Consider the following 222,207-nt stretch of genomic DNA (forward strand, 5'->3'; position numbering starts at 1 on the left):
ATGATCCGTCGTAGCGCACTCGCTCTGTCCCTGGTGCTGGCCACCGCCGCTGCCGCTGCCACCGCGCAGGTGCCGGCGCCCCCCGCACCTCCCGCTCCGCCGGCGCCCGGCAGCGTCCCGGCACCGCCGCCGCCGCCCGCGGCGTCCGTCGCCGCCACGCCGGTGCGCGTGGACGGCACCGTCGAGCGTTTCATCCTCAACCCCAATGGCGACGTCGATGGCCTGTGGCTGATGGACGGCACCCAGGTCAGCTTCCCGCCGCACCTGTCGGCCGATCTGCAGGCCGCGGTGCGCCGTGGCGATGCGGTGTCGGTGCAGGGCTACCGCCTGGGCAGCCTGCCGCTGCTGCAGGCCAGCAGCATCACCGCGCGCCGTAGCGGCAAGCAGGTGGTCGACCGTCCGCCGAACCCGATGACGCCCCCGCCGGCCCCTCCGGTGCCGCCGTCCCTGACCCCGCTGCAGGCCGATGGCCGTATCGAGCGTCTGGTCTACGGCCCGCGCGGCGACACCGCCGGCGTGTTGCTGAGCGACGGCACCGTGGTGCGCATGCCGCCGCCGGCTGCCCAGCAGTACAGCGAACTGCTGCGGCCCGGCGCGCGCCTGAGCGTCAACGGCTTCGGCGTGCTGACCCAGGTCGGCCGCTCGGTGGAGGCTACCCAGGTCGGCCGCGATCGCAATTCGCTGCAGGCGGTGTTCGCGCCGCCGGCCCCGCCTGCACCGCCGGCCGCACCGCCGCCGGCCCAGCCGGGCGCACCGGGTGCGCCGGCCACCCCGCCGCCGCCGGCTCCGCGTTGATCCGGGCGCTGCTGCAAAGCGCCTGACCCCTGCGCCCGCCGTTCGCGGCGGGCGCCGCCGGCCCCCGCCGGCATCCCCCTTGTTCGTCTGGAGAATGCAATGCATTGGGTCGATCCCGATTCCCTGCCGGAAACCCGTGGCACGCTCGCGCGCTTCCTGCTCAATCCCAAGGCCGACGTCGACGGCCTGCTGTTCGACGACGGCACCGAAGTGCACACCCCGCCGCACCTGTCGGCGCAATTGCTGAAGGCGCTGCGTCCGGGCGCCGGCCTCGGCGTGCGCGGACTCAAGCCGCGCGGCGCCGATGTGCTGGTGGCGCTGGCGGTGGATCCGGACGGTGCCGAGCGTATCGTCGACGAGGGCCCGCATGCCGCGCCGCATAAGCCCAAGCCCAAGCCGCCGGCCAAGCCCACGTCCGCGCAGGACGCGGTGCACCACGCCGGCACCATCGCGCGGCTGCTGCACGGCCCGCACGGGCAGGTGCATGGCGCGCTGCTGGAGGACGGGCTGATCGTGCGCTTCCCGCCGCACGCGGTGCCGGAATCGGCGCGCTGGCTGGCCGCCGGCAAGCCGCTGGCGGCGCAGGGCGAACTGCTTGAGTCCGCGCATGGCCAGGTGCTGCATGCGCAGGCGCTGGGCGCCAGCGCCGCGACGCTGCAGCCGTTGCCGCCGAAACCGAAGCCGCCCAAGCCTCATCACAAGCCGTTGCACGCGCATGCGGATGATGCTGCGCCGAAGCATGGGCACAAGGCGAAACCGAAGCCCAAGCCGAAGTCCCACTAAGTGCCGCGTCGTCGCGGCGGTGCGCCCCTGGCCACCGCCGCGGCTGTGTTCCCACCGCTCCTCCAGGACACCGTCATGCCGCCCGTCGCGCCTGCGCAGCACCACGTTTTCCTGTCCCTGTCCCTGTCCCTGTCGCCGCGCTCGTCGGCGGTGCGCGCATGAGCGGCGCCGGGAAGCGCCAGCGCCCGCGCGGCACGCGCGCGCTGGAAGCGCTCAACTTCACCATGGCCGACGTGCAGGATGGGCTCGGCCCGTTCCTGAGCGTGTTCCTGCAATCCAAGGGCTGGTCGCTGGGCGCGATCGGCTCGGTGATGACCGCCGGCGGCATCGTCGGCATGCTTGCCACCACCCCAGGCGGCGCGCTGGTCGATGCCACCAAGCGCAAGCGCAGCATCGTGGTGGTCGGCTGCAGCATGATCCTGCTGGCCTCGGCGCTGCTGTGGTGGTCACCGACGCTGCCGGGCGTCATCGCCGCACAGGTGATGACCGCGCTTGCCGCCGCCGCACTGGGGCCGGCGTTGTCCGGCATCACCCTGGGCCTGGTGCGGCAGGCCGGCTTCGATCACCAGATCGCGCGCAACCAGGTCGGCAGCCACGCCGGCAACGTGGTGGCCGCGGCACTGGCCGGCGTGCTCGGCTGGAAATTCGGTTTCGGCGCGGTGTTCGTGCTGACCGGCTGCTTCGGCGTGCTGGCCATCGTCTCGGTGTTGATGATCCCGCGCGATGCGATCGATCACCGCGCCGCCCGCGGCATGGCCGAGTCCGAGGACGACGACGGCGCCCACGTCAGCGGCTGGTCGGTGCTGCTGACCTGCAAGCCCTTGCTGGTACTGGCCGCGGCGCTGGCGCTGTTCCACCTCGGCAATGCGGCGATGCTGCCGCTGTACGGCATGGCCGTGGTGGCCGCGCACCAGGGCGACCCGAACGCGCTGACCGCTACCACCATCATCGTCGCCCAGGCCACCATGGTGCTGGCCTCGCTGCTGGCGATGCGGCTGATCCGCGTGCGCGGGCACTGGTGGGTGCTGCTGCTGACCTTCCTGGCGCTGCCGCTGCGCGGGCTGATCGCCGCCAGCTTCATCCACACCTGGGGCGTGTTCCCGGTGCAGATCCTCGACGGCGTCGGCGCCGGCCTGCAGAGCGTGGCAGTGCCGGCGCTGGTGGCGCACCTGCTGCAGGGCACCGGCCGGGTCAACGTGGGACAGGGCGCGGTGATGACGATGCAGGGCGTCGGCGCAGCGCTGAGTCCCGCGCTGGGCGGCTGGATCGCACAGGGGTTCGGCTACCGCGCCGCGTTCCTGCTGCTGGGCGGCATTTCGCTGCTGTCGCTGACGTTGTGGGTGGGGATGCGCAAGCACCTGGTGACGGCGAAGCGCGACCGCGCAGCCGACGAACCGGTGCCGCCGCTGCCGGCCTAATCCACGTTACTTGGCCTCGTCGACGGCGCTGCCGCACACGCCGCGGTTACGCGATACTGGCGCCGGTTGCTGACGGCGCGATGCGCAGGATGGACCACGCCGTGGCAAACGAGGTGTCGATTGACCTGAAAGCAGAAGATCACCGACTACGCGCAGGATCTAGAGCGAGGCAAGATCCTGCTCTGCGAGCTTCCCGATGGCGAGGTGGTGGAACTGATGCTCATGCATCTCGCGCACTAGGAAGGGAAGATGTGTGCACTGCTGAACGTTAGCGGATACAAGGCCGGCTTGATCTGTTCGATTCTTCCGGGCTCGCGGCCGCGCGAGACTGGGTGTGCAGTTGATCGCGAATGGCTGATCGCGAACTGGAACAAATGGTGCTACTTCGAGTGCCCGCTGGAGCGGGTGTATGTGGTGGACGCGCTCGAGGGCTGAGGGCGGGTTTGTTCCGGGAGCGATGCCTTCGCGATGAGGCTGTCGATGGAGACTGTACAGTGCTCTGTGCACTGTAACGGCCTTCGCTCGCTTGTTATGGAGAACAGTGCCGTATGATCGACCTGTCGATCCGCGCCGCGAAGCGACGCCAGCTTTGACGAATTCTTAGCTGGCACCAGCGACCTCGCGCAGGGCCAGCGTAAGCGCTCGCAGCTCTTCAGGATGGTAGCGGAAGTCAGCCTCCGCGTTGGTGGCGCCACGAGCGATCCAGTCTTCTCCGACCCGCCGGTACTGCTCGTTGGAAAGACAGCTGTGCTTTTCGTAGGGGTAGCGCAGCTTCACGAAATTGTTGCCGAGGTCGGTAAACACGCTTTCGTGGCAATTGGTAAGCGCGGACGGGCCCGCCCATTCTCCGGCGAGCCGCAGCACGGTGTCTTGGATTTCCCGCGGGAGCTGATTGAACAGCCTCAAGTAATCGTGGCCGTGAGCGTCTTCGCCCGTGGCGCGCTCTACGACAACCTTGAGTAGCAACTCGAAGCCGACAAGCTGTAGTAGGTACGCTGAATCTGACCCGTCGCCTGCCGCCCGCAGCAGTTCAGCCGATGCGAAGCGGTTTTCGCTTTCCCGAAGCATCAACGAGTGCCGAACTGTCTCCATACTACCTAACACCATAATTAGGAAGGGCCGCGAAGCGGATTCGGCTTCAACGTAGCGCTAGCACCAGAATTAAGCGTCAGGCTCGTAAGATGAGACCGGTGCGTCGAATTGCATTGCTAGGAACGTCGCGAAGCTGCCGCCACGGTGTGAAGAGTCTGCGCCGCGCAACCGTCTTCGCCAAGTGCGCCGGCTATGCTGCCACGCCTCAATCCAATGCCACTCCGGGCACCACCTCGCAGGCGATGCCGGCGGCGGCCAATTGCGCCGCCAGCGCCGCATGCGGCGGTTGCCGGAACGCATCGCCCGGCAGCAGGCTGACTACGCGCTGCCCGGCCTGCGCCTGTTCGACAAGCAGCGCCAGGTGTACTGCCGGATCCTCCGGCAGCGGCTGGCGGCTGGCATCGCGACGCGCCAGGCTCAGCGCCGCCGCGCTCACTTGCGCACCGACCAGCAGCAGATCGGCCTGGTTGAGCGCACGCAGCGCCTTCAGCGTCAGCGCGCCGGGGTCGCCGCCGCCGGTGCCGACCAGCCACACGCTGCCTTGCCGAGGTACCTCGTCGCTGCGCTGCAGGCTGTCGGCGAAGGCCTGCTCGGCGGCATCGCGCTGGCCGCTCTGCAGCAACGTCTGCACCGGTCCCTCCAGTACCTGTTCGAACCAGCGCCGGCGCTGCGGCAGGTCCGGCAGGCGCGCCCGGATCGCGGCGCGGTGACGCGCGAACAGCTGCGCCAGTTCGGCGTAGGAATGGTCCAGTTCGGTTTCCCAGCGCTCGCGCAGGCGCCGCGCCAGCATCGGCGCCGCGCCGCTGGAGGAGATCGCGATCAGCAGCGGATCGCGGTCGATGATCGCCGGCACCTGGAAGGTGGAGAGCGCGGCGTCGTCGACCACGTTGACCCACTTGCGCCGCGCTCCGGCCTGTTCGGCCAGTTGCCGGTTGAACGCGTCGTCGTCGGTGGCCGCCACCACCAGCCAGGCGGCGTCCAGCCATTGCGGGTCGAAGGCGCCATCGGCGCGTTGCAGCCGGCCCTGCGCCAGCCACAGCGCCACGGTGGAATTGAGCGCATGCGCGTACACCAGCACGTCGGCACCAGCGTGCAGCAACGCCTCGATCTTGCGCATCGCCACCTCGCCGCCGCCCACCACCAGTACGCGACGCCCGGCCAGGTCGGCGAACAGGGGATACAGCGGCATGCGGACTCCTTTGGGGACGAGATGGGCCAGGTCGCGAAGCAGCGCGTACGGCAGGCCGCATTCGACTGCAACAACGTCCTGTCGGCCAACGATACCGAAGGACCGTCCGTTGTAGCTATTCGGCAAACGAGCGCCGTCGCGCTTCTGCCACCCTGCCAACGCTGGTGCCGCCACCAAGCGCCTAGTCGCGCTTCGCCGCGCAGCCAAGGTGCAGGCGCTGGCGTATGATCCGCGCTCGTCGCCTTCCCGAACCGGCATCATGGATCGAGCCCGTCCGCCGCTTGTCTGGCCCCACCTATCGGTGTGGGTTCTCTTCATCGTGTCGCTGTGGTGCGCATCGTCCGCAATGGCGCAGACCGCGCGCAAGCCCTCGGCCTACGAGCAGCGCCCAGGTCGCGACGCCGCGGCGCAGCTGGCGACCGGACCCGATTTCATGCCGCGCCTGGACAGCCGCGCGCAGTTCCTGCAGCTCGCGCGGGTCTACAACGCCGGCACCGCGCTGGAACTGCCGCATCTGCTGTTCGTGATCGACCGGCAGCAGGGCGGGCGTGTCTATTACCTCAACACCCCGCGTTTCGCGCTGCACGAGCAGTTCGTGCGCCAGCGCCTGGCGCCGCGCATAGGCAAGGCGGCGCTGAAGGCGCAGTACCGCGATCCGCAGCGGCGTTTCTTGTTCGGCACCCTGAGTTGGCAGCAGGATCTGCCGGGCTACACCTACGAGTTCTGGGAGGGCGACCTTCTCACCGCGCCCTTGTTGCAGCAGACCGACGCCGCCTTGCGCGCCTCGTTCTACGACACGCTGCGGTTCAAGACCAACTCCACGCTGCACGAACAGGTGGCCAAGTCAGCCGGGTTGGCCTTCGTGACCCAGGAGGCGCTGCTGCGCGAGCAGCGCTTCCTGCCGTTGAACACCGGCCATGCGGAGGGGCGGCTGCGCATCGTGCGCTCGGAGGCGCAGTTCCGTACGCTGTCGCCGCGCGACATCCCCGTCCTGGACGAGGTGCCGATCGCGTTGGCGCCGGTCGCCGGCCTGGTCACGCAGCGCCCGTCTACGCTGCTGTCGCACGTCAACCTGCTGGCCAAGGGCTGGGGCATTCCCAACGTGTACGTGCGCGATGCGCAGGCGGCGCTGCGCCAGTACGACGGCCGCTGGGTGCAACTGGACGTCACCCACAACGACTACCGGGTGACGCCGCTTGCAGGCCCGCCGGCAGCCATGTCATCCACGGCCCCGCGCGCGGCGTCACGCGCGCTGCCACGTCCGGACCTGAGCGTGGACGCGCTCAAACCGCTGGCGGCGCTGCGCGCCCGCGACAGCCGCGCCTGCGGGACCAAGGCCGCCAATCTCGGCACGCTGAAGGCGGTGCTGCCGCCGGCCGCGCGCGTGCCCGACGGCTTCTGCATCCCGTTCGCGTTCTACCAGGCGACGCTGCAGCGCCTGCAGGTCGACCAGCGCCTGCGCGACCTGCAGCGCCGTCCCGGCTTCGCCACCGACGCCGACGTGCGCCGCGCCGCGCTGGCGACCCTGCGTGCCGAGATCGCCGACGCCACGCCCGATCCCGCCTTCGTGCGTGCGCTGGAGGCGCAATGGCGCGAACAACTGCATGGTGCCGGTGTGTTCGTGCGCAGCTCGTCCAACTCCGAGGATCTGCCCGGCTTCAGCGGCGCCGGCCTGTACACCACCGTGCCCAACGTCACCCGCGCCGATGCACTGGCCAAGGCGGTGCAGACGGTGTGGGCGTCGGTGTACAACTTCGAGGCCTACGAAGCGCGCGCCGCCGCCGGCCTGCCGCAGGACGCGGTGGCCATGGCGGTGCTGGTGCAGTTGGCCGCCCCGTCCGACAGTTCCGGGGTGATGATCACCCGCGATCCCTTCGATGCCGCGCGCCGTCATGTCACCTATGTTTCGGCCAAGCGCGGCCTCGGTATCCGCGTGGTCGAGGGCAAGCGCCAGGCCGAGCAGGTGATGTATTCGAGCTGGTCCAAGGCGGTGCAGGTGCTGAGCCGCTCGGCCGAGGACACCCAGCTCGTGGCCAACGTCGCCGGCGGCGTCCGCGAGGTGCCGATCGTCGGCACCCGCCAGGTACTGACCGATGCCCTCATTGCGCGGCTGGCCAAGGTCGGCGCAATGACCAAACAGGCCCTGGGCGGCGCCGACCAGGATATCGAGTGGGCCGTGGTCGGCGACGAGGTGGTGATCCTGCAGTCACGGCCGTATGTGGATCGGGGGCGCTAGATGTATCACGCTTAATGCCCATCCTAAGAAATTCTGGTTTTTCGGCAGAATTGAACTATCTACTATTCTTACTTTGGAAAAATAAAGGCGGCAGCTCTGTGGAAAAAAAGCTAGATCGCCTGATTCGGGACTATCAAAAGAATGTCCATGAGGCTCTGGTGCTCATGCATAGGTCTGGTATTCATATGCCGGCTTCAAGAGCTGCATGGATTAAATCGAACATTCCTCATGCGGGACTTTTGGATGGTGGCGTGCCTTACTTCAAGCATGGTGCTGGATGTGCGGTAGATATGCCCAATGGGAAAGTTGATTTCGATTTTGGGGTTAGTGGTGAGATTGATGAGTTTGACGCGTGGCGTCTTTTTAAATTCGCTAAGAAGAACTTGTCGGAATATGGTTTTGATAACAAAAACGACCTTGAAGTTTGTTTCGAAGAGGCTGTCTCCGAAGGATTTTTGGTTCGCTCTGCTTATTGTTTATTTTATTTGAGAGGGCGCGCGCGCGTATTGGCTGTCGACATTGATAGTCGATTGCCGGGAGATAAATTGCCTCCTCGCAACATGGATGATGTGTTGGTACTTAATAATGACTATTTTGAAGTCGCTGATTTGATGCTATTGAATTATAATAACTTGCGTCGCAAATGGGAGAGGGATGGTCGGCTGAGTAACGATAAATCAATTGATATGCGAATATACCTTCGCTCTTGGCTGGGTTTTCTTGCAGTGACATGCGAAGGTTTTGAGACTATCGGAATGCGCCGATTGCTCCGAGAAGATCGTCCCGTGGCCTTTGTTGGGTTGACTCCGAGAAGCGATGCCGTGGGGAGTTTGATTAAGAAGAATCGCGATCCGCTTCGAGAGTTGCGGAATAAAACTTTTCACCTGCGAAAAGATGTAGGTGCTATACGTACATTTTTTGCTCCTGATGCTAATAGAATTTCATGGGCTCGTGAACTCCATAAGGCGTTAAAAGAATTTTTCACTAAATATCGCCTCGAATGTGAGCTTCATTACGTGCTAAATGGACGGAGAGGGGAGGTCTGTTTAAAACGCCCCCTTTCTAAAAAGTGGTAGCCTCTCCAAGGTGCACAGTAGGGATATTAGAGGTGGCTGATTGAGTATTTCACTCTGTCATGGAGTGTCTCTAGGCCTGTATGGGGGGCTTCGCTCTCCAAACATGCGCTACATGGTACTTGTAAGCTGAGCTTCTAGTTAAGCTGCGCCCCTGTATTCTCGGCAAACCGCCGGGCATTAGGTCCAATCAACTTGCCGTCGGCGCATCCGCATTGCGGTGATGCGCCGGGCTGGACTTGCTGTCGCGCTCGGCCGCCAGCAGGGTCAGCGAGCGGCCGAGGCCGTGCCATTGCGACCCGCCTGGCAGGCCGTGCTCGTGGTCGCGCTCGGCGGTGTCGATCAGCACGCGCCAGTGTTCGCCTTCGACCAGCGGCAGAGTGAAAGACACGTCCTCGACCGCGCCGTTGACGATCATCAGCAGGGTCACGTTCGACGCGGCCTGGCGCAGGCCGCTGGACGGGGCGCGGCCGTCCAGGCGCATCATCAGCGCGCGGGCGTGCGGATCGTGCCAGGAGGCCTCGGTCATTTCCTCGCCGTCCGGCGCCAGCCAGGTCACGTCCTTGATGCCCAGTTCCTCGTCGTAGGCGCCGTCGAAGAAGCGTGCGCGGTGCAGTAGCGGGTAGTGTGCGCGCAGGTGGGTCAGGCGCGAGACGAAGGCGCTGAGCTGGTGCGCGCGCGGGCCGGTTTCCCAGTTCAGCCAGGTCAGTTCGTTGTCCTGGCAGTAGGTGTTGTTGTTGCCGCCCTTGCTGCGGCCGAACTCGTCGCCGGCCAGCAGCATCGGCGTGCCCTGCGACAGCAGCAGGGTGGCCAGCATGTTGCGCATCTGCCGCAGGCGCAGGGCGTTGATCTGCTCGTCGTCGGTCTCGCCTTCCACGCCGTAGTTGGCGGAAATGTTGTTGTCCGAGCCATCGCGGTTGTGCTCGCCGTTGGCTTCGTTGTGCTTGTGGGAATAGCTGACCAGGTCGTGCAGGGTGAAGCCGTCGTGGGCGGTGACGAAGTTGACCGAGGCGGTCGGGCGGCGACCGCGATGATTGAACAGGTCGGCCGAGCCGGTCAGGCGCGTGGCCAGTTCGGCCAGCTGGCCTTCGTCGCCGCGCCAGAACGCGCGCACGTTGTCGCGGAACTTGTCGTTCCACTCCGACCAGCCCGGCGGGAAGCCGCCGACCTGGTAGCCGCCGGGGCCGACGTCCCACGGCTCGGCGATCAGCTTGACCTGGCTCAGCAGCGGGTCCTGGCGGCAGGCGTCGAGGAAGCCGCCCTTGGGATCGAAGCCGTGGTGCTCGCGGCCGAGGATGGTGGCCAGGTCGAAGCGGAACCCGTCCACGTGCATCTCCGACACCCAGTAGCGCAGCGAGTCGTTGACCATGCGCAGCGCGCCGGCGTTGGTCAGGTCGAAGGTGTTCCCGGTGCCGGTGTCGTTGATGTAGAAGCGGCGGTCCTCGGCCAGGCGGTAGTAGCTGGCGTTGTCGATGCCCTTGAACGACAGCGTCGGCCCCAGTTCGTTGCCTTCGGCGGTGTGGTTGTAGACCACGTCCAGGATCACTTCCAGCCCGGCGCTGTGCAGGCGCGCCACCATCTGCTTGAACTCGGACACGGTGCGCGTGGCCATGTAGCGCGGGTGCGGGGCGAAGAAGCCGATGGTGTTGTAGCCCCAGTAGTTGCGCAGGCCCTGCTTGAGCAGATATTCGTCGTCGACGAAGGCGTGCACCGGCAACAGTTCCACCGCGGTCATGCCCAGGCGCTTGATGTGCTCGACCACCTCGTCCACCTTCAGCCCGGAGAAGGTGCCGCGCCAGGCCTCGGGCACGGAAGGGTGGCGCATGGTGGTGCCGCGCAGGTGGGTCTCGTAGATCACCGTGCTGTCCCACGGCGTCTGCGGGCGCTGGTCCTTGCCCCAGGTGAAGGCCGGATCGATCACCGCGCACTTGGGCATGTAGGCGGCGCTGTCGCGGCGGTCGAAGCTGAGGTCGGCATCCTTGTGGCCGATGGTGTAGCCGAACAGGGCCGGCGCCCATTTCAGTTCGCCGACCAGTTGCTTGGCGTAAGGATCGAGCAGCAGCTTGTTGGGATTGAAGCGATGTCCGGCATCGGGCGCGTACGGGCCGTATACGCGGTAGCCGTAGAGCTGGCCCGGGCGCGCGTCGGGCAGGTAGCCGTGCCAGATCTCGTCGGTGTACTCGGGCAGGGCGATGCGTTCGATCTCTCGGCCGCGATCGTCGAACAGGCACAGCTCCACCTTGGTGGCGTGCGCCGAGTACAGGGCGAAGTTCACTCCCAGGCCGTCCCAGGTGGCGCCCAGCGGATACGGCAGACCCTCGCGGATACGCGAACGGCGGGTGAGCTTGCGCACAGGCATGAAGGATCCTTAGGAAGAAGTGCTGCCGTTGCCGGCGCTGCGTCGCGGTGCCGGCTGTGGCAGCGCTTCGTCATCGGCCTCGGCGGCCGCTTCCGCGGCCACCAGGCGCTCGGCCATGGCCCAGTGGCGGGCGGCGTGGCCGTCGGGTCGCCCTTCGGCTTCCCAGATTTCGTGTGCGAGTTGGCGGATGCGGCGTTGGCGTGTTTCTGCGTCCATGGCTTCTTGCGGGATCAGGGGGAGGCGACCAGCACGGCGATCGGGAATGCGGCGAACAGGGCCGACACCGGAACGGCCGACGTGGCGTCGACGGTAGCACTGGCCAGCACCGGACGATACTGTGCCTGCGGCAGTGTCAGAACCGTGTCACGCCAGTCCAGTTGCGGCCGCAGCGGCGCGTCCGGGCGCAGCGCCTGCGCGGCCGCACTCAGCCGCGGCACCACTACCACCAGCGAGGTTCCCTCGTGCTCGCGCACGAAGCCGAGCACGTGCGGCGCCTGTGCGCCCTGCGCCTGCAGCGGCGTGTAGCTGCCGTGGGCGAACAGCGCCGGATGCGCGCGCCGCAGCTGCAGCAGCTGCGCGGTCAGCCAGGCCTTGACGTGGCCGCTGTGCCAGTCCTGTAGCAGCGCGTCCGCTGCGGTGGCGTCGCCCAGCCAGGCCTGGCGCAGCGCGTAGTCCACCGGGCGGCGGTTGTCCGGATCCACCAGCGACAGATCCCAGCCTTCGCTGCCCTGGTACAGGTCGGGCACGCCGGGCAGGGTCAGGCGCAGGGCGGTCTGGACCAGGCTGTTGAGCGCGCCGGCCGGGGCCAGCGCCGCGGCCGCCTGCGCCAGCGCCTCGCGCAGCGCGGCACCGGCCGGCTGCAGCAGCGCGGCGTCGAGCAGGGCACGCGCATTGCGCTCGTAGTCCTCGTCCGGCCAGGTCCAGTGGGTGCGCAGCTTGGCTTCGCGCGCGGCCTTGAGCTGCCAGGCGCCGATGCGCTCGGCGTAGTCGCGCAGGCCGTCGGCGTCGTCCACCGCCAGTTCCAGCGGCCATGCCGCCACCAGCATCTGCCACAGCATCAGCAGGTCGCCCGGCAGCGGCGCGGCGCTGCCGGCCGGCAGCAGGTCGGCCGACAGCGCCTGGAACCGCGTCACCTGCGCCTCCCACCACGGCGCCTGCGCGCTGAGCACGGCCAGGCGCATGCGCACGTCTTCGCCGCGCTTGTGGTCGTGGGTGGCGGTGGCCAGCAGCGCGCGCGGATAACGCTGCGCGCGCACGGCGTTGGCCGCGTGGAACGCCTCCGGCGTCATCGCGAACACATCCGGCTCGCTGCCCACCTCGTTGCGCGAGAGCAGCACGCCGTGGCGGTAGAAGGAGGTGTCCTCCACCGACTTGGCGTTGAGCGGCGCAGACAGTTGCTCCAGGCGCCGGCGCACGATCCGCCGCAGCGCCACCTGCGCCTTGCCGGTGCCGCGGCCGTCACGGCTCCAGCGCTCGATCGCATCGATCGCCGCGCAGACCCGCGGCTCGGCGCCGGCACGCGCACGCTGCGCGGCCTGGGCAAGGCGTGCTGCGTCGTCGTCGTCCAGGCCATCGGGTCCGGCATAGGTGCGGTACACCTCGAAGTGCCGCAACAGGGCCATCAGCCCGCGCGCCAGCATCTGCGGGCTGAACTCGCGGGTCAGCGGATCCAGGTGCGCGGCGGCGCCCAGCGCCTGCACGGTGCGCACGAACTCGGCCTGCAGCGAGCCCTGCAGGATCTCGTCGCGCGCGGCGCGCTGTTCCTGGCCGAAGTCGCCGCTGCGCCCGCTCCAGCGCCGCCATAGTGCGGTCAGCGGTTCGGCGCCGGCCGGGTCGTGCAGCACCGCGGAGACCTGGTCCATGAAGTCGTAGCCGGTGGTGCCGTCGCAGGGCCAGTCGCTGCGCAACTGCTCGTGCGGCGCCAGGATCTTTTCCAGGTACAGGGCGATGCCGCCCGGGGCGATGCCGCGGCGGCGGCCGGCGCGGTCCAGTTGCGTGCGCAGCCGCTGCACGTAGCCGGTGGGGTCGGCCAAGCCATCGACATGGTCGACCCGCACGCCATCGAGATGGCCCTCGGCGACCAGCCGCAGCGGCAGCTCGTGGACCGCGGCGAACACGTCGTTCTGCTCCACGCGCAACGCCGCCAGCGAGGTGATGTCGAAGAAGCGGCGGTAGTTGAGCATGTCGTTGCCAACCCGCCACCAGGCCAGGCGATAGCACTGGCGTTCGATCAGCCGGTGCAGGGCGTCGTCGCCCAGCCGCGCGGCGTCGTTGAGCCGCGCCGCCCAGGCCGGGCGCGCGCTGGCCGGTTCCTGGGCGATGGCGCCGTCCAGGCGGATCGGGAAGCGCTGGTCGTGGTGCAGCAGGACCACGCTGCCGTCCTCGCCCACCTGCAGTTGCAGCGCGCCTTCGCTGAGCGCCTGCGCATAGGGGCGGTCCAGCACCGGCAACCACAGCTTGCCGTCGCGCCCGGGCGCGCGCCAGTCGATGTCGAACCAGCCGGCATGACGGCTGCGCCGGCCATGCGTGAGCACGTCCCACCACCACGGATTGCTCGGGTGGGTGGCCATGTGGTTGGGCACGATGTCCAGGACCAGGCCCATGCCGTGGCTGCGCGCGCGCTCGGACAGGTGCAGCAGCGCCGGCTCGCCGCCCAGCTCGGGATTGACCTGGCGCGGGTCGGTGACGTCGTAGCCGTGGGTGGAACCGGGCACCGCGGTGCCGATCGGCGACAGGTACAGGTGGCTGATGCCCAGCCCCGCGTAGTACGGCACCTGCGCGGCGGCATCGAGCAGGGTGAAACCGGCATGCAACTGCAGGCGGGCGGTGGCTCGCAGGGGAATCATGCGCATGCGTCGGCTCCTTGCGCGGCGGTGGCGGTGGTCTGGCGGGTCTGGGCGAAGGCGTCCAGGCGCGTGGCGAGGGTGGCGGCGGATGCGGCGGCATCGGGTGCGGGCAGGCGCCGGCGCCAGTTCGGGTGGCCGTCGACGGTGCCGGGCAGGTTGGGTTGCTGGTCCAGGCCCAGCGCGTCCTCGGCCGGCAGCAGGGCCAGCGGCGAGGGCGTGGCGGCGACGAAGCGCAGCGCGCCCAGTTCCGGGTCGGCGGCCTGCGCGGGCGGCAGCGCCGCGGCGACCGCCTGGTCCATGCGCGCGACGTCGTCGGTGCGTGCCTGGTGGTCGGCATGTTGCTGCGCGGCGTCGCTCAACTGCAGGCGCCGGCGCCAGTCGATATCCTCGCCGCGGCGCCAGCCGCGCAGGGTCGGCAGGTCGTGGGTGGTGGTGGTGGCGAGCGCGTCGGGGCGCCACTGCGCCGGCGGCAGGAACGCGCCATCGCGGTCGCGGGTGAACAGCAGCACGTCGATGCCCATCACCCCGCGGCGCGACAGTTCGGCGCGGATGCCGTCCGGCACCACGCCCAGGTCCTCGCCGATCACGATCGCGCGGTGCCGCCAGGACTCCAGCGCCAGCAGGCGCAGCAGGTCGTGCAGCGGATAGCGCAGGTACACGCCGGTGGACGAGGGCGCGCCGCGCGGAATCACCCACAGCCGCAGCAGGCCGAGGATGTGGTCGATGCGCACGCCGCCGCGATCGCGCATCACCGCGCGCAGCAGTTCGATGAACGGTGCAAAGCCGCTGGCGCGCAGCGCGGTCGGTGCGTAGCCGCAGATGCCCCAGGCCTGGCCATCGCCGTTGAACGCGTCCGGTGGCGCGCCCAGTTCCAACCCCTGCAGCACCGCCTGCGGCCACGCCGCGGCCTCGGCGCCCTGCGCGTCGAAGCCCACCGCCAGGTCGGCGATCAGGCCGATGCCCATGCCGTCGGCGCGCGCCTGGCGCTGCACGTCGGCCCAGCTGCGTGCGGCCAGCCACTGCGCGAACCGGTGCAGGCCCGGATCGGCATCGCCGAAGTCCTGTGTGGCGAACGCGGCATGCGCGTGCAGGGCGCTGCCGCCGTCGCGCTCGAACGCGGCCAGGTCGGCGTGCAGGGCCGCGTCGGCCTGGCCGAAATCGGCGTGCAACTGGCGCAGCCACTGCCACTTCAGCGCCGCCGAGGCCGGCCAGTCGATCAGCGGCCGCGCCTGCGCCTCGGCGAAGGCCTGCGCCAGCCCGGCCGCGTCCAGCGCGCGCTGCGCGGCGTCGACGCCCAGCACGCGCGCCGGCGCTGCCTGCAGCGGATCGAGGAAGCGGCGGTCGCTGGGCGAATACGGGCTGTAATGCGCGCCGACCGGCCGCGCCGCATGCACCGGGCTCAGCGCGATGGCGTCGCCGCCGGCCGCGGCGATGCGCGTGGCCCAAGCGGCGGTGCCGGCGGCGTCGCCGATGCCGGCGTCATAGCCGCCCGGTGCCGAATACACCTGCAACGACAGGCCCCAGCGCCGCGGTTGCGCCGCGCCCACCGCGTCGGCGACGCCGTAGCAGCGCGATGGCGCCACCGCCAGGGTGGTGCGGCGTTCGCCGTGCTGCAGGGTCCAGTAGCCGGCGGCATCGGGCGCGATGAGGCGGCCATGCGCGTCGCAGTGGCCGTGCAGTGCCTGGCCATCCTCGCTCTGGAGCTGGTACGCGGCACCGGCCGCGGCGCCGACCTCGACCGGCGCGCCGGCGTCGGCGGTCAGCAGCGGCGGCAGTGCGGCATCGGCCTGCAGCCGGCGCAGGCTGTCGCGGCAGGCGGCCGCGTCGCGCGCGTCCAGGCCGAGCGCACCGAGCACGTGGCGCAGGGTGTCGTCGGCGACCGTGCGCGGGGTGTCGCTGGCGTCGATCCAGTCGACCAGCAGTCCGGCTGCGTCGGCCAGGGTGTGCAGGGAAGTGTCGGTCATGGGCAGGGCGAACCGGGCAGCAGGGCGAAGGAAGAGGTATCCGCCGCGGTCCCGCCCGCGCGCGCCGACGGCGCGTGCGCGGCGGTGGGCAGCGAACGAGGTGGCCAGCGTGCCGGGGACGCTGTCGCGATGGCGTCGCGACAGCGGGCGCTCATGCGGCGTTGCCGGGCCGGTAGCGCGCGACGAAGGCGTTGGGCGGCAACTGCGCCGCGTCGTCGCCGGCGTTCTCCGCATGCACGGTGCTGCCGGGCAGGTCCAGCGCCACCGGCGCGTCGCCGAAGTTGGCCGCCACGTGCCATTCGCCATCGCCCAGGCGCCAGCCCGCGGCGATCGCCTTCGGGCCGATCACCCGTGCCCCGAGCGCGCTGGACTGGGTGAGGGCGGGCACCAGGTGCTGGCGGCGCAACGCCATCAACGCGGCGAACCAGTCGCGCCAGCGCGCACCGTCGCCGTGGGTGGCGTCGCTGATGTCGGCGATGGACGCCTGGAAGGTGCCCGGTGCGTTGGGATCGGGAATGGTGGCGCGCTGTTCCGGATCGGCGAAGGCGGCGAAGTGCGCGAACTCGCGGCGGCGGCCCTCGCGCACCGCCTCGTCCAGCGGCGGCGCGAAATCGGTGAAGAACTGGAACGGGGTGCGGCTGCCCCACGGCTCGCCCATGAAGAACAGCGGGATCATCGGGGTCAGCGCGGTCAGCGCCAGCGCCGCGCGCAGCGCCGGTTCGCTCACCTGGGTGATCAGCCGGTCGCCGCGGGCGCGGTTGCCGATCTGGTCGTGGTTCTGCGCGAAGATCACGAACTTGTGCGGCGGCAGGTGGCCGCTGGGCTCGCCGCGCGCGTGGCCGCGGTGGTCGGCCTGTCCCTGGAAGGCGAAGCCTTCGCCGAGCACCCGCGCCAGGTGCTGCGCCGGCGCATCGGCAAAGCCGGCGTAGTAGCCCTCGTGTTCGCCGGTCAGCAGCACGTGCAGGCTGTTGTGGAAGTCGTCGTCCCACTGCGCGCTGTAGCCGCGTTCCAGCACATCGGCCTGGTTGGCCTCGTTCTCCAGCACCAGGTGCACGTGGCGCCCGTCGGCGACGCTGGCCATGATCGCCTCGCGCAGGGTGTCGAGGAAGGCGTTGGGCACGATCGCGTGCACCGCATCCAGGCGCAGGCCGTCGAAGCGGTATTCGTGCAGCCACATCAACGCGTTGTCGATGAAGTAGCGCTGCACCGGCGGCAGGCGGAAATCGATCGCCGCGCCCCACGGGGTCGGTGCGTCCTCGCGGAAGAAGGTCGAGGCGTACTGGCCCAGGTAATTGCCGTCCGGGCCGAAGTGGTTGTAGACCACGTCCAGGAACACGCTCAGGCCCAGCCCGTGGGCCTCGTCGATCAGTGCCTTGAGTTCGTCCGGATGGCCGTAGGCCGAGGCCGGCGCGTACGGCAGCACGCCGTCGTAGCCCCAGTTGTGGCGGCCGGGGAATTCGGCCAGCGGCATCAGTTCGATCGCGGTCACGCCGAGCGCGGCCAGCGTCGGCAACTGCGCGCGCAGTCCGGCGTAGCCGCCGCAAGTGCCCACGTGCAGCTCGTAGAACACGGTCTCGGCCCAGGGCCGGCCGCGCCAGTCGCCGTGGCGCCAGGCATGGCCGTCGGTGGCCAGCACCGCGCTGGGGCCATGCACACCGTCGGGCTGCCAACGCGAGGCCGGATCCGGCACCGGCGTGCCGCCGTCGATGGCATAGCGGTAGCGGGTGCCGGGCGCGCAGGCCAGGGTGGCGGCGAAGTAGCCGTCGCCGACCGCCTGCAGCGGCTGCCGCCGATCGTCGCCGAACACCAGCTCCACGCGCTCGGCATCCGGCGCCCACAGCGCGAAGGCGACCTCGCCGTTGGCGCCTGGCCAGGCGCCGGGGCGCAGGACCGCGCGCGGGGCGGCGGAGGAATCGGTCGAGACAGCGGTCGTGGCCATGGTCAAAGGTCCGGTTGCAGCCAAAGGGTGGACAGCGGCGGCAGCGTCAGCGCCAACGCCTGCGCATGCCCGTGCATCGGCTGCGGCAGGGTCGACAGCACGCCGCCGTTGCCCTGGTTGGAGCCGCCGTAGTAGCCGCTGTCGCTGTTGAGAAGCTCGCGCCAGCATCCGCTACGCGGCACCCCCACGCGGTAATCGTGGTGTACGTTCGGCGTGAAGTTGCTGACCGCCAGCAATGGCGGCGCGCCGCCGTCGCGGTCGTGGCGGACGAAGGCAAAGACGCTGTTGCGGTGGTCGTCGGCGATGCTCCATTCGAAGCCGTCGCTGCTGCGATCGCTGCGGTACAGCGCGGGCAATGCGCGCAACTGCCGGTTGAGGTCGGCGACCAGCCGCGCCACGCCGCGGTGCTCGGGCTGCTGCGCCTGCGCCCAGTCCAGTGGCCGGTCGTGGTCCCAGTCCTGCCACTGCCCGAACTCGCAGCCCATGAACAGCAACTTGCGCCCGGGATGCGCCCACATGAAGGCCAGGTAGGCGCGCAGGTTGGCGAAGCGCTGCCAGGCGTCGCCGGGCATGCGCGCCAGCAACGAGCCCTTGCCGCGCGCCACCTCGTCGTGCGACAGCGGCAGCACGAAATGCTCGGAGAACGCATACACCAGGCCGAAGCTCATCTCGCTGTGGTGGTGTTGCCGGTACAGCGGATCGCGCTGCAGGTAGCGCAGCGTGTCGTGCGCCCAGCCCATGTTCCACTTGTGGCTGAAGCCCAGCCCGCCCTGCTGCGTGGGCGCGGTGGCGCCCGGCCAGGCGGTGGATTCCTCGGCGATGGTGCGCACGCCGGGGAAACGCTGCGCGATCTCGTCGTTGAGCCGGCGCAGGAAGGCGATCGCCTCCAGGTTCTCGCGGCCGCCGTGGGCGTTGGGGATCCACTCGCCGGCGTTGCGGCCGTAGTCGCGGTACAGCATCGCCGCCACCGCATCCACACGCAGGCCGTCGACGTGGAAGCGCTCGATCCACTCCAGCGCGCTGCCGATCAGGTAGGCCACCACTTCCAGGCGGCCGTAGTTGTAGACCAGCGTATTCCACTCGCGGTGCACGCCTTCGCGCGGGTCGGCATGTTCGTACAGGGCGCTGCCGTCGAAGTGGTGCAGGCCATGCGGGTCGTCGGGGAAGTGCGCACCGACCCAGTCCAGCAGCACGCCGATGCCGGCCTGGTGGCAGGCGTCGACGAAGCGCGCGAAGCCGTCGGCGTCGCCATGGCGCGCGGTCGGCGCGTACAGCCCCAGCGGCTGGTAGCCCCAGGAGCCGCCGAACGGATACTCGGCGATCGGCAGCAATTCGATGTGGGTGAAGCCGAGCCCGCGCACGTAGGGAATCAGTTCCGCGGCCAGCGCATCCCAGTGCAGCGGCTGGCCATGGCGGTCGTGGCGCCAGGAGCCGGCGTGCAGTTCGTAGATGCTCAGCGGCTGCGCGCTGCCCGCCTGCGCCTCGCGCTGCGCCAGCCAGGCCGCATCGCCCCAGGTATGGCTGTCCGCGTACGGCACCACCGAGGCGGTGGACGGCGCCGGCGCGCTGCAGCGCGCCACCGGATCGGCCTTGCGCGGCAGCACGCTGCCGTCGGCGGACTGCAGTTCGTATTGATAGTGTTCGCCGCCGTGCAGCCCCGGCACGAACAGTTCCCAGACCCCGGCCTCCGGATGCAGGCGCAGCGGATGCCGGCGCGCGTCCCAGCCATTGAAGTCGCCGACCAGCGCCACGCGCCTGGCATTGGGCGCCCACACCGCGAAGCGCACGCCCTCGACTTCGCCGACGCGGGCGTGATGGGCGCCCAGTGCGGTACGCAGCGCGGCGCCGTCGCCGGCGGCCAGGTCCTGCAGCCAGGCCGGATCGAGCAGCGGCCCGAAGGTATAGGGGTCGTCGCATTCCTGCACCGCATCCGGCCACACGATGCGCAGCCGGTAGGGCATGGATTGCTTCAGCTCGCCCTCGAACAGGCCCTCCGCCTGCGGGTGGGCGCGCATCCGCGCGATCAGCTTGCCCTGCGCGTCGAGCAGGCCCAGCGCCTCGGCGCCGTGCGCCAGCACGCGCACCCGGACCGTGCCGTCGGCCTGTGGATGCGGCCCCAGCCAGGCAAAGGCATCGCCGGCCTCGCCGCGGGCAAGCGCCTGCAGCGCAGGGCCGTCGCTGTCGTCTTCTGTTTCCTCCACCGGGTCCCGGCCGGCGGCCGGGTCCACGGCGTGTTCCCGATCGCTCATGCGCTCGCCAATGCGCTCGCGCTGGCCGCGGCGGTGCTCGCCTGCAGCGGCACGCCGCCGGTTGCCGGCCGCGCCCCGGCGGTGCGCTCGTACAGCGCCATGTACTTGCGGCCGGCCAGTTCCCAGCCGCTGGGCCGCAGCATCGCCGCGCGGCGCATCGCCTGCAGCAGGCCCGGCAGGCGGAAGGTACGGAACACCCGCTGCAGGCAGCGGCGCAGGCCGTCGGCCGAGGCTTCCTCGAACAGGAAGCCGGTGACGCCGTCGTCCACGGTGTCGATCAGACCGCCGGTGGCATGGGCGATCGGCAGGCTGCCGAAACGCTGCGCGTACATCTGGCTGAGCCCGCAGGGCTCGAAGCGCGAGGGCATCAGCAGGAAGTCGGAGCCGGCGAACATGCGCCGGGCCAGCCGTTCCTCGAAGCCGATGTGCGCGCCGACGTGGCCCGGGTAGCGCCGCGCCAGCGCCGCCACCGCCTGCTCGATCTGCGGCTCGCCGCCGCCGATGATCACGATCTGGCCGCCGGCGGCGACGATCTGCGGCGCCACCTCGCAGATCAGGTCCAGGCCCTTCTGGTGCACCAGCCGCGAGACCACCGCGAACAGCGGGCCGTCGCTGTCGAGCAGGCCGAACGCCTGGCGCACCTGCGCCGCGTTCTCGCGCTTGCCCTGGATCTGGCCGACACCGAAGTGGGCCGGCAGGTGCGCGTCGGTGCGCGGATCCCAGCTGGCGTCGATGCCGTTGACGATGCCGCTCAGGCGGCCGCTGGCGGCGCGCCGCGCCAGCAGCGCGTCCAGGCCGCAGCCCTGCGCCGGGCCGGTGATCTGCGCGGCATAGCTGACGCTGACCGTGTTGACGTGGTCGGCGTGGACGATGCCCGCACGCAGGAACGACATCTGCCCGTAGAACTCCAGGTCCTGCAGGCCCTCGGCGGGGATGCCCAGGGCGCCGGCCATGGCGTACGGGAACAGGCCCTGGTAGGCCAGGTTGTGGATGGTCAGCAGGCACGGCGTGCGGCCGCCGGACCAGCGCACGTAGGCGGCGGCCAGCGCGCACGGCCAGTCGTTCAGGTGCAGCAGCTCCGGCGTCCAGTCCAGCCCGGCCTGGCCGCCAGCGATCTGCGCGGCGGCGTGGGACAGGGTGGCGAAGCGCAGCGCGTTGTCTTCCCAGTCGCGGCCTTCGCTGGAGACGTAGGGCGAACCCTGGCGCTCGAACAGTTGCGGGCACAGCAGCACGTAGACGCACAGGCCGTCCGGGCGCTCGGCCCGGCCCAGCGCGCAGTCCGGCAGTCCCGCGTGCGCGGCGATGCGGCCGACGATCTCCAGCGGGCCGGTGGTGCGTAGGACCGCCGGGTACCCGGGAATCAGCACGCGGATGTCGCAGCTGCCGCGCAGCGCGCGCGGCAGGGCCGCAGCGACGTCGCCCAGGCCACCGGCCTTCACGAAATCGGCCATTTCCGAGGTCACGAACAGGCTGGTGCGGCGCGGCGCCGGGTTCAGCTTGACGGTCACCTCGGCATTGCGGACGAAGCGGCCGCGCGCATCGCGGTAGCGGCGGCGCGGCGCGTGCAGCACCGGATGGGTATCGCGTTGTCTCTCGGTCAGGTCGGCTGGGGTGGGGGGCGACATGGCGGTTCCGTCTGGGAAGGGGGAGGACGGGGCACACGGAAAGCGACTGCCACCGCGCGTCCTGGCGGGCGCGCGACGTGAAGCAAGGAAAGAGGCACAGCAGCGTCGAAACGGGACAGCGATGTTGCAATGCGATAATGCAGGAGCAAAGTACGAATGGCGCGATAAAAGAGGCGTGAAGCGCGCGCTTGTCTACGGCGAAATGAAGAACGCGGCGCATAGTCGATGTCGCCGAACGCCAGATGCCGCAAGCGTTGGATCGCGGCATCGGCGCCAATAAATCGTTTAGCTTCCAGTGTCGCCTGCGTGCCGTGCTTCGGTGCGGCCGGGGGCCACCTCCGTTGTGCGAGCTTCATGCGATCTATGGTGCAGTGTGCTCATGACAGTCCTGAAACCGCAGATGCGTCGCGAACTGGACGGCTTCGTCCTCGACGGGTTGCTGCGCGCGTGCCCGGATGGCGTGCTCGAGCCGCAGATCCGGATCACCGGCGACGATGGCGTGGTGCGCGGCCGGCACGCGTTCGACGGGGTGTACTTCCGCGATGCGCACGCCGGCGCCTACTTCGTCGCCGAGCGCCTGGCGGCGATCCGTTCGGCACGGTACGGAAAGCTGGTCTTCGCCTGATCCGCGCGCGATGTCGGCGCCGCATGCGATCGTCGCGGCGCAGGCACGGCGCGCTGCGTTCAGTATTCGGTCTGTAGCCGGTCCAACGCCGCCAGCAAGTCGGCGCGACGATACGGCTTGGGCAGGAAGCCGGTCCGCGCCGGCAGCATCCCGGGCTCGGGCGTATGCATGCCGGAGGTCAGCAAGGCGGGAATGGCGACGCCGCGGCGGCGCAACTGGCGCACCATGCTCAGGCCGTCGCATCGCGGCATCTGCACGTCGCTGAAGATCAGCGCCACGTCGGGGTGCCGTGCCAGCACGTCCAGCGCGTCCTGCGCGGTCGCCGCCGACAGGACCCGGTAGCCGTCGGCGGCGAGCATGGCAGCGGCCAACTCCCGGATCGTCTGGTCGTCCTCCACCAGAAGAATGGTGGTGGAGGCGGAGGTGACGCGCATAATTCCGTTATCGCTTTTATAAACAATCCACGTCAGCTTCACGATTACTCGGTGAAGCGCTGGTGACGCCCGGGCAATCCCGATATTCTCGTCCTCATTCATTGTGAGATTCACTGCGAGACGCGGCTTGACCACTCACGCTCACTATCGGCAGATCGTCGAGCTCTCGCACGACTGCATCAAGGAAGTCGGGCGCGACGGCATCGTGCGCTCGATCAATCCGCACGGTCTGGCGTTGCTGGGCGTCTCCGACCCCGCCGATATCGTCGGCCACCCCTGGGCGGAGCTGTGGCCCGAGGACATGCGCTCGCTGACCCAGGGCGCCTTTGCTGCGGCGCTGGGCAACGAACAGCGTGAATTCTGGGCCGAGCGCCCGTCGCTGGATGGGCGGCGGCGCTGGTGGCACGTGATGGTCAGTCCGCTGGCCAACGCCTCGGCGCGGGTCGAGAGCGTGCTGGTGATCAGCCGCGACGTCACCCAGCAGTACCAGATCGAGCAGGCCCTGCGCGCGCTGGGCGATCTGGCCCCGATCGATGCCGAGGAGGTGCCGCTGGGAGCGACCGATGCCGCCGCGCTGGGCCGCCATTGGCAGGCCGAGCAGTCGCAGTTGCGCGGGCAACTGGACATCGCCCTGGCCGCGCAGCGCGTGGCCGAGCGCGCGATGACCCAGGCGCAGAAGGGCGAGGCGATCGGGCAGATGCTCGCCGGCGTGGTGCACGACTTCAACAACATGCTGCATACCGCGATGACTTCGGTCAGCATGGTGGCCGACCACCCCCAACGCCTGCAGCCGGACCAGCGCCGCCTGCTCGGCATCGCCAACGAGGCCCTGCAGCACGGCGCAGGGATGACCCGGCGCCTGCTCGGCTTCGCCCGCGCGCATCCGGTCAAGCCGGCCTGGCTGGACCTGAACGCGCTGGTGACACAGATGCAGCCGCTGCTGGCGCAGGCGCTGGGCGGCGAGATGCGCCTGCAGTTGCTGCCCTGCGCCGAGGTGGCGACGACCTATGCCGACCGCAGCGCGGTCGAGCAGGCGGTGATGAACCTGGCACTGAACGCGCGCGACGCCAGCCGCCCCGGCGACGCGGTGACGATCCGCTGCAGTGCCCTGGAGGTGCCGCCCTCGCGCGCGGCAGCGATGCGCCAGCCCGGCCGCTACGTGACCCTGGCGGTCGGCGACCAGGGCGAAGGCATGTCCGAGGAGGTCAAGTCGCGCCTGTTCGAGGCGTACTTCACCACCAAGCCCGAGGGCAAGGGCACCGGGTTGGGCCTGGCCCAGGTCTACGGCGTGGTGCGCCAGGCGGGCGGCTTCGTCGACGTGGAATCGGAACTTGGCCGCGGCACCACCATCACCCTGGCGTTTCCGTTCGTGGCGCAGCCGCAAGGCGACGAGGGCGATGACCTGGTGCCGGCGGCCGAGTAGCCCCGCTCATCGGCCCGCGCGCGCCGGCAGCCGCTCGCTGATGTGCACCGCGAATGCCTCGCGCAGTACCTGCAATGCCCGCTGCTGGCGCCCGGCATCCAGCGCCGCGCAACACGAGGGCGGCACCTGCACCTGGAAATCGCGCATGCGCGCATCGATCGCGGTGGCCAGCACGCAGGCATCGGTGGCGATGCCGGTGACCAGCAGGTGGGTGGTCTGCAGCCGTGCCAGCAGCAGGGCCAGGGCAGAGCCGAGGAAGGCGGAGTGCTTGGGCTTGAGCACGTAGTAGTCCTGCGGGCGCGGCGCCAGGCAGGCGGCGATGCGCGCGCCGCGCTGTTTCGGATCGGCGCACAGCGTCCACAGGCCCTCGAAATCGGTGCGCCAGTCGGCGAAGTTGTCGTTGGCGAACAGCACCGGCCAGCCGCGGCGATGGAAGTGTCCACGGACCTGGGCGATGCGCTCGGCCACCGGCAGCGCCGCAGCGGCCAGGCGCGCACCGCCGGGGAAATCGAAGCGGCTGATCATGTCCACGATCAGCAACGCCGGTTGGCCGGGCTGCGTCGGCGCCGGCGCGGCCGTCGATGGCCGCTGCTGGTCGTCAGGGGTGTCAGTGCGTCGCCGGGCCGGGTGCCGCATGCGCCGATCCTCCATTGCCGGACAGGGCTTCATGGTCGGCGCGCGCGGTGAAACCAGGGTGAGCGCGAGTGAAGGCGTGGCTGAACGGACGGGCGGGCAACGCCGCCACGGCGCCGATGGCCGCCTTCGCGAAAGATTACTATTTAAGGTTTACATTGACGGGCGTCTTTGCCCGTCGACAGGAGAGCACGTGGTAGCAACTGGCGTACATGACAAGGCGCGCGTGGCCGCAGCGGCATCCGCCGCGCCGGCCGCCCGCGGCACTTCCCGATGGCGCTGCGGCGCCGGATGCGATCGGCGGATCGCATGAGCGCGGTCGCCCCCACACCGGCCGTGCCCGTCGATCCGCCCCTGGATGCCGGCCAGGCGGTCCTGCCGCCCGAAGCGCCGCTGGACATGCCGCTGCAGTCGCTGCAGGAAGGCAAGCTGCGCAACAAGCGCCTGCCCAGCACCCCGGTGGGAATCGGCTGGCGGCGTTTCTATGTGTTCGGCACCACCGCGGCGATGACCGCCTACGCCAGCTGGCTGATCTGCAAGGTGCTGCTGATCGGCGGCGTGAGCGTGCTCGAAGCCTGCCTGATGGTGCTGTTCATCCCGCTGTTCGCCTGGATCGCGCTGTCCTTCGTCAGCGCGCTGGCCGGTTTCTTCACCCTGGTGTTCGGCAAGGGCCGCAAGCTCGGCATCGATCCGGACGCGCCGCTGCCGGTGGTGCGCAACCGCACTGCGCTGCTGATGCCCACCTACAACGAGGACCCGCACCGGCTGATGGCCGGCCTGCAGGCGATCTACGAGTCGGTGGAGGCCACCGGCCAGATCGAGCGCTTCGACTTCTTCATTCTCAGCGACACCACGCGCCCGGCGATCGGCGCGGAAGAAGAAAAGGTGTACGCCGAACTGGTGGAGCGCGTCGGCGGCCACGGCCGGCTGTTCTACCGGCGCCGCGCCAGCAATGCCGGGCGCAAGGCCGGCAACATCGCCGACTGGGTGCGCCGCTTCGGCGGTGCCTATCCGCAGATGCTGATCCTGGACGCCGACAGCCTGATGACCGGCGACAGCATCGTGCGCCTGGCCGCCGGCATGGAGGCCAACCCCGATGTCGGCCTGATCCAGACCCTGCCGGAAGTGGTCAACGGCAATACGCTGTTCGCGCGCATGCAGCAGTTCGGCGGCCGCGTCTACGGCCCGGTGATCGCCTTCGGCGTGGCCTGGTGGCACGGTTCGGAAAGCAACTACTGGGGCCACAACGCGATGATCCGCACCGAGGCCTTCGCCGCGCAGGCCGGCCTGCCGTCGCTGCCCGGGCGCAAGCCGTTCTGTGGCCACGTGCTCAGCCACGATTTCGTCGAGGCGGCGCTGATGCGCCGCGGCGGCTGGGCCATGCACATGGTGCCGTACCTGCAGGGCAGCTACGAGGAAGGCCCGCCGACGCTGACCGACCTACTGGTGCGCGACCGCCGCTGGTGCCAGGGCAACCTGCAGCACTCCAAGGTGGTGCGCGCGCGCGGCCTGCATTGGGTCAGCCGCATGCACATGCTGATCGGCATCGGCCATTATTTCACCGCGCCGATGTGGGGCATGCTGATGCTGATCGGCATCGCCATTCCGCTGCAGAACGGCGGGTTCGACCTGGTCGCCTCGGTGATCTCGCCGTTCTCGCCGGCGCGCTACTGGCACCAGCAGGATTCCACGCGGGTGGCCTGGGTGTTCGCGGTGACCATGTTCGTGCTGCTGGCGCCCAAGGTGATGGGCTACTTCGCGATGCTGCTCAAGCCGGGCGAACGCCGCGGCTGCGGCGGCGGGGTGCGTGCCTTCGTGAGCATGCTGCTGGAAACCCTGCTGGCCGCGTTGATGGCGCCGGTGGTGATGTACGTGCAGTCGCGCGGTGTCGCCGAGGTGCTGGCGGGCAAGGACTCGGGCTGGGACGCGCAGCAGCGCGACGACGGCCGCATCGCGTGGTCGGCGCTGTTGCGCAGCTACGGCGGACTGAGTGCGTTCGGCCTGCTGATGGGCGGCATGGCCTACGCCGTGTCGCCGTCGCTGGCGGCGTGGATGGCGCCGGTGGTGATCGGCATGGCGCTGGCGGTGCCGGTGGTGGCGATCAGCTCCTCGCGCGCCGCCGGCCTTTGGCTGCGCAAGTTGCGCATCCTCGCCATTCCCGAAGAGTCGCAGCCGCCGGCGGTGCTGCTGCGTGCCGCCGAACTGCGCCGCGAGGCGGCCGCACGCCGGGCCGAGGCCGAGGCGCAGGCCGCGGGCTGAGGCCGGCATACTATCCGGCCTCATTCATCGGGAACCGACATGCTGGAGACAGTGGAACACGAGACCGGCGCCGCGCCGACCTGGACCGTCCTGTGGCTGCACGGCCTGGGCGCCGACGGCAACGACTTCGCGCCGCTGGTGCCGGAGCTGGTGCGGCCGCACTGGCCGGCGCTGCGTTTCGTGTTCCCGCACGCCCCGGTGCGGCCGGTGACGATCAACAACGGCGTGCGCATGCGGGCCTGGTACGACATCGTCAGCATGGACTTCTCCAACCGCGCCGACAGCGCCGGCGTCGCCGAATCGGTGGCCCAGGTCGAGGCGCTGATCGCGCGCGAGGACGCGCGCGGCGTGCCGGCCGAGCGCCTGCTGCTGGCCGGCTTCTCCCAGGGTGGGGCCATCACCCTGGCCGCCGGCCTGCGCCGCGAGCGGCCGCTGGCCGGTCTGATCGGCCTGTCCACCTATCTGCCGGAACTGGAGAGCGTCACCCGCTGGCATGCGCCGGCGGCCCTGCGGCAACCGCTGTTCATGGCCCATGGCCAGGGCGATCCGGTGATCCCGCAGCCCTACGCCGAGCGCACCGCGCAGACCCTGCAGGCGCTGGGCATGCCGGTGCAGTGGCGACGCTACCCGATGGCGCACCAGGTCTGCGCCGAGGAAATCGCCGACCTGGGCGACTGGATGGACGCCTGCCTCACCGGCAACTGAGGACGCCGGCCGCGTGGCGGCGTGGTGCGATACCCGTGGCGGGCGCCCTGAACCGGGGCTAGTATCGGCCGCAGCGCACGCCAGTCGAGTGAGGGAGACCTGGGTGAAGGTGCTGATCGCCGACGACGAACCCCTGGCGCGCGAACGCCTGCGCACGCTGCTGGCCGCGCATGCCGGCGTGGAAGTGGTGGCCGAAGCCGACAACGGCATGGACGCGCTGCACGCCTGCGCCGCCGCGCGACCGGACCTGGTGCTGCTGGACATCGCCATGCCCGGGCTCGACGGCCTGGAGGCCGCACGCCACCTGGCCACCTTCGAGCCACGCCCGGCGGTGGTGTTCTGCACCGCCTACGACGCGCATGCGCTGTCGGCGTTCGAGGCGGCGGCGATCGACTATCTGATGAAGCCGGTGCGCGCCGAACGCCTGGCCGCAGCCCTGCAGCGCGCCCGCACCTTCATGGCCGGCCGCGTCAACGGCGATGCCTCCGCGCCAGCGCCGCAGCGGCGCACCCACCTGTGCGCGCGCCTGCGCGGCAGCCTGCGGCTGATCCCGGTCGACGACATCCACTACCTGCAGGCCGAGGAAAAGTACGTGGTGGTGCACCACGCCCGCGGCGAGGACCTGATCGAGGAATCGTTGCGCGCGCTGGAAGAGGAATTCGCCGAACGCTTCGTGCGCATCCACCGCAACTGCCTGGTCGCGCGCCACGAGCTGGTGGAGCTGCGCCGGCTCGGCGAAGGCCAGGTGCAGGCGGTGCTGCGCCATGGCAAGCAGCCGCTGGAGGTCAGCCGGCGCTGCGTGGCGCAGCTGCGCAAGGAGATCCACCAGCGCTGATGCCGCACGGACCGCGCGCGTGCAGCGGCGGACCGCGGCTTTCCGCGATAATGCGCGCATGAAGATCCTGCGCATCGCTACCCGCAAGAGTCCGCTCGCCCTGTGGCAGAGCGAGCATGTCGCCGCCTGCCTGCGCCGCGCGCACCCGCATCTGGATGTGGTGCTGGTGCCGATGAGCACCCGCGGCGACGAAGTCCTGGACCGCTCGCTGGCGGCGATCGGCGGCAAGGGCCTGTTCCTGAAGGAGCTGGAGCTGGCGATGCTGCGTGGCGAGGCCGATTGCGCGGTGCATTCGCTCAAGGACGTGCCGATGGAACTGGACCGGCCGTTCGTGCTGCCGGCGATCCTGCCGCGTGCCGATCCGGCCGATGCGCTGATCTCCAACCTCTACGCCTCGCTGGACGCGCTGCCGCTGGGCGCGCGCGTCGGCACCTCCTCGCTGCGGCGGCAGGCGCAACTGCGCGCGCGGCGCCCGGACCTGGAACTGCTGGACCTGCGCGGCAACGTCAACACGCGCCTGGCCAAGCTCGACAACGGCGGCTACGACGGCATCGTGCTGGCCTGCGCCGGCCTGCAGCGGCTGGGCCTGGAGGGGCGCATCACCCAGCGCCTGCAGGCGCCGGACTGGTTGCCGGCGCCCGCGCAGGGCGCGATCGCGGTGGAATGCCGCGAGGACGCCAGTGCCGCGCTGGCGCTGTTCGCCGCGCTCGACGACGCGCCGACCCGCCGCTGCGTGGAGGCGGAGCGGGCGATGAACCGCGCCCTGCACGGCAGCTGTCACGTCCCGGTGGCGGCGTTCGCTCAATGGCGCGGCGAGGACCTGCTGCTGCAGGGCCTGGTCGGCGGCGTCGCCGACGGGCGCCTGGTGCGCGCGGAGCTGCAGCGCAGCGCCCAGGATCCGGAGGCGCTGGGCCAGGCCGTGGCCGAGGCCCTGCTCGGCGCCGGCGCGCGCGAACTGCTGGATGTCGATCTGCCGGCCTGAGGGCGCCTCGCCCCGCGCAATCGCCCGTAGGAGCGGCTTCGGCCGCGATGGGCGTTACCGGGAAGGCCTGTCGCGGCTGAAGCCGCTCCTACGCGCGCTGCAAGCCAGCGAGCACCGTCGGCAGGTTGTTGAGGCCCCAATGCTCGACATAGCGGCCGTTCTCGACCCGGACGATGTCGATCACCTCGATGCTGACCGTCTTTCCCGTCGGCTCCACCCCGAACAGCGTCCCGGTGTGCCTGCCCGACACGGTCTTGCGGGTCGTCACCTTGTCGCCCTCGGCGACCTGGTCGTGGATCGTCACCGTCAATCCGGCCAGCGCGGGCCGGAGAATGTCATGGAAGGTGCTCCACATGCTCTCGCTTCCTGCAGGAGCGCCGGGCGGAGCGGAGCGATTGACGAACCCCGGCGCCATCAGCGCCTCGAATGCGGCGCGATCACCGCCTTCGATCACCTCTTTGTTGAAGCGGCGAACCACTGTCTTTGGATCGGATACGGTCATCACAGCCTCCGTTTCGGACACCGCGATACAGCGGTACTGGACATCCTAACGGTCGCGGGGGCGGCGCTGCTTCCCGACGGCGCATCCTTCAAAAGGACGCGACCGGTGAACTCCACCATTGGGCAAGGGTGTTCACGCGTCCTGCAGGGCTGGCAGATCGAGTAACGGACCCTCACGCCTTGCGGAATGGGCGAAACCGCGCGGCGACCGGCACCGCCCTTTCGCCGAACCAGGCATCCCTGCCTCTACCAATCCCCAATCCCGACTCCCGAATCCCCGCTCACTTGAACTTGTAGACCAGGTTCATCGTGGCCAGGGTATCGGTCTTCTTCTTGTCGTCGCTGACGTCGCTGTTGTAGCGCGCCTGCCAGCCGGCCTTCAGCGCCAGGCGCTCGTTCATGCTGACCGAGATGCCCAGGTCGTTCTGCGCGAAGGTGTTGTAGGCGCCGGATTCGACCAGCAGGGTATTGCCCAGTTCGGTATTGCTGGTCAGGCCGTACTTGAAGTCGACCAGGCCGCGGCCGATCAGGCCGGTTTCGGTGCGGTTCTCGACCACGTCGTGGGCGCGGCGCACGCCGGGACCGATCTGTACGTCGATGCTGCGGCGGTCGCCGTCCATGATCCGGGTGCCGTAGCCGATGCCGATCGTCGCCAGGCGGTCGTAGGTGGCGAAGTCGTCGCGCTCGTAGCGCAGCGAGGCGGTCAGCTGGCGGTGCTCGCCGAGCTGCAGCGCGCTGCCGGCGCTGCCGGTGTAGCGGTTGGAGGTGGTCTGGCGCTTGCGCGTGGTGGTGCCGTCGGGATTGGTGTCGACGTACTCGGCGCTGGCGTGCAGGGCGAGCAGGTCCAAGCTGTGGATCCAGTCGCCGTCCACGTACTGTCCCTTCAGGCGGCCGTTGAGGCTTTCGTTGCTGCTGTTGCCGTGCGAGGAAGCGAAGCCCAGTTCGCCCGATCCGCTCCACGGCGAACTGGCCGGGTCCGTGGCTGTCGGTGAGGTGGCGACGTCGGCGGCCCAGGCCGGGGACGTGCTCAGCAGCAACATGGCGATGGCGGATACGAGGGTGGCGCGGCGGGACATGGCTTCTCCGGGAATGAGGACGCAGCCTTCGGCTAACGAAATGGAAACGATTTCATCATACCGGATCCACATGACACCCTGGCCGGCCGGGGACGCCGGCTTCATCGGCGGTTCGGGCGCTGCATCGGCCGCCATGCCGGCAGGCGTTTTCCGCCCGCGACTCAGACATAATCGGGACCATGGACCGCTACGAACGCATCAACGCACTGCACCGCCTGCTCAAGTCCGCGCGCTACCCGGTGACGGTGGCGCGGCTGCAGGACGAACTGGGCTGCTCCCGCGCCACCGTCTACCGCGATCTGGCCTTCCTGCGCGATGCGCTGATGGCGCCGGTGGAGGGCGACGGCGAGGCCGGCTTCCGCTACGAATCCGGCGAGAGCGACCGTTTCGAGCTGCCGGGCCTGTGGCTGAGTTCGGAGGAGCTGCACGCGCTGCTGGCCTCGCAGCAACTGCTGGCGCGCACCGGGGGCGGGGTGCTGTCCTCGGTGCTGGCGCCGCTGCAGCAGCGCATCGAAAGCCTGCTCGCCGCCCAGGCCGGGGCGACCCACTGGCCGGTGGAGCGGGTGCGGGTGATCCCGCATCGCGGCCGCAAGCTCGACGAAGCCAGTTTCCGTACCGTCGCCTCGGCGGTGCTGGAGCGCAAGCGCCTGTCCTTCGACTACCGCGCCCGCTCCACCGACGAATCGACCAAGCGCACGGTGTCGCCGCAGCGCATCACCCACTACCGCGACAACTGGTACCTGGACGCCTGGGACCATGGCCGCGACGCGGTGCGCAGCTTCGCGGTGGACCGCATCAACCATGCGCGCCTGCTCGACCAGCCGGCGCAGGACGTGGCCGACGCCGAGCTGGATTCGCAGCTGGCGGCCAGCTACGGCATCTTCTCCGGCGCGCCCAAGGGCTGGGCCACCATCGTGTTCAGCCCCAAGGCCGCGCGCTGGGTCGCCGACGAGCATTGGCATTCCAAGCAGCAGGGCCGGTTCCTGGCCGATGGCCGCTACGAACTGAAGGTGCCCTACAGCGTCTCGCGCGAACTGCTGATGGACGTGCTGCACTACGGCTCCGATGCGGAGATCGTGGAGCCGCGCTCGCTGCGCGAGCAGGCCAAGGCGCTGCTGTCGCTGGCATTGAGCAACTACAGCGACGATTGAGGCGCCGCTGTGCGCGGCGCGATGGCCCGTGCAGGAACGGCTTCATCTGCGACCGGCGTGGCCGACAGGGCGCGTCGCGGCTGAAGCCGCTCCTACGGGAAATTGGCGTCGCCGCCGAGGCGTGCACTGGTGCGGGAGGCAGTCGCTTGTCGCGCAACGCAGCGGCCGCCGCCGTAGGAGCGGCTTCAGCCGCGACGGTGGCATTGCCGCACCATGCCTATTGCATCCTGGAGGTCTCCCCTACGCCGCATCCAGCGGCGCGCCGCCGCCCAGGATCACGCCGATGTTGCGCTCGATCCAGTCCACCAGCGCGTGCACGTGGGCCGCGGCTTCCTCGCCGAGCGGGGTCAGGTCGTATTCCACATGCGGCGGCACCACCGGGTAGGCGGTGCGCTGCACCAGGCCGTCCGCCTCCAGCGCCTGCAGGGTCTGCGACAGCATCTTCTCGCTGACGCCTTCCAGGCTGCGGCGCAGGTCGCCGAAGCGATGGGTGCCCTTGCGCAACGCCACCAGCACCAGCACGCCCCAGCGGCTGGTGACGTGGCTCAACACGGCGCGGGAAGGGCAGTTCTGCGCGAACACCTGGCCGCGCAGCAGGCTTGCGTCCGCACAACTGCGCGGCGCTTCGTCGAGAGGTTCGGAGAGGACGCTGGCCACGCGATGCACCTGTCTGTGGGGGAGGGCGCTGCCGATCATACGGGCCGCGGCGGGCGCTTCGCTGAGCGAAGGATGATCGTGGTGACGGTGCAGGCCACGCCGGTGCGATGGCGTGGCGGGCTCGGGCGTGCCGGAGTGCGTCGACGCGGCGCGTTGCCCGACTCTGGCGGCTGCCTCAGGGCTTGTTCGGCACTTCGAAGCCGAGTTTGCCGACCTGCTCGCGGCGCTGCGCCACGCGCTTGAGCTTGTCGATGTTGACCCCGTACTGGTGGTCCAGCTTGTCGACCAGTTCGCGGTACTGCTTGTGGCTCATGTCCGGCGAGCGTGCGAACACCCAGGCCAAGTCGCGGCCGGGGTAGTCGATCAGCGCCCAGGAATAGTCCGGCGCCACTTCCAGGATGCGGTACTTGGTGGGCACCATCCTGAAGAACCAGGTGGTCCAGCGGCGGTTGCCGGTGCCTTCCTTGACCGTGGCGCGCGAGTTGAGCTCCTTGACCGGCTCGTCGAAGCCGTTGCGGTACTCGTAGCGCACCGCGATCTTGCCGTCGTCCTTGAGGGTGTACTCGTCGCTGCTGGCGACGTGGCCGCGCTCGGCAAAGTAGGGGATGTGGGCGATCACATACCAGCGGCCCATGAAGCGCTGCAGGTCGATCGGCGGCTGCGCCGGCTCCTGTTCCGGATCCGGCGCCTTGGCGCGGGCCGTCGGCAATGGGACGGCCATGCCCAGCAGCAGCACGGAAGCGAACAGGGAAAGCAGGCGCATAGGAGATTCCGGGGCGAAGGGCGAACGCCGGTGAAGTATGCGCGTGCGCCATGTCAATGATGCGTCGCAGCCCCTGAGATGTCCCGGCGGCACCCTGCGCGCCTCGACTTCCAGGAGCTGCCGTCATGCCGATCGTTCCGTCCTCCCCGCGCCGCCACGTCCCGCACCCCGGCCTGCGTCGCCTGCTGCGCCAGGCGATCCTGGCCGGGCTGGCCCTGGTTCTGGTGTGGCCGGCTGCGCGCGGCCACAGCGAATGGCTGGGCTGGCGGCCGCTGTGGCTGCTGGGCATGCCGCTGAGCGCCTGGTGGGCCCTGCACCGCTTCCCGCTGCCGCCGCTGCGCCGCCTGTGGGGGCAGTGGCGGACCCGGCCGCGGGCGCAGGCGCGGCGGCGCGGACCGGCGGCGCGCGCGGCGCGTCCTGCCTGACCTTCGGCAGGGGAGGGCGGCGAGGACCGCATGCTACGGTGCGGCGCTGTCCTTCCCGGATCCGAACCAATGTCCCCACTTGCACATGCCTGCCTGCTCGCCGGCCTGCTCACCGCCGGCACCGCCGCGGCCAAGGAAACCGCGATGCCCCAAGATCCCTATGCCTGGCTCGAAGACGTCACCGGCGCCAAGGCGCTGGACTGGGTCAAGGCGCAGAACGCCAAGACCGAGGCGCGGCTGGCCGAGACCCCGGCCTTCAAGGCCCGCGAGACCGGTATCCGCGAGGTGCTGGATTCGGACGCCAAGATCCCGGCCGTGCAGAAGATCGGCCCGTACTACTACAACCTGTGGAAGGACCGCGCGCACGAGCGCGGCCTGTGGCGCCGCACCACGCTCGAGGAATACCGCAAGCCCGAGCCGAAGTGGGAGACGGTGCTGGACCTGGACGCGCTGAACAAGACCGAGGGCGAGAACTGGGTGTGGCATGGCGCCAACTGCCTGCGTCCGGACTACACGCGCTGCCTGATCGCGCTGTCGCGCGGCGGCGCCGACGCCGACGTGACCCGCGAGTTCGACCTGGGCAGCAAGCAGTGGATCAAGGACGGCTTCTTCCGTCCCGAGGCCAAGGGCGGGCTGAGTTGGATCGATGCCGACACCGTCTACCTGTACACCGACTTCGGCCCCGGCTCGCTGACCAGCTCCGGCTACCCGCGTATCGTCAAGCAGTGGAAGCGCGGCACCCCGATGAGTAGCGCCACGCTGGTCTACGAGGGCAAGCCGGACGACATGTACATCGCCGCGATGCACGACGACACGCCCGGCTACGAGCGCGATTTCGTCAGCCGCACGCTGGCCTTCTACAACGACGAGATGTACCTGCGCGGCGCCGATGGCCGCCTGACCAAGATCGACGTGCCCAATTCGGCCAACAAGGGCGTGCACCGCCAGTGGCTGACCCTGGAACTGCGCGATCCGTGGACGGTGGGCGGCACGACTTACCCGGCCGGTGCGCTGCTGGCGACCAGGTTCGACGACTTCATGGCCGGCAAGCGCGACTTCCAGGTGCTGTTCACGCCGACCGAGACCGCCTCGCTTGCGTCCTTCGCCTGGACCAAGTCGCGGCTGGTGCTGAACGTGCTCGACGACGTCAAGAGCCGGCTGTGGGTGCTGACCCCGGGCGAGGGCGAATGGGCGCGCACGGCGTTCCCGGTCGGCGATCTGGCCTTCGGCAGCACCAGCGTCGATGCGGTCGATGCCGACGAGAACGACCAGGTGTGGCTGACCTCCACCGACTTCCTGACCCCGACCACGCTGATGCTGGCCGACGTGCAGCGCGGGCCGAAGAGCATCGAGACGCTGAAGGCGATGCCGAGCTTCTTCGACGCGTCCAAGGACGAGATCGAGCAGCACTTCGCCGTGTCCAAGGATGGCACCAAGGTGCCGTACTTCCTGGTCCGGCCCAAGCAGCTCAAGGCCGACGGCAGCGCGCCGACCCTGCTGTACGCCTACGGCGGCTTCGAGATCTCGATGACCCCGTTCTACTCCGGCAGCCTGGGCCGCGCCTGGCTCGACCAGGGCGGCGTGTACGCGCTGGCCAACATCCGCGGCGGCGGCGAGTACGGCCCGCGCTGGCACCAGGCGGCGCTGAAGCAGAACCGGCACAAGGCCTACGAGGACATGGCGGCGGTGGCGCAGGACCTGGTCGCGCGCAAGATCACCTCGGCCAAGCACCTGGGCGTGCAGGGCGGCAGCAATGGCGGCCTGATGGCCGGCAACATGCTGATGCAGTACCCGCAACTGTTCGGCGCGGTGGTGGTGCAGGTGCCGCTGCTGGACATGAAGCGCTACAGCCACCTGCTGGCCGGCGCCTCGTGGATGGCCGAGTACGGCAACCCGGACACCGACGACTGGAAGTTCATCCAGACCTTCTCGCCGTACCACCTGTTCGATCCGAAGAAGACCTATCCGCCGGTGATCTTCCTGACCTCCACCCGCGACGACCGCGTACACCCGGGCCATGCGCGCAAGATGGCGGCGAAGATGATCGACGCCGGCAAGGACGTGACCTACTACGAGAACATCGAAGGCGGTCATGGCGGTGCAGCAAACAATGCGCAAGCTGCGCATATGCAGGCGCTGGCGTACAGCTTCCTGTGGGAGCGGTTGTCCAAGTAAGTGGTGCGGTCCGCGTCCCGGTCGGGGCGCGGATCACCGCGCGGGTTCCAGCGTGTCGCCTGCGGAGGCGTGGTCATGATGGTCAGTCTGGTGCTCGCGCTGGCGGCCAGCCAGTGCACGGTCGAACACGCGCGTTACGCGTTGCGCCACGATCCCGCGCTCACGGCGCGTTTCGTGGCGGTGGACAGCGGACCGGACTGGCCCGCACACCTGGCGCTGCGTCTGCACTCCACGCGCAGCGGCCCCGATCATTGGTTCCTGCCGGCCGATGGCGGCAGCGATGGACACCAGACCCTGGTGTCCATCGACGATCCGACCCAGCCCGGTTGGCAGCCGCCTGCTCCCGACGGCGGTGACCGCCCGCTCGGCGAGGCCGAGTATCTCGGCGCCGATGCCGCCTACGATCTGCTCGATGGCGTGCCGCGCCGCGGCACGCCGGCGCCTGCGCATTTCCTGGTGCCGGACTTGCGGCAACTGCTGTGGTACCGGGCACCTGCACAGCAGCGCGAGCCGAGTGCGCGGCAGTTCTTCGACCGGGTGGGATGCGACGCCTGACGATGCGTCAGCGTACCCAGCGGCCCAGCCCGAGCGCGATCCGCGCCACCGCCTCCTGCAGCCGCGGCAGGCTCTGGGTGTAGGCGATGCGCACGTGCTGGCCGGCGCGATGGCGGCCGAAATCCACGCCCGGGGTAAAGGCGACGTGCTCGGTTTCCAAAAAGTGCGCGCAAAAGGCCTGCGCATCGTCGGTGAACTCGGCGACGTCGGCGTACAGGTAGAACGCACCTTCCGGTTCGACGTCGATGCGGAAGCCGAGCGCACGCAGCGCCGGCAGCAGATAGTCGCGGCGCTGGGCGAACTCGGCGCGGCGCGCTTCCAGGATCTGCAGCGTTTCCGGCAGGAAACAGGCCAGCGCCGCGTGCTGGGCGATGCTGGGCGCGCTGATGTACAGGTTCTGCGCCAGCTTCTCCAGCGACGGCACCGCCGCGCGCGGCGCCACCAGCCAGCCTAGGCGCCAGCCGGTCATGCCGAAGTACTTGGAGAAGCTGTTGAGCACGTAGGCGTCGTCGTCGACCTCCAGCACGCTGGGCGCGTCGATGCCGTAGCTCAGGCCATGGTAGATCTCGTCCACCACCAGGTGCCCGCCGCGGGCGCGCAGCGTCTGTGACAGTGCGGCCAGTTCGGCGCGCGACAGCACGGTGCCGGTGGGATTGGCCGGCGAGGCCACCAGTGCGCCGACGCTGTCGGCGTTCCAGTGCCGCTGCAGCAGCTCCGGGGTCAACTGGTAGCGGCTGTCCGGGCCGACCGGCACCAGCTGCGCGGCGCCTTCGACCAGGCGCAGGAAATGGCGATTGCACGGGTAGCCGGGATCGGCCATCAGCCAGTGGCGGCCGGGATCGACCAGCAGCGCGCTGGCCAGCAGCAGCGCGCCGGAGCCGCCGGGGGTGATCAGGACGCGCGCCGGGTCCAGGTCGACGTCGTGGCGCTGCCGGTAGAAGTCCGCCAGCGCCTGGCGCAGGGCCGGCAGGCCGCGCGCAGCGGTGTAGCGGGTATGGCCGGCAGCCAGCGCGGCCTGGCCGGCGGCGACGATCGGCGCGGCGGTGGTGAAGTCCGGCTCGCCGATTTCCAGGTGGATCACGTCGTGGCCGGCGTGTTCCAGTTCGTTGGCGCGGGCCAGCAAGGCCATCACATGGAAGGGTTCGATCTCGCGGCTGCGCTGGCTGTAGCCGGACGCGGCGGGCGAGGCGGGAGAGGCGCTGAGGGTGTCGCCGGGAAGGGAAGCCATGCCGCCGATGATAGAGGAGCGTGCTTTCGTGCGTGTTAGCGATGTCGGGCGGGTTGCGAAACGGCGGTGTCGTACCGCATCGCACCCATGCCCCTCGGCACGCTTGCCACGGCGCAGCGTTGCAGGGAGACTCGGCCGGCACTGCGCGGCGTCCGCCCGCTGCCGCTGCCCGCGCGGGTAGCGCGTCCCGTTGCGTTACCGCCGCCGGAGCCCCATTAGATGCCCCACCGCCCCTTGCTAGCGAGCCTTTTCCTGCTCATGACCGCCTCCTTCGCTTCCTCCGCCTCCGCCGCCGCGGCCACCCCGCCGCATCCGGCCAAGCAGCCGCACGCGGTCAAGGCGCCGTTCGGCGCCGTTCGCCAGGACGCCTACTACTGGCTGCGCGACGACACGCGCAAGAACCCGCAGATGCTGGCCTATCTCAATGCCGAGAACGCCTACGCGGATCAGGTGCTGAAGCCGCTGCAGCCACTGGAAGACCGGCTGTACGAGGAGATCGTCGGCCGCATCAAGCAGGACGACAGCAGCGTGCCGTACCGCGAGCGCGGCTACTGGTACTACACCCGCTACGAGAGCGGCAAGGACTACCCGATCCAGGCGCGTCGCAAGGGCAGCATGGAGGCGCCGGAGGAGATCCTGCTCGACGTCAACGCCATGGCCGCCGGCAAGGGCTACTTCAGCGTCGGCGACGCGGCGGTCAGCCAGGACAACCGCATCCTGGCCTGGACCGAGGACGACGTCGGTCGCCGCCAGTACGTGGTGCGCTTCAAGAACCTGGACACCGGCGAGGTCTATGCCGACCGCATTCCCGGCGTGTCGCCGGACGTGGTCTGGGCCGACGACAACAAGACCCTGTTCTACGTCGAGAACGACCCGGAGACGCTGCTGACCGTGCGGGTCAAGAAGCACGTGCTCGGCACGCCCGCCGCGCAGGACGCGCTGGTGTACGAGGAGAAGGACGACAGCTTCTACATGGGCGTGGGCCGTACCCGCGACGACAAGTACATCGTCATCGGCGTCGAAAGTACCGTGTCCTCCGAGCAGCGCTATGCGCCGGCCGCCGATCCGCAGCGTTTCACCGTGCTGGCGCCGCGCGAGCGCGACGTCGAGTACCACGCCGACCACTTCGACGGCCGCTGGGTGATCCGCACCAACTGGAAGGCCAAGAACTACGCGCTGATGACCGCACCCGACGGCGCCACCTCGCGCAACCAGTGGCAGAGCTGGCTGCCCTACGACGAGAAGGTGTTCATCGACGGCTTCGAGCTGTTCGACGGCTTCACCGCCATCGCCGAGCGTTCCGACGGCCTGGAGCGGATCCGCCTGCACTTCGCCGACGGCAAGGAGGAGTACGTCAAGGCCGACGAGCCGGCGTATTCGATGGGCCTGGCGATCAACGCCGAGCCGGACACGCCGTGGCTGCGCTACAGCTACACCTCGCTGACCACCCCGGCCACCACCTACGAACTCAACACCCGCACCGGCGAGCGCAAGCTGCTCAAGCAGCAGCCGGTGATCGGCTACGACGCCAGCAAGTACCAGACCGAACGCGTCTGGGTGACTGCGCGCGACGGGGTCAAGGTGCCGGTGTCGCTGGTCTACAAGAAGGGCTTCAAGAAGGACGGCAGCGCCGCGCTGTACCAGTACGCCTACGGCAGCTACGGCATGTCCACCGATCCGGCGTTCAACCTGCCGGTGGTGAGCCTGCTCGACCGCGGCGTGGTCTACGCCATCGCGCACATCCGCGGCGGCCAGGAAATGGGCCGCGACTGGTACGACCAGGGCAAGCTGCTGCACAAGAAGAACACCTTCACCGACTTCATCGACGTCACCCGCGGCCTGGTGCAGCAGGGCTACGCCGCACCGGATCGCGTCGCCGCGGCCGGCGGCAGCGCCGGCGGCCTGCTGATGGGCGCGGTGGCGAACATGGCGCCCAAGGATTACCGCGTGCTGGTGGCGCAGGTGCCGTTCGTGGACGTGGTCACCACCATGCTCGACCCGAGCATCCCGCTGACCACCAACGAGTACGACGAGTGGGGCAATCCGGAGCAGAAGGCGTACTACGACTACATGCTCAGCTACTCGCCCTACGACAACGTCACCCGCCAGGCCTATCCGGCGATGTACGTCGGCACCGGCCTGTGGGATTCGCAGGTGCAGTACTGGGAGCCGGCCAAGTGGGTGGCCAAGCTGCGCGAGAACGACACCGGCAGCCAGCCGATCGTGTTCCGCGTCAACATGGAAGCCGGCCACGGCGGCAAGTCCGGCCGCTTCCGTCGCTACCGCGAAATGGCCGAGTCGTATGCCTTCATGCTGGATCAGTTGGGCGTGGAGCAGCCGGCCAAGTGAGTGCGGTGCGCGTCGGCTGGCCTGCGGGCCGGCCGATGCTGCTGTCCTGTGGGCGTGGTGCCGGCTTGGCCTGCGCTGACGCCTGAAGGCACGCTGGCTTGGTTCGTCGCCATGACGGATCTGCCAAATGAGAGCCCAGATACATTCGGAAGAACGGGGTTGGGTGGCCCAATCGCCCCTGTTGTCGTGGTTCGTTGAGACGCGCCGTCGCCTCGTAGATACCGTCTTACCCCCTAGCAGGCAAGGCCCCTCTTCGGATCGAACGCCGTGCCCGATTTGAGAACCCCGTAGGCCAGGTGCAGGAGCTTACGCATGCGGCGCACACGATCTGCTTGCCGGCTTTGCCGCGTTCGCTCAGCCGCTGTTTCAGCGTCCGGATGATCGGGTTGTGGGTCATGGCCACCAGGGCCGGCATGAACAGGCCCGCGCGCAGGCGGGGCGAGCCGGTGCGCGAGATGCAGACGTGGCCTTTGCGCTCGCCCGACTCCTGCAGGCACGGATTCAGGCCCGCGAAGGCGGTCACCGCCGAGGCATCGGCGAAGCGCCTCACATCGCCAAGCTCGGCCAGCATCAAGGCCGCGCTGGTGTCGGCAATGCCCTGGATGCTCACCAGCAGCTCGCGCTGCCCACGCAAGGTCGGATCCTGGTCGATATGGTCATCGATGGCCTGCTCGATCTGGGCGATGTGGTGTTGCAGATCGGCCAGATGGACCTGGATCGAGTCCTTCACCTGGGCCGGAGCGACGTCCAGCCGGTTGTGCTCCATCTGCAGCATCTGTTGCAGATCCTGGCGCCGGCGCACCAGCGCTTTGAGCTGCTTGAGCGCCGGCGGATCAGGGTGCCAACGGCGCAACTGCTCGCGGTGACGCAGGGCATAACTGGCGATCAGCTTGGCATCGCTGCGATCGGTCTTGACCCGGCTAAGCTGGCTGCGTGCGTACGCGGCCGTTTGCGCCGGATTGAGCACGCACACCCGATAGCCGCGTGCGTGGAGGAACTCGGCCAGCGCCTGGTGGTAGGTGCCGGTGGCCTCCATGGCGATCCAGCTATCGGGCTGCGCATGCGTCTGCAGCCATGCCTGCAGGGCCTGGAAGCCCTTGGCATCGTTGGACAACTTGGCCTTGGTACGGTGCTTGCCATTGGTCAGATCGATGGCCACATCGAAACTGCGTTTGGCGACGTCGATGCCGATGACGGGAGACATACGCGATTCCTCCATCGTGTCAGGGTCATGATCGGCGCTGGGCCCGGTCCTGCCTTGTCGATGCGAGTTCACGCCCGGGGGCGGACTCTGGATACCGTTCGGACACACAAAGGCCAGCATGTGGAGGGCGGAGCCGATCTACGATGCAAGCTCGAAGCTTTAGGAGCGACTGGACCTCCCACACCTCCTCCGATGATCAGTCGGAAGACATGACGCCTGTCTAGGGGCGACATGTCCAGATACAAGGAGCGGCTTCAGCCGCGACGGGCATTCCCAGTAACGCGTCGCGGCTGAAGCCGCTCCTACAGCGGCAGAGTGCTTGGTTCCATTGCGCGAGAAAGTTGGCACCAGTGCTGATGGTCTGGCAACGCCCTGTAGGAGGGACTTCAGTCCCGACTGCAGCGGGACCGGACGCCCCGATGGCGCCCCGCGTCGCGGCTGAAGCCGCTCCTGCAGCCACCCGGCGTCGCGCCAGTCGCCGGATCGACGCCTACCCGCGCCAGCGCAGGCTTATCATGCCGCGATGCGCGCGCACTTCCGTTTCCGCTGGGCCTGGTGGCTGCTGGCCTACGCCAGCCTGGCGACCGGCATCGTCGGCATCTTCGTGCCGGGCTTGCCGACCACGGTGTTCGTGCTGATCGCCGCCTACGCCGCCGCGCGTGGTTCGCCGCGGCTGCGCCGGCGCCTGCTGCGCGATCCGCGCTTCGGCCGCAGCATCCGCGACTGGGAGCGACATGGGGCGGTCAGCCGGCGCGGCAAGTGGATGGCGACGTTGGCCATGGCCGCGTGTGCGCTGGTCTTGCTGCTGTTCGTGCATCGGTTGTGGGTGCAGGTGCTGGCGATCGGCTGCATGAGCGCGGTGGCGCTGTGGCTGTGGTGGCGGCCGGAACCGCCGCGCGCTTGAGCGCGCCGCGGCGTGCGACCGCGGCACAGCCGGTTCATGGCGGTATGGCTATACTCGGGGCATGAGCACATCGTCCTCTTCTTCGATCCGTCTCGTCCTCTCCGCCGCTGCGCTGCTGGCCCTGGCCGGCTGCGGCAACAAGGGCCCGCTGGTGATGCCGCAGAAGCCGGTGCCGGTGGAAGCCGCGCCCGCGCCGGACGCGACGCCGCCGGCGACCACCGATCCCGCCGGGCAGGCGCAGCCGGTGGACGGGCAGCGCCCGCCGGCCAACGACACCACCACGCCCACCAATGGGAATGAGTGAGGCCCGCCACGCCGCGCGCCTGCGTTTCAGCAAGATGCAGGGCGCGGGCAACGATTTCGTGGTGCTCGACCTGCGCGACGGCACTCCGCCGCCGGACGCCGCACTGGCGAAGCGTCTGGCCGACCGCCACTTCGGCGTCGGTTGCGACCAGATCCTGACCATCGAGGCGCCGCGCGATGCCGCGGGCGTGGCCAGCTACCGCATCTGGAACACCGACGGCAGCGCCGCCGGACAATGCGGCAACGGCGCGCGCTGCGTCGCGGCCTGGCTGGTACGCGACGGCAGTGCGCCGGCCACGGACGATTTCGTCATCGAAAGCCCCGCCGGCAGTCACCACATCACCCGTAGCGCCACCGGCGAATTTGCCGTGGCGATGGGCGTGCCGCGCTTCGCGCCCGAAGACGTGCCGCTGGTCGGCTTCCCGCGCGCACGCGAGGAGTACGTGCTGCCGCTGCAGGGCGGCAGCGTGCGCTTCGGCGCGGTGTCGATGGGCAACCCGCATGCGGTGCTGGAAGTGGGCCTGGTCGATGCGGCACCGGTGGAGCGCCTGGGGCCGTTGCTGCAGCAGCACGCCTCGTTCCCGGATTCGGTCAACGTCGGCTTCGTGCAGGTGATCGACCGCGGCCACCTGCGCCTGCGCGTGTACGAGCGCGGTGTCGGCGAGACCCTGGCCTGCGGCAGTGGCGCCTGCGCGGCGGCCGCGGTGATGATGCAGCGCGGCCGGGTCGAGCGCGACGTGCGCGTCAGCCTGCCCGGCGGCGAGTTGCGCGTGCAGTGGCCGGACGACAACGCACCGGTGGTGATGTCCGGGCCGGCGACGTTCGTCTTCGATGGAGAATGGATCCGATGAGCGACAGCCACGACAAGCTCGGTGCGCACGAGGTGGCGGCGTGGCTGCGGCGCCATCCCGGCTTCCTGAAACAGTTTCCCGACCTGGCGCTGACCCTGGTGGTACCGCGCGACGACGGCCCGACCGCGTCGCTGGCCAGCTACCAGCTGGAAGTGCTGCGCGACAAGAACCGCGAACTGTCGCGGCGGATGGCCGACCTGGCCGCCAATGCGCAGGTCAACGAACGGCTGGCGGTGCGCACCCATCAGTTGACCCTGGCGTTGATGCGTCAGCACAGCGCCGCCGACAGCGTGCGCGCGATGGCCGCGTCGCTGCAGGAGGATTTCCAGGGCGACCTGGTCAGCATCGTGCTGCTGCAGCCCTTGCCCGGCCTGGAGCAGGCGCCGTGGCTACAGGTGCTGGCGGCCGACGATGCGCGGTTGGCGCCGTTCCGCGATTGCCTGAAGGATGGCGAGCCGATCTGCGGCCGCCTGCAACCGGAAAAGCAGGCGCTGCTGTACGGCGAGCGCGTGGACGAGGTGCAATCCACCGCGCTGCTGCCGCTGCCGGGCCTGGGCCTGATCGCGGTGGGCAGCCGCGACCCGAACCGGTTCTATCCCGGCATGGGCACCTTGTTCCTGCGCATGATGGGCGAAGCGCTGGCGGTGGCGTTGCAGCGATGAGCCGGGCCGGGACGCGGAGCCCCGGGCCCGCAACCCGGGATGACCTTGCCGCCGCTGCGGTGCGCCTGCGCTGCGCCGTCGCCGTGATCGGTCACGCGCGGCGTCCCACCGCTGCTGTCGCGACATGGCAGCTGGCACGCCAGCGAAACTCCCTCGCAAGGCGATCGCATTGCGCTGCGAGGACGGCGACCCGACATCCGGCGCACCTCGGTCGCGGCGCATGATCCCGGCCTTCCTCGCCTACCTGCAGGTCGAGCGGCGTATGTCCGCGCATACCCTGGACGCGTACCGGCGCGACCTGGCGGCGCTGGAGGCGTGGGCGGCGGCCAACCTGCTCGGCGAACCCGCCGCGCTCGATGCCGCGCAACTGCGCAACTTCATCGCCGCCGAACACCGTCGCGGGCTGTCGCCCAAGAGCCTGCAGCGGCGCCTGTCGGCGTGCCGCAGTTTCTATGCGTGGCTGCTCAAGCACGGTCACATCGCCACCAGCCCCGCGGCGGCACTGCGCGCGCCGAAGGCGCCGCGCAAGCTGCCACAGGTACTCGACGCCGACGAGGCGGTGCGCCTGGTCGAAGTGCCGACCGATGCGCCGCTGGGCCTGCGCGATCGCGCGCTGCTGGAGCTGTTCTATTCCTCCGGCCTGCGCCTGAGCGAACTGTGCGCGCTGCGTTGGCGCGATCTGGATTTCGTCGCCGGCATGGTCAGCGTGCTGGGCAAGGGCAACAAGCAGCGGCTGGTGCCGGTCGGCTCGCATGCGCGCAACGCGCTGCTGGCGTGGCGCGAGGAGAGCCGAGGCGAGGCTGCTGCGCCGGTGTTCCCGGGCCGTGGCGGGGCGCCGATCGGTGCGCGTGCGGTGCAGATCCGCATCAAGCAACTGGCCGGGCGCCAGGGCCTGTTCAAGCATGTGCATCCGCACATGCTGCGGCACAGTTTCGCCAGCCACATCCTGGAATCCTCCGGCGACCTGCGCGGCGTGCAGGAACTGCTCGGCCATGCCGACATCGCCACCACGCAGATCTACACCCACCTGGATTTCCAGCACCTGGCCAAGGTCTACGACGCGGCGCACCCGCGCGCCAAGCGCAAGTCCTGAGCGCTGCATCGCGACCGCACGGTTGCCATCGCACCCGCGCTTGTTCTGGATCAAGGCGAGTCGGCAAAGGAGGGACGACACTGCCCTCCCACGTTGCGAGGGCTCACCGATGGCCAAACCCTTTCCGCTGGCGCCGCGCCACCCCGAACGGCTGTGCTGGGGCTGCGACCGTTATTGCGCGGCAAACGATCTGGCCTGCGGCAATGGGGCCGGGCGCACCCTGCACCCGATCGAGACCGAGGGCGAAGATTGGCATCTCGCCTGGGGCATCGCTGCCGATCCGGCGCGGCCAGCGCATGCCCGGCTCGGCGATGACCCGCCCGCTCACGGCGACGCTTGAACCGCGCGCCGCCAGCCCCCACACCTGAGTCATTGCTCCGGAGGCCGCATGGATCCCAGTCAGAACCCCAATGTTTTCCACGCCACCACGATCCTGTCGGTGCGCCGCGATGGCCGCGTCGCCGTGGCCGGCGACGGCCAGGTGACCCTGGGCCACACCGTGATGAAGGGCAATGCGCGCAAGGTGCGCCGGCTCGGCCGCGAGGGCCAGGTGCTGGCCGGGTTCGCCGGCGCCGCTGCCGATGCGTTCACCCTGTTCGAGCTGTTCGAGGCCAAGCTGGAGAAGCACGGCCAGTTGACCCGCGCCGCAGTCGAACTGGCCAAGGATTGGCGCACCGAGCGCCGCCTCGGCAAGCTCGAGGCGCTGCTGGCGGTGGCCGACAAGGAGACCTCGCTGATCATCAGCGGCACCGGCGACGTGATCGAACCGGAGGACGGCATCATCGCCATCGGCTCCGGCGGCTCCTACGCCCTGTCGGCCGCACGCGCGCTGCTCGGCCATACCACGCTGGACGCGCGCACCATCGCCGTCGAAGCACTGAACATCGCCGGCGACATCTGCATCTACACCAATCGCAATGTGGTGGTCGAAGAGCTGTGATTCGGGAGTCGGGATTGGGGATTCGCAACAGCGCTCCTTTCCCTGTGCCTGACATTGCATCGATCGTTCCTACTCCGCTTCTACGAATCCCCAATCCCCAATGCCAAATCCCGATACCTCCACCATGACCCCGCGCGAGATCGTGCAGGAGCTGGACCGCCACATCGTCGGCCAGCACGAGGCCAAGCGCGCGGTGGCGATCGCGCTGCGCAACCGCTGGCGGCGCATGCAGTTGCCCGACGCGCTGCGCAACGAAGTGATGCCGAAGAACATCCTGATGATCGGCCCCACCGGCGTCGGCAAGACCGAGATCGCGCGGCGCCTGGCGACGCTGGCCAATGCGCCGTTCGTCAAGGTCGAGGCCACCCGCTTCACCGAGGTCGGCTATGTCGGCAAGGACGTGGAGCAGATCGTGCGCGACCTGGCCGATACCGCGGTCAAGCTGTACCGCGAGCAGGCCAAGACCCGCGTGCGCACGCAGGCCGAGGAGCGCGCCGAGGACCGCATCCTCGATGCGCTGCTGCCGCGGCGCAGCGCCGGCATCGGCTTCGATCCGGAAGCGGCGCGCAACGAACCGTCGGCGCAGGACAGCGACACCCGCAGCAAGTTCCGGCGCATGCTGCGTGCCGGCGAACTGGACGAGCGCGAGATCGAACTGGATGTCGCGGTCAACGTCAGCATGGACATCATGACCCCGCCGGGCATGGAGGAAATGGGCCAGCAGCTGCGGCAGATGTTCTCCAACCTGGGCGGCGGCAAGTCGCAGTCGCGCAAGCTGACCATCAAGGCCGCGCGGCCGCTGCTGATCGAGGAAGAGGCCGGCAAGCTGGTCAACGAGGACGACGTGCGCGCCGCGGCGATCGAGGCCTGCGAACAGCACGGCATCGTGTTCATCGACGAGATCGACAAGGTGGCCAAGCGCAGCGAGGCCGGCGCCACCGGCGGCGACGTCTCGCGCGAAGGCGTGCAGCGCGATCTGCTGCCGCTGGTGGAAGGCTCCAACGTCAGCACCAAGTACGGCACGGTCAAGACCGACCACATCCTGTTCATCGCCTCCGGCGCGTTCCACCTGGCCAAGCCCAGCGACCTGATCCCGGAGCTGCAGGGCCGCTTCCCGATCCGCGTGGAGCTGTCGGCGCTGTCGAAGGACGACTTCATCCGCATCCTCACCGAGCCGAAGGCGGCGCTGACCAAGCAGTACGAGGCGCTGCTGTTGACCGAAGGCGTGAGCCTGCGCTTCACCGACGACGCCATCGCGCGCCTGGCGGAGATCGCGTTCCTGGTCAACGAGCGCCAGGAGAACATCGGCGCGCGACGCCTGCACACCGTGCTCGAGCGCCTGCTCGACACGCTGAGCTACGAAGCCCCCGACCGCGATGGGCAGAGCGTCACGGTGGACGCGGCCTATGTCGACGCGCACCTGGGCGAACTGGTGCAGGATCCGGACCTGAGCCGGTACATCCTGTAGGCCCAGGCACGATCCAGAGCGGCAGGCGCCTTGCTGGCGTCTGCCGTTGTGCCGTCCGACCAAGTCGGCATGGCGTTGCCGCGCTCGTCTTCCACCGCGACGAGGCGGCAGGTCGCGCCTGCGGTGGTTCCCCGTTGGTGACCGCATGTCGCCGCTGCACATGTTCCTGGCCGGCCAGTCCCTTCCCGACGCGCTGATGCGCGCGGGTGCATCGGGAGATGCCTCGCCCTCAAACATCGGCGTGGAGCGCGGCTGATGCCAGCGCATCCGAGTTTCCGACATGCCGACCCGCCGACCCGCGCCGTCCGGCAGGGGGCGAGCCTCCACCCGGCGTGCGGACGCTGTAGGATCGGCGCGGACGACGGACTCAGGCACGGGGAATCGCATGGCAGTGCAGGTGCTGGTGGTGAAGGAATCGGCGCAGGGCGAACGCCGCGTGGCGGCCACGCCGGAGACGGTCAAGAAACTGGTCGCGCTGGGCGCGCAGGTGCGGGTCGAGCCGGAGGCCGGCGTATCGGCCGGGTTCGTCGATGACGCGTATCTGGCCGCCGGCGCCAGCCTGGCCGATGCCGACAGCCCGGCGCAGGCGGATCTCGTGCTGTGCGTGCAGCCGCTGCCGGCGCTGGCGCTGGAGCAGTTGAAGGAGGGCGCCGGCGTGGTCGGCATCCTGCAGCCGCAGGCCGATCCGGCGCGCGCGGCGGCGCTGCAGGCGCGGCAACTGGTCGCCTTTCCGCTGGAGCGGCTGCCGCGCACCACCCGCGCGCAGGCGATGGACGTGCTCAGTTCGCAGGCCGGCATGGCCGGCTACAAGGCCACCCTGATCGCCGCGCAGCTGGCGCCGCGCTTCTTCCCGATGCTGACCACCGCGGCCGGCACCATCCGCCCGTCCAAGGTGCTGATCGTCGGCGCCGGCGTGGCCGGCCTGCAGGCCATCGCCACTGCCAAGCGCCTGGGGGCGCAGGTGGAGGGCTTCGACGTGCGCCCGGAAACCCGCGAGCAGATCGAGTCGCTGGGCGGCAAGTTCCTCGACCTTGGCGTGAGTGCCGCCGGCGAGGGTGGCTACGCGCGGCAACTCACCGACGACGAACGCGCCGAGCAGCAGCGTCGCCTGGCCGAGCACCTGAAGGGCATCGACGTAGTGGTGTGCACCGCCGCGGTGCCGGGGCGGCCGGCGCCGAAGATCCTCAGCGCGGCGATGGTCGCCGGCATGAAGCCGGGCAGCGTGGTGGTCGACCTGGCCGCCGAGACCGGCGGCAACTGCGAACTGACCCGACCGGGCGAGACCATCGAACACGCCGGGGTGACCATCTCCGGTCCGCTGGATCTGGCCAGCATGGGCGCGGTGCATGCCAGCGAGATGTACGCGCGCAACGTCTACAACTTCGTCGCGCTGTTCCTGAAGGACGGCGCGATCGCCTACGACTGGAACGACGAGCTGCTGGCGAAGACGCGCTGGACGGCATGAGCGTGGCCGCGATGGTCGGGCGCCGGCTCGGTCGGCGCTGATCTGCGGGCACGGTCGCCGTGTAGGGGCGGCTTCAGCCGCGACGGGCGCTACCGAAAACACCGCGTCGCGAGTGGAGGGCGACTTCCGTAGGAGCGGCTTCAGCCGCGACAGCCTTCCCGGTAAACCCGGTCGCGGCTGAAGCCGCTCCTACGCGAGGTGCTTTATGCGGCGCTGGAGTCCATGCGCCGCCCACGGCGATGCGACGAGGTGCGGCCATGCGCATCAGGCTTGGACCGGCGCCGCGGTTCGCTTACCTGGAAGCATCCGGCGGCGGCCGCTCGTCCGGGCCGGCATTGGCACGGATCCAGGCGGCGCGTTGCGCCGGCGTCATCGCTTCCCAGCGGTCGCGCAGCGCCTTGCGCTGCTCCGGCGGCAGCGCACGCATGCGGTCGAACAGCACCCGCGCCTCCTCGCGCTGTCGCGGGTTCATGTCCTCGTAGCGGCGGGCACCCTTGCGCGCTTGCTCGCGTTGTTCCGGAGTCATCGACTGCCAGCGCTGCGCATGCTCGAACATGCGCCGGCGTTGCTGCGGGGTGTCGTTCCAGCGCTGGCGCAGCGGCGCGATCAGCAACTCGCGCTGCTGCGGGCTCAGGTGTTCCCAGTCGGGCAGCGGCGGGCCGGTATCGTCGTCGCGATCTGCGGCGAAAGGCGGTGGCGGGGGCGGCGGCCCTGGCGGGGGCGGCGCGGCGAAGGCCGAAACGGCGCTGCCGGTCAGCAGCGCCAGCGCCAGGGAATGTCGGATCAGGCGAGTCATCGGGTTCATTCCATTGCCAGCGAGGTATCGGACCCCAGCCACAGGTACAGGTCGGGATTTTCGTCCAGCATCGCGGTCGCGCTCGCGGCCTGGTCGCTGTCGGTGCTTGCGGTGGCGCCCGTCGGCGTCGGCGCCACCGCGGTCGTGCCGGCGACGACGCTGGCGGTGGTGATCGGCACCGACGGTGCCGGGCGCAGCAGCAGGTGCACGCCCAGCGCCGCACCGAGCAGCGCCGGCACCGCCGCCAGCAGCCAGCCCCGGCGCAGGAAGGGCGCCGGGCGCGTCTGGCTGGCCTGGTGGCGCGCGGCGCGCAGCCGCGCCAGGGTCGGCGCGGGCAGGGCCTGCAAGCCGGCCTGGTGGACGGCACGCAGGCGCGCGTCGAAGTCCGCGGAGCGGATGGGATCGGATGTCATCGGACGTCCTCCAGTTGTTTCTGCAGCGCCTCGCGGGCGCGCGACAGATGGGTTTTCACCGAGCCTTCCGAGCAGCCCATCGCGCGTGCGGTGGTAGCCACGTCCAGTTCTTCCAGCACGCGCAGGGTGAAGGCCTCGCGCTGCCGGGCCGGCAATGCGCGCAGCGCCGTCACCAAGCGCGCATGGGTCTGCCGACGCTCGTGCTGCTCGGACGGATTGGGGCCGTCGTCGGCCCAGTCCGGCGGGCTGTCCGCGTCGCGTTCGCTGGTCGGTGCCCAGAAGCGCAGGCGGAAATTGCGGCGGCGCTGCAGGTCGATGATGCGCCGGCGCAGGATGCTCCAGAACAGCGGCGTCCATTCCTGCGCCGGGCGCTCGCGGTAGGCCAGCAGCTTGATCATCGCGTCCTGCACCGCATCCAGCGCGTCCTCGCGCTGGCGCAGGCCGGCTTCGGCGAAGCGGAACGCGCGCGGCCCGATCTCGGCCAGGAACGCATCCAGCGACGCCGGCAGCGGGCGCTGCGCGGTGTCGGCATCGGTCGACGGCGGTGCGAGGGCGGGCGTGCTCACCAGCACAGCTTAGCTTCCTGGCGGGGGGATGCCGTGGTTAACGCGCCGCGGCGGCCGTGGTTGACCCGCCGGTCGCCGCGGGCCCGGTGGAACGGCACGGCGGCATCGCACAGCGGTTCAGCAGACGGTTATGATGCGGCGGACGGGCGCGGCGCCCGGGAGAACAGTGCGATGAGCGACGGTTTCGTGGCCTTGTACATCTTCATGCTGGCGGCCATCGCCGGGCATGTGATCATCTCGCGGGTGCCGGTGATCCTGCACACCCCGCTGATGTCCGGTTCCAACTTCATCCACGGCATCGTCCTGATCGGCGCGATGGTGGTGCTGGGCCATGCCGACACCACCCTCGAAAAGGCCATCGGCTTCGTCGCGGTGCTGCTCGGCGCCGGCAATGCCGCCGGCGGCTACGTGGTGACCGAGCGCATGCTCGACATGTTCAAGTCCAGCAAGCCGGACGCCGCCAAGACCAAGGCCAAGGATTGAATGCGCGGCAGCGGCGCATCGCCGCGGCGCTGGCCGTGGCCGCCTTGCTCGCGTTGCTCGGCATCGCGCTGGTCGTTCTTTCCTACTTGCTGCCGCTCGGGCAGATGTCCTTTTTCGGAGCACGCCTGCTGATGGAACTGTTGCCGATCCTGATCAAGAGCAGCTACCTGGTCGCCGCCACCCTGTTCCTGCTCGGCCTGCAGCGCATGGCCTCGCCCAGGACCGCGCGCAGCGGCATCCGCTGGGCCGGCTTCGGCATGCTGCTGGCGACCGCCGCCACCTTCCTGCTGCCGGGCCTGCACAACCTGCCGCTGATCGTGCTGGCGATCGCGCTCGGCACCGCCGCGGCATGGATCTCGGCCAAGAAGGTCGCGATCACCGACATGCCGCAGATGGTCGCGCTGTACAACGGCATGGGCGGCGGCTCGGCGGCGGCGATCGGTGCGGTGGAACTGCTGCGCTTCTCGTTCCTGATGCGCCGTGACACCACCCACTGGAGCGAGGCTGCGATCGCCGCGCTGGCCGCGCGCCAGCCCGACGCCACCACGCTGGCGCTGGCGGTGATCGGCTCGGCGATCGGCGCGGTGTCGCTGTCCGGCTCGATCATCGCCTGGGCCAAGCTCGACGGGCGCCTGGACAAGCGCGTCACCTTCCCCGGGCAGCAGGCGTTCAACCTGCTGGTGTGCGTGGCGATGCTGGCCGTTGGCGCGTGGGCCGCGATCAGCCTGAGTCCGCTGGCGATCGTGCTGTTCTTCGTGCTGGCACTGGCCCTGGGCGTGCTGATGACCCTGCCGATCGGCGGCGCCGACATGCCGGTGGTGATCTCGCTGTACAACGCCTTCACCGGCCTGGCGGTGGCGTTCGAGGGTTACGTGCTCGGCAACGAGGCGCTGATCATCGCCGGCATGATGGTCGGCGCGGCCGGCATCCTGCTGACCCGGCTGATGGCCAAGGCGATGAACCGGCCGATCCGCGGCGTGCTGTTCTCCAACTTCGGCGGTGGTGGCCAGGCGCAGGCGATCGCCGGCAGCCAGAAGCCGATCGAGGCCGGCGACGTGGCGGCGATGATGGCCTACGCCGAGCGCGTGGTGATCGTGCCCGGCTACGGCATGGCGGTGGCGCAGGCGCAGCACAAGATCTGGGAACTGGCGCAGCGGCTGATCGAGCGCGGGGTCAAGGTCAAGTTCGCGATCCACCCGGTGGCCGGGCGCATGCCCGGGCACATGAACGTGTTGCTGGCCGAGGCCGGCGTGCCCTACGACCTGATCGCCGACATGGACGACATCAACCCCGAGTTCGCCAGCACCGACGTGTCGCTGGTGATCGGCGCCAACGACGTGGTCAACCCGGTTGCCAAGACCGACCCGGCCAGCCCGATCTACGGCATGCCGATCCTGGACGTGGTCAATTCCAGGAACGTCATCGTCATCAAGCGCGGCAAGGGCACCGGCTTCGCCGGCATCGAGAACGCGTTGTTCTATGCCGACAACACCCGCATGCTCTACGGCGACGGCGCCGAGGCGGCCGGCGCCCTGGTCAGCGAACTGAAGGCGCTGGACGGCGGCGGCCACTGAGCCGTTGCAGGCGGGGCAGGGGTGACGTAAGCCGGAGTCGTAGGAGCGGCTTCAGCCGCGACCGGACCTTACCGGTGATGATCGGGATGCCCTCAGGCCGCGCCACGCCAACGGCGTCCGCCGCGCCCCGGCCTTGGCTCAGCGCGCGCTGAAATACGCCGCGGCCACGCCGATGCCCAGCCACAGCAGATCGCCGGGGCTGTTGGCCAGCAGGGTCAGGGTCCAGGCGTAGTGGGCGCCCATCTTCAGCGACGAGTCCCACACGTTCAGGCCCAGCCCCGCGCCCATCTGCGCGGCGGCGATGCCCCAGTTGGCGGCGACGATCACCAGGACCGTGGCGACCATCGCCACCGCGATGCGCAGCGGCCCGCGCGGCAGGCCGCCCAGGCGCAGCATCCAGGCGATCTCCAGCGCCACCACCACGGCCATCCAGCCGGCCTGGCGACCCAGCGACAGCGCCACCAGCAACCAGGCGATCAATGCGGTGAAACAGCCCATGGCGAGCAGCAGGGGCCACAGCCAGTGCGAGGACCTGGCCGGCGTGGAGGAAGGCGGCATTCGATGTTCCCGGAGAAGGCGTACAGGATACTTCCGGCGCGCGCCCCGCGCACTCGGATAAACTGCACGACTTGCACCGGCGGGGCCTGGCCCCATATCGCCCCCATGTACTCACGCAGCAGCGAACCTGTCCAATTCGAACGCGATTGCGCCGCGGTGATGGTGCCGCAGGGCGACGCGGTGACCCTGCCGGCCGGCAGCTATGGCTATATCACCCAGGCCCTGGGCGGCAGCTACACGGTGTTCGTGGAGGGCAACCTGTTCCGCATCGCCGGCAAGGATGGCGACGCCATCGGCAAGGAGCCGCCGCCGGGGCTGGAACTGCCCGAGGGCGCCGGCGACGAGCAGGTGGAAGCCTTGATCTGGCAGCAGTTGCGCACCTGCTTCGACCCTGAGATCCCGTTCAACATCGTCGATCTGGGGCTGATCTACGACGTGACCATGCACGCGCGCGACGATGGCCAGCGCACCGTCGAGGTCAAGATGACCCTGACCGCGCCCGGCTGCGGCATGGGCGAGATCCTGGTCGACGACGTGCGCAGCAAGCTGGAGATGATCCCGACCATCGCCGAGGCCGACGTCGAGCTGGTGTTCGATCCGCCGTGGGGCCGGCATATGATGTCCGAGGCCGCGCGCCTGGAAACCGGCATGCTCTGACCCGCGCGCGATGCTTCGCGCGTCGCGGTGGGAGGCCGATCGGGCGCCGCCGCTGCTGTCGCCACGACGCTGCGGCCTGGCCATCCCTCGACTACCACAGGAATTCCCGGTGTCCGCTACCGAGCCGTCCACGCAGTTCCGCCTGACCCCGTCCACCGCCGCGCGCAGCGCCGAGGCGCGCGCGCAGATCCTCGCCGCGCCGGGCTTCGGCAACTATTTCACCGACCACATGGTCGCCATCGAATGGAGCCGCGAGCAGGGCTGGCACGACGCCGAAGTGCGCGCCTACGGCCCGCTGGTGCTGGACCCGGCCGCCTCGGTGCTGCACTACGGCCAGGAGATCTTCGAAGGCATCAAGGCCTACCGCCATGCCGACGGCTCGATCTGGACCTTCCGCCCGGAGGCCAACGGGAAGCGCCTGCAGCGCTCGGCGCAGCGCCTGGCGCTGCCGGAGCTGCCGGTGGAGCTGTTCGTGGAATCGCTGCGGCAACTGATCGCGGTCGACGCGGCCTGGGTGCCGTCGGCGCCGGAGACCAGCCTATATTTCCGTCCGTTCATGATCGCCAACGAGGCCTTCCTGGGCGTGCGCGCCGCACAGAAGGCCGGCTACTACGTCATCGCCAGCCCGGCCGGCGCCTATTTCGCCAAGGGCGTGGCGCCGGTGGCGATCTGGCTGTCCACCGACTACGCGCGCGCCGCCAAGGGCGGCACCGGCGCGGCCAAGTGCGGCGGCAACTACGCCGCCTCGCTGCTGCCGCAGCAGCAGGCGCAGGCGCAGGGCTGCTCGCAGGTGCTGTTCCTCGACCCGGTCGAGGGCAAGTACATCGAGGAACTGGGCGGCATGAACGTGTTCCTGGTGATGCGCGACGGCAGCTTGGTCACCCCGGCGCTGTCGGGCAGCATCCTGGAAGGCATCACCCGCGACAGCATCCTGCAACTGGCCCGCGACCGCGGCATGCAGGTGGTGGAGCGGCAGGTCAGCATCGACGAGTGGCGCGACGGCGTGGCCTCGGGCGAGATCGCCGAGGTGTTCGCCTGCGGCACCGCCGCGGTGGTGACCCCGATCGGCCAGCTCAAGGGCAAGGACTTCGCGGTCGGCGACCTCACCGCCCCCGCCGGCCCGGTGACGCTGTCGCTGCGCCAGGAACTGACCGACATCCAGTACGGCCGCGTCGCCGACCGCCACGGCTGGCTGGTGCGTCTGGGCTGAGCCCGCCTGCCTCGTCGGTCACCGGCGTGGCCAAGAGGCGAACCCTGGGGGCCCCATCGCCCTGGCCGCGCACTGTCGTGACCAGGGCCAGGGCCAGGCGCCAGCGGTTCTTGCAGCAGGGCGAGCGGCTCAACGGACGACGGTGTGCCATGCCAGCGGCGCGCCGTTCCCACCGCATGACGCCCAAGCGGGCATTCGCACGCCCGCCATTTCCGATCACGCACCTGGTTTGAACGTTCCAGCCCAGGACCAGCGCGCCGTCATTGCGGTGCGCCGGGCGTTTGCATGGGCGACGGTTCGTCGTCGTCGTCGCCGCAGCGCCGCTGCGATGCCTGTTGCGCCGATGGCAAGCAGCGCCGCATAAACGATGATTCGCGGTGGCGACCGGCGAAAATCCTTCTCGGCGTCGCTGCCGTCAATCAGCGGAATATCATGAGGAAATAATCAATAATAATGTGTCGCGTTTATGTTGAAACTCGTTGCAATTTTGAAATTTAAAGATGCATTAACTCCCCCGGGCACAAAAAAGTGAGATAGCGTCCCGCACCGGCTGGAAGCAGATCCCAGCCTGGAGTCGCGCTGCAGTCGCCGCCGTGTGCTTCTGGTGCTCTGCAGGTGCGGTATCGCTGCTAGGTAGCACTCAACGAAAGGGGAAGTTTCGAATGCTCGCAATACCTCGATCCGGTTCGCATACCCGAGTTCGGCTGGTTGTGCTGGGTGTGTGCACCTTGACCTCGCTGTTGTTGACCACTCCCGCCTTCGCAGGGGACGTGGACCTTTCCGGACTCTCGACCGAGTCCACGCTGCAGCGCTTCATCGTCAAGACACGCGACAGCGCCTCGACGCAGGTCGCGGGAGTTCCTGGCGATGCGGCGTCTTCGCTGCGCAACCTGCTGCAATCGGTCGCGGCGACGCTGCCGTCCCGCGATGGAGGCGACGCCCTGGTCCTGACCGCCCTGCGGCGGCTGGCGATCGGTCCGGAGGTGGTCAGGGCCAATCGGCCGCTCGACCGCACCGAAGCCGAAGCGCTGATGCGCCGATTGGCCGCCAATCCGAACGTCGAGTACGTCGAAGTGGACCGGCGTCTGACCGCGGCCCTGACCCCGAATGATCCGCAGCTTTCCGACCAGTGGGCCTTCGGTACCGGCAGCGAGGGCATCGACGTGCGGCCTGCCTGGGAAAAGGCGACCGGCAAGGGCGTGGTGGTGGCGGTACTCGATACCGGCATCACCAGGCACCCCGACCTCGACGCCAACGTCCTGTCCGCTGGCTACGACTTCGTCAGCGACAGCGACAATGCCGGCGATGGCGACGGCCGCGACAGCGACCCATCAGACCCTGGTGACTGGGCGGATGCGTTCGAGTGCAGTCCCTTCGATTTCTCTGGCCATAGTTCCTCCTGGCATGGGACCCATGTGTCCGGCACCATCGCCGCTTTGACCAACAACAGTACCGGTGTGGCCGGCACTGCGTTCAACGCCAAGATCCTGCCGGTGCGTGTGCTCGGCAAGTGCGGCGGCTACACCTCCGATATCGCCGATGCCATCGTCTGGGCGTCCGGTGGCACCGTCAGCGGCGTGCCGGCCAACCAGAACCCGGCCGAGGTGATCAACATGTCGCTGGGCGGCAGCGGCACCTGCTCGAGCACCTACCAGAACGCCATCAACGCCGCGGTCGGCCGTGGCACCACGGTAGTGGTGGCGGCGGGCAACGGTTCCACCGATGTGTCCCGCTCGGTGCCGGCCAACTGCGCCAACGTGATCGCAGTCGCCGCCACTACGTCCTCGCGGGCGAAGGCGAGCTATTCGAACTATGGCAACGGGATCACCATCTCCGCGCCCGGGTCGAGCATCCTGTCCACGCTCAACGATGGCAGCACCGCCCCAGGCAATCCGATCTACAAGTCGGAGAGCGGGACGTCGATGGCGGCCCCGCACGTGTCAGGCGTGGTGGCGTTGATCCAATCGGTCGCGCCAACGGTATTGAGTCCTGCTGAGGTCAAGAACGTCCTGAGCAAGACCGCCGCGAGCTTCTCTTGCTCGGAAGGATGCGGTGCCGGACTGCTCGACGCCAATGCGGCGGTGGACGCCGCGCTGAACGGCAGCAACTGATCGCGACGCGTCCAACTGGCGGGTGCGGCGGCCCAGCGCGGGCCGCCGCCGACGCTTGATGGCAGTTGCGCACCCTGTACACGTACCGCCAGGCTGCCTTCCCGCGCCATGGGGTCATTTCGCTGGCACGGGTCTTGTCCTTGAGCGGTCGAAAAACAAGCCAAGGAATCCTGCATATGGTCGAGATCTCGAAACGCGGTTCGTTCCACTGTTTCCGGTTGTTCGCATTGGGGATGGTCACCCTGGGTTCGCTGCTGGCGATGCCGGTCCGCGCAGGCGATGTCAACCTGTCGGGCCTGTCCACTGAGCCGAGCGTGCAACGCTTCATCGTCAAGATCCGCGATAGCGCCCCGGCGCAAATCACCAGTGGCCACCGCGGGGCGACGTCAACGCTGCGAAATCTGTTGCAATCGGTCACTGCGACGCTGCCATCCGGCAATCAAGCCAACGCGCTGGCCCTGACCGCCGTGCGACGCCTGGCGATTGGCCCGGAGGTGGTCAGGGCCAGCCGGCCGCTCGACCGCGCCGAAGCCGAGACGCTGATGCGCCGGCTGGCCGCGGATCCAAATGTCGAATATGTCGAGGTCGACCAGCGCATGACCATCGCGCTGACCCCTGACGACACGCGCCTGTCCGACCAGTGGGCCTTCGGCACCGGCACCGCCGGCATCAACATACGCCCGGCCTGGGACAAGGCGAGCGGGCGCGGGGTGGTGGTGGCGGTGCTCGATACCGGGATCACCCCCCCATCCCGACCTCGACGCCAACATCCTGCCCGGCTACGACTTCATCAGCGAGGCGGATCGCGCGCGCGATGGGGACGGTCGCGACAGCAACCCCGCCGACGAAGGCGACTGGACCGCCGCCGACGAGTGCTACAGCGGTTCCCGCGCGCTGGACTCGAGCTGGCATGGCACCCACGTCGCCGGCACCATCGCCGCGGTGACCAACAACGCCACCGGTGTGGCCGGCACCGCGTTCAACGCCAGGATCGTGCCGGTGCGCGTGCTTGGCAAGTGCGGCGGCTACACCTCCGACATTGCCGATGCCATCGTCTGGGCGTCCGGCGGCACCGTCAGCGACGTGCCGGACAACGCCAACCCGGCCGAAGTGATCAACATGTCGCTGGGCGGCAGCGGCAGCTGCTCGACGACCTACCAGGACGCGATCAACAGCGCGGTCGCTCGCGGTACAACCGTGGTGGTGTCGGCCGGCAACAATTCGACCGACGTCTCCAATGTCAGGCCCGGCAGTTGCGACAACGTGATCGCAGTGGCGGCCACCACCTCGTCGCGGGCCAAGGCCGGCTACTCGAACTACGGCGCCGGCATCGACATCTCCGCGCCGGGATCGGGGATCCTGTCCACCCTCAACGATGGCACCACCACCTTGGGCAATCCCAGCTACGCCTATTACTACGGGACTTCGATGGCAGCGCCGCATGTGGCCGGCGTGGTCGCGCTGATGCAATCGGTGGCGCCGACCGCGCTGACCCCGGCGCAGGTGGAAAGCATCATCAAGAACACCGCCGCCAGCTTCTCCTGCCCGGAGGGCTGTGGTGCTGGACTGCTCGACGCCGACGCGGCAGTGCTGGCTGCGGTGCGCGGCGGCAATTGAGCCACCTGGTGCCTGTGCAGCGCCGATCACGGTTGCGCTGTCCAGGCACCTCACCTGCGGGCTGCGCTGTCGCCGCCCGCAGGCCATGTCAGCCGCTTGCGGTCGAGGGCTGGCGCTTTGCGAAAATCGCATGCCAAGGCACGCAGAGTTGTGCGTTTCCGCGCATCGGTGCTGGCGGCATGTCGATCTGGCCACGGCAGTCCCCTTTTGTGATTTGCCGGTCCGAGGGATTTTCCCCGGACAGTCCGTGTCCATCCCGGTGCGGCCGCGTGTCCTGTCGGCCAACACGTCTGTCTGTATCCGATGTCTCTCTTTCTTGTCGATACGTCGTGCGGGAGCCAAAAAATCGCCCTGGATTTGCCAAGTTTGGCGTCTAAATATGCTGCAATGCAGCAAAAACGAGGTATGTATCTCTTTATTACATCGAAACTCGTAGCAGTTCCTCGTTTTGTACAACGGATTTCCGTCACACCCTGCTCCATACGCGCTTGTACTGAGCTAGCGTCGATGAATGGTCGGCAACACGCCATCCGACCGGGCTCGCAACGCACGCCAGGTTCAGGTTTCGACCGGACCGGTGCGGCGCGGAACACCGCCATCAGGCGGCTACTCAACCGAAAGGAAGTCCGAATGTCCGAAATGTCGCATCGTGGGTCGCGCCAGCGTCCGTGGCTGGTCGTGCTGGGCGCCTCCGCTCTCACCTCGCTGCTGTTGGCCACCCCAGCCTTCGCCGGTGACGTGAACCTCTCCGGCCTGTCTTCCGAGCCGACCGTACAGCGCTTCATCGTCAAGACCCGCGATGCCGCGCCGGTCAGCATCTCCAGCGCGTCCGCCGCCGCTGCGGCGCCCTCGGCGGCGCTGCGCGCGACGCTGCAGTCGGCCGCCGCCGCGCTGCCGGCCAAGAACGGCCGTGCGCTCGGCCTGACCAGCCTGCGCCGCCTGGCGGTTGGGCCGGAAGTGGTCAAGGCCAGCCGTCCGCTGGACCGCGCCGAGGCCGAGACGCTGATGCGGCAGATCGCCGCCGATCCGAACGTCGAGTACGTCGAGGTCGACCAGCGCATGACCATCGCGCTGACCCCGAACGATCCGCGCCTGGGCGACCAGTGGGCCTTCGGCACCACCAACGCCGGCATCAACGTGCGCTCGGCCTGGGACAAGGCCACTGGCGACGGCGTGGTCGTGGCGGTGATCGACACCGGCATCACCAGCCACCCCGATCTCAACGCCAACGTCCTGCAAGGCTACGACTTCATTAGCGATGCGGATGCCGCACGCGACGGCGACGGCCGCGACAGCAACCCGGCCGACGAAGGCGACTGGGCCGCCGCCGGCGAGTGCTATTCCGGCTCGCCTGCCTCCAATTCCAGCTGGCACGGCACCCACGTGGCCGGCACCATCGCCGCGGTCACCAACAACGGCACCGGCGTGGCCGGCACCGCGTTCAAGGCCAAGATCCTGCCGGTGCGCGTGCTCGGCAAGTGCGGCGGCTACACCTCCGACATCGCCGATGCGATCACCTGGGCCTCCGGCGGCACCGTCAGCGGCGTACCGGCCAACCAGAACCCGGCCGAAGTGATCAACATGTCGCTGGGCGGCAGCGGCACCTGCTCGACCACCTACCAGAACGCCATCAACGGCGCGGTCGGTCGCGGCACCACGGTGGTGGTGGCGGCGGGCAACAGCTCGACCAACGTGTCCAGCTCGGTGCCGGCCAACTGCAACAACGTGATCGCGGTGGCGGCCACCACCTCGTCGCGGGCCAAGGCCAGCTACTCGAACTACGGCGCGGGCATCGACATCTCCGCACCGGGCTCGAGCATCCTGTCCACGCTCAACGACGGCACCACCACCCCGGGCAACCCGAGCTACGCCTCCTACAACGGCACCTCGATGGCGACCCCGCACGTGGCCGGTGTGGTCGCGCTGATGCAGTCGGTGGCGCCGACCGCGCTGACCCCGGCGCAGGTGGAAAGCACCATCAAGAACACCGCGGCCAGCTTCTCCTGCTCGCAGGGCTGCGGCGCCGGCCTGCTCGACGCCAACGCCGCGGTCACCGCGGCCCAGAGCGGCGGCAGCAGCGGCGGTGGCGGTGGTGGCGGCAGCAGCAACGAGCTGCAGGACGGCGTGGCGGTCACCAACCTCAGTGCCAACACCGGTTCCTCGCTGAACTACACGGTCAAGGTGCCGTCCGGTGCCAGCAGCCTGGTGGTGAACATCTCCGGCGGCAGCGGCGATGCCGACCTGTACGTGCGCTTCGGCAGCGCGCCGACCGATTCGGCCTACGACTGCCGTCCGTACCGCAACGGCAACACCGAGTCCTGCACCTTCAACTCGCCGCAGGCCGGCACCTACTACGTGCGGGTCAAGGCGTACAGCACGTTCTCCGGTCTCAGCCTGAAGGCCGACTACTGAGGCACTCCGTCGCGGCGGCCGCTTGACGGCCGCCGCGCACCTCCCGGTGCCAGATCGCAGTGGTCGGCCAGGATGATGCCGATGCTGCCACTCTCGGTCGCCCCGCGCTTCGGCGCGGGGCTTTTTTATGGGTGAACGGCGCGCGCTGTCGCGTGGCGCGGCATGGCGCTATGCCCTGTGTCGGTCATCGCTGCGGGCGTCGTGTGGACCCGCTCGTGGCACGGCGGCGTGGATCCCGGTGCCCGCCAGTGCCGCGGCGCAGGCGCGGTGGGGCGCGGCGATCGGCAGGATCGCGCTCTACGCCACCCGCGCCGACGCCGCCATCACTCGCACAGATCGCAGGCACGCGCCTGCAGCGCGTCGAGCACCTGCGCGGCCTCCATCTCCAGCAGCAGGCCGCGCTGCCCGGCGTTGAACCACACGCTGCCAGCCCCCAATGCCGATTGCTCGATCAGCACCGGCGCCGGTCGCTGCTGGCCCAGCGGGCTGATGCCGCCGACCTTGTAGCCGGTGCGGCGCTCGGCCTCGGCGGCCTCCATCATCCGCGCCGCCTTGCCGCCCGCGGCGGCGGCCAGTTTCTTCAACTGCACGCGTCGGTCGGACGGGACCACCACGCAGACCGCGCGCGTATCGACCCAGGCCATCAGGCTCTTCAGTACCCGCTCCGGCGGCAGGCCCAGCGCCTGCGCGGCCTGCAGGCCCTTGGCGCCGGCTTCGGCTTCGTAGTCGTAGGGATGCAGCCGGTAGGCGATGCCGGCCGCATCCAGCGCCTTGGTCGCGCGCGTGGCCTTGGACATCGCGGTCGCTCAGGCGGCCTCGAAGCGGTTCGCCGCCACGTTCTTGCGCACCTTCTGCGGGTCCCAGATGCGCCCGTTCATGGCGATGTAGACGCCGGCCGGCAACGACTGCACCGCGCCGACCGCGCAGCCGATGTTGAACTCGGCATCGGAACCGCGGAAGCGCGCCGGGTTCAGCGCGCCGGTCATCACGATGGTCTTGCCCTCGATCGCCTGCAGCACCTTGCCGGTCTGCACCATCGAGTCGGTGCCGTGGGTGATCAGCACATGCCGCGCGGACTGCGCGGCGATGGTGGCGCGGATCAGTTCGCGGTCTTCGTCGGTGATGTGCAGCGAATCCTTGCGGATGATCGGGATCACGGTGAAGCGGAAGGTCACGCCCAGTTCCTTGAGGATCTGGCCGATCTGCGGGTCGCCGATCTGGTAGTCGGACTTGTCGTCGAAGTAGATCTTGTCGATCGTGCCGCCGGTGGTGACGATCAGGAGTTCTTCCATTGCCGTTCCTAGAAGCATGTCGGGACGCGGCCGTGGCCGCGCAGGCCGTCCATGATACCGGGCGCGGCGGGGCGGCCGCTCAGTCGCGCCCGTCCGCGCCGCGGCGACGGGCGAAACGCGCGCGGATGCCCGGCGCGCTGGATAGGCCTACCACCAGCAGCGCCAGCAGCAGTTCGGCCCAGCCGTAGCCGCGCTGCGGCGGGTGGCTCCAGGCGGTCATCACCCCGTGGCTGAACCACAGCAGCGCGCCGACCCCGCTCCAGAACCGCGCCAGCGCCGAGCCGCGCAACACGCCCACGGCGAGCAGCAGCGGCGGCAGCGCGAACACCAGCAGGGCGGCCAGGCGGTGGCGATCGTCGTGGAACCAGGCCGCGAACAGCGCCGCCAGCGCCAGCAGCGTCGTCCCCAGCGCCACCTGCAGGCGCCCGCCGCTCATGGCGCCGCCAGTCGCTGCGCGATCTCGGCCAGGCGCCGGCCGAGCGCACGCGCCAGCTGTGCTTCTTCCTCGCTGGGTTGCGGATCGTCGTCGGCGCCGGCGACGTGGCTGGCGCCGTACGGCGTGCCGCCGCTGCGGGTGCTGCTGAGCAGCGGTTCGGTGTAGGGAATGCCGACGATCAGGCAGCCGTGGTGCAGCAGCGGCAGGTGCATCGACAGCAGGGTGGCTTCCTGGCCGCCGTGCAGCGACGCGGTCGAGGTGAACACCGCCGCCGGCTTGCCGGCCAGCGTGCCGCTGGCCCAGTCGGCGCCGAGCCCGTCGATGAAGTGCTTGACCGGCGCGGCCATGTTGCCGAAGCGGGTCGGGCTGCCCAGTGCCAGGCCCACGCATTCGCGCAGGTCGCTGGCATCCACGTACGGCGCGCCGCTGTCGGGCACCGGCGGTGCGCTGGTCTGGGTGACCGCGGCCACCGGCGGCACGGTGCGCAGGCGCGCGGCCATGCCCGGCACCTCGCCGACGCCGCGCGCGATCTGCCGCGCCAGGCGCGCCACCGAGCCGCCGCGGCTGTAGTACAGGACCAGAATCTCGGCCATGCGGCCCTCTCGTGGATCGGAACGGCCGCCAGTATCGACGATGCCGGCGTCCATGCGCATCGGGTACCCTTGCCCGATGCAGCCGCTGGACACCGTCAATCTCTGGGCCGATCGCCTGCGCGACCGCGCGCGCATGCGCAGCTTCGCCGGTTTCCTATGGCGGCGCTTCATCGACGACCGGTTGTTCCAGGCCGCGGCCTCGCTGGCCTACACCACCATCTTCGCGCTGGTGCCGCTGGCGGTGGTGGTGTTCGGAGTGCTGTCGGCGTTCCCGGTGTTCGACAAGTGGAGCGACCAGCTCAGCGACTACATCTTCTCCAACTTCGTGCCGGCCGCGGCGCGCTCGGTGGAGTCCTACCTGCGGCAGTTCTCGGCCAGCGCCGGGCAACTGACCACCGCCGGCGTGATCGCGCTGGTGGTCTCGCTGCTGATCACCCTCAACAGCGTCGAGCAGACCTTCAACCAGATCTGGCGGGTGGTCTCGGCACGGCCGCAGCTGACCCGCTTCCTGGTGTACTGGACGGTGCTGACCCTCGGTGCGCTGCTGGCCGCGGCGTCGCTGGCGGTGTCGGCGCGGTTCTTCGCGCTGCCGCTGTTCAAGACCAGCGAGGGCCGGCTGCTGGCGCAGGTGGTGCTGAGCGTGGCGCCGGTGCTGATCGAGTTCGTGTGCATCACCCTGGTGTACCGGGTGGTGCCGCACCACACGGTCAAGCTGCGCCACGCGGTGCCGGGCGCGCTGCTGGCGGTGCTGCTGCTGGAACTGGTGAAGTGGGGGTTGAGCCTTTACCTGGGCAGCTTCCAGTCGTACCAGCGCATCTACGGCACGGTCGCGTTCGTGCCGATCTTCCTGCTGTGGATCTACCTGAGCTGGATCGCGATCCTGCTCGGCGCCTCGGTGTCCTCCTCGATCGCCGCCTTCCGCTACCAGCCGGCCTCGATGCGCCTGCCAGCCGGCTACGAGATCTATGGCCTGCTGCGCCTGCTCGGGCGTTTCGCGCAGGCGCGCAAGCAGGGCAGTGGCCTGCAGGAGGACCAGATCCTGCAGCTGGAGCCGATGCTGACCGACTCGCTGATGCAGCAACTGCTGTGCGAACTGGAACGCATCCGCCTGCTCCGCCGTACCGAGCAGGGCGACTGGCTGCTGGCCCGCGACCTGAGCGACCTGCCGGTGGCCGAGCTGTACGAGAATTGCCAGTTGCGCATCCCTGTCGTCGAGACCTATCTGCCGTGCCGCGACGACGCCCTGGGCCAGGCGGCGTGCCGCGCGCTGGACGAACTGCGCCTGCCGTTGCGCGACGTGCTCAAGCGTCGCGTCGGCGACCTCTACACCGAGATCGGAGACCTTGCATGACCGCCATGCGCCTGTTGTTCCCGCTGTTCGCCGCCGCCGCCCTGCTGGCGGGGTGCGACCGCCAGCCCACGCCCAAGCCGGCCGACGGCGCCGCGACCACTGCACCATCCTCCGCGCCGAAGGCGCCGTCCGCCCCTGCCGCGCCGGAGGCGCCCGCCGCACCGGCGGCCGGACCGTCGGTGGTGCAGGAGACCCGCCCCGAGCCGACCCTGAAGATGAAGGCGGTGGACGGCCGCGAGTACGACCTGGCCGCGCACCGGGGGCAGTGGGTGGTGGTGAATTTCTGGGCGACGTGGTGCGCGCCATGCCTGAAGGAGATGCCGGAGCTGTCGGCGCTGCACGTGATGCGCGACAACATCGAGGTGGTGGGCCTGGCCTACGAGGACATCGAGCCGGCGGAGATGCAGGCCTTCCTGAAGCAGCATCCGGTGGCCTACCCGATCGTCATCGTCGACACCTACGCGCCGCCGGCCGATTTCGCCACCCCGCGCGGTCTGCCGATGACCTACCTGATCGCGCCCGACGGCAAGGTCGCCAAGCAGTTCCTGGGGCCGGTCACCGCCCACGACATCGAAACCGCGATCGCCGCCGCCGGCGGTCCGGCGCCGGGGCAGGGCAAGGGGAAGGCGGCGGGGTGAGGGTGTCGGTGGCCTGGGTGGCGCGGCCGCCGCCCGGGATTGGGGATTCGGGATTGGGGATTGGAAGGCGCGCTTCCGTGCGTGCGGAAGCGCCATCAGGGCGCCGTCCGCGGCGCCGTCGAATCGCTGTAGGAGCGGCTTCAGCCGCGACCTGGATAGCTGACCCGTGGTGGCGCTGCGGCTGGGCCCGCATCTCCCTCCCTCCGATGCGCCGGAAGCGAAGGGTCTTCTTTGTGGGAGGGACTTCAGTCCCGACGCCTTTGCGATGAGAGGCTTGGACGGCTTCGCCCGTCGCGGCTGAAGCCGCTCCTACAAGAGCAGGCGCCTGCTTTGCATTCCTGGAGCCGCGATCCAGGGTAGGAGCGGCTTCAGCCGCGACCTGTTCCCACCGAAGCGGCTAACCGCGCGTGCTCAGGAATCTGCTGTCGCACGACGACCGCACGCCGCACGCTTCACCCAATCCCGACGCCCTAATCCCCACTCCCGACGTCATACGACGGAATCGGCTGCAGCAGCCCGAACTTTTCCTTGTGCAGCTTGTGCTTCAGCGGCGGCAGGTCCAGGTCTGGTTCGTGCAGGCGGGTTTCCGGCAACTGGTCGAGCAGGTGCCGGATCAGGGTCAGGCGGCCACGCTTCTGGTCGTTGAAATCGACCAGGGTCCACGGCGCGTAGTCGCGGTGGGTGGCTTCCAGCATCGCCTCGCGCGCGCGGGTGTAGTCGGCGTACTGGCTGCGCGATTTAAGGTCCACCGGCGACAGCTTCCAGCCCTTCAGCGGGTCGTGCAGGCGCTCGGCGAAGCGCTTTTCCTGCTGCGCCTGGTCCACGCACAGCCAGTACTTGAACAGGCGGATGCCGTCGTCCACCAGCAGCCGCTCGAACAGCGGCGTCTGGCGCAGGAAGGCGTGGTATTCGGCATCGCTGCAGTAGCCCATGACCCGCTCCACGCCGGCACGGTTGTACCAGCTGCGGTCCATCAGCACGATCTCGCCGGCGGCCGGCAGGTGCGCGATGTGGCGCTGGAAATACCACTGCGTGGCCTCGCGGTCGGTCGGCTTGGGCAGGGCGACCACGCGGCACTGGCGCGGGTTCAGGTGTTCGGCGATGGCCTGGATCGCGCCGCCCTTGCCGGCGGTGTCGCGGCCTTCGAACAGCACCAGCACGCGCTCGCCGCTGTGCTGCACCGCCTGCGCCATCGCGGTCAGCTCCAGTTGCAGCGGTTGCATCAGGGCCTTGTACTGCTTGCGCTTGAGGTGACTCATTTGCTGCTCCGCTTGCGGGTACCGGTACCTGCCATGCTGCGCGCCACTTCCAGCAGCGCGCCCTGCTGGCGGGTGTCGAGGGCGCGGTAGGCCTGCAGTAGATCGTGTTCGCCGCGGGTGCGTGCCGGGTCCAACTGGCTGGCCAGTTCGCCGAGCAGCGCACCGGCGGGCACGCCGAAGGTGCGTGCCAGGGCGGTGAGCTGGGCGCGTCCGGGCAGCTTCTCGCCGGCCATCCAGGCCTTGACCGTGGCCGCGCCGGCGCGCGGAATGGCCGCGGCGATGTCCGCGGCGCTCATGCCGCTGGCCTTGGCCAGCAGGCGCAACGTGGTGTCCAGGGGCATGCGGGAGTCCAGGTCATTCCTTCAGCCGCGGGCGCAGCGTGGCCAGATTGCAGGGACGGGTGCGGGCATCCAGTTGCGCGGCAATGATCCGCTCCCAGGCGGTGCGGCAGGCCGAGGTGGAGCCGGGCAGGCAGAACAGGAAGGTGCCATTGGCCAGGCCGGCGAAGGCGCGCGACTGCAGCGAGGAGGTGCCGATCTCCTCGACGCTGATCGCACGGAACAGCTCGCCGAATCCGGGCATCTCCTTGTCCAGCAGCGGCAGCAGCGCCTCGGGTGTGGAATCGCGGCCGGTGAAGCCGGTGCCGCCGGTGACCAGGATGCCGTCCACCTGCGGGTCGGCGATCCAGGCCGAGACCGTGGCGCGCATCCGGTAGCGATCGTCCGGCAACAGCGCCCGCGCATGCAGGCGATGACCGACGCCCTGGAGGGCGGCGACCAGATAGTCGCCGGAGCTGTCCTGGTCGAGGGTGCGCGTGTCCGAGACAGTCAGCACGCACAGGTTCAAGGCGATGAAGTCGGCGTCGGCGCTCATGCCGGCAGCCTAGCCGCTCGCCCGGCCGGCGTACAGCCTGGGCGCGCCGGCGCTTCAGCCGCGGATGCGCTGTGCCAGTTCCATCGAGCAGCGGCACGGACAGGATTGCCGACCGCCGAGGGGTGAATGCCTGAACGCGGCATTCGTGGGCGTGGTCCGCGGTGCGGGCGGGAAGCAACGCACACGCACGCTGCAGGCACGTGTCTGTCGACTCAGGCGTGGATGCGGACGGAGGGCACTTCGTCGCCTGGCAGGACCAGGGCACGTGGCCGGAAGCGGCTGACGCGCGCGGCGCGATCGGCGGCCAGCGGCAGGCGCTCGGGTTCGCGCTGCAGTGCGCGACGCTGCGCATCCGCGCTGTGCCACTCGGTGCATTCGAGCAAAGTGCGGCCGTCGTCGGACAGGTACAGATGCGCGGCGATCAACCCACGCAGCGCGTGCGGGCCATCCTGCAGCGCGGCGAAGGCGGCATCGGCGCGGTCCTGCGCCTGCGCCGCATCGCGTGTCGCGATGTGGGTGACCACCACGCAGGACGGCGCACGATGGGGGGCGGACACGCCGCTGCGGATGCGCTGGTAGCGACGCAGCGTCCGTCGCAGCGCCGGCAGGCGTGCACGCAGCAGTCCATGCAGTTCCGGCGCCGCGTCGTAGCAGCAGCGCGCGTACAGCAGGTCGGGGGCATCGCCCAGCGATTCCATCCAGGTCAGGGCCTGCAGGCGGTGGTCGCACAGGCCGCGCACGCAGTCGAACAACGCGGTCCTGTCGGAGACGGCGGCCTCGGCCAGCAGCATGCTGCGCGCGGGTGCGGGAGGAGGGGGCAGGGGAGTGGGGGACGACAGCGACATCGCGGGATCTGCACGGGGAGCGTGCGTGCAGTGTCGGACCTCAAGTTGACTTGAGGTCAAGCAGCGAGGCTGATCCGAGTGGAAGTGGACATGCATACCTTGCGTCTTGCGCTCGCCGCCGGCGCGATGTGTCGTGGCATTGCGCGCGCCAAGCGCCGAAGGATGCGATGTCAGGGGCCATCGGCGGTGCAGCGCATCCGCAAGCGATCGATCAGGCCGAGGCTCCGTCTTGCCAACCGTGGCGGGCCGCGGTGTCGCGCAGCAGCGCGGCGAAGTCCTCGGCGAAGCCCTGCATGTCGAACAGGCCGCTGTCCGCGCGCCGCGCGTGCAGTTGTTCGCGCAACGCCTGCAGCGCCGCGGGATCGCGCCCCAGGCGCACCGCGGTGGCGACGAATGCCGCGTCGTCGGCGGCATTCATCTCGTCCAGGCCGAGATGATGGTTGAGGCTGCCGGCCACGCGCGCGGCGAAGGTGCTGCCGGGGCAGGTCAACACCGGGCAGCCGGCCCACAAGGCATCGGAGGCGGTTGTGTGCGCGTTGTACGGATGCGTGTCCAGGAACAGGTCGGCGTGCCGATAGCGCGCCAGATAGTCCGGATGCGCCAGCTTGGGCATGAAGCGCAGGCGCGTCGCGTCCACGCCGGCCGCCGCAGCGGCCGCACGCAGCCGGTCATCGGCCTGGCCCGGGCCGGACAGCAGCCACAGCACGCTGTCGGGCACCTGCCGCAGCACCTCCAGCATCCGCGCCATGCTGCGCGGGCCGAGCTTGTAGCTGTTGTTGAAGCAGCAGAACACGGTGCCGCGCTCGGGCAGGCCGCAATCGCGACGCGTCGGCGGGGTGCCGACGACGCGGGTGTCGTCGGAGGGCTGAAACGCGCGGGGCAACCGCAGCACCCGCTCGCTGTAGTGCGCGTCCAGTGCCGGCGGCAGCGCGTAGGCGTCGCCGACCACGTAGTCGATCCATGGCGCGCCGGAGGTGCCGGGGTAGGCCAGCCAGTTCAATTGCACCGGTGCCGGGCGCAACGCCAGCACTTCCGGCGTGCCGCCGCCGCCCCAACCGCGCAGATCGAACAGCAGGTCGATGCCGGCGTCGCGGATCTGTTGCGCGGTCTGCCGATACGGCTGCCCGACGACCTCGTGCCACGCGTGTGCGGCCGACTGCAGGCGTGCACGCAGCGCGCTGCGGTCGTCGCCGTTGAGCGCGAACAGGTGCACCTGCAGGTCGGCATGCGCACGCAGGCGCTCGAACAGGGCGACGGTCAGCAGCCCGGTGGGATGCGCGCCGAAGCCGTTGGACAGGAAGCCGATGCGCAACGCGCCATCGCGGCGCACCTGCGCAGCCGGCAGCGGCGCGACGGTGCGCGCCAGCGCCTGGGCGCGGTTGCGCGCGCAGCGCAGTTGTTCGTCCGCGCCCGCGTCCTCGTTGAGGAAGGCGAACGGTTCGATCGCCGGATGCCCTTGCCGCACCGCGCTGCGCACCTGCTGCGACAGCGCGTCCAGCCCGCGCCAGTCGCACAGCTTGCGGCGCCAGTTCAGCAGGTAGGCGGCGATCGACGGTTCCTGCGGCAGCAGGGCGTGCGCATGTGCGTAGGCCTGCGCCGCGGCTTCGGCCTCGCCGCTGTCCTCCAGCGCGTGGCCCAGCCACACCGCGATGCCCGGGTGCTGCGGCGCTTGCTGCAGCGCTTCGCGCAACGCGTGCGCGGCCTCGGCATGGCGGCCCTGGGTCCAGCGCACCCGGCCCAGCCGCGCCAGCGCCTCCGGATGACCGGGACGCAACTGCATCGCGCGCACGGCGGCCTGTTCGCCGGCCGTCACCGCGCCAGCGCCGAGTTCGGCGTCGGCGAGCATCACCCAGGCCAGGAAATCCTGCGGATCGCGCCGCACCGCGGCCTGCAGTTGCAGGCGTTCGTCGGCGCTGCCGTTCATGCCGCCGTGGCGGCCGCGACCGATCGCGGACGGCGCATGCTCACCGCACCAGCGCCTTGACGTAGTGCTGCGCGCTCAGCTCCTGCTGCCAGCCGCAGGCGCGGTACAAGGCCTGCGCGGCGAGATTGTCCTGCGCCGTCTCCAGCACGATACGCGCCGCCCCATCGTCTGCGGCGTGGCGTTCGGCGGCATGCAGCAGCGCCTGCGCCACGCCGTGGCGGCGGTGCACGGGTGCCACGTACAGATCGTTGAGGATCCACAGCCGTGCCGCCCGCACCGAGGAGAAGGACGGATACAACTGCACGAAGCCGGCGGCCTGCGCATCGCGTTCGGCCAGCAGCACGACCGACTCGGCCCTGGCCAGGCGCGCGGCGAGGAAGGCGTGCGCAGTCGCCGCATCCGGCGCCTGCCCGTAGAACTGGCGGTAGGCATCGAACAGCGCCGCCAGCGCCGGCAGGTCGTGCGCATCGGCCTGGCGTACGCGCACGCTCATGGGCTGTCGCTCAGGCGCGCCAGTTCGTCGACCTGGTGCTCGTGGCTCAGGCGCCCGATCAGCGCATCCAGGTCGCCCTCGATCACGTTCGGCAGGTCGTACAGGGTCAGGCCCTCGACGCGGTGGTCGGTGATGCGGCCCTGCGGGAAGTTGTAGGTGCGGATGCGCTGGCTGCGATCGCCGCTGCCGACCTGCAGCTTGCGGTCCTGCGCCTCGGCCGCGGCCTGCTTGCTGCGCTCGGCCTCCAGCAGCTGCGCCTTGAGCCGCTTCAGCGCCTTGTCGCGGTTGGCGTGCTGGCTGCGCTCGGTCTGGCACTCCACCACCACGCCGCTGGGCACGTGGGTGATGCGGATCGCCGACTCGGTCTTGTTGACGTGCTGGCCGCCGGCGCCGGAGGAGCGGAAGGTGTCGATCTTCAGGTCGGCCGGGTTGATCGCGATCTCCTCCACGTCGTCGGCCTCCGGGATGATCGCCACCGTCGCCGCCGAGGTGTGGATGCGGCCCTGCGACTCGGTCGCCGGCACGCGCTGCACGCGGTGCGTGCCGGATTCGAACTTCAGCTTGGAGTAGGCGCCGCGGCCGACGATGCGCGCCACGACTTCCTTGTAGCCGCCGTGCTCGCCGGGGCTGTCCGATTCCACTTCCACCTTCCAGCCCTGGCGCTCGGCATAGCGCGCGTACATGCGGAACAGGTCGCCGGCGAAGATCGCCGCCTCGTCGCCGCCGGTGCCGGCACGCACTTCCAGGAACAGGTTGCCGTCGTCGCGCGGATCGCGCGGCACCAGCAGCAGCGCCAGTTCCGCGTCCAGCTCGGCCAGGCGCGCCTGCGCGGCGGTGATTTCCTCCTCGGCCAGCTCGCGCAGTTCCGGATCGGCGCGCATCGCCTCGGCCGAGGCCAGGTCGGCCTTGGCCGCGGCCTCGGCGGCCAGCGCGGCGGCGACCGGCTCCAGTTGTGCGAACTCGCGCGAGTAATCGCGGAAGCGCGTGTTGTCGCTCACCACCTCGGGGTCGGACAGCAGGCGTTCGAGTTCTTCGCGACGCTCGGCCAGCGCCTCCAGCTTACGGCGCAGGGTCGGTGTCATCGGTCTTCAGGATCGGGTGGAAATAGCCCGGCTTCTCCGGGAACAGGCGCTCGGCGGCGCGCGCCAGCTCGGCGTCGCCGCGCAGCGCCGCCTCGCGCAGCGCCGCGGTGGGCGGATGCAGCAGGCGGTTGGTCAGGGTGTTGGCGAGGAACTCCAGTACCTCGTCGGCCGGCTTGCCGTGCGCCAGTTGCTGCCGCGCCTTGGCCAGCACGTCGTCGCGGGTGCTATCGCCGTGCGCGCGCAGGCGCTTGAGCGGCGCCTGGCGGGTGCTGGCCTGCAGCGCCTCCATGTAGCGCACCACCTGCAGGTCGATGATCGCCTCGGCCGCCTCGGCGGCCTCGCGGCGGCCGCGGCGGTTGTCCTCGACCGCGCGCTCCAGGTCGTCGACGGTGTACAGGTAGGCGTCGGCCAGGTCGGCCACGCCGGCCTCGATGTCGCGCGGCACCGCCAGGTCGAACAGCAGCATCGGCTTGTGCTTGCGCGCGCGCAGCGCCTGTTCGACCTGCGCCCGCGTCACCACCGGCTCGCGCGCGGCGGTGGCCGAGAACACCACGTCGGCTTCGTGCAGGTGGCGCTCCAGCTCGCTCAGCGGCAGCGCCACGCCGCCGTGGCGGCTGGCCAGCTCCTGTGCGTGGGCGAGGGTGCGGTTGGCGATCAGCAGGCGCCGCACGCGGCCCTCGCTGAGATGCTTGGCGGCCAGCTCGATGGTCTCGCCGGCGCCGACCAGCAGCACGGTCGATTCGCTGAGCCGGGCGAAGGAGCTTTGCGCCAAGCGCACCGCGGTGGAGGCGACCGAGACCGGATTGGCGCCGACCCGGGTGTCGGTGCGCGCGCGCTTGGCCACCGAAAAGGTCTGCTGGAACAGCCGGTCCAGGCGGCTGCCCATCGCCCCGTGCTCGCGCGCCAACGACCAGGCGTCCTTCACCTGGCCGAGGATCTGCGGCTCGCCCAGCACCATCGAGTCCAGCCCGGTAGCGACCCGGAACAGGTGCCGCACCGCGTCCGCGTCCTGGTGCTGGTACAGATAGCCGTGCAGGCCGGCGGCATGCGAATCCAGCCAATCGGCCAGGTGCTGCGCATCGCCGGCGATGGCGTACAGCTCGGTGCGGTTGCAGGTGGACAGCAATGCCGCCTCGGCGACGTCGGGCAGCGCGCGCAGCGATTGCAGCGCGCGCGGCAATGCGTCGCCGGCGAATGCCACCCGTTCGCGCAGGTCGACCGGCGCGGTCTGGTGGTTCAATCCGAGCACCCACAACGTCATCTGTTCAGTTGCTTGCGATAAGCTGCTGGCCATTCAGGGCCCCATTTTACGGCCCGGCCGCTTCCGATGCCCGCACTGATTCGCATCCGTACCTTTCTGCTGCTGTCCGCAATCGCCGCCGTGGCCGCACCGGCCGCGGCCAAGGCGCCGAGTCCCGCCCAGGACGTGATGACCCCGGTGCTGGCCGGCGAGTTCGCCCTGCAGGCCGGGCAGCTGGCCGACGCCTCGCGCTGGTACCTGCAGGCCGCCAACGACAGCCCCGGCGACGCCGGCCTGGCCGAACGCGCCACCCGCATCGCCATGCTCGCCAACGACAGCGCCGCTGCCACCCAGGCCCTGGCGCTGTGGCGGCAGCGCGCGCCCGAGTCGCTGGCCATGCGCAGCGCCGAGGCCTCGCTGGCCCTGCGCAGCGGCAACCTGCGCCAGGCGCGCAGCCTGCTGGTGGCCCTGCTGCGCGACAAGGACCCGCGCGGCTGGCGTTTCGCGCTGATCGCCCTGGTCAGCGGCAACCGCGATCCGGAGGTGGCGGCCAAGGCCCTGGATCAGTTGCTCGACGCCAATGCCATCCCCGACCAGCTCGAGGCCTGGCAGGAGTTCGGGCGCCTGGCGCTGCGCCTGGACCAGCCCAGGCTGGCCGAGCGCATCGTCGACCAACTGGTCAAGCGCTTCCCGCAGGAGCCGCGGGTGGCGCTGCTGCATGCCACGCAGTTGCAGCAGGCGGGCAAGACCGAGCAGGCGCGTGCGCTGCTGCAGGGCGTGGAGCCCAAGGTGGAGGGCGACCCGGAACTGCGCACCGCGCTGGCCTATGCCTACGATGCCATCGGCGACACCGCTGCCGCAGCGCGGGTGCTGGCGCTGGGGCCGCAGACCACCCAGAACTACGGCCTGCGCGCTTCGATGCTGGCCAAGCTGCAGGACAACGCCGCCCTGACCGCGCTGTATGACGAGCTGCGCAAGGGCGCCGACCGGCCCGATCCGGAGCGGCGCCTGCTGCTCGGCAAGATTGCCGAGTTCCTCAAGCGCAACCAGGAGGCGGTGGACTGGTACCGCGGCGTGCCGGGCGGCCCGCTGCGCAGCGAGGCGCGGCTGCGCGCCGCCGGCGCGTTGTACGCGCTCGGCCAGAAGGACGCGGCCTTTGCCGAGGCGCGTGCGCTGCAGGATGACGCCGAGGCCGACGATGCCGCGCGCCGCGACGCCTACGTGCTGGAGGCGGAACTGCGCCAGCGCAGCGGCGACGACGCCGGCGAGCTGCAGGTGTTCGAGCGTGGCCTGGCCGCGTACCCGGACGACAACGCGCTGCTGTACGCGCGCGGGCTGTCCTGGGAACGTCGCGACCGCATCGACCGCGCCGAGGCCGACCTGCGCAAGATCCTGGTCACCGAGCCGGAGAACGTGGCGGCGCTGAACGCGCTCGGCTACACCCTGGCCGACCGCACCAAGCGCTATCGCGAAGCGTTGCAGCTGATCGACCGTGCACGCACCGCCGATCCCGACAATGCCGCGATCATCGACAGCTATGGCTGGGTGCTGTACCGGCTCGGCAAGACCCAGGAAGCGCTGGTGCAACTGCGCCGCGCCTGGAGCCTGGTGAAGGATCCGGAGATCGCTGCGCACATCGGCCAGGTGCTGTGGGAGCAGGGCAAGCACGACGAGGCCAACAAGTACTTCGACGAGGCGCGCAAGCTCGATCCGGACAATCGCGCGCTGCGCCGCGCCCTGGAACAGGTGGCACCGTGAGGGCTGGTCTGCGCACCGCCTGGGCGCTGGTCGCCGGGCTGTCGCTGGCCGGTTGCAGCGCGGTGCCGACCCGCGCGCCGGCGCCGGTCGCCGTCGCTGCGCCCGATGCCGCCGCGCAACAGGCCGAGGCGGCGCGCGCGCAGTGGCTGCAGGGGCATCCGGACTGGTCGTTCCAGGGCCGGGTGGCGATCACCAAGGGGCGCAACGGCGGCAGCGGCCGCATCGACTGGACCCAGCGTCAGCGGCAGTACGAAGTGCAGCTCAGTGCGCCGGTGACCCGGCAGAGCTGGCGCCTGATCGGCGACAGCCACTCCGAGGCCGGGCGCCTGGAAGGGCTGGAAGGCGGGCCGCGCGACGGCGAGAACGCCGAGCAACTGCTGCTGGAGGCGACCGGCTGGGAGATCCCGGTCAACCTGCTGCCGGACTGGGTGCGCGGGCTGGTGGCGACCGACGCGCAGGCGCCGGAGCGGGTCGACTACGACGTGCAGGGCCGGCCGCACACGCTGCAGCAGATGGGCTGGGAGATCGAATTCCAGGACTGGTACCCGCCCAGCGACGGCCGTCCGGCGCTGCCGCGGCGCATCGAGGCGCGCAACGGCGATGCCAAGGTGCGCCTGCTGGTCGACGCCTGGACCGTGCCCGCGCCATGAGTGGAGCCGAGGACGGGGGCTGGTCGTCCTGGCCGGCCCCGGCGAAGCTGAACCTGTTCCTGCAGATCACCGGCCGCCGGCCGGACGGCTACCACCAGCTGCAGACCGTGTTCCGCCTGCTGGACTGGGGCGACACGGTGCATCTGCGGCCGCGCGCGGACGGCGTGGTGGCGCGGATCGGGCCCTCCGTCGCCGGCGTCGCCGAGGCCGACGACTTGCTGGTGCGTGCTGCGCGGTTATTGAAAAAAGCGGCGAACGTCGCGCAAGGTGTCGATATCCGCGTCGAAAAGCGCATTCCAGCAGGCGGCGGCTTCGGTGGCGGTTCGTCCGATGCGGCGACCGCGCTGGTGGCGCTGAACGCGCTGTGGCGCGCCGGGCTGGACGAGGATGCCCTGGCCGAACTCGGCCTGTCCCTGGGCGCGGACGTGCCGGTGTTCGTGCGTGGACGCGACGCCTGGGCCGAGGGCGTGGGCGAGCAACTGACCCCGATCGCCCTGCCGCCCGCCTGGTACGTGCTGGCCGATCCGGGCGTGCACGTACCCACCGCGGCGCTGTTCCAGTCCCCGGATTTGACGCGGGATGCTGCGCCCGCGAAAATAGCGGACTTCGTTTCAGGTTTCCTGCTCGGTAACGCGTTCGAGCCGGTCCTGCTTCGCCGCGAACCGGCCGTCCAGGCCACGTTCCGGGCGCTTGCGCAGATCGGCACGCCACGCCTGACCGGGTCGGGAAGCGGTTGTTTCGTCGAGTTCGCCGATCGCGCTGCCGCCGTGCGCGCGCTGGCGGACTTGCCGGACGGGATGCGCGCCTGGGTGGCAGGCGGCGTCCCGCGTTCGCCGCTGCTCGACGCGCTGGAGGCTTGACACAGGTTTACGCAGGGGCGTCGCCAAGAGGCCCAAGGCACCAGGTTTTGATCCTGGCATTCGTAGGTTCGAATCCTACCGCCCCTGCCATTTAGGTATGCAGATCCCTCTGCAAAAAGCCCGCACCTCCATGTGCGGGGATTCAATGGGAAAGGCATCGCTTCTCCTCGCGTTCCGATTCACCCTCTTTCCGTCGCCACACGCTCTTCGCAGCCACCCGAGAGACCCCTCATGCAAGACCAACGCAACCTGCTGGTGTTCTCCGGCAACGCCAACAAGCCCCTGGCCAAAAGCATCTGCCGCGAGTTGGGCGTGCGCCCGGGCAAGGCGATGGTCTCCAGCTTCTCCGATGGCGAAGTGCAGGTGGAGATCGAGGAGAACGTGCGTCGGCAGGAAGTGTTCGTGATCCAGCCGACCTGCGCGCCCAGCGCAGAGAACCTGATGGAGTTGCTGGTGATCATCGACGCGCTCAAGCGCGCCAGCGCCGCCAGCGTCACCGCGGTGGTGCCGTACTTCGGCTATTCGCGGCAGGACCGGCGCATGCGCTCCTCGCGCGTGCCGATCACCGCCAAGGTCGCGGCGAAGATGTTCAGCGCGGTCAACGCCGACCGCGTGCTGACCGTGGACCTGCACGCCGACCAGATCCAGGGCTTCTTCGATATCCCGGTCGACAACGTCTACGCCTCGCCGCTGCTGCTGGCCGACATCTGGCGCGCCTACGGCACCGACAACCTGATCGTGGTGTCGCCGGACGTGGGCGGCGTGGTGCGCGCCCGTGCGGTGGCCAAGCGCCTGGACGATGCGGACCTGGCGATCATCGACAAGCGCCGCCCGCGCGCCAACGTGTCCACGGTGATGAACATCATCGGCGACGTCGAGGGCAAGACCTGCGTGCTGGTCGACGACATCGTCGACACCGCCGGCACCCTGTGCGCCGCCGCGGCCGCGCTGAAGGAGCGCGGCGCCCTGAAGGTCGCCGCGTACTGCACGCATGCCGTGCTGTCCGGCCCGGCGGTGAGCAACATCACCAATTCGCAGCTGGACGAACTGGTGGTCACCGACACCATCCCGCTGTCGGAGGCCGCCCGCGCTTGCGGCAAGATCCGCCAGCTCAGCGTCGCCGAACTGCTGGCCGAAACCATCCGCCGCATCGCCTTCGGCGAGTCGGTGAGCTCGTTGTACGTGGATTGATCAAGAGCCGGGATTGGGGATTCGAAATTCGGGATTCGCAACAGCGCCGCTTCGGCCAATCCCCAATCCCGAATCTCCAATCCCGGCTTTCCAACGACTCTTCTGGTCGCGGAAGAGTCCTTCAAACCGCCGCGAGGCGGTTCATTCAACCAAGGTAGTAAACGCAAATGGCAACCACGCATGAAATCAAGGTGCAGCGCCGCGAAGTCGAGGGCAAGGGTGCGAGCCGCCGCCTCCGTCGCGACGGCCTGATCCCGGCGATCGTCTACGGTGGCGATCTGAAGCCGGTCAACATCCAGCTCGACCACAACGAAGTCTGGCTGGCCAGCCAGAACGACTGGTTCTATTCGTCCATCCTCAGCCTGAGTCTGAACGGCGACGTGCAGAAGGTGCTGCTGCGCGATATGCAGCGTCACCCGTTCAAGCAGCTGATCATGCACATCGACTTCCAGCGCGTGAACGACAACGAAGCCCTGCACGCCTCGGTGCCGCTGCACTTCATCAACGAGGACGTGTCCCCGGCCGGCAAGTCGGCCGAAGTGGTCGTCACCCACGAGCTGAACGAAATCCAGGTCGTGTGCCTGCCGAAGGACCTGCCGGAGTTCGTCGAAGTCGACCTGGCCGCGCTGTCGGTCGGCGACGTGATCCACCTGTCCGACCTGAAGCTGCCGGCCGGCGTCGAGCTGCCGGAACTGAAGCTGGGCAAGGAGCACGACGTGGCGGTGGTCATCGCCAAGCACGGCCGTGTCGAGGAAGAGCCGGAAGCCACCGACGCGGCGGCCGCCGCCGAGCCGGCCAAGAAGGACGGCAAGTAATCGCCTGCGCGGCGTCCGGGCCATCGGTCCGGACGCTGCGGCGATGCATTGCGCATGACTGGTCTGCGTCTGATCGTCGGCCTGGGCAACCCCGGCGCCGAACACGCGAACACCCGGCACAACGCCGGGTTTCGTTTTGTCGACGCGTTGGCCGAGCGGGCCGGCGCGCGCTGGAGCGTGGACGCCAAGCTGTTCGGCGAGACCGCCAGGGTCGAGGTCGCGGGGCAGTCGGTGTGGCTGCTGAAGCCGGCCACCTTCATGAACCTCAGCGGCAAGTCGGTGACGGCGGCCTTGCGCTTCTGGAAGATCGAACCGGCGCAGGCGCTGCTGGCGCACGACGAACTGGATCTGGCGCCGGGCACGGCGCGGCTCAAGTTCGACGGCGGCCACGGCGGCCAGAACGGACTGCGCGATACCATCCGCCTGCTCGGGCACGCGGGCTTCCACCGCCTGCGCATCGGCATCGGCCATCCCGGCCACAAGGACAAGGTGGTGCCGTGGGTGCTGGGGCGCGCCGGCAAGGACGACCAGTTGCTCATCGATCGCGCCATCGACGACGCCATCGACGTGCTGCCGCTGGCCGTGCAGGGCGACTTCAACGAGGCGATGAAGCGGTTGCATACGAGCAGGGATTCGTGATTGGGGATTGGGGATTCGTGGCCGCGCGGCTGGCGAATCCCCAATCCCGAATCCCAAATCCCGGATTACATACATGGGCATCAAATGCGGCATCGTCGGCCTGCCCAACGTCGGCAAGTCGACCCTGTTCAATGCGCTGACCAAGGCGGGCATCGCCGCGGCCAACTTTCCGTTCTGCACCATCGAGCCGAACGTGGGCGTGGTGCCGGTGCCGGATCCGCGCCTGAACGCGCTGGCGGCGATCATCAATCCGCAGAAGGTCGTGCCGACCGCGGTCGAGTTCGTCGACATCGCCGGCCTAGTCGCCGGTGCGGCCAGTGGTGAGGGCCTGGGCAACAAGTTCCTGGCGCACATCCGCGAGGTGGATGCGATCACCCACGTGGTCCGCTGCTTCGAGCATGGCGACATCATCCACGTGAACAACAAGGTCGACCCGGTCTCCGACATCGAGACCATCGACACAGAGCTGGCCTTGGCGGACCTGGACAGCGTGGAGAAGGCGCTCAATCGCGCCGAGCGTTCGGCCAAGGGTGGCGACAAGGACGCGGTGGCGCGCAAGCCGGTGCTGGCCAAGCTGCAGGCCGCGCTGGCCGAGGGCAAGGCCGGGCGCAACGCCGGGCTGGACGAGGAGGAGAAGGCGCTGGTGCGCGATCTGTTCCTGCTCACCCTCAAGCCGGTGATGTACATCGCCAACGTGCTGGAAGACGGTTTCGAGAACAATCCGCACCTGGACGCGGTGCGCGCGCACGCCGCGGCCGAGGGCGCCGAGGTGGTACCGGTGTCGGCGGCGATCGAGGAAGAACTGTCGCAGCTGGACGACGCCGACCGCGACGCGTTCCTGGCCGACCTGTGCCTGAGCGAGCCGGGCCTGAACCGGGTGATCCGCGCTGGCTACACCCTGCTGGGGCTGCAGACCTATTTCACCGCTGGGGTGAAGGAAGTGCGTGCCTGGACGGTCAAGGCCGGATCGACCGCGCCGCAGGCCGCGGCGGTGATCCACACCGACTTCGAGAAGGGCTTCATCCGCGCCGAAACCATCGCCTACGACGACTTCATCAAGTACAAGGGCGAGGCCGGTGCCAAGGAAGCCGGACGCCTGCGCCTGGAGGGCAAGGAGTACCGCGTGCAGGAAGGCGATATCCTGCATTTCCGCTTCAACGTCTGATGCGTGCGCGTGTCCTGGCCGGGTGCGCGCGAGCCACGACGATTTCCTGCGACATCGCGTCAAAATACTGTTGACAAGGCGAGGATGTCAGGGAAGAATAGCGGGCTGTTTCACCCCTCTCTGATTTCGGCTTCGCAGCCGGGTTCGAGTGGGTAAGTTGGAGGGATACCCAAGCGGCCAACGGGGGCAGACTGTAAATCTGCTGGCTTACGCCTTCGGTGGTTCGAATCCACCTCCCTCCACCAGTTATTTTGTTGTGGCAGTGCGGCATCCCGTAGCGGGAGTAGTTCAACGGTAGAACCTCAGCCTTCCAAGCTGATGGTGCGGGTTCGATTCCCGTCTCCCGCTCCATTGAACGCGCTTGTGTCACAATAGAACAACGCTCACGTAGCTCAGTCGGTAGAGCACCTCCTTGGTAAGGAGGAGGTCGAAGGTTCGATTCCTTTCGTGAGCACCATATTCAGTCGTCAAATCTTTCTACGATCACCGAGAAGAAGCAGCCATGGCCAAGGGTAAGTTCGAGCGCACCAAGCCGCACGTCAACGTCGGCACCATCGGTCACGTCGACCACGGCAAGACCACGCTGACCGCGGCGCTGACCAAGATCGGCGCAGAGCGCTTCGGCGGCGAGTTCAAGGCGTACGACGCGATCGATGCGGCGCCGGAAGAGAAGGCGCGCGGCATCACGATCTCGACCGCCCACGTGGAATACGAATCCCCGACGCGCCACTACGCGCACGTGGATTGCCCGGGTCACGCGGACTACGTCAAGAACATGATCACCGGTGCGGCGCAGATGGACGGCGCGATCCTGGTGTGCTCGGCCGCTGACGGCCCGATGCCGCAGACCCGCGAGCACATCCTGCTGTCGCGCCAGGTCGGCGTGCCGCACATCGTGGTGTTCCTGAACAAGGCCGACATGGTCGACGACGCCGAGCTGCTCGAGCTGGTCGAGATGGAAGTGCGCGAGCTGCTGAGCAAGTACGACTTCCCGGGCGACGACACCCCGATCATCCACGGTTCGGCCCGTCTGGCGCTGGAAGGCGACCAGAGCGAGATCGGCGTGCCGGCGATCCTGAAGCTGGTGGACGCGCTGGACTCGTTCATCCCGGAGCCGCAGCGCGATGTGGACAAGCCGTTCCTGATGCCGGTGGAAGACGTGTTCTCGATCTCCGGCCGCGGCACCGTGGTGACCGGCCGTATCGAGCGCGGCATCATCAAGGTGGGCGACGAAATCGAAATCGTCGGCATCCGTGCCACGCAGAAGACCACCGTGACCGGCGTGGAAATGTTCCGCAAGCTGCTGGACCAGGGCCAGGCGGGCGACAACGCGGGCCTGCTGCTGCGCGGCACCAAGCGTGACGACGTGGAGCGCGGCCAGGTGCTGTGCAAGCCGGGTTCGATCAAGCCGCACACCGAGTTCGAAGCCGAGGTGTACGTACTGTCGAAGGACGAGGGCGGCCGTCACACCCCGTTCTTCAAGGGCTACCGTCCGCAGTTCTACTTCCGCACCACCGACATCACCGGTGCGGTGCAGCTGCCGGAAGGCGTGGAAATGGTGATGCCGGGCGACAACGTCAAGATGGTGGTGACGCTGATCAACCCGGTGGCGATGGACGAAGGCCTGCGCTTCGCGATCCGCGAAGGCGGCCGTACCGTCGGCGCCGGCGTGGTGGCCAAGATCATCAAGTAATGCCCTCTGGCGGCTGCGGCCGCCAGGCTCGACGGCAGGACGGCGGCCTCGGTCGCCGGAATCCGACGAGGTGCAGGCGGCTCCGGTCGCCGGGTTCAGCGAAGGGCGGGCCGGAACCTTCGGTCCGCCTTCGCCGTCTCAGGGAAGTGCAGTCGTTCTTACTACACGCCAGTAGCTCAATTGGCAGAGCAGCGGTCTCCAAAACCGCAGGTTGGGGGTTCGAGTCCCTCCTGGCGTGCCAATCTGCCGCTCCCTATCCAGTGACCTCGGTCGCATAGCAGCAAGAGTCGGATGAACAGCAAGATCGAGCATTCCAAAGGCCCCGCCGCATCTTCCGGCGGCGATATCGTCAAGTACGTCATCGCTGCGCTGCTGGTGGTTGCCGGCCTGTTTGTCTGGTTCTGGTTCGGCGAGCCGAGTCGCGCGACGCAGCTGGGTAGCTGGTCCGGGCCGCTGCGTGCGCTGGCGGTGGTGATCGGCCTGGTGGCCGGTGCCGCGGTGTTCCTGCTGACGGCCAAGGGTCGCGAAGGCCGCGAGTTCCTGTCCGAGTCCCGTTTCGAACTGCGCAAGGTGGTGTGGCCGACCCGTCAGGAAGCCATTCGCACCACCTGGGTGGTGATCGTGGTGGTGATCATTCTGAGTCTGCTGCTGGGTGGGTTCGATTTCCTGATCCAGAAGCTGATGCAGTGGTTCGTGAGCCGTTGAGGAGAGTGCAGCAGTGAAGCGTTGGTATGTCGTTCACGCCTATTCAGGCTTCGAGAAGTCCGTGGCGCAAGCGCTGCGCGACCGTATTGCGCGTGACGAGATGCAGGAGCGCTTCGGCGACGTGCTGGTCCCCACCGAGGAAGTGATCGAGATGCGCTCCGGCCAGAAGCGCCGTTCCGAGCGCAAGTTCTTCCCGGGCTACGTGCTGGTCCAGATCGAGACCCACGACGAAGGCGGCATTCCGCGCATCGACAACGAAAGCTGGCACCTGGTCAAGGAAACGCCGAAGGTGATGGGCTTCATCGGCGGCACCGCCGATCGTCCGCTGCCGATCCGCGACGAAGAGGCCGATGCGATCCTGCAGCGCGTTCAGGATGGCGTGGAGAAGCCGCGTCCGAAGGTGCTGTTCGAGCCAGGCCAGATGGTCCGCGTCACCGACGGTCCGTTCAACGACTTCAACGGCGTGGTCGAGGAAGTCAATTACGAGAAGAGCCGCCTGCGCGTGGCGGTGCTGATCTTCGGCCGCTCTACCCCGGTGGAGCTGGAATTCGGCCAAGTCGAGAAGGCCTGAGCCCGCGCCGGCGCGGCTGCGCCGGGCGCCAAAATCTCTGCTATACTGCGCGGCTCCCTGTCCAGGCAAGCCGCCGGGCAGAACGGAAGCCGCCGCGAGGCGGCTTTCTGCGCACTTCAAAAACGTGATGGCGGGACACGTGATTTTCCCGTCGCGATGGGGAGCCTGCGGTTTAGGCGCTAGCACCCGGAGACACTAAAATGGCAAAGAAAGTCGTCGGTTACATCAAGCTGCAGGTGAAGGCCGGTCAGGCCAACCCCTCGCCGCCGGTCGGTCCTGCGCTGGGTCAGCGCGGTCTGAACATCATGGAATTCTGCAAGGCGTTCAACGCCGCCACGCAGAAGCTGGAGCCGGGCCTGCCGACTCCGGTCATCATCACGGCCTACTCGGACCGTACCTTCACCTTCGTCACCAAGAGCACCCCGGCCAGCGTGCTGCTGAAGAAGGCCGCGGGCGTCAGCTCCGGCTCCAAGCGCCCGAACACCGAGAAGGTGGGCAAGGTGACCCGCAAGCAGCTCGAAGAGATCGCCAAGGCGAAGGAAGCCGACCTGACGGCGGCGGAGCTGGAAGCGGCGGTACGCACGATTGCGGGTTCCGCCCGCAGCATGGGCCTGACGGTGGAGGGTTAAGCAATGGCACAGACCAAGCGACAGAAAGCGATCCGTGCTGCCGTGCAGCCGGGCAAGGCGTATTCGATCGACGAAGCGCTGAAGATCGTCAAGACCACCAGCAAGGCCAAGTTCGTCGAAGCCGTCGACGTGGCCGTACGCCTGGGCGTGGACGCCAAGAAGTCCGACCAGCAGGTGCGCGGTTCCACCGTGCTGCCGGCCGGTACCGGCAAGAGCGTGCGCGTGGCCGTGTTCGCCCCCGCCGGCGCCAAGGCTGACGAGGCGCTGGCCGCCGGTGCCGACGCCGTCGGCATGGACGACCTGGCCGAGAAGATGCAGGGCGGCGACCTGAACTACGACGTGGTCATCGCCACCCCGGACGCGATGCGCGTCGTCGGCAAGCTGGGCACCCTGCTGGGCCCGCGCGGCCTGATGCCGAACCCCAAGGTCGGCACCGTGTCCGCCAACCCGGCCGAAGCGGTGAAGAACGCCAAGTCGGGTCAGGTGCGCTACCGCACCGACAAGGCCGGCATCATCCACTGCACCATCGGCAAGGCCAGCTTCGAAGACGAAGCGTTGAAGAACAACCTGCAGGCGCTGCTGCTGGACCTGGTCAAGGCCAAGCCGGCGACCTCGAAGGGCACCTACCTGCAGAAGATCTCGGTGAGCTCGACCATGGGTCCGGGCGTCACCATCGACCAGGCGTCGCTGTCCCTGAAGTAATCGCAATACGGCGCCGCCCGTCAGGCGGCGCCGGTTTCACCCTTTTGAAGGCGTCGCCCGGGGCAACCCGATGCGAAGCCGTCAAAGACCGCAGGCGCGGTCTGCGCATACCGACGACGGGCAAGGAAGCTCGACACGGCAAGGAGTCGCCGTCGGTACAGCGGGATCGCTTAATCAGCCCCTCGGGGCCAGCCGGCGTAGATGGTGCCGCCTTTCTGGAGTTTTTCTGGTGCAGGCCAGCCCGGTGTTCCGGGCGCGCTCACTCCAGGTCTGGAACGGCCACCAACTGGGATGCCATGCGGCATCCCCGGCATCCAGGATGGAGGCCGCCCAGGACCGCAAGCGGCAGGAGCCGCGAGCGGAGTAAGTTTGAAGCAGGGATTCGGGATTCGGGATTGGGGATTGGCAAGAGCGGCGGTATCGCTCCTGACGCATCCCAGGTCGCGCATTTCAACTCCCGGCTTTAACGGAGGAGTGCAATGGCTCTCAATCTGTCCCAGAAGCAAGAAGTCGTCGCCGAACTGGCCGACGTCGCCGCGAAGGCCCACTCCTTGGTTGCTGCCGAGTACGCCGGCATCACGGTCTCCCAGATGACCGCGATGCGCAAGAAGGCGCGCGAAACCGGTGTGTACTTGCGTGTTGTCAAGAACACCCTGGCCGCGCGTGCCGTTGCCGGTACCGAATACGAGTGCGTCCAGGACGCGCTGGTCGGTCCGCTGCTGTATGCGTTCTCGACGGAAGAACCCGGCGCTGCCGGTCGTCTGATCAAGGAATTCGCCAAGGGTAACGACAAGCTGCAGGCCAAGGTCGTGTCGCTGGGTGGCCAGCTGTATCCGGCCGCTCATCTCGAGGTGTTGGCGTCGCTGCCGACCCGCGAGCAGGCGCTGGCCATGCTGGCACGCGTGCTGGCCGAGCCGGCGAGCATGTTCGCCCGTGCGGTCAAGGCCGTGGGCGACAAGCAGGGTGGCGGCGACGCCGCGCCTGCCGACGCCGAAGCGGAAGCCCCGGCCGAAACGGCTTAAGTTCGCGACACCTGAAACGGTTCACTAGAACCTCATCCAGAAAAAATTCCAAAGGTAATCACAATGTCCCTGTCTAACGAGCAGATCGTCGACGCAATCGCCGAAAAGACCCTCATGGAAGTGATGGAGCTGGTCAAGGCCATCGAAGACAAGTTCGGCGTCTCCGCCGCCGCTCCGGTCGCCGCTGCCGGCCCGGCCGTGGCCGCTGCCCCGGTCGAAGAGCAGACCGAGTTCAACGTCATCCTGGTCGACGCCGGCGCCAAGAAGGTCGACGTCATCAAGGCCGTCCGCGCCATCACCGGCCTGGGCCTGAAGGAAGCCAAGGACCTCACCGAGGCCGGCGGCGTCCTGAAGGAAGCCGTGTCGAAGGAAGACGCCGACAAGTTCAAGAAGGACCTGGAAGCCGCTGGCGCGAAGGTCGAAGTCAAGTAAGCAGTCCCTTGCATCGCCAGCCGTTCAAGGCGATGCACTGAAGGCTGGGGGCGAAAGCCCCCGGCCTTTGGCCGTTGTTGTAACGCCGGGATTGGATATTCGGCATTGGAGATTCGAGAGGCGGTCGCTGACCCATCCCGAATCCCCTCATCCCCAATCTCGGCTTCACCGAGTTGGTAGTTGGAAGTAGCGGGAGAAGGCGTGCTGGTGCCGGCAATACCAGCGACTTCCAACTGACAATTTATGTTCACTCAGGGCCGCGGACGCGTGGCCCGCATCAGCCAAGGTGATACCTCATGACGTCTTATTCGTTCACCGAAAAGAAGCGTATCCGCAAGGACTTCGGCAAGCAGCGCTCGATCCTCGAAGTGCCGTTCCTGCTCGCCATCCAGGTGGATTCCTACCGCGAGTTCCTGCAGGAGAACACCGACCCGAACAAGCGTTCGGACCACGGCCTGCACGCGGCCCTGAAATCGGTGTTCCCGATCTCCAGCTACAGCGGCAACGCGGCGCTGGAGTACGTCGGCTACAAGCTCGGCGAACCGGTGTTCGACGAGCGTGAATGCCGCCAGCGCGGCATGAGCTACGGCGCGCCGCTGCGCGTGACCGTGCGCCTGGTGATCTACGACCGCGAGTCCTCGACCAAGGCGATCAAGTACGTCAAGGAGCAGGAGGTCTACCTCGGCGAAATCCCGCTGATGACCGACAACGGCACCTTCATCGTCAACGGCACCGAGCGCGTCATCGTCTCGCAGCTGCACCGCTCGCCGGGCGTGTTCTTCGACCACGACCGCGGCAAGACCCACAGCTCGGGCAAGCTGCTGTACAGCGCCCGCATCATCCCGTACCGCGGCTCCTGGCTGGACTTCGAGTTCGACCCGAAGGACGCGCTGTTCACCCGTATCGACCGCCGCCGCAAGCTGCCGGTGTCGATCCTGCTGCGCGCGCTCGGCTACTCGAACGAGGAGATGCTCTCGGAGTTCTTCGAGATCAACACCTTCCACATCGACCCGAAGGAAGGCGTGCAGCTGGAGCTGGTGCCCGAGCGCCTGCGCGGCGAGACCCTGAACTTCGACCTGGCCGACGGCGACAAGGTCATCGTCGAAGCCGGCAAGCGCATCACCGCGCGCCACGTCAAGCAGCTCGAGGCCTCCGGCATCGCCGCGCTGGCCGTGCCCGACGAGTACCTGGTCGGCCGCATCCTGTCGCACGACGTGGTCGATGCCTCGACCGGCGAACTGCTGGCCAGCGCCAACGACGAGATCAGCGAAGATCAGCTGACCGCGTTCCGCAAGGCCGGTGTCGACGCCGTGGGCACGCTGTGGGTCAACGACCTGGATCGCGGTCCGTACCTGTCCAACACCCTGCGCATCGATCCGACCAAGACCCAGCTCGAGGCGCTGGTCGAGATCTACCGCATGATGCGTCCGGGCGAGCCGCCGACCAAGGATGCCGCGCAGAACCTGTTCCACAACCTGTTCTTCACCTTCGAGCGCTACGACCTGTCCACGGTCGGCCGCATGAAGTTCAACCGCCGCGTCGGCCGCAAGGAAGTCACCGGCGAGTCGGTGCTGTACGACAAGAAGTACTTCGGCGAGCGCAACGACGAGGAGTCCAAGCGCCTGGTCGCCGAGCATGGCGACAGCTCCGACATCCTGGACGTGATCAAGGTCCTGACCGAGATCCGCAACGGCCGTGGCGTGGTCGACGACATCGACCACCTGGGCAACCGTCGCGTGCGCTCGGTCGGCGAAATGGCCGAGAACGTGTTCCGCGTGGGCCTGGTCCGCGTCGAGCGCGCGGTCAAGGAGCGCCTGTCGATGGCCGAGTCCGAAGGCCTGACCCCGCAGGAACTGATCAACGCCAAGCCGGTGGCCGCCGCGATCAAGGAGTTCTTCGGCTCCTCGCAGCTGTCGCAGTTCATGGACCAGAACAACCCGCTGTCGGAAGTGACGCACAAGCGTCGCGTCTCCGCGCTGGGCCCGGGCGGTCTGACCCGCGAGCGCGCCGGCTTCGAAGTGCGCGACGTGCATCCGACCCACTACGGCCGCGTCTGCACCATCGAAACGCCGGAAGGCCCGAACATCGGCCTGATCAACTCGCTGGCGGTGTACGCCCGCACCAACCAGTACGGCTTCCTCGAGACGCCGTACCGTAAGGTCGTGGACGGCCAGATCACCGACGAAGTCGAGTACCTGTCGGCGATCGAAGAGAACGAATACGTCATCGCCCAGGCCAACGCGCTGCACGACGCCAAGAGCCGCCTGACCGAGCAGTTCGTGCCGTGCCGCTACCAGGGCGAGTCGCTGCTGAAGCCGCCGGCGGAAGTGCACTTCATGGACGTGTCGCCGATGCAGACCGTGTCGATCGCGGCCGCGCTGGTGCCGTTCCTTGAGCACGACGACGCCAACCGCGCACTGATGGGCGCGAACATGCAGCGCCAGGCCGTGCCGACGCTGCGTGCGCAGAAGCCGCTGGTCGGTACCGGCATCGAGCGCGCCGTGGCGCGCGACTCGGGCGTGACCGTGAACGCACGTCGTGGCGGCGTGATCGAGCAGATCGACGCCGGCCGCATCGTGGTCAAGGTCAACGAGGCCGAGATCGGCGGCGGTACCGACGCCGGCGTCGACATCTACAACCTGATCAAGTACACCCGCTCCAACCAGAACACCTGCATCAACCAGCGTCCGCTGGTCAACGTGGGCGACGTGATCGCGCGCGGCGACGTGCTGGCCGACGGCCCCTCGACCGACATCGGCGAGCTGGCCCTGGGCCAGAACATGCTGATCGCGTTCATGCCGTGGAACGGCTACAACTTCGAAGACTCCATCCTGCTCTCCGAGCGCGTGGTGGAAGAGGATCGCTACACCACGATCCACATCGAAGAGCTGACCTGCGTGGCGCGCGACACCAAGCTGGGGCCGGAGGAAATCTCCGCCGACATCCCCAACGTGTCCGAGCAGGCGCTGAACCGTCTGGACGAGAGCGGCGTGGTGTACATCGGTGCGGAAGTGCGCGCCGGCGACATCATGGTCGGCAAGGTCACGCCGAAGGGCGAGAGCCAGCTGACCCCGGAAGAGAAGCTGCTGCGTGCGATCTTCGGCGAGAAGGCTTCGGACGTGAAGGACAGCTCGCTGCGCGTGCCGCCGGGCATGGACGGCACCGTCATCGACGTGCAGGTGTTCACCCGCGACGGCATCGAGAAGGACAAGCGCGCCCGCCAGATCGAGGAAAACGAGATCAAGCGGGTCAAGAAGGACTTCGACGACCAGTTCCGCATCCTGGAAAGCGCGATCTATGCGCGTCTGCGTGGCCAGCTGATCGGCAAGGTCGCCAACGGCGGTCCGAACCTGAAGAAGGGCGACACCATCAGCGACGCCTACCTGGACGGCCTGAAGAAGTCCGACTGGTTCGCGCTGCGCATGAAGGACGAGGACGCCTCCGAGGCGATCGAGCGTGCGCAGAAGCAGATCCAGGCGCACGAGAAGGAGTTCGAGCGTCGCTTCGCCGACAAGCGCGGCAAGATCACCGCCGGCGACGACCTCGCCCCGGGCGTGCTGAAGATGGTCAAGGTGTTCCTGGCGGTGAAGCGCCGCATCCAGCCCGGCGACAAGATGGCCGGTCGCCACGGCAACAAGGGTGTCGTGTCGATGATCCAGCCGATCGAGGACATGCCGTACATGGCCAACGGCGAGACCGTGGACATCGTGCTGAACCCGCTGGGCGTGCCGTCGCGTATGAACATCGGTCAGGTGCTGGAAGTGCACCTGGGCTGGGCCGCCAAGGGCCTGGGTCGCAAGATCCAGAACATGCTTGAGGCCCAGGCCAAGGTTGCCGACCTGCGCAAGTTCCTGGCGCAGATCTACAACCACGACCAGAAGCTGGGCGAGGATCGCGTGGATCTGGACCAGTTCAGCGACGCGGAGCTGCTGGCGTTGTCGAAGAACCTGACCGACGGCGTGCCGATGGCCACCCCGGTGTTCGACGGTGCGACCGAGGCCGAGATCAAGCACATGCTCGAGCTCGCCGACCTGCCGATCAGCGGCCAGACCCAGCTGTACGACGGCCGCACCGGCGAGGCGTTCGATCGCCACACCACGGTGGGCTACATGCACATGCTGAAGCTGAACCACCTGGTCGACGACAAGATGCACGCGCGCTCCACCGGCCCGTACTCGCTGGTCACCCAGCAGCCGCTGGGCGGCAAGGCGCAGTTCGGCGGCCAGCGATTCGGCGAAATGGAAGTCTGGGCGCTGGAAGCCTACGGCGCGGCCTACACCCTGCAGGAAATGCTGACGGTGAAGTCCGACGACGTGCAGGGCCGCAACCAGATGTACAAGAACATCGTCGACGGCGAGCACGAGATGGTCGCCGGCATGCCGGAGTCCTTCAACGTGCTGGTGAAGGAAATCCGCTCGCTGGCGATCAACATGGAACTGGAAGACTGAGGGCAGGGAATGAGGAGTCGGGACTAGGAAACCGCCCGGGCGTTTGCCCACAGGCCGCCGGCGTTTCCTGTCCCGCCTCTCCGCTTCCAACGATTCCCTATTCGCTATTCCCGATTCCCGGAGAAATCAAATGAAAGACCTGCTCAACCTCTTCAACCAGCAGCGCCAGACGCTGGACTTCGACGCGATCAAGATCGCGCTGGCCTCGCCGGACCTGATCCGTTCGTGGTCCTTCGGCGAAGTGAAGAAGCCGGAAACCATCAACTACCGGACCTTCAAGCCCGAGCGCGACGGCCTGTTCTGCGCCGCCATCTTCGGCCCGATCAAGGACTACGAGTGCCTGTGCGGCAAGTACAAGCGCATGAAGCACCGCGGCGTGGTCTGCGAGAAGTGCGGCACCGAAGTGACTCTGGCCAAGGTGCGTCGCGAGCGCATGGGCCACATCGATCTGGCCTCGCCGGTCGCGCACATCTGGTTCCTGAAGTCGCTGCCCTCGCGCATCGGCCTGATGCTGGACATGACCCTGCGCGACATCGAGCGCGTGCTGTACTTCGAAGCCTACGTGGTGACCGAGCCGGGCCTGACCGCCCTGGAGCGCCGCCAGCTGCTGACCGAAGAGCAGTACCTGACCGCGCGCCAGGAGCACGGCGACGACTTCGACGCCGCCATGGGCGCCGAGGCCGTGTACGAACTGCTGCGCACCATCGACCTGCAGTCGGAAATGACCCGCCTGCGCGAAGAGATCGCCAGCACCGGTTCGGAAACCAAGCTCAAGCGTCTGACCAAGCGCATCAAGCTGATCGAGGCCTTCATCGAGTCCGGCAACCGTCCGGAGTGGATGGTGATGACCGTGCTGCCGGTGCTGCCGCCGGATCTGCGTCCGCTGGTGCCGCTGGACGGCGGCCGCTTCGCGACCTCCGATCTGAACGACCTGTACCGCCGCGTCATCAACCGCAACAACCGCCTGCGCCGCCTGCTCGAGCTGAACGCGCCGGATATCATCGTGCGCAACGAAAAGCGCATGCTGCAGGAATCGGTCGATGCGCTGCTGGACAACGGCCGTCGCGGCCGTGCCATCACCGGCACCAACAAGCGCCCGCTGAAGTCGCTGGCCGACATGATCAAGGGCAAGCAGGGCCGGTTCCGCCAGAACCTGCTCGGCAAGCGCGTGGACTACTCCGGCCGTTCGGTGATCGTGGTCGGCCCGACCCTGCGTCTGCACGAGTGCGGCCTGCCGAAGAAGATGGCGCTGGAGCTGTTCAAGCCGTTCGTGTTCGCCAAGCTGCAGCGTCGAGGCCTGGCCACCACCATCAAGGCCGCCAAGAAGCTGGTCGAGCGCGAAGAAGCCGAAGTCTGGGACATCCTGGAAGAGGTGATCCGCGAGCACCCGGTGCTGCTGAACCGTGCGCCGACCCTGCACCGTCTGGGCATCCAGGCGTTCGAGCCGGTGCTGATCGAAGGCAAGGCGATCCAGCTGCACCCGCTGGTCTGCACCGCGTTCAACGCCGACTTCGACGGTGACCAGATGGCCGTGCACGTGCCGCTGTCGCTGGAAGCGCAGCTGGAAGCGCGCGCGCTGATGATGTCCACCAACAACATCCTGTCGCCGGCCAACGGCGAGCCGATCATCGTGCCGTCGCAGGACGTGGTGCTGGGTCTGTACTACATGACCCGCGCGCTGGAGAACAAGAAGGGCGAGGGCATGGTCTTCGCCAACATCGCCGAAGTGAAGCGCGCCTACGACAACCGTGCGGTCGAACTGCACGCCAAGGTCAAGGTCCGCATCACCGAGACGGTGATCGACGAGGACGGCAACCGCACCAAGAAGGCCTCGATCGTGGACACCACGATCGGGCGTGCGCTGCTGGCCGAGATCCTGCCGGAAGGCCTGCCGTTCGCGCTGGCCAACACCGAGCTGACCAAGAAGAACATCAGCCGCCTGATCAACTCCAGCTACCGCCAGCTGGGTCTGAAGGACAGTGTCGTGTTCGCCGACAAGCTTATGTACACCGGCTTCGCCTACGCGACCCGTGCCGGCGTGTCGATCGGCATCGACGACATGCTGATCCCGTCGGAGAAGAAGGGCATCCTCGGCGAAGCCGAGCAGGAAGTGCTCGAAATCCAGGAGCAGTACCAGTCCGGTCTGGTCACCGCCGGCGAGCGCTACAACAAGGTCGTGGACATCTGGTCGCGCACCAACGAGCGCATCGCCAAGGCGATGATGGACACCATCGGCACCGAGAAGGTGGTCAACGCCAAGGGCGAGACCATCGACCAGAAGTCGATGAACTCGCTGTACATCATGGCCGACTCCGGCGCGCGTGGTTCGCAGGCGCAGATCCGTCAGCTGGCCGGCATGCGCGGCCTGATGGCCCGCCCGGACGGCTCGATCATCGAGACGCCGATCAAGGCGAACTTCCGCGAAGGCCTGAACGTGCAGGAGTACTTCAACTCCACCCACGGTGCCCGTAAGGGTCTGGCCGATACCGCGCTGAAGACCGCCAACTCCGGTTACCTGACCCGCCGCCTGGTCGACGTGGCGCAGGACGTGGTGATCACCGAGCCCGATTGCGGCACCACCGACGGCCTGACCATGACCCCGATCGTGGAAGGCGGCGACGTGGTCGAGCCGCTGCGCGACCGCGTGCTCGGCCGCGTGGTGGCCGAGGACGTGTTCCTGCCGGGCAACGACGAGGATCCGATCGTCACCCGCAACACCCTGCTCGACGAGCAGTGGGTGGCCAAGCTGGAAGAGGCCGGCGTGCAGTCGGTCAAGGTCCGCTCGACCATCACCTGCGAATCGGCGTTCGGCGTGTGCGCGCGCTGCTACGGCCGCGACCTGGCCCGTGGCCACCTGGTCAACATCGGCGAAGCGGTCGGCGTCATCGCCGCGCAGTCGATCGGCGAGCCGGGTACCCAGCTGACCATGCGTACCTTCCACATCGGCGGCGCGGCCTCGCGTGCGGCGGCGGTGGACAACATCACGGTCAAGACCACCGGTTCGATCAAGTTCAACAACCTCAAGTCGGTCGAGCACGCCAACGGCTCGCTGGTGGCGGTGTCGCGTTCGGGCGAACTGTCGGTGCTCGACGGCCACGGCCGCGAGCGCGAGCGCTACAAGCTGCCGTACGGCGCCACCATCACCGCCAAGGACGGTGATGCGGTCAAGGCCGGCCAGTCGGTGGCGAACTGGGATCCGCACAACCACCCGATCGTGTCGGAAGTGGCCGGTTTCATCCGCTTCATCGACTTCATCGACGGCGTCACCGTCATCGAGAAGACCGACGAACTGACCGGCCTGGCCTCGCGCGAGATCACCGATCCGAAGCGTCGCGGCACCCAGGCCAAGGACCTGCGCCCGATCGTGCGCATCGTCGACGCCAAGGGCAATGACCTGACCATCCCGGGCACCGATCTGCCGGCGCAGTACCTGCTGCCGCCGCGCTCGATCGTCAACCTGCAGGACGGCGCGCCGGTCGGCGTGGGCGACGTGGTCGCCAAGATCCCGCAGGAAGCGTCCAAGACCCGCGACATCACCGGTGGTCTGCCGCGCGTGGCAGACCTGTTCGAAGCGCGCAAGCCGAAGGATCCGGCGATCCTGGCCGAGCGTTCGGGCATCATCAGCTTCGGCAAGGACACCAAGGGCAAGCAGCGCCTGATCATCAAGGACACCGACGGGTCGGAGCACGAAGAGCTGATCCCGAAGTACCGCCAGATCATCGTGTTCGAAGGCGAGCACGTGGCCAAGGGCGAAACCGTGGTGGACGGCGAGCCGAGCCCGCAGGACATCCTGCGTCTGCTGGGCGTCGAGCCGCTGGCCGCGTACCTGGTCAAGGAAATCCAGGACGTGTACCGCCTGCAGGGCGTGAAGATCAACGACAAGCACATCGAGGTCATCACCCGGCAGATGCTGCGCAAGGTCGAGATCACCGACCAGGGCAACAGCAAGTTCCTCAACGGCGAGCAGGCCGAGCGCCAGCGCGTCATCGAGGAGAACGCCCGCCTGGTGACCCGCAACGAGCTGCCGGCCAAGTACGAGCCGGTGCTGCTGGGCATCACCAAGGCGTCGCTGGCGACCGAGTCGTTCATCTCGGCCGCGTCGTTCCAGGAGACCACCCGCGTCCTCACCGAGGCGGCGGTCCGCGGCACCAGCGACACGCTGCGCGGCTTGAAGGAAAACGTGATCGTGGGTCGCCTGATTCCGGCCGGTACCGGCCTGGCGTACCACAACACGCGCCGCCGCAACGCCAGCGGCCTGACCGAGTCGGAGATGCAGACCCTGTCCGGCGGCAGCGCCGAGCCGGCGGTCGAGACCTCCGCCCCGGCGGCTGCCGGCAGCGAAGAGTAAGCAACACGCCGGACCGGTCCCGCCCGCGGGGCCGGTCTACCACGCGAAAGGGGGCGCAGCGGAAGCGCCCCGTATTCCGGCCCCGGATGGGCCAGCAAGTAAAAATTCCGTTGTGTTGACGGCGCTTTGACTTGCCCGCTATACTTTCCTGTCTCGGCAGGCCGTCCTTCGGCCTGCCTTCGTTTTCACGCATCCAGGCCCGACGGCCTCAATCAGAAGAATCCACTGATGGCGACGATCAACCAGCTGGTCCGCAAGCCGCGGCAGGCGACCACCTACAAGAGCGCCTCTCCGGCGCTGGACAAGTGCCCGCAGCGCCGTGGCGTCTGCACGCGCGTGTACACCACCACCCCGAAGAAGCCGAACTCGGCCCTGCGCAAGGTCGCCAAGGTGCGCCTGACCAACCAGGAAGAGGTCATCAGCTACATCGGCGGCGAAGGCCACAACCTGCAGGAGCACTCTGTGGTCCTGATCCGCGGCGGCCGCGTCAAGGATCTGCCGGGCGTGCGCTACCACACCGTGCGCGGTTCGCTCGACGCCGCCGGCGTTGCCAAGCGTCGCCAGGGTCGTTCCAAGTACGGCGCCAAGCGCCCGAAGAGCTAAGGGAAAGTACACATGTCTCGTAAAGGTAATACGCCGCAGCGCGCCGTTCTCCCGGATCCCAAGCACGGGAGCGAAACCATCGCCCGCTTCATCAACATGGTGATGCTGAGCGGCAAGAAGTCCGTCGCCGAAAAGATCGTGTACGGCGCGATGGACGTGATCGGCGAGAAGAACCCCAACGCCATCGAGCTGGTGCAGAAGGCGCTGGACAACGTCGCTCCGGCGGTCGAAGTCAAGTCCCGCCGCGTCGGCGGTGCCACCTACCAGGTGCCGGTCGAGGTGCGTTCCTCCCGTCGCATGGCGCTGGCGATGCGCTGGCTGATCGACTCGGCGCGCAAGCGTGGCGAGAACTCGATGCCGCGCAAGCTCGCGGCCGAGCTGGTCGATGCTTCGGAAAACCGTGGCGGCGCCATCAAGAAGCGCGAAGAGACTCACCGCATGGCGGAAGCGAACAAGGCGTTCGCGCACTACCGCTGGTGACCTTCCGGGCCTTGGAAACGGGGCCCGCTGGCACCATCTGAGTGCCGCTAGCCGCGCCGTTGCGCGTGGCACAAATCCGAAGGCCGCCGCAAGGCGGCGTTCGGCCATCCGAAATCCAAGAAATTTGAGAGGCTCCCTGTGGCCCGTACCACTCCCATCGAGCGTTACCGCAACTTCGGCATCATGGCTCACATCGATGCCGGCAAGACCACCACCTCCGAACGCATCCTGTTCTACACCGGCGTCAGCCACAAGATCGGCGAGGTGCATGACGGTGCCGCGACGATGGACTGGATGGAGCAGGAGCAGGAGCGTGGCATCACGATCACCTCCGCGGCCACCACCGCGTTCTGGACCGGCATGGACAAGTCCATGCCGCAGCACCGCTTCAACATCATCGACACCCCCGGGCACGTGGACTTCACCATCGAAGTCGAGCGCTCGCTGCGCGTGCTCGACGGCGCGGTGTTCGTGCTGTGCGCGGTCGGCGGCGTGCAGCCGCAGTCCGAGACCGTGTGGCGTCAGGCCAACAAGTACGCGGTGCCGCGTCTGGCGTTCGTCAACAAGATGGACCGCACCGGCGCCAACTTCGACAAGGTCGTCGAGCAGCTGAAGGCCCGCCTGGGTGCCTACCCGGTGCCGATGCAGGTGCCGATCGGCGCCGAAGACGGCTTCGAGGGCGTGGTCGACCTGGTCAAGATGAAGGCGATCCACTGGGATACCGCCTCGCAGGGCACCGTGTTCGAATACCGTGACATCCCCGCGCACCTGGTCGACAAGGCCACCGAGGCGCGCGCGTTCATGGTCGAGGCCGCGGCCGAAGCCAACGAAGACCTGATGGACAAGTACCTCAACGAGGGCGACCTGTCCGAGGCCGAGATCCTGGGCGGTCTGCGCGAGCGCACCCTGAAGGTGGAAGTGGTGCCGGTGTACTGCGGTACCGCTTTCAAGAACAAGGGCGTGCAGGCCATGCTCGACGGCGTGATCCAGCTGCTGCCGTCGCCCAGCGACCGTCCGCCGGTCAAGGGCATCGACGAGGACGAGAAGGAAGACAGCCGTCCGGCCACCGACAACGCCCCGTTCTCGGCGCTGGCGTTCAAGATCATGACCGACCCGTTCGTCGGCTCGCTGACCTTCTTCCGCGTCTACTCGGGCACGCTGAACTCCGGCGACCAGGTGTACAACCCGGTCAAGTCGAAGAAGGAGCGCGTGGGTCGCATCCTGCAGATGCACTCCAACAACCGCGAAGAGATCAAGGAAGTGCGCGCGGGCGACATCGCCGCGGCGGTGGGCCTGAAGGACGTCACCACCGGCGACACCCTGTGCGCGCAGGACCACATCATCACCCTGGAGCGCATGGTGTTCCCGGAGCCGGTGATCTCGATGGCGGTCGAGCCGAAGACCAAGTCCGACCAGGAAAAGATGGGCATCGCGCTGAGCCGTCTGGCGCAGGAAGATCCCTCGTTCCGCGTCAACACCGACGAAGAGTCCGGCCAGACCATCATCCGCGGCATGGGCGAGCTGCACCTGGAAATCATCGTTGACCGCATGAAGCGCGAGTTCAACGTCGAAGCCAACGTCGGCAAGCCGCAGGTGGCCTACCGCGAGACCATCCGCAAGGCGGTCAAGCAGGAAGGCAAGTTCGTGCGTCAGTCCGGCGGTAAGGGCCAGTACGGTCATGTCGTGCTCGAGATCGAGCCGCAGGAGCGTGGCCAGGGCTACACCTTCGAGAACGCGATCGTCGGCGGCGTGGTGCCGAAGGAATACATCCCGGCGGTGGACAAGGGCATCCAGGAAGCGGTGGCCAACGGCGTGATGGCCGGCTACCCGATCGTGGACGTCAAGGTGCGCCTGATCGACGGTTCGTACCACGACGTCGACTCGTCGGAAATGGCGTTCAAGATCGCCGGCTCGATGGGCTTCAAGGAAGGCTTCAACAAGGCCAACCCGGTGCTGCTGGAGCCGATCATGAAGGTCGAGATCGTCACCCCGGAGGATTACCTGGGCGACGTGATGGGCGACGTGAGCCGTCGTCGCGGCATCCTGCAGGGCCAGGACGACAGCCCGTCGGGCAAGGTGATCAACGCGATGGTGCCGCTGGGCGAAATGTTCGGCTACGCCACCACGCTGCGCTCGATGTCGCAGGGTCGCGCCACCTTCTCGATGGAGTTCGACCACTACGCCGAAGCGCCGGCCAACATCGCCGACTCGGTCATCAAGAAGAACTGAGATTAGAGCGACGGGATGCGTGCCGCGGACTCGATCCGCGCCGCATCCCGCTCTCTCGTCCCCCAATACGAATCACGAGGTAGAGAAGACATGGCAAAGGGTAAGTTCGAGCGCACCAAGCCGCACGTCAACGTCGGCACCATCGGTCACGTCGACCACGGCAAGACCACGCTGACCGCGGCGCTGACCAAGATCGGCGCAGAGCGCTTCGGCGGCGAGTTCAAGGCGTACGACGCGATCGACGCGGCGCCGGAAGAGAAGGCGCGCGGCATCACGATCTCGACCGCCCACGTGGAATACGAATCCCCGACGCGCCACTACGCGCACGTGGATTGCCCGGGTCACGCGGACTACGTCAAGAACATGATCACCGGTGCGGCGCAGATGGACGGCGCGATCCTGGTGTGCTCGGCCGCGGACGGCCCGATGCCGCAGACCCGCGAGCACATCCTGCTGTCGCGCCAGGTCGGCGTGCCGCACATCGTGGTGTTCCTGAACAAGGCCGACATGGTCGACGACGCCGAGCTGCTCGAGCTGGTCGAGATGGAAGTGCGCGAGCTGCTGAGCAAGTACGACTTCCCGGGCGACGACACCCCGATCATCCACGGTTCGGCCCGTCTGGCGCTGGAAGGCGACCAGAGCGAGATCGGCGTGCCGGCGATCCTGAAGCTGGTGGACGCGCTGGACTCGTTCATCCCGGAGCCGCAGCGCGACGTGGACAAGCCGTTCCTGATGCCGGTGGAAGACGTGTTCTCGATCTCCGGCCGCGGCACCGTGGTGACCGGCCGTATCGAGCGCGGCGTGATCAAGGTGGGCGACGAAATCGAAATCGTCGGCATCCGTGCCACGCAGAAGACCACCGTGACCGGCGTGGAAATGTTCCGCAAGCTGCTGGACCAGGGCCAGGCGGGCGACAACGCGGGCCTGCTGCTGCGCGGCACCAAGCGTGACGACGTGGAGCGCGGCCAGGTGCTGTGCAAGCCGGGTTCGATCAAGCCGCACACCGAGTTCGAAGCCGAGGTGTACGTGCTGTCGAAGGATGAGGGCGGCCGTCACACCCCGTTCTTCAAGGGCTACCGTCCGCAGTTCTACTTCCGCACCACCGACATCACCGGTGCGGTGCAGCTGCCGGAAGGCGTGGAAATGGTGATGCCGGGCGACAACGTCAAGATGGTGGTGACGCTGATCAACCCGGTGGCGATGGACGAAGGCCTGCGCTTCGCGATCCGCGAAGGCGGCCGTACCGTCGGCGCCGGCGTGGTGGCCAAGATCATCAAGTAATGCCCTCTGGCGGCTGCGGCCGCCGGTGACATCGTCAGCGACTGCGGTCGCCGGCATCGCGAAGGGTCGGCGCATGCCGGCCCTTCGTCGTTTCGGGTCATGCAGAAATCTTGCGATTTGCGGCGCCGTGGTGTTGCGGAGGCGTGAAGTCGTCGCTATAATGCGCGGCTCGGCGTTCCTGGGTAGGGCGCCGGTAAGACAGCGAAAAGAGAGGCAGGACGCCGCTCGTGTTCGCAGGACCGGGAAGGTCGCGTCGCATGGAGCACTCAACAGCCCCGGGTTGTTGACGCTGCTCTAGCTGCGCATTATACTTTTCCGTCTGGGCAGGCCGGGTCGACTGGTCTGCCCCAGTTTTTGGGGCGGAGGAATGCCCCCGTCGAGCCGGATGCTCGGCGGTACGACATCAGGAAACAACCGGGGCAGGTATCCCAGAGGCCTTGCCCGTCGCTCTTTTAACGAAGGAACCCACCGTCATGGCGGACCAAAAGATCCGGATTCGGCTGAAGGCGTTCGATCATCGTTTGATCGACCGTTCGGCCAGCGAGATCGTCGAGACGGCCAAGCGGACCGGCGCGCAAGTGCGTGGCCCGATCCCGTTGCCGACCAAGATCGAACGCTACACCATCCTCGTTTCCCCGCACGTCGACAAGGACGCGCGTGACCAGTACGAGACCCGCACGCACAAGCGCGTGCTCGACATCGTCGACCCCAACGACAAGACCGTGGACGCGCTGATGAAGCTCGAACTCGCGGCTGGCGTCGATGTCCAGATCAAGTTGACCTGAGGACTACGACCATGACGAAGAAGTATTCGTTGGGCTTCGTGGGCCGCAAGGCCGGCATGAGCCGCGTCTTCACCGAAGACGGCCGCTCCATCCCGGTCACCCTGATCGAAGCGACCCCGAACCGCATCACCCAGCTCAAGACCGTCGAAGCCGACGGCTACAGCGCCGTGCAGATCACCGTGGGCGCCCGTCGCGCCGCGCTGGTCAACAAGCCGGCGTCCGGCCATTTCGCCAAGGCGAAGGTCGAAGCGGGTCGCGGCCTGTGGGAGTTCCGCGTCGAGGACGCGCAGCTGGGCGAGTTCGCCGTCGGCGGCGAAATCAAGGCGGACATCTTCGCCGTCGGCCAGAAGGTCGACGTCCAGGGCGTCACCAAGGGTAAGGGCTTCCAGGGCACCATCAAGCGGCACAACTTCCGCATGGGCGATGCCACCCACGGTAACTCGCTGTCGCATCGCGCGCCGGGTTCGCTGGGTCAGCGCCAGACCCCGGGTCGCGTTTTCCCGGGCAAGAAGATGTCCGGCCACATGGGCGCGGTGCAGCAGAGCACGCAGAATCTGGAAGTGGTCAAGGTCGACGTCGAGCGTGGCCTGATCGCCATTCGCGGCGCTGTGCCTGGCGCTGCCGGTGGCGACGTGATCGTGCGTCCGGCTAGCAAGGCATAAGGAGAGATGACGATGGAACTCGTTATCACGGGTAGCAACAACAAGGTCTCGGTCTCCGACGCCGTGTTCGGCCGCGATTTCAGCGAGGATCTGGTTCACCAGGTCGTCGTCGCCTATCGCAACGCCGGCCGCGCCGGCACCAAGGCGCAGAAGACGCGTTCGGAAGTCAACGGCACCACCAAGAAGTCGAAGAAGCAGAAGGGCGGTGGCGCTCGCCACGGCGCGCTGACCGCTCCGATCTTCGTCGGCGGTGGCGTGACCTTCGCGGCCAAGCCGCGCAGCTTCGAGCAGAAGGTCAACCGCAAGATGTACCGCGCGGCCATCTGCGCGATCCTCTCGGAGCTGAACCGCCAGGGCCGCCTGATGGTCGTCGACGCGTTCGACGTCGAGGCCAGCAAGACCAAGGGCCTGGTCGAGAAGCTGAAGGGTCTGGAAGTGGGCAAGCGCCCGCTGATCGTGACCGAAGAAGCCTCCGAGCATCTGTACCTGTCGGCCCGCAACCTTCCCTACGTGGAAGTGCGCGACGTGCAGGGCCTAGATCCGGTGTCGCTGGTTGGGGCCGACACGGTCGTGATCACCGCCGATGCGGTCAAGAAGGTCGAGGAGTGGCTGGCATGAGCAGCAACGAAAAAATCTTCAGCGTGCTGCGCGCTCCGCGTGTCTCCGAAAAGACCGCGCGCCTGCAGGAACTCTCCAATCAGTACGTCTTCGAGATTTCGAACGAAGCCACCAAGGCCGATGTCAAGGCCGCGGTCGAGCAGCTGTTCGACGTCAAGGTCGAGTCGGTCAACGTGTTGAACGTCAAGGGCAAGAACAAGTCCTTCCGTTCGCGCAGCGGTCGTCGCGGCGATTGGCGCAAGGCGTACGTGCGTCTGGCCGAAGGCCAGTCCATCGACGTAACGGCCAAGGCCTGAGGTACATCCCATGCCATTGATGAAATTCAAGCCCACCTCCGCAGGCCGTCGCTCGGCCGTGCGCGTGGTCACGCCCGATCTGCACAAGGGCGCCCCGCACGCTGCACTGGTGGAAAAGCAGAGCAAGTCCGGTGGTCGTAACCACCACGGCCGCATCACCACCCGCCACGTCGGCGGTGGCCACAAGCAGCACTACCGCGTCATCGACTTCAAGCGCAACAAGGAAGGTATCCCGGCGCGCGTGGAGCGGATCGAATACGATCCCAACCGCACCGCCCATATCGCCCTGCTGTGCTACGCCGACGGCGAGCGTCGCTACATCATCGCGCCGAAGGGCCTGAAGGCCGGCGACCAGGTGATCGCGGGTTCGGATGCGCCGATCAAGACCGGCAACACCCTGCCGCTGCGCAACATCCCGGTCGGTACCACCGTCCACGGGATCGAGCTGAAGCCGGGCAAGGGCGCGCAGATCGCGCGTGCCGCCGGCGCCGCGGTGCAGCTGGTCGCGCGTGAAGGCATCTACGCCACCCTGCGTCTGCGCTCCGGCGAAATGCGCAAGGTGCCGTCCGAGTGCCGCGCCACCATCGGCGAAGTCGGCAACGACGAGCACAACCTCGAGAAGCTGGGCAAGGCGGGCGCCAAGCGCTGGCGCGGCGTGCGTCCGACCGTTCGCGGTGCGGCCATGAACCCAGTCGACCACCCGCACGGTGGTGGTGAGGCGAAGGCCGGTCAGGGTAATCCGCATCCGGTCACCCCGTGGGGTGTCCCGACCAAGGGTTACAAGACGCGCCATAACAAGCGCACCGAACAATTCATCGTCCGCGATCGTAGGGGCTAATCGACCATGGCACGTTCACTCAAGAAGGGCCCGTTCGTCGATCACCACCTCGTCAAGAAGGTGGAGGCCGCGGCCGGTAGCAAGCGTCCGATCAAGACCTGGTCGCGTCGCTCGATGATCCTGCCGGAGATGGTGGGTTTCACCATCGCCGTGCATAACGGCAAGAACCACGTTCCGGTGCTGGTCAACGAGAACATGGTCGGCCACAAGCTCGGCGAATTTGCCGTCACCCGGACCTTCAAGGGTCACGGTGGCGACAAGAAGTCGGGCCGGTAAGGAGAGATGACGATGGAAGCGAAAGCAATCCTGCGCACCGCGCGCATCTCCCCGCAGAAGGCCCGCCTGGTCGCCGACCAGGTCCGTGGTCTTTCCGCCGAGCGGGCGGTCAACCTGCTGAAGTTCTCGGACAAGAAGGCTGCCCACCTGATCAAGAAGGTGGTGGAGTCGGCGATCGCCAATGCCGAGAACAATCAAGGCGCGGATGTCGACGAGCTGAAGGTCAAGACCATCATGGTTGATGAAGGTCCGACCCTGAAGCGTTTCATGGCGCGGGCGAAAGGCCGCGGTACCCGCATCCTCAAGCGCACCAGCCACATCACTGTGGTTGTGGGCGCCGCCAAGTAAGCGGAAAGGAAAAGACGATGGGTCATAAAGTTCATCCGATCGGAATCCGCCTGGGTATCGCCAAGGACTGGAATTCCAAGTGGTACGCCAACAAGGCCGAGTTCGCCGGTTACCTGGCAGCCGACCTCAAGGTCCGCGAAATGCTGCGCAAGAAGCTGGCGCAGGCGGGCATCAGCAAGATCCTGATCGAGCGTCCGGCCAAGACCGCGCGCGTGACGATCCACACCGCCCGCCCGGGCGTGGTGATCGGCAAGCGCGGTGAGGACATCGAGAAGCTGCGCAAGGAAGTGAGCGAGATGATGGGCGTCCCCGCCCACATCAACGTCACCGAAGTGCGCAAGCCGGAACTGGACGCGCAGCTGGTCGCCGAGTCGATCGCGCAGCAGCTGGAGCGTCGCATCATGTTCCGCCGCGCGATGAAGCGCTCGGTCGGCAACGCGATGCGCCTGGGTGCCCTGGGCATCAAGGTCAACGTCGCCGGCCGTCTGAACGGTGCGGAAATCGCCCGTTCCGAGTGGTACCGCGAGGGCCGCGTGCCGCTGCACACGCTGCGTGCCGACATCGACTACGGCTTCGCCGAAGCCAAGACGACCTACGGCATCATCGGCATCAAGGTCTGGATCTACAAGGGCGAGATCTTCGATTTCTCCCAGGTTGGCCAGGAAAAGCAGGACGATTCCCCGCGCAACGATCGTAACGATCGCGGCGACCGTGGCGACCGTCCGTCGCGTCCGGCCCGTGAAGCGAGGTAACGGCAATGTTGCAACCCAAGCGAACCAAATACCGCAAGATGCACAAGGGTCGTAACGACGGCCTGGCGTGGAGCGGAAACGCCGTCAGCTTCGGCGAGTACGGGCTGAAGGCCACGGCGCACGGTCAGCTGACCGCGCGCCAGATCGAGGCGGCGCGCCGCTCGATCAGCCGCTACGTCAAGCGCGGCGGCAAGATGTGGATCCGCGTGTTCCCGGACAAGCCGATCACCAAGAAGCCGATCGAAGTGCGAATGGGCTCCGGTAAGGGTAACGTCGAGTACTGGGTCGCGCAGATCCAGCCCGGTCGCATGATCTATGAAATCGAAGGCGTCGGCGAAGATGTCGCGCGCGAGGCGTTCCGCCTGGCCGCTGCCAAGCTTTCGGTGACCACCACCTTCGTGACCCGGACGGTACGCTGATGGACATCAAACAACTCCGCGAGAAGTCGGCCGACGATCTGAAGGCCCACCTGACCGATCTGCGCAAGGAGCAGTTCGCCCTGCGCATGCAGCAGGTCACCGGGCAGCTGCCGAAGACTCACGAAACCCGCCGGGTGCGCCGCGAGATCGCTCGCGTCAAGCACCTGCTCGGCAGCACGAAGTAAGGATGGCCGCGATGAGCGACAATAACGAAAGCAAGACGCTGCGCACGGTCGAAGGCCGTGTGGTCAGCAACAAGATGGACAAGACCGTCACCGTGCTGGTGGAGCGTCAGGTCAAGCATGCGCTGTACGGCAAGTACATCAAGCGCTCGACCAAGCTCCACGCCCACGATGCCGACAACGCCTGCAACGAAGGCGATGTCGTGCGCGTGACCGAGATTGCGCCGATGTCCAAGACCAAGAACTGGCGGGTGGTGGAAATCGTCACCCGCGCGGCCGAATAAGGGAGATCTGAATCATGATCCAGATGCAGAGCTACCTCGACGTCGCCGACAATTCCGGTGCCAAGGAAGTGATGTGCATCAAGGTGCTCGGCGGCTCCAAGCGCCGCTACGCGCACATTGGCGACATCATCAAGGTCACCGTCAAGGACGCGATTCCGCGCGGCAAGGTCAAGAAGGGCGAAGTCTACGACGCCGTCGTCGTGCGTACCCGCAAGGGCGTGCGTCGTCCGGACGGTTCGTTGATCCGCTTCGATGGCAACGCCGCGGTGTTGCTCAACAACAAGCAGGAGCCGATCGGTACGCGCATCTTCGGGCCTGTGACCCGCGAGCTGCGTTCCGAGAAGTTCATGAAGATCGTCTCGCTCGCTCCCGAAGTGCTGTGAGCGGAGGACATACACATGGCTAACCGTATCAAGAAGGGCGACCAGGTCGTCGTCACCACCGGCAAGGACAAGGGCAAGCAGGGCGAAGTCGTCCGCGTCGACGGCGACCGCGTGGTCGTCTCCAACGCGAACATCGTCAAGCGCCACACCAAGCCGAACCCGCAGGCGGGCGTCGCCGGCGGCGTGGTCGAGCGCGAAGCGTCGATCCATATTTCCAACGTTGCGATCCTCAACCCGGCCACGGGCAAGGGCGACCGCGTTGGCTTCAAGGTGCTGGAGGATGGACGCAAACTGCGTGTGTTCCGCTCCAGCGGTGAGGCGCTCGACGCCTGAGGAATGACACAATGACTTCCCGTCTCGAAAAGATCTACAAGGAAGAAGTGGTACCGGCTCTGATGAAGAAGTTCGGTTACACCAATCCGATGGAAGTGCCGAAGCTGGTCAAGGTCACGCTGAACATGGGCGTGGGCGAGGCCGCGACGAACAAGAAGATCCTGGAAAACGCCGTCGCCGACATGGCCAAGGTCTCCGGCCAGAAGCCGGTGGTGACCAAGTCGCGCATCTCGGTGGCTTCGTTCAAGATCCGCGATGGCTGGCCGATCGGCTGCAAGACCACGCTGCGTCGCGCCAAGATGTACGAGTTCCTGGACCGCCTGATCAACATCTCGCTGCCGCGCGTGCGCGACTTCCGTGGTGTCTCGGGGCGTTCGTTCGACGGCCGCGGCAACTTCAACATGGGCGTGAAGGAGCAGATCATCTTCCCGGAAATCGACTTCGACGCCGTCGACGCGATCCGCGGTATGGATATCGCCATCACCACCACCGCCAAGACCGACGCCGAAGCCAAGGCGCTGCTCGAAGCGTTCAAGTTCCCGTTCCGTAACTGATTGACAGCCGGGATTCGGGATTCGGGATTCGGGATGGAAGGGCGCTGCGCCCTTCACATCCCGGATTCTGGAAATCTCCAATCCCCACTCTCGAATCCCGAGGATTTACAGATGGCAAAGACCTCCATGGTCAACCGCGACATCAAGCGCAAGAAGCTGGCGAAGAAGTTCGCCGACAAGCGTGATGCGCTGAAGAAGATCATCGCCTCCGGCACCGCCTCGTACGACGAGAAGGCCGAGGCCGTGACCAAGCTGCAGAAGCTGCCGCGCGATTCGTCGCCGAGCCGCCAGCGCACCCGTTGCGAACTGTCCGGCCGCCCGCGTGGCGTGTACGGCAAGTTCGGCCTGGGCCGCAACATGCTGCGCAAGGCGACCATGAACGGCGACGTTCCGGGCCTGCGCAAGGCCAGCTGGTAATTCCAGCGGCACCGGTCCCGTCCGCGGGGCCGGGCAGGGCGGTCCAGCCGCCCGCGTGTCGTTCAGACAACGAGTCCGACGCAAGTCGGACTTTTTGTCGTATACTCCCGCTCCTTGCCTCGCGGCAGGGACGGGTATGGCAGCCGCCGCGGGTTCCTCCGGCGGTTGCGCGCTTCACCCCCTGCGTCATTCCACCGCTCCACCACAAGATTTTCGCGAAAGCGGATATCGGTGCACTCAAAGGTAGACACCATGAGCATGACTGATCCCATCGCCGACCTGCTGGTCCGCATCAAGAATGCGGCCGCGGTTGGCAAGCCGACGGTGAAGATGCCGTCCTCCAAGATCAAGGTTGCGATCGCGGAAGTGCTGAAGGCCGAAGGCTACATCAGCGATCTGCGCGTCAACGCGATCGAGAACAACAAGTCCGAACTGGAAATCGTGCTGAAGTATTTCGAGGGCCGTCCGGTCATTGATACGCTCAAGCGCGTTTCGCGTTCGGGTCTGCGCCAGTATCGCGGCAAGACCGAGCTGCCGAAGGTTCTCGGCGGTCTGGGCGTTGCCATCATTTCCACGTCCAAGGGCATCATGACCGATGCGCAGGCCCGTCAGGCCGGCGTCGGTGGCGAAGTCCTGTGCTTCGTGGCCTAAGGGAAGGAGCACTCACATGTCCCGCGTAGCCAAGAAGCCGATCTCCCTCCCGAAGGGCGTCGAACTCACCGTCCAGGCCGATCAGGTCAGCGTCAAGGGCCCGAAGGGCACCCTGTCGCTGCCGAAGCCGGCCGGCGTCGAAATCAAGCAGGAAAACGGTGTCGCCACGCTGTCGGCGAACGATCCGTCGCACATCGCCATCACCGGCACCGTTCGCGCCATCCTGGCGAACATGGTGCAGGGCGTGTCCGCGGGCTTTGAGCGCAAGCTCGAGCTGGTGGGCGTCGGCTACCGTGCCACGATGCAGGGCAAGGATCTGAGCCTGGCGCTCGGTTTCTCGCACCCCATCGTGTTCAGCGCGCCGGAGGGCATCACCCTGGCCGCTCCGACCCAGACCGAGATCCTGGTGCAGGGCGCCGACAAGCAGCGCGTCGGTGAAGTCGCCGCCAAGATCCGCGGTTTCCGTCCGCCGGAGCCCTACAAGGGCAAGGGTGTGAAGTACGCCGGTGAAGCCATCATTCGCAAGGAAGCCAAGAAGGCCTAAGGCAGGTCCTTCTGCGAGGAGCCCGGCCATTCATGGCCGGACTCTTCAATGCAAAAGCCTGTTCCCCTTCAGCTTTCCTAGGACACATACCATGAGCATCAACAAGAACATCGCCCGCCTGCGTCGCGCCAAGTCGACCCGCGCCCACATCCGCGAGCTCGGCGTCGCCCGCCTGTCGGTGCTGCGCACCGGCCAGCACCTGTACGCGCAGGTCTTCACCGCCGACGGCTCCAAGGTCCTCGCCGCGGCAAACACCCTGCAGGCCGACGTCAAAGACGGCCTGAAGAACGGCAAGAACAGCGACGCCGCCGCCAAGGTCGGCAAGCTGATCGCCGAGCGCGCCAAGGCCGCGGGCGTCGAGAAGGTCGCCTTCGACCGCTCGGGCTACCGCTACCACGGCCGCATCAAGGCGCTGGCCGACGCCGCGCGCGAAGGCGGCCTGCAGTTCTGATCCTTGCGGGCACGGCGACGCCGCGTCCGTCCCGCCGATGCGGGCTGCATCGGACCTTGGCGCGCCTTCTGCGCGCGTCCGGGGAACACGGCTCCAGACCACAACCACAAGCGGCAACGAAGCCGTAAATCTTTTCCTCTATCAAGGACATCACAATGGCTGAAGAACAGCGTGCACCGCGGGGTCGTGATCGCGACCGCAACCGCGAAGAGAAAGTCGACGACGGCATGATCGAGAAGCTGGTCGCGGTCAACCGCGTCAGCAAGACGGTCAAGGGCGGTCGCCAGTTCACCTTCACCGCGCTGACCGTGGTCGGCGACGGCAACGGCAAGATCGGCTTCGGCTACGGCAAGGCGCGCGAAGTGCCGGTCGCGATCCAGAAGTCGATGGAGTATGCGCGCAAGGGCATGCTCAACATCGATCTGAACAACGGCACCCTGTGGCACCCGGTGAAGTCCGGCCACGGCGCGGCGCGCGTGTTCATGATGCCGGCCTCGGAAGGTACCGGCGTGATCGCCGGCGGCGCGATGCGCGCCGTGCTGGAAGCGGTGGGCGTGAAGAACGTGCTGGCCAAGGCCGTCGGTTCGCGCAACCCGATCAACCTGGTGCGCGCCACCCTGCGCGGCCTGGAAGACATGCAGTCGCCGGCCCGCATCGCGGCCAAGCGCGGCAAGAAGGTGGAGGATCTGACCCATGGCTAATGAATCCACCAAGACCGTCAAGGTGCGCCTGGTGCGCGGCCTGCGTGGTACCCAGTCGCGTCACCGCCTGTCGGTGCGTGCCCTGGGCCTGAACAAGCTCAACGATGTGCGCGAACTGAAGGACAGCCCGCAAGTGCGCGGCCTGATCAACAAGGTTCAGTACCTCGTCCAGGTTGAGGAGTAATCGACCATGACTTTGCATCTGAATGATCTGAAGCCCGCGCCGGGCGCGCGCACCGAGCGCACCCGCGTCGGTCGCGGCATCGGCTCCGGCCTGGGCAAGACCGCCGGCCGCGGCCACAAGGGTTCGTTCGCGCGCAAGGGCGGCGGCAAGATCAAGGCCGGCTTCGAAGGCGGCCAGACCCCCATGCAGCGCCGTCTGCCGAAGATCGGCTTCCGTTCGAAGATGGCCAAGGACACCGCCGAAGTGCTGTCCTACCAGCTCGACAACCTGCCGGCCGGCGAGATCGATTTCGCCGCGCTGCGCGCCGCGAAGCTGGTCCCGAGCACCGCGAAGAAGGCCAAGGTGGTCCTGAAGGGCGAACTGACCAAGAAGTTCGTGCTGAAGGGCGTTGCCGCGACCGCCGGTGCCAAGGCGGCAATCGAAGCTGCCGGCGGCAGCGTGCAGGAGTAACACGCAGATGGCGCAGGCTGGCATGGGGAATCTCGGCGGCGGGCTCGGCAAGTTCACGGAACTTCGCCAGCGCCTGTTGTTCGTCATCGGCGCATTGATCGTCTACCGCATCGGCTGCTACGTGCCGGTGCCGGGCGTCAATCCCGAAGCCATGCTTGCGCTGATGCAGGCGCAGGGCGGCGGCATCGTGGACATGTTCAACATGTTCTCGGGCGGCGCCCTGCACCGTTTCAGCATCTTCGCGCTGAACGTGATGCCGTACATCTCGGCATCGATCGTGATCCAGCTGGCCACGCACATCTTCCCGTCGCTGAAGGCGATGCAGAAGGAAGGCGAGTCGGGCCGGCGCAAGATCACCCAGTATTCGCGCATCGGCGCGGTGCTGCTGGCGGTGGTGCAGGGCGGCAGTATTGCCCTGGCGCTGCAGAACCAGACCGCACCGGGCGGCGCGCCGGTGGTGTACGCCCCCGGCATGGGCTTCGTGCTCACCGCGGTGATCGCGTTGACCGCCGGCACCATCTTCCTGATGTGGGTCGGCGAGCAGGTGACCGAGCGCGGCATCGGCAACGGCGTCTCGCTGATCATCTTCGCCGGCATCGTCGCCGGCCTGCCGGCGGCGGCGATCCAGACCGTGGAGGCCTTCCGCGACGGCAACATGAGCTTCATCGCCCTGCTGCTGATCGTGCTGACCATCCTCGCCTTCACCCTGTTCGTGGTGTTCGTCGAGCGCGGGCAACGGCGGATCACGGTGAACTACGCGCGCCGCCAGGGCGGCCGCAACGCGTACATGAACCAGACCTCGTTCCTGCCGCTGAAGCTCAACATGGCCGGCGTGATCCCGCCGATCTTCGCCTCCAGCATCCTCGCCTTCCCGGCGACGCTGTCGATGTGGTCGGGCCAGGCCGCCTCCAACAGCACCTTCGGCAGCGTGCTGCAGCGCATCGCCAATGCGCTCGGCCCGGGCGAGCCGGTGCACATGATCGTGTTCGCTGCGCTGATCATCGGCTTCGCGTTCTTCTACACCGCGCTGGTGTTCAACTCGCAGGAAACCGCGGACAACCTGAAGAAGTCCGGCGCGCTGATTCCGGGCATCCGTCCGGGCAAGGCCACTGCCGATTACGTGGACGGCGTGCTGACCCGCCTGACCGCGGCCGGTTCGGTGTACCTAGTGATCGTGTGCCTGCTGCCGGAAGTGATGCGTGCCCAGCTTGGCACCTCGTTCCACTTCGGCGGCACCTCGCTGCTGATCGCGGTTGTGGTGGTGATGGACTTCATCGCGCAGATCCAGGCGCACCTGATGTCGCACCAGTACGAAAGCCTGTTGAAGAAGGCCAACCTCAAGGGCGGCTCGCGCGGCGGCGGTTTTGCCCGCGGTTGATTGCTATACTGTTTGAATCCTTCCGCGAAGACGCCCCGGTTCCCGGGCGCAGTCTTCCGACTTGAAGGGCGGCCCGTGCAGCGGTCTCGTGCGCGGGTGAGACGTGGTGGTCCTGCGCTGGAGTAGCGCGGGCGGCAGGGCGGAGGTTTCTCCCTGTCAACGACGTCCGGCGCCGGAGCATGGGCACACTCCCCATGCCGGGCTTGCGGAACCTTGCGGTTCCGCGGGCTTCCATGTAACCCGAGACCTTGCTAGACTTACAAGTTCACTTTTTGATCCATCCTGCCGGATGGCGCCGTGGTGCGCCGTCGGGCCATCACTCAGTTGGAGAACCGCGTCATGGCGCGTATTGCAGGCGTCAACCTGCCAGCCCAGAAGCACGTCTGGGTCGGGTTGCAAAGCATCTACGGCATCGGCCGTACCCGTTCGAAGAAGGTCTGCGAAGCCGCAGGCGTGACCTCGACCACCAAGATCCGCGACCTGTCCGAGCCGGAAATCGAGCGCCTGCGTCTCGAAGTCGGCAAGTACATCGTCGAAGGCGACCTGCGTCGCGAAATCGGCATCGCCATCAAGCGACTGATGGACCTGGGCTGCTACCGCGGCCTGCGTCACCGTCGTGGCCTGCCCCTGCGCGGTCAGCGCACCCGTACCAACGCCCGCACCCGCAAGGGTCCGCGCAAGGCGATCAAGAAGTAAGGGACCGACATGGCTAAGCCCGCAGCAGCAAAGACCAAGAAGAAGATCAAGCGCGTCGTCACCGACGGTGTCGCCCACGTCCACGCTTCGTTCAACAACACCATCGTGACCATCACCGACCGTCAGGGCAATGCGTTGTCCTGGGCGACCTCCGGTGGCGCCGGTTTCCGCGGTTCGCGCAAGTCCACGCCGTTCGCGGCGCAGGTGGCCGCCGAGAAGGCCGGGCGCGCTGCGCTCGACTACGGCGTGAAGTCGCTGGAAGTGCGCATCAAGGGCCCGGGTCCGGGTCGCGAGTCCGCCGTCCGTTCGTTGAACAACGTCGGATACAAGATCACCAACATCATCGACGTGACGCCGATCCCGCACAACGGGTGCCGTCCGCCGAAGAAGCGTCGCGTCTAAAGGAGCGATAAGAAATGGCTCGTTATATCGGTCCTACCTGTAAGCTCGCGCGCCGCGAAGGCGCCGATCTTTCCCTCAAGAGCCCGGCGCGTGCGCTGGACTCCAAGTGCAAGCTGGAGCAGAAGCCCGGCCAGCACGGCGCGACCGCCCGCAAGGGCAAGCTGTCCGACTACGCCACCCAGCTGCGCGAAAAGCAGAAGGTCAAGCGTATCTACGGCCTGCTGGAGCGTCAGTTCCGCAACTACTACAAGAAGGCCTCGACCAAGAAGGGCAACACCGGCGAGAACCTGCTGCAGCTGCTGGAAACCCGGCTGGACAACGTCGTCTACCGCATGGGCTTCGCCGTCACCCGTCCGGCCGCGCGCCAGCTGGTGTCGCACCGTGGCGTGCTGGTCAACGGCAAGTCGGTGAACCTGGCCTCGTACCAGGTCAAGGCCGGCGACGCGATCGCCCTGTCGGAAAAGGCGCAGAAGCAGCTTCGCGTGCAGGAAGCGCTGACCGTTGCCGAAACGCATGACCTGAACCCGTCGTGGGTCGAGGTCGATTCGAAGAAGTTCAGCGGCATCTTCAAGGCCGTGCCGGACCGTGCGGACCTGCCTGCCGACATCAACGAAGCGCTGATCGTCGAGTTGTATTCGAAGTAATCACATCGGAGAGCCTCCGGTCCACGGAGGCTCGTCAGGAGAACCCGCAACATGACGGTTACCGCCAACCAGGTTCTGCGCCCGCGTGGGCCGCAGATCGAACGCCTTACCGACAACCGCGCCAAGGTCGTGATCGAGCCCTTGGAGCGCGGGTATGGGCATACGCTGGGCAACGCCCTGCGTCGCGTGCTGCTGTCCTCGATTCCCGGCTTCGCGATCACCGAAGTCGAGATCGACGGCGTGCTGCACGAGTACACCACGGTCGAAGGGCTGCAGGAGGACGTGCTGGAAGTCCTGCTGAACCTCAAGGACGTGGCCATCCGCATGCATACCGGTGACAGCGCCACGCTGTCGCTGTCCAAGCAGGGTCCGGGCACGGTCACTGCCGCCGACATCAAGACCGACCACAACGTCGAGATCCTCAACAACGACCACGTGATCTGCCACCTGACCAAGGACACGGCGATCAACATGCGTCTGAAGATCGAGCGTGGCTTCGGCTACCAGCCGGCCGCTGCGCGTCGCCGTCCGGACGAAGAGACCCGCACCATCGGTCGCCTGGTTCTGGACGCCTCGTTCTCGCCGGTGCGCCGCGTCGCCTACGCAGTCGAGTCGGCCCGCGTCGAGCAGCGTACCGACCTGGACAAGCTGGTCCTGGACATCGAAACCAACGGCACGATCGATGCCGAGGAAGCCGTGCGCACTGCCGCCGACATCCTCAGCGACCAGCTGTCGGTGTTCGGCGACTTCACCCATCGCGACCGTGGCGCGGCCAAGCCGGCCAGCAACGGCGTGGATCCGGTGCTGCTGCGTCCGATCGACGATCTGGAACTGACCGTGCGTTCGGCCAACTGCCTGAAGGCCGAGAGCATCTACTACATCGGCGATCTGATCCAGAAGACCGAAGTCGAGCTGCTCAAGACCCCGAACCTGGGCAAGAAGTCGCTCACCGAGATCAAGGAAGTGCTGGCCCAGCGTGGCCTGTCGCTTGGCATGAAGCTGGAGAACTGGCCGCCGGCCGGCGTCGCCCAGCACGGCATGCTCGGCTGAGTTTTGCGCATCCGGCCGGTGCCGCAAGGCATCGGCCGCGTGTCGTTCGCTTCATCCGCATCACCACGTCGACGGGTCGCCAAGCCCGCGGCGTCGCCCGGTCAGGGACGGCCGGCACGGACCATCCGCAGTCCACATTCAACGCCAGGACGGCGACAGCGATCTCCAACAGTCCCACTCTTCCATAGGAATTCCAACTCATGCGTCACCAGAAATCCGGCCGCAAGTTCAGCCGCACCAGCGCCCACCGCGAAGCGATGTTCAAGAACATGGCGGCGTCGCTGATCAAGCACGAGCTGATCAAGACCACCCTGCCGAAGGCCAAGGAACTGCGCCGCGTCGCCGAGCCGCTGATCACCCTGGCCAAGGTCGACAACGTCGCCAACCGCCGCCTGGCGTTCGCGCGCCTGCGCGACAAGGAAGCGGTGGGCACCCTGTTCACCACGCTGGGCCCGCGCTACCAGGCGCGCCCGGGTGGCTACCTGCGCATCCTCAAGTGCGGCTTCCGCGCCGGCGACAATGCGCCGATGGCCTACGTCGAGCTGGTCGACCGCCCGGCCGTGGCCGAGGAAGTGGCCGAGTAATCGGTCCGCCCCTGCAGCAGCAAGAAGCCCGGCATGTCCGGGCTTTTTTGTTTTGGGGCGGGGATTGGGGAGGCGGGATTGGGGATTGGTAGAGCACGCCCGCAGTGCGGGCGTGGGCGCGCAACAGCGCCATGACACATGGTGATGGGGCGCACGATCGCGGATAATGCGCGAATCGTCGATGCGAGTTCGAGTCCGATGAATCCGTTACGTTGGGGTTTCCGCGCGCAGTTCCTGCTCGGCTTTCTGATCTGCGCCGGCTTGCTGGGCTATGCGATCTTCGTGCAGCTGCAGCTGGGCATCGAGCCGTGCCCGCTGTGCATCTTCCAGCGCATCGCCTTCGCCGCGCTGGGCGTGCTGTTCCTGCTCGGTGCCCTGCATGGGCCGCGCAGTGCCGGCGGGCGCAAGATCTACGGCGTCCTGGCGTTCCTGGCCGCGCTCGTGGGCGCCGGCATCTCCACCAAGCACGTCTCGGTGCAGCTGTTCCCGGATCCGATGGCGTCCTGCGGCCCGCCGCTGAGCTTCCTGCGCGAGACCATGGGGCCGTTCGAGGTGCTGCGCCGGGTGCTGACCGGTACCGGCGACTGCGGCAACATCGACTGGCGTTTCCTTGGCCTGTCGATGCCGATGTGGTGCCTGATCTGCTTCTTGCTGCTGGCCGTGTTCGCGCTCTATGCCGGGTTCAAGAGCCGGCGGCGCACGCTGATCTGAGCGTGCCCCTGGCTGCGCGCTGATCGCTCGGCCTGGCCGCCTCTGGCGGCGCCGCTGGGCCGTCGCTTTGGCAACCCCCGGCGCCGCCCGCGCCTGCCGCCGCGCAGCCACGTTCTCCAAACGGTCCGGCCGCCGGCTCCACCGCTGATCGCGCGATGCGGCCTGCGTCAGCGCGGAGCGCTGGCCGGTGCAGGCGCGCTTGCGGGCTGCGCCATGACCTGAGCGAGAAATGCTGCCACTGGTTCGGCCCACACCGATGGATCGGCCTGGGCGAAGGTCTTGTGGCCGTCGTCGCCGAATGGCGGTAGATCGACGAAGGTTACCGGCGGCGTCGAGCCGGCCCGGTAGGCGGCATACATGCGGTGCGCCAGTTCGCGTCGGAAGAAGTGATCGTTCTCGGCGTACAGCCACAACTGCGGCAGCGTGTTGGCCGCACCCAGAGTCTTCTCCGCCTCGATCAGGCGGTCCTCGCCGGCGCAGATGACCTCCTTGCCGTTGCTGCCGCGCCCGCCGGCGAAGCTGATGACGCCGCGCACGCCCGGTGGCGGCGCATCGGCCAGCGCCACCGCGCCGAGGCCGCCGGCGGACTGGCCGACCACGACGATGCGCTGCGGATCCACGTCGGGAAGACGCGCGGCGGCGTCGACGATCGCCGCCTCGGCCGCCGCGATCCTGTGCCCGGCGACGACGAAATCGACGTCGTGGCAGTTGCCTGCGCCTTCCAGGTAGCTGCCGCTGGAGCTGCCGTAGCCGGGCCGCAGCGCCAGCACCACCATGTAGCCGCGGGCGACGAACCAGCGCGCGGCGCGGGCGAAGCCGAGGCGGGTGTCGGCGAGCTTGCGCTTGTCCGCCGGCGTGCCGTGGTGGATGACGATCAGCGGGAACGGACCGTGGCCCGTGGGGCGATACACGCGCGCGGCGAGATCGTAGTCGACGCCTTTCACGACCACCGGCATCCGGAAGTCCGTAACGCGTTCGGCATGCACCGGCAATGGCGCAGCGCAGGCGAGAAGGGTGGCCGCGAAGGCAGCGAACAGGTGCTTGCGCATGTGCGAAACCTGCCTGGGGCGTGGCGACGCGTCGTGGCGGTTCGTGTGCGATCGGCGTGCCGTGTGGCGCTGCCTCCGCTGGGCGATCCCACGGCCACGACGCGGCGCGCGGCTTCGCTGTCCTGCTGGACGTGCCTTGGTCGGGTGGTCCGGAGGCATCTTACCCGGCGATTGGCGGCGGCCCCTCGACCGGCCGGGAGCCGCTTCCAGGCGGTCGCTGCGCCTGCATCAGTCCGCCACAACCACCGTCGTCCACTGTGTTGCGCCCTGCGGCACGTCGATCGACATGCCGCAGGCCGCCGTCAGGCACTTGCTCAGAAATCCTGCTGCAGGCTCAGGTAGACGCCGCGGCGCGGCGCCCACTGCGGCGCGAATACGCCGATGCCGCCGCCGTCGCGCAACTGGTAGTGGCGGTCGAGCACGTTGAGCACCGCCAGCTGCGCGTGCAGCGGGTGGCTGCTGGCCAGGGCGAAGTCGTGGCCGGCGCTGAGGTTGAGCTGGAAATACGCCGGCAGCTCGCCGCCGTTGGGCACGCCGTCGGCGTCGGTACGCAGGCCGCTGCCGAACAGGTAGTCGGCGCCGATGCGGCTGTCCTCGGCCAGGGCGTAGTTGATGCCGCCGGAGGAGGTCAGCTTCTGGTCGTGGTCCAGGTGGATCCAGTGGTCGTTGGCGTAGGCCAGCGCATCCGGGTCGAAGTTGTACAGGCTGGTCATCACCTGCTTGCCCATGGCCTTGCTGTAGGCCGCGTTGAAGTAGGCGTTGATCGGGCCGTTGCTGTAGTCGGCGCTGAACTCGGCGCCGCGGATGCGGCCGTAGCGGTAGTTGAAGGTGGAGTAGACGTAGGCGGCGCCGAACTGGCCTTCGTCCTGCAGGCGGTCGGCCTTGCGGTAGTAGGTGTCCAGGCCCAGGGTCAGGTGGTCGCCGACCATCTGCGAGATGCCCAGGTCGTAGTAGTCGCTGCGCTCGCTCAGCGGCTTGGTCGAGGCGCCGTTCGGCGACTGCTGGTTGGTGGTGCCGTCGTACAGGGCGATGTCGCTGGTGGAGATCAGCTCGGTGGCCGGCGGGGTGAAGTAGCGCGCATAGCCGGCGTGCAGGGTGGTGCTGTCGCTGGCGTGCCAGACCACGCCCAGGCGCGGGCTGAGCTGGCCCTCGGTGGTGCCGAAGGCCTTGTAGCGGTCGCCACGCACGCCGTAGTTGATGGTCCAGGCGTCGCTCGGCTGCCATTCGTCCTGCAGGTAGACCGCGTAGGTGCTGGCGTGGAAGCGGCTGCTGTCGGGAATGAACAGCGGCACGTCGCTGCTCTGGCTGCCGTCGTCGTTCGCCGGGAACACATAGGCGTTGTTGCTGGCATTGGCGTGTTCGAAGTTGCCGTACACGCCGTAGCGCAGGGTGTGGGTGCTGCCCCACGGCGTGGAGAAGTCGGCCTGCAGGGTGCTGGCGCGGTTGGCGCGCTGCACCTGCGAGGCGATGCCGTTGAAGATCAGGTCGCCGGCGATGTCCGGGGAGAAGGCGACGCTGCTGTAGCGCTGGCCGGCCGACAGCTGGTAGCTGGTGTCGCCGAGCGCGCCCTGCAGCACCAGGGTGCCGAAGCGGGTGTTCTCGCGCTGGTTCTCGTCGAGCTGGGAGGAATCGAAGGTACTGGTGCCCTGGTAGGTGAACGCCGGCGTCTGCCCCGGGTTGTTGGGGATCTGGAAGCGGTTGTTGGCGTAGCCGACCAGCAGGCTGAGCCGGGTGTTCTCGTTCAGCAGGTAGCTGAGGTCGGCGAATCCCTTGCCCTGGTGGGTCTTGTCGTGGATCGGGTTGTCGCTGTCGGTCGGGTTCTCCATGCCGATGCGGTTCTGCAGGTAGTTGCCGCTGGCGAACCAGCTGAAGCGGCCGTCGCTGCCCCACCACGAGGCGTTGGGGTTGAGCGTGCCGTAGGAGCCGGCGGTGATGCCGACGCTGCCGCCGTTGCCCAGTTCCACCCCGTTCTTGGTGGTGATGTCGACCACTGCCGCGGTGCGGTCGCCGAACTGCGCCGGCAACGCGCCATCGAGCAGACGGATGTTCTTGATCGTGCGCGGGTCCAGGGTCTGGCCGAAGCCGGAGATCGACTCGGGGATCATCACGCCGTTGATGCGGTACTGCAGGTTGGCGTGGTCGCCGCGCACGTGCACGCCGCCGTAGGAGTCCTGGACCACGCCCGGCGCCTGCAGCAGCACCTGGTTGAGCGGGGTGGAGGCGCCCAGCGGCAGGCGCGCGATGTCCTCGGCGCTGATCGCGTACTGGCTGCTGCCGATGTCCGGCGACAGCGCGTTGCGCGCGGCTTCCAGCTTGGCGGTGACGGTAACCGGGTCGAGATCGACGGTCGGTTCGGCGGCAGCGGTGCTGTCGGTGGCGTCCGCGGCGAAGACGAGGCCGGGGGCGAGCAGCAGGACCAGGGCGATGGCGGAGGAGAGGGGGCGAGGTGTCATGGCGAGGCGAACCGAAGGGGAAGGAATTGTTACTTAATAACAGTGTGCTTTCGCAAAAACGCCGGCGTAGGCCGGAAGTCATGGTGGCGTCGCGGTGTTGCTTGCCGTTCATGTCGCGGCGCTGCCAGCGTGACCGGGGTGCGGCGCTATGCGGCGCGCCCCGGCTCTGCGAACATCGCACACTGCCAAGGAGTCCTTTCATGAATCTGTCCGCCGCCGCCGTGTCCCCCTCCTCCTCGCCGTCCTGGTCACCTGCCAGTTGGCGTGAGCGGCCGGCGCTGCAGATGCCGGTGTATCCGGACCCGCAGGCGCTGGAGGCCGCGCTGGCGGAACTGCGGCACTTGCCGCCGCTGGTCACGTCCTGGGAGATCTTCGCGCTGAAGAAGCAGCTGGCCGAGGCGCAGGAGGGCAAGCGCTTCCTGCTGCAGGGCGGCGATTGCGCGGAGAACTTCAACGATTGCGAATCCGGCACCATTTCCAACCGGCTCAAGGTGCTGCTGCAGATGAGCCTGGTGCTGGTGCACGGCCTGCGCCTGCCGGTGGTGCGGGTCGGCCGCTATGCCGGGCAGTACGCCAAGCCGCGCTCGGCCGATACCGAGACCCGCGACGGCGTGACCTTGCCCAGCTACCGCGGCGACGTGGTCAACGGCCCGGAGTTCACCGCGCAGGCGCGGGTGCCGGATCCGCGACGCATGATCACCGCGCACTCGCGTTCGGCGATGACCATGAACTTCGTGCGTGCGCTGATCGACGGCGGCTTCGCCGACCTGCACCATCCCGAGTACTGGAACCTGAGCTGGGTCGGCTATTCGCCGCTGGCCGAGGACTACCAGAAGATGGTGGCCTCGATCGGCGATGCGGTGCGCTTCATGGAGACCCTGTCCGGCGCGCAGCTGTACAACCTCAACCGCGTCGATTTCTACACCTCGCACGAGGCCTTGCTGCTGCCCTACGAGGAAGCACTGACCCGCGAGGTGCCGCGGCAGTGGGGCTGGTTCAACCTCAGCACGCACTATCCGTGGATCGGCATGCGCACGGCGGCGCTGGACGGTGCGCACGTGGAGTACTTCCGCGGCATCCGCAATCCGATCGCGATCAAGGTCGGGCCGTCGGCGCAGCCGGACCAGTTGCTGCGCCTGATCGACGTGCTCAATCCGGAAGACGAACCGGGCCGGCTGACCTTCATCCACCGCATGGGCGCGGCGCAGATCGCCGAGAAGCTTCCGCCGCTGCTGGACGCGGTAAAGCGCGACGGCCGGCGCGTGCTGTGGGTGTGCGATGCGATGCACGGCAACACCGAGAGCACCAGCAACGGCTACAAGACCCGGCGCTACCAGAACGTCCTGGGCGAGGTGGAGCAGTCGTTCGACATCCACGCCGCGGCCGGGACCCGGCTGGGCGGCGTGCATCTAGAGCTGACCGGCGAGGACGTCACCGAGTGCACGGGCGGCGCGCGCGAGCTGACCGAGCGCGACTTGGAGCGCGCCTACCGTTCCAGCGTCGATCCGCGGCTGAACTACGAGCAGTCGCTGGAGATCGCGATGGCGATCGTGCGCAAGCAGAACGGGCGTACCGTCGCCACGCCGCTGGCGTAATCGGTTGATGTCATGCGCCGGCGCGCAGCGTGCGCGTCGGCGCTGGCGCTGGTCGCAGCCTACGCGGGCCATTCCGGCTGCACGCACGGCGCGTGGCAGCGTCTCGCGGCCGTTGGCAACCCATTTCGGAAGTAGGCGCATGCGCGACACCGCCCGCTGTGGCCGTCGCCTGACGCCGCCTCGTGCGCGCTCGACATCGCGCTAATCCCCGCACTGCCAGACTGTCGCGACTCCTCCCCCCGACAAAGGAGCGCATCTTGCCCCTCGATCTTCATTGGGTGCCCTGGCGTGCCTATACGCTGCCGATCGGCGCCGCACTGATTCTCGGTTTCCTGGCCTGGTGGCTGCTGCTGCGCATCGCCCAGCGCATGCGCGGCCGCGACTACCGGCGTGCGCGCATCGTGCGCGTGATCAGCGTGCCGGTGGCGTTCCTGCTGCCGATGCTGATGCTCAGCTTCGCGCTCGAATCCACGCCGCTGGACGAGAAGGCGTTGACCGACCTGCAGCACCTGCTGCACATCGGCATGATCGGTTGCGTGACCTGGTTGCTGGTGCGCGGCGTGGCGGCGCTGGAAACGGCGATCCTGCGCAGCCATCCGATCGAGGTGGCGGACAACCTCACCGCGCGCCGCGTGCAGACCCAGACCCGGGTGCTGGCACGGGTGGCGATGGGCACGATCATCCTGGTCGGCACCTCGATCGTGCTGCTGACCTTCCCGGCGGTGCGGCAGATCGGCACCACCCTGCTGGCCTCGGCCGGCATCATCGGCCTGGTCGCCGGTATCGCCGCCAAGCCGGTGTTCGGCAACCTGATCGCCGGCCTGCAGATCGCGTTGACCCAGCCGATCCGGCTCGACGACGTGGTCATCGTCGAAGGCGAGTGGGGCCGCATCGAGGAGATCGGCAGCTCCTACGTGGTGGTGCGGATCTGGGACGAGCGGCGCATGGTGGTGCCGCTGACCTGGTTCATCGAGAACCCGTTCCAGAACTGGACGCGCAACAGCGCCGACCTGCTCGGCACCGCATTCCTGTGGCTGGACTACCGCACGCCGATCGCACAGGTGCGCGCCGAACTGGAGCGCATCTGCAAGAGCGAACCGCTCTGGGACGGCCGGGTCTGCGTGACCCAGGTGACCGATACCAGCGAGCGCACGATCCAGGTGCGCCTGCTGGTCAGCGCACGCAACTCCGGCGATGCCTTCGACCTGCGCTGCATCGTGCGCGAGCGCATGCTGGATTTCCTGGTGCGCGAGCATGCCTACGCCTTGCCGCTGCTGCGCGCGGAAGTGGCGCCGGAGCCGGTGCGGCTATCGCATCCGCCGGTGCGCGCCAGCGATTCGGAGGCGATGCGTTCGCCGGGTGCCGAGGATGGGGCGGGAGGAGCAGTGCCGTCTCCCGTGTAGCGCGGCGCCGCATGAGGCGCCGCGCCAGCGTCACGACTGGGTGCGAGGCCCGGCGGGTGGCCGGGCGACCCGACGTTGTCAGTTAGGCTGCACTTCCCAGAGCTGGTTGACGTTACCCAGGCATTCCCACATCTGCGCGATGGCGCCATTGCGCGCGCCGCCAGCGGAGTCGTCCAGGCATTTGCCGTTCAGATCGCTGCGGATTTCGCCACGGATCCGCCACGCCTGCGCACTCGTGCCGGTGCAGGCGGCCATGCGCACGACGGTGCCATTCTGGGCGAGATTCACCGCTTCCAGGCAGTTGCCGCCATAGCCGACGATCGACCCGTTCTTGCCAAGCTGCCAGACCTGGTTCTTGGTGCCGGTGCAGTCCCATATCTGCACCGGTGTCCCGGTGGCCACGCCGAATTCCGCCACGTCCAGGCAGCGTCCGGTCGAGACCCGGATTTCGCCGGTTGCGGGAATGTACGACCAGCGCTGGTTGGCGCCGCCGAGGTTGTCCCAGAGCTGCATCCGCGCGCCGTTGCCCGATCCGGCGGCCACCACGTCCAATACCTTGCCGCCGGTGGCGATGAGCGAGGCATTGGTGAAGTGCCAGCCCTGGTTCTCCGTGTTCAGCGATTGATAGAGCTGGAGCGGCGCACCGTTGGCGCGGCTCACGCCGCTGATGTCGAGGACCTTGTCGGTGCCTTCGCCGCGCAGGCTGCGGCTGCCGCGCTGGAACGACCACTTCTGCTGGCGGAACCCGTTGCAGCTCCAGACCTGGACGGGGGAGGCGTTGTCGGTCGCCCCACCCGCGACATCGAGGCATTTGCCGGAGGGGCCCATGACCTGGCCGGGCGAACTGGAATCGTCCAGCGGCACCACGGTCTGTCGATATTGCACGACGTTCGGCACCGTGGTGAGGAAGGCGCGGGCGTTGTCGGCCTGGTCCTGCACACCGCAGGGTTGCCCGTTGCAGGTGGTGATCGACGGCGACGAGTACACCAGGATCTCGCTTTGCCCGTTGATCGCGTAGGCCATCGTGGTGTGGAAGCTGCCCACGTCGCTGCGATGGCCGAAATTGAAGCCCGGTTCCTGGCCGGTTTCGTGCTGGTGGCCGGAGCCGAGCAGGTGGCCGAACTCATGGGCGAGGGTGCCGCGGGTGCAGTAGTAGCCGCCGTCCACCCCGTCGGAGATCACCGCGTAGCCCCAGCGCGAATCGGTGCCGCCGGATTGCCAGGCGACACCGCAACTCTGCTGGGCGCCATTGAAGCGCCGCACCAGGCCGACCATGTCGGCGCCGAGGCGATCGCGCGCATCGTGCAGCGGCACCAGCGCCGTGGCGGTAGCCTGGCCGACGCCGGTGAGTTCGTTGAGGGTGCCGTCGTTCAGCGTGTTGTCCGGGTAGTCGACCTGCACGGTCCCGACCAGCCGGTAGCGCACATTGATGTTGGCGTTGGCGAAGGACAGGTTCGCCGTCTCCACCAGATTGGTGAGCACCGTGTCGATCGCCGTGATGCCCCCGCGATAGTCGCGATAGCCGGGCGTGTAGCCGAGCAGCACGTCGATCGTGTTGGTCGAGGTGCTGCCGGCCTGCGCGTTGACCTGCGCCAGGCTGCTGTACCCGGCGATATAGCCCTGCGCAGTGTCGCCCGCGGGCAGTTGGATGACCGCATCGGCGAGCTTCCGCCCATCGGTGCGGCTGCCGGCGGAATGCAGGTCGGCGCTGACGGCCGCCATGATGTAGGGCTTGCCTCCGATCGTGGTGAGTTGGTAGGTCATGCCATCGATGGTGCCCAGCGATCCGAACACCGCGTCCTTGCCGAAGCTGATGACCGCTTCATTGCCCACCGGTTGGCCGTCCACCCGCCCGACCCAGGTCCAGATGCCGCCCTTGGCGTCGCGCCTGCTCAGATAGCTGATTTGCAGGGTCTTTCCGTCGGGCGTCGGCAACGTCATCGTGCCGTCGACGCTGGCCTTGATGGCATGCGCCTCGCTGACGGTGATCGGGTACAGGGCGAACGCGCCGTCGTGTCCGGTCGGGGTGCGGCTGGTATAGCGGATCAGGGCACCGCTGTCTTTCGCATCGAACAGGGCGGCGTGCTGTACGGCGGCCGCAGCCATGGCGGGCGTGCCTGCAGCCAGGGCCGTCAGCTGCTGCCTTGCCCCGTTGGACCCCGCGGTGCCCTTGTCGCCGACCGCACTGCCGCAGGCGCTCAAGCCCGCGCACAACAGTGCCGCCACACTCCACCCCATCGCTTCTGCGAACCGCATTGGAATCCCCCTGTGCCAGTTTCCGCCATCGGCCGGCTGGCCGTCATGGCACGCGTTCCGGACGCGCCCAAACTACGCCAAAACAGCATCGGCAAGTGCGGTCGATTCTGTAGACGAATGAACGCTTTAGCGCAGTGGGAATCGCATTGCGTGAAATGCGTCCATGCGCAGCGTGATGGGCATTAGGGAATCGTGGCGGCCGGCCTGGTGCCAGGCAACATCCAGGCGTTGGGCCAGATCAGGGTAGCGATGCGCTGTGTCGAGCGACACGCTGCGGTAGCGGCGTCCCGTCTCTTGCATCGGGCAATGCGGCTCAGGCCGGAGGATGCCGCCGGCGCCGCACCAGGTCGCGGGCGAGGATGCCGACCACGGCGAGGTTGATCGCCAGTACTGCCCATGACGCCCAGCCGGGGTGGCGCACGATCGCGTAGACGTCGAAGGGCAGGTAGATGGCCGCGGAGACGCAGCCCAGCAGCGAGGCCCAGGCCTTGGCGCGCCACAGGCCCCAGGCCTCGATGAGGTGCAGCACGCCGTAGGCGAGCATGCCGGCGGCGGCCAGGTGCACCGCGCCGGGGCTGATCATGGTCAGCAGCGAGGGCAGGGCGCCGTGGTCCGGGTCCAGGCTGAAGCGCACGATCAGCCGGTCCACCCCCGCGCGCAGCGGGGCCGGACCCATCAGTTCCAGCCCCGTGGCCGCCAGCACCGCGAGCAGGCCCTTGCCGGCCTCCAGCAGTGCGATCAGGTGCAGGCCCGGATGCGCATGCGGATCCGGGTTGTACGCCTTGTCGGCGGCCATGGGCGTGCGCTGCCGCTCAGCCCGCGCGGCCGGCGCGCTTGCGCTCGTTTTCGGTCAGGTGCTTCTTGCGCAAGCGGATCTCCTTCGGGGTGACTTCGACCAGTTCGTCGTCCTCGATGAAGTCCAGCGCCTGCTCCAGCGTGTACTTGATGGCCGGGGTCAGCTTGATCGCATCGTCCTTGCCCGAGGCACGCATGTTGGTCAGCGGCTTGGTCTTGATCGCGTTGACGGTCAGGTCGTTGTCCTTGGAGTGGATGCCGACCAGCTGCCCTTCATACACGTTGTCGCCTTCGGCGGCAAACAGGCGGCCGCGCTCTTCCAGCGGGCCCAGCGCGTAGGCGGGGGTGGCGCCCGGCGCGTTGGCGATCATCACGCCGTTCTGGCGCTTGGCGATGGCGCCCTGTTCCTTCGGGCCGTAGTGGTCGAACACGTGGAACAGCAGGCCCGAACCCTGGGTCAGGGTGCGGAACTCGTTCTGGAAGCCGATCAGGCCACGCGCCGGGATCATGTAGTCCAGGCGCACGCGGCCCTTGCCGTCCGGTTCCATGTTCTTGAGCTGGCCCTTGCGGATGCCCAGCTTCTCCATGACGCCGCCCTGGTGCTGCTCCTCGATGTCCACCACCAGCTGCTCGACCGGCTCCATCAGCTGCCCGTCGATCTCCTTGATGATGACTTCCGGGCGCGACACGGCCAGTTCGAAGCCTTCGCGGCGCATGTTCTCGATCAGCACCGACAGGTGCAGTTCGCCGCGGCCGGAGACCAGGAACTTGTCGGCGTCTTCCAGCTGCTGCACCTTCAGCGCCACGTTGTGCACGGTCTCGCGCTCCAGCCGGTCCTTGAGCTGGCGGCTGGTCAGGAACTTGCCGCCGGACAGGTCCTTGTTGCCGGCGAACGGCGAGTTGTTAACCTGGAAGGTCATCGAGATGGTCGGCTCGTCCACGGTCAGCGGCGGCAGCGCCTCGGGGGCTTCCAGCGCGCACACGGTGTCGGAGATGGTCAGCTCCTGGATGCCGGAGATGGCGACGATGTCGCCAGCCTGCGCGCTGTCCTGCTCGATGCGCTCCAGGCCCAGGAAGCCCAGCACCTGCAGCACCTTGCCCTGGCGCTTCTTGCCTTCGCGGTCGATCACCGCCACCGGCATGTTCTTCTTCAGCACGCCGCGCTGGATGCGGCCGATGCCGATCACGCCGACGAAGTTGTTGTAGTCCAGCTGGCTGATGCGCATCTGGAACGGGCCGTCCGGATCCACGTCCGGCTTCGGCGCGTGCTGCATGATCGCTTCGTACAGCGGGGTCATGTCGCCGTCGCGCACGCTGTCGTCCAGCGAGGCGTAGCCGTTCAGCGCCGAGGTGTAGACGATCGGGAAGTCGAGCTGCTCGTTGGTGGCGCCGAGCTTGTCGAACAGGTCGAACACCTGGTCGATCACCCAGTCCGGACGCGCGCCGGGGCGGTCGATCTTGTTGACCACCACGATCGGCTTGAAGCCCATCGCGAACGCCTTCTGGGTCACGAAGCGGGTCTGCGGCATCGGGCCGTCCATCGCGTCGACCAGGATCAGCACGGTGTCCACCATCGACAGCACGCGCTCCACCTCGCCGCCGAAGTCGGCGTGTCCGGGGGTGTCGACGATGTTGATGCGGTTGCCCTGCCAGGTGATGGCGGTGTTCTTGGCCAGGATGGTGATGCCGCGTTCCTTTTCCTGGTCGTTGCTGTCCATCACGCGCTCGGCCAGCACCGTGCGCTCGGACAGGGTGCCGGACTGCTTCAGCAGGCAGTCGACGAGGGTGGTCTTGCCGTGGTCGACGTGGGCGACGATGGCGATATTGCGAAGATTTTCGATGGACATGCGAAAGGGGGCCAGCCGGCGCCAGGAGGAAGGAAAGGAAGCCACCTAGTATACCCGGATCCCGCGGCGCCTGCCGGCGCCCGGCGGCGGTGGGCCGGGCGGGCCCGTTCAGGCGCCGGCGGTGGGCGCGGGCGAGGCCTGAACAAGGCGCCGTGTATCCTATGCGCCCCTCATGACGCCCCCGTTTCCAAGGAATCCCATGTCCCTGATCGCCCATTTCGACACCGCCCGCGGCCCGATCAAGATCGAGCTGTATCCCGACAAGGCCCCGCTGACCGTGGCCAACTTCGTGAACCTGGCCAAGCGCGGCTTCTACGACGGGCTGAACTTCCACCGCGTGATCGCCGACTTCATGATCCAGGGCGGTTGCCCGGAAGGCTCCGGCCGCGGCGGCCCGGGCTACCGTTTCGAGGACGAGACCAACAACGGCGTGCGCCACGAGCGCGGCGTGCTGTCCATGGCCAATGCCGGCCCCAGCACCAACGGCAGCCAGTTCTTCATCACCCACACCGCCACCCCGTGGCTGGACGGCAAGCACACCGTGTTCGGCAAGGTGCTCGAAGGCCTGGACGTGGTCGACAGCGTCGCCCAGGGCGACGTGATCAACAAGATCACCATCGAAGGCGATGCCGACGCGGTGCTGGCGGCCAAGGCCGACCGCGTCGCCGAGTGGAACCGCACCCTCGACGCCTGATCCGGCGCTGTCCGCGCGACCGGTCCTGCGGCCGGGCGCGCGGAGCCTGCGTGCTACCATTTTCCCGATTGATTGCCGCACCCGACCGCCGATGACGATGCGCCCCCTTGTGTTGTGCCTGCTGCTGCTCGCCATCGGCAGCGGCGTGCATGCCTGGTGGCGCAGCGCGGACCCGGCGCCGTCGGCCGCACTGGCCGCGGGCGACCCGCGGCGGCTGACCGGCGACGACGGCATCGTCATGCTCGCCGCCGACTGGTGCGGCTACTGCCGTCGGCAACAGGCCGATTTCGCCCGCGCCCAGGTCCGCTACACGGTCCTGGACGTGGAGCAGGAGGCCGGCCGCCAGGCCGCCGCCGCGCTGGGCCTGGAAGGCGTGCCGATCACCGTGATCGGCCAGCACGTGGTCGAAGGCTACGACACCGCCGCCCTGGACCTGCACCTGCAGCCGCTGGGCTATCGCGTCTACTGATCCACCCCACCCACTTTCTTAGCAGAGGAATCCCCCATGAAAGCACCCGTTCGTGTTGCCGTGACCGGCGCCGCCGGCCAGATCGGTTATGCCCTGCTGTTCCGCATCGCCTCCGGCGAAATGCTGGGCAAGGACCAGCCGGTGATCCTGCAGTTGCTGGAACTGCCGATGGAGAAGGCCCAGGCCGCGCTGAAGGGCGTGATGATGGAGCTGGAAGACTGCGCGTTCCCGCTGCTGGCCGGCATGGTCGGCACCGACGACGCCGAAGTGGCGTTCAAGGACGCCGACATCGCCCTGCTGGTCGGCGCGCGTCCGCGCGGCCCGGGCATGGAGCGCAAGGACCTGCTGCTGGAGAACGCCAAGATCTTCACCGCGCAGGGCGCGGCGCTGAACAAGGTGGCCAAGCGCGACGTCAAGGTGCTGGTGGTCGGCAACCCGGCCAACACCAACGCCTACATCGCCATGAAGTCGGCGCCGGACCTGAACCCGAAGAACTTCACCGCGATGCTGCGCCTGGACCACAACCGCGCGCTGAGCCAGCTCTCGCTCAAGCTCGGCAAGCCGGTCGGCGGCATCGAGAAGCTGGTGGTGTGGGGCAACCACAGCCCGACCATGTACCCGGACTACCGCTTCGCCACCGCTGACGGCGCCTCCATCGCCGACGCGATCAACGACCAGGAATGGAATGCCGGCACCTTCATCCCGACCGTGGGCAAGCGCGGCGCGGCGATCATCGAAGCGCGCGGCCTGTCCTCGGCCGCCTCGGCCGCCAACGCCGCCATCGACCACGTGCGCGACTGGGTGCTGGGCAGCAACGGCAAGTGGGTGACGATGGGCGTGCCGTCCGACGGCTCCTACGGCATCCCGGAAGGCGTGATCTTCGGGTTCCCGGTCACCACCGAGAACGGCAAGTACACCATCGTCAAGGATCTGCCGATCGACGACTTCAGCCAGAAGTACGTCGACAAGACCCTGGCCGAGCTGGAAGAAGAGCGCAGCGGCGTGGCCCACCTGCTGGGCTGATCGCCAACGCGATCGCGTCGTCACGAAACGCCGGGCCCCGCCCGGCGTTTCGCGTTGTGGAAGCCCGACATGATGAATCTGATCCACTGGCGGCTGTACGTCGCCGTCGTCGAGTGCGGCAGCATCAGCGCCGCCGCCGTACGCTGCGGCATCACCCAGTCCGGCGCTAGCCAGGCCATCGCGCAGATGGAACACCTGCTCGGCGCGGCGCTGCTGCTGCGCGAGCGCGGGCGGGTCCGGCCGACTCCGTTCGGTGTGCGGGCGCTGGCGCATGCACGGGCGATGCTGGCCGAACTGGGGCAGATCCAGGCCCTGGCCAGGGCGCAGCGTGCAGCGGCAGCGGCCTCGCTGCGGGTGGCCGGCTTCGCCTCGTCGCGGCCGTGGCTGGCGCCGCGCCTGCGTGCGTTCGAGCGGGCGCATCCGGATGCCAGCGTGGTCTGGCTGGAAGGCAGCGACGAGGAGGTCGAGGCCTGGCTGGCGGCGGGTACGGTCGACCTGGGCGTGGTGCTGGATCCTGCGCCGGAGCGCGATGCCACCGTGTTCGGCAACGATGAATGGCTGGCGGTGCTGCCGCCGGCGCTGGTGCGTCCGCAGGCGCGCGACATCGCCCTGGCGGAACTGCTGGCGCTGCCGTTCGTGCTGGCCACCGGCGGCTGCTGGCTGCACGCGCAACGCCTGGCCGAACGCGCCGGGCTGGCCATCGCCGACCTGCGCCTGCAGGTGCGCGACTGGTCCAGCGCCTGGGCGCTGGTGCGCGATGGCGCGGGCGCCAGCCTGCTGCCGGCGTCGGTGCTGCCGGCCGAGCGCGACGGCGTGCAGGTGCTGCCCTTGCAGCCGCGGCTGCAGCGCCGTTTCGCGTTGGTCGCCGCTGCGCAACCGGCACCGGCCGCGCTGCGGTTGCGCGCGTTCCTGGACCAGGCCATCAGCAGCGCTACTGACCCGCACTGACATTCTTGTTTCTCTGCAGGCCGCCATGCCGCGCACACTGCGCGCGCCGACTGTCCGGCGCCCCTGCGAGACCGTTCCGATGCTCCTCTATGCCGCTCCTGGCGCCTGTTCCCTGGCGCCGCACATCGTGTTGCGCGAACTGCAACTGCCGTTCCGGCTGGTGCGCGTGGACAACCGCAGCAAGCGCACCGACGAGGGCGGGGATTACCTCGCGATCAACCCCAAGGGCTACGTGGCGGCGCTGCAACTGGACGACGGCCAGGTGCTGACCGAAGGGCCGGCGATCCTGCTGTACCTGGCCGATCGCTGTCCGCAGGCGGCGCTGGCGCCGCCCGCGGACGCAGACGCGTTGCCGCGCTATCGCCTGTACGAGTGGCTGGCCTTCATCAACAGCGAACTGCACGCCGGCAGCGTGCCGCTGTTCGATGCCGCGCTGGAACCGGAGCGGCGCACCGCGCTCGCCGCCCGGCTGCTGCAGCGCTACGCCCATGCCGAGGCCGCGCTGCGCACGCAGCCGTACCTGCTCGGCGAGCGCTTCGGCGTCGCCGATGCCTATCTGTTCACCGTGCTCGGCTGGCTGCCGCGGTTCGGCCTGTTGCTGGACGCGCTTCCGGCGTTGGCTGCTTACGCCGCACGCATCGCGCAGCGTCCCAGCGTGGTCGCGGCGCTGGCCGCCGAGCAGGCGTTGGCGCCGGCCTGAGCGCGGCGCGCGGACGGGCAGGGCATGACCTTCGGCGCTCGGCCGCGGCGCGGCGACCGTGCTAGGTTGCCGGGGTCATTCGAAAGGGGATTTCGACCATGCTCCTGCCGTTCCGCTGGATCGGCGCGCTGGCGCTCGCCAGTGCGTTGCCCGTCGTCGCCCACGCCGCCACCGCCGACAGCGGGTATCGGCAACCGCCCGAGCCGCTGCTCGGGGTGATGCGCGCGCCGCTCAATCCGTCGCCGCGGCTGGATCCGACCGGCCGCACCCTGTTGCTGGTGGAACGCCAGGCCTACCCGCCGATCGCGCGCGTCGCCGAGCCGTACCTGAAGCTGGCCGGGGTGCGCGTGGAACCGCGCACCCATGCTCGCCACGACATGTCCAACGGTTACGGCATCCGCGCCTGCCTGGACGGCTTCAGCCTGGTCGACGTGGCCAGTGGCAAGCAGACCGCGGTGACCCTGCCGGCCGGCGCCTGCCCGGCGCAGCCGGTGTGGTCGCCGGACGGGCGCCGCTTCGCCTTCAACAACACCGCCGCCGACCGCGTCGAACTGTGGCTGGGCGACGTCGCCACCGGCGCGGTGCGCCGCATCGACGGCGTGCAGCTCAACCCGGTGCTGGGCGGCGAGATCCAGTGGCTGGGCGGCAGCGACACGCTGCTGGTGCGTGCGGTGCCGCAGGATCTGGGGCCGGCGCCGGTGAAGGCGGCGGTGCCGCCGGGGCCGGAGGTCAAGGAAGCGATCCGCGGCAAGGGCGAGAGCAGCACCTACGAGGCCCGCGACACCCTGTCCAGCCCCGAGGACGAGGCGCAGTTCACCTACTACGCCACCTCGCAACTGGTCACCGTGGACGCCGCCAGCGGCAAGCTGCGCACGGTCGGCAAGCCGGCGGTGTACTCGGTGGTCGACGGTGCGCCGGACGGCCGCCACGTGCGCGTGGAGCGCCTACAGCGCCCGTATTCCTACGTCACCACCTACGGCCGCTTCGCCCACGACGTGGCGGTGCTGGACCTGGCCGACGGCAGCGAGCGGGTGCTGGCGAACCTGCCGGTGGCCGATCGCGTGCCGGTACACGGGGTGCCGACCGGGCCGCGCGCCTACAGCTGGCGCGCCAATCAGCCGGCGACGCTGGTCTGGGCCGAGGCGCTGGACGGCGGCGACTGGAAGACCAGCGTTCCTGCCCGCGACAAGCTGCTGACCCTGGCGGCGCCGTTCACCGGCAAGCCGCGCGAACTGGCCAAGGTGACCCAGCGCTACGCCGGCCTGAGCTGGTTCGCGCAGGGTGGCCAGGCGCTGCTGGACGAGGACGACGAGAACCGCCACTGGCGCCGCACCACGCTGCTCGACGCCGACCGCCCCGGCAGCGCCGGGCGGGTGCTGTTCGACCTGTCCACCGACGATCTGTACGCCGATCCCGGCACGCCCGAGCTGCGCCGCCTGGCCAACGGCGAGTACGTACTGCGCGAGGACAACGGTGCGCTGTTCCTGAGCGGGCAGGGCGCCACCCCGGCCGGCGACCGGCCGTTCCTGGACCGCTACGAGCTGGCGAGCGGCAAGACCCAGCGCCTGTTCCGCAGCGGCACCGACATCGACGAGGCCTTCGCCGGGTTCGCTGGCGACGACACCACCCGCCTGCTGACCTGGCGGCAGTCGCCGAGCGACCCGCCGAACGTGTACCTGCGCACGCTGGGCCAGCCGCAACCGGCCGCGGCAGCCGGCGAGGCGGTGGTCGCCTCCACCCTGGCGCCGGTGACCCGCTTCCCCGACCCGACCCCGGTGGTGCGGCAGATCAAGAAGCGCCTGGTGACCTACAAGCGCAAGGACGGGGTGGAACTGTCCTTCACCCTGTACACGCCGCCAGGCTACAAGGAAGGCACGCGGGTGCCGGCGATCCTCTACGCCTATCCGCTGGACTACGCCGATGCGTCCAAGGCCGGCCAGGTCAGCGGCGCCAACGATCGCGACTTCACCCGCCTGCATTCCTACCAGCTGATGTTGCTGGCGGGTTACGCGATCATCGACGATGCCGCATTCCCGATCGTCGGCGACCCCAAGACCGCCTACGACACCTACCTGCAGCAGCTGGTCGCCAACGCCCAGGCGGCGGTGGACAAGGCGGTGGAGTTGGGCGTGGTCGACCGCGACCGCATCGGCGTCACCGGGCACAGCCACGGCGCGCTGATGGCGGCCAACCTGCTGGCGCACACCGACCTGTTCCGCGCCGGTGTGGCCACCAGCGGCAGCTACAATAAGACCCTGACCCCGTTCGGCTTCCAGAACGAGCGGCGGTCGTTCTGGGCCGCGCCGGAGGTATATGCGCAGGCCTCGGCGTTCTTCCACGCCGACAAGATCAACGAGCCGTTGCTGCTGGTGCACGGCATGGACGACGCCAACCCCGGCACCGAGACCACCCAGGCCCCGCGCATGTTCCAGGCCATCCGCGGCCTCGGCGGCACCGCGCGGCTGGTGCTGCTGCCGTTCGAACCGCACTGGTACACCGCGCGCGAGTCCAACGAGGATGTGGTGGCGGAAATGCTGGAGTGGTTCGACCGTTATGTGAAGCGGGCGCCGCCGCGTGCGGCGTCGGCGACCGCGGCGGCACAGAAGCAATAACGCGACGACCTGGGAGCGCACGATGAACTTGCGTTTTCTTTGCGCGCCAGTGCTGCTGGCGCTCACCGCATGCGGTGCCGTCGACACGGTGAAGAATGCGTACGCGCATTCGCAGGAAGTGGCGGCCGACCTGGAGAAATCGGTCGGCAGCAAGCCCGCGGTCGGCTTCAACTGGGCGAACGGCTCGCTGGTCCAGGTTACGGTCAACTTCCAGGGCGTGCCGCACAAGCCGCTGGCGCAGATCGTGCAACTCAGCAAGGATTCGGTGGCGACGCGCTTCGAGCAGGCGCCGGGGAATGTGGTGGTGACGTTTACGGTGCCGGGGAAGTAGCGCAATTCAGCGCTTCTTGACTCAGGGTGACTTCAATGACGGTTTTGGTAGAGCACATGACCTTCAATGGCCAGCCTCCAGCCCTGGAGGGTTTGGAGTGCACTGGCTTCGTCGTACAGCATTTCTACGAAGATTTCGCGTTGTCAGATCCGGCATGTACTGTATTCCTGTGCTTCGGTGAAGTGTGGTGTCGGATTTACTTTGAAGCAGCGGCGGTGTTTTGGCGGGAAAGTGAGCCGCCTGGCAATCCGGTCAACTCGACACTGTCACACGGACTTCTACTCAATGACCTGTCGGAGCTGCCTGGAGTGGTAGGTCATCGCCTCTCCAGCATTGCGTGCTCGGGCACGGCGCGCGGGGATGTAGAAGTGCGCCTCGCTTTTGCCCATGGCACTTCGATCCTGCTGAACTATGACGTCGATGCCGGGATTACGCGAATTTGCGAAAGTAAACCTTTGGGTCGCGACGCCGTTTCATCGCGTGGTTCGACTTGAACGTTAGTGCGACCTCTATTTCCCGTGTGAGAGTTGCCAGGTTGACATTGCTGTTGACCATACTGGGTGCGGTATTGGTCGGGGCCGGTCCCATCGTTGATCGCGTCATCGTGCGGTTCGAACAGACCGATCCCCAGCTTGGCCCGCTCATGCTTCGGCCAGCCATCGGTGGTGTAGTGACGTTGCACGGGCGGCCTGTTGAAGGTGTGAGGGTTTTTTTCAGCCGGAACCACGAGAACGTAGATTGGTGCGAGCAATTGGGCGCTTCTGCTTCCACTGATAGGCAAGGACGCTTCTATATCCCAGCGCTTCGAGGAGGCAGGGCGCAGCTCACTGCGAAAGAGTCACGTTATGGATTGATAGGCAATGAACTCTGCGTCCAGTTCGGCGGCAAGCTTTTGCCGGAAGGGATGATCCTCAGCGATCCGACCGGTGACGAATCACTTTACTTCCACTGCCGCTTTCCGGCGCCAGCGATTGATACTTACGATTCGAGAGCGTGCACCTGATTCCTGATTGCTATTCAGAAAAGTTGTTGCTTCGCGACGCTGCCTGATTTCGTGGTCCCTCCCGGTTGCATTCTTCGACCAAGGTCGGAACGACGCCCTCCTCGCCGAAGGACTATGCTCGGAGCCTGTGCACCGGCCTTGGGAGGGGCGGCATGGACTACGCGACGCTGTACCGACGTTCGATCGAGCGGCCCGAAGAGTTCTGGGCCGAGCAGGCCAGGGCGATCCACTGGGAGCGCCCGCCGCAGACGATCCTGGACTACGACACGCCGCCGTTCCGGCGCTGGTTCGCGGGCGGGCTGACCAACCTGTGCCACAACGCGGTCGACCGGCACCTGCCGGCGCGCGCCGCGCAGTTGGCGCTGGTCGCGGTGTCCAGCGAAACCGGGCAGACCCAGGAAATCACCTATGCGCAGCTGCACCGCGAGGTCAACGCCTTTGCCGCGGTGCTGCAGCGGCTGGACGTGCAGCGTGGCGACCGCGTGGTCATCTACATGCCGAACATGGCCGAGGCGGTGTACGCGATGCTGGCCTGCGCGCGCATCGGCGCGGTGCACTCGGTGGTGTTCGGCGGCTTCGCCGCGCACAACCTGGCGCTGCGCATCGACGATGCGCGGCCCAAGCTGCTGATCGCCGCCGACGCCGGCAGCCGCGGCGGCAAGCGCATTCCCTACAAGCCGCTGGTCGATGTGGCGTGCGCCGAAGCCAGCGCGCCGCCGCCGACGGTGCTGATCGTCTCGCGCGGGCTGGATCCGGCGCAGCCGCGCGTGCCCGGGCGCGACGTCGACTACGCCGAGTTGCGTGCCGAGGTCGGCGATGCGCAGGTGCCGGTGGTGTGGCTGGAATCCAACGAGCCCAGCTACCTGCTGTACACCTCCGGCACCACAGGCAAGCCGAAGGGCGTGCAGCGCGACGTCGGCGGGCATGCGGTGGCGCTGGCGCTGTCGATGCGCACGGTGTTCGACTGCGGCCCGGGGCAGACCATGTTCTCCACCTCCGACGTGGGCTGGGCGGTGGGGCATTCGTACAACGTGTACGGTCCGCTGATCGTCGGTGCGACCTCGCTGTTGTACGAAGGCCTGCCGGTGCAGCCGGATCCGGGTGTGTGGTGGGCGCTGTGCGAGAAGTACCGGGTGCGCACCATGTTTTCCTCGCCCACCGCGATCCGCGTGCTGAAGAAACATCCGGCGCGCTACCTGCGCGAGCGCGACCTGAGCGCGCTGCGCTATCTGTTCCTGGCCGGCGAGCCGCTGGACGAGCCGACCGCGCTGTGGATCGGCGAAGCGCTGGGCAAGCCGGTGATCGACAACTACTGGCAGACCGAAACCGGCTGGCCGGTGCTGACCCTGCTGCCGGGCGTCGAACTGCGGCCGGTCAAGCCGGGATCGCCGGGCTTTCCCAATCTCGGCTATCGCACGCGTATCGTCGACGAACAGGGCGTGGAGGTGCCGGCCGGGCGCAAGGGCGTGCTGGTGATCGAGCCGCCGTTGCCGCCGGGCTGCATGACCACGGTGTGGAACGACGACGCGCGCTTCCTGCGCAGCTACTTCAGCCACTTCGACACGCTGCTGTACAGCTCGCTGGACTGGGCGATCCGCGACGAGGACGGCTACACCTTCATCCTCGGCCGCACCGACGACGTGATCAACGTCGCCGGGCATCGGCTGGGCACGCGCGAGATCGAGGAAGCCATCGCCGGCCACGCCGACGTGGCCGAAGTGGCGGTGATCGGCATGCACGACGAATTGAAGGGGCAGGTGCCGGTGGTGTTCGCGACGCTGAAGCAGGCTGCGCCGGATGCCGCGGCGGTGGTCGAGGAACTGCGCCAGTGCGTGGTGCAGCGTCTTGGCGCGGTGGCGCGTCCGGCGCAGGTGTATCTGGTGCAGGCACTGCCGAAGACGCGCTCGGGAAAGCTGTTGCGGCGTTCGTTGCAGGCGCTGGCCGAGCAGCGCGATCCTGGCGATCTGTCGACGCTGGACGATCCCAGCGCGCTGGAGGAGATCCGTCGCGCCTTGCGCAGTTGACGTCGACGTGCGACGCCGGCGCAGACGCGCCGGCGTTCGCAGCGCCGATCAGCTCAGCCCTTCGGCCTGCAGCGCCGCCTGCACCTGCGGGTCCGCGGACATGCGTTCGAAATGCAGCTGCAGATTGGGTCCGAGCGCGATCTGCTGCGCGCGCGCCCAGCGCAGGGTGACGAACAGGTACGCATCGGCGATGGAACGGCGCGCGCCGCCTAGCCAGGTCTGCTGTTCCAGCGCAGCTTCCACGCGCGCGTACAGCGTGCGCACGCGTTCGCGCGCATGTTCCTGGGTGCGGGCGATCACCGCGGCATCGTCGAGATAGCGGGTGCTGCCGAACAGCGGATGGAACGCGGGATGCAGATCGGCGTTGAGGAAGGCCAGCCAGCGCTGCACTTCGGCGCGACTGCGCGGGCTGCCGTCGCCGGTCAGGTGTGCGTCGGGCGCGAGGTCGGCGATGTAGTTGAGGATCGCCGAGTTCTGGGTGAGCACCCAGTCGTCCATCTGCAGCGCGGGCACCGCGCCGGCCGGATTGATCGCCAGATACGCGGGCGCCTTCATCGCGGCGGCGTCGAGCAGCTTCAGTTCGAACGGCAATCCGGCCCAGCGCAGCGCGATGTGATCGGCCAGCGAACAGGCGCCGGGCTTGGAATAGAGTTTCATGGCAGGCAGTTCCGCATCGGTCAGGACGGCAGAGCGTACCTGCTGCGCGGGGCGCTTGGCGATCAACGCGCCATGCATGGCACGCGGGAGCCTGCGTCAGGACGTGCCTGCGCGGCGAACGCTTACGACGCGTTGCGCGGGCGCAGCTTCTGCACGCGATAGAACGTGTGGTCGCCGATGGTCGCGACCTGGTAGGCATTGCGCCAGCTGGGGCTGGCGATCGCATGCGCGGCGAAGTGGCTGGCGCCGGGCACGATCTCCTTGCGCTGGCCCTGCGGCAACGCCCAGTTGCGCTCGGCGTCGAAGGAGACCTTGACCGCATCGGCCCAGGCGTCGTCGTTCTTCAGTTCCGTTCCCGGCTTCACCAGGCCCGGCGCGAACTGCTTGCGTGCGGTGACCACCTCGCACATGGAATCGCCCCACAGGCCGCTGTCCAGGCGGCGCAGTGCGACTTCGGCGACGGCTTGTTGTCCGCGCAGGGTTTGGTCGCGCGCTTCCAGGTACACGGTGGTGCTGAGGCAAAGCGAATCGGCAGCGGGTTGCGGCAACAATTGCGACAGCCAGAGAATCCAGGCCAGTTTCATCGTACTCCTTGCTCCGTATGGGCCGTGGTCGTGGCGCTGCGCCGGAGTGGCGCGGCAAGCGATGCGGCTTGGCGTCATGGGGAGGCGGCCTGTCACGGGCCGCCCGGGTGCCGGCAATCTGAAGTCCGGCGGGACCCGCCAAGATGGGCGGATCGGAAGAGGGGCGCACAATAGGCGCCGCTTCCCGAATCGCAACTGAACCCCGTCCCTTGACAGGGTTCACATCTCGCTTTGAGGCAATGCCGTCGCGTCTGGCTGCGCGACGGCATGGTGCAGTGCCGCAACGGAGGACATCACACTCAGGGAAATTGTTTGCGCTGCATCAGCATCGCGTACACCTTCACCACCGGATCGGCGTGTCCGCTCAATTGCGCCAGGCGTTGGTCGCGATCCGGCCAACGCTGCGCCTGCTCGGCGATCACGCGCAGATCGCCGAACCAGGTGTCGTGATCGCGTGCGTAATAGGGGCCGCTGAGCAACGTGGCAAGCAGGCGCATGCCGCGGTCGCGCGTCGCGCCGGCCGGTGCGTACTCGAGATAGCGCAGCAGTTCGCGCAGGCGCGCGCGCTGCACGCGGCCGCTGTCGTCGCCGGCTGCGGCCTGCTGCAGCACGCCGTGGTCGAGCTGGTCGAGGAATTCCATCGATGCTTTTTCGATGGCGGCATCGCCTGCACTGGCGGCGGGGTCCAGCAATTGTGCGCGGATGTTGTAGCCCGCCTGGCGGATCAACGAAATCGCATCCGCATCGACCGTCATCGCGGGCACCGGCGGCGCCGGCATGATGCGTTCGGCCGGCACATCGGCGACGAAGCGCTGCTCCAGCAGCCAATGGTCGCCGAGCACGCTGGACGCACAGCGGGTCTGCGCCAGATGCGCGGCGACATAGCCGCGGTAGGCGCCATGCAGACGCTCGCGCAGCGCAGGGTCGGACACTTGTCGCAGCAGCAACGGCATGTCGCCGGCCACGCTCAGTTCGGTGGCGGTGAAACCGGCATCGTCGCCGCGGATGCGTTCGAACATGCGCACCAGGCTGTCGGCGAGCTGCGCCTGTCCGGCGCTGTCCAGCGGCGCACCGGCGAGCGCCATCTTCAGCGCCGGGGCGGTGTCGGTTTCGTGTTGCGCCGCGTCCACGCGTGCGGCGAGTGCGCTGGCGCGCGCTGCCGGTCGTGCCGGCTGCAGTGCGCTGGCCAACGCATAGGTCGGGCTGGGATCGTCGAGATAGTCCGCATCGCAACTGCCAGCGTGCGGCGTCGGCAGCGCGGCGAACACCGTCTGTGCCTGCGCCGGTGTGGCGCGCTGTGCGGCACGCGTCTGCAGCGTCAGTTGATCCAGGCCGGCGGTGCGCGGCGTCCGCAATTCGTTGTCGCGCTCTTCGTCGATGCTGCCGACGCGGGCCAGGCCAGGCAGGCGCCGTTGCGCGTGCTCGGCCAATGCCACGGCCTGTTGGGTCAGCCGTTGCGCGGCAGCGGCCCGGTCGCCGTCAGCTGGCAGATCGGTGGATGCAGCCAGACGCAGCAGCACATCGGCCTGGAAGTCGGCCGGCAGCGCCTGCGCCGCGGCCAGCACCGCGCTGGCAGGCGGTCCGGGTAAGGCGCTGCCGTTCATCGAAGAGATGCCAGTGGACAGCGGAGGCTGCGCGCCTGCCGGGCCAGCAGGCGCGTGCGTTGCGAGAGAGGCCGGCGCTGCGGTTTGCGCGCCGTGGGCAGTGGCCGCGCGTTGCAGCAGCGGCACGCAGGCGCCGGCGACCAGCAGCGCGAGAAGCAGATGGCGGGGACGTGGGGCGGAACGCATGGGAGCTCCTGAAGGCGGGCGACGGACTGCACGGCGCATTGGCGCCGTGCAGGACCGGGGAGCGCACTCCCCGGCGCGACCATCCAGTGGTCAGTTGTAGCGCGCGGTGTTGCGCGGCACGTTGGCGCGAATCACGCCGAGCGGATCGTCGGTGATGATGCTGGTGAAGCCGGCGGTGACCTGCGCGCGGAAGTCCGGACGGTCGTCCGCGGTCTCGTTGCCGAAGTACTTGGTTTTCGTCAGGTAGTCGTCCAGCGACGCACAGCAGGTGCCGTTGCTGCGCACATAGTGCTGGCCGTCATGGCTGCTGAGGCGGTACTCGGGCACCGGCGAGAACGCACCGATCGCCTGCTTCTGCGCCTGGTTCGCGGCCAGCAGTTCGGCAGTCGGATCGCCGCGGCGCGGCTGCTTGTTGCCGATCTCCAGCCAGGCGAACCCGCTCTGCTTGCGCACTTCGGTGATCCAGGCGCTGACCCGGCACTGCGGCGTGTTGGGCGCGGTGAAGCCGCACAGGCCGACGTAGTTGTCGGCGATCCTGTCCATGTCGCCCGCATAGACGGTCGGGGCGAACGGGACGCCCTTGGTGAAGCGGGTGATGTCGCTGGGCGTCCTCGGCAGCAGCGAGGCGCTGAACTTCAGCACCACCTGGTTCTGCATCTTGAACGCATTGACTTGGTCGGCCGCGCGCGACACCGCGTCCAGCGACTTCAGGTCCAGCACCACCACCATGTGGTTGGCGTAGTGGCTCACCGCGTCCAGTGCGATGCCCAACGAGGCCGGATGGTCGTTGGTCTTGGCGAAGTTCTTGTCGCGCAGGTACATGTTGATCAGATCATGGCTGCTCAGGGTGCTGATGTCCGGATTCCAGCCCGACGGATTGGCGGCCGGCTGGAAGATGTTGAAGCCGGGGGTGTGATCGATGACGCGGCCGGCGTTCTGGTCGTGGAACAGCCAGAGGACGCCATCGGACGCCTGCTTGACGTCCAGTTCGATCGCTTCGATGTTCTCGTTGTAGGTATCGAGGATCGAGCAGGTGGAGTTCTCGGCGCAGCCGTTGCCGACCAGGCCGCGATGCGAGATCACCACGACGTCGGCGTGATTGCCCTGGTAGGGATTCTTCATCACGTTGAGGATGTGTTCCGGGTTCCAGTTGCTGGCGGCCGACGCCATGCCGGACAGCGCCGTCAGCGACGCGCAGGCCAGCGCCAGGGCGAGAACCTTGGCGGGTTTCTTGGGCAGTTTCATGTGCTCTCTTCCGTTCGGGGTTGATGGAATGAAATGAAGCAGGCGCAACGCACTGCAAGCGACGGACGCATGGGCGTGGTCGTCTGCAGCGCAATGCTCGAAGCGACGGGCATCGTCCTGGCGTTGCATGCCGCCCGTCTGAAACTGAACTCCTGGCGACGCCCCGCGTGGGCCACCGCGTGGCGTCGCCGGGATTTGGACCGAGGCCGGCTACCGCGGCGTGTCCGCGCCGTGCAGGTAGCGTTGCAATGCCAACGGTTCGTCGGTTTGGATCATGCTGACGCCATGCTTGCGCAGCCCACCCCATATCTCGGCCGGATCGCGCAGCGCGCGCTGGTCGGTGTAGTTGGCCGACAGCCGCATCGGCCTGCCGCTGGCGATGTCGTTGGTCATGGTGTTGACGAACAGGCGCGTGTGCGGCGCCAGTTCGCGTTGCGCGATGTCCAGCACCGCCGGGTCGTCGAACATTAACTGCACCACCGCCGGCCGCAACGCGGCGGCGCGGCGCAGGGCCTGCTCGGGCGGCAGCGTCGACGCACGCTGCAGGTACAGTGCCTGCACCGCGATGTCGGCCTTGCGCGCGCGCTGCAGCACCGCCGCGGGCACGTCCAGCGGCACGTTGAGCAGCACGTCGCGTTGCGCGCCGGCCGCCTCCACCGCGTCGATCACCTGGTCCAGTGCCGCGGCCTTGATGTCCAGGTTTACCAGCACCTTGCCGCGCGCCTCGGCCAGCGCCTGCGCCAGCGTCGGCGGATGCTGCGCGGTGAGCGTGCTGTCGCGCCCGCCGCCCCGGCTGCGCACGCGCAAGGCGGCGATCTGCGCGGCGTCCAACTCGGCCACCGCGCCATGCCCGTCGGTGGTGCGGTCCACGGTGTCGTCGTGCATCAGCACCAGCGCGCCGTCGCGGCTGGTGCGCACGTCGATCTCGACCATGTCCACGCCGCGCGCGATGCATGCGGCGATGCCGTCCAGCGTGTTCTCGGACGCGAACATCCAGCAGGCGCGGTGCGACACCACCAGCGCCGGTCCGTGCGGGTCGCGCAGGCGCTCGGGCAGGCTCGGCGTCGCCGCCAGGGCCAGTATCGGCAGCGACAGCGCTGCGCTCATCAGCATTCCTCGGCAGCGCATGCTCACCACCTCCAGGTCAGCGACGCGTTGTAGTTGCGGCCGAAGATCGGCCGTGCGTAGATCGCGTCGGCGGTGCCCTGGCCGGACAGCGTGTCCACGCGCGCATTGCCTTCGGTCAGGCCGAGCGCATTGCTGACGTTGGCCGCGTGCAGCTGCAGTTCCAGGTGCGCGCTCAGCCGCGCGAACAGGCCCAGGTCGTAGGTGGTGTAGGCGGGCAGGGCGGTGGCGTTGGTGTAGTCCACGTAGCGCTGGCCCATGCGATAGGCGGTGGCCGACAGTTCGACCGGTCGGCCGTCGATGTCGACGTACAGGGTCGGGCTGAGCGAGGCCATGAACTTGGGAATGCGCGAGATCTGCTTGCCGTCCAGGTCGCCGTAGCTGAGGCCGGTGGTCGCGTTGCTCAGGCCGCGCGTCTGCGGATTCTGCAGCGTGGCCGAGCCGGTGATGCCGAACAGCGGCGAAGGTCGCCAGGTGAACTCCGATTCCAGGCCCAGGGTGCGGGTCTTGCCGACCAGCGCCAGGCTCTGCACCGCACCGCTGCCGTCGAGCACGATGGCGCTGATCGACAGATCGTTGAAGCGGCTCCAGAAAGCCACCGTGGAGAACGAGAAGCTGTCGCCGAAGCTGCCGCGCAGGCCGGCCTCGGCCTGGTCGATGTCGGTGACGTCGGCGTTCTGGGTCTGGTAGACGTTCTGCAGCCGCGGCAGGCGCTGCGACTGGGTGTAGCGGGCGAAGGTCTGCAACTGCGGGGTGAGCGCGAACTCTGCACCGAGCGTCCACTGCGTGGCGTGGCGATGGTCGGTGCGCGGACTGAACGCGCCGCTGAGGCCGCCGACGTTGTCGTCCGCGAGCGTGGTCGGATCGCCGAGATTGCGCGTGGTGGTGGCATAGACGCCGCCGTTGGCGTTGTAGCGGGTGTAGCGCACGCCGGCATCCAGGCCGAGGCGGCCGAAGCGCACCGAATCCCACAGGTACGGCGACAGGTAGGTGCCGTTGGCGAAACCGCTGGTCACGCCGTTGCCGTAGCGCACGAAGCCGTTCTGGGTGACCGAGCCGACCACGTTGCCGGCGGCGTCGTAGGCCAGCACGTCCAACCGCTGCGCGTTGTTCTGCAGCGTGGTCAGCACGGTGTTCTGCAGCCGGTCCTGGCGGTACTCGAAGTGCTGCACGTCGAGGCCGGCGGTGAGCGTGTGCTGGCCCAGCGCCGTGTCGTCGAACGCCTTGCTCAGGCGCAGGTCGTCGGACAGCGTGCGCAGATGGGTACGCGCGTTCCACAGGCCGCTCTCCAGCACCAGGCCGTCGGCCGCGGCCGGATCGTAGGCGGCACCGTTGCGGGTGGTGACGTAGCCGACCCGCGCCACCCGCGTGCCGAAGCCGCTGCGCGCACGGCCGAGTTGTGTGTTGAGGTAGGCACTGGCGTCGTAGGGTGCGGCACCGGAGAACAGCGCGGTGTAGTCCACCTCCGCATCGACGAAGCGCATGCGGTTGTTGAGGGTCAGGCCGTCGCCCAGGTCCCACTCCAGGTGCGTGCCCAGTTGCTTGACCTTGTTGCGGATGCCGTCGGCCAGGTCCAGGTTGCGCGCCAGCGGTGTAGTGCCGTCGAAGGTCAGGGCCGTGGTGTGGCGCAGGTCGTTGGACAGCAGCGTGCCGTCCAGCGGGTCGAGCAGCGCCGACAGCGATTGCGATGGATTGCGCGGGTCGGCCAGCGGGATCGGGTTGTAGAAGGCGGTGCGGTCGTTCAAATACTTGGCGTCGACGTCGAGTACCGCGTCGCCCATCAGGAAGGTCAGGTTGCCGCGCAACTGGCCGCCCTGGTCGGCGGTGTAGCCGGTGCGGCGCAGGCCGTCGTCGCTGCGGTGGTAGCCGCCGATGCTGTACAGCACGTTCTCGCTGAGCGGGCCGGCACTGTAGGCGTCCTCGCGGCGCAGGCCGTCGCTGCCCACGGTCATGCGCACCGCGCCTTCGGGCGTGGCGGTGCCATGGCGGGTGATGGCGTTGACCGTACCGCCCGGGGCATTGGTCGCGAACAGCGGCGAGGTACCGCCGCGCACCACTTCCAGGCGCTCGGTCATCATGTCCAGCGCGAACAGGGTATCGACGTTGAAGAAGCTTTCCTGCGGCTCGTCGAACAGGGTCAGGCCGTCTTCCTGGTATTGCACGTAGTACCAGCCGCCCGCCGGCAGGCCGCGCACGTAGAGGTTCTGGCCGCCGCCCTGGCCGCCGGAGGGTTCGGCGGAGAAGCCGGGGACCGCTCGCAGCATGTCCACGCTGCTGCTCGGGGTGCTGCGCTCCAGGCGTTCCTTGGACACCACGCTGATCGCGAACGGCGCGTCCTTCTGCGACTGGCCCTGCGGCGTGCCGGTGACCACGATCTGGTCCAGCGTGGTGGTGGCGTCGGCCGGCGGCGCGGGCGCGTCCTCGGCGTGGACGGCGGCGGCGCTGCCGAGGATGGACGCGAGCGCGAGTGCCAGCAGGCTCGGGTGCGGATGAGCGGTACGCATGAAGACCCCCAGTAAAAGAATGTGGGGGTAATACTATTTATCATGTATGAAACTTCCGTGTCCACGTGCTAGGTTGTCTTGGTTAGTGCATCCATCGCGCTTTGCGCCCGCCTATGCCGCATTCCGATTTCCCGCCGCGCGTCAGCGCCGGCGGCCGCCAATTGCTCGACCGTGTGTTCAAGACCGGGGTGCAGACCCAGGCGGCGCTGAGCCGCGACCTGGACCTGTCGCAGCCCACCGTCGCGCGCCTGCTGCAGGGGTTCGTGCAGGACCGCATGGTCCAGCTCAGCGCCCGTGCCGCCGAAGGCCGCGGCAATCCCAGCGTGGACGTGCGGCTGGCGCCGGACTACGCCTATGCCTTCGGCATCGGCCTGATGGGCGACGTGGTGGCGCTGGCGCTGGTGGATTTCGCCGGCAACGTGCGCGGCCAGCGCCGCATCGGCCTGGCCGACATGCGCCGCGCGCCGGTGCTGGCGCAGTTGCAGCGGTTCCGTGCCGAGTTGCTGGCCGAGAGCCGAGTGGACCCGGCGCGGGTGGTCGGCACCGGCATGGCGATCTCGGCGTTCTTCACCGGGCAGGGCCGGCAGATGGCCGGGCCGCCCGCGCTGGAGGATTGGACCCAGGTGGACCTGGTGCCGATCCTGGAAGAGGCCCTGGGTGGCGCGGTCACGCTGGAGAACGACGGCGCGGCGGCGGCGGTGGCCGAGAGCCTGTACGGGGTCGGCCGCGACTGCCGCGACTTCGTCTACCTGCACCTGACCAACGGCTTTGGCGGCGGCATCATCGCCGATGGCCGGCTGTTCCGCGGCTACCGCGGCAACGCCGGCGAGTTCGGTGGCATCTGGACCGTCGGCGGCATGGCCTATCCGAACCTGGACGCGCTGTTGTCGCTGGTGCGCGCCGCCGGCCAGGACTACGCCGGGGTCGAGCAGATGCTCGGCGCGATCGACACGCACACGCCGGGCGTGGACGCCTGGCTGGACATGGCCGAGGCACCGTTCTCGCAGCTGTGCGCCTACCTGGCCTACGCGCTGGATCCGCAGGCGATCGTGATCGGCGGGCGCCTGCCGGCCGCGATCGCGCAGCGCCTGATCGAGCGTATCCGTATCCCGCGCGCGCCCAACCGCCACGGCCTGGCGCCGCCGCTACCGCAGTTGTGCATCGCCCGCACCGTCGGCGACGCGGTGACCCTGGGCGCGGCATTGATGCCGCTGCAGCAGGCGTTCTTCGCCTGAGGCCTGCAACGGCGGGCGCAGTGTGCGCGCCGCGCTGCGGATGCTGCTGGCCAGGCGCTCGCTCGCGGTGCATCGCGGCGGCGTCGACCAGGCGCCGCGGTCTCAGCCGCTGCTCGCGTGCGCCGCCAGGCCGGCGCCGATCGGATGCGATCGGCCGCGCCCGGTGAGCCATGCCAGCAGCAGGCACAACGCCCCGCACAGCAGCGGGCCGGCCGCCATCGCCCAACACAGCAGCAGGCAGTGCCCGTCGCGGTAGTCCAGCGCATCCAGCAGCAGGCCGATCAGCACCACCCCGGCGGCCAGCGCGACCTGGGCGGCGGCGGTCAGCGCGGCGAAGCACAGCGCGTGCTCGGCGACCGCCCGGGTGGCGGTGCACTGCGCATGCCAGGCCCACACCAGTTGCCCGCCGCTGCCGCCGAGGGCGCCGATGCAGGCGGCCGCGGCCAGGCTCAGCAGCGGCTGCGCCGGCAACGCCAGCGCGAACAGCGGGGCGCACAGCAACAGGGCGCCGCCGAGCCAGGCCAGCCGTTGCGTCGGCGTGCGCTGCCGGCCCCAGCGCGCGGCCAGTGGCTGCACCAGCACCGTGCCGAGCGCGTAGGCGATCAGGACCGCACTGCCCCAGCCGGGCGAGAGCAGGCCGTAGGCGGCCACGTACGGGGCGAGCTTGGTGAACGCGGGCAGGGTCAGCGAGACCGCCGCGATCAGCGCCAGCGGCTGCCAGGGAATCGCGCGCCAGGAGGGCGCTTGGTCGCTTACGGCCACGGCCTGGGTGTCGGCGGGTGCCGCGTGGACGGCGGCGTGGCGCAGCACGCGCTGCAACTGCCAGGCGCACAGCATCGCCACGGCCGCCAGCACCGCGCTGGCCTGCAGCGCCAGGCTGCCGCCATCGGTGCCGCGCGCCAGCACCGCACCGACCACGCTGCTGATCAACAAGGCCGCGGCGCCGCTGCCGGCCAGGCGCAGCGCGCTGGCGCCGTCGTGGCCGCGCCAGGGCCACTGCGCCAGGCTCAGCAAGGTGTTCTGGGCCACGTCGCAGGCGGCGTAGGCCAGCCGGAACAGCAGGCTCACCGCCAGCACGTAGCCCAGCCGCCACGGCGGCGGCAGCAACGGCGTGGCGAACACCAGCAACAGTGCCAGCGCCGCGGCGGCCAGGCCATGCCATTGCAGGCGCCCGGCGCTGCCCACGTCGCGCAGGCGCCGACGCAGGCCCCAGCCGGCGCCGAGGCCGATCGCGGCGCTGAGCAGCAGGCCTAACGCCAGCACCAGCCCGGCCGCGATCGCGCGCAGGCCGGCGTGTTCGGTCAGCGAATAGATCAGCAGCAGCTCGCCGGCGTACCACAGCAGGCTCTTGCCGAAATGCGCGCCGGCGTACGCCGCCAGGGCCGCTTGCGGCAGGCGGGGCAGGGTGGGCAGGGGCGAGGGACGCGGCATGCCCCAGGCTTATAGCCGCGCGATGCGACAGCACCAAGTCCGCTGCCCCGGCCGGCGGCCTCCCGACGGCCAGTGCGAGGCGCGCCCTACAGTTGCGCCGCCAGCCGGCTGCCCTGAGCGATGGCGCGCTTGGCGTCCAGTTCGGCGGCGACGTCGGCGCCGCCGATCAGATGCGCGCTGCGGCTGGCGGCCTGCAGCGCCGCCTGCAGGTCGCGCCGCGGTTCCTGGCCGGCGCAGACCACCACGGTCCCGACCGGCAACAGTTGCTCGGCGCCGTCCACGCGGATGCGCAGGCCGGTGTCGTCCACACCCAGGTATTCGACGCCGCCGAGCATGGTCACGCCCTTGGCCTTGAGCGTGGCGCGATGGATCCAGCCAGTGGTCTTGCCCAGCCGCGCGCCGGGCCGGCCCGGGCTGCGCTGCAGCAGCCACACGCTGCGCGCCGGCGGCTCCGGGCGCGGCTTGCACAGCGCGCCGCGGCCTTCGAACTGCGGGTCAACGCCCCACTCGGCCATCCAGCGCGCCGGGTCCAGCGCGGTCGACGCACCGGCGTGCACCAGGAACTCGCCGACATCGAAACCGATGCCGCCGGCGCCGATGATCGCCACCTTGTCCGCCGCCTGCACCCGGCCCTGCAGCACGTCCAGATAGCTGACCACGCTGGGATGGTCGGCGCCGGGGAAATCCACGGTGCGCGGCACGATGCCGGTGGCCAGCACCACCTCGTCGAAGTCGGCCAGCAGCGCCGCATCGGCGGTGGTCTGCAGGCGCAACTCCACGCCGGTGACGTCGATCTGGTGGCGGAAGTAGCGCAGCGTCTCGTGGAATTCTTCCTTGCCGGGAATCCGCTTGGCCACGTTGAACTGGCCGCCGATCTCGCTGGCGCTGTCGAACAGGGTGACGCGGTGGCCGCGCTGTGCGGCCACAGTGGCGCAGGCCAGGCCGGCCGGGCCGGCGCCGACCACGGCGAGGCGCTTGGGCGCGCGGGTCGGCAGGTAGTTCAGTTCGGTCTCGGCGGCCGCGCGCGGATTGACCAGGCAACTGGCGGTCTTGTTCTCGAATACGTGGTCCAGGCAGGCCTGGTTGCAGGCGATGCAGGTATTGATCGCCTGCGCCTGGCCGCGCTGCGCCTTGTTCGCCCATTCCGGGTCGGCCAGCAGCGGCCGCGCCAGCGACACCATGTCGGCGCCGCCGCCGGCGAGGATGCGCTCGGCCACGTCGGGCATGTTGATGCGGTTGGTGGCGATCAGCGGCAGCCGCACGTGCGGCTTGAGCTTGGCGGTCACCGCGGCGAACGCCGCGCGCGGCACCGAGGTGGCGATGGTGGGCACGCGTGCTTCATGCCAGCCGATGCCGGAGTTGATGAGGGTCGCGCCGGCGGCTTCGATCGCCTGCGCCTGCAGCACGATCTCCTGCCAGTCGCTGCCGTCCTCGACCAGGTCCACCAGCGACAGCCGGTAGACGATGATGAAGTCCGGCCCGCAGGCGGCGCGGATGCGGCGCACGATCTCCACCGCGAAGCGCATGCGCTTGGCGGCGTCGCCGCCCCAGGCGTCGTTGCGGCGGTTGCTGCGCGGGGCGATGAACTCGTTGATCAGATAGCCTTCCGAGCCCATCACCTCGACGCCGTCGTAGCCGGCCTCGCGCGCCAGCTTGGCGGCATGGGCGTAGGCATCGATCTGGCGTTCGACGCCGCGCGCCGACAGCGCACGCGGGGTGAATGGGTTGATCGGCGCCTTCAGTTTCGACGGCGCCACCGACAAGGGGTGGTAGGCGTAGCGCCCGGCGTGCAGCAGCTGCAGGCAGATCTTGGCGCCGTGCGCGTGCACCGCGGCGGTCACTTGCCGGTGCGGGCGCACTTCCCACGGCCACGACAGCTTGCCGCCGAACGGTTTCAGCCAGCCGACCACGTTCGGCGCGAAGCCGCCGGTGACGATCAGGCCGACGCCGCCGGCGGCGCGCTCGGCGAAGTACGCGGCCAGTTTGGGGAAGTCGCGGGCGCGGTCTTCCAGGCCGGTGTGCATGGAGCCCATCAGGATGCGGTTGCGCAGCTGGGTGAAGCCCAGGTCCAGCGGGGCGAACAGGTGCGGGTAGGCGGTGGGGGTGAGGTCGGGCTGGCCGGGGGCGGGCGACATGGCGTGGATACGCAGGCGTACGGAAGGGCGCAGGGTGCCGTGAAACCTGGCTGGCGGCAAGAGGGGCGTTGCCTTGAGCCGCCTTTACATCCTTCCGGGATTTTGAAGCATGACGCTTGGAAGCAAGAGCAACAGCTTCCGCTGACGCGGGTCACTTTTCTTTGCTTGTGCAAAGAAAAGTAACCAAAAGAAAGCACACCCCGCAGCGCGCCTTCCGCGCTGCGCGCTCCAGGTTCGCAGCCACGACGGGGATTCGCGGAAGGGGCATCCTGCCCCTGCCGCGAACGGCGCACATCCATGTGCGCCGCCCTTCGGGTTTTTCCCCGCCGCGTCTGCCGCGCTGAGGGGACCCGGTAGATCAAAAGCACAGCAACAGCAAAGAGCAACAGCGAAGGCAGCAGCAACAAAAGCAGCAGAAGAAGCTGAGCTATCAGTCACGGTCGGCCGATGACCGCCACGCGCACAAAGCAGAGCCGTCGCATCAATGTTCCGATCGCTGCGCCACTCAGCCCCAGCCGACCAGGGCCAGTTTGCCGATGGTGCTGCCCGACTCCAGGCGCCGGTGCGCCTCGCGCAAGGTAGTGGCGTTGATCGGGCTCAGTGTCTCGGTCAGGGTGGTGCGCAGTTCGCCTGCGTCCACCAGGCTGGCGGTACGCGCCAGGATGCGGTGCTGTTCGATCATGTCGTCGGTGCGGAACCGGGCGCGCGCGAACATCATTTCCCAGTGGATGCCGATGCACTTGGCCTTGTACGGGTCGCCGATGTGCAGCGGGCCGCTCGGCTCGACGATCAGCCCGACGTGGCCCTGCGGCGCCAGCAGTTCGCCCAGCGCCTGCCAGTAGCGGTCGGTGTCGGCCAGGTTCAGCGCCGCGTCCACCTGGTCGATGCCCAGGGCCTGCAGCTGCGGCGCCAGCGCCTGGCGATGGTCGATCACGTGGTGCGCGCCGAGTTGCAGGCACCAGTCGCGGGTCTCCGGCCGCGAGGCCGTGGCGATCACCTCGAAGCCGGCATGCCGCGCCAACTGGATCGCGATCGAGCCGACCCCGCCGGCGCCGCCGATCACCAGCAGGCGGCGGCCGCGGTTGTGTTCGTCGTCGAAGTCGAACGGCATGCGCTGGAACAGCAGTTCCCAAGCGGTGAGGGTGGTCAGCGGCAGCGCCGCGGCCTGGGCGAAGTCCAGCGTGGCCGGCTTGCGCGCGACGATGCGCGCATCCACCAGTTGGTAGTGCGCGTTGCTGCCGGCGCGGGTGATGTCGCCAGCGTAGTAGACCTCGTCGCCGGGCTCGAAGCCGTCGACCTCGGGCCCGACCGCCTCGACCACGCCGGCGGCGTCGTAACCCAGCACCTTGGGCTGGCCGTCGCTCGCGCCCTTGGCGCGGACCTTGGTGTCCACCGGATTGACCGAGACCGCTTCGACCCGCACCAGCAGATCGTGGCCGCCGGGCGCGGGTGGCGTCGGCAGGTCGAGGTCGTGCAGCGACTGCGGATCGTCGATCGGCAGGGGATGGAGGGTGGCGACCGCTTTCATGGAGGCTCCTGGACGTGAGGGAAAGGAGGGCACGGCCGCGGCTCAGACCGGCCGCGGGTTGCGCTCGGCGAAGCCGCGCTGGTGCCAGTACGGATACGCCGGGACCGCTGCGCTGGCCGCATCCAGCTGTTGCACGTGGGCGGCATCGAGGGTCCAGCCGACCGCCCCCAGATTCTGCCGCAACTGCTCTTCGGTCCGTGCGCCGATGATCACGCTGCTGACCGTCGGCCGCTGCAACAGCCAGTTCAGTGCGATCTGCGGCACGCTGCGGCCGGTCTCGGCGGCGATGGCCTCCAGGGCGTCGATCACCCGGTACAGGCGCTCCTCTTCCACCGGCGGGCCGGCCTCGGTGACCGCCTTGTCGTGCAGGCGGCTGCTGGCCGGCAGCGGCTGGCCGCGACGCAGCTTGCCGGTCAACCGGCCCCAGCCCAGCGGACTCCACACCAGCGCACCCACGCCCTGGTCCAGGCCCAGCGGCATCAGTTCCTCCTCGTAGTCGCGGCCGATCAGCGAGTAATAGGCCTGGTGCGCGACATAGCGCGACCAGCCGTGGCGGTCGGCCACCGCCAGCGATTTCATCAACTGCCAGCCGGAGAAGTTGGACACGCCCAGGTAGCGGATCTTGCCGGCACGCACCAGCTCGTCGAGCGTGGACAGGGTTTCCTCCACCGGCGTGTGCGCGTCGAAGCCGTGCAACTGGAACAGGTCGAGATAGTCGGTGCTCAGGCGGGTCAGCGCCGCCTCCACTGCGCGGATCAAATGGAAGCGCGAGGAACCGACGCTGTTGGGCGACGTGCGGTCGAAGCGGAAACCGGCCTTGGTCGAGAGCAGCACCTGGTCGCGGCGGCCCTTGATCGCCGCGCCCAGCACCGATTCGGCAGCGCCGCCGGAATAGACGTCGGCGCTGTCGAACAGGGTGACGCCGGCCTCCAGGCAGATGTCGACCAGGCGCCGCGCCTGGTCCACGTCCGAATTGCCCCAGGTGGCGAAGAACGGATCGGAGCCGGCGAAGGTGCCGGTGCCGAAGCTGAGCACGGGGACCTTGAAGCCGGATGCGCCGAGATGACGGTATTCCATGGAGAACTCCTGATAGCGAAGGGGGGAGTGAGGAGAGAGAAGGCGTCAGCGCGCCGCCGCGTCGGTGTCGACGGCGTCGGTCGCAGCGGAGGTGGAAGCGGGCGCGGTGGCGCCGAGCAACTGCGCAGCGGCCTCGGCGATGGCCGCGTAGCCGGCATCGCCGGGATGCAGGTGATCGCCCGAGTCGAAATCCGCACGCATCCGCGTGGGGTGCGCGGGGTCGCGCAGCAGCGCATCGAGATCCAGGATCGCGTCGAAGCCGTTGCCGGCGCGCAGCCAGGCGTTGACCTGCTGGCGCACGGCCTCCTTCTGCGGGCTGTAGTAGCCGGGGATCGGCGAGTCCGGCAGCGCGCCCTCGAACGGGGTGAGGGTGGCGCCGATCACTCGCAGGCCGCGTGCCTGCGCGCGCTGCAGCAATTGCCGGTAGCCGGCGATCAGCTCCTCGGCCGGCACCGGCGCATCGTCCGGCGCGAACGGCGTGCCGTACCAACTGATGTCGTTGATGCCCATCAGCAGGATCACGGTGTCCACGCCGGGCTGCGCCAGCACGTCGCGGTCCAGCCGCGCCAGCGCGTTCTGGCCCATGCGGTCGCGCAGCACGCGCCCGCCGGAGATGCCCGCGTTGAGTACCGCCACCCGCTGCGCGGCGAGCCGCGTGGCCAGTTGGTCCGGCCAGCGCCGGTCCTGTCCCGGCGTCGAGGCGGCCCCGTCGGTGATCGAATCGCCCAGCGCCACCACCGCGCCGGCGGCATCGGCACGGCGCACCTGGATGCCGCTGACGAACAGCCGCACCGGCAGCGCCGTCGCGTCGGCCAGGCTGGCATCGGCGGTGCGCTCGCCCTCGGCCAGCCAGGCGCTCTGCAGGCCTTCCCAATGGAAGGTGGACGGCGCGGTCGGCTGCGGCAGGTACAGACTGATGCTGAGCCGGGCCAGGTCCGGCACGCTCAGCGCCACCGGGTCGCTGAGCACCGGCGCGCCTGGCGGCACGGTCACCTCGGTCCTGCCGCCGAAGCGCAGCGGCCGCTGCGAGCCGGGCACGATTGCCGCGCCGTCGCCGGCCAGCGCCAGCGACGCGGCGCCGATGTGCAGCGGCGCATCGCCATAGGCGTTGCTCAGTTCCACCCGCACCTCGCTGCCGCCCAGGCTGACCCGCGCCACCTGGCGCACGGTCTGCCGCCACAGGTGGAACGGCGTCTGCGTCGGGAACGGGAAGTCCGCGCTCCACAGCGGCTGCGGGCTGGCCTGCCAGGTCGCGATCCAGTCGCGCGGTGCGGCGTCCGCCATGATCGCCGTGCCCAGCAGTGCCGCCGCCAGCGCGGCCGTCGCCATCGGCCGGCTCATGCCGCACCGCCGGCGGCGCAACCCGCCCCGTGATTGGCCGCGCGTGTGGCGGTGGCCGGCGAAAGCCACAGCGCGCCCAGCGCCACCGCCAGTCCGGCCAGGGTCAGCAGTGCCGCCACCCAGGGCAGTTGCGACAAGCCGCCGCCATGGCCGAGCACCAGGCCGCCGAGCCAGGCACCCAGCGCGTTGCCCAGGTTGAACGCACCGATGTTCAGGCTCGAGGCCAGGTGCCGGCCGGCCTCGCCGGCCTTGCCCAGCACCCATACCTGCAGCGGCGCCACCGTGGCGAACGCGGCCACGCCCAGCAGACCGATGCCCAGCGCCATCGCCGGCGGCGAGGGCAGGGCGAGGGTCAGCGCCGCCAGCACCACCGCCAGCACGCCCAGGCTCAGCGGCAGCGCCTGCCGCGGGCGGCGGTCGGCCAGGCGTCCGCCAAGCACGTTGCCGACGATCATGCCCACGCCGAACACCAGCAGCAGCGGCGACACCGCACTCTCGGACACCCCGGTGACCTGGGTCAGCAGCGGCTGCACGTAGGTGTACACGGCGAACACGCCGGCATAGCCCAGCACCGTCGTCGCCAGGCCCAGCAGCACCGGGGCGCGGCCGACCGCGCGCAGTTCCTCGCGCAGCGGCACGGTCGCCGTTGCGGCGCGGTCGGCCGGCACCAGCGCGGCGATCACCACGGTGGCCAGCGCGCCGATCGCCGCCACCGCCCAGAACGTGGCGCGCCAGCCGTAGTGCAGCCCCAGCCAGGCGCCGGCCGGCACCCCGAGCAGGGTGGCGACGGTGAGGCCGGTGAACATGGTCGAGATCGCCGAGGCCTTGCGCTGCGGCGGCACCAGGGTGGTGGCGACCACCGCGCCGACGCCGAAGAAGGTGCCGTGCGCCAGTGAGGTCACCACCCGCGCCGCCATCAGCGCCGCGTAGCTCGGCGCCAGCGCGCAGGCCAGGTTGCCGGCGGTGAACACCAGCATCAGCGTCAGCAGCACGCGCTTGCGCGGCCAGCGCCGGCTGGCCACGGTCAGCAGCGGCGCGCCGAGGAACACGCCCAGCGCATAGCCGGAGATCAGCAGCCCGGCGGCCGGAACGCTGACCCGCAGGTCGGCGGCGACCTGCAGCAGCAGGCCCATGATCACGAACTCGGTGGTGCCGATGCCGAAGGCGCCCGCGGTCAGTGCGAACAGCGCGATCGGCGTGCGCCCGGCAGCGGGCGGATGGGGAGGTGGGGCGAGCGAGGCGGCCATGCGGCGGCTCCGGAAGTGGCGGGAGGACGGCAGCCTAGGCCTGCATGTCTTCAGTAAAAACAGTAAAAATATTGAACGACTTTCAATGGAATCCACACAATGGACCGGATCGGCGACATCGCCCTGTTCCTGCGCGTGCTCGACCTCGGCTCGATCAGCGCCGCCGCGCGCAGCCTGGACCTGTCGGTGGCGGTGGCCAGCCAGCGGCTGCAGCGGCTGGAACGCGCGCTCGGTGTGCGTCTGCTGCACCGGACCACGCGGCGCCTGCACCCGACCCCGGAAGGCCTGCAACTGGCCGAGCAGGGGCGGCCGCTGGTCGAGGACCTGGAATCGCTGGCCGGCGGCCTGCGCCAGGCCGGCGCCAGCGCCGCCGGTACCCTGCGGGTGACGATGTCGGCCGCGTTCGGGCGCCTGTATGTCTCGCCCGTGCTCCCGCGCTTCATGGCCCTGCATCCGCAGGTGCGGCTGAGCGTGCACCTGAGCGACAACGTCGTGGACCTGGTCAGCGAAGGGTTCGATCTGGCGATCCGCATCGGCACCCTGCGCGACTCCAGCCTGGTCGCGCGGCGCCTGGCCGGCAATCGACGCATGCTCTGCGCCTCGCCCGACTATCTGCGCCGCCACGGCACCCCGGCCACGCCGGCCGACCTGGCCGCGCACGCCTGTTTGCTGCTGACCGGCAGCGACGGCCGCCAGGACACCTGGCGGCTGCAGGCACCCGACGGCGAGATCGCGGTGCGCGTGGCCGGGCCGCTGGAGACCAACTTCGGCGAGGTGCTGCGCGATGCCGCGGTCAACGGCCAGGGCATCGCCCTGCATTCGGAATGGCACGTGGCCGAGGACCTGCGGCAGGGACGGCTATGCCAGGTGCTGGCCGACTACCCGCTGACCGAGACCGGCATCTACGCGGTGATGCCGCAGCGGCGGCTGGTGCCGCCACGGGTGCGGGCCTTCGTCGAGTTCATGCAGGCCGAGTTGGCCGACCCGCCGCCGTGGGCGCGGCCGGGGTGAGACCTGGGTCGCCCTGCGGGTCCTTGTCTACGACCGCAAACGGTCACGCGCCTGCCGCATTGCGCGATTTCATCAAGCTGTATAGGGTGTATCCACGGCCTGGCAGCGGCTGGCGTTGACTTTCACATGTTACGTGCTCGTTAACGCCATCTTCACTATGCCGCGCATAATGTGCGCGGCGATGGCGTGCGGAAACGGCCGTCTGGATGTGACGAGACATCTGTACAGAACCATGCCTCTACCGGTTTCTATCTCCCCGAAACAAGGAGTTGTATTAATGAACAAGAAAATTCTCACCGCCGCGTTGCTGGGCGGTCTGGCCGTCGCCCAGGCAGCGTCCGCGCAGGAATTCGACGACCGCTGGTACCTGACCGGTTCGGCTGGTTTCAACTTCCAGGACAAGGACCGCACCACCAACGATGCGCCCTTCGTCACCCTGGGCCTGGGCAAGTTCATCAACCCGAACTGGTCGCTGGACGGTGAGCTGAACTATCAGAACCCGAACTTCGACAAGAACCAGGACCTGAACTGGAGCCAGTACGGCATCTCGTTCGACCTGCGTCGCCACTTCATCCAGGAAGGCCGCGGCTGGAACCCGTACCTGCTGTTCGGCCTGGGCTACCAGCGCTCGGAAGAAGAGTTCGACACCGGCGGTCCGGTCTCCCCGGGCCAGCGCAAGGACGGCAACTTTGCCGCCAAGGCCGGCGTCGGTCTGCAGACCACCTTCGACAAGCGCGTTGCCGTGCGTGCCGAAGTGGCCTACCGCGCTGACTTCGACGACAAGAGCGTTGCCGCTCCGTCCGAGAACTGGTTCGGCGACGTGCTGGCCTCGGTCGGCGTCGTGATCCCGCTGGGCCCGCCGCCGGCTGCCCCGGTCGCCCCGCCGCCGCCGCCGGCCGCTGCGCCGAGCTGCGCCGATCTGGACGACGACGGTGACGGCGTCAACAACTGCGACGACAAGTGCCCGAACTCCCAGCCTGGCCAGACCATCGGTCCGGACGGCTGCCCGGTGCCGGTGTCGATCGACCTGAAGGGCGTCAACTTCGACTTCAACAAGGCGAACCTGCGTCCGGACGCCGTGGCGATCCTGGGCGAGGCCACCGAGATCCTGAAGCGTTACCCCGACCTGCGCGTCGAGGTTGCCGGTCACACCGACTCGAAGGGTACCGAAGCCTACAACCAGAAGCTGTCCGAGCGCCGCGCCCGCGTCGTGTACGACTACCTGACCAAGAACGGCGTGGACGCTTCGCGTCTGGTCGGTCCGATCGGCTACGGCGAGAGCCGTCCGATTGCCCCGAACACCAACCCGGATGGTTCGGACAATCCGGAAGGCCGTGCCAAGAACCGTCGTACCGAGCTGAACGTCCAGAACTAATCGGACGCTTCCAGTCTCAAGCAAAGCCCGGCCTCGCGCCGGGCTTTGTTTTTGTGGGGTAGGGCATGCGTTGCGCTGTCCTCCGCCTTATCGCCGTAGGAGCGGCTTTAGCCGCGACAGACGTTCTCAGGAATGCCCATCGCGGCTAAAGCCGCTCCTGCGCGGAGACCGGGCGCCGACCTGTGCCCGCGACGCGTTCAAGCTGAACTTTTTCAGCAATCCCAATTATTTAGCGCATGTAGTGCCGGTAACAGTTGAAAGCACGCCGGGGCCTGCCTACACTCGCTCGTCGACTCGCCTGAATGGAAAAAAACCGATGCTGCGTATCGTGACGGCCAGCCTGCTCGCGCTTGCCCTGATTCCTGCGGCCCACGCCGCACCGGATTGCTCCGGCGATCTGCTGCCCAAGCCGCTGGCGCTGCCGGCGACGGTCGCCGCGCCGGTCGCTTCGGAACTGTTCAGCCGCAACGTGCAGTTGGGCATGCCCAGCGGCGTGCTGACCCAGTCCTACAGCAGCGACCAGTCGCTGGACCGCGTGCTGCTGCGGTTGCGCGCCGAAGGTTGCCAGAGCCTGGCCAACGCCACCCCTGGCGCGGTGAAGCCGAACGATCCGGCTGCCTACAAGCCGGCCACCGCGTTCGACAACACCCCCTGGCGGTTCGACATGAGCCAGAACGGCAAGCGCATGACCGCCGAGGAGTTCGACGCCTGGATGAAGGCGCGCGGTGTGCGCGTGGTCAAGGCGCGTCCGGCGCCGGCACCGGCTGCCGCCGAAGCGCCGGCACCGGCTCCGGCCGAGGCCAACAAGCAGTAAGTCCGGCGCGCGGCCGCCCGCGGCCGCGCCCGTCGACGCCGTGCGAGGGGTGAAGCCGCCGCGTTCCCGCCGTCCGGCGTCGCCCCCGACGGCGCCCGCGCGTCCGCGCCCGCCGGCGCGCGACGCCACGCCGGCCGCGCCGCGGCACGGCCTGGCCCGCACCCTGTCCAAACTGGGCCTGTGCTCGCGCACCGAGGCCGCGCGCTGGATCGCCGCCGGCCGCGTCGCCGTCGACGGACGCATCGTCACCGATCCCGAATTCCCGATCCTGCAGGGCCGCCACCGGCTGGCCCTGGATGGCGCGGCCCTGGCCGATACCAAGCGCCTGTACCTAATGCTCAACAAGCCGCGCGGGCTGGTCACCAGCGCGCAGGACGAACGCGGCCGCGACACCGTCTACCGCTGTTTCGATGGCGCCGGCCTGCCGTGGCTGGCCCCGGTCGGGCGCCTGGACAAGGCCAGCGAGGGCCTGTTGCTGTTCAGCAACGACCCGCAGTGGGCGGCGCGGGTCACCGATCCGGTCAGCGGTCCGGACAAGACCTATCACGTGCAGGTGGATGCGATCCCCGACGCGGCGCTGCTGGCGCGGATGTGCGCCGGCGTGGTTGCCGAGGGCGAAGCGCTGCGGGCCAAGCAGGTGCGCCTGCTGCGCCAGGGCGAACGCCATGCCTGGCTGGAAGTGGTGCTGGACGAAGGCCGTAACCGGCAGATCCGGCGCCTGCTCGCCGCACTGGGCCTGGACGTGCTGCGGCTGGTGCGGGTGGCGATCGGCGAGCTGGCGCTGGGCGAGCTGGGCAAGGGCGCATGGCGCGAACTCAGCGCCGTCGAAGTCACGGCGTTGGCGCCGGCGGCGGACGCCAGCGCGCCAGCCGCGCGCTGAGCAGGGCGGCGACCACCTCGCGGGCGCGCGCGTCCTGCGGCCCGCGCGCATCGTGGTGGCGGCCCTTGACGTGATTGCAGCCGGCACAGGCCAGCGCGAGATTGCGCGCGTCGTTGGGATCGTCGCCGACCTGGGCGCACAGCGCCGCGGCGGCGCGGCGGCCGAACCAGGCCTGCGGCACCACATGTTCGAGCGAGCAGTGGCCCAGCGGCTCGCCGTCGCCGCGCAGATCCAGGCGTCGCCGGCAATGCAGGCAGCGGCTGCGCCAACCGCCTGGGACGGACTCCGCCTGCGCGTCGGTCTGCGCCGCCAGCAACAGCCGTTGGCGCAGCGCGGCGCGCATCTCAGGCGGTGATGACGCCCAGTTCGCGGCCGATGCGGGTGAACGCGTCGATCGCCCGGTCCAGGTGGTCGCGGGTATGCGCGGCGCTGATCTGGGTGCGGATCCGTGCCTGGCCCTTGGGCACCACCGGGAAGAAGAAGCCGATGGCGTAGATCCCTTCTTCCAGTAGCCGCTCGGCGAAGCGCTGCGCCAGCGGCGCGTCGTACAGCATCACCGGGCAGATCGGATGGGTGCCGGGCTTGATGTCGAACCCGGCGGCGGCCATGCGCTCGCGGAAGTAGGCAGTGTTCTCGACCAGGCGCGCGCGCAGGTCGTCGGCGGCGTCGAGCATCGCGAAGGCCTTGCTCCCGGCGGCGACCACGTGCGGCGGCAGCGAATTGGAGAACAGGTAGGGCCGCGAGCGCTGGCGTAGCAGTTCGATCACCTCGCGGCGGCCGGTGGTGAAGCCGCCCAGCGCCCCGCCCATGGCCTTGCCCAGGGTGCCGGTGAAGATGTCGATCCGGTCCAGCACGCCCTTGACCTCGGCCGAGCCGCGGCCGCTGGCGCCAAGGAAGCCGGTGGCATGGCATTCGTCGATATGCACCAGCGCGTTGTACTTCTTCGCCAGCGCGGTGATCTCGTCCAGCGGAGCGATGAAGCCGTCCATCGAGAACACGCCGTCGCTGGTGATCAGCTTGGTCTTGCAGCCGGCGGCGTCGGCCGCCTGCAGCTGCGCTTCCAGGTCGGCCATGTCGCAGTTGGCGTAGCGTAAGCGCTTGGCTTTGCACAGGCGCACCCCGTCGATGATCGAGGCGTGGTTGAGCGCGTCGGAGATGATCGCGTCCTGCTCGCCCAGCAGCGGTTCGAACAGGCCACCGTTGGCGTCGAAGCAGGCGGCGTAGAGGATGGTGTCCTCGGTGCCGAAGAACGCGGCGATCTGCGCCTCCAGTTGCTTGTGCAGGTCCTGGGTGCCGCAGATGAAGCGCACCGAGGCCATGCCGAAGCCGTGCGTGTCCAGCGCGTCCTTGGCGGCCTGGATCAGTTCGGGATGATCGGCCAGGCCCAGGTAGTTGTTGGCGCAGAAGTTGAGCACGCGGCGGCCGTCGGCGAGGACGATTTCCGCTGCCTGCGGGCCGACGATGATACGCTCGGACTTGAACAGGCCCTGGGCGCGGATCGCGTCCAGTTCCTCGGCGTAGTGCTGGGTGAGGCGGGAGTCGGTCATGACGGGCACGCGCGGCGAAAGAAATGGCGATTTTACCGCGGTGTCCGCAGGCGTCGGTGTCGTCATGCGCAAATGGCATGAGCCGCTGCCCGGAAGTCATTTCACCCGTCGCCTGCCGCTGCGCAGCATGCGTCATGGTCCGCGGCGGGCATTGGCCGCGGCGTTTGCCTGTGGGTTTCCCGGAGAACCATCCATGTCCAGCCTTCCGTCGCGCCGCTGGCGCCTGCTCCTCGCGCTCGCGTTGTGCGCGCTCGCCGGGGCCGCGGCCGCCGCCGAGACGCAATTGCTCAACGTCTCCTACGATCCCACCCGCGAGCTGTACCGGGACTACAACGCCGCCTTCGCCAAGCACTGGGCGCAACTGCATCCCGGCGAGCAGGTCACGGTGGAGACCTCGCACGGCGGCTCCGGCAAGCAGGCGCGCGCGGTGATCGACGGGGTCGAGGCGGACGTGGTGACGCTGGCATTGGCATACGACGTCGATGCGATCGCCGCCAAAAGCAAGCTGATCGATGCGAACTGGGCCACGCGCCTGCCCGACAACAGCGCGCCGTATACCTCGACCATCGTGTTCCTGGTGCGCAAGGGCAATCCCAAGGGCATCAAGGACTGGCCGGATCTGCTGCGCAGCGGCGTGTCGGTGATCACCCCCAATCCCAAGACCTCCGGCGGCGCGCGCTGGAACTACCTGGCCGCCTGGGCCTACGCCGACCACATCTTCAAGGGCGATCGCGAACGCATCCTCAACTACATGCGCGCGCTGTTCCGCAACGTGCCGGTGCTGGACACCGGTGCGCGCGGCGCCACCACCACCTTCGTCCAGCGCGGTATCGGCGACGTGCTGCTGGCCTGGGAGAACGAGGCGTTCCTGGCGCAGCAGGAACTGGGCCAGGACAAGTTCGAGATCGTGGTGCCGAAGCTGTCGATCCTGGCCGAGCCGTCGGTGGCGCTGGTCGACAAGAACGTGGACAAGCACGGCACCCGCGCGGTGGCCGAGGAATACCTCAAGTACCTGTACTCGCCGGAAGGACAGAAGATCGCGGCCAAGCACTACTACCGGCCTCGCCATCCCGAATATGCCGACCGCGCCGACCTGGCGCGCTTGCCGAAGGTGCGCCTGGTGACCATCGATCAGGCATTCGGATCCTGGGCCAAGGCACAGGCCACGCACTTCGACGATGGCGGCCTGTTCGATCAGATCCAGGCGAGCAAGTGACGCGATGGCCGTGACCGCCGATGCCGTTCCCCGCGCCCCGCGCCAGCGCCGGGTGATGCCCGGCCTGGGATTGAGCCTGGGCATCACCCTGACCTGGCTGGGGCTGGTGGTGCTGATCCCCTTGCTCGCGTTGCTGCTCAAGACCAGCGGGCTGGGCTGGGAGGGCGTGTGGCGGGTGTGGAGCGAGCCGCGGGTGCTGGCGGCGTTGCGCCTGAGCTTCGGCACCGCGCTGGCCGCGGCCGCGTTCAATGCGGTGATGGGCACCTGGGTGGCCTGGGTGTTCGTGCGCTATCGCTTTCCCGGCAAGCGCCTGTTCGACGCGATGATCGACCTGCCGTTCGCGCTGCCGACGGCGGTGGCCGGCATCGCCCTGACCGCGCTGTACGGCAGCAACGGCTGGATCGGCCGTTGGCTGGAGCAGCCGGCGCAGGCGCTGGCGGCCAGCCTGCCGGTGCTGGCCTGGTGGTGGCCGCGGCTGGCACTGTTGCTGGTGTTGTCGGCCATCGGTTACGCGCTGCTGCGGCGCAGCCAGCCGCTGCTGCCGGCACCGCTGCGCGCACTGCAGCGCCTGTTCGGCACGCTCGCGGTGCTCAGCCTGGCCGCGCTCGGCGTGGGCGGCCTGCTGATCGGCTATGCCGCGCTGATGCACAGCAGCGGCGCAGGCGGGATCAAGGTCGCCTACACGCCGCTGGGCATCGTCGTGGCGCTCGTGTTCGTGGGGCTGCCGTTCGTGGTGCGGATCGTGCAGCCGGTGCTGGCCGAGGCCGAGCGCGAGCTGGAAGAGGCGGCGGCCACGCTCGGTGCCGGGCGCTGGCAGACCGTGCGCCGGGTGCTGCTGCCGACGCTTTGGCCGGCGGTGCTGACCGGGTTCGCGCTGGCGTTCGCGCGCGGCGTCGGCGAGTACGGCTCGGTGATCTTCATCGCCGGCAACCTGCCCAACGCCACCGAGATCGCGCCGTTGCTGATCACCATCCGTCTGGAAGAATTCGACTACGGCGGCGCCAGCGCGATCGCCGCGGCGATGCTGCTGTTGTCGCTGCTGTCGTTGTTGCTGGTCAACGCGGCGCAGGCCTGGTTCGCGCGGCGCGGCAGGGCGGTGGCGTGATGGCATCGGTGGTGGCCGCGCTGGCGGCACGCGGCCCCGGGCAGGCCGATGCAGTCTCCATTCCGGTGCACGCACAGGCCTCGGTGGTGGACGAACCGCGCTGGGTGCGGCGCTTGCTGATCGGCGGCGCGCTCGGCTTCCTGCTGGCGTTCCTGCTGCTGCCCTTGCTGCTGGTGTTCGTCGAGGCGTTGCGCGGCGGCGCCGGCGTGTTCTGGCGTGCGATCTCCGATCCGGACGCGCTGGCGGCGATTCGCCTGACCCTGCTGGTGGCGGCGATCGTGGTGCCGTTGAACCTGGTATTCGGCGTGGCCGCGGCCTGGGCGGTCAGCAAGCATCGCTTCCCCGGCAAGCGCCTGCTGGTGAGCCTGATCGATCTGCCGTTCTCGGTATCGCCGGTGGTCGCCGGCCTGCTGTTCATCCTGATCTTCGGCCGCAACGGCTGGGCCTGGCCGCTGATCGACGAGGGCGTGCGCCTGCACCTGCCGCCGTTCGGCGAGGTCCTGCTGCACCTGCCGCGGATCGTGTTCGCGCTGCCGGGCATCGTGCTGGCGACCACCTTCGTCACTTTTCCGTTCATCGCCCGCGAGCTGATGCCGCTGATGGAGCAGCAGGGCGACGACGAGGAACTGGCGGCGCTGAGCCTGGGCGCCAGCGGCTGGCAGACCTTCCTGCGGGTGACCTTGCCGAACATCCGCTGGGGCCTGCTGTACGGCGTGCTGCTGTGCAGTGCGCGGGCGATGGGCGAGTTCGGTGCGGTGTCGGTGGTGTCCGGGCATATCCGCGGGCGCACCAACACGCTGCCGCTGCATGTGGAGATCCTCTACAACGAATACGCCTACAGTGCCGCGTTCGCCTGCGCGAGCCTGCTGGCGCTGACCGCGCTGCTGACGCTCGCCGTGAAGTCCTGGCTGCACTGGCGCCACGGCGCGGCGCTGGCCGCCACTCACCGACATTGAGGTTGCAATGAGCATCCGCGTACAGCACCTGGGCAAGCGCTTCGGCGACTTCGCCGCGCTCGACGACATCAGCTTGGACATCCGCCAGGGCGAACTGCTGGCGTTGCTGGGGCCGTCCGGCTCCGGCAAGACCACGCTGCTGCGGGTGATCGCCGGACTCGAACACGCCGATCGCGGACGCGTGCTGATCCACGGCGAGGACGCCACCGCGCTGTCGGTGCAGGCGCGCCGGGTCGGCTTCGTGTTCCAGCACTACGCCTTGTTCAAGCACATGAGCGTGTACGAGAACGTCGCCTTCGGCCTGCGTGTGCGCCGCGAGGCGCGCTGGACCGAGGCGCGTATCCGCGCGCGGGTGCAGGAGCTGTTGGCGTTGGTGCAGTTGCACGACCTGGAGCGGCGCTACCCGGCGCAACTGTCCGGTGGTCAGCGCCAGCGCGTGGCGCTTGCGCGCGCGCTGGCGATCGAGCCGCGCGTGCTGCTGCTCGACGAACCGTTCGGGGCGCTCGACGCACAGGTCCGCCGCGACCTGCGGCGCTGGCTGCGCGAACTGCACGAACGCACCGGCCTGACCACGGTGTTCGTCACCCACGACCAGGAAGAGGCGCTGGAGCTGGCCGACCGCGTGGCGATTCTCCACCGCGGGCGGATCGAGCAGGTCGGCAGCCCGGCACAGGTCTACGAGCAGCCGGCCTCGCCCTTCGTGTACGGCTTCGTCGGCGCGGTGAACCGGCTGCCGGCGCGCCTGCACGACGGGGCGGTGCAGGTCGGCGGGCTGGCCTTGCCGGCGCCGTCGACCCCGCTGTCCACCGGCCCGGTCGAACTGTACGTGCGACCGGAAGACCTGGCGCCAGGCAGCGAGGGCTGGGCGGCGACGGTGCTGTCGATCCAGCGCAGCGGCCCGCGCCTGCGCCTGCGTGCGCAACTGGCGCATGGCCACGACGAGGTGGAGGTGGAATTGCCGGCGGGCGAGGGCGCATCCGACTATGCGCCGGGCCAGCCGCTGCACCTGCGCGCGCGCCGCTACGGCGTCTTCGCCCGGCCGGAGTGAGGCGCCATCGCGGCATTTTCAGCGGCCGCTGACACGCTTGCGTGCCGGTGCTGTCCGCTCGGTCGCGGCGTGACCACCACGGCACCGGCCGCCCCTCCTGTCTGGCGGGCCCCTGACCGCGATCGACCGATCGGGGATGTCTGCGCCTGACCCGGACCGGCGGCTGTGTGTCCGGTCATGTCGCGCGGCAGACGAAAAGTTGTTGCGCTGCAAGATCAAAGCGGTTAAAAAACCGTGAAGGCACCTCTGCGCCAGCGCTGCAACCCCATCCCTCGTCAACTGCAGGAGAATGACCGGTGAACAAGACCACTCTCGCCCTGGCCGTCGCACTGGCCGCTTCGCCGCTCACCGTCCTGGCCCAGGACGCGCCCACCTCGCCGATCACCGGCTCCTACGGCGTGGTCAGCGACTACGTGTTCCGCGGCGTCTCCCAGACCGACAAGGGCCCGGCGTTCCAGGCCGGCCTCACCTACACCTCGCCGTTCGGCCTGTATGTGGGCGCCTGGGGGTCCAACGTCGATTTCGGCGCGGGCGATCCGGATTGGGAAACGGACGGCTTCGTCGGCTACAACGTCGATTTCTCGCCGGACTGGAACTTCGACGTGATGGTCAACCGCTACGGCTACCCGGGCGCCGGCCGGTTGAACTACAACGAACTGATCACCAAGACCAAGTTCCTCAAGACCTACACCCTGACCGTGGCGTACACCGACAACGTGTACAACCTGGACAAGGACAGCTTCTACTACGCGCTGGACGGAAACTGGTCGCTGCCGCAGGGCTTCAGCGTCGGTGCGCACGTCGGCCGCACCACCTACGAAAGCGCGCTGACCGCGTACCAGGACTACACCGACTACAACGTCAGCGTGGGCAAGATGGTTGGCCCGCTGGCGCTGAGCGTGGGCTACTACGACACCGACAACAAGGGCCCGGAGAACTTCACCGAGCGCCTGGCCGGTCACCGCGTGGTGGTCTCGGGCACGATCGCGTTCTGATCGCGTCACTGCCGCGATGAACGACGAAGGGCGCCGCAAGGCGCCCTTCGTCTTTTCCAGCACCGCCGCGTTGCCGCGGCGCGCGCATTACCAGCTCAGCACGACCTTGCCGGCCTTGCCTTCTTCCATCAGGTCGAAGCCCTTCTGGAATTCGTCGATGGTCAGCTGGTGGGTGAGGACCTTGCCCAGCGGGAAGCCGGACAGCACCAGTTGGGTCATCTTGTACCAGGTCTCGTACATCTTGCGGCCGTAGATGCCCTGCACGGTCAGGCCCTTGAAGATGATCTTGTCCCAGTCGCAGCCGGCGCCGCGCGGCATGATGCCGAGCATGGCGATCTTGCCGCCGTGGTACATGCAGTCGAGCATGTCGTTGAAGGCGCGCGGGTTGCCGCTCATCTCCAGGCCCACGTCGAAGCCTTCCATGTGCAGGTCGGCCATCACGTCCTTGAGCGAGGTGTTGGCGACGTTGACCACGCGGGTCGCGCCCATGTCCGCGGCCAGCTTCAGGCGGAAGTCGTTGACGTCGGTGACCACCACGTTGCGCGCGCCGATGTGCTTGCAGATGCCCGCGGCGATGATGCCGATCGGGCCGGCGCCGGTGATCAGCACGTCCTCGCCGATGACGTCGAACTCCAGCGCGCAGTGCGCGGCGTTGCCGTAGGGGTCGAAGAACGCGGCCAGTTCGGACGGGATCTGGTCGGGGATCGGCCACAGGTTGGAGGCCGGCATCACCATGTACTCGGCGAAGGCGCCGTTGACGTTGACGCCGATGCCGACCGTGTTCGGACACAGATGCGGACGCCCGCCGCGGCAGTTGCGGCAGTGGCCGCAGACGATGTGGCCTTCGGCCGAGACGCGCTGGCCGACCTCGTAGCCGGTGACCGCCGAGCCGAGCTGGGCGATGCGGCCGACGAATTCGTGGCCGATGGTCAGGCCGGGCTTGATGGTGCGCTGGCTCCACTCGTCCCACAGATAGATGTGCAGGTCGGTGCCGCAGATCGCGGTCTTTTCCAGCTTGATCAGCACTTCGTTGGGGCCGGGGACCGGCACCGGCACCTGTTCCAGCCAGATGCCCTTGGCGGCGTCGCGCTTGACCAGCGCCTTCATTGTTTGCGCCATGTCGGTGCAGATTCGATGGGAAGAGGGCGCGCAGTATAAGCGCCCGGCCGATGCGCCCATGTTGCGGCGCGGTCAGGGTGCCATTGGTCACGGTCCGGGCGATGGGTTGCAGCCGTTACACTCTAACGTCTGTCATCAAGGAAACCGCTCGATGCGTTCGAATTCGTTGGCTGTCGCCATCGCCGCCGTGGCCGCCCTGTCCGGCGCCTCCACCGCCCATGCCGGCGAGGGTATGTGGGTCCCGCAGCAATTACCGGACATCGCCGGGCCGCTGCAGCAGGCCGGCCTGAAGCTGTCGCCGCAGCAACTGTCCGATCTCACCGGCGACCCGATGGGCGCGGTGGTCTCGCTCGGCGGTTGCACCGCTAGCTTCGTCTCGCCGCAGGGCCTGGTGGTGACCAACCACCATTGCGCCTATGGCGCGATCCAGCTCAACTCGACCCCGCAGAAGAACCTGATCCGCGACGGCTTCAGCGCCGCCAGCCAGGGCGCCGAGCTGAGCGCCGGTCCGAACGCACGCATCTATGTGCTCGACCGCATCACCGACGTCACCGCGCAGGCCAAGGCGGCGATGGCCGCCGCCGGCACCGACGCGCTCAAGCGCACGCAGGCGCTGGAGGACTTCGACAAGGCCCAGGTCGCCGCGTGCGAAGCCGACGCCGGCTATCGTTGCAAGCTGTACAGCTTCTCCGGCGGCAACACCTACCGCCTGTTCCGCACCCTGGAAATCCGCGACGTGCGCCTGGCCTATGCGCCGCCGTCGGGCATCGGCAAGTTCGGCGGCGATGTCGACAACTGGATGTGGCCGCGCCACACCGGCGACTTCTCGTTCTACCGCGCCTACGTCGGCAAGGACGGCAAGCCGGCCGCCTACGCCAAGGACAATGTGCCCTACCAGCCCAAGCACTTCCTGAAGTTCGCCGAACAGCCGCTGGGCGCCGGCGATTTCGTCATGGTCGCCGGCTACCCGGGCCGTACCAATCGCTACGCGCTGGCCTCCGAGTTCGATGCCACAGCGAGCTGGGGCTATCCCACCGCCGCGCGCCAGTACCGCGACCTGATCGCGCTGGTCGAGCAGGCCGGCAAGCAGAACCCGGACATCCAGGTGAAGTACGCCGCGACCATGGCCAGTTGGAACAACGTCGCCAAGAACTACGAGGGCCAGCTGGAAGGCTTCAAGCGCATCGACGCGGCGGCCAGGAAACACGCCGAGGAAGACGCCGTGCTGGCCTGGCTCAAGCGCCAGGGCGGCGAGGGCAAGGCCGCGTTGCAGGCCCATGCGCAACTGCTGGCGCTGGGCGAGCAGGCCAAGGCCACCCGCGATCGCGACCTGGTGCTGCGGCAGATGCAGCGGGCCGGGACGCTCGGCAGCGCGGTCATGCTGTATCGCCTGTCGATCGAACGCGCCAAGCCGGATGCCGCACGCGAGCCCGGCTACCAGGAGCGCGACCTGCCCGAGATCGAGGGCGCGATGAAGCAGATGGAGCGCCGCTACGTCGCCGCCATGGACAGCCAGTTGCAGCGCTACTGGTTCGAGCAGTACCTGAAGCTGCCGAAGGCGCAACGCCTGCCGGCGCTGGACCAGTGGCTGGCCGGTGCCGATGCGCAGGCCGCCGCCACGCGCCTGGCCGGTACCCAGTTGGACAGCACCGAGCAGCGACTGAAGTGGCTGCATGCCGACCGCGCCGCGTTCGAGGCCAGCGACGACCCGGCGCTGCGCTATGCGGTGGCGCTGATGCCGACCCTGCTGCAACTCGAGCAGGATCAGAAGCGTCGCGATGGCGAGGAGTTGCTGGCGCGGCCGCGCTACCTGCAGGCCGTGGCCGACTACAAGAAGAGCCAGGGCGAGTTCGTGTATCCGGACGCAAACTCCTCGCTGCGCATCACCTTCGGCAACGTCAAGGGCTATTCGCCCAAGGACGGCGTGGAATACACCCCGTTCACCACGCTGGAAGGCGTGGTCGCCAAGGACACCGGCACGGAGCCGTTCGATTCGCCCAAGGCGCTGCTGGATGCGGCCAAGGCCAAGCGCTACGGCGGGCTGGAGGACAAGCGGCTGGGCACGGTGCCGGTGAATTTCCTGTCCGACCTGGACATCACCGGCGGCAACTCCGGCTCGCCGGTGATGGACGCGCACGGCAAGCTGGTTGGCCTGGCCTTCGACGGCAACTGGGAGTCGGTGAGTTCGAACTGGGTGTTCGACCCGGCGATGACCAGGATGATCGCGGTCGATGCGCGCTACCTGCACTGGATCATGCAGGAGGTGATGCCGGCGCCGCGGCTGTTGAAGGAGTTGAACCTGGCCAAGTGAGCCAGGTCCCGATGGGCGGCGGCCACGGCTGCCGCCCGTGTGTCCGCCCCGCCAGGCCGGGGCGAGGCACGGGGATGCCGCGCAGGGTTTCCGGCGACGGAGCGGGTATCATGCCGCTCCGTTTTCGTTTGCGAGACGGGCCCTTCCTCCCCCCAAGGATTCCAGCGCATGCGCATTCTGCTCGCCCGCCATGGCGAAACCCCGTGGAACGCCGAAGGCCGCTACCAGGGCCAGATCGACATCCCGCTGTCGCCGGTCGGCGACGCGCAGGCGCAGGCGCTGGGCGCACGCCTGCGCGAGGTGCCGCTGACCCGCGCCGTGGCCTCGCCGCTGTCCCGTGCGCAACGCACCGCGCGCTTCGCGCTGGGCCCTGAGCGCGAGGCGTTGCTGCAGACCGATCCGGACCTGCAGGAGATCGCCCATGGCGAGTGGGAAGGTCTGCTGGCCAGCGAGATCCACGACAAGGACCCGGCGCGTCTGCGCGCCTGGCGCGAGGAGCCGGATACGGTGCTGATGCCGGGCGGCGAGTCGCTGCGGCAGGTGCTGGAGCGCTCCTGGCGCGGCCTGGCCCGCGCTGCCGAGGGCCTGGTCGAGCACGACACGCTGCTGGTGGTGGCCCACGATGCGGTGAACCGGGTGATCCTGTGCCGGGTGCTGGGCCTGCCGATCGCGCGGCTGTGGAGTTTCCGCCAGGCGCCGACCACGCTGAATCTGCTGGAAGGGCCGGACGTGGAGCATCTCGAAGTGGTGCGCTTGAACGATTGCGCGCATCACACGCCGTTCTTCGGCGAGGCGAAGCATCGGGCGCTGTAGGACCGACATGATGCGCGTATAGCGTGCGTCGTCTCGTCGACGAGTTAATCCGTCCCGCTTCCGATGCGGTTTGTTTGGCCGTTGCCGTTGCCGTTGCCGTTGCCGTTGCTGTGCTTTTGCTGCCGCTTTTGCTTTGCTTTCCGGGATCCCGTGAGCCGCGGCACTTGGCATGGGCGAAAACCCCGAAGGGGCGGCGCGCAGGAAGCGCGCCGTTTTTCGCCGGCACATGGATGTGCCGTCGAAAAATGCCCAGGCCAAGTGCGAACCCGGAGCGCGCAGCGCGGAGGGCGCGGCGCCCGGGTGTGCTTTCTTTTGGTTACTTTTCTTTGCACAAGCAAAGAAAAGTGACTCGCGCGTCAGCGCGAAAGCTGTCGCTTCCAAAGCTGTTGCTTCTGACGAAGGCGAGCGAGCGCGCTTGCCTGAAAGGCTAGAAATACACAAATGAACACCCTCCCCGAATGGCTCGCCTACATCGAGCGCCAACACCCCCAGGACATCGCCATGGGCCTGGAGCGGGTGCGCGCCGTGGCAGCACGCATGCGCCTGACCAAGCCGGCCAAGCACGTCATCACCGTCGGCGGGACCAACGGCAAGGGCTCGACCGTCGCCTTCGTCGAGGCCATCGCGCGTGCCGCCGGCTGGCGGGTGGGCAGCTATACCTCGCCGCACCTGCTGCGCTACAACGAGCGTGTGCGCATCGACGGCGACGAGGCCAGCGATGCCGACCTGGTGACCGCCTTCGCGGCAGTGGAGGCCGCGCGCGGTGACACCGCGCTGACCTACTTCGAGTACGGCACGCTGGCGGCGCTGTGGCTGTTCCAGCAGACCAAGTTGGACCTGGCCGTGCTGGAAGTCGGCCTCGGCGGCCGGCTGGATGCGGTGAACCTGATCGATGCCGATGTCGCGGTCATCACCACCGTGGACATCGACCACACCGAGTGGCTCGGCACCGACCGCGAAGCGATCGGTGCGGAAAAGGCCGGCATCGCGCGGCCGTGGAAACCGCTGGTGCTCGGCGAGATCGATCCGCCCTCCAGCGTGCTGCGCCGCGCCTACGCGATCGGCGCCAATGCGCTGCGCGCCGGCAGCGACTTCTTCCACGAGCCGATCGACGCCGAACGCTGGCGCTGGCGCGATGTCGGCACCGAACTGCAGTTGCCGCTGCCGCAGTTGCGCGCGCCAGTGCAGCGCGCCAACGCCGCCACCGCCATCGCCGCCCTGCGCGCGCTGCGCCGGTCGCTGCCGCGCACCGCCTACGCCGAGGGCATCGCCGCCGCGCGCCTGCGCGGGCGCCTGCAGCCCTGCGTGCGTGACGGGGTGGAGGTGCTGGTCGATGTCGGCCACAACCCGCAGGCCGCGCGCGAACTGGCCGCCGCGCTGCAGGCGCAGCCGGTCGCCGGCCGCACCTGCGCGGTGTTCGCGGCCCTGGCCGACAAGGACGCCGCCGGGGTGGTGGACGCCCTGGCCGCACAGGTCGATGTCTGGCACCTGGCCGGCCTGGGCGGCAGCCGCGGCCAGAGCGCTATGCAGTTGCGCACGCGGCTGGCGGGCACGGCCGCCGCCGGGGCCGGCACCGCCGACAGCGTGGCGCAGGCGCTGCAATCGGCGCTGGCGCAGGCGCAGCCGGGCGACCGGGTGCTGGTCTTCGGCTCGTTCCATACCGCCGCCGAGGCGCTGCACTGGCTGCATTCAGCCGCCTGATCCCGCCTCCGCGCGGGCCGACCTTATAATCGGCACGGCACTCCGCCACGCCGCCCCCTCAGCCTTTCCGTGGATACCGTCCTGAAACAGCGATTGATTGGCGCCCTTGTCCTGGTAGCGCTCGCCGTGATCTTCCTGCCGATGCTGGTCAAGGGGCCTGCGCCCGACAGCGGCGTGGCCAACGTTCCGCTGAAGGCGCCCGAGGCGCCGGCCGACGGCCAGTTCGAGACCCGCGAGCTGCCGCTGGTGACCCCGGGCGACGCGCCCAGCGGCGGGGCAGTGGGCATGGCCAAGGCGCCCGGCGCCGCCGCGGCGCCAGCCGCCGCGCCGGCGCCGGTCCAGAACAATCCCGATGCCGCCGACCTCGCCGATCCTGCCGCTGGCAGCGCCGCGCAGCCGTTGCCGCCGAGCACGGCCGCAGGCAACTACGCGGTGAACTTTGGTGCCTACGCCACCGCCGCCGACGCCGATGCGGTGATCGCACGGCTCAAGCAGGCGCAACTGCCGGGCTTCCGCGAGCAGGCCACGATCGGCGGGCGCCAGGCCTGGCGGGTGCGGATCGGGCCGTATGCCGATCGCGCCCAGGCCGAATCGGTGCGCCTGCAGGCGGTCAAGGTGCGCAACGACGTCAATGCCCAGGTGGTGACCCTGGACGCGGCGCCGAGCAACGCCACCCCGGCCAGCGCCGCGCCGGCTGCCGCCAGCAACGTCGCCGCTGCCGCGCCCGCCGCCCCGGCCAAGACCGAGGCGCTGCCGCCGGAGCCGGCCAAGCCGGTCGCCAGCGCCAAGCCGGCCACGCCGCCGGTGACCAAGCCGGAACCGGCCAAGCCGGCCGTGACCAAGCCTGAACCCACCAAGCTGGCAACCACGCCGGCCACCGCGGCGACCGCCAAGCCGGCGCCGAGCGTGCCGGCCGCGCCGGCGGCCTCCGGCACCGGCTTTGCCGTGCAGTTGGGCGCCTTCGGCAAGGCCGAGGACGCCAATGCCCTGCGCGACAAGGTGCGCGCGGCCGGCTTCAGCGCCTTCGTCGAGCAGGTGCGTACCGACAAGGGCGCGCTGAACCGGGTGCGGGTCGGGCCGGTCGCCAACCGCGCCGATGCCGAGCAGTTGCGCGCCCAGGTGGCGGCCAAGGTCGGCATCAGCGGTATGGTACGTCCACATCCTTGATCGGGCTTCGGCCCACGGAGTAGCACGATGGTCCAGGGAAGGCAGGCGCGACGCGCGATCGGCGCGATGCAGCGGCTCGGCCGCGGGAGGCACGCATGATCGACATGGTGCTGTTGACGGTGATCCTGGTCTCGGCGCTGCTCGGCGCCCTGCGCGGGTTCGTCGGCATCGTGGTCGGCACGCTGTCCTGGTTCCTGGCCGGCTGGGCCACGTTCCAGTTCGGCGGCAATGCCGGGCGCTGGCTCGCCGATGGTGCTCGGCCCAGCATGAGCTATTACCTGGGCGGCTACGCGCTGACCTTCGTGACGGTGATGGCGGTGGTCGCCATCGTCGGCATGGTGATCCGCACGGCGGTGCGCTCGACCGCGCTGTCGGGCACCGACCGCGCGCTCGGCTTCGGCCTGGGGGCGGCGCGCGGCGGTTTCTTCGCCGCGGTGCTGGCGTTCCTGATGAGCTTCACGCCGCTGACCCGCGAGCCGGACTGGCAGCGCTCGATGGTGCTGCCGGTGCTCAGCCCGGGCGTGGGCTGGATGCGCGCGCAGCTGCCGGACTGGCGCATGCCGCAGATGCCGCAGTTGAACCTGTCGCAGATGCCGCAACTGAACGTGTCGCAGATGGATTTGGGCAACGTGCCCGCGGCAGGCGATAATGCGGCGTTGGGCAACGCCCTGCAGGCCAGTGGGCTGCAGGAGATGATGTCCAAGGCCCTGGGGCGTCCCGGGGTGCGGTCCGCGCAGCCCGGGGGCGATCCGTCGCAACTGATGCCCGCGAACATCGATCCGGCGCAGGCGCGTCCGGCGCAATCCGACCCGGCACGGGTCGAATCCAACGGCCAGGCACGGCCACCTTCCCAATAGCGGCATCCCCGCCGCGGAGAGCGTTGACATGTGTGGCATCGTCGGAATCGTCGGCAACCAGAATGTGGCCGGGCAGCTCTATGACGGCCTGGCCGTGCTGCAGCACCGTGGCCAGGACGCGGCGGGCATCGCCACCGCCGACGGCACCCGCCTGCGCGTGCAGAAGGCCAACGGCCTGGTCCGCGACGTCTTCGACGAGAAGCGCATGGCGGTGCTGGAAGGCCGTGTCGGCATCGCCCATTGCCGCTATCCGACCGCCGGCTCGGAGGGCATGGACGAGGCGCAGCCGTTCTACGTGAATTCGCCGTACGGCATCGCGCTGGCCCACAACGGCAACCTGGTCAATACCGAGGCCCTGCGCCAGCAGGTGTTCGAGGCCGACCGTCGCAACATCAACACCGACTCGGACAGCGAAGTGCTGCTGAACGTGTTCGCCTACGAACTGGACGCGCAGCGCATGCTGACCCCGGAAGCGGCGATCCGTGCGGTGGCCGGCGTGCACCGCCGCTGCAAGGGCGGCTACGCCGTGGTCAGCGTGGTGCTGGGGCTGGGCCTGGTCGCGTTCCGCGACCCGCACGGCATCCGCCCGCTGGTGCTGGGCAAGCGCGAGGGCGTGGAGGGCGACGAGTACATCGTCGCCTCCGAGTCCTCGGCGCTGGACATCCTCGGCTTCACCCGCGTGCGCGACGTGCGGCCCGGCGAGGCGCTGGTCATCACCGGCCGCGGCGAGCTGTTCTCGGAAGTGTGCGCCTCGCCGACCGACCACACCCCGTGCATCTTCGAGTACGTGTACTTCGCGCGCCCGGACTCGATGATCGACAACGTCTCGGTGCACAAGGCGCGCATGCGCATGGGCATGAAGCTGGGCGAGAAGATCCTGCGCCTGCGCCCGGACCACGACATCGATACCATCATCCCGATCCCGGACACCTCGCGCGACGCCGCGCTGGAGATCTCCAACGTGCTCGGGGTGAAGTACCGCGAGGGCTTCGTCAAGAACCGCTACATCGGCCGCACCTTCATCATGCCGGGGCAGGGCGAGCGGGTGAAATCGGTGCGCCGCAAGCTCAACCCGATCCACCTGGAATTCCGCAACCGCGTGGTGCTGCTGGTCGACGACTCGATCGTGCGCGGCACCACCAGCCGGCAGATCGTGCAGATGGCGCGCGACGCCGGCGCGCGCAAGGTGTACCTGGCCAGCGCCGCGCCGCCGGTGCGCTACCCCAACATCTACGGCATCGACATGCCGGCCGCCGACGAACTGGTGGCGCATGGCCGCAGCGAGCAGGAGATCCAGGAGTTCCTCGGCTGCGACTGGCTGATCTACCAGGACCTGGAAGACCTGGAGACCGCGGTGCGCGAGGGCAATCCGGAGCTGAAGACGTTCGACTCCTCCTGCTTCAACGGCCAGTACACCACCGGCATCGAATCCGGCTATTTCGAGCGGATCATGCAGCTGCGTTCGGACGAGGCCAAGCGCAAGCGCCGTGCCTGAGTCCCGCGGCGCACGCGCCCGCGCGTGGCCCCTGTTCGCGCTGGCGGGCCTGGCCGCGCTGTGCGGCGGCTGCGCCGGCGACGACGCCACGCGGCCGGTGCGCATGCTGGACGATCCGCGCCTGCGCGACGGCAGCGTGCCGAGCGCGCAACTGACCGCGCTGCAGCTGTACATGACCCCGGACCAACTGGCGCTGCTGCAGCCGGACTACCGCGCGCCGCTGGCGATCGTCGGCGCGCAGCGCATCGGTGACGACTTGCTGCTCCTGCGCCTGCGCGCGCAGCGCTCCTCCGACGATGTGCGCGCCGATGCGCCGCAGTGGGGATATGCGGTCGATTGCCGCGACGGCACCTCGCGCCTGCTCGCCGCCGGCATCGGCGTCGACGCCGGTTGGCCATCGGGCGCACCGCTGGCGCAGATTCCGGAACCGGCGGCGGCCGACCGCCGCAGCGCCTTCGCCCTGGCCTGCGCGCATCGCGTCGACTGCGTGTTCAAGGTGGCCGGCAACCGTTGCGAGCAGGCCCAGCGCACCTGGCTGGAACGGCGCGAGGCGGCCGCGCATCCGCCGGCGGCGGCGCCGTGAGTGGCGACCTGTACCAGGCGGCGCGCGCCTGCCTGGACGCGGCCGACCCCGACGAGAAGGTCGCGCTGACCCAGCGCCATGCGGCGGCCTGGCGCGAGGGTGCGCTGGCAGTGCCGGCCACGGCGCCGGCACCCGAGCCGATCCGCATGCCGGGGCGGCCGCCGCGGCCGCTGCTGGTGCATCCGCGCGAACTGCCGCGGCGCGGCCTCGGCAGTGCCGAGGGCCGCGCCGCCTTCATCCACGCCATCGCCCACATCGAGCTCAACGCCATCGATCTGGCCTGGGACGCGGTCTACCGCTTCCGCGGCCTGCCGCCGGCGTTCTATGCCGACTGGGTGGCGGTGGCGGACGACGAGTCGCGCCATTTCGTGCTGCTGCGCGACCGCCTGCGCGCGCTGGGCCACGCCTACGGCGACTTCGCCGCGCACAACGGCCTGTGGGAGATGTGCGAGAAGACCGCGCACGATGGCCTGGCGCGGATGGCGCTGGTACCGCGCGTGCTGGAAGCGCGCGGCCTGGACGTGACCCCGGGCATGATCGCCAAGCTGCGCGCGCTCGGCGACGACGCCACCGCCGACATCCTGGAGATCATCCTGCGCGAGGAAGTGGCACACGTGGCCGCCGGTTCGCGCTGGTACCGCTGGTACTGCGCACAGGCCGGGATCGAGCCGCGCGCCCGCTTCGCCGCCCTGCTGCGCGAGTACGCCGGCGGCTACCTGCATGGCCCGTTCAACCTGCAGGCGCGCCTGCTGGCGGGGTTCGACGAGGACGAATTGCTGGCCCTGCAGCAGCAGGCCGGCTGAGGCGGCGGGATTCTTCAATACGGCATGAGCGCCAGGCGGCGCTTTTTTGTGACCTCTATCTCCGAGTTGCGACCCGGCTGCATTTGTTGCTTGCGCTGAACGGTGGCTGAGCGGCTAATCGAACTCCCCCGCGCGGCCTCCCCCGATCTGGCCGTGCGCGGGGCGACGTTCGTCCCTACTCACCACCCAGGAGTCCGACATGAAGTCGATGTGCAGCCTTACCGCGATGCTTGCCCTGTGTGTCGCCGGTTCCGCCTCCGCAGCCGGAACGCCCCTGTTCCAGAGCAGCCAGTACGTGTCCAAGTCCATCGCCGGCGAGCCGGCGCTGAGCCGCCTGCTGGCCAATCCCGCCACCAGCGCGGTGCAGCGGGTCGGCGTGAATGCCGCCGCCGTGACCGCCGGACAGCAACAACTCGAGCTGGACCTGCTGGGCCAGCGCATCACCGCCACGCAACTGAAGACCGAGCAACTGGAGGGCGGCAACAGCATCTGGTACGGCAATCTCGGCAATGCCGCGGTGGCCCGGACTCGTGCGCTGTCCGGCCTGGATCCGCTGAACTCGGCGATCCTGGTACGCAGCGGCGACACCATCACCGGCAGCATCCGCAGCAACGGCACGCTGTTCCACCTGCGTCCGGTCGCCGGCGGCGGCCATGTGCTGGTGGAAGTCGACGAACGGCGCATGCCGGCCGAGCATCCGGCCGACTACGCGCTGCTGCCGACCGTGCAGATGCCGCAGTCTGTGATCGACGAACGCGTGACCGCCGCCGGCGCCTCGTCCGGCTCGCCCGCGACCATCCGCGTGCTGGTGGTGGCGACCAACAAGGCGGTGACCAGCTATGGCGGCAACATGCAGTCGCTGGTGCAGCTGGCGGTGGCCGAGTCCAACCAGGGCTACACCAACAGCAACGTCGGCATCACCATGCAGCTGGCCGGCTACGAGACCACCAACTACACCGAGTCCGGCGACTTCAACACCGATCTGACCCGTTTCCGCGGCACCAGCGACGGCTACATGGACAGCATCCATACCTCGCGCAACAACACCGCGGCCGACGTCGGCGTGCTGATCATCGACAACTCGGCCTATTGCGGCCTGGCCTCGGGCATCGGCTCCACCGCCGCCACCGCGTTCGCGGCGGTGTACTGGGATTGCGCCACCGGCTACTACAGCTTCGCCCACGAGATCGGCCATCTGCAGAGCGCGCGCCACGACGTGGCCACCGACTCCAGCACCTCGCCGTACGCCTACGGCCACGGCTATCGCTACGGCAACAGCTGGCGCACGATCATGGCCTACAACTGCACCAGCAGCTGCCCGCGGCTGAACTACTGGTCCAACCCGAACGTGTCCTACAACGGCGTACCGATGGGCAACGCCAGCACCGCCGACAATCAGCGCGTGCTGGTCAACACCAAGGCGACGGTGGCCGGGTTCCGCTGAGCCGGCCCGCACGTGGCGCAGGCCGCCTGCCTGCGCCACGTGCGGCGAAGACAGCCGGAGCGGACGCGGCGGCGCCCGCTTCGGCTATGCTGGGAAGCGGTGCCGGCACGGCCGGTGGCGACCGACTTCCTGGGAACGACGATGTTCAAGCGCATGCGACTGCCGGCCGCGCTGCTGCTGGCGATGCTGAGCGCGGGCTGCGGCCCCGCCCCCGACCGGCAGACCGACACGCCGTCGCCGACCGCCAAGACCGAGGCGCCACGGGCCACCCCGCCGGCCGCGCCCGCCGACACCTTCGACGACCAGCGCGCGATCGACCTGTTGCAGGCGCGCCTGTCCGCCGATCACGCCTATCCCGACCTGCAGTGCCTGGGCTACGCCGTCGAGGACGACGCGAGCGCGGACGACGCGGCGGCCGCTGCGGATGCGGCCGCCGCAGCACCCGCAGCGATCGAGATCGCGGTGCGCGAGAAGCACGGCGACGGCTGTCCGGGCGACCCGCAGACCGAGCCGGTCCGCGACCGTTTCCGCGTTGAGCGCTCCGGTGCGATCGGCTGGTACGACGTGGTCGACGGCGACTTCGTCGATTACGCGCAATGGCGGCAGCAGCGTGCCGGCGGCGGCCTGCCCTGAGCGCTGGTGTTCGTACCGTGCTGTAGGCGTGGCTGCGCCGGCGCGTGGCGAGGAAGTGCGGATGGACGGTGCTGGGTCGACGCTGGTCGGCGTCGACGCCGTTCGTGCTGCCGGCCCGATCGCGGCCGCGCCGGACGTTGGCGCTAGAGCTGTTGCAGCTTGCAGCCCTGCGCATCGACGCGCAGCACCGAACCCTGTTCGTACCAGTCGCCGAGCACGATGCGGGTGCAGGCGCGGCCGTCCACATCCAGCGCATGCACCGCCGGGCGATGGGTGTGGCCATGGATCATCTTCGCCACGCCGTAGCGGGCGAAGGTGGCGGCGACTTCGCCCGGGGCCACGTCGGTAACGGTCTCGAACTGCGCGCTGTCGTCCTGCTTCAACTCGGCCTGGCGCGCCTGGCTGGCGGCGCGCGCCTGCTGCGCGTAGGCGATGCGCGCGGCCAGCGGCTGCGCCAGGAACTGCTGCTGGAAGGCCGGATCGCGGGTCTGCGCACGGAACGCCTGGTAGGCGGTGTCGTCGGTGCACAGCAGGTCGCCGTGCAGCAGCAGGGTCGGCTCGCCGTACAGGTCGATCACGCAGGGATCGGGCAACAGGCGCAGACCGGCGCGCTGCGCGTAGTCGGCGCCGAGCAGGAAGTCGCGGTTGCCGTGCATGAAGAACACCGGCACCCCGGCCTGGTGCAGCGCGTGCAGCTCCAGCGCCACCGCATCGGCCGCCTCGGACGGCGTGTCATCGCCGATCCAGGCCTCGAACAGATCGCCGAGGATGTACAGCGCCTCGGCCTGCCGCGCCTCCCCGCGCAGGAAGTCGAGGAACAGCGCGGTGATCGCCGGCCGTGCCGGGTCCAGATGCAGGTCGGAGATGAACAGCGTGGTCATTTGGCCATTGTAGTACGGCCGGGATTGGGGATTCGGGATTTGGGATTGGATGAAGCCGCGAGTGCAGGCGTTGCCGCTCCTACGCTGACCGCTGGGATGGTCGGACGCCATCCCGAATCCCCAATCCCGAATCCCGGCTCCTCATCAAATCAACCACAACGACACGCCCGCCAGCGCCACGCCGATACCGATGGCGGCGAGCACGTCGCTGGGGTAGTGCAGGCCCAGGACCACCCGCGACAACGCCACGCAGACGATGAAGGGCACCAGCAGCGGCGCCAGCCAGGGGTAGTAGGCGAGGGCGACGATGCCGAAGGACACCGCGTGCAGAGTGTGGCCGGAGGGGAAGCTGAACTCGTCCAGCGGCGCCACCCAGGCGCGGATGCGCAGGTCGGCGGCGTACGGGCGCGGGCGCCGGGTCCAGCGCTTCAGGCCCTTGTACAGGCTCAGCGCGACCACGCCGGTGGCGGCCATGTGCGCGGAGGCGAACACGCCGTCCATGCCGTCGCACAGCACCAGCAGGGTCATCAGTGCGTACCAGAACACGCCGTCGCCCAGGCGGCTGATCACCGCGAAGAAGCGCCGCACCGAGCGTCGCCGGCACCAATGGTTGGCGCGCCGGCACCAGCGGGTCTCGTGCCCGCGCAGGATCTCAAGCCGCGTCGACATGCGTCCTCCGGGTGTTCGCCAGTTCGGTGAGCAGTGCGTCGAAATCGGCCACCACGCGCTCCGGGCGCAGTTGCTGCATCGACGCGCAGGCCGCCTCGCCCAGCCGGCGGCGCAAGGCGTCGTCGCTGCCCAGGCGCAGGGCGGCGGCGATGAACGCCTCGTCGTCGGCCACCGCCGCGCCGTTGAGGCCATCGCGCAGGTATTCGCGTGCCGCGCCGTAGTCGAAGGCGACCGTGGCCACGCCGCTGGCCATCGCCTCCAGGGTCACGTTGCCGAAGGTCTCGCTGCGGCTGGGGAACAAGAACAGGTCGCCGCTGGCGAAATGCCGCGCCAGCGCATCGCCGCGCTGGATGCCGCAGAAAATGAAGTCCGGGTTCTCCTGCGCCAGGCGCTCGCGCAGCGGGCCGTCGCCGACCCAGACGAAGCGCGCGCGCGGGCGCAGCTGCTGCAACTGGCGGAACGCACGCACCGCCAGCGGCAGGTTCTTCTCCGAGGCGATGCGGCCCACGTACAGCACCGCGCAATCGTCGTCGTGCAGGCCCCACTGCGCGCGCAACTGCGCATCGCGGCGCTGCGGCTCGAACTGCTTGCTGTCCACTGCGCGCGCCAGCAGGCGTACCCGCTCGAAGCCCTGGGTGGCGAGGAAGTCGCGCAGCTCGCGGGTCGGCACCAGGGTCGCCTGGGCCTGGTTGTGGAAGCGCCGCATCCAGCGCAGCGCGGTCGACTGCAGCCAGGCCGCGCCGTACTGCGGCAGGTATTCGTCGAAACGGGTATGGAAGCCGGTGGCGATCGGAATGCCCAGGCGCCGCGCGCTGCGCAGCGCCGACCAACCCAACGGACCCTCGGTGGCGATGTACACCGCATCCGGCGGCGCCGCCTGCCACAGCTTGGTCAGGCGCCGCGGCGCGGGCAGGCCGAACTTCAGTCCGGGATAGCGCGGCAGCGCCGCACCGCGCACCAGCCGCAGATCCGCCGGGTCGGCATCGCCGACCTGGCGCGGACGCACCACGTCGACGGTATGGCCGCGCGCGCGCAGCCCCAGTTCCAGCCCCTGCACGGTCAGCGCAACGCCGTTGACCTCAGGGGGATACGTCTCGGTGACGATCGCGTAGCGCATGCGGGGGCTCCGGTTTGACTAAGCCTCGCGCACCGCAGTGAAGCGAACATGTCCAGCGCATGTAGGAAAGATGACGCCAAACGCCGGGATTCGGGATTCGGGATTCGGGATTTTCGCGAGTCCGTCGCCGTGCCGCTTTCTGTGGGAGGGGCTTCAGCCCCAACGCGGTATCGGTAAGGCGTCGGGGCTGAAGCCCCTCCCACAAAAAGCCGCGGTGTCGCGGCTTCAGGGAGGGCGGCTTTTCTTTCAAAACCCGCACTTTTTTCATCAAATCGCTTGACCGCGATTTGACCGCGGACAGCATGCTGCAATCCCGAATCCCGAATCCCGAATCCCGAATCCCGAATCCCGAATCCCGAATCCCGAATCCCGAATCCCGAATCCCGAATCCCGAATCCCGAATCCCGAATCCCGAATCCCGGCTTTCAAGCCACAAACGGCCGGAAATTGATCCCCAACCCCGCCATGCCCTCGACCTCGCCGATCAGGTCGGCGCGCTGCAGCGGCCGCGATTCGATCCACGGCTGCGACAGGATCAGGTGCAGGTTGGCGCCGTCGGCCTTCAGTTCCAGCGCCGGGATCGGGTCGGCCTCGTGCGCGCGGTGCAGCAGCACCGCCAGGCGCAGCAGCGCGGCCTTGCGCTTGGCGCTGAGCAGCAGGCGGTCGGGCAGCGCGTCGAACGCGGTCTTGGAGACGTTGCGGCGGTGCGTGCGCACCAGCGTTGCCAGCACCTGCTGCTCCTGCCGCGAGAAGCCGGCAATGTCCGAGTGTTCCAGCACGTAGCCACCGTGCACGTGGTACTGGCTGTGCGCGATGGCCTGGCCGAGTTCGTGCAGGCGCGCGGCCCAGCCGAGCATGCGCGCGTCGTCGGCATCCAGCGCCCAGTCGCCGGCGACCTGGTCGAACAGCGCCATCGCGGTGTGCTCCACGCGCGCGGCCTGCGCTTCGTCGATGCCGTAGCGCTGGGTGAGCGCGGCGATCGCGGTTTCGCGCGGATCGTTCTCGCCGCCGCGGCCGAGCATGTCGTAGAGGATGCCTTCGCGCATGGCCGCCTTGCTCACCATCAGCCGTTGCAGACCCAGCGCCTGGAACGCCGCTTCCAGCACCAGCACGCCGCCGGCGATGATCGGCCGGCGGTCGGCGGACAGGCCGGGCAGGTCGATGTCCTCGATGCGCTTGGCCAGCAGCAGGCGGTCGCGCAGTTGCGGCAGCGCCTCGGCGGTGATCGCGCCCTTGGTCAGCTTCATCGCCGCGCAGATCTCGCCGATCGCCTTGTGCGTGCCGGACGAGCCCAGCGCCTCGTGCCAGCCCAGCGCACGGTACTGACCGGCGAACTGCTGGAACTCGGCGCCGATCTCGGTCAGCGCGTCCTTCCACTTTTTCTTGGACAGCTTGCCGCCCGGGAAGAAGCGCCGCGTGCTGGCGATGCAGCCGGCCTGCAGGCTCTCGCGTTCCAGGGTCTGGAAGCCGCTGCCGATGATGAACTCGGTGGAGCCGCCGCCGATGTCGATCACCAGGCGGCGTTCGTTCGGCTTGGGCGGCTGCGCATGGGCCACGCCCAGGTAGATCAGGCGCGCTTCCTCGCGGCCGCTGACCACTTCGATCGGATGGCCAAGCGCGGTTTCGCCGGGAATCAGGAAGGTCTGCGGCGAGCGCAACTGGCGCACGGTATTGGTGGCCAACGCACGCACCCGCAGCGAAGGCAGGTCGCGGATGCGCTGGCCGAAGCGCGCCAGGCATTCCAGCGCGCGCTGCCGCGCCTCGGCGGACAGCCCGCCCTTGTTGTCCAGGCCGTCGGCCATGCGCACGGTCTCGCGCAGGCGGTCCACCACCCGCAGCTGCCCGAGCTGATAGCGGGCGATGACCATGTGGAAACTGTTGGAACCCAGGTCGATGGCGGCCAGCAGGTCGCCGTCGCGCAGCGGCGGATGAGTGGGGGAGGTGGCAGGCATGGCGGAATGGTAGCCGATGCGCGGCGCACGCCGTGGAGACGGCGCCGCGCTGCGCTCAGAGCCCGTCGAGAAGGGCCAGTTGCGCCGAATGCGGCGGCTGGTCCTGGCCCGGGGCCAGCTTGCGGTAGTTGCCGTCGGCGTCCAGTTCCCAGGCGTTGAGATTGTCAGCGAGGTAGTTCTGCAGCACCTCGCGGTGAATGCGCTTGACCAGGTCCGGATCGAGGATCGGGAAGCCGGTCTCCACGCGCCGCAGCAGATTGCGTTCCAGCCAGTCGGCGCTGGCGCAGAACAGTTCCGGCGCGCCGTCGTTGCCGAACCAGTAGACCCGGCTGTGCTCGAGGAAACGGCCGACGATCGAGCGCACCCGGATGTTGTCGGACACGCCCGGCACGCCGGGGCGCAGGGTGCAGGCGCCGCGCACGATCAGGTCGATCTTCACGCCTGCCTGCGAGGCCGCATACAGCGCGCGGATCACCTGCGGCTCGTTGAGTGCGTTCATCTTGGCGATGATGCGCCCCGGGCGGCCGGCGGTGGCCAGCTTGGTCTCGCGTTCGATCCGGTGCAGCACGCCCGGGTGCAGGGTGAAGGGCGATTGCAGCAGGCGCTTGAGGCGGATCTTCGGCGCCAGCCCGGACAACTGCTGGAACAGCAGGTGCACGTCGTTGCCGATGTCCACGTCGGCGGTGATCAGGCTCAGGTCGGTATAGGCGCGCGCGGTGCCGCTGTGGTAGTTGCCGGTGCCCAGGTGCACGTAGCGGCGCAGCTTGCGGCCCTCGCGGCGCACGATCAGCAGCATCTTGGCGTGGGTCTTGTAGCCGACCACGCCGTACACCACCTGCACGCCGGCTTCCTGCAGGCGGTCGGCCAGGCCCAGGTTGGCCTCTTCGTCGAAGCGCGCGCGCAGTTCCACCACCACGGTGACGTCCTTGCCGTTGCGCGCTGCCAGCACCAGTGCATCGACGATCGCCGAGTCCTTGCCGGTGCGGTACAGGGTCTGCTTGATCGCCAGTACGTTGGGGTCGACCGCGGCCTGCTTGATCAGGTCCAGCACCGCGGTGAAGGCGTCGAACGGGTGGTGCAGCAGCACGTCGCCGGCGGCGGCGATCTCGAAGATGCCCTCGCTGTCGCGCAGCGTGCGCGGGTTCATCGGCGGATACTTCAGGTCCGGGCGCTGCACCAGGTCGTAGACCTGGTTGACCCGGCTCAGGTTGACCGGGCCGTTGATGCGGTAGACCGCGTTTTCCGGAAGCTCGAAGTTCTGCAGCAGGGTGCGCACGATCGACTTCGGGCAGTCCTCGGCGATCTCCAGCCGCACCGCCGGCCGGTAGCCGCGGTTGACCAGTTCGTCGCGCAGCGCCAGCGCCAGGTTCTCCACTTCCTCTTCGTCCACCACCAGTTCCGAGTTGCGGGTGACGCGGAACTGGTAGGAGCCCATCACCTCCATGCCCGGGAACAGCTCGTCGACGAAGGTGGACAGCACCGAGGACAGGAACACGAAGCTCTGGCCGCCCTCGGCCAGGCTTTCCGGCAACTGGATGATGCGCGGCAGCGAGCGCGGCGCGCGCACGATCGCCAGGTGGCCGACACGGCCGAACGCGTCGGTGCCCTTGAGCACCACCACGATGTTCAGCGACTTGTTGAGGATCTTCGGGAACGGATGCGCCGGATCCAGGCCCAGCGGCGACAGCACCGGCATGATCTCGTTGCGGAAGTAGGCGCGCAGCCAGCGCTTCTGCCGCGCGTTCCAGGAATGCCGGCCGAGCACGCCGATGCCGGCGTCCTTCAGCGCCGGACGCAGCACCTCGTTCCAGCAGCGGTACTGCTGGTCGACCAGTTGCGCGGCGCGGTCGTGGATCGCGTTGAGGATGGCGTTGGGGCTCATGCCGTCCGGCGCCGGCGGCAGCCCGAACTCCTGGGCATGGCGCACGGTGGCGGCGCGGATCTCGAAGAATTCGTCCAGGTTGGTGCAGGAGATGCACAGGAAGCGCAGCCGCTCCAGCAACGGCACCTGCGGGTCCTGAGCCTGTGCCAGCACCCGGAAATTGAAATCCAGTTGCGACAGTTCGCGGTTGAGGTACAGCGCCGGATCGCGCAGCGGATCGCTGGGAACGTCCGGTGGCGGCGTGGGCGGCAGGGCGGCGGCGCGGGGCATGGCGATACTCGTTAGGCGGAGGTCAGGGTGGCATGGTCGTGCCGCGGATGCACGCGCCCGGCGCCGAAGTGACAGGAGAAGGTGCTGCCCTTGCCGACTTCGCTCTCGATCTCCAGCCGCGCCTGGTGCAGGCCGAGCACGTGCTTGACGATCGACAGGCCCAGGCCGGTGCCGCCGCTCTCGCGCGACCGGCTGCTGGAGACCCGGTAGAAGCGCTCGGTGATCCGCGGCAGGTGATGTGCGGGAATGCCGTAGCCGCTGTCGCGCACCGACAGCACCGCGCCGTCGCCCTCGCGGGCGAAGGTGATGCGGATGGTGCCGCCGGCCGCGGTGTAGCGCACCGCGTTGGTGACCAGGTTGGAGAAGGCGCTGTGCAGTTCCTTGTTGGAGCCGATCAAGTCGCAATCGGCCTCGTCGTGGACCTCGATGCGGTGCCGGCCCTGGCTGTGCGCCTCGGCCTCGCGGCGCAGCGTGGCCAGCATCGGCGCCATCGCGATCGACTCCTCGTTGGCGTGCTCCTGCGATTCCAGCCGCGACAGGGTGAGCAGGTCCTCGACCAGCTGGGTCATGCGCTGCGACTGCTTGCGCATCTCGGCGATCATCGGCCCCGAATCCGGGAAGTCCTCCGGATCGAGCATGTCCAGATAGCCGTGGACCACGGTCAGCGGCGTGCGCAGTTCGTGCGAGACGTTGGCGACGAAATCGCGGCGCACCTGCTCCAGTTGCAGCAGCTTGCTGACGTCGCGCGCGACCAGCAGCCAGTGATCCTCGGAATAGGGGATCAGGCGTAGGTTCAGGCGCAGGCGCTCGTCGACCGGCGAGGGCATGTCCAGCATCGGCTCGGCGTTGCGGCCGGCGCTGAGCCAGTGCGCCAGCGGCATCGGCTGCAGCCGCTCCACCACCGGCGCGCCGAGGTCGCCGGGATGGCGCAGGCCGAGCAGGCTGCCGGCCGCCTCGTTGAACCACTGGATGCGCTGGCTGTTGCGGTCCACCACCACCACCGCGTCGGGCAGCGCGGCGGCGGCGGCGCGGTAGGCGCGCAGCATGTCCAGCAGGCGCCGCTTGCGCACGCGCATCTCCGCCTGGCTGCGGTACAGCAGCCGGTCCAGTTCGTTCCACACGCCGGTGCCGGCCGGCGGCTCCCAGCGCTGGCGCGCGGTCAGTCGCCGCAGCACCCGTCGCAGCCGCCAGTAGTGCCAGCCCATCACCCCCAGCGACATCAGGGTCAGCGCCATCCACACGTGGCCGCCGATCCAGCCGACCAGCAACGCCAGCAGCAGCATGCCGGCGAGCGTGCCGAGGGTCTTCAACCAGGCGGAGCGGATGTGGCGGGGCATCGGGAACGCACTCTGTCGCAAAGGATCGTGATCCGTCCGCCGTTATAGCAGGCCAAGCTGGCGGTCAGATGGACGCAGAGAAGCGATAGCCGGACCCGCGGACGGTCTGCACCATGTTTTCCACCGCGAACGGCTCCAGCGTCTTGCGCAGGCGGCGGATGTGCACGTCGATGGTGCGCTCTTCCACGTAGACGCTGCCGCCCCAGACGTGGTCGAGCAACTGCGCGCGGCTGTACACGCGCTCGGGATGGGTCATGAAGAAGTGCAACAGGCGGTACTCGGTCGGGCCGATCGGCACCGGGGCGTCCCCGGCGAACACCCGGTGCGCGGCGCCGTCGATGCGCAGGCTGCCGACCGAGACGCTGCCGTCCTCGTCGTCCTCGCGGGTGCGGCGCATCACCGCGCGGATCCGCGCCAGCAGCTCGCGCGCGGAGAACGGCTTGACCACGTAGTCGTCGACGCCGGCCTCCAGGCCGCCGACCCGGTCGTTCTCCTCGCCGCGGGCGGTGAGCATGATGATCGGCACTTCGCGGGTCATCGCATCCTTGCGCCAGCGCCGGGCCAGTTCCAGGCCGCTGGTGCCGGGCAGCATCCAGTCCAGCAGGATCAGGTCCGGGACCCGGTCGGCGATCGAGGTCTGCGCCTCGCGGGCATCGCCGGCGTGCACCGGCTCGAAGTCGCCCTTGCGCAGGGCGAACGCGACCATGTCGCGGATGGCCGGTTCGTCGTCGACGATCAGGATGCGTTTCTGCACAACGGCACCGTGGAACTGGGGAGGAAGGTCGCCAGTAGACTACGGTTTTATTACGTTTAAATGACGTCTGCCATGGGTGCGTTTCAGCGCCGTTGCATGTCCGGGTCCTGCACGCCCTGGCGGCGCAGTTCCAGCACCGTCGGGGTGATCGCGGCGATGCGCGCGTCGATGCGCGCGCGCGCTACGTAGTCCAGGTCGCTGCGCTTCTTCAGGTTGTTGAGCTGGATCAGCGCCTGCTCCGGGTGCCCGTTCAGGTAGGCCGCCTCGGCATAGGCCTCGCCGGCGCGGGTCTCGTCGCCGGCCAATTCGCAGGCGCGGGCGAAGGTGCGCTGGAACACCGGATCCTCCGCGGCCGCCCCCAGCAGCGGCCGCAGCACCGCCTGCGCGCGCTGGCCGGCCTGGCGGCCGCCCTGTTCGTTGAGGGCGGTGGCATAGCTCAGCGCCACCGCGCGGTTGCTGGGCATGCGCTTGACCAGCGCCTCGAAGCGCTGGTCGGCGGCCTGGGGGCGGCCGGCCTTGGCCTCGGCCTCGGCCACCGCCACGGTCAGCCACCAGTTGTCCGGGTGCGCCTGCAGCAGGCCCTCCAGTGTCTGCGCTACCTCCTGCGCGCCGCCGCCGGCACGTAGCCGCGCCAGCGCCAGGCCGTAGCGCTGGGCATCGCTCAGGCCCTGCTTGCTGCCCTGGCGCAGGCCCTCGTACTCGCGGATCGCATCGGCCGGGGTGTTGGCGCTGAACACCCGCAGCCGCTCGCGGGCCCACTCGAACTGGCCGCTGGGGCCGCGCGCGTAGTTGGCGAACGGCAGTTGCAGGCCGCCCGGCAGCAGCGGATTGCTGGGCGCGCCCAGCGGCTGGCTCAGCGACACGTCGTTCGGATCGACCCGCTCCTGCAGGGTGCCGCCGGGCACGCTGGTGGTCACGGTCAGGGTGTTCTTCTTCATCTGCTCGGCGCGCTCGCGCGCCTCGCTGATGCGGGTGGTGGTGACCGGGTGGGTCATCAGGAAGTCGGGGGTGCTGTAGCCGCCCTGGTTGCCGCGCATCGCCAGCGACATGCGCTCGAAGAAGCCGGCCATCGCATCGACGTCATAGCCGCTGCGCGCCAGGGTGCGGATACCCAGGCGGTCGGCCTCCGATTCGTTGGAGCGGGTGTAGTCGATCTGCCGCTGCTGCATCAGCCCCAGGCCGCTGGCGATCGCAGCCTGAGTGGCGTCGCCGCTGGAGCGCCCGCCGGCCTGCTGCGCGGCGACCACCGCGGCGAGCATGCCGAGCAGGATCGGGATCTGGTCGCGCTGCGCCCGCTCCACCCCGCGCAGCACGTGCTGCTGGGTGACGTGGGCGATCTCGTGCGACAGCACCGCGGCCACCTCGTCCTCGCGCTCGGCGGTCAGCACCAGGCCGGCGTTGACCGCCACGTAGCCGCCGAGGGTGGCGAAGGCGTTGATCTGGCGGTCGCGCAGCATGAAGAAGGTGAACTTCTGCTGCGGCTGGTCGCTGTTGGCGCCGAGCCGGGTGCCCATGGTCTGCAGCCAGTCGTCGATCAGCGGGTCCTCGAGGACGTAGCCGTAGCTGCGCAGTTCGGCCAGCATCATCTTGCCGTACTCGGCCTGGCGGGCCGGGGTCAGCAGCTCGCCGGCCGAGGAGCCGATGTCCGGCAGCTTGTTCTCCTGGGCCGGCGCCACGGCGCAGGCGGTGGCCAGGGTGATCGCGAAGGCGAGCGGCAGCAGGCGCAAGACGGGCTCCAAGAGGGCAGGCGGACGCCGGGTGGCGGCCGGGACGACGGTGAATCCGGGATGATTCGCAGTGTTGCGGCAGCGGCCTCGAAAATCCACCCGGCCGCTACCATAGTGGCTTGGACCCTCTACACCGCCCGGAGTTTCCCGTGGACAACCCAACTGCCGACACCGGCCACGCCGGCGGCCCGCCGATCACCCTCTATTCCACCGCGATCTGCCCGTACTGCGTGGCGGCCAAGAACTTCCTCAAGAGCAAGGGCCGCACCTGGAACGAGGTGCGGATCGACCTGGACCCGGCCGAGCGCGAGAAGATGGTCGCCCTGGCGCGGCGCACCAGCGTGCCGCAGATCTTCGTCGGCGACGTGCACGTCGGCGGCTATGACGACATGATGGCGCTGCACCGCGCCGGCAAGCTGGAGCCCTTGCTCGACGGCCACGCCCCCGAGGCGCAGGCATGAGCGGCGCCGCGACCGGCGAGGGCAGCGCGTCCGGGCAGGACCGGGTGCGCGAATTCACCGAGTTCCGCCAGCGCATGAACCAGCGCATCCTGGCCGAGCCGAACCAGGTGGTGCGGCGCTTCTTCGCGCTGGACACCCAGACCTACCAGGCCGGCGCGCTGGATGTGAAGACCAAGGAACTGCTCGGCCTGGTCGCCTCGCTGGTGCTGCGCTGCGACGACTGCATCAGCTACCACGTGGCCCAGTGCAAGGAGGCCGGGGTCGGCCGCGAGGAGTTCTTCGAGACCTTCTCGGTGGGCCTGGTGGTCGGCGGATCGATCGTGATCCCGCACCTGCGCCGCGCGGTGGACTTCCTCGACACGCTGGAGGCCGGCGAGGCCGCCGCCCCGGCGCAACACGCGCACGACTGAGCCCGCCGCGGGCTACCCCGACGGCCGCCGGCGCCACGCCGGCGGCCGTCCGGTTTTGGGCGCCTTCACCGGCTTCGGGCATAATTACCGCTGAAACCTCCTTGCGCCTGCAGCCCCGGTTCCCGGGCGGCGCTCCCCCCTCTTGTACGGAAACCGCAACCCTATGACGCAGACAATCACGGTCATCCGTGGCGATGGCATCGGCCCGGAGATCATGGACGCCACGCTGTTCGTGCTCGACGCGCTGAACGCCGGCCTCACCTACGAATACGCCGACGCGGGCCTGGTGGCGCTCGAGAAGCACGGCGACCTGCTGCCGGCCGCCACGCTGGAGTCCATCCGCAAGAACAAGGTGGCGCTGAAGAGCCCGCTGACCACGCCGGTGGGCGAGGGCTTCAGTTCGATCAACGTGGCCATGCGCCGCCAGTTCGACCTGTACGCCAACGTGCGTCCGGCCAAGTCGTTCCCGAACACCAAGTCGCGTTTCGGTGCCGGCGTTGACCTGATCACCGTGCGCGAGAACACCGAAGGCGCCTACCTGAGCGAAGGCCAGGAAGTGTCCGCCGACGGCGAGACCGCGCTGTCGATGGCCAAGGTGACCCGCAAGGGCTCCGAGCGCATCGTCCGCTACGCCTTCGACTTGGCGCGCGCGACCGGCCGCAAGAAGGTCACCGCGGTGCACAAGGCCAACATCATCAAGTCCACCTCGGGCCTGTTCCTGAAGGTGGCGCGTGAAGTGGCGGCGAACTACCCGGAGATCGAATTCCAGGAAATGATCGTCGACAACGCCTGCATGCAGTTGGTGATGCGTCCGGAGCAGTTCGACATCATCGTCACCACCAACCTGTTCGGCGACATCCTGTCGGACCTGTGCGCCGGCCTGGTCGGTGGCCTGGGCCTGGCCCCGGGCGCCAACATCGGCGTGGACGCGGCGATCTTCGAAGCCGTGCACGGCTCGGCCCCGGACATCGCCGGGCAGGGCAAGGCCAACCCGTGCGCGCTGCTGCTGGGCGCGGCGCAGCTGCTGGACCACATCGGCCAGCCGCAGAACGCCGAGCGCCTGCGCAACGCCATCGTCGCCACCCTGGAAGCCAAGGACGGGCTGACCCCGGACCTGGGCGGCAGCGGCAACACCATGGGCTTCGCCCAGGCCATCGCCAGCCGCCTCTGAGCGCGCGGGAAGATCGCACGAAAAGAAAGGGCGCCTCTTGGCGCCCTTTTCTTTTGCTCGGAAGCCTGCCGAGGCCGCTTCCGCTCATCGATCACGGGGAGCCGCTGTTGCGATTCTCCAATCCCGATTCCCGACTCCCGGCTTCAATTCCGCGATTGCAGCTTCGACAGCAGGCGCAGGAACTCCAGGTACAGCCATACCAGCGTCACCATCAGGCCGAACGCGCCATACCACTCCATGTACTTGGGCGCGCCCTGTTCGACGCCGCTCTCGATGAAGTCGAAGTCCAGCACCAGGTTCAGCGCCGCCACCACCACCACGAACAGGCTGAACAGGATGCCGACCGTGCCGGAGGCGTGGATGTAGGGGATCTGGATGTTGAAGAAGCCCAGCACCATGGTCGCCAGATACACCAGGGCGATGCCGCCGGTGGCCGCGACCACGCCCAGCTTGAAGTTCTCGGTGGCCTTGATCATGCCGCTGCGGTAGGCGAACAGCATCGCGAACAGCGTGCCGAAGGTCAGCATCACCGCCTGCAGCACGATGCCGTTGAAGCGCACTTCGTACATTGCCGAGATCGATCCCAGGAAGAAGCCTTCCACTAGCGCATACAGCGGGGCGGTGATCGGCGACCATTCCTTCTTGAAGATCGTGATCAGGGCCAGGATGAAGCCGCCGACCAGGCCGCCCAGCGCGTAGCCGGCCACGCCCGGGGCGATCATCGCGTTGCCCGCGGCATCGATCGAGACCGACTGGCTCCAGGCGAATACGGCGGTGATCGCCGTCAACATCAGCAGGATGCCGGTCTTGTTGGCGGTACCGTTCAGTGTCATCGCGCCGCTGTCGCGCGCGGCGACCGCGCTGCTCCCGGGCGAGACCACGGTGCCGCTGCGCAGATCGAGGAAGGTGGATTCCTTCAGGGCGGGATTGCCGCTGCGAAACATGCTGTTTTCTCCTTATAAAAAGGCGCTCGGCCGATGCCGATGGCAAGGCCTGAGCATAGCGCAGGCGATGTTGCGTGCATGCGACGTTGACAGCAGGCCGCAAGCTTCCCACAATAGCCGACCTTTCCGGCCTTGGCCGCGAGGGATGTTCCGCCGGGGTATAGCGCAGTCTGGTAGCGCGCCTGCTTTGGGAGCAGGATGTCGGGGGTTCGAATCCCTCTACCCCGACCAATCCGATGTCCAACGGCGGAAAGGAATGCGACAATCCAGCCAGGGCGCCCGTAGCTCAACTGGATAGAGCACCGGCCTTCTAAGCCGGCGGTTACAGGTTCGATTCCTGTCGGGCGCGCCAACACCGGCGCCGGGCGGGAGATGCAAGGTTTCAATGGTGGCTGTAGCTCAGTTGGTTAGAGTACTGGATTGTGATTCCAGATGTCGGGGGTTCGAGTCCCCTCAGCCACCCCATTGATCGCGTGACCCGATGCTTCGCGGGGTGTTGCAACGAAGCAAAAAAGCACATAGAATGTGCGACTCAGTTTCAGGGCCGTTAGCTCAGTTGGTAGAGCAGTTGACTCTTAATCAATAGGTCCAAGGTTCGAATCCTTGACGGCCCACCAAAACGAAAAGGCACCTGCTCCGGCAGGTGCCTTTTTCTTTGCCGGCCGGCCTGCAACAATGTGCCGGCAGGCGCCATCCGGCGCCGCAGCGCGAAAGTGGCGGAATTGGTAGACGCCCTGGTTTTAGGTACCAGTGCCGCAAGGCGTAGGGGTTCGAGTCCCCTCTTTCGCACCATCCAGCCCCCTGCGGCCCCTCGCGGCGATGGCGGGTTCGGCGTCGCCACGGTGGCCGCTCGGCCCTGCGCTGGCAGGCGCCGCGGGAATAGGCGAAACTATCCGGCTGCGGCGGCTGTCCCGTGCCCGCGCCAACCCGTACTTTTCTACATCGTGCCGAGAGCCGTGGGCTCCCGGTGGCAGGAGTCCACATGCAAGCTTCGATCGAAACCACCGGTACCCTGGAACGGCGTCTGACCTTCACCCTGCCGGAGGATCGCCTGGAAACCCATGTCGGCGGCCGCCTGCGCGAAGTCGCGCGCACCGCGCGGATCAAGGGCTTCCGTCCGGGCAAGATTCCGGCCAAGGTGATCGAGCAGCGCTTCGGGCCGCAGATCCGCGCCGAGGCGCTGGACGGCCTGCTGCGCGAGACCTTCGACTCGGCCGTGCGCGAGCACGAGCTGCGCCTGGCCGGCAATCCGCGCATCGACCGCGCCGGCGACAACGAACTGCAGTTCGTGGCCACCTTCGAAGTGGTGCCGGACTTCGGCGACATCGACGTGTCCACGCTGCAGGTGATCCGCCACACCGCCGAGGTCACCGACGCCGACATCGAACAGATGATCGAGAACCTGCGCCTGCAGCGTCGCACCTGGCAGCCGGCCGCGCGTCCGGCGCAGGACGGCGACCTGGTGACGCTGGAGACCTGGTCGCAGGTCGGCGACGAGCGTTTGCCGGCCGAGGGCGTGGAGAAGGGCAGCAGCGTGATCGGCTCGGGCGTCATGTTTCCGGTGATCGAACAGGGCCTGGTCGGCCTGTCCAAGGGCGAAGAGAAGACGCTGACGGTCGACTTCCCGGCCGACTGGCGCGTGCCGCAGTTCGCCGGCAAGCAGGTCCAGGTGCACGTGAAGGCGGTCGACGTCGCCGCGCCGGTGCTGCCGGACGTGGACAAGGAGTTCATCAAGAGCTTCGGCGTGAAGAGCGGCGATGCCGAGCAGTTCCGCAAGGACATCCGTATCAACCTGGAGCGCGAGCTCAAGGGCGCGCTGATGAACCGTCTGCGTCGCGAAGTGGGCGAGCAGCTGATCGCCGCCTACGCGTCGGTGGAAATGCCGCCGCGCCTGGTCGAGAACGAGGCGCGCGCCATGCTGGCGCAGCAGGTCGAGCAACTGCGCCGTTCCGGTCGCGACCCGGGCCAGGTGCCGGACGACGCCCACCAGGGCTTCATGGACGCCGCACGCAAGCGCGTGCTGGTCGGCCTGCTGGTCGGCGAGGTTGCCCGCCGCAACGAACTGCGCCTGGACCCGAAGCGGGTCTCGGAGACGCTGCGCCTGATCGCCTCGACCTACGAAGAGCCGGAGCAGGTCATTGAGATGTACCGCAACGATCCCCAATTGATGGGGGGACTGCAGAGCCGCGTGATGGAAGAGCAGGTGATCGACTGGATCGCCGAGCGCGCCCAGCACACCGAGCAGGCGATGTCGTTCCAGGACGCGATCCGTCAATAAGACGACGCGTCGCCGCGTTGCGCAGCCGACCTGCGCGACGCGGATCCCGTTTCACCTCCCCGCGGCGGCGGGGCGCAACACGATGCGAAGCCCTGCACACCCCCGTGCAGGGACGGACCCCCGAGCAGCAGGAGATCACCGCGTGGACAATGTGACCAAGGCCTTGAATCTGGTTCCGATGGTGGTCGAACAGACCAGTCGTGGCGAGCGTGCCTACGACATCTATTCGCGTCTGCTGAAGGAGCGCCTGATCTTCCTGGTCGGCCCGATCGACGACCACATGGCCAATGTGATCGTGGCCCAGTTGCTGTTCTTGGAAGCGGACAATCCGGAGAAGGACATCAGCATCTACATCAACTCGCCGGGCGGCGTGGTCACCGCCGGCATGGCGATCTACGACACCATGCAGTACATCAAGCCGGACGTGAGCACCATCTGCGTCGGCCAGGCCGCCTCGATGGGCGCGCTGCTGCTGGCGTCGGGCGCGGCCGGCAAGCGCTATGCGCTGCCGAACTCGCGGGTGATGATCCACCAGCCGCTGGGCGGCTTCCAGGGCCAGGCCACCGACATCGACATCCACGCCCGCGAGATCCTGACCCTGCGCGCGCGGCTGAACGAAATCCTGGCCAAGCACACCGGCCAGTCGCTGGAAACCATCGCCCGCGACACCGAGCGCGACAACTTCAAGAGCGCCATCGACGCGCAGGCCTACGGCCTCGTCGACCAGGTCCTGGAGCGTCGTCCGGATGAGTCCATCCAGCCGGCATAAGGCTTGCATGTACTGCAAAACGCAGCGTATTCCGCAGGGCCGGGGTCGGGCTAGCGTCCTCCCGGCCCTGTGCTATTCTCGAAATCGAACCCCCGTTCATCGGGTGGGGTAACTGGGTAAGCGAAGCAATGAGCGAAGACCGGCAAGGCCGTTCCGGCGACAGCAACAAGATCCTGTACTGCTCGTTCTGCGGCAAGAGTCAACACGAGGTCCGTAAGCTGATCGCCGGGCCCAGCGTGTTCATCTGCGACGAATGCGTCGAGTTGTGCAACGACATCATCCGCGAGGAGCTCGAGGAGAAGGCGCAGTCGGCACGCAGCAGCCTGCCCAAGCCGCGCGAGATCCTCGAAGTGCTCGACCAGTACGTGATCGGCCAGCAGCGCGCCAAGCGCACGCTCGCCGTGGCCGTGTACAACCACTACAAGCGCATCGAGAGCCGGCAGAAGAACGACGAGGTCGAACTGGCCAAGTCCAACATCCTGCTGGTCGGTCCGACCGGTTCGGGTAAGACGCTGCTGGCCGAAACGCTGGCGCGCCTGCTCAACGTGCCGTTCACCATCGCCGATGCGACCACGCTGACCGAAGCCGGCTACGTCGGCGAGGACGTGGAGAACATCATCCAGAAGCTGCTGCAGAAGTGCGACTACGACGTCGACAAGGCGCAGCAGGGCATCGTCTACATCGACGAGATCGACAAGATCTCGCGCAAGAGCGAGAACCCGTCGATCACCCGCGACGTGTCCGGCGAAGGCGTGCAGCAGGCGCTGCTGAAGCTGATCGAAGGCACGGTCGCCTCGGTGCCGCCGCAGGGCGGGCGCAAGCATCCGCAGCAGGAATTCCTGCAGGTGGACACCAAGAACATCCTGTTCATCTGCGGCGGCGCGTTCGCCGGCCTGGACAAGGTGATCCAGCAGCGCTCCAACGATGCCGGCGGCATCGGCTTCGGCGCCAAGGTCAAGAGCGTCGAGCGCAAGCGCGAGGTCGGCAAGATCCTGGCCGACGTCGAGCCGGAAGACCTGATCAAGTTCGGCCTGATCCCCGAGTTCGTCGGCCGCCTGCCGGTGGTCGCCACGCTGGAGGAACTGGACGAGCCGGCGCTGATCAAGATCCTCACCGAGCCGAAGAACGCCATCACCAAGCAGTTCAAGAAGCTGTTCGAGATGGAAGGCGTGGAGCTGGAGTTCCGCCAGGACGCGCTGCTGGCCATCGCCAAGAAGGCGCTCAAGCGCAAGACCGGCGCGCGCGGCCTGCGCACCATCGTCGAGTCGGTGCTGCTGGACACGATGTACGAGCTGCCGTCGCAGGAGAACGTCAGCAAGGTGGTCGTGGACGAGTCGGTGATCGAGCACAAGTCCGAGCCGTACCTGATCTACCAGACCCCGCCGGCGGCGCCCAAGGTCGCCTCCGCGGAGTGACCCCGGGCCGGAGGCGCGCGGCGGCCCTGCCGCGTGCCCCGGGCTTGCTGGTAAGTCGCTGAAACATAAAGGGGTTCTGCGCTCCCCTTGCATCGTCCAGCCGATGGCCCCATAACGGGGCCATCGGCGTTTTTATGGCCGCCCGCATCGCGTTCCCGCCTCCCAAATCGGAATCCTCATGGCCCAGTCCCAATCCGAAGTCCTCGACCTGCCGGTCCTGCCATTGCGCGACGTCGTGGTCTTCCCGCACATGGTCATCCCGCTGTTCGTCGGTCGCGACAAATCCATGCGCGCGCTCGAGCACGCGATGGAGGCCGACAAGCGCATCCTGCTGGTCGCGCAGAAGTCCGCCGAGACCGACGATCCGGCGGCGGCCGACCTCTACAACGTCGGCACGCTGGCGCAGGTGCTGCAACTGCTGAAGCTGCCCGACGGCACCATCAAAGTGCTGGTCGAAGGCCTGTCGCGCGTCAGCGTCGACAAGGTCGCCGAGCGCGACGGCGCGCTGCAGGGCGAAGGCCGCGAGATCGATGCCGCCGAATCGCGCGAGGAGCGCGAGGTCGAGGCGATCGCGCGCTCGCTGATGTCGCTGTTCGAGCAGTACGTCAAGACCAACCGCAAGCTGCCGCCGGAGCTGCTGCAGACCCTGTCCGGCATCGACGAGCCCGGCCGCCTGGCCGACACCATCGCCGCGCATATCGGCGTGCGCCTGGCCGACAAGCAGCGCCTGCTGGAAACGCTGGAAGTGGGCGAGCGGCTGGAGATGCTGGTCGGCCTGGTCGACGGCGAGATCGACGTGCAGCAGCTGGAGAAGCGCATCCGCGGCCGGGTCAAGTCGCAGATGGAGAAGAGCCAGCGCGAGTACTACCTCAACGAGCAGATGAAGGCGATCCAGAAGGAACTGGGCGACCTCGACGATGCGCCGGGCGAGCTGGAGGAACTGGCGCGCAAGATCGCCGAGGCCGGCATGCCCAAGCCAGTGGAGACCAAGGCCAAGGCCGAACTCAACAAGCTCAAGCAGATGTCGCCGATGTCGGCCGAAGCCGCGGTGGTGCGCAACTACCTCGACTGGCTGCTGGGCGTGCCGTGGAAGAAGCGCAGCAAGGTGCGCAAGGACCTGAAGGTCGCGCAGGAAACCCTCGATGCCGATCACTACGGCCTGGAGAAGGTCAAGGACCGCATCCTCGAGTACCTGGCGGTGCAGTCGCGGGTGAAGCAGATGAAGGGGCCGATCCTGTGCCTGGTCGGACCGCCGGGCGTGGGCAAGACCTCGCTGGGCCAGTCCATCGCCAAGGCGACGAACCGCAAGTTCGTGCGCATGTCGCTGGGCGGCGTGCGCGACGAGGCGGAGATCCGCGGCCATCGCCGGACCTACGTCGGTTCGATGCCGGGCCGCATCGTGCAGAACCTCAACAAGGTCGGCAGCAAGAACCCGCTGTTCGTGCTCGACGAGATCGACAAGATGTCGATGGACTTCCGCGGCGATCCGTCGTCGGCGCTGCTGGAAGTGCTCGACCCCGAGCAGAACAACGCCTTCAACGACCACTACCTGGAAGTGGACCTGGACCTTTCCGAAGTGATGTTCGTGGCGACCTCCAATTCGCTGAACATCCCCGGCCCGTTGCTGGACCGCATGGAAGTGATCCGCATCCCCGGCTACACCGAGGACGAGAAGCTCAACATCGCCGCGCGCTACCTGGTGCCCAAGCAGCTCAAGGCCAATGGCCTGAAGCAGGACGAGCTGGAGATCGGCGCCGACGCGATCCGCGACATCGTGCGCTACTACACGCGCGAATCCGGCGTGCGTAATCTCGAGCGCGAAGTCGCCAAGATCTGCCGCAAGGTGGTCAAGGAGATCGCCCTGGCCGGTCCGCAGCCGGCTGCCCCGGCGAAGAAGGCCGCAGCGAAGAAGGGTGCCGTGCGCAAGGACAAGGCGCGCGTGAGCGTCGGCTCGAAGAACCTGGACAAGTACCTGGGCGTGCGCCGCTACGACTTCGGTCGTGCCGAGGAGCAGAACGAGATCGGCCTGGTGACCGGCTTGGCCTGGACCGAGGTCGGCGGCGATCTGCTGCAGATCGAATCGACCCTGGTCCCGGGCAAGGGCGCGGTGATCCTGACCGGCCAGCTCGGCGACGTGATGAAGGAATCGGCGTCGGCCGCGTTGTCGGTGGTGCGCTCGCGCGCCGAGCGCCTCGGCATCGAGGCGGACTTCCTGCAGAAGCACGACGTCCACCTGCACGTGCCGGACGGCGCCACGCCGAAGGACGGCCCCAGCGCCGGCATCGCGATGGTGACCTCGCTGGTGTCGATGCTGACCAAGGTGCCGGTCAAGTCGGAGGTGGCGATGACCGGCGAGATCACCCTGCGTGGCCGCGTCTCGGCGATCGGCGGACTCAAGGAGAAGCTGCTGGCCGCACTGCGCGGCGGCATCCGCACCGTGCTGATCCCCGAGGAGAACCGCAAGGATCTGGCCGACATCCCGGAGAACGTCACCCGCGATCTGAAGATCGTGCCGGTGAAGTGGATCGACGAAGTGCTGGATCTGGCACTGGAGCGTCCGCTCGCGCCCAAGCCCGCCGCCGATGCCGAACAGGCGCCGTCGCGGCGCAAGCAGAAAGCATCCTCGAACCCGCGCGTCAAGCACTGACGCGCGCTGAACCGCACCCGCGCAAACGGCTCAAACCCGCGCCGTTGTTGGCTTTTCGGCTTGCGCGGGTATGGGCCCGCTGGTATAAATGCAGCGCTTGCGAGCACCGCGAACGGGCGTGCTTGGTAGTGCAAAACATATCCATCGGGGTCTCGCCCAGGCGAGGCAGGCCACGCCGACACCCGATCCTCAATCCGCGGTCTTCTGCCGCACATGGAGTCATCAAGAAATGAATAAAGCCGAACTGAACGACGCGATCGCCGCTGCCGCCGACATCTCCAAGGCCGAAGCCGGTCGTGCCATCGACGCCTTCGTGTCGGAAGTGACCAAGGCCCTGAAGAAGGGCGACAGCGTCACGCTCGTGGGCTTCGGCACCTTCCAGGTGCGCGACCGTGCCGAGCGCACCGGCCGCAACCCGAAGACCGGCGACTCCATCAAGATCGCGGCGTCGAAGAATCCGACGTTCAAGGCTGGTAAAGCGCTGAAGGATGCCGTAAACTAATCGACTCGCTAGGGTGCTTAGCTCAGCGGTAGAGCGTCTCCTTTACACGGAGAGGGTCGGGGGTTCGAAACCCTCAGCACCCACCAGAGCACCAAGCGACAGGTTTCAAAAGCGGAGTGGTAGTTCAGTCGGTTAGAATGCTGGCCTGTCACGCCGGAGGTCGCGGGTTCGAGTCCCGTCCACTCCGCCAGTTGTACCGAAGCCCCCGAGCGATCGGGGGTTTCGTTTCTCGCAGTCGCCGCCACGCGCCAGCGTTGGCCCGGCAGCTCCGGGAAAGCGGGCCTCGCGCCCGCCTCCGTTCAAACGCGGAGTGGTAGTTCAGTCGGTTAGAATGCTGGCCTGTCACGCCGGAGGTCGCGGGTTCGAGTCCCGTCCACTCCGCCATTTGTACGCGAAACCCCCGAGCGATCGGGGGTTTCTTTTTTTCCGCGGCGCGCTGGCGTTCGCCCCCCGATTGCCGCCGCGGCGCATGAGCGGCGCGGGTTGCCGGGCGGCCGGTTCTGCCGCAAGGCGTGAAGCGGGTTAAACTGCGCGGCTCGCCAATAGGCCGTCGGTTCCCAATGCTGCAGAAACTTCGCGAAAAGACCTCGGGCTGGATCGCCACCGCGATCATCGGTCTGTTGATGATTCCGTTCCTGTTCGTCATCGACAACAGCTACCTCGGTGGCGTCGGTGCCAACAATGTCGCCAAGGTGCAGGCGCCGCCGTCGTGGTGGTCGTCGGCGCCGTCGTGGTGGCCGGTGTCGCTGCTGTGGCAGCACCACGAAGTGAGCACGGAGCAGTTCCGTACCCGCTTCGAGCAGGCGCGCATCCAGGCGCGCGAGCAGCAGGGCGAGAACTTCGATCCGCGTGCGTTCGAAAGCATCGACAACAAGCGCAAGCTGCTCGATCAACTGATCGACGAGCAGGTGGCGAAGTTGTCGGCCGAGCGTGCCGGCGTGGTCATCGGCGATGCCGCGGTGCGCGATTACATCAGCTCCATGCCTGCGTTCCAGAACGACGGCAAGTTCGATCCGGAGCGCTACCGCCTGGCCCTGGCCTCGGGCACGCCGCCGCGCACGCCGACCATGTTCCAGCAGTTGGTGCGCGATGCGCTGCAGCAGTCGGTGATTCCGTCGGGCATCGCCGAATCCGCGTTCGCCACCAAGCAGGAGACCGATCGCCTGCTGAAGATGTTGGGCGAAACCCGCGACGTGGAGATGGCGCTGTTGCCGGAGATGCCGGCCGACACCGCGCCGGTCAGCGACGCGCAGGTGCAGCAGTGGTACGACTCGCACAAGTCCGACTTCAAGCAGCCGGAAACCGTGACGATCGAGTACGTCGACCTCAATGCGGCCAGCCTGCCGCCGGCCAAGCCGGCCGACGAGGCGACGCTGCGCAAGCGCTACGACGACGAGAAGGCGCGCTTCGTCGAGCCCGACCAGCGGCTGGCCTCGCACATCCTGATCAGCGCCGGCAAGGATGCGGCCTCGCAGAAGGCGGCCGAGGCCAAGGCCGCCAAGCTGGCGGCCGAAGCCAGGCAGCCCGGCGCCGATTTCGCCGCGCTGGCTCGCGCCAACTCCGACGATCCCGGTTCCAAGAACGCCGGCGGCGACCTGGGCTGGGTGGAGAAGGGCGTGATGGTGAAGCCGTTCGAGGACGCGCTGTTCGCGATGAAGCCCGGCGAGATCGTCGGCCCGATCAAGAGCGAGTTCGGCTATCACGTGATCCAGCTGCGCCAGGTCAAGGGCGGCGAAGGCAAGTCGTTCGAGCAGGTGCGCGACCAGCTCGCCAGCGAGCAACTGAAGGCCGACAGCGAGAAGGCCTTCAGCGACCTGAGCGGCAAGCTGGTGGACCTGGTCTACAAGAACCCGACCGCGCTGGCCTCGGCAGCGAAGGAAGTGGGCTTGCCGGTGCAGACGCTGGGGCCGTTCTCGCGCGCAAACGCCAGCGGCATCGCTGCGCAGCCGGCGGTGTTGCGCGCTGCGTTCTCCGACACCCTGGTGCAGGACGGCACGGTCAGCGACCCGATCAACCTGGGGCCGAACCACAGCGTGCTGATCCGCGTGACCCAGCACCAGCCGGAGCAGATCCAGCCGCTGGCCAAGGTGCACGAGCAGGTCGTCGCCGCGGTGCATGCCGATCGCACCGCCAAGGCCGCCGCCGCCAAGGCCGACGCGCTGCTGGCGCGCCTGCGCAAGGGCGAAACGCTGCAGGCCTTGGCTGGCCCGGAAAAGCTGCAGATCAACCCGATGCCCGGGCTGCCGCGCAACGTGCCGATGCCGAGCGCACAGGCCAGCCAGGCGATCTTCAGCGCGCCGCAGCCGGCCGACGGCAAGCCCTCGGTAGGCAAGGTCGAGCTGCCTGCCGCGCCGGGCACGGTGGGCAAGCGCTATGCGCTGTTCGTGGTCACCAAGGTGACGCCGGGCGATCTGAGCAAGGTGCCGGCCGAGCAGCAGACGATGTTCCAGCAGCAGCTGGCGCGCATCGAAGGCGAGGCCGATGCCAAGGCCTACGTCGATGCGATGCGCAAGCACTTCAAGATCAGCGTGCAGGAGTCGCAGCTGTAGCAGCGGCGCCGTCGATACGTGCTGTCACGCAACAGGCCCGGCATTGCCGGGCCTGTTGCGTTTCAGAGTGGCATCAACGTGTGCGTCTTGCCGCGCACAGCGGTGCGGCAACGTGCGCGCAAGCACCGGACGTGCGCCGGCTGGCAGGTTGGGTGGGCACGAAGGGCGGCAGCGGCCGCCATCGCTTGGCCCGAGGCGCTGTGCAAGCTGGCTGTGATCAAGGCAAAGCGTCCTGCCCGTCGGGCAATGCGCCCGTTGCCGCAGGTGCTGTGCGCGGTGAGGCGCCAGGCTCGCAGAGGTTCGCGTCGTGTCAGGCGCCGCTCGGGTCGTGGTCATTCCCGCGACGCGGCTGCATGTCCTCGGGCGTTGCAGCGTGTTCCGGACGTCGTCCCGCCGAAGCGGGAGCGCTCAGTCCTCGTAGCTCAGCACCATGCCAGGACGCAGCACGCTGCGCGCGGACAGGCCGTTCTTCATCAGCAGCGCCTGCACGGTGATGCCATAGCGCTTGGCGATATTCCAGGCGGTGTCGCCGTCGCGCACGGTGTGGGTATGGCGGGAGCGTGTGCCAGCGCGGGTGGCGCGGCTCGGCGCGGGGCTGTCGTCGGCGCTGGCCACGGTGGCGACAACCGGAGCGTCGTCCTGGGTGGGCGGTGCGGTGTCCTGCTGGGCCAGCACGGGGCCGCCCACGCTGCGTGGCGCCAGCACCGGCAGTGCGCGCTTGGCGCCGCGGCCGTTGCCCAGGGCCGGATTCAGCCGGGCGAGCTGGTTGCCCTGCAGCGCCTGGCGCCGGGCCCACTCGTCCAGCGCCATGCCAGCGGGCAGGGTCTGCGCCTGCAGAATCGGCACGTCGCGGTCCAGCGAGGCCATCCATTCGTCGCGGGTCTGCGCCTGTTCCAGCACGCAGGCCAGCGCGTGCAGCTTCTCGACGTAGGCATAAGTGACCGAGGACAGCCCGGGCAGCTTGTCCGGCTGCGCGTTCTGCGCGTTCATGCCGGCGCGGCGCATCGACTGCAGCACGCGGTACTCGCCGGCGTTGTAGGCCATGATCGCCAGGCGCCAGTCGCCGCCGAACATGCCGTGCAGGGTCTTCAAGTAGCGCACCGCGGCGCGGGTGGAGTCGACCGCGGACAGACGGCCGTCGTAGCCGTTCTCCAGCGGAACGTCGTGGTTGCGCGCGGTGCCGGGGATGAACTGCCACAGGCCGGCGGGGCCGCCGCTGTTGCGCGCGGCCGGGCGGTAGCCGCTTTCCACGAACGGGATCAGCGCGAACTCGGTCGGCAGGTTGGCCGCGCGCAGTTCGTCGACCACGTAGCCGAACAGCGGCAGTACGTCCTCGTCCTCGTCGGCCAGGCGCGAGGGGGCGCGCGAGAACTGCTGCTGCCAGCGCGCATCGGTGGCGCCGGCGTCGCAACGCGCGTCGGCCAGGCCGTCGCGGAAGCGGGCGAGGATGTCGTGCCCGTTACGGGTGGTGGGCGGCGGCAGCGCCGCCGCATCCGTCGGCAGGCCGTTCAGGCCGGCTACGGTCTGCTCGAGTGCGGCCGCAAGCGGGGTCGCGGCCGCCGCGGGGGGCGCCGCCGACGCCATCGCCAGCGTCAGCGCCGCCGTCAACGCCAGCGCCCTCATGCGCGGAAATCGTCTTTCCAGCGCCTCAATTCGGCGAAGACTTCCACTTCGTCGGACACCCCCCGGCCGAGCCGGGCGCCGATCGCCTGCTGGATCGCCGCCGAGGCGGTGCGCAGGAACGGATTGGTCGCCAGTTCGCTGGCGAGGGTGACGGGAACGGTGGGGCGGGCAGCGTGACGCATGGCCTGGGCTTCCTGATGGCGCTGCCGCAGGGCAGCGTTGGTGGGATCGACCGTGACGGCGAATGCCGCATTGGCCAAGGTGTATTCGTGTCCGTAGCAGACCAGCGTCTGCCCCGGGAGGGCGGACAGGCGCTGCAGCGAACCCAACATCTGGGAGGGCGTACCTTCGAACATGCGCCCACAGCCCAGGCTGAACAGCGTATCGCCGCTGAACAGGTGACCGTGGCCGACATAGGCCAGGTGCGAGCGGGTGTGGCCGGGGACGGACAGGGTATCGAACTGCCAGTCCAGCACCTTTATGACATCGCCGTCGCCGACCCGCTCGCACGAAAATCCAGCGATCCGCGGGTCGTCCGGCGCGTACACCGGGATGTCCGGCCAGCGTTCGCGCAGCGCCGCCACGCCGCCGATATGGTCGTCGTGATGGTGGGTGAGCAGGATGGCGGCCGGCTGCAGGCCTTGTGCAGCGGCCTCCAGGACCGGTTCGGCCTGGCCGGGATCGACCAGCAATGCACGCCCGTCGTCCGTGGCGATCGCCCAGATGTAGTTATCCTGGAATGCGGGCAGGGCGATCAGTCGCATAGAATTGGCACCATGCCTGCCGTGTCGCTCCCTCGTCAAGCCAACGTCTCATCCTGGTTTGATACGGCCGGGGCGCAGGCGCTGCTCCAGGCCGAGCAGCCGCTGATCCTCGACGCCCTGCTCAAGCGCCCCGCGCAGCCCTGGCTGTGGCTGGCGCCGGTGCCGCTGCCGCCTCCCGGGCGCGAGCTGCCGGGGCGGGGCGTGCGCCTGCACCGCAGCCCGCGCGGCTATGCCGGCGACCTGGTGTGCACGCTGCCGCTGCCGCTGCCGTCGGAGAGCGTCAACGCCATCGTCCTGCAGCACGTGCTCGCCGCCGACGCGGCGGAGCTGCTGGAGGAATGCGAGCGCATCCTGATGCCGGGCGGCCGCGTGTGGCTGTTCGCGCTCAACGCGATGAGCCCGTACCGGCTGCGCTGGCGCCGCCAGGGCCTGGTGGCGCGCCCGCCCGGCAGTTGGCGCGGCCTGCTGGAACAGGTCGGCCTGCCCTGCGTGGAGCAGTTGCGCTATCTCGGGCCGGTGTGGCCGACCCGCGGTGGCGTCGGCCCAGCCACCTCCACCGCGCCGCTGCGCGCGGTCTGCATGCTGCAGGCGGAAAAACGCACCGCCGCCGGCATCGGCCCCATTCCGCTGCGCGCGCCGGTCCGCTGGCGCGGCTCGGTCGCTTCGATCTGAACACGGAGTTTCATGAAGACTGTCGACATCCATACCGATGGCGCCTGCCTCGGTAATCCCGGCCCCGGCGGCTGGGCAGCGCTGCTGCGCTACAAGGGGCTGGAGCGCGAGGTGGCCGGCGCCGAGGCGCACACCACCAACAACCGCATGGAACTGATGGCCGCGATCATGGCCCTGGAGACGCTCAACGAGCCCTGCCAGATCGTGCTGCACACCGACTCGCAGTACGTGCGCCAGGGCATCACCGAATGGATGCCGGGTTGGGTGCGGCGGCAGTGGAAGACCGCTGGCGGCGATCCGGTCAAGAACCGTGATCTGTGGGAGCGGCTGCACGCCGCGGCGCAGCGGCATACGATCGACTGGCGCTGGGTCAAGGGCCACAACGGCGATCCGGACAACGAGCGGGTCGACCAGCTGGCGCGCAACCAGGCCCTGCACGTGCGCGCCGGTGGCGCCGTGGTCGCGCCTTGATCCCGTCTCCCTTTTCCGCTGCGAGTCCCATGCGTCAGATCATCCTCGATACCGAAACCACCGGCCTGGAATGGAAGAAGGGCAACCGCGTCGTCGAAATTGGCGCGGTGGAACTGCTCGAACGCCGCCCCAGCGGGCGCAACTTCCATCGCTACCTGCGCCCGGACTGCGATTTCGAACCCGGCGCGCAGGAAGTCACCGGCCTGACGCTGGATTTCCTTGCCGACAAGCCGGAATTCCACGAGGTGGTCGACGAATTCCTGGAGTTCATCGACGGCGCCGAGCTGATCATCCACAACGCCTCGTTCGACCTGGGCTTTCTGGATTACGAACTGTCGCGGCTGGGCGAGTCCTACGGCCGCATCCTCGACCGCGCCACGGTGATCGACACCTTGCTGCTCGCGCGCGAGCGCTTCCCCGGCCAGCGCAATTCGCTGGACGCGCTGTGCAAGCGGCTGGGCGTGGACAACTCGCACCGGCAACTGCACGGCGCGCTGCTCGATGCGCAGATCCTCAGCGACGTGTACATCGCGCTGACCTCCGGTCAGGAGGAGATCGGCTTCGCCCTGGCCGAGGACGGCGCCGCGCATGCGGCGGCGCAGGGTCCGGCATTCGACATGACCATGCTGCTGCCGCGGCCGCGGGTGTTGCCGACGGCCTCGGAACTGGAAGCGCACCAGGCGCGGCTGGAGAAGCTGCGCAAGAAGGCCGGCCGCGCGTTGTGGGACGAGGCCGAGCCGGTCGTGGCGGACGCGGTGGCCGGTTGAAGGGCGCCTCGAATGACGGCGGGAGTGTTGTAGGAGCGGCTTCAGCCGCGATGGGGCGTCCCCGGGAAGGCCCCATCGCGGCTGAAGCCGCTCCTACAGGGCAGCCTGGCCGGCTTGGGCGTGAAGAATGCAGATGCCCAGCGGTGCCCTGACGTCGTTTGCGCGGCCGGCCGGAGCCGCCGCCGCGCCGCACCGAATTCAGTGACAGCGCACCAGGATCGCGGTGATGTTGTCCGAGCCGCCTTCGTCGAGCGCGGCGGCGACCAGCATGTCCACGCACTCCTGCGCGCTGCAGTCGTCGTGGCCCAGCGCGCTGGCCAGGCCGGCATCGTCCACTTCCTCGGTCAGCCCGTCGCTGCACAACAGCAGGCGCATGCCCGGGCGCAGTTCGCCGGTCATCGTGGCCACGTTGAGGTGCTGGGGATCGGTGACGCCCAGCGCCTGGGTGACCACGTTGCGGTGCGGATGGGCGCGGGCCTGCTCGGCGGTGAGCGCGCCCTGCGCGATCAGTTCCTGCACGTAGCTGTGGTCCTGGCTGAGCTGGGCCAGCTTGCCGTCGCGCCACAGATAGGCGCGGCTGTCGCCGACCCAGGCGACCTCGAAGCGGTTGCCCTGCACCCGCGCGGCCACCACCGTGGTGCCCATCGGCAGGGTATCGTTGCGGCGCTGCGAGGCGCGGATGATCTCCTCGTCGGCGATGCGGATGGCCTGCGCCAGCGCGGTGCCGCCGCGCACTTCACGGACGATGGCCTCGCGCGCAAGGGCGCTGGCGACCTCGCCGCAGGCGTGGCCGCCCATGCCGTCGGCCACCAGCCACAGCCCCAGTTCGTGGTCGCCGTAGTAGGTGTCCTCGTTGAGGTCGCGGCGCAGGCCGACGTGGGTGAGGTGTCCGAATTCGATCATTGTGCGCCTGCGGCCGGCGGGTGTTTTCTGGGGTCGACGGGCATCATCGCGGTCGCGCGCGGATCAGGCAATCGCCGCGCGCGGCGCCAAGCAGGCGGGGTTCATCGCCCCGCGCCGCCGGGCGCTTGCGGGGCCTCCGCGCCGGGCCGCTTGTCCGCGCGCGGCGGGAACCGTATGATGCACGCCCCCGGTCCGCCGGGGACCACCCGGGAAGGTGGCAGAGTGGTTGAATGTACCTGACTCGAAATCAGGCAGGCGTTTATAGCGCCTCGGGGGTTCGAATCCCCCCCTTCCCGCCAGTTCTTGCGTCTCGCGCATCCGCGAGGCCGCGTCTCCAGGGGCATGCCCCGCGCCGCGCAGGCAACCGCCGCTGGCGATGACAACCGCGCTTGGCGGTGTCCGCGATCAACCCCGTGTTTCCGCTTCGAGATGATTCCTCAACGGTTCGTGGGCGGCGGTAAACCGCATGTTGGGCATCGGGCCGCCCTGTCGCACGAGCAATCACCAAAGCCCTGCGCGTGGCGTGCCTCCCGTTGCGTTCGCCGCTTGGACCGATCCTGCCTCGCCACGGGTAATGCGACCGCCTGGCCCGCCGATGCGGTGCGTCGTCGGGCCTGGATGCCGTCGCGTCGCAGGCGCTCCCATTCTGCGCTGGACAAGCCCGTTCTCCCGGTTCATCCATCGTCCAGCGGTCGTGTTCGCATGCTGTCGCCCCCTGGTTTCGGCATTGGCGCAATGGACAGTCGGGTTGGCTTCGAGCGTGCGGGTCGACATGCCGACGCATGTCCCGGCGTCACCACGGCGTTGCAGCGCGCACAGGCGATGAAAACGGCGAGCGCAGGCCGGCGCCCAGGATCGCGTCGGTGTTCCTCCTTCATCACGATGTGCATCCTGCTGTTTGTCGCGGTCGGCGCCACGGCTCAGCGCGGCGCTGCGGCGCCGCTGCCGGACGCCCCGGCGTCCGCGCGCGCGGCAGGGTTCGGGCTCAGCGAACGCCCGGATGCCTATGTCGTCGACACGGGCGCGGGGTTGACCTTTGCCGTGCGGCGCATCGCCGGCCGCAGTGGATTGCAGAGCGCGGGCGGCCTGTGTTCGCTGCGCTGGCATGGCGTCGAGTACCAGGATCCGGCCAAGGACAGCCACGTCAACTCGGGTTTCGCCGGCCTCTACGCGGATGCCGGGCCGGTCGCGGTCGAGGCGCGACAGCTCGATGCCGACACGATCCGGGTGACGGTGCGCTCGGGCGATCTGGTCCATTACTACCTGGCCCGGCGCGGCGAGCCGCGCATCTACATGGCCGACCGCTTCGGCAGCGAACCGAAGCCCGGGCTGCTGCGCTTCGTCGTGCGCGTGCCCTGGGCGCTGCTCCCGCATGGCCCCGAACCCGCGAACCTGCACGGGACCGACCGGACTATCGAGGCGCACGATGTGTTCGCCCGCCCGGACGGGCAGACCCGCTCGAAACACTACTCCAACATGCGGCTGCTCGACTGGCGCTACTTCGGCGCGACCGGTGCGCATGTCGGGATGTGGATGGTGCGCGACGACAACGAGGGCGGCTCCGGCGGCCCGTTCTACCGCAGTCTGCTGGACCAGGGCACCGTCGACCAGGAACTGACCTACATCGTCAATTACGGCGAAGGCCAGACCGAGCCGTTCCGCACCGGCGTCCTCGATGCCTATACGCTGGTCTTCACCGATGGTGCGCCGCCGGGGCCGGTCGATACCGGCTGGTTCGCCGGTGCGGGCCTGGACGGTTACGTGCCGCCGGCGGCGCGCGGCGCGGTGGCCGGTACGGCACGCGGCCTCGATCCCGCCTTTGCCTACACGGTGGGTTTCGCCTCGGCGCAGGCGCAGTACTGGACCGGCGTCGGCGCGGACGGGCGTTTCGAACGCAGCGGCATGCTGCCCGGCGCCTACCGGGTGACGCTCTACAAGAACGAACTGGCCGTCGCGCAGGGCGAGGCCACCGTGGCGGCAGGCCGTGCCGTGGCCACCGGGACGCTGCGCGCCGACGATCCGGACGCCGTGCCGGCGTTGTGGCGGATCGGGCGCTGGGACGGCTCGCCGCGCGAGTTCTTGAATGGCGACAAGGTGACGACCATGCACCCGTCGGACGTGCGCATGGCGAACTGGCGGACCGCGCCGTTCACGGTCGATGCGTCGTCAGCGGCGCAGGACTTTCCTGCGTATCAATGGCAGGACGTGAACAACGCGCTGCACGTGCGCTTCGTGCTCAAGCGCCTGCCGGCGGCGCCGCCGACGTTGCGCATCGGCATCACCACCGCCGCGTTTCATGGGCGCCCGGTGCCCGCGATCGGCGGGTGGCAGGCGGCGGTTCCTACGGCGTCGCCGCAACCGACCTCGCGCACGCTGACGGTCGGAACCTATCGCGGCAACAACACCGTCTATCGCTTCGTCATCCCGTTGTCCGCGTTGAAGGTCGGGAGCAACGACCTGACGTTGAGCGTCGCCAGCGGTCAGCACGGGCAGGGTTTCCTCAGTCCGGGCGTTGCGTACGATGCGATCGATCTGATCCAGGACGTGCCGGCGGGCGTCGCTGCGACGCGCTGACGTCCGTGCTCCGCTCCAGGCGGGCGCGCCGCCGCGACGCAGCGCCGACGCCGTCTTAAGGCAGAGCCGCTACACTGGCGCGACTTCTGCTTTTGGTGTCTGCCATGTCCGAAATCCTGGTGCCCGTGTCCTTCGGCGAACTGCTCGACAAGATCGCCATCCTGCAGATCAAGTCCGAGCGCATTGAGGATCCTGGCAAGCTTGCCAACGTGCACGCGGAACTGTCGGCGCTGGAAAAGACCTGGATGGCGCATCCGGCCGCCGGTGGCGACGTGGCGCGCCTGCGCGCGGAGCTGAAGGCGGTCAACGAGCGCCTGTGGGTAATCGAGGACGAGATCCGGATCAAGGAGAAGGCGCAGGCCTTCGACGAGGAATTCATCAAGCTGGCGCGCAGCGTGTACTACGAAAACGACGAACGCGCGCGGCTCAAGAAGGAAATCAACCTGGCGCTGGGCTCCAGCTACGTGGAAGAGAAGTCCTACCAGGACTACCGCAACGCCTCGGCGTAAGGGCGGTGGTGTCCGGGAGGCGTTGCCGTCTCCCGGGCACCGGACCACCTTCAGCCGCTTGCGACCACCAGTCCGGTCAGGCGCCGCACCAGCGGCAGGACCAGCAGCAGGGTGGGGAAGGCGACCAGCCAGGACAGCGCCCAGGCGCCGAGCCAGAGCGTGCCGACGCCGGGCGCCAAGCCGACGCTGCGCAGGGTGCTGATCATCGAGACGATGCAGGTCATCAGCACCGACAGCAGCAGCGGGGTCACCCAGGCGGCGTGGCGCGGGGACAGCTTGCGGGAAAACAGCGGGGAACGTGACATTGCGGACTCTCCGTAAGCCGGTCGATCGAAGGCGCCACCCGCCAGCGGCCTGCCAGGCCCGGGCGGGAAACAGCCCCGGACGGATCCGGCGCAGTTGGCGCGTTGATTGACGTAAACGCTTACGGCGGCTCCTGCAGGCCGGTCGGCGGCAGGACGCGCGGCGGATGGTAGAGCGATGCCAGCGCCGCCGCAACCGGCCTCAGTGGCCGTGGTCGGCGCGGTAGCGCTCGAATGCGGCAATCGCATCGTCCACGCCGATCAGTTCCATCACGCCGTCGAATTCGATCTTGCTGCCCCACTTCAACTGCGCGGCCGGCTTGCCAAGGTATTTGCGCGCAGCCGCGTCGTACTTGTCCACGCAGTAGCGGATATCCGAATACGGGCCGCTGCGGCGCGGGTTGCTGGCCGCATGCAGGCCCAGCACCTTGGTCCCCATGGCGTTGGCGATGTGCATGGGGCCGGAGTCGGGTGTCATGACCAGCGCCGCCCGTTGCAGCAGCGCCGGCAGTTGCTTGAGCGTGTCGCGGCCGACCAGGTCGAGCACCGGCGTGCGCGCCGCGGCGACGATAGCATCGGCGGTGCTGCGCTCCAGCTCGCTGCGGCCGCCGCACAGCACCACCCGCCAGTCCTGCGCGGCGGCATGGTCGGCCACCGCGGCGTAGCGCTCGGCATACCAGTTGCGACGCTGGTGGCTGGAGCAGGGCGAGATCAGCAGCGCCGGCCGGCCGTCCTCGGGCCATTGCGCGCGCGCCCAGGCATGGGCGTCGTCGGGCACCGGCAGGTCCCAGCGCACCTCGGTCTGGCGCAGGCCCAGCGGCTCGCAGAAGCTGCCGATCGCCTCCAGCACGTGGATGCCGGGGCGGTCGGGGATGCGCTCGTTGACGAACAGACCGTGCAGATCCTTGGAGCGGCTGCGGTCGTAGCCGATGCGCCGGCGCGCCGGCACGAACGCCGACAGCACGTTGGCGCGCAGCGCCACCTGCATCTGCAGCAGCGCATCGAAGCCATGGGCAGGCAGTTCGCGGCGCAAGGCGCGCATGCCGGCCACGCCGCTGCGCTTGTCGTAGGGGTGGAACACCACGCCCGGCAGGCCGTCCAGCAACCTGTGCCCGGCCTTGTCGATGATCCAGTGCAGTGCCGGCCCCTGCGGCCAGGCGCGCTGCAGGGTCCGCACCAGCGGCACCACGTGGGTCACGTCCCCCAGCGCCGACAGGCGCAACAGGCACAACGAAGGGAGCGTTGCCGGCATGGTGTTGTTAGACTCGCTGGATGGTTGTATTCGACGCCACCGAAGCGCTGACGCCGTACCGCGAGGGCCGCGGCTACGGGGCCATTCTGTTCGACCGCGAACGACTGCGGCAAGCCGAACCGGCGCTGTTCTCCGCCGCCGCCTGGGGCGAACGTGCGCGCCCGGTGGATGCCGGCGGCCGCGGTGGTGCCTGGTTCGTCGATGCGCCGTTCGGCAGTTGCGTGCTGCGCCAGTACCGCCGCGGCGGGCTGGTCGCCAAGCTGGTGCGCGACCGCTACCTGTGGACCGGCGCCGACCGCACCCGCAGCTTCGCCGAGTTCCGGCTGATGCGCGCGCTGATCGCGCGCAAGCTGCCGGTGCCGCGGCCGTTGGCGGCCTGCTATCTGCGCCAGGGGCTGCGCTATCGCGCGGCGATCCTGATGGAGCGGCTGGAGGGCGTACGCTCGCTGGCCGATCGCGCGCATCTGGCCGGCCGCGGCGCGCCGTGGGAGGAGGCGGGGCGGCTGATCGCACGCTTCCATCGCGCCGGTCTCGACCACGCCGACCTCAATGCGCAGAACATCCTGTTCGACGGCAACGGCCGCGGCTGGCTGATCGATTTCGACCGCGGCGTGCTGCGCATTCCCGCCACGCGCTGGCGCGAGCGCAACCTCAAGCGGCTGCGCCGTTCGCTGCTGAAACTGCGCGGCGAGCGCAGCGTCGATGCGGTGGAGAAGGACTACGCGCGTCTGCGTCGCGCCTACGATCTGGCCTGGGAGCGCGGCTGCTGATGACGGACTGGGCGCTGCGCTTCCAGGGCGTGGGCAATGCCTCGGCGGTGGCGCTGGGCTCGCCGATGGCCACCATCGAGCGCGATGGCCGGCCGTGGCTGACCATCGACTGCGGCGGCGAGGGCCTGACCGCCTACCAGGCGCACTACGGCGCGATGCCGCAGGCGCTGTTCGTCACCCACGTGCATCTGGACCACGTCGCCGGCTTCGAGCGGCTGTTCGTGGACAGCTATTTCTCCGCGCGCCGCGGCAAGGTGCGGCTGTATGTGCCGGCCACGGTGGTGCCGCTGCTGCACCGCCGCGTGGCCGACTATCCGAACGTGCTGGCCGAGGGCGGCGCCAACTTCTGGGATGCGTTCCAGCTGATCGTGGTGGGCAATGCGTTCTGGCACGAGGGCGTGCGCCTGGAGGTGTTCCCGGTGCGTCACCACTGGCCGGAGACTGCCTACGGCCTGCGCCTGCAGGGCGCACTGGTGTGGAGCGGGGATACCCGGCCGATCCCGGAAATGCTGAACCGGTATGCCGACGACGGCGAACTGGTGGCCCACGACTGCGGTCTTCACGGCAACCCGTCGCATACTGGGGTCGACGACCTGGAGCGGGAATACCCCGCCGAGCTGCTGCAACGGACCATGCTCTACCACTACGCCAGCGACGACGATGCCGAGGCCCTGCGCGCACGCGGCCACCGCGTGGCGCGGCCGGGCGAGCGCGTGGCGCTGTCCGCCCCGCGCGCGCCGCAGGTCCCGGCGGGATGAACGCGCTGCCGCGCCCGCCGTTCGCGTCGGCGACGGCGGCGGACCGGCGTGGGCGGCCGTTGCGCGACCTGCGCCTGTCGGTGATCGAGGCCTGCAACTTCCGCTGCGGCTACTGCATGCCGGCCGACAAGGTGCCGGACGATTACGGCTTCGACGCCGCATCGCGGCTGTCGTTCGCGCAACTGGAGACGGTGGCGCGTGCCTTCGTCCGCAACGGCGTCAACAAGCTGCGCCTGACCGGTGGCGAACCGCTGCTGCGCCGCGATCTGCCGGAGCTGGTGCGGCGGCTGGCGCGCATTCCCGGCGTGGACGATCTGGCCATGACCACCAACGGCGCGCTGCTGGCGCGGCACGCCCAGGCCTTGCGCGAGGCCGGGCTGCGTCGGGTCACGGTCAGCCTGGATGCGATCGAGCCAGCGGTGTTCCGGCAACTTTCCGGCGGCCGCGGCGAGATCGCGCAGGTGCTGGAAGGCATCGACGCGGCAGTCGCGGCCGGGCTGGGGCCGGTCAAGCTCAACTGCGTGGTCCAGCGCGGCATCAACGACGACCAGGTGCTGCCCTTGCTGGCGCATTTTCGCGGCAGCGGCCACGTGCTGCGCTTCATCGAATACATGGACGTGGGCACCTGCAATGCCTGGCGTCGCGAGCGGGTGGTGCCGGCCGCCGAGTTGCGCGACCGCATCGCCGCGCGCTGGCCGCTGCAGGCGCTGGCGCCGCACTATGCCGGCGAGGTCGCCGCGCGCTACGCGTTCGCCGATGGCGGCGGCGAGATCGGCTTCGTCACTTCGGTCAGCGCGCCGTTCTGTGGCGACTGCCACCGCGCCCGGGTCTCGGCCGACGGCCATCTCTACACCTGCCTGTTCGCGGGAGAGGGCACCGACCTGCGGCCGGCGCTGGCCGGCGGCGAGGAGGCATTGGCCGAGCGCGTGCGTGCGCTGTGGGAGCGCCGCGACGACCGCTACAGCGAATTGCGTGGCGCGGCGCCGGCCACGCGCGGCAAGCACGTCGAAATGTTCCTGATCGGCGGTTGAGCGATGGACGCCGCAGTGCAACGTGCGCTGGTCGCGCTGGAGCTGGAATTGCTGGAGCCGGCAGTGCGCGCCTCGGCCGAGCGCGTGGCCGAACTGCTCGACGACGCCTTCGTCGAGTTCGGCGCCTCCGGTCGCCGCTTCGATAAGCTGGCGGTGCTGCAGGCGTTGGAGATGGAGTCTGGTGAATTCCGCTACCGCGCCTTCGACATCGACGCGCAACTGCTGGCCCCCGCGTTGGCGCAACTGCGCTATCGCAGCGAGCGCAGCGGCGGTGGCGAGCCGCCGCGGCAGGCGCTGCGCAGTTCGCTTTGGCAGTATCGCGACGGCCGATGGCGCATGCTGTTCCACCAGGGCACGCCGATCCCCGGCGGCGCCTGAAGATCGCGCCGTGGGAGCGGCAGCGCAGTCCATGACCAAGAAGACCTCCGCCACGTCCGCGCGCGCCGCCGCGCCGGCGCTGACCCACCTGGACCCGCAGGGGCTGCCGACCATGGTCGACGTCTCCGCCAAGACCGCCACCGCGCGCGTGGCGGTGGCCGAGGCGCAGGTGCGCTTTCCCGCGGCCGTGGCCGCGCAATTGCGCGCCGATGCGTTGCGCAGCGCCAAGGGCGGCATCGTCGACACCGCGGTGATCGCCGGCACGATGGCGGTCAAGCGCACCCACGAACTGATTCCGTTCTGCCATCCGCTGCCGATCGACGGCTGCCGCTTCGCCATCGACTGGCGCTCGCCGCAGGTGCTGGGCATCGAATGCACGGTGCGCACCGTGCACCGCACCGGCGTGGAGATGGAGGCGCTGACCGGCGCCAGCGTCGCTGCGCTGACCGTCTACGACATGTGCAAGGCGCTGACCCACGCGATGACCATCGGCCCGGTGCGGCTGGTCGGCAAGCGTGGCGGCAAGCGCGACGTCGGGAGCGTGGCATGAGCGCAGAGGTGAGCGTGCTGTACTTCGCCAGCCTGCGCGAGGCCGCGGGCCTGGAGCGCGAACAGGTGCACACCGATGCGCCGGACCTGCGCGCGCTGTATGCCGAACTCGATGCCCGCCATGGCTTGCGCTGGCCGCTGGATCGGTTGCGGGTGGCGGTGGACGGCGCCTTCGTCGGCTGGGACGAGGCGGTGCGCGACGGCAGCGAAGTGGTGTTCATCCCGCCGGTCTCGGGAGGCTGAGCCATGTCCACCGAACCGCGTTTCCGGCTGGACGACCACCCGCTCGACATCGCCACGCTGCGCGCCCCGCTGGCGCATGCCCAGGCCGGCGCCTACGCCAGCTTCGAAGGCTGGGTACGCGACCACAACGATGGCCGCGCGGTCGATGGCCTGCACTACGAGGCGTATGCCGCGCTGGCCGAGGCCGAGGGCCAACGCATCGTCCACGAGGCCCTGGCCCGTTTCGCCATCCTCGACCTGCGCTGCGTGCACCGCGTCGGCGAACTGGCGATCGGCGACCTGGCGGTGTGGGTCGGTGTGGTCGCCGCGCACCGTGGCGCCGCGTTCGACGCCTGCCGCTACGTCATCGACGAGGTCAAGGCGCGCGTGCCGATCTGGAAGCGCGAACGCTACCGCGAGGGAGATGCGGGATGGTTGCATCCGGAGACGCAGGCAACGTCGCGCGGATAGCGGCGTCCGCGATCGAGATCGAGGCTGATCGTTCGTCGTCGTAGAAGGGTGGTAACCCCGCCGGCTGACCTCGGCGCCCGCGTCGATCGATACCGTTGCTGCCTTCCGGCCCTGGCGGGGTTTTCGACCTAGCGTCGCGAGGGGCCGACGGGGCCACCATAGAGACGAAACCGCGCCAGTGGCGCGGTCTTTCCCTTTGAGTTCTTACGCCATGGCGAAGCAACTCTGCGAGGGAAGCGCATTCGAATCTGGCGGAGAGAGGGGGATTCACTCGGCATCTTCGATGCCTCGCCCTTCGGGCGGCTTCGCCGTGCAGGTGGCTACGCCACCTGTCGAACCCGGGGGTTCTCACCCCCTCCCAGGCGCCGGCGAAACTCACGCGACTGGGCCATCTCAACACTTTCAATCTGGCGGAGAGAGGGGGATCGACTGATCCCGATCCAACTTCCTGACTCTCCTACAGGACGCAAACCAGGGATGTGTCCTGACTTGTGAACCGCCATTGTAGCGGGTCGGGCGTTCCCGACGCTAGCTTAGGGGCGACCCCATCCCACCTGGGCAACCAGCTCGCCACCCGGGCCATCGCCGAGGCGTCGGGCGAGGGGACGAAGGATGAGAGGCGCGGTCCCAACGTCCGGAAGGCCAAGTCAAATCCACGAAAAGAAGCTGGCCGAGCGCAACGCGAGGGCCAACAAGCTGAAAAAGTGCGCGGCCACCATGCGCGGAGCTTAGCGGGCGAGGGTCCGCGGCGGATTTTTCCTTGAAGATGCCGAATGTCTACCCCCATTTGGCACCGTCTCATCCTGTGGACGGAGGCATGAGAGCCTTTCCTGTCATTCAGCCTTAAGATGCCGCCATGAGCCGTCCCATCGACCAACTTGCCGAGCCCCGGGTTCTGCGCCTCCACATGGAAGGCGTTGACGAACTCGGCGGCGACGTCCGCTTGGGCGCATTTATCGACAAGCTCGCTGCGTTCAAAGCGGCGCTGGCAGAGACGGGAAATCTTGTTTCCCGTGAGGGATCGCCTGCGGTGGACTTTGTAGTCTCTGAGTTGAGCCATAACAGCCCGGCGATGGTAGGCGTGCTCCCTATTTCGCTTGCCGACAACGGCCAGCACGCGGGTCGCGTTGCGGATTCTTTTGTCACGTTCTTGGGTCAGGTCCGGAACCGGACCGCGCGCGTCGATTCCGAGCGTGCCCGTCTTGTTGGTCACTTGCGGAAGCTGGTCGCCGGAGTTGGTGAGAGGTTCGAGCGGCTCTGGATCGACGGCCCTGGAATTGCCCCCATTCCGCTCGATGATGCTGTCGCCAAAGCTCTCGATGATGCGCTGCCTGATGTGCGGCGAGAGTTTGGAGCAGTCAAGGGCGTAGTTAAGCGTTACTCGGGTGTTGGGAAGCAGCCGTATTTCAAGATCGTTCCCCCGGTCGGAGGTGTGGAAATCAAGTGTGTTTTTCCACTCGAACTGCTGACTCAAGCCGCCGCGTCTGTCGAGCACAACGCCACTGTCGAAGGGGAACTCAAATCGTATGAAGATGACTTTTGGCCGCATGAGGTTCGGGTCCGCCACATTGAAGTTCATCCACTCGATAGCGATCTGCCGACGCTCAGTGAACTTGCTGGAAGCGCGCCGGACTCCACCGGCGAGTTGAGTGCGGCGGAGTTTGTCCGGGAGCTGCGGAATGAGTGGTAAGGCCACGATCATCTATTGGGACAGCTCGGCGTTCATCGCGCTGCTCAAAGAGGAAAAGAACCACGGCGATGGAGTTTATAGCGCGCTCTTGTCGCAAGCCGGGGCATTCGACCGCAACCAGATCGTCCTTGCGATCTCGACGGTGGGCATTACGGAGGTCTTGACGGGATTAGGCAATGAGGCGCGCGAGCAGTTTGAGTCCATGATTCGCCGTAGCAACTTCCAGACGATAGCATTAAGCGATGGTATCGCCCGACAAGCGGCCCGCCTCCGACGCCACTGCTATGGCAAGGAGAAGAACGGAGCGGGCGAGGCATACATCCTGACTACTCCGGATTCCATCCACATAGTCTCTGCAATGCTCATCAAAGCGGATGTACTGGTGACGCTGGACTCTGAGAACAAGTCGGTGAAGGTGGATCGCAAGGAAATGGCGATGACGAAGGTAGCAAGCCACTACCCGGTGCCCGACCTGCACCCTGTTGCCATATCCCGCCCAGGACTCGGACTTCCCGGAACCGGGTTGATCTAGGCATACCCCTTCGCCGCCTGATGGGCCACGTCGCAGGCGGCATGAATCAGGCGGGTGTTCTCGGGGGTATAGCCATCAATGGCCTGGGTGCGGTCAAGCACCGCGCCCCGCTCGGGCAGCAGCTCGTTGCAGAGCGGGCAGAGCCCCTGCTGCTCCCTCATCTTGAGCTGCTTCAAGCGCCGCCGGATCGTTGGCTTGCTGCGCTCGTCGTGCATCAGTTCTTTATAGACCTTGCGGCGATAGGCAAAAAGCAGTTCCTTGTCACCGCCGCTTAGGTTCACAAGCCTTGCCCGCACTTCATCGAGCAGAGCGCGGGCGAGATCGAGTTGCTCGGGCGTTAGTCGCGGATTGGCCATACGCCAAAGATAGCCCGACTGTCCGCCGTTCAGAACTCTGGCAGGTTTTCTAGGTTGTCCCGGGGCAATCCGTTGTCCACTGTCTTGATGTATTCAACCCCATTAACCTTGATGATGTAGACCGGCTGTCCCTTCTGCCATTGGCTGTTTGCATAGGGGATAGTGATGAACGTGACCCCTTCCTTGATCGCTTTAACGATGGCCGCGCGCTCATGCTCGGTGGCCTGCCCGAAAGTGTCGCCGTTGTCTTGATGGATGCGCACCCGGTCGATATGCGTGTGCGCCGCGTTGTAACGGACAGCCGAAATGCCGTAATCCGCCCACTTGGCCATGTTGCCCCCTATGATGGTTGGTAGGGTTGTTGTACTGGGACTGCGTCGCAAAGGCTGCGACTGAACAACAAAAAGGCCACCTCGACGGATGGCCATCTCGCCCACATAGTCCAGAAAATAGAGCATAGTAGGTTTCTGGCGGAATGGTTCCGGAACTTCTTGGCCGGAGCCACTACCTATTGGATAACTGGTGGAGATAGGGTGAAGTGCTGATGCCGCTCGAACCTCCTGACTCTCCTACAGCACGCAAACCAGGAGGGTGTCCTGCCTTGTGAAACCCATTGTTGCTGCCTGGAAGCCAATAGCGCTAGTGGCTAATCTATTGCGTCGTGCCTTGAGGCGCAGGTTTTCCCGCTCGAGGAATTGCCGGAGGCAAGGTGGTGCCTAACGGAGTAGGAGCAGGGAACGCATGTTTTTGGGGCGCAGGAACCTTGAGTCTCTCTGAGGTCGTGGGAGAGATGTGCTCATAAAGGCCATGACAAACTCCGCCATAGGTGTGGAGGTGAGGCGCAATAAGACTGAATCCTCGGTCGTCTAACGACTGATATCTGCGGTAAGTCCAATGAGCGACGAAGTCTGCCATCTGAATCAAGCGCGAGGCTTTGGAATTAATGAATAGTGGGACTTCGGCGAAGTTACGCAGTCGCCCGGTGGTATGACCTATTGTTTTGAATTCATACGATAATGCCTGAATGCTCCGCTCGAACATTGCGTCATCAAATATAACAATGCCGCGTTGAGGATCCTTTGCTAGTCTATAGCGAGACGCCAGAAAGCCGTCGAAGCAAGTCGCCAAGTGCTCGAAAGCCTTGGGTATGATTTCATTACGTTGTAGAAGCGGCTTTTCGATCACCGAGGCGAAGACACGAGCTTTGAGTTGAACGTCACTGAGTGCATGGAGGACGTCAACTGTTGCTTGTGACCGGTCGTCGGGCTCAAAGTTTTCCCAGCCATCCGAGCCGCCCCTCATCACGCTAGCATGGAGTTCGATGTTTTCCGGATGCGTGGGGTGAAAGCGGCTGGCAATCTTTGTCAGGTGCTGTTCAAGCCAATGCGTTTGTCGCTCAAAAATGCAGACGCCAGCCAGGACAAAAAAGTCAGAATTGGGGTCGTCCACAGACCCTGAGTCATCAAGGTATAGCAGAAACATCTCGTCGCTCCATAACGAAAAAGGGCCCTCTTCAGAGGGCCCTTTTGTGGGTTCGGTGAGCCAAGTGAGACAATCGCTCAACGCTCTGCAATTTTCATCAGCGCTCCCGGCTCAGAAGCAAGTATACACCGGCGGTAGCTTCTGGCAAGTGGGTGTTTACCTTGCGTTAAGATTTATGTCTGCGTGACCATTTCGATAGCTGTGAACACGATCACCAGTCTGCCACGCCATGGCGCAAGACCTCTATTCAGTGAGTTGCTTCCAAGTCACGAGCAGAGCCAGGGGGAGCCACTTAAGGAAAGCTATGGCGGCCATGCCCATGGTGACCACCAGCGGCGTCATGACCCACCATTGGCCCCAGCTGAAGCCTTTGTCCCTTTGCCGAGCCGCGTAGGCCTCCTGCGGATACAGCCGTTCCGCTTTGCGCAGGCCCCGCCGAGCCATCAAGGGCCCCACGATGAATCCGAAGGGCCCGAGCAGAAGCAGGCTCAACGAGAACCACCAGAAGAAGCGGTTATGGGGCGTCAGGACCTTCCTGGGAGCGGCGCGCAAGGCGCCGTCCCCACGGAAGCCACCCACGGCACCCACGGGCGTTCCAGCCATCGGATCGGTGTTCATCGCGTGTAGGCCCTCCAAGCCCCGTCAGCCTTGGCATAGCGCAGGCTCTTGTTGACCGGGATGGGCACCTGCCGACCAGCAATCTCCAAAACCACTTGGCCGCGGGTGTCGCAGCGGTAACCATCGGCGCCGTCGGCTTGGGTGCAGCCACTCAGCTCGAAGTCACGGATTTCCGCGACGCGGCCGGCGCCGCTTTGTTCCAAGAGGGTGGCCAGCGCCTGTTTGGCGTTGGCGTTCGAAGGCTTTCCGCTGCACGCGGTGAGGCCAACGGCCGAGGCCAGGGCGGCCAGGCCAATCCATGTGTTTTTCATCGTGTCGTTCCTTTGCTGGGTGGTGCGGGCCGGCAGGCCGGCTCGCAAGAGGAGCGGAAGCGGGAAGGCGAGTGCCTGCCTACCGGTCGCGGTTGCCGTCGGGCTTGAACCCGGCGATCCAGAGCCTGGAATCCTTGAAGGGGGTCAACAGGCCAGAGGGACCAGGATGAAGGTCAGCGGTTTGGATGAACCCCGAAACCCAGGCAACGCGCAGCGCAACGTCAACGGCCTTGTCAGAGACGCCAGGGCGAGACACGTTGACGACGAAGGGCTGTGCCGGAGGGTTGGGGCCAGTAGACCGCTGGGCGCCTGAGTTCGGCTTGCTCGGCGGCACGCGAATGCCGGTCAACGTATCGCGGCCTTTCCAGAGGGCGGACGTGTTGAGCTCGGCCGTCTCGCCCAGGTCATCGGTTTCGGTCAGCGGAGCGTCTGCGCAGGCTCGGAAGGTCTCCGTGGTGGAGGCTGCCGAGCTGCTCCAGATGCGGGCCTCCACCGTCCAGCAGGGAAGGGAGGCCCCCCATTCGATGTAGGTCAACGCGACTCGGGGCCAATCCAGCTTCCCGAGCTGGGCCTGCTGGTGATTGTCCGCCTTGAACAGGTTGGGCAACTTGCCGGTGCCGCTGATCGGGGAATAGATAGGTCCGGCGTTACTTGGCTGGCGCCCATCCTTGCCCGCGCCAGCGGGCTTAATGCCAACCATCTGCTTCCCGGCGTCTTTGAGGCTGCCACCCAGTTGGCGGAAGAAGCCAGGCTTCTGTTGCTGGGTGTCTTGGGTCTGGGCTTCGCCAGTCATTGAAAAGGCGAGCAGGGCAGCGCCTGCGATCCGTGCGGTCTTCATGAAATCCCCTGTGCTCTGGTTGGAGGGTGCTACATTTCACGAAGAGTCTGCCATGCAGAAGAGGACCAAGTCATGCTTCTCGACCCAGTTTTCAACTTCCGTTCACTTGCCCAAAGCTTCGGCCCGTTCCCTCTTTGCAGCTCGCCTCAAGCAGGCACGCGAGCTGCGTGGCATCGCCAGCCAG

General features: G+C 68.4%; 210 protein-coding genes, 14 tRNA genes, 1 other RNA gene and 2 pseudogenes (1 of these 227 running past the window's edge). 153 read left to right on the forward strand and 74 right to left on the reverse strand.

All coding sequences use genetic code 11. The annotated features are described in order from the left end of the window. The 4 genes from AC1PLR_RS03715 to imm45 all read left to right on the forward strand — a co-directional run bounded on the left by AC1PLR_RS03715 (position 1) and on the right by imm45 (position 3,431). Positions 1–795 (forward strand): hypothetical protein, encoded by a 795-nt coding sequence (locus AC1PLR_RS03715; RefSeq protein ID WP_481102724.1) that lies wholly within the window; start codon positions 1–3, stop codon positions 793–795. A 99-nt stretch (positions 796–894) separates the two neighbouring features. Next, a complete protein-coding gene (locus tag AC1PLR_RS03720; protein WP_481102725.1) occupies positions 895–1,578 on the forward strand; it encodes a hypothetical protein in 684 nt (227 codons plus the stop codon). Between the two features lie 158 nt (positions 1,579–1,736). Beyond that, positions 1,737–2,996: an MFS transporter gene (locus AC1PLR_RS03725; RefSeq protein ID WP_481102726.1), complete on the forward strand. Its 1,260-nt coding sequence runs from the start codon at positions 1,737–1,739 to the stop codon at positions 2,994–2,996. A gap of 249 nt (positions 2,997–3,245) precedes the next feature. Then, positions 3,246–3,431: an Imm45 family immunity protein gene (gene imm45, locus AC1PLR_RS03730; RefSeq protein ID WP_481102727.1), complete on the forward strand. Its 186-nt coding sequence runs from the start codon at positions 3,246–3,248 to the stop codon at positions 3,429–3,431. A gap of 165 nt (positions 3,432–3,596) precedes the next feature. On the opposite strand, the gene AC1PLR_RS03735 is transcribed toward imm45, so the two are convergent. Together AC1PLR_RS03735 and AC1PLR_RS03740 are read right to left on the reverse strand one after the other, a co-directional pair. Next, the gene (locus AC1PLR_RS03735) at positions 3,597–4,088 is read right to left on the reverse strand and encodes a HEPN domain-containing protein (RefSeq protein ID WP_481102728.1); all 492 of its coding nucleotides are present in this window, start codon (positions 4,086–4,088) and stop codon (positions 3,597–3,599) included. Between the two features lie 205 nt (positions 4,089–4,293). Continuing rightward, positions 4,294–5,277: an NAD(P)-dependent oxidoreductase gene (locus AC1PLR_RS03740; protein WP_481102729.1), complete on the reverse strand. Its 984-nt coding sequence runs from the start codon at positions 5,275–5,277 to the stop codon at positions 4,294–4,296. 346 nt (positions 5,278–5,623) lie between these two features. Here AC1PLR_RS03740 and AC1PLR_RS03745 point away from each other — a divergent pair, with 346 nt between their 5' ends. Further along, a complete protein-coding gene (locus AC1PLR_RS03745; protein ID WP_481102730.1) occupies positions 5,624–7,513 on the forward strand; it encodes a PEP/pyruvate-binding domain-containing protein in 1,890 nt (629 codons plus the stop codon). A gap of 14 nt (positions 7,514–7,527) precedes the next feature. Further along, on the forward strand, positions 7,528–8,589 hold the full coding sequence (locus AC1PLR_RS03750; RefSeq protein ID WP_481102731.1) for a DUF6896 domain-containing protein: 1,062 nt from the start codon (positions 7,528–7,530) through the stop codon (positions 8,587–8,589). Between the two features lie 187 nt (positions 8,590–8,776). Here the strand turns inward: AC1PLR_RS03750 and glgX are convergent, their stop codons facing one another. From glgX to glgA, 7 genes are all read right to left on the reverse strand, one after another. Further along, entirely contained in the window at positions 8,777–10,945 is a 2,169-nt protein-coding gene (glgX, locus tag AC1PLR_RS03755; RefSeq protein ID WP_481102732.1) for a glycogen debranching protein GlgX, read from the reverse strand. 9 nt (positions 10,946–10,954) lie between these two features. Further along, entirely contained in the window at positions 10,955–11,161 is a 207-nt protein-coding gene (locus tag AC1PLR_RS03760; RefSeq protein ID WP_481099931.1) for a DUF2934 domain-containing protein, read from the reverse strand. A gap of 14 nt (positions 11,162–11,175) precedes the next feature. Beyond that, positions 11,176–13,791, reverse strand: a complete 2,616-nt coding sequence (gene treY / locus AC1PLR_RS03765) for a malto-oligosyltrehalose synthase (RefSeq protein WP_481103523.1) — start codon at positions 13,789–13,791, stop codon at positions 11,176–11,178. Further along, on the reverse strand, positions 13,788–15,755 hold the full coding sequence (malQ, locus tag AC1PLR_RS03770) for a 4-alpha-glucanotransferase (protein ID WP_481102733.1): 1,968 nt from the start codon (positions 15,753–15,755) through the stop codon (positions 13,788–13,790). Before malQ ends, treY begins: the two co-directional genes overlap by 4 nt. Before the next feature lie 151 nt (positions 15,756–15,906). Next, complete coding sequence (treZ, locus tag AC1PLR_RS03775; protein ID WP_481102734.1) at positions 15,907–17,694, reverse strand: malto-oligosyltrehalose trehalohydrolase; 1,788 nt, start codon at positions 17,692–17,694, stop codon at positions 15,907–15,909. Between the two features lie 2 nt (positions 17,695–17,696). Next, the gene (locus AC1PLR_RS03780; RefSeq protein ID WP_481102735.1) at positions 17,697–19,943 is read right to left on the reverse strand and encodes a 1,4-alpha-glucan branching enzyme; all 2,247 of its coding nucleotides are present in this window, start codon (positions 19,941–19,943) and stop codon (positions 17,697–17,699) included. Next, positions 19,940–21,568 carry a glycogen synthase GlgA gene (gene glgA, locus AC1PLR_RS03785; protein WP_481102736.1) on the reverse strand — a complete coding sequence of 543 codons (1,629 nt, stop codon included), beginning with the start codon at positions 21,566–21,568 and terminating at the stop codon, positions 19,940–19,942. The genes AC1PLR_RS03780 and glgA overlap by 4 nt, the downstream gene beginning before the upstream one ends. A gap of 379 nt (positions 21,569–21,947) precedes the next feature. Here glgA and AC1PLR_RS03790 point away from each other — a divergent pair, with 379 nt between their 5' ends. Beyond that, on the forward strand, positions 21,948–22,193 hold the full coding sequence (locus tag AC1PLR_RS03790; RefSeq protein WP_019796008.1) for a hypothetical protein: 246 nt from the start codon (positions 21,948–21,950) through the stop codon (positions 22,191–22,193). 59 nt (positions 22,194–22,252) lie between these two features. Here AC1PLR_RS03790 and AC1PLR_RS03795 read toward each other — a convergent pair whose 3' ends face one another. Further along, positions 22,253–22,729 (reverse strand): response regulator, encoded by a 477-nt coding sequence (locus tag AC1PLR_RS03795; protein WP_481102737.1) that lies wholly within the window; start codon positions 22,727–22,729, stop codon positions 22,253–22,255. A gap of 25 nt (positions 22,730–22,754) precedes the next feature. Between AC1PLR_RS03795 and AC1PLR_RS03800 the strand changes: the two genes are divergently transcribed. Continuing rightward, positions 22,755–24,050 carry a two-component system sensor histidine kinase NtrB gene (locus tag AC1PLR_RS03800; RefSeq protein WP_481102738.1) on the forward strand — a complete coding sequence of 432 codons (1,296 nt, stop codon included), beginning with the start codon at positions 22,755–22,757 and terminating at the stop codon, positions 24,048–24,050. Positions 24,051–24,056: 6 nt separating this feature from the next. Here AC1PLR_RS03800 and AC1PLR_RS03805 read toward each other — a convergent pair whose 3' ends face one another. Further along, positions 24,057–24,686, reverse strand: coding sequence for a cysteine hydrolase family protein (locus AC1PLR_RS03805; RefSeq protein ID WP_481102739.1), 630 nt, complete (start codon positions 24,684–24,686; stop codon positions 24,057–24,059). Between the two features lie 306 nt (positions 24,687–24,992). Here AC1PLR_RS03805 and mdoH point away from each other — a divergent pair, with 306 nt between their 5' ends. The 4 genes from mdoH (at position 24,993) to hemC (ending at position 29,464) form a co-directional block, all read left to right on the forward strand. Further along, on the forward strand, positions 24,993–26,942 hold the full coding sequence (gene mdoH / locus AC1PLR_RS03810) for a glucans biosynthesis glucosyltransferase MdoH (protein ID WP_481102740.1): 1,950 nt from the start codon (positions 24,993–24,995) through the stop codon (positions 26,940–26,942). 39 nt (positions 26,943–26,981) lie between these two features. Beyond that, on the forward strand, positions 26,982–27,647 hold the full coding sequence (locus AC1PLR_RS03815) for an alpha/beta hydrolase (protein WP_481102741.1): 666 nt from the start codon (positions 26,982–26,984) through the stop codon (positions 27,645–27,647). Between the two features lie 88 nt (positions 27,648–27,735). Continuing rightward, the gene (locus tag AC1PLR_RS03820) at positions 27,736–28,482 is read left to right on the forward strand and encodes a LytR/AlgR family response regulator transcription factor (protein ID WP_481102742.1); all 747 of its coding nucleotides are present in this window, start codon (positions 27,736–27,738) and stop codon (positions 28,480–28,482) included. 58 nt (positions 28,483–28,540) lie between these two features. Next, on the forward strand, positions 28,541–29,464 hold the full coding sequence (hemC, locus tag AC1PLR_RS03825) for a hydroxymethylbilane synthase (protein WP_420008971.1): 924 nt from the start codon (positions 28,541–28,543) through the stop codon (positions 29,462–29,464). A gap of 88 nt (positions 29,465–29,552) precedes the next feature. Here the strand turns inward: hemC and AC1PLR_RS03830 are convergent, their stop codons facing one another. Further along, positions 29,553–29,966 (reverse strand): ester cyclase, encoded by a 414-nt coding sequence (locus tag AC1PLR_RS03830; RefSeq protein WP_029561845.1) that lies wholly within the window; start codon positions 29,964–29,966, stop codon positions 29,553–29,555. Positions 29,967–30,246: 280 nt separating this feature from the next. Beyond that, positions 30,247–31,041 carry a DUF481 domain-containing protein gene (locus AC1PLR_RS03835; RefSeq protein WP_010341068.1) on the reverse strand — a complete coding sequence of 265 codons (795 nt, stop codon included), beginning with the start codon at positions 31,039–31,041 and terminating at the stop codon, positions 30,247–30,249. 179 nt (positions 31,042–31,220) lie between these two features. Between AC1PLR_RS03835 and AC1PLR_RS03840 the strand changes: the two genes are divergently transcribed. Beyond that, entirely contained in the window at positions 31,221–32,192 is a 972-nt protein-coding gene (locus AC1PLR_RS03840; RefSeq protein ID WP_010341069.1) for a helix-turn-helix transcriptional regulator, read from the forward strand. 240 nt (positions 32,193–32,432) lie between these two features. Here AC1PLR_RS03840 and AC1PLR_RS03845 read toward each other — a convergent pair whose 3' ends face one another. Together AC1PLR_RS03845 and AC1PLR_RS03850 are read right to left on the reverse strand one after the other, a co-directional pair. Next, a complete protein-coding gene (locus AC1PLR_RS03845; protein ID WP_481102743.1) occupies positions 32,433–32,849 on the reverse strand; it encodes a winged helix-turn-helix transcriptional regulator in 417 nt (138 codons plus the stop codon). Between the two features lie 175 nt (positions 32,850–33,024). After that, entirely contained in the window at positions 33,025–33,612 is a 588-nt protein-coding gene (locus AC1PLR_RS03850) for a lipocalin family protein (protein WP_481102744.1), read from the reverse strand. Positions 33,613–33,737: 125 nt separating this feature from the next. On the opposite strand from AC1PLR_RS03850, the gene AC1PLR_RS03855 reads away from it, so the two are divergent. The 3 genes from AC1PLR_RS03855 to AC1PLR_RS03865 all read left to right on the forward strand — a co-directional run bounded on the left by AC1PLR_RS03855 (position 33,738) and on the right by AC1PLR_RS03865 (position 36,767). Next, complete coding sequence (locus AC1PLR_RS03855; RefSeq protein WP_481102745.1) at positions 33,738–34,037, forward strand: hypothetical protein; 300 nt, start codon at positions 33,738–33,740, stop codon at positions 34,035–34,037. Between the two features lie 69 nt (positions 34,038–34,106). Beyond that, positions 34,107–36,212 (forward strand): prolyl oligopeptidase family serine peptidase, encoded by a 2,106-nt coding sequence (locus tag AC1PLR_RS03860; protein ID WP_481102746.1) that lies wholly within the window; start codon positions 34,107–34,109, stop codon positions 36,210–36,212. Between the two features lie 75 nt (positions 36,213–36,287). Then, positions 36,288–36,767, forward strand: a complete 480-nt coding sequence (locus AC1PLR_RS03865; protein WP_481102747.1) for a hypothetical protein — start codon at positions 36,288–36,290, stop codon at positions 36,765–36,767. 7 nt (positions 36,768–36,774) lie between these two features. Here the strand turns inward: AC1PLR_RS03865 and AC1PLR_RS03870 are convergent, their stop codons facing one another. Continuing rightward, the gene (locus tag AC1PLR_RS03870; RefSeq protein WP_481102748.1) at positions 36,775–37,995 is read right to left on the reverse strand and encodes a pyridoxal phosphate-dependent aminotransferase; all 1,221 of its coding nucleotides are present in this window, start codon (positions 37,993–37,995) and stop codon (positions 36,775–36,777) included. 258 nt (positions 37,996–38,253) lie between these two features. Between AC1PLR_RS03870 and AC1PLR_RS03875 the strand changes: the two genes are divergently transcribed. Continuing rightward, complete coding sequence (locus AC1PLR_RS03875; RefSeq protein ID WP_481102749.1) at positions 38,254–40,344, forward strand: S9 family peptidase; 2,091 nt, start codon at positions 38,254–38,256, stop codon at positions 40,342–40,344. 233 nt (positions 40,345–40,577) lie between these two features. Here AC1PLR_RS03875 and AC1PLR_RS03880 read toward each other — a convergent pair. Next, positions 40,578–41,548: pseudogene (locus AC1PLR_RS03880) on the reverse strand (IS110 family RNA-guided transposase). 523 nt (positions 41,549–42,071) lie between these two features. On the opposite strand from AC1PLR_RS03880, the gene AC1PLR_RS03885 reads away from it, so the two are divergent. The 9 genes from AC1PLR_RS03885 (at position 42,072) to AC1PLR_RS03925 (ending at position 49,234) form a co-directional block, all read left to right on the forward strand. Beyond that, on the forward strand, positions 42,072–42,452 hold the full coding sequence (locus AC1PLR_RS03885) for a YbaN family protein (RefSeq protein WP_481102750.1): 381 nt from the start codon (positions 42,072–42,074) through the stop codon (positions 42,450–42,452). A 61-nt stretch (positions 42,453–42,513) separates the two neighbouring features. Beyond that, positions 42,514–42,756: an LPS translocon maturation chaperone LptM gene (gene lptM, locus AC1PLR_RS03890; protein WP_481102751.1), complete on the forward strand. Its 243-nt coding sequence runs from the start codon at positions 42,514–42,516 to the stop codon at positions 42,754–42,756. Further along, positions 42,749–43,606: a diaminopimelate epimerase gene (gene dapF, locus AC1PLR_RS03895; protein WP_481102752.1), complete on the forward strand. Its 858-nt coding sequence runs from the start codon at positions 42,749–42,751 to the stop codon at positions 43,604–43,606. The genes lptM and dapF overlap by 8 nt, the downstream gene beginning before the upstream one ends. Beyond that, the gene (locus AC1PLR_RS03900; protein WP_481102753.1) at positions 43,603–44,268 is read left to right on the forward strand and encodes a DUF484 family protein; all 666 of its coding nucleotides are present in this window, start codon (positions 43,603–43,605) and stop codon (positions 44,266–44,268) included. Before dapF ends, AC1PLR_RS03900 begins: the two co-directional genes overlap by 4 nt. A 220-nt stretch (positions 44,269–44,488) precedes the next feature. Beyond that, entirely contained in the window at positions 44,489–45,361 is an 873-nt protein-coding gene (gene xerC, locus AC1PLR_RS03905) for a tyrosine recombinase XerC (protein ID WP_481102754.1), read from the forward strand. A gap of 109 nt (positions 45,362–45,470) precedes the next feature. Beyond that, entirely contained in the window at positions 45,471–45,701 is a 231-nt protein-coding gene (locus AC1PLR_RS03910; protein WP_420008981.1) for a DUF3079 domain-containing protein, read from the forward strand. Between the two features lie 48 nt (positions 45,702–45,749). Next, entirely contained in the window at positions 45,750–46,301 is a 552-nt protein-coding gene (hslV, locus tag AC1PLR_RS03915; RefSeq protein ID WP_010341232.1) for an ATP-dependent protease subunit HslV, read from the forward strand. Between the two features lie 100 nt (positions 46,302–46,401). Continuing rightward, complete coding sequence (hslU, locus tag AC1PLR_RS03920) at positions 46,402–47,769, forward strand: ATP-dependent protease ATPase subunit HslU (RefSeq protein ID WP_026144567.1); 1,368 nt, start codon at positions 46,402–46,404, stop codon at positions 47,767–47,769. Positions 47,770–48,154: 385 nt separating this feature from the next. After that, a complete protein-coding gene (locus tag AC1PLR_RS03925) occupies positions 48,155–49,234 on the forward strand; it encodes an NAD(P) transhydrogenase subunit alpha (protein ID WP_481099952.1) in 1,080 nt (359 codons plus the stop codon). A 292-nt stretch (positions 49,235–49,526) separates the two neighbouring features. Here AC1PLR_RS03925 and AC1PLR_RS03930 read toward each other — a convergent pair whose 3' ends face one another. From AC1PLR_RS03930 to AC1PLR_RS03940, 3 genes are read right to left on the reverse strand one after another with little or no spacing between them, the layout of a single operon-like run. Then, positions 49,527–50,030, reverse strand: a complete 504-nt coding sequence (locus AC1PLR_RS03930; protein WP_481102755.1) for a DUF3106 domain-containing protein — start codon at positions 50,028–50,030, stop codon at positions 49,527–49,529. Between the two features lie 5 nt (positions 50,031–50,035). Next, the gene (locus tag AC1PLR_RS03935) at positions 50,036–50,443 is read right to left on the reverse strand and encodes a hypothetical protein (RefSeq protein ID WP_481102756.1); all 408 of its coding nucleotides are present in this window, start codon (positions 50,441–50,443) and stop codon (positions 50,036–50,038) included. Beyond that, positions 50,440–51,015 carry an RNA polymerase sigma factor gene (locus AC1PLR_RS03940; protein WP_010341237.1) on the reverse strand — a complete coding sequence of 192 codons (576 nt, stop codon included), beginning with the start codon at positions 51,013–51,015 and terminating at the stop codon, positions 50,440–50,442. The genes AC1PLR_RS03935 and AC1PLR_RS03940 overlap by 4 nt, the downstream gene beginning before the upstream one ends. A 165-nt stretch (positions 51,016–51,180) precedes the next feature. Here AC1PLR_RS03940 and AC1PLR_RS03945 point away from each other — a divergent pair, with 165 nt between their 5' ends. Together AC1PLR_RS03945 and AC1PLR_RS03950 are read left to right on the forward strand one after the other, a co-directional pair. Then, positions 51,181–51,492, forward strand: a complete 312-nt coding sequence (locus AC1PLR_RS03945; RefSeq protein WP_010341238.1) for an NAD(P) transhydrogenase subunit alpha part 2 — start codon at positions 51,181–51,183, stop codon at positions 51,490–51,492. Positions 51,493–51,623: 131 nt separating this feature from the next. After that, entirely contained in the window at positions 51,624–53,066 is a 1,443-nt protein-coding gene (locus AC1PLR_RS03950) for an NAD(P)(+) transhydrogenase (Re/Si-specific) subunit beta (RefSeq protein WP_481071179.1), read from the forward strand. A 138-nt stretch (positions 53,067–53,204) separates the two neighbouring features. Here the strand turns inward: AC1PLR_RS03950 and AC1PLR_RS03955 are convergent, their stop codons facing one another. Then, positions 53,205–53,624 (reverse strand): hypothetical protein, encoded by a 420-nt coding sequence (locus AC1PLR_RS03955; RefSeq protein WP_010341240.1) that lies wholly within the window; start codon positions 53,622–53,624, stop codon positions 53,205–53,207. Positions 53,625–53,729: 105 nt separating this feature from the next. Between AC1PLR_RS03955 and sufT the strand changes: the two genes are divergently transcribed. The 5 genes and pseudogenes from sufT (at position 53,730) to AC1PLR_RS03980 (ending at position 61,631) form a co-directional block, all read left to right on the forward strand. Beyond that, positions 53,730–54,281: a putative Fe-S cluster assembly protein SufT gene (sufT, locus tag AC1PLR_RS03960; RefSeq protein ID WP_010341241.1), complete on the forward strand. Its 552-nt coding sequence runs from the start codon at positions 53,730–53,732 to the stop codon at positions 54,279–54,281. 109 nt (positions 54,282–54,390) lie between these two features. Continuing rightward, a complete protein-coding gene (locus tag AC1PLR_RS03965; protein WP_481102757.1) occupies positions 54,391–55,491 on the forward strand; it encodes a branched-chain amino acid aminotransferase in 1,101 nt (366 codons plus the stop codon). A 662-nt stretch (positions 55,492–56,153) separates the two neighbouring features. Next, positions 56,154–57,602: a S8 family peptidase gene (locus AC1PLR_RS03970; protein ID WP_481102758.1), complete on the forward strand. Its 1,449-nt coding sequence runs from the start codon at positions 56,154–56,156 to the stop codon at positions 57,600–57,602. Positions 57,603–57,835: 233 nt separating this feature from the next. Then, positions 57,836–59,213: pseudogene (locus AC1PLR_RS03975) on the forward strand (S8 family peptidase); the annotation flags it as partial. A gap of 645 nt (positions 59,214–59,858) precedes the next feature. Beyond that, positions 59,859–61,631 carry a S8 family peptidase gene (locus AC1PLR_RS03980; RefSeq protein WP_481103524.1) on the forward strand — a complete coding sequence of 591 codons (1,773 nt, stop codon included), beginning with the start codon at positions 59,859–59,861 and terminating at the stop codon, positions 61,629–61,631. Between the two features lie 323 nt (positions 61,632–61,954). On the opposite strand, the gene ybaK is transcribed toward AC1PLR_RS03980, so the two are convergent. The 4 genes from ybaK to wrbA form a co-directional block, all read right to left on the reverse strand. Further along, on the reverse strand, positions 61,955–62,428 hold the full coding sequence (ybaK, locus tag AC1PLR_RS03985) for a Cys-tRNA(Pro) deacylase (protein ID WP_420008987.1): 474 nt from the start codon (positions 62,426–62,428) through the stop codon (positions 61,955–61,957). 9 nt (positions 62,429–62,437) lie between these two features. Further along, positions 62,438–62,923, reverse strand: coding sequence for an asparaginase domain-containing protein (locus AC1PLR_RS03990; RefSeq protein WP_017909075.1), 486 nt, complete (start codon positions 62,921–62,923; stop codon positions 62,438–62,440). Positions 62,924–63,002: 79 nt separating this feature from the next. Beyond that, positions 63,003–63,359, reverse strand: a complete 357-nt coding sequence (locus AC1PLR_RS03995) for a DUF2069 domain-containing protein (RefSeq protein WP_481102759.1) — start codon at positions 63,357–63,359, stop codon at positions 63,003–63,005. Next, positions 63,356–63,952 (reverse strand): NAD(P)H:quinone oxidoreductase, encoded by a 597-nt coding sequence (gene wrbA / locus AC1PLR_RS04000; protein ID WP_017909078.1) that lies wholly within the window; start codon positions 63,950–63,952, stop codon positions 63,356–63,358. Before wrbA ends, AC1PLR_RS03995 begins: the two co-directional genes overlap by 4 nt. A gap of 76 nt (positions 63,953–64,028) precedes the next feature. Here wrbA and AC1PLR_RS04005 point away from each other — a divergent pair, with 76 nt between their 5' ends. Both AC1PLR_RS04005 and AC1PLR_RS04010 read left to right on the forward strand, forming a co-directional pair. Further along, positions 64,029–65,303 carry a YihY family inner membrane protein gene (locus tag AC1PLR_RS04005; RefSeq protein ID WP_010341248.1) on the forward strand — a complete coding sequence of 425 codons (1,275 nt, stop codon included), beginning with the start codon at positions 64,029–64,031 and terminating at the stop codon, positions 65,301–65,303. Further along, a complete protein-coding gene (locus tag AC1PLR_RS04010; protein ID WP_481102760.1) occupies positions 65,300–65,941 on the forward strand; it encodes a TlpA family protein disulfide reductase in 642 nt (213 codons plus the stop codon). Before AC1PLR_RS04005 ends, AC1PLR_RS04010 begins: the two co-directional genes overlap by 4 nt. A 470-nt stretch (positions 65,942–66,411) precedes the next feature. Here AC1PLR_RS04010 and ppk2 read toward each other — a convergent pair whose 3' ends face one another. The 8 genes from ppk2 to hemA form a co-directional block, all read right to left on the reverse strand. Next, positions 66,412–67,200 carry a polyphosphate kinase 2 gene (ppk2, locus tag AC1PLR_RS04015; protein ID WP_481102761.1) on the reverse strand — a complete coding sequence of 263 codons (789 nt, stop codon included), beginning with the start codon at positions 67,198–67,200 and terminating at the stop codon, positions 66,412–66,414. Then, on the reverse strand, positions 67,197–67,541 hold the full coding sequence (locus AC1PLR_RS04020; protein ID WP_017911650.1) for a helix-turn-helix domain-containing protein: 345 nt from the start codon (positions 67,539–67,541) through the stop codon (positions 67,197–67,199). Before AC1PLR_RS04020 ends, ppk2 begins: the two co-directional genes overlap by 4 nt. A 13-nt stretch (positions 67,542–67,554) precedes the next feature. Continuing rightward, positions 67,555–68,073 (reverse strand): molybdenum cofactor biosynthesis protein B, encoded by a 519-nt coding sequence (gene moaB / locus AC1PLR_RS04025; RefSeq protein WP_481102762.1) that lies wholly within the window; start codon positions 68,071–68,073, stop codon positions 67,555–67,557. Between the two features lie 212 nt (positions 68,074–68,285). Further along, positions 68,286–68,918, reverse strand: coding sequence for a hypothetical protein (locus AC1PLR_RS04030; RefSeq protein ID WP_481102763.1), 633 nt, complete (start codon positions 68,916–68,918; stop codon positions 68,286–68,288). Between the two features lie 211 nt (positions 68,919–69,129). Further along, the gene (locus tag AC1PLR_RS04035) at positions 69,130–70,842 is read right to left on the reverse strand and encodes an O-linked N-acetylglucosamine transferase, SPINDLY family protein (RefSeq protein ID WP_481102764.1); all 1,713 of its coding nucleotides are present in this window, start codon (positions 70,840–70,842) and stop codon (positions 69,130–69,132) included. Positions 70,843–70,882: 40 nt separating this feature from the next. Continuing rightward, positions 70,883–71,335, reverse strand: coding sequence for an N-acetyltransferase family protein (locus tag AC1PLR_RS04040; RefSeq protein ID WP_481102765.1), 453 nt, complete (start codon positions 71,333–71,335; stop codon positions 70,883–70,885). Further along, positions 71,332–72,417 carry a peptide chain release factor 1 gene (gene prfA / locus AC1PLR_RS04045; RefSeq protein WP_017908874.1) on the reverse strand — a complete coding sequence of 362 codons (1,086 nt, stop codon included), beginning with the start codon at positions 72,415–72,417 and terminating at the stop codon, positions 71,332–71,334. Before prfA ends, AC1PLR_RS04040 begins: the two co-directional genes overlap by 4 nt. After that, positions 72,395–73,678 carry a glutamyl-tRNA reductase gene (hemA, locus tag AC1PLR_RS04050; protein ID WP_160959199.1) on the reverse strand — a complete coding sequence of 428 codons (1,284 nt, stop codon included), beginning with the start codon at positions 73,676–73,678 and terminating at the stop codon, positions 72,395–72,397. Before hemA ends, prfA begins: the two co-directional genes overlap by 23 nt. Before the next feature lie 66 nt (positions 73,679–73,744). Between hemA and AC1PLR_RS04055 the strand changes: the two genes are divergently transcribed. The 53 genes from AC1PLR_RS04055 (at position 73,745) to AC1PLR_RS04315 (ending at position 115,471) form a co-directional block, all read left to right on the forward strand. Next, on the forward strand, positions 73,745–75,415 hold the full coding sequence (locus AC1PLR_RS04055; RefSeq protein ID WP_481102766.1) for a tetratricopeptide repeat protein: 1,671 nt from the start codon (positions 73,745–73,747) through the stop codon (positions 75,413–75,415). After that, positions 75,412–76,065 carry a lipoprotein insertase outer membrane protein LolB gene (lolB, locus tag AC1PLR_RS04060; protein ID WP_481102767.1) on the forward strand — a complete coding sequence of 218 codons (654 nt, stop codon included), beginning with the start codon at positions 75,412–75,414 and terminating at the stop codon, positions 76,063–76,065. The genes AC1PLR_RS04055 and lolB overlap by 4 nt, the downstream gene beginning before the upstream one ends. After that, entirely contained in the window at positions 76,062–76,925 is an 864-nt protein-coding gene (ispE, locus tag AC1PLR_RS04065) for a 4-(cytidine 5'-diphospho)-2-C-methyl-D-erythritol kinase (RefSeq protein ID WP_481102768.1), read from the forward strand. Before lolB ends, ispE begins: the two co-directional genes overlap by 4 nt. 13 nt (positions 76,926–76,938) lie before the next feature. Then, positions 76,939–77,015, forward strand: a tRNA-Gln gene (locus AC1PLR_RS04070). A 141-nt stretch (positions 77,016–77,156) separates the two neighbouring features. Continuing rightward, positions 77,157–78,116 (forward strand): ribose-phosphate diphosphokinase, encoded by a 960-nt coding sequence (locus AC1PLR_RS04075; protein ID WP_010341263.1) that lies wholly within the window; start codon positions 77,157–77,159, stop codon positions 78,114–78,116. A gap of 167 nt (positions 78,117–78,283) precedes the next feature. Then, positions 78,284–78,931 (forward strand): 50S ribosomal protein L25/general stress protein Ctc, encoded by a 648-nt coding sequence (locus AC1PLR_RS04080; protein ID WP_017907366.1) that lies wholly within the window; start codon positions 78,284–78,286, stop codon positions 78,929–78,931. 54 nt (positions 78,932–78,985) lie between these two features. Further along, a complete protein-coding gene (gene pth, locus AC1PLR_RS04085) occupies positions 78,986–79,570 on the forward strand; it encodes an aminoacyl-tRNA hydrolase (protein ID WP_481102769.1) in 585 nt (194 codons plus the stop codon). Positions 79,571–79,643: 73 nt separating this feature from the next. Beyond that, the gene (ychF, locus tag AC1PLR_RS04090) at positions 79,644–80,735 is read left to right on the forward strand and encodes a redox-regulated ATPase YchF (RefSeq protein ID WP_481102770.1); all 1,092 of its coding nucleotides are present in this window, start codon (positions 79,644–79,646) and stop codon (positions 80,733–80,735) included. A gap of 159 nt (positions 80,736–80,894) precedes the next feature. Further along, positions 80,895–80,980: transfer RNA gene (locus AC1PLR_RS04095), tRNA-Tyr, on the forward strand. Between the two features lie 32 nt (positions 80,981–81,012). Then, positions 81,013–81,086: transfer RNA gene (locus AC1PLR_RS04100), tRNA-Gly, on the forward strand. A gap of 30 nt (positions 81,087–81,116) precedes the next feature. Beyond that, a tRNA-Thr gene (locus AC1PLR_RS04105) sits at positions 81,117–81,192 on the forward strand. 45 nt (positions 81,193–81,237) lie between these two features. Further along, the gene (gene tuf, locus AC1PLR_RS04110) at positions 81,238–82,428 is read left to right on the forward strand and encodes an elongation factor Tu (RefSeq protein ID WP_043093035.1); all 1,191 of its coding nucleotides are present in this window, start codon (positions 81,238–81,240) and stop codon (positions 82,426–82,428) included. A gap of 165 nt (positions 82,429–82,593) precedes the next feature. Further along, positions 82,594–82,669, forward strand: a tRNA-Trp gene (locus tag AC1PLR_RS04115). A 50-nt stretch (positions 82,670–82,719) separates the two neighbouring features. Beyond that, the gene (secE, locus tag AC1PLR_RS04120) at positions 82,720–83,133 is read left to right on the forward strand and encodes a preprotein translocase subunit SecE (RefSeq protein ID WP_010341346.1); all 414 of its coding nucleotides are present in this window, start codon (positions 82,720–82,722) and stop codon (positions 83,131–83,133) included. A gap of 13 nt (positions 83,134–83,146) precedes the next feature. Beyond that, positions 83,147–83,704, forward strand: coding sequence for a transcription termination/antitermination protein NusG (gene nusG, locus AC1PLR_RS04125; protein ID WP_010341344.1), 558 nt, complete (start codon positions 83,147–83,149; stop codon positions 83,702–83,704). Between the two features lie 200 nt (positions 83,705–83,904). Then, entirely contained in the window at positions 83,905–84,333 is a 429-nt protein-coding gene (gene rplK / locus AC1PLR_RS04130) for a 50S ribosomal protein L11 (RefSeq protein ID WP_010341342.1), read from the forward strand. Between the two features lie 3 nt (positions 84,334–84,336). Next, positions 84,337–85,035 carry a 50S ribosomal protein L1 gene (rplA, locus tag AC1PLR_RS04135; protein WP_010341341.1) on the forward strand — a complete coding sequence of 233 codons (699 nt, stop codon included), beginning with the start codon at positions 84,337–84,339 and terminating at the stop codon, positions 85,033–85,035. A 479-nt stretch (positions 85,036–85,514) separates the two neighbouring features. Then, positions 85,515–86,057 carry a 50S ribosomal protein L10 gene (rplJ, locus tag AC1PLR_RS04140; protein WP_010341340.1) on the forward strand — a complete coding sequence of 181 codons (543 nt, stop codon included), beginning with the start codon at positions 85,515–85,517 and terminating at the stop codon, positions 86,055–86,057. Between the two features lie 63 nt (positions 86,058–86,120). Next, positions 86,121–86,489 carry a 50S ribosomal protein L7/L12 gene (rplL, locus tag AC1PLR_RS04145; RefSeq protein ID WP_019797548.1) on the forward strand — a complete coding sequence of 123 codons (369 nt, stop codon included), beginning with the start codon at positions 86,121–86,123 and terminating at the stop codon, positions 86,487–86,489. Between the two features lie 296 nt (positions 86,490–86,785). Beyond that, positions 86,786–90,937, forward strand: coding sequence for a DNA-directed RNA polymerase subunit beta (gene rpoB / locus AC1PLR_RS04150; RefSeq protein WP_010341337.1), 4,152 nt, complete (start codon positions 86,786–86,788; stop codon positions 90,935–90,937). Positions 90,938–91,067: 130 nt separating this feature from the next. Next, complete coding sequence (gene rpoC / locus AC1PLR_RS04155; protein WP_017908394.1) at positions 91,068–95,285, forward strand: DNA-directed RNA polymerase subunit beta'; 4,218 nt, start codon at positions 91,068–91,070, stop codon at positions 95,283–95,285. A 228-nt stretch (positions 95,286–95,513) separates the two neighbouring features. Beyond that, a complete protein-coding gene (gene rpsL, locus AC1PLR_RS04160; RefSeq protein ID WP_003469157.1) occupies positions 95,514–95,888 on the forward strand; it encodes a 30S ribosomal protein S12 in 375 nt (124 codons plus the stop codon). Positions 95,889–95,900: 12 nt separating this feature from the next. Then, positions 95,901–96,368 carry a 30S ribosomal protein S7 gene (gene rpsG / locus AC1PLR_RS04165; protein ID WP_010341334.1) on the forward strand — a complete coding sequence of 156 codons (468 nt, stop codon included), beginning with the start codon at positions 95,901–95,903 and terminating at the stop codon, positions 96,366–96,368. A 138-nt stretch (positions 96,369–96,506) separates the two neighbouring features. Further along, positions 96,507–98,597 carry an elongation factor G gene (gene fusA, locus AC1PLR_RS04170; RefSeq protein ID WP_010341333.1) on the forward strand — a complete coding sequence of 697 codons (2,091 nt, stop codon included), beginning with the start codon at positions 96,507–96,509 and terminating at the stop codon, positions 98,595–98,597. 90 nt (positions 98,598–98,687) lie between these two features. After that, the gene (gene tuf, locus AC1PLR_RS04175) at positions 98,688–99,878 is read left to right on the forward strand and encodes an elongation factor Tu (RefSeq protein ID WP_152182225.1); all 1,191 of its coding nucleotides are present in this window, start codon (positions 98,688–98,690) and stop codon (positions 99,876–99,878) included. A 473-nt stretch (positions 99,879–100,351) separates the two neighbouring features. Further along, positions 100,352–100,663, forward strand: coding sequence for a 30S ribosomal protein S10 (gene rpsJ / locus AC1PLR_RS04180; RefSeq protein WP_010341589.1), 312 nt, complete (start codon positions 100,352–100,354; stop codon positions 100,661–100,663). Between the two features lie 11 nt (positions 100,664–100,674). Then, complete coding sequence (gene rplC, locus AC1PLR_RS04185; protein ID WP_010341590.1) at positions 100,675–101,325, forward strand: 50S ribosomal protein L3; 651 nt, start codon at positions 100,675–100,677, stop codon at positions 101,323–101,325. A 12-nt stretch (positions 101,326–101,337) separates the two neighbouring features. Then, on the forward strand, positions 101,338–101,943 hold the full coding sequence (gene rplD, locus AC1PLR_RS04190) for a 50S ribosomal protein L4 (protein WP_010341591.1): 606 nt from the start codon (positions 101,338–101,340) through the stop codon (positions 101,941–101,943). Then, entirely contained in the window at positions 101,940–102,239 is a 300-nt protein-coding gene (gene rplW / locus AC1PLR_RS04195; protein ID WP_010341592.1) for a 50S ribosomal protein L23, read from the forward strand. The genes rplD and rplW overlap by 4 nt, the downstream gene beginning before the upstream one ends. A gap of 10 nt (positions 102,240–102,249) precedes the next feature. Next, on the forward strand, positions 102,250–103,077 hold the full coding sequence (rplB, locus tag AC1PLR_RS04200) for a 50S ribosomal protein L2 (RefSeq protein WP_010341593.1): 828 nt from the start codon (positions 102,250–102,252) through the stop codon (positions 103,075–103,077). A gap of 6 nt (positions 103,078–103,083) precedes the next feature. Beyond that, on the forward strand, positions 103,084–103,353 hold the full coding sequence (rpsS, locus tag AC1PLR_RS04205; protein WP_010341594.1) for a 30S ribosomal protein S19: 270 nt from the start codon (positions 103,084–103,086) through the stop codon (positions 103,351–103,353). Between the two features lie 12 nt (positions 103,354–103,365). Continuing rightward, on the forward strand, positions 103,366–103,701 hold the full coding sequence (gene rplV / locus AC1PLR_RS04210) for a 50S ribosomal protein L22 (protein WP_003470663.1): 336 nt from the start codon (positions 103,366–103,368) through the stop codon (positions 103,699–103,701). A 17-nt stretch (positions 103,702–103,718) separates the two neighbouring features. Further along, positions 103,719–104,453: a 30S ribosomal protein S3 gene (gene rpsC, locus AC1PLR_RS04215; RefSeq protein ID WP_010341595.1), complete on the forward strand. Its 735-nt coding sequence runs from the start codon at positions 103,719–103,721 to the stop codon at positions 104,451–104,453. Between the two features lie 5 nt (positions 104,454–104,458). Continuing rightward, positions 104,459–104,872 (forward strand): 50S ribosomal protein L16, encoded by a 414-nt coding sequence (gene rplP / locus AC1PLR_RS04220; RefSeq protein ID WP_003470657.1) that lies wholly within the window; start codon positions 104,459–104,461, stop codon positions 104,870–104,872. Next, on the forward strand, positions 104,872–105,057 hold the full coding sequence (rpmC, locus tag AC1PLR_RS04225) for a 50S ribosomal protein L29 (RefSeq protein ID WP_010341597.1): 186 nt from the start codon (positions 104,872–104,874) through the stop codon (positions 105,055–105,057). The genes rplP and rpmC overlap by 1 nt, the downstream gene beginning before the upstream one ends. Before the next feature lie 11 nt (positions 105,058–105,068). Then, complete coding sequence (rpsQ, locus tag AC1PLR_RS04230) at positions 105,069–105,338, forward strand: 30S ribosomal protein S17 (protein WP_010341599.1); 270 nt, start codon at positions 105,069–105,071, stop codon at positions 105,336–105,338. A 14-nt stretch (positions 105,339–105,352) separates the two neighbouring features. Then, positions 105,353–105,721, forward strand: coding sequence for a 50S ribosomal protein L14 (gene rplN, locus AC1PLR_RS04235; RefSeq protein WP_003486699.1), 369 nt, complete (start codon positions 105,353–105,355; stop codon positions 105,719–105,721). A gap of 15 nt (positions 105,722–105,736) precedes the next feature. Further along, entirely contained in the window at positions 105,737–106,054 is a 318-nt protein-coding gene (gene rplX / locus AC1PLR_RS04240) for a 50S ribosomal protein L24 (RefSeq protein WP_010341604.1), read from the forward strand. Between the two features lie 11 nt (positions 106,055–106,065). Further along, a complete protein-coding gene (rplE, locus tag AC1PLR_RS04245) occupies positions 106,066–106,608 on the forward strand; it encodes a 50S ribosomal protein L5 (protein ID WP_010341606.1) in 543 nt (180 codons plus the stop codon). 111 nt (positions 106,609–106,719) lie between these two features. Next, positions 106,720–107,025 carry a 30S ribosomal protein S14 gene (gene rpsN / locus AC1PLR_RS04250; RefSeq protein WP_010341607.1) on the forward strand — a complete coding sequence of 102 codons (306 nt, stop codon included), beginning with the start codon at positions 106,720–106,722 and terminating at the stop codon, positions 107,023–107,025. Positions 107,026–107,277: 252 nt separating this feature from the next. Continuing rightward, complete coding sequence (gene rpsH / locus AC1PLR_RS04255) at positions 107,278–107,676, forward strand: 30S ribosomal protein S8 (RefSeq protein WP_010340446.1); 399 nt, start codon at positions 107,278–107,280, stop codon at positions 107,674–107,676. A 16-nt stretch (positions 107,677–107,692) separates the two neighbouring features. Then, positions 107,693–108,220 carry a 50S ribosomal protein L6 gene (rplF, locus tag AC1PLR_RS04260; RefSeq protein WP_017908703.1) on the forward strand — a complete coding sequence of 176 codons (528 nt, stop codon included), beginning with the start codon at positions 107,693–107,695 and terminating at the stop codon, positions 108,218–108,220. 91 nt (positions 108,221–108,311) lie between these two features. After that, positions 108,312–108,671 carry a 50S ribosomal protein L18 gene (gene rplR / locus AC1PLR_RS04265; RefSeq protein ID WP_010340448.1) on the forward strand — a complete coding sequence of 120 codons (360 nt, stop codon included), beginning with the start codon at positions 108,312–108,314 and terminating at the stop codon, positions 108,669–108,671. Positions 108,672–108,826: 155 nt separating this feature from the next. After that, positions 108,827–109,372, forward strand: a complete 546-nt coding sequence (gene rpsE / locus AC1PLR_RS04270) for a 30S ribosomal protein S5 (RefSeq protein WP_010340449.1) — start codon at positions 108,827–108,829, stop codon at positions 109,370–109,372. Next, entirely contained in the window at positions 109,365–109,556 is a 192-nt protein-coding gene (rpmD, locus tag AC1PLR_RS04275; protein ID WP_010340450.1) for a 50S ribosomal protein L30, read from the forward strand. The genes rpsE and rpmD overlap by 8 nt, the downstream gene beginning before the upstream one ends. Positions 109,557–109,562: 6 nt before the next feature. Beyond that, entirely contained in the window at positions 109,563–110,006 is a 444-nt protein-coding gene (gene rplO, locus AC1PLR_RS04280) for a 50S ribosomal protein L15 (RefSeq protein ID WP_010340451.1), read from the forward strand. Positions 110,007–110,013: 7 nt separating this feature from the next. Then, entirely contained in the window at positions 110,014–111,384 is a 1,371-nt protein-coding gene (gene secY, locus AC1PLR_RS04285) for a preprotein translocase subunit SecY (RefSeq protein ID WP_010340452.1), read from the forward strand. Positions 111,385–111,723: 339 nt separating this feature from the next. Further along, positions 111,724–112,080: a 30S ribosomal protein S13 gene (gene rpsM / locus AC1PLR_RS04290; RefSeq protein WP_010340453.1), complete on the forward strand. Its 357-nt coding sequence runs from the start codon at positions 111,724–111,726 to the stop codon at positions 112,078–112,080. 9 nt (positions 112,081–112,089) lie between these two features. Then, positions 112,090–112,482 (forward strand): 30S ribosomal protein S11, encoded by a 393-nt coding sequence (gene rpsK, locus AC1PLR_RS04295; RefSeq protein WP_003470632.1) that lies wholly within the window; start codon positions 112,090–112,092, stop codon positions 112,480–112,482. Between the two features lie 14 nt (positions 112,483–112,496). Then, positions 112,497–113,126 carry a 30S ribosomal protein S4 gene (gene rpsD / locus AC1PLR_RS04300; protein WP_010340454.1) on the forward strand — a complete coding sequence of 210 codons (630 nt, stop codon included), beginning with the start codon at positions 112,497–112,499 and terminating at the stop codon, positions 113,124–113,126. A 51-nt stretch (positions 113,127–113,177) separates the two neighbouring features. Next, positions 113,178–114,176, forward strand: a complete 999-nt coding sequence (locus AC1PLR_RS04305) for a DNA-directed RNA polymerase subunit alpha (protein WP_010340455.1) — start codon at positions 113,178–113,180, stop codon at positions 114,174–114,176. Positions 114,177–114,376: 200 nt separating this feature from the next. Then, a complete protein-coding gene (rplQ, locus tag AC1PLR_RS04310; protein WP_010340456.1) occupies positions 114,377–114,760 on the forward strand; it encodes a 50S ribosomal protein L17 in 384 nt (127 codons plus the stop codon). A gap of 198 nt (positions 114,761–114,958) precedes the next feature. Further along, on the forward strand, positions 114,959–115,471 hold the full coding sequence (locus tag AC1PLR_RS04315; protein WP_481102771.1) for a disulfide bond formation protein B: 513 nt from the start codon (positions 114,959–114,961) through the stop codon (positions 115,469–115,471). A gap of 167 nt (positions 115,472–115,638) precedes the next feature. Here the strand turns inward: AC1PLR_RS04315 and AC1PLR_RS04320 are convergent, their stop codons facing one another. Further along, on the reverse strand, positions 115,639–116,520 hold the full coding sequence (locus AC1PLR_RS04320; RefSeq protein WP_481102772.1) for an alpha/beta hydrolase family protein: 882 nt from the start codon (positions 116,518–116,520) through the stop codon (positions 115,639–115,641). A gap of 314 nt (positions 116,521–116,834) precedes the next feature. After that, positions 116,835–118,973, reverse strand: a complete 2,139-nt coding sequence (locus tag AC1PLR_RS04325; protein WP_420008998.1) for a TonB-dependent receptor — start codon at positions 118,971–118,973, stop codon at positions 116,835–116,837. A 200-nt stretch (positions 118,974–119,173) separates the two neighbouring features. Between AC1PLR_RS04325 and AC1PLR_RS04330 the strand changes: the two genes are divergently transcribed. Together AC1PLR_RS04330 and AC1PLR_RS04335 are read left to right on the forward strand one after the other, a co-directional pair. Further along, positions 119,174–120,568: a class II 3-deoxy-7-phosphoheptulonate synthase gene (locus AC1PLR_RS04330; protein ID WP_481102773.1), complete on the forward strand. Its 1,395-nt coding sequence runs from the start codon at positions 119,174–119,176 to the stop codon at positions 120,566–120,568. Between the two features lie 257 nt (positions 120,569–120,825). Beyond that, entirely contained in the window at positions 120,826–121,971 is a 1,146-nt protein-coding gene (locus AC1PLR_RS04335; protein ID WP_481102774.1) for a mechanosensitive ion channel family protein, read from the forward strand. A gap of 78 nt (positions 121,972–122,049) precedes the next feature. Here AC1PLR_RS04335 and AC1PLR_RS04340 read toward each other — a convergent pair whose 3' ends face one another. The 3 genes from AC1PLR_RS04340 to typA all read right to left on the reverse strand — a co-directional run bounded on the left by AC1PLR_RS04340 (position 122,050) and on the right by typA (position 126,869). Continuing rightward, positions 122,050–124,227, reverse strand: a complete 2,178-nt coding sequence (locus AC1PLR_RS04340; protein ID WP_481102775.1) for a ricin-type beta-trefoil lectin domain protein — start codon at positions 124,225–124,227, stop codon at positions 122,050–122,052. Between the two features lie 313 nt (positions 124,228–124,540). Beyond that, on the reverse strand, positions 124,541–125,023 hold the full coding sequence (locus AC1PLR_RS04345) for a DUF2127 domain-containing protein (protein ID WP_481102776.1): 483 nt from the start codon (positions 125,021–125,023) through the stop codon (positions 124,541–124,543). Between the two features lie 16 nt (positions 125,024–125,039). Then, entirely contained in the window at positions 125,040–126,869 is a 1,830-nt protein-coding gene (gene typA, locus AC1PLR_RS04350; protein WP_010340464.1) for a translational GTPase TypA, read from the reverse strand. Positions 126,870–127,068: 199 nt separating this feature from the next. On the opposite strand from typA, the gene AC1PLR_RS04355 reads away from it, so the two are divergent. The 10 genes from AC1PLR_RS04355 (at position 127,069) to prpE (ending at position 136,673) form a co-directional block, all read left to right on the forward strand. Then, positions 127,069–127,563 carry a peptidylprolyl isomerase gene (locus AC1PLR_RS04355; RefSeq protein ID WP_010340465.1) on the forward strand — a complete coding sequence of 165 codons (495 nt, stop codon included), beginning with the start codon at positions 127,069–127,071 and terminating at the stop codon, positions 127,561–127,563. Positions 127,564–127,654: 91 nt separating this feature from the next. After that, positions 127,655–128,032, forward strand: coding sequence for a glutaredoxin family protein (locus AC1PLR_RS04360; protein ID WP_244667634.1), 378 nt, complete (start codon positions 127,655–127,657; stop codon positions 128,030–128,032). 36 nt (positions 128,033–128,068) lie between these two features. Further along, complete coding sequence (locus AC1PLR_RS04365) at positions 128,069–129,055, forward strand: malate dehydrogenase (RefSeq protein WP_010340467.1); 987 nt, start codon at positions 128,069–128,071, stop codon at positions 129,053–129,055. A gap of 69 nt (positions 129,056–129,124) precedes the next feature. Then, the gene (locus AC1PLR_RS04370) at positions 129,125–130,003 is read left to right on the forward strand and encodes a LysR family transcriptional regulator (protein WP_481102777.1); all 879 of its coding nucleotides are present in this window, start codon (positions 129,125–129,127) and stop codon (positions 130,001–130,003) included. Between the two features lie 79 nt (positions 130,004–130,082). After that, the gene (gene gstA, locus AC1PLR_RS04375; protein WP_481102778.1) at positions 130,083–130,703 is read left to right on the forward strand and encodes a glutathione transferase GstA; all 621 of its coding nucleotides are present in this window, start codon (positions 130,083–130,085) and stop codon (positions 130,701–130,703) included. Positions 130,704–130,801: 98 nt separating this feature from the next. After that, positions 130,802–133,315, forward strand: coding sequence for a S9 family peptidase (locus AC1PLR_RS04380; RefSeq protein ID WP_481102779.1), 2,514 nt, complete (start codon positions 130,802–130,804; stop codon positions 133,313–133,315). 22 nt (positions 133,316–133,337) lie between these two features. After that, on the forward strand, positions 133,338–133,646 hold the full coding sequence (locus tag AC1PLR_RS04385; protein ID WP_481102780.1) for a hypothetical protein: 309 nt from the start codon (positions 133,338–133,340) through the stop codon (positions 133,644–133,646). Positions 133,647–133,702: 56 nt separating this feature from the next. Then, a complete protein-coding gene (locus AC1PLR_RS04390) occupies positions 133,703–134,140 on the forward strand; it encodes a hypothetical protein (RefSeq protein ID WP_481102781.1) in 438 nt (145 codons plus the stop codon). 41 nt (positions 134,141–134,181) lie between these two features. Continuing rightward, a complete protein-coding gene (locus AC1PLR_RS04395; protein WP_481102782.1) occupies positions 134,182–134,649 on the forward strand; it encodes a transthyretin-like family protein in 468 nt (155 codons plus the stop codon). 152 nt (positions 134,650–134,801) lie between these two features. Next, the gene (prpE, locus tag AC1PLR_RS04400) at positions 134,802–136,673 is read left to right on the forward strand and encodes a propionate--CoA ligase (RefSeq protein WP_481102783.1); all 1,872 of its coding nucleotides are present in this window, start codon (positions 134,802–134,804) and stop codon (positions 136,671–136,673) included. A 48-nt stretch (positions 136,674–136,721) separates the two neighbouring features. On the opposite strand, the gene AC1PLR_RS04405 is transcribed toward prpE, so the two are convergent. The 6 genes from AC1PLR_RS04405 to AC1PLR_RS04430 all read right to left on the reverse strand — a co-directional run bounded on the left by AC1PLR_RS04405 (position 136,722) and on the right by AC1PLR_RS04430 (position 144,578). Continuing rightward, on the reverse strand, positions 136,722–137,330 hold the full coding sequence (locus AC1PLR_RS04405; RefSeq protein ID WP_420009010.1) for a glutathione binding-like protein: 609 nt from the start codon (positions 137,328–137,330) through the stop codon (positions 136,722–136,724). 122 nt (positions 137,331–137,452) lie between these two features. Further along, complete coding sequence (locus AC1PLR_RS04410) at positions 137,453–137,914, reverse strand: cell wall hydrolase (protein WP_010340474.1); 462 nt, start codon at positions 137,912–137,914, stop codon at positions 137,453–137,455. Between the two features lie 299 nt (positions 137,915–138,213). Next, complete coding sequence (locus AC1PLR_RS04415) at positions 138,214–139,518, reverse strand: hypothetical protein (protein WP_481102784.1); 1,305 nt, start codon at positions 139,516–139,518, stop codon at positions 138,214–138,216. 276 nt (positions 139,519–139,794) lie between these two features. Then, complete coding sequence (locus AC1PLR_RS04420; protein ID WP_420009012.1) at positions 139,795–140,949, reverse strand: glycerophosphodiester phosphodiesterase family protein; 1,155 nt, start codon at positions 140,947–140,949, stop codon at positions 139,795–139,797. A 210-nt stretch (positions 140,950–141,159) separates the two neighbouring features. Then, positions 141,160–142,056 carry a glycerophosphodiester phosphodiesterase family protein gene (locus AC1PLR_RS04425; protein ID WP_481102785.1) on the reverse strand — a complete coding sequence of 299 codons (897 nt, stop codon included), beginning with the start codon at positions 142,054–142,056 and terminating at the stop codon, positions 141,160–141,162. Between the two features lie 23 nt (positions 142,057–142,079). Further along, entirely contained in the window at positions 142,080–144,578 is a 2,499-nt protein-coding gene (locus AC1PLR_RS04430) for a TonB-dependent receptor (RefSeq protein ID WP_481102786.1), read from the reverse strand. A gap of 113 nt (positions 144,579–144,691) precedes the next feature. On the opposite strand from AC1PLR_RS04430, the gene AC1PLR_RS04435 reads away from it, so the two are divergent. Next, positions 144,692–145,813, forward strand: a complete 1,122-nt coding sequence (locus tag AC1PLR_RS04435; protein ID WP_481102787.1) for an ROK family protein — start codon at positions 144,692–144,694, stop codon at positions 145,811–145,813. A 102-nt stretch (positions 145,814–145,915) separates the two neighbouring features. Here AC1PLR_RS04435 and AC1PLR_RS04440 read toward each other — a convergent pair whose 3' ends face one another. The 6 genes from AC1PLR_RS04440 to AC1PLR_RS04465 form a co-directional block, all read right to left on the reverse strand. Then, entirely contained in the window at positions 145,916–147,244 is a 1,329-nt protein-coding gene (locus AC1PLR_RS04440; protein ID WP_481102788.1) for an MFS transporter, read from the reverse strand. Between the two features lie 86 nt (positions 147,245–147,330). Continuing rightward, positions 147,331–149,379, reverse strand: coding sequence for an oxidoreductase (locus AC1PLR_RS04445; protein WP_481102789.1), 2,049 nt, complete (start codon positions 149,377–149,379; stop codon positions 147,331–147,333). Between the two features lie 505 nt (positions 149,380–149,884). Continuing rightward, positions 149,885–150,907 (reverse strand): zinc-binding alcohol dehydrogenase family protein, encoded by a 1,023-nt coding sequence (locus AC1PLR_RS04450; protein ID WP_481102790.1) that lies wholly within the window; start codon positions 150,905–150,907, stop codon positions 149,885–149,887. A gap of 42 nt (positions 150,908–150,949) precedes the next feature. Continuing rightward, positions 150,950–151,984, reverse strand: coding sequence for an aldo/keto reductase (locus AC1PLR_RS04455; RefSeq protein ID WP_481102791.1), 1,035 nt, complete (start codon positions 151,982–151,984; stop codon positions 150,950–150,952). 45 nt (positions 151,985–152,029) lie between these two features. After that, a complete protein-coding gene (locus AC1PLR_RS04460; RefSeq protein WP_481102792.1) occupies positions 152,030–153,325 on the reverse strand; it encodes an SGNH/GDSL hydrolase family protein in 1,296 nt (431 codons plus the stop codon). Then, positions 153,322–154,572 (reverse strand): MFS transporter, encoded by a 1,251-nt coding sequence (locus AC1PLR_RS04465; RefSeq protein WP_481102793.1) that lies wholly within the window; start codon positions 154,570–154,572, stop codon positions 153,322–153,324. Before AC1PLR_RS04465 ends, AC1PLR_RS04460 begins: the two co-directional genes overlap by 4 nt. 99 nt (positions 154,573–154,671) lie before the next feature. On the opposite strand from AC1PLR_RS04465, the gene AC1PLR_RS04470 reads away from it, so the two are divergent. From AC1PLR_RS04470 to AC1PLR_RS04485, 4 genes are all read left to right on the forward strand, one after another. Then, on the forward strand, positions 154,672–155,583 hold the full coding sequence (locus AC1PLR_RS04470) for a LysR family transcriptional regulator (RefSeq protein ID WP_420009022.1): 912 nt from the start codon (positions 154,672–154,674) through the stop codon (positions 155,581–155,583). Between the two features lie 277 nt (positions 155,584–155,860). Further along, positions 155,861–156,958: an OmpA family protein gene (locus AC1PLR_RS04475; protein ID WP_481102794.1), complete on the forward strand. Its 1,098-nt coding sequence runs from the start codon at positions 155,861–155,863 to the stop codon at positions 156,956–156,958. A 316-nt stretch (positions 156,959–157,274) separates the two neighbouring features. Further along, entirely contained in the window at positions 157,275–157,772 is a 498-nt protein-coding gene (locus AC1PLR_RS04480; RefSeq protein ID WP_019801306.1) for a hypothetical protein, read from the forward strand. Positions 157,773–157,821: 49 nt separating this feature from the next. Further along, positions 157,822–158,652: a pseudouridine synthase gene (locus AC1PLR_RS04485; RefSeq protein WP_481102795.1), complete on the forward strand. Its 831-nt coding sequence runs from the start codon at positions 157,822–157,824 to the stop codon at positions 158,650–158,652. Here AC1PLR_RS04485 and AC1PLR_RS04490 read toward each other — a convergent pair. Then, positions 158,603–158,995 carry an HNH endonuclease gene (locus AC1PLR_RS04490; protein ID WP_420009024.1) on the reverse strand — a complete coding sequence of 131 codons (393 nt, stop codon included), beginning with the start codon at positions 158,993–158,995 and terminating at the stop codon, positions 158,603–158,605. The genes AC1PLR_RS04485 and AC1PLR_RS04490 overlap by 50 nt on opposite strands. A 1-nt stretch (position 158,996) precedes the next feature. Next, the gene (kbl, locus tag AC1PLR_RS04495; protein WP_481102796.1) at positions 158,997–160,199 is read right to left on the reverse strand and encodes a glycine C-acetyltransferase; all 1,203 of its coding nucleotides are present in this window, start codon (positions 160,197–160,199) and stop codon (positions 158,997–158,999) included. 193 nt (positions 160,200–160,392) lie between these two features. Here kbl and AC1PLR_RS04500 point away from each other — a divergent pair, with 193 nt between their 5' ends. The 5 genes from AC1PLR_RS04500 (at position 160,393) to AC1PLR_RS04520 (ending at position 165,519) form a co-directional block, all read left to right on the forward strand. Next, positions 160,393–161,415 (forward strand): sulfate ABC transporter substrate-binding protein, encoded by a 1,023-nt coding sequence (locus AC1PLR_RS04500; RefSeq protein ID WP_481102797.1) that lies wholly within the window; start codon positions 160,393–160,395, stop codon positions 161,413–161,415. 4 nt (positions 161,416–161,419) lie between these two features. Beyond that, positions 161,420–162,520 (forward strand): ABC transporter permease subunit, encoded by a 1,101-nt coding sequence (locus tag AC1PLR_RS04505; RefSeq protein ID WP_481102798.1) that lies wholly within the window; start codon positions 161,420–161,422, stop codon positions 162,518–162,520. Continuing rightward, complete coding sequence (cysW, locus tag AC1PLR_RS04510; RefSeq protein ID WP_481099989.1) at positions 162,520–163,476, forward strand: sulfate ABC transporter permease subunit CysW; 957 nt, start codon at positions 162,520–162,522, stop codon at positions 163,474–163,476. The genes AC1PLR_RS04505 and cysW overlap by 1 nt, the downstream gene beginning before the upstream one ends. Positions 163,477–163,483: 7 nt before the next feature. Then, a complete protein-coding gene (locus tag AC1PLR_RS04515) occupies positions 163,484–164,524 on the forward strand; it encodes a sulfate/molybdate ABC transporter ATP-binding protein (protein ID WP_420009029.1) in 1,041 nt (346 codons plus the stop codon). Between the two features lie 296 nt (positions 164,525–164,820). Then, entirely contained in the window at positions 164,821–165,519 is a 699-nt protein-coding gene (locus tag AC1PLR_RS04520) for a TorF family putative porin (RefSeq protein WP_010341358.1), read from the forward strand. Positions 165,520–165,606: 87 nt separating this feature from the next. Here AC1PLR_RS04520 and tdh read toward each other — a convergent pair whose 3' ends face one another. Next, entirely contained in the window at positions 165,607–166,638 is a 1,032-nt protein-coding gene (tdh, locus tag AC1PLR_RS04525; protein ID WP_029561876.1) for an L-threonine 3-dehydrogenase, read from the reverse strand. Between the two features lie 151 nt (positions 166,639–166,789). On the opposite strand from tdh, the gene AC1PLR_RS04530 reads away from it, so the two are divergent. The 10 genes from AC1PLR_RS04530 to AC1PLR_RS04575 all read left to right on the forward strand — a co-directional run bounded on the left by AC1PLR_RS04530 (position 166,790) and on the right by AC1PLR_RS04575 (position 178,445). Then, entirely contained in the window at positions 166,790–168,949 is a 2,160-nt protein-coding gene (locus AC1PLR_RS04530; protein ID WP_481102799.1) for a S46 family peptidase, read from the forward strand. Positions 168,950–169,117: 168 nt separating this feature from the next. Beyond that, positions 169,118–169,762 carry a histidine phosphatase family protein gene (locus AC1PLR_RS04535; RefSeq protein WP_481102800.1) on the forward strand — a complete coding sequence of 215 codons (645 nt, stop codon included), beginning with the start codon at positions 169,118–169,120 and terminating at the stop codon, positions 169,760–169,762. Positions 169,763–170,203: 441 nt separating this feature from the next. After that, the gene (gene folC, locus AC1PLR_RS04540; protein ID WP_481102801.1) at positions 170,204–171,463 is read left to right on the forward strand and encodes a bifunctional tetrahydrofolate synthase/dihydrofolate synthase; all 1,260 of its coding nucleotides are present in this window, start codon (positions 170,204–170,206) and stop codon (positions 171,461–171,463) included. A 69-nt stretch (positions 171,464–171,532) separates the two neighbouring features. Next, a complete protein-coding gene (locus AC1PLR_RS04545; protein ID WP_481102802.1) occupies positions 171,533–172,630 on the forward strand; it encodes an SPOR domain-containing protein in 1,098 nt (365 codons plus the stop codon). Positions 172,631–172,725: 95 nt separating this feature from the next. Next, positions 172,726–173,487, forward strand: a complete 762-nt coding sequence (locus tag AC1PLR_RS04550; RefSeq protein WP_481102803.1) for a CvpA family protein — start codon at positions 172,726–172,728, stop codon at positions 173,485–173,487. 28 nt (positions 173,488–173,515) lie between these two features. Beyond that, the gene (gene purF, locus AC1PLR_RS04555; protein WP_010341100.1) at positions 173,516–174,982 is read left to right on the forward strand and encodes an amidophosphoribosyltransferase; all 1,467 of its coding nucleotides are present in this window, start codon (positions 173,516–173,518) and stop codon (positions 174,980–174,982) included. Further along, positions 174,975–175,565: a hypothetical protein gene (locus tag AC1PLR_RS04560; protein ID WP_481102804.1), complete on the forward strand. Its 591-nt coding sequence runs from the start codon at positions 174,975–174,977 to the stop codon at positions 175,563–175,565. Before purF ends, AC1PLR_RS04560 begins: the two co-directional genes overlap by 8 nt. Beyond that, positions 175,562–176,368, forward strand: coding sequence for a ferritin-like domain-containing protein (locus tag AC1PLR_RS04565; RefSeq protein ID WP_481099996.1), 807 nt, complete (start codon positions 175,562–175,564; stop codon positions 176,366–176,368). Before AC1PLR_RS04560 ends, AC1PLR_RS04565 begins: the two co-directional genes overlap by 4 nt. Positions 176,369–176,567: 199 nt before the next feature. Then, positions 176,568–177,812, forward strand: coding sequence for a zinc-dependent metalloprotease (locus tag AC1PLR_RS04570; protein ID WP_481102805.1), 1,245 nt, complete (start codon positions 176,568–176,570; stop codon positions 177,810–177,812). A 141-nt stretch (positions 177,813–177,953) separates the two neighbouring features. Beyond that, complete coding sequence (locus AC1PLR_RS04575) at positions 177,954–178,445, forward strand: hypothetical protein (RefSeq protein ID WP_481103525.1); 492 nt, start codon at positions 177,954–177,956, stop codon at positions 178,443–178,445. Positions 178,446–178,588: 143 nt separating this feature from the next. Here the strand turns inward: AC1PLR_RS04575 and lpxH are convergent, their stop codons facing one another. From lpxH to AC1PLR_RS04615, 8 genes are all read right to left on the reverse strand, one after another. Further along, positions 178,589–179,326 (reverse strand): UDP-2,3-diacylglucosamine diphosphatase, encoded by a 738-nt coding sequence (gene lpxH, locus AC1PLR_RS04580; protein WP_209248747.1) that lies wholly within the window; start codon positions 179,324–179,326, stop codon positions 178,589–178,591. A gap of 144 nt (positions 179,327–179,470) precedes the next feature. Beyond that, on the reverse strand, positions 179,471–179,995 hold the full coding sequence (locus tag AC1PLR_RS04585; RefSeq protein ID WP_481102806.1) for a phosphatase PAP2 family protein: 525 nt from the start codon (positions 179,993–179,995) through the stop codon (positions 179,471–179,473). Next, a complete protein-coding gene (locus tag AC1PLR_RS04590) occupies positions 179,979–181,112 on the reverse strand; it encodes a glycosyltransferase family 4 protein (RefSeq protein WP_481102807.1) in 1,134 nt (377 codons plus the stop codon). Before AC1PLR_RS04590 ends, AC1PLR_RS04585 begins: the two co-directional genes overlap by 17 nt. A gap of 425 nt (positions 181,113–181,537) precedes the next feature. Continuing rightward, positions 181,538–183,064, reverse strand: coding sequence for an exopolyphosphatase (ppx, locus tag AC1PLR_RS04595; protein WP_481102808.1), 1,527 nt, complete (start codon positions 183,062–183,064; stop codon positions 181,538–181,540). A gap of 55 nt (positions 183,065–183,119) precedes the next feature. Then, complete coding sequence (gene ppk1 / locus AC1PLR_RS04600) at positions 183,120–185,216, reverse strand: polyphosphate kinase 1 (protein WP_010341112.1); 2,097 nt, start codon at positions 185,214–185,216, stop codon at positions 183,120–183,122. A gap of 11 nt (positions 185,217–185,227) precedes the next feature. Then, positions 185,228–186,553 (reverse strand): phosphate regulon sensor histidine kinase PhoR, encoded by a 1,326-nt coding sequence (phoR, locus tag AC1PLR_RS04605; protein WP_481102809.1) that lies wholly within the window; start codon positions 186,551–186,553, stop codon positions 185,228–185,230. Positions 186,554–186,617: 64 nt separating this feature from the next. Continuing rightward, positions 186,618–187,307: a phosphate regulon transcriptional regulator PhoB gene (phoB, locus tag AC1PLR_RS04610; RefSeq protein ID WP_010341114.1), complete on the reverse strand. Its 690-nt coding sequence runs from the start codon at positions 187,305–187,307 to the stop codon at positions 186,618–186,620. Between the two features lie 83 nt (positions 187,308–187,390). Next, positions 187,391–189,034, reverse strand: coding sequence for a M48 family metalloprotease (locus AC1PLR_RS04615; RefSeq protein WP_481102810.1), 1,644 nt, complete (start codon positions 189,032–189,034; stop codon positions 187,391–187,393). A 149-nt stretch (positions 189,035–189,183) separates the two neighbouring features. On the opposite strand from AC1PLR_RS04615, the gene grxC reads away from it, so the two are divergent. The 3 genes from grxC (at position 189,184) to AC1PLR_RS04630 (ending at position 191,076) form a co-directional block, all read left to right on the forward strand. Beyond that, positions 189,184–189,495: a glutaredoxin 3 gene (gene grxC, locus AC1PLR_RS04620; RefSeq protein ID WP_017907836.1), complete on the forward strand. Its 312-nt coding sequence runs from the start codon at positions 189,184–189,186 to the stop codon at positions 189,493–189,495. Then, entirely contained in the window at positions 189,492–189,905 is a 414-nt protein-coding gene (locus AC1PLR_RS04625; protein WP_481102811.1) for a carboxymuconolactone decarboxylase family protein, read from the forward strand. Before grxC ends, AC1PLR_RS04625 begins: the two co-directional genes overlap by 4 nt. Before the next feature lie 163 nt (positions 189,906–190,068). After that, positions 190,069–191,076: an isocitrate dehydrogenase gene (locus tag AC1PLR_RS04630; RefSeq protein WP_153751193.1), complete on the forward strand. Its 1,008-nt coding sequence runs from the start codon at positions 190,069–190,071 to the stop codon at positions 191,074–191,076. Positions 191,077–191,219: 143 nt separating this feature from the next. On the opposite strand, the gene AC1PLR_RS04635 is transcribed toward AC1PLR_RS04630, so the two are convergent. Further along, positions 191,220–192,020, reverse strand: a complete 801-nt coding sequence (locus AC1PLR_RS04635) for a Bax inhibitor-1/YccA family protein (protein ID WP_481102812.1) — start codon at positions 192,018–192,020, stop codon at positions 191,220–191,222. A gap of 154 nt (positions 192,021–192,174) precedes the next feature. On the opposite strand from AC1PLR_RS04635, the gene AC1PLR_RS04640 reads away from it, so the two are divergent. The 14 genes from AC1PLR_RS04640 (at position 192,175) to AC1PLR_RS04705 (ending at position 202,180) form a co-directional block, all read left to right on the forward strand. After that, positions 192,175–192,251, forward strand: a tRNA-Pro gene (locus AC1PLR_RS04640). Positions 192,252–192,295: 44 nt separating this feature from the next. Then, a tRNA-Arg gene (locus AC1PLR_RS04645) sits at positions 192,296–192,372 on the forward strand. A 36-nt stretch (positions 192,373–192,408) separates the two neighbouring features. After that, a tRNA-His gene (locus AC1PLR_RS04650) sits at positions 192,409–192,485 on the forward strand. 76 nt (positions 192,486–192,561) lie between these two features. After that, positions 192,562–192,637 (forward strand) — tRNA-Lys (locus tag AC1PLR_RS04655). 90 nt (positions 192,638–192,727) lie between these two features. Beyond that, positions 192,728–192,812, forward strand: a tRNA-Leu gene (locus AC1PLR_RS04660). 190 nt (positions 192,813–193,002) lie between these two features. Next, complete coding sequence (tig, locus tag AC1PLR_RS04665) at positions 193,003–194,298, forward strand: trigger factor (RefSeq protein ID WP_481102813.1); 1,296 nt, start codon at positions 193,003–193,005, stop codon at positions 194,296–194,298. Between the two features lie 142 nt (positions 194,299–194,440). Next, positions 194,441–195,067: an ATP-dependent Clp endopeptidase proteolytic subunit ClpP gene (gene clpP, locus AC1PLR_RS04670; protein WP_010341121.1), complete on the forward strand. Its 627-nt coding sequence runs from the start codon at positions 194,441–194,443 to the stop codon at positions 195,065–195,067. A 128-nt stretch (positions 195,068–195,195) separates the two neighbouring features. After that, positions 195,196–196,482, forward strand: coding sequence for an ATP-dependent Clp protease ATP-binding subunit ClpX (gene clpX / locus AC1PLR_RS04675; RefSeq protein ID WP_010341122.1), 1,287 nt, complete (start codon positions 195,196–195,198; stop codon positions 196,480–196,482). A 178-nt stretch (positions 196,483–196,660) separates the two neighbouring features. After that, on the forward strand, positions 196,661–199,129 hold the full coding sequence (gene lon, locus AC1PLR_RS04680) for an endopeptidase La (protein WP_267121277.1): 2,469 nt from the start codon (positions 196,661–196,663) through the stop codon (positions 199,127–199,129). A 229-nt stretch (positions 199,130–199,358) separates the two neighbouring features. Next, on the forward strand, positions 199,359–199,631 hold the full coding sequence (locus AC1PLR_RS04685) for an HU family DNA-binding protein (protein ID WP_010341124.1): 273 nt from the start codon (positions 199,359–199,361) through the stop codon (positions 199,629–199,631). An 11-nt stretch (positions 199,632–199,642) separates the two neighbouring features. Beyond that, a tRNA-Val gene (locus tag AC1PLR_RS04690) sits at positions 199,643–199,717 on the forward strand. A 27-nt stretch (positions 199,718–199,744) separates the two neighbouring features. Beyond that, positions 199,745–199,821 (forward strand) — tRNA-Asp (locus tag AC1PLR_RS04695). Positions 199,822–199,938: 117 nt separating this feature from the next. Then, positions 199,939–200,015 (forward strand) — tRNA-Asp (locus tag AC1PLR_RS04700). 176 nt (positions 200,016–200,191) lie between these two features. After that, a complete protein-coding gene (locus AC1PLR_RS04705; RefSeq protein ID WP_481102814.1) occupies positions 200,192–202,180 on the forward strand; it encodes a peptidylprolyl isomerase in 1,989 nt (662 codons plus the stop codon). A 408-nt stretch (positions 202,181–202,588) separates the two neighbouring features. On the opposite strand, the gene AC1PLR_RS04710 is transcribed toward AC1PLR_RS04705, so the two are convergent. After that, positions 202,589–203,803 (reverse strand): lytic transglycosylase domain-containing protein, encoded by a 1,215-nt coding sequence (locus tag AC1PLR_RS04710; RefSeq protein WP_481102815.1) that lies wholly within the window; start codon positions 203,801–203,803, stop codon positions 202,589–202,591. Beyond that, positions 203,800–204,567: a hydroxyacylglutathione hydrolase gene (gene gloB, locus AC1PLR_RS04715; protein ID WP_481102816.1), complete on the reverse strand. Its 768-nt coding sequence runs from the start codon at positions 204,565–204,567 to the stop codon at positions 203,800–203,802. Before gloB ends, AC1PLR_RS04710 begins: the two co-directional genes overlap by 4 nt. Before the next feature lie 12 nt (positions 204,568–204,579). Between gloB and AC1PLR_RS04720 the strand changes: the two genes are divergently transcribed. From AC1PLR_RS04720 to dnaQ, 3 genes are read left to right on the forward strand one after another with little or no spacing between them, the layout of a single operon-like run. Further along, positions 204,580–205,239 carry a hypothetical protein gene (locus tag AC1PLR_RS04720; RefSeq protein ID WP_481102817.1) on the forward strand — a complete coding sequence of 220 codons (660 nt, stop codon included), beginning with the start codon at positions 204,580–204,582 and terminating at the stop codon, positions 205,237–205,239. Positions 205,240–205,251: 12 nt separating this feature from the next. Further along, positions 205,252–205,710, forward strand: coding sequence for a ribonuclease HI (rnhA, locus tag AC1PLR_RS04725; RefSeq protein WP_010341132.1), 459 nt, complete (start codon positions 205,252–205,254; stop codon positions 205,708–205,710). Positions 205,711–205,739: 29 nt separating this feature from the next. Continuing rightward, positions 205,740–206,477 carry a DNA polymerase III subunit epsilon gene (dnaQ, locus tag AC1PLR_RS04730; RefSeq protein ID WP_420009050.1) on the forward strand — a complete coding sequence of 246 codons (738 nt, stop codon included), beginning with the start codon at positions 205,740–205,742 and terminating at the stop codon, positions 206,475–206,477. A gap of 198 nt (positions 206,478–206,675) precedes the next feature. Here dnaQ and AC1PLR_RS04735 read toward each other — a convergent pair whose 3' ends face one another. Next, on the reverse strand, positions 206,676–207,380 hold the full coding sequence (locus tag AC1PLR_RS04735) for a PP2C family protein-serine/threonine phosphatase (protein ID WP_048490132.1): 705 nt from the start codon (positions 207,378–207,380) through the stop codon (positions 206,676–206,678). Positions 207,381–207,588: 208 nt separating this feature from the next. Here AC1PLR_RS04735 and AC1PLR_RS04740 point away from each other — a divergent pair. From AC1PLR_RS04740 to AC1PLR_RS04750, 3 genes are all read left to right on the forward strand, one after another. Then, a tRNA-Ser gene (locus tag AC1PLR_RS04740) sits at positions 207,589–207,679 on the forward strand. A gap of 403 nt (positions 207,680–208,082) precedes the next feature. Next, on the forward strand, positions 208,083–209,954 hold the full coding sequence (locus AC1PLR_RS04745) for a rhamnogalacturonan lyase B N-terminal domain-containing protein (RefSeq protein ID WP_481102818.1): 1,872 nt from the start codon (positions 208,083–208,085) through the stop codon (positions 209,952–209,954). A gap of 104 nt (positions 209,955–210,058) precedes the next feature. Next, positions 210,059–210,463, forward strand: a complete 405-nt coding sequence (locus tag AC1PLR_RS04750) for a DUF6165 family protein (protein ID WP_481100013.1) — start codon at positions 210,059–210,061, stop codon at positions 210,461–210,463. 50 nt (positions 210,464–210,513) lie between these two features. Here the strand turns inward: AC1PLR_RS04750 and AC1PLR_RS04755 are convergent, their stop codons facing one another. Together AC1PLR_RS04755 and AC1PLR_RS04760 are read right to left on the reverse strand one after the other, a co-directional pair. Then, positions 210,514–210,768, reverse strand: a complete 255-nt coding sequence (locus AC1PLR_RS04755; RefSeq protein WP_481102819.1) for a DUF2798 domain-containing protein — start codon at positions 210,766–210,768, stop codon at positions 210,514–210,516. Positions 210,769–210,967: 199 nt separating this feature from the next. Then, a complete protein-coding gene (locus tag AC1PLR_RS04760; protein WP_481102820.1) occupies positions 210,968–212,017 on the reverse strand; it encodes a glycosyltransferase family 9 protein in 1,050 nt (349 codons plus the stop codon). Positions 212,018–212,037: 20 nt separating this feature from the next. Here AC1PLR_RS04760 and AC1PLR_RS04765 point away from each other — a divergent pair, with 20 nt between their 5' ends. The 7 genes from AC1PLR_RS04765 to AC1PLR_RS04795 are packed head-to-tail and all read left to right on the forward strand — an operon-like array spanning position 212,038 to position 216,196. Next, complete coding sequence (locus AC1PLR_RS04765) at positions 212,038–212,787, forward strand: 3-deoxy-D-manno-octulosonic acid kinase (protein ID WP_481102821.1); 750 nt, start codon at positions 212,038–212,040, stop codon at positions 212,785–212,787. Continuing rightward, a complete protein-coding gene (locus tag AC1PLR_RS04770; RefSeq protein WP_481100015.1) occupies positions 212,787–213,545 on the forward strand; it encodes an MBL fold metallo-hydrolase in 759 nt (252 codons plus the stop codon). Before AC1PLR_RS04765 ends, AC1PLR_RS04770 begins: the two co-directional genes overlap by 1 nt. After that, a complete protein-coding gene (moaA, locus tag AC1PLR_RS04775) occupies positions 213,542–214,576 on the forward strand; it encodes a GTP 3',8-cyclase MoaA (protein WP_481102822.1) in 1,035 nt (344 codons plus the stop codon). The genes AC1PLR_RS04770 and moaA overlap by 4 nt, the downstream gene beginning before the upstream one ends. Positions 214,577–214,579: 3 nt before the next feature. After that, entirely contained in the window at positions 214,580–214,954 is a 375-nt protein-coding gene (locus AC1PLR_RS04780; protein WP_481102823.1) for a nuclear transport factor 2 family protein, read from the forward strand. 31 nt (positions 214,955–214,985) lie between these two features. Then, positions 214,986–215,504, forward strand: a complete 519-nt coding sequence (gene moaC, locus AC1PLR_RS04785; protein ID WP_371181183.1) for a cyclic pyranopterin monophosphate synthase MoaC — start codon at positions 214,986–214,988, stop codon at positions 215,502–215,504. After that, positions 215,501–215,746, forward strand: a complete 246-nt coding sequence (locus AC1PLR_RS04790; protein ID WP_481100018.1) for a MoaD/ThiS family protein — start codon at positions 215,501–215,503, stop codon at positions 215,744–215,746. Before moaC ends, AC1PLR_RS04790 begins: the two co-directional genes overlap by 4 nt. A 3-nt stretch (positions 215,747–215,749) precedes the next feature. Beyond that, the gene (locus tag AC1PLR_RS04795; protein WP_481102824.1) at positions 215,750–216,196 is read left to right on the forward strand and encodes a molybdenum cofactor biosynthesis protein MoaE; all 447 of its coding nucleotides are present in this window, start codon (positions 215,750–215,752) and stop codon (positions 216,194–216,196) included. Between the two features lie 54 nt (positions 216,197–216,250). On the opposite strand, the gene ffs is transcribed toward AC1PLR_RS04795, so the two are convergent. Beyond that, an RNA gene (gene ffs, locus AC1PLR_RS04800) (signal recognition particle sRNA small type) lies at positions 216,251–216,347 on the reverse strand. Between the two features lie 705 nt (positions 216,348–217,052). Here ffs and AC1PLR_RS04805 point away from each other — a divergent pair. Both AC1PLR_RS04805 and AC1PLR_RS04810 read left to right on the forward strand, forming a co-directional pair. Then, complete coding sequence (locus AC1PLR_RS04805; RefSeq protein WP_481102825.1) at positions 217,053–217,886, forward strand: hypothetical protein; 834 nt, start codon at positions 217,053–217,055, stop codon at positions 217,884–217,886. Continuing rightward, the gene (locus AC1PLR_RS04810; protein WP_481102826.1) at positions 217,876–218,418 is read left to right on the forward strand and encodes a type II toxin-antitoxin system VapC family toxin; all 543 of its coding nucleotides are present in this window, start codon (positions 217,876–217,878) and stop codon (positions 218,416–218,418) included. Before AC1PLR_RS04805 ends, AC1PLR_RS04810 begins: the two co-directional genes overlap by 11 nt. Here the strand turns inward: AC1PLR_RS04810 and AC1PLR_RS04815 are convergent. The 6 genes from AC1PLR_RS04815 to AC1PLR_RS04840 form a co-directional block, all read right to left on the reverse strand. Next, complete coding sequence (locus tag AC1PLR_RS04815) at positions 218,415–218,774, reverse strand: hypothetical protein (protein WP_481102827.1); 360 nt, start codon at positions 218,772–218,774, stop codon at positions 218,415–218,417. The genes AC1PLR_RS04810 and AC1PLR_RS04815 overlap by 4 nt on opposite strands. Positions 218,775–218,803: 29 nt before the next feature. Beyond that, positions 218,804–219,232 (reverse strand): DUF3892 domain-containing protein, encoded by a 429-nt coding sequence (locus tag AC1PLR_RS04820; protein WP_481102828.1) that lies wholly within the window; start codon positions 219,230–219,232, stop codon positions 218,804–218,806. A 193-nt stretch (positions 219,233–219,425) separates the two neighbouring features. After that, positions 219,426–220,256, reverse strand: a complete 831-nt coding sequence (locus AC1PLR_RS04825; protein WP_481102829.1) for a DUF3800 domain-containing protein — start codon at positions 220,254–220,256, stop codon at positions 219,426–219,428. 243 nt (positions 220,257–220,499) lie between these two features. Next, on the reverse strand, positions 220,500–220,874 hold the full coding sequence (locus tag AC1PLR_RS04830) for a hypothetical protein (RefSeq protein ID WP_481102830.1): 375 nt from the start codon (positions 220,872–220,874) through the stop codon (positions 220,500–220,502). Further along, positions 220,871–221,185, reverse strand: coding sequence for a hypothetical protein (locus AC1PLR_RS04835; RefSeq protein ID WP_481102831.1), 315 nt, complete (start codon positions 221,183–221,185; stop codon positions 220,871–220,873). The genes AC1PLR_RS04830 and AC1PLR_RS04835 overlap by 4 nt, the downstream gene beginning before the upstream one ends. A 79-nt stretch (positions 221,186–221,264) precedes the next feature. Then, entirely contained in the window at positions 221,265–222,023 is a 759-nt protein-coding gene (locus AC1PLR_RS04840; RefSeq protein ID WP_481102832.1) for a hypothetical protein, read from the reverse strand. Positions 222,024–222,129: 106 nt separating this feature from the next. Between AC1PLR_RS04840 and AC1PLR_RS04845 the strand changes: the two genes are divergently transcribed. Continuing rightward, on the forward strand, positions 222,130–222,207 hold the beginning of the coding sequence (locus AC1PLR_RS04845) for a helix-turn-helix domain-containing protein (protein ID WP_481103526.1). 243 nt of this gene lie beyond the right edge of the window; 78 of the gene's 321 nt are visible here — the first part of the coding sequence; it begins with the start codon at positions 222,130–222,132; its stop codon lies off the right edge, out of view.

This window comes from Xanthomonas sp. NCPPB 3570, from assembly GCF_056725115.1.

Excerpts from the sequence above, each read along its gene's own strand:
- AC1PLR_RS03715 (WP_481102724.1), top strand. The coding sequence starts at position 1 with ATGATCCGTCGTAGCGCACTCGCTCTGTCCCTGGTGCTGGCCACCGCC.
- AC1PLR_RS03720 (WP_481102725.1), top strand. The coding sequence starts at position 895 with ATGCATTGGGTCGATCCCGATTCCCTGCCGGAAACCCGTGGCACGCTC.
- AC1PLR_RS03725 (WP_481102726.1), top strand. The coding sequence starts at position 1,737 with ATGAGCGGCGCCGGGAAGCGCCAGCGCCCGCGCGGCACGCGCGCGCTG.
- imm45 (WP_481102727.1), top strand. The coding sequence starts at position 3,246 with ATGTGTGCACTGCTGAACGTTAGCGGATACAAGGCCGGCTTGATCTGT.
- AC1PLR_RS03735 (WP_481102728.1), bottom strand. The coding sequence starts at position 4,088 with ATGGAGACAGTTCGGCACTCGTTGATGCTTCGGGAAAGCGAAAACCGC.
- AC1PLR_RS03740 (WP_481102729.1), bottom strand. The coding sequence starts at position 5,277 with ATGCCGCTGTATCCCCTGTTCGCCGACCTGGCCGGGCGTCGCGTACTG.
- AC1PLR_RS03745 (WP_481102730.1), top strand. The coding sequence starts at position 5,624 with ATGGCGCAGACCGCGCGCAAGCCCTCGGCCTACGAGCAGCGCCCAGGT.
- AC1PLR_RS03750 (WP_481102731.1), top strand. The coding sequence starts at position 7,528 with ATGCCCATCCTAAGAAATTCTGGTTTTTCGGCAGAATTGAACTATCTA.
- glgX (WP_481102732.1), bottom strand. The coding sequence starts at position 10,945 with ATGCCTGTGCGCAAGCTCACCCGCCGTTCGCGTATCCGCGAGGGTCTG.
- AC1PLR_RS03760 (WP_481099931.1), bottom strand. The coding sequence starts at position 11,161 with ATGGACGCAGAAACACGCCAACGCCGCATCCGCCAACTCGCACACGAA.
- treY (WP_481103523.1), bottom strand. The coding sequence starts at position 13,791 with ATGATTCCCCTGCGAGCCACCGCCCGCCTGCAGTTGCATGCCGGTTTC.
- malQ (WP_481102733.1), bottom strand. The coding sequence starts at position 15,755 with ATGACCGACACTTCCCTGCACACCCTGGCCGACGCAGCCGGACTGCTG.
- treZ (WP_481102734.1), bottom strand. The coding sequence starts at position 17,694 with ATGGCCACGACCGCTGTCTCGACCGATTCCTCCGCCGCCCCGCGCGCG.
- AC1PLR_RS03780 (WP_481102735.1), bottom strand. The coding sequence starts at position 19,943 with ATGAGCGATCGGGAACACGCCGTGGACCCGGCCGCCGGCCGGGACCCG.
- glgA (WP_481102736.1), bottom strand. The coding sequence starts at position 21,568 with ATGTCGCCCCCCACCCCAGCCGACCTGACCGAGAGACAACGCGATACC.
- AC1PLR_RS03790 (WP_019796008.1), top strand. The coding sequence starts at position 21,948 with ATGACAGTCCTGAAACCGCAGATGCGTCGCGAACTGGACGGCTTCGTC.
- AC1PLR_RS03795 (WP_481102737.1), bottom strand. The coding sequence starts at position 22,729 with ATGAATGAGGACGAGAATATCGGGATTGCCCGGGCGTCACCAGCGCTT.
- AC1PLR_RS03805 (WP_481102739.1), bottom strand. The coding sequence starts at position 24,686 with ATGCGGCACCCGGCCCGGCGACGCACTGACACCCCTGACGACCAGCAG.
- mdoH (WP_481102740.1), top strand. The coding sequence starts at position 24,993 with ATGAGCGCGGTCGCCCCCACACCGGCCGTGCCCGTCGATCCGCCCCTG.
- AC1PLR_RS03815 (WP_481102741.1), top strand. The coding sequence starts at position 26,982 with ATGCTGGAGACAGTGGAACACGAGACCGGCGCCGCGCCGACCTGGACC.
- hemC (WP_420008971.1), top strand. The coding sequence starts at position 28,541 with ATGAAGATCCTGCGCATCGCTACCCGCAAGAGTCCGCTCGCCCTGTGG.
- AC1PLR_RS03830 (WP_029561845.1), bottom strand. The coding sequence starts at position 29,966 with ATGACCGTATCCGATCCAAAGACAGTGGTTCGCCGCTTCAACAAAGAG.
- AC1PLR_RS03835 (WP_010341068.1), bottom strand. The coding sequence starts at position 31,041 with ATGTCCCGCCGCGCCACCCTCGTATCCGCCATCGCCATGTTGCTGCTG.
- AC1PLR_RS03840 (WP_010341069.1), top strand. The coding sequence starts at position 31,221 with ATGGACCGCTACGAACGCATCAACGCACTGCACCGCCTGCTCAAGTCC.
- AC1PLR_RS03850 (WP_481102744.1), bottom strand. The coding sequence starts at position 33,612 with ATGCGCCTGCTTTCCCTGTTCGCTTCCGTGCTGCTGCTGGGCATGGCC.
- AC1PLR_RS03855 (WP_481102745.1), top strand. The coding sequence starts at position 33,738 with ATGCCGATCGTTCCGTCCTCCCCGCGCCGCCACGTCCCGCACCCCGGC.
- AC1PLR_RS03860 (WP_481102746.1), top strand. The coding sequence starts at position 34,107 with ATGTCCCCACTTGCACATGCCTGCCTGCTCGCCGGCCTGCTCACCGCC.
- AC1PLR_RS03865 (WP_481102747.1), top strand. The coding sequence starts at position 36,288 with ATGATGGTCAGTCTGGTGCTCGCGCTGGCGGCCAGCCAGTGCACGGTC.
- AC1PLR_RS03870 (WP_481102748.1), bottom strand. The coding sequence starts at position 37,995 with ATGGCTTCCCTTCCCGGCGACACCCTCAGCGCCTCTCCCGCCTCGCCC.
- AC1PLR_RS03875 (WP_481102749.1), top strand. The coding sequence starts at position 38,254 with ATGACCGCCTCCTTCGCTTCCTCCGCCTCCGCCGCCGCGGCCACCCCG.
- AC1PLR_RS03885 (WP_481102750.1), top strand. The coding sequence starts at position 42,072 with ATGCGCGCGCACTTCCGTTTCCGCTGGGCCTGGTGGCTGCTGGCCTAC.
- lptM (WP_481102751.1), top strand. The coding sequence starts at position 42,514 with ATGAGCACATCGTCCTCTTCTTCGATCCGTCTCGTCCTCTCCGCCGCT.
- dapF (WP_481102752.1), top strand. The coding sequence starts at position 42,749 with ATGAGTGAGGCCCGCCACGCCGCGCGCCTGCGTTTCAGCAAGATGCAG.
- AC1PLR_RS03900 (WP_481102753.1), top strand. The coding sequence starts at position 43,603 with ATGAGCGACAGCCACGACAAGCTCGGTGCGCACGAGGTGGCGGCGTGG.
- xerC (WP_481102754.1), top strand. The coding sequence starts at position 44,489 with ATGATCCCGGCCTTCCTCGCCTACCTGCAGGTCGAGCGGCGTATGTCC.
- AC1PLR_RS03910 (WP_420008981.1), top strand. The coding sequence starts at position 45,471 with ATGGCCAAACCCTTTCCGCTGGCGCCGCGCCACCCCGAACGGCTGTGC.
- hslV (WP_010341232.1), top strand. The coding sequence starts at position 45,750 with ATGGATCCCAGTCAGAACCCCAATGTTTTCCACGCCACCACGATCCTG.
- hslU (WP_026144567.1), top strand. The coding sequence starts at position 46,402 with ATGCCAAATCCCGATACCTCCACCATGACCCCGCGCGAGATCGTGCAG.
- AC1PLR_RS03925 (WP_481099952.1), top strand. The coding sequence starts at position 48,155 with ATGGCAGTGCAGGTGCTGGTGGTGAAGGAATCGGCGCAGGGCGAACGC.
- AC1PLR_RS03930 (WP_481102755.1), bottom strand. The coding sequence starts at position 50,030 with ATGACTCGCCTGATCCGACATTCCCTGGCGCTGGCGCTGCTGACCGGC.
- AC1PLR_RS03935 (WP_481102756.1), bottom strand. The coding sequence starts at position 50,443 with ATGACATCCGATCCCATCCGCTCCGCGGACTTCGACGCGCGCCTGCGT.
- AC1PLR_RS03945 (WP_010341238.1), top strand. The coding sequence starts at position 51,181 with ATGAGCGACGGTTTCGTGGCCTTGTACATCTTCATGCTGGCGGCCATC.
- AC1PLR_RS03950 (WP_481071179.1), top strand. The coding sequence starts at position 51,624 with ATGGAACTGTTGCCGATCCTGATCAAGAGCAGCTACCTGGTCGCCGCC.
- AC1PLR_RS03955 (WP_010341240.1), bottom strand. The coding sequence starts at position 53,624 with ATGCCGCCTTCCTCCACGCCGGCCAGGTCCTCGCACTGGCTGTGGCCC.
- sufT (WP_010341241.1), top strand. The coding sequence starts at position 53,730 with ATGTACTCACGCAGCAGCGAACCTGTCCAATTCGAACGCGATTGCGCC.
- AC1PLR_RS03970 (WP_481102758.1), top strand. The coding sequence starts at position 56,154 with ATGCTCGCAATACCTCGATCCGGTTCGCATACCCGAGTTCGGCTGGTT.
- AC1PLR_RS03980 (WP_481103524.1), top strand. The coding sequence starts at position 59,859 with ATGTCGCATCGTGGGTCGCGCCAGCGTCCGTGGCTGGTCGTGCTGGGC.
- ybaK (WP_420008987.1), bottom strand. The coding sequence starts at position 62,428 with ATGTCCAAGGCCACGCGCGCGACCAAGGCGCTGGATGCGGCCGGCATC.
- AC1PLR_RS03990 (WP_017909075.1), bottom strand. The coding sequence starts at position 62,923 with ATGGAAGAACTCCTGATCGTCACCACCGGCGGCACGATCGACAAGATC.
- AC1PLR_RS03995 (WP_481102759.1), bottom strand. The coding sequence starts at position 63,359 with ATGAGCGGCGGGCGCCTGCAGGTGGCGCTGGGGACGACGCTGCTGGCG.
- wrbA (WP_017909078.1), bottom strand. The coding sequence starts at position 63,952 with ATGGCCGAGATTCTGGTCCTGTACTACAGCCGCGGCGGCTCGGTGGCG.
- AC1PLR_RS04005 (WP_010341248.1), top strand. The coding sequence starts at position 64,029 with ATGCAGCCGCTGGACACCGTCAATCTCTGGGCCGATCGCCTGCGCGAC.
- AC1PLR_RS04010 (WP_481102760.1), top strand. The coding sequence starts at position 65,300 with ATGACCGCCATGCGCCTGTTGTTCCCGCTGTTCGCCGCCGCCGCCCTG.
- ppk2 (WP_481102761.1), bottom strand. The coding sequence starts at position 67,200 with ATGAGTCACCTCAAGCGCAAGCAGTACAAGGCCCTGATGCAACCGCTG.
- AC1PLR_RS04020 (WP_017911650.1), bottom strand. The coding sequence starts at position 67,541 with ATGCCCCTGGACACCACGTTGCGCCTGCTGGCCAAGGCCAGCGGCATG.
- moaB (WP_481102762.1), bottom strand. The coding sequence starts at position 68,073 with ATGAGCGCCGACGCCGACTTCATCGCCTTGAACCTGTGCGTGCTGACT.
- AC1PLR_RS04030 (WP_481102763.1), bottom strand. The coding sequence starts at position 68,918 with ATGTCGCTGTCGTCCCCCACTCCCCTGCCCCCTCCTCCCGCACCCGCG.
- AC1PLR_RS04035 (WP_481102764.1), bottom strand. The coding sequence starts at position 70,842 with ATGAACGGCAGCGCCGACGAACGCCTGCAACTGCAGGCCGCGGTGCGG.
- AC1PLR_RS04040 (WP_481102765.1), bottom strand. The coding sequence starts at position 71,335 with ATGAGCGTGCGCGTACGCCAGGCCGATGCGCACGACCTGCCGGCGCTG.
- prfA (WP_017908874.1), bottom strand. The coding sequence starts at position 72,417 with ATGACACCGACCCTGCGCCGTAAGCTGGAGGCGCTGGCCGAGCGTCGC.
- hemA (WP_160959199.1), bottom strand. The coding sequence starts at position 73,678 with ATGACGTTGTGGGTGCTCGGATTGAACCACCAGACCGCGCCGGTCGAC.
- AC1PLR_RS04055 (WP_481102766.1), top strand. The coding sequence starts at position 73,745 with ATGCCCGCACTGATTCGCATCCGTACCTTTCTGCTGCTGTCCGCAATC.
- ispE (WP_481102768.1), top strand. The coding sequence starts at position 76,062 with ATGAGTGGAGCCGAGGACGGGGGCTGGTCGTCCTGGCCGGCCCCGGCG.
- AC1PLR_RS04075 (WP_010341263.1), top strand. The coding sequence starts at position 77,157 with ATGCAAGACCAACGCAACCTGCTGGTGTTCTCCGGCAACGCCAACAAG.
- AC1PLR_RS04080 (WP_017907366.1), top strand. The coding sequence starts at position 78,284 with ATGGCAACCACGCATGAAATCAAGGTGCAGCGCCGCGAAGTCGAGGGC.
- pth (WP_481102769.1), top strand. The coding sequence starts at position 78,986 with ATGACTGGTCTGCGTCTGATCGTCGGCCTGGGCAACCCCGGCGCCGAA.
- ychF (WP_481102770.1), top strand. The coding sequence starts at position 79,644 with ATGGGCATCAAATGCGGCATCGTCGGCCTGCCCAACGTCGGCAAGTCG.
- tuf (WP_043093035.1), top strand. The coding sequence starts at position 81,238 with ATGGCCAAGGGTAAGTTCGAGCGCACCAAGCCGCACGTCAACGTCGGC.
- secE (WP_010341346.1), top strand. The coding sequence starts at position 82,720 with ATGAACAGCAAGATCGAGCATTCCAAAGGCCCCGCCGCATCTTCCGGC.
- rplK (WP_010341342.1), top strand. The coding sequence starts at position 83,905 with ATGGCAAAGAAAGTCGTCGGTTACATCAAGCTGCAGGTGAAGGCCGGT.
- rplA (WP_010341341.1), top strand. The coding sequence starts at position 84,337 with ATGGCACAGACCAAGCGACAGAAAGCGATCCGTGCTGCCGTGCAGCCG.
- rplJ (WP_010341340.1), top strand. The coding sequence starts at position 85,515 with ATGGCTCTCAATCTGTCCCAGAAGCAAGAAGTCGTCGCCGAACTGGCC.
- rplL (WP_019797548.1), top strand. The coding sequence starts at position 86,121 with ATGTCCCTGTCTAACGAGCAGATCGTCGACGCAATCGCCGAAAAGACC.
- rpoB (WP_010341337.1), top strand. The coding sequence starts at position 86,786 with ATGACGTCTTATTCGTTCACCGAAAAGAAGCGTATCCGCAAGGACTTC.
- rpoC (WP_017908394.1), top strand. The coding sequence starts at position 91,068 with ATGAAAGACCTGCTCAACCTCTTCAACCAGCAGCGCCAGACGCTGGAC.
- rpsL (WP_003469157.1), top strand. The coding sequence starts at position 95,514 with ATGGCGACGATCAACCAGCTGGTCCGCAAGCCGCGGCAGGCGACCACC.
- rpsG (WP_010341334.1), top strand. The coding sequence starts at position 95,901 with ATGTCTCGTAAAGGTAATACGCCGCAGCGCGCCGTTCTCCCGGATCCC.
- tuf (WP_152182225.1), top strand. The coding sequence starts at position 98,688 with ATGGCAAAGGGTAAGTTCGAGCGCACCAAGCCGCACGTCAACGTCGGC.
- rpsJ (WP_010341589.1), top strand. The coding sequence starts at position 100,352 with ATGGCGGACCAAAAGATCCGGATTCGGCTGAAGGCGTTCGATCATCGT.
- rplC (WP_010341590.1), top strand. The coding sequence starts at position 100,675 with ATGACGAAGAAGTATTCGTTGGGCTTCGTGGGCCGCAAGGCCGGCATG.
- rplD (WP_010341591.1), top strand. The coding sequence starts at position 101,338 with ATGGAACTCGTTATCACGGGTAGCAACAACAAGGTCTCGGTCTCCGAC.
- rplW (WP_010341592.1), top strand. The coding sequence starts at position 101,940 with ATGAGCAGCAACGAAAAAATCTTCAGCGTGCTGCGCGCTCCGCGTGTC.
- rplB (WP_010341593.1), top strand. The coding sequence starts at position 102,250 with ATGCCATTGATGAAATTCAAGCCCACCTCCGCAGGCCGTCGCTCGGCC.
- rpsS (WP_010341594.1), top strand. The coding sequence starts at position 103,084 with ATGGCACGTTCACTCAAGAAGGGCCCGTTCGTCGATCACCACCTCGTC.
- rplV (WP_003470663.1), top strand. The coding sequence starts at position 103,366 with ATGGAAGCGAAAGCAATCCTGCGCACCGCGCGCATCTCCCCGCAGAAG.
- rpsC (WP_010341595.1), top strand. The coding sequence starts at position 103,719 with ATGGGTCATAAAGTTCATCCGATCGGAATCCGCCTGGGTATCGCCAAG.
- rplP (WP_003470657.1), top strand. The coding sequence starts at position 104,459 with ATGTTGCAACCCAAGCGAACCAAATACCGCAAGATGCACAAGGGTCGT.
- rpmC (WP_010341597.1), top strand. The coding sequence starts at position 104,872 with ATGGACATCAAACAACTCCGCGAGAAGTCGGCCGACGATCTGAAGGCC.
- rpsQ (WP_010341599.1), top strand. The coding sequence starts at position 105,069 with ATGAGCGACAATAACGAAAGCAAGACGCTGCGCACGGTCGAAGGCCGT.
- rplN (WP_003486699.1), top strand. The coding sequence starts at position 105,353 with ATGATCCAGATGCAGAGCTACCTCGACGTCGCCGACAATTCCGGTGCC.
- rplX (WP_010341604.1), top strand. The coding sequence starts at position 105,737 with ATGGCTAACCGTATCAAGAAGGGCGACCAGGTCGTCGTCACCACCGGC.
- rplE (WP_010341606.1), top strand. The coding sequence starts at position 106,066 with ATGACTTCCCGTCTCGAAAAGATCTACAAGGAAGAAGTGGTACCGGCT.
- rpsN (WP_010341607.1), top strand. The coding sequence starts at position 106,720 with ATGGCAAAGACCTCCATGGTCAACCGCGACATCAAGCGCAAGAAGCTG.
- rpsH (WP_010340446.1), top strand. The coding sequence starts at position 107,278 with ATGAGCATGACTGATCCCATCGCCGACCTGCTGGTCCGCATCAAGAAT.
- rplF (WP_017908703.1), top strand. The coding sequence starts at position 107,693 with ATGTCCCGCGTAGCCAAGAAGCCGATCTCCCTCCCGAAGGGCGTCGAA.
- rplR (WP_010340448.1), top strand. The coding sequence starts at position 108,312 with ATGAGCATCAACAAGAACATCGCCCGCCTGCGTCGCGCCAAGTCGACC.
- rpsE (WP_010340449.1), top strand. The coding sequence starts at position 108,827 with ATGGCTGAAGAACAGCGTGCACCGCGGGGTCGTGATCGCGACCGCAAC.
- rpmD (WP_010340450.1), top strand. The coding sequence starts at position 109,365 with ATGGCTAATGAATCCACCAAGACCGTCAAGGTGCGCCTGGTGCGCGGC.
- rplO (WP_010340451.1), top strand. The coding sequence starts at position 109,563 with ATGACTTTGCATCTGAATGATCTGAAGCCCGCGCCGGGCGCGCGCACC.
- secY (WP_010340452.1), top strand. The coding sequence starts at position 110,014 with ATGGCGCAGGCTGGCATGGGGAATCTCGGCGGCGGGCTCGGCAAGTTC.
- rpsM (WP_010340453.1), top strand. The coding sequence starts at position 111,724 with ATGGCGCGTATTGCAGGCGTCAACCTGCCAGCCCAGAAGCACGTCTGG.
- rpsK (WP_003470632.1), top strand. The coding sequence starts at position 112,090 with ATGGCTAAGCCCGCAGCAGCAAAGACCAAGAAGAAGATCAAGCGCGTC.
- rpsD (WP_010340454.1), top strand. The coding sequence starts at position 112,497 with ATGGCTCGTTATATCGGTCCTACCTGTAAGCTCGCGCGCCGCGAAGGC.
- AC1PLR_RS04305 (WP_010340455.1), top strand. The coding sequence starts at position 113,178 with ATGACGGTTACCGCCAACCAGGTTCTGCGCCCGCGTGGGCCGCAGATC.
- rplQ (WP_010340456.1), top strand. The coding sequence starts at position 114,377 with ATGCGTCACCAGAAATCCGGCCGCAAGTTCAGCCGCACCAGCGCCCAC.
- AC1PLR_RS04315 (WP_481102771.1), top strand. The coding sequence starts at position 114,959 with ATGAATCCGTTACGTTGGGGTTTCCGCGCGCAGTTCCTGCTCGGCTTT.
- AC1PLR_RS04320 (WP_481102772.1), bottom strand. The coding sequence starts at position 116,520 with ATGCGCAAGCACCTGTTCGCTGCCTTCGCGGCCACCCTTCTCGCCTGC.
- AC1PLR_RS04325 (WP_420008998.1), bottom strand. The coding sequence starts at position 118,973 with ATGACACCTCGCCCCCTCTCCTCCGCCATCGCCCTGGTCCTGCTGCTC.
- AC1PLR_RS04330 (WP_481102773.1), top strand. The coding sequence starts at position 119,174 with ATGAATCTGTCCGCCGCCGCCGTGTCCCCCTCCTCCTCGCCGTCCTGG.
- AC1PLR_RS04340 (WP_481102775.1), bottom strand. The coding sequence starts at position 124,227 with ATGCGGTTCGCAGAAGCGATGGGGTGGAGTGTGGCGGCACTGTTGTGC.
- AC1PLR_RS04345 (WP_481102776.1), bottom strand. The coding sequence starts at position 125,023 with ATGGCCGCCGACAAGGCGTACAACCCGGATCCGCATGCGCATCCGGGC.
- typA (WP_010340464.1), bottom strand. The coding sequence starts at position 126,869 with ATGTCCATCGAAAATCTTCGCAATATCGCCATCGTCGCCCACGTCGAC.
- AC1PLR_RS04355 (WP_010340465.1), top strand. The coding sequence starts at position 127,069 with ATGTCCCTGATCGCCCATTTCGACACCGCCCGCGGCCCGATCAAGATC.
- AC1PLR_RS04360 (WP_244667634.1), top strand. The coding sequence starts at position 127,655 with ATGACGATGCGCCCCCTTGTGTTGTGCCTGCTGCTGCTCGCCATCGGC.
- AC1PLR_RS04365 (WP_010340467.1), top strand. The coding sequence starts at position 128,069 with ATGAAAGCACCCGTTCGTGTTGCCGTGACCGGCGCCGCCGGCCAGATC.
- AC1PLR_RS04370 (WP_481102777.1), top strand. The coding sequence starts at position 129,125 with ATGATGAATCTGATCCACTGGCGGCTGTACGTCGCCGTCGTCGAGTGC.
- gstA (WP_481102778.1), top strand. The coding sequence starts at position 130,083 with ATGCTCCTCTATGCCGCTCCTGGCGCCTGTTCCCTGGCGCCGCACATC.
- AC1PLR_RS04380 (WP_481102779.1), top strand. The coding sequence starts at position 130,802 with ATGCTCCTGCCGTTCCGCTGGATCGGCGCGCTGGCGCTCGCCAGTGCG.
- AC1PLR_RS04385 (WP_481102780.1), top strand. The coding sequence starts at position 133,338 with ATGAACTTGCGTTTTCTTTGCGCGCCAGTGCTGCTGGCGCTCACCGCA.
- AC1PLR_RS04390 (WP_481102781.1), top strand. The coding sequence starts at position 133,703 with ATGACCTTCAATGGCCAGCCTCCAGCCCTGGAGGGTTTGGAGTGCACT.
- prpE (WP_481102783.1), top strand. The coding sequence starts at position 134,802 with ATGGACTACGCGACGCTGTACCGACGTTCGATCGAGCGGCCCGAAGAG.
- AC1PLR_RS04405 (WP_420009010.1), bottom strand. The coding sequence starts at position 137,330 with ATGAAACTCTATTCCAAGCCCGGCGCCTGTTCGCTGGCCGATCACATC.
- AC1PLR_RS04410 (WP_010340474.1), bottom strand. The coding sequence starts at position 137,914 with ATGAAACTGGCCTGGATTCTCTGGCTGTCGCAATTGTTGCCGCAACCC.
- AC1PLR_RS04415 (WP_481102784.1), bottom strand. The coding sequence starts at position 139,518 with ATGAACGGCAGCGCCTTACCCGGACCGCCTGCCAGCGCGGTGCTGGCC.
- AC1PLR_RS04420 (WP_420009012.1), bottom strand. The coding sequence starts at position 140,949 with ATGAAACTGCCCAAGAAACCCGCCAAGGTTCTCGCCCTGGCGCTGGCC.
- AC1PLR_RS04425 (WP_481102785.1), bottom strand. The coding sequence starts at position 142,056 with ATGAGCGCAGCGCTGTCGCTGCCGATACTGGCCCTGGCGGCGACGCCG.
- AC1PLR_RS04430 (WP_481102786.1), bottom strand. The coding sequence starts at position 144,578 with ATGCGTACCGCTCATCCGCACCCGAGCCTGCTGGCACTCGCGCTCGCG.
- AC1PLR_RS04435 (WP_481102787.1), top strand. The coding sequence starts at position 144,692 with ATGCCGCATTCCGATTTCCCGCCGCGCGTCAGCGCCGGCGGCCGCCAA.
- AC1PLR_RS04440 (WP_481102788.1), bottom strand. The coding sequence starts at position 147,244 with ATGCCGCGTCCCTCGCCCCTGCCCACCCTGCCCCGCCTGCCGCAAGCG.
- AC1PLR_RS04445 (WP_481102789.1), bottom strand. The coding sequence starts at position 149,379 with ATGTCGCCCGCCCCCGGCCAGCCCGACCTCACCCCCACCGCCTACCCG.
- AC1PLR_RS04450 (WP_481102790.1), bottom strand. The coding sequence starts at position 150,907 with ATGAAAGCGGTCGCCACCCTCCATCCCCTGCCGATCGACGATCCGCAG.
- AC1PLR_RS04455 (WP_481102791.1), bottom strand. The coding sequence starts at position 151,984 with ATGGAATACCGTCATCTCGGCGCATCCGGCTTCAAGGTCCCCGTGCTC.
- AC1PLR_RS04460 (WP_481102792.1), bottom strand. The coding sequence starts at position 153,325 with ATGAGCCGGCCGATGGCGACGGCCGCGCTGGCGGCGGCACTGCTGGGC.
- AC1PLR_RS04465 (WP_481102793.1), bottom strand. The coding sequence starts at position 154,572 with ATGGCCGCCTCGCTCGCCCCACCTCCCCATCCGCCCGCTGCCGGGCGC.
- AC1PLR_RS04470 (WP_420009022.1), top strand. The coding sequence starts at position 154,672 with ATGGACCGGATCGGCGACATCGCCCTGTTCCTGCGCGTGCTCGACCTC.
- AC1PLR_RS04475 (WP_481102794.1), top strand. The coding sequence starts at position 155,861 with ATGAACAAGAAAATTCTCACCGCCGCGTTGCTGGGCGGTCTGGCCGTC.
- AC1PLR_RS04480 (WP_019801306.1), top strand. The coding sequence starts at position 157,275 with ATGCTGCGTATCGTGACGGCCAGCCTGCTCGCGCTTGCCCTGATTCCT.
- AC1PLR_RS04490 (WP_420009024.1), bottom strand. The coding sequence starts at position 158,995 with ATGCGCGCCGCGCTGCGCCAACGGCTGTTGCTGGCGGCGCAGACCGAC.
- kbl (WP_481102796.1), bottom strand. The coding sequence starts at position 160,199 with ATGACCGACTCCCGCCTCACCCAGCACTACGCCGAGGAACTGGACGCG.
- AC1PLR_RS04500 (WP_481102797.1), top strand. The coding sequence starts at position 160,393 with ATGTCCAGCCTTCCGTCGCGCCGCTGGCGCCTGCTCCTCGCGCTCGCG.
- AC1PLR_RS04505 (WP_481102798.1), top strand. The coding sequence starts at position 161,420 with ATGGCCGTGACCGCCGATGCCGTTCCCCGCGCCCCGCGCCAGCGCCGG.
- cysW (WP_481099989.1), top strand. The coding sequence starts at position 162,520 with ATGGCATCGGTGGTGGCCGCGCTGGCGGCACGCGGCCCCGGGCAGGCC.
- AC1PLR_RS04515 (WP_420009029.1), top strand. The coding sequence starts at position 163,484 with ATGAGCATCCGCGTACAGCACCTGGGCAAGCGCTTCGGCGACTTCGCC.
- tdh (WP_029561876.1), bottom strand. The coding sequence starts at position 166,638 with ATGGCGCAAACAATGAAGGCGCTGGTCAAGCGCGACGCCGCCAAGGGC.
- AC1PLR_RS04530 (WP_481102799.1), top strand. The coding sequence starts at position 166,790 with ATGCGTTCGAATTCGTTGGCTGTCGCCATCGCCGCCGTGGCCGCCCTG.
- AC1PLR_RS04535 (WP_481102800.1), top strand. The coding sequence starts at position 169,118 with ATGCGCATTCTGCTCGCCCGCCATGGCGAAACCCCGTGGAACGCCGAA.
- folC (WP_481102801.1), top strand. The coding sequence starts at position 170,204 with ATGAACACCCTCCCCGAATGGCTCGCCTACATCGAGCGCCAACACCCC.
- AC1PLR_RS04550 (WP_481102803.1), top strand. The coding sequence starts at position 172,726 with ATGATCGACATGGTGCTGTTGACGGTGATCCTGGTCTCGGCGCTGCTC.
- purF (WP_010341100.1), top strand. The coding sequence starts at position 173,516 with ATGTGTGGCATCGTCGGAATCGTCGGCAACCAGAATGTGGCCGGGCAG.
- AC1PLR_RS04570 (WP_481102805.1), top strand. The coding sequence starts at position 176,568 with ATGAAGTCGATGTGCAGCCTTACCGCGATGCTTGCCCTGTGTGTCGCC.
- AC1PLR_RS04575 (WP_481103525.1), top strand. The coding sequence starts at position 177,954 with ATGTTCAAGCGCATGCGACTGCCGGCCGCGCTGCTGCTGGCGATGCTG.
- lpxH (WP_209248747.1), bottom strand. The coding sequence starts at position 179,326 with ATGACCACGCTGTTCATCTCCGACCTGCATCTGGACCCGGCACGGCCG.
- AC1PLR_RS04585 (WP_481102806.1), bottom strand. The coding sequence starts at position 179,995 with ATGTCGACGCGGCTTGAGATCCTGCGCGGGCACGAGACCCGCTGGTGC.
- AC1PLR_RS04590 (WP_481102807.1), bottom strand. The coding sequence starts at position 181,112 with ATGCGCTACGCGATCGTCACCGAGACGTATCCCCCTGAGGTCAACGGC.
- ppx (WP_481102808.1), bottom strand. The coding sequence starts at position 183,064 with ATGCCTGCCACCTCCCCCACTCATCCGCCGCTGCGCGACGGCGACCTG.
- ppk1 (WP_010341112.1), bottom strand. The coding sequence starts at position 185,216 with ATGCCCCGCGCCGCCGCCCTGCCGCCCACGCCGCCACCGGACGTTCCC.
- phoR (WP_481102809.1), bottom strand. The coding sequence starts at position 186,553 with ATGCCCCGCCACATCCGCTCCGCCTGGTTGAAGACCCTCGGCACGCTC.
- AC1PLR_RS04625 (WP_481102811.1), top strand. The coding sequence starts at position 189,492 with ATGAGCGGCGCCGCGACCGGCGAGGGCAGCGCGTCCGGGCAGGACCGG.
- AC1PLR_RS04630 (WP_153751193.1), top strand. The coding sequence starts at position 190,069 with ATGACGCAGACAATCACGGTCATCCGTGGCGATGGCATCGGCCCGGAG.
- AC1PLR_RS04635 (WP_481102812.1), bottom strand. The coding sequence starts at position 192,020 with ATGTTTCGCAGCGGCAATCCCGCCCTGAAGGAATCCACCTTCCTCGAT.
- tig (WP_481102813.1), top strand. The coding sequence starts at position 193,003 with ATGCAAGCTTCGATCGAAACCACCGGTACCCTGGAACGGCGTCTGACC.
- clpX (WP_010341122.1), top strand. The coding sequence starts at position 195,196 with ATGAGCGAAGACCGGCAAGGCCGTTCCGGCGACAGCAACAAGATCCTG.
- lon (WP_267121277.1), top strand. The coding sequence starts at position 196,661 with ATGGCCCAGTCCCAATCCGAAGTCCTCGACCTGCCGGTCCTGCCATTG.
- AC1PLR_RS04685 (WP_010341124.1), top strand. The coding sequence starts at position 199,359 with ATGAATAAAGCCGAACTGAACGACGCGATCGCCGCTGCCGCCGACATC.
- AC1PLR_RS04705 (WP_481102814.1), top strand. The coding sequence starts at position 200,192 with ATGCTGCAGAAACTTCGCGAAAAGACCTCGGGCTGGATCGCCACCGCG.
- AC1PLR_RS04710 (WP_481102815.1), bottom strand. The coding sequence starts at position 203,803 with ATGAGGGCGCTGGCGTTGACGGCGGCGCTGACGCTGGCGATGGCGTCG.
- gloB (WP_481102816.1), bottom strand. The coding sequence starts at position 204,567 with ATGCGACTGATCGCCCTGCCCGCATTCCAGGATAACTACATCTGGGCG.
- AC1PLR_RS04720 (WP_481102817.1), top strand. The coding sequence starts at position 204,580 with ATGCCTGCCGTGTCGCTCCCTCGTCAAGCCAACGTCTCATCCTGGTTT.
- rnhA (WP_010341132.1), top strand. The coding sequence starts at position 205,252 with ATGAAGACTGTCGACATCCATACCGATGGCGCCTGCCTCGGTAATCCC.
- dnaQ (WP_420009050.1), top strand. The coding sequence starts at position 205,740 with ATGCGTCAGATCATCCTCGATACCGAAACCACCGGCCTGGAATGGAAG.
- AC1PLR_RS04735 (WP_048490132.1), bottom strand. The coding sequence starts at position 207,380 with ATGATCGAATTCGGACACCTCACCCACGTCGGCCTGCGCCGCGACCTC.
- AC1PLR_RS04745 (WP_481102818.1), top strand. The coding sequence starts at position 208,083 with ATGCTGTCGCCCCCTGGTTTCGGCATTGGCGCAATGGACAGTCGGGTT.
- AC1PLR_RS04750 (WP_481100013.1), top strand. The coding sequence starts at position 210,059 with ATGTCCGAAATCCTGGTGCCCGTGTCCTTCGGCGAACTGCTCGACAAG.
- AC1PLR_RS04755 (WP_481102819.1), bottom strand. The coding sequence starts at position 210,768 with ATGTCACGTTCCCCGCTGTTTTCCCGCAAGCTGTCCCCGCGCCACGCC.
- AC1PLR_RS04760 (WP_481102820.1), bottom strand. The coding sequence starts at position 212,017 with ATGCCGGCAACGCTCCCTTCGTTGTGCCTGTTGCGCCTGTCGGCGCTG.
- AC1PLR_RS04765 (WP_481102821.1), top strand. The coding sequence starts at position 212,038 with ATGGTTGTATTCGACGCCACCGAAGCGCTGACGCCGTACCGCGAGGGC.
- AC1PLR_RS04770 (WP_481100015.1), top strand. The coding sequence starts at position 212,787 with ATGACGGACTGGGCGCTGCGCTTCCAGGGCGTGGGCAATGCCTCGGCG.
- moaA (WP_481102822.1), top strand. The coding sequence starts at position 213,542 with ATGAACGCGCTGCCGCGCCCGCCGTTCGCGTCGGCGACGGCGGCGGAC.
- AC1PLR_RS04780 (WP_481102823.1), top strand. The coding sequence starts at position 214,580 with ATGGACGCCGCAGTGCAACGTGCGCTGGTCGCGCTGGAGCTGGAATTG.
- moaC (WP_371181183.1), top strand. The coding sequence starts at position 214,986 with ATGACCAAGAAGACCTCCGCCACGTCCGCGCGCGCCGCCGCGCCGGCG.
- AC1PLR_RS04790 (WP_481100018.1), top strand. The coding sequence starts at position 215,501 with ATGAGCGCAGAGGTGAGCGTGCTGTACTTCGCCAGCCTGCGCGAGGCC.
- AC1PLR_RS04795 (WP_481102824.1), top strand. The coding sequence starts at position 215,750 with ATGTCCACCGAACCGCGTTTCCGGCTGGACGACCACCCGCTCGACATC.
- AC1PLR_RS04805 (WP_481102825.1), top strand. The coding sequence starts at position 217,053 with ATGAGCCGTCCCATCGACCAACTTGCCGAGCCCCGGGTTCTGCGCCTC.
- AC1PLR_RS04810 (WP_481102826.1), top strand. The coding sequence starts at position 217,876 with ATGAGTGGTAAGGCCACGATCATCTATTGGGACAGCTCGGCGTTCATC.
- AC1PLR_RS04815 (WP_481102827.1), bottom strand. The coding sequence starts at position 218,774 with ATGGCCAATCCGCGACTAACGCCCGAGCAACTCGATCTCGCCCGCGCT.
- AC1PLR_RS04820 (WP_481102828.1), bottom strand. The coding sequence starts at position 219,232 with ATGCTCTATTTTCTGGACTATGTGGGCGAGATGGCCATCCGTCGAGGT.
- AC1PLR_RS04825 (WP_481102829.1), bottom strand. The coding sequence starts at position 220,256 with ATGTTTCTGCTATACCTTGATGACTCAGGGTCTGTGGACGACCCCAAT.
- AC1PLR_RS04830 (WP_481102830.1), bottom strand. The coding sequence starts at position 220,874 with ATGAACACCGATCCGATGGCTGGAACGCCCGTGGGTGCCGTGGGTGGC.
- AC1PLR_RS04835 (WP_481102831.1), bottom strand. The coding sequence starts at position 221,185 with ATGAAAAACACATGGATTGGCCTGGCCGCCCTGGCCTCGGCCGTTGGC.
- AC1PLR_RS04840 (WP_481102832.1), bottom strand. The coding sequence starts at position 222,023 with ATGAAGACCGCACGGATCGCAGGCGCTGCCCTGCTCGCCTTTTCAATG.